Origin of the sequence: Chitinophaga sp. HK235 (assembly GCF_018255755.1) — a bacterium.
Classification (GTDB): domain Bacteria; phylum Bacteroidota; class Bacteroidia; order Chitinophagales; family Chitinophagaceae; genus Chitinophaga.
The window spans coordinates 6,654,016-6,884,701 of sequence record NZ_CP073766.1; the positions used below are offsets into that span (position 1 = coordinate 6,654,016).

At 47.0% G+C, this 230,686-nt stretch carries 191 protein-coding genes, 6 tRNA genes, 1 pseudogene and 2 riboswitches (2 of these 200 running past the window's edge); of the genes and pseudogenes, 120 read left to right on the plus strand and 78 right to left on the minus strand.

Annotation, left to right across the window (positions count from 1 at the left end; genetic code table 11):
• On the minus strand, positions 1 to 174 hold the beginning of the coding sequence (locus tag KD145_RS25360; protein WP_212002628.1) for a hypothetical protein. 738 nt of this gene lie to the left of the window's left edge; only the first 174 of its 912 coding nucleotides appear in the window; it begins with the start codon at positions 172 to 174; its stop codon lies off the left edge, out of view.
• A gap of 859 nt (positions 175 to 1,033) precedes the next feature.
• Here KD145_RS25360 and KD145_RS25365 point away from each other — a divergent pair.
• Positions 1,034 to 2,611, plus strand: coding sequence for a vitamin K epoxide reductase family protein (locus tag KD145_RS25365; RefSeq protein WP_212002629.1), 1,578 nt, complete (start codon positions 1,034 to 1,036; stop codon positions 2,609 to 2,611).
• Positions 2,612 to 2,727: 116 nt separating this feature from the next.
• Entirely contained in the window at positions 2,728 to 2,940 is a 213-nt protein-coding gene (locus KD145_RS25370) for a low-density lipoprotein receptor class A repeat-containing protein (protein WP_212002630.1), read from the plus strand.
• Positions 2,941 to 3,217: 277 nt separating this feature from the next.
• Here KD145_RS25370 and KD145_RS25375 read toward each other — a convergent pair whose 3' ends face one another.
• The 4 genes from KD145_RS25375 to nfi all read right to left on the minus strand — a co-directional run bounded on the left by KD145_RS25375 (position 3,218) and on the right by nfi (position 5,545).
• Positions 3,218 to 3,673 (minus strand): hypothetical protein, encoded by a 456-nt coding sequence (locus tag KD145_RS25375; protein ID WP_212002631.1) that lies wholly within the window; start codon positions 3,671 to 3,673, stop codon positions 3,218 to 3,220.
• A 54-nt stretch (positions 3,674 to 3,727) separates the two neighbouring features.
• Positions 3,728 to 4,279, minus strand: a complete 552-nt coding sequence (locus KD145_RS25380) for an RNA polymerase sigma factor (RefSeq protein WP_212002632.1) — start codon at positions 4,277 to 4,279, stop codon at positions 3,728 to 3,730.
• A gap of 391 nt (positions 4,280 to 4,670) precedes the next feature.
• Positions 4,671 to 4,744, minus strand: a tRNA-Asp gene (locus KD145_RS25385).
• Positions 4,745 to 4,855: 111 nt separating this feature from the next.
• On the minus strand, positions 4,856 to 5,545 hold the full coding sequence (gene nfi / locus KD145_RS25390; protein ID WP_249219557.1) for a deoxyribonuclease V: 690 nt from the start codon (positions 5,543 to 5,545) through the stop codon (positions 4,856 to 4,858).
• 194 nt (positions 5,546 to 5,739) lie between these two features.
• On the opposite strand from nfi, the gene KD145_RS25395 reads away from it, so the two are divergent.
• From KD145_RS25395 to KD145_RS25405, 3 genes are all read left to right on the plus strand, one after another.
• On the plus strand, positions 5,740 to 6,003 hold the full coding sequence (locus tag KD145_RS25395; protein ID WP_212002633.1) for a UBP-type zinc finger domain-containing protein: 264 nt from the start codon (positions 5,740 to 5,742) through the stop codon (positions 6,001 to 6,003).
• A 187-nt stretch (positions 6,004 to 6,190) separates the two neighbouring features.
• Positions 6,191 to 10,330 (plus strand): DUF6531 domain-containing protein, encoded by a 4,140-nt coding sequence (locus KD145_RS25400; protein WP_212002634.1) that lies wholly within the window; start codon positions 6,191 to 6,193, stop codon positions 10,328 to 10,330.
• Positions 10,331 to 10,332: 2 nt separating this feature from the next.
• Positions 10,333 to 10,671, plus strand: a complete 339-nt coding sequence (locus KD145_RS25405) for a hypothetical protein (protein WP_212002635.1) — start codon at positions 10,333 to 10,335, stop codon at positions 10,669 to 10,671.
• A 47-nt stretch (positions 10,672 to 10,718) separates the two neighbouring features.
• Here the strand turns inward: KD145_RS25405 and KD145_RS25410 are convergent, their stop codons facing one another.
• On the minus strand, positions 10,719 to 11,270 hold the full coding sequence (locus KD145_RS25410) for a carboxymuconolactone decarboxylase family protein (protein ID WP_212002636.1): 552 nt from the start codon (positions 11,268 to 11,270) through the stop codon (positions 10,719 to 10,721).
• A 146-nt stretch (positions 11,271 to 11,416) separates the two neighbouring features.
• On the opposite strand from KD145_RS25410, the gene KD145_RS25415 reads away from it, so the two are divergent.
• The 4 genes from KD145_RS25415 (at position 11,417) to KD145_RS25430 (ending at position 14,807) form a co-directional block, all read left to right on the plus strand.
• Positions 11,417 to 12,520: a hypothetical protein gene (locus KD145_RS25415; RefSeq protein ID WP_212002637.1), complete on the plus strand. Its 1,104-nt coding sequence runs from the start codon at positions 11,417 to 11,419 to the stop codon at positions 12,518 to 12,520.
• A 145-nt stretch (positions 12,521 to 12,665) separates the two neighbouring features.
• A complete protein-coding gene (locus tag KD145_RS25420; RefSeq protein ID WP_212002638.1) occupies positions 12,666 to 13,766 on the plus strand; it encodes a hypothetical protein in 1,101 nt (366 codons plus the stop codon).
• 5 nt (positions 13,767 to 13,771) lie between these two features.
• Entirely contained in the window at positions 13,772 to 14,224 is a 453-nt protein-coding gene (locus KD145_RS25425) for a DUF4375 domain-containing protein (RefSeq protein WP_212002639.1), read from the plus strand.
• A complete protein-coding gene (locus KD145_RS25430; protein WP_212002640.1) occupies positions 14,217 to 14,807 on the plus strand; it encodes a hypothetical protein in 591 nt (196 codons plus the stop codon). Before KD145_RS25425 ends, KD145_RS25430 begins: the two co-directional genes overlap by 8 nt.
• Positions 14,808 to 14,809: 2 nt before the next feature.
• Here KD145_RS25430 and KD145_RS25435 read toward each other — a convergent pair whose 3' ends face one another.
• Both KD145_RS25435 and KD145_RS25440 read right to left on the minus strand, forming a co-directional pair.
• A complete protein-coding gene (locus tag KD145_RS25435) occupies positions 14,810 to 15,715 on the minus strand; it encodes an archaemetzincin (protein WP_212002641.1) in 906 nt (301 codons plus the stop codon).
• A 130-nt stretch (positions 15,716 to 15,845) separates the two neighbouring features.
• Positions 15,846 to 15,919: transfer RNA gene (locus KD145_RS25440), tRNA-Asp, on the minus strand.
• A gap of 169 nt (positions 15,920 to 16,088) precedes the next feature.
• On the opposite strand from KD145_RS25440, the gene KD145_RS25445 reads away from it, so the two are divergent.
• Together KD145_RS25445 and dapA are read left to right on the plus strand one after the other, a co-directional pair.
• Positions 16,089 to 17,042 carry an acetyl-CoA carboxylase carboxyltransferase subunit alpha gene (locus tag KD145_RS25445; RefSeq protein WP_211327071.1) on the plus strand — a complete coding sequence of 318 codons (954 nt, stop codon included), beginning with the start codon at positions 16,089 to 16,091 and terminating at the stop codon, positions 17,040 to 17,042.
• An 81-nt stretch (positions 17,043 to 17,123) separates the two neighbouring features.
• Positions 17,124 to 17,999 carry a 4-hydroxy-tetrahydrodipicolinate synthase gene (gene dapA / locus KD145_RS25450; RefSeq protein WP_212002642.1) on the plus strand — a complete coding sequence of 292 codons (876 nt, stop codon included), beginning with the start codon at positions 17,124 to 17,126 and terminating at the stop codon, positions 17,997 to 17,999.
• A 73-nt stretch (positions 18,000 to 18,072) separates the two neighbouring features.
• Here dapA and KD145_RS25455 read toward each other — a convergent pair whose 3' ends face one another.
• Positions 18,073 to 18,981, minus strand: coding sequence for a ribonuclease Z (locus KD145_RS25455; RefSeq protein WP_212002643.1), 909 nt, complete (start codon positions 18,979 to 18,981; stop codon positions 18,073 to 18,075).
• Positions 18,982 to 19,059: 78 nt separating this feature from the next.
• Positions 19,060 to 19,434, minus strand: a complete 375-nt coding sequence (locus KD145_RS25460; RefSeq protein ID WP_212002644.1) for an STAS domain-containing protein — start codon at positions 19,432 to 19,434, stop codon at positions 19,060 to 19,062.
• A 307-nt stretch (positions 19,435 to 19,741) separates the two neighbouring features.
• Between KD145_RS25460 and KD145_RS25465 the strand changes: the two genes are divergently transcribed.
• From KD145_RS25465 to KD145_RS25495, 7 genes are all read left to right on the plus strand, one after another.
• On the plus strand, positions 19,742 to 22,276 hold the full coding sequence (locus KD145_RS25465) for an ATP-dependent Clp protease ATP-binding subunit (protein ID WP_212002645.1): 2,535 nt from the start codon (positions 19,742 to 19,744) through the stop codon (positions 22,274 to 22,276).
• 533 nt (positions 22,277 to 22,809) lie between these two features.
• Positions 22,810 to 24,522, plus strand: coding sequence for a hypothetical protein (locus KD145_RS25470; RefSeq protein WP_212002646.1), 1,713 nt, complete (start codon positions 22,810 to 22,812; stop codon positions 24,520 to 24,522).
• 102 nt (positions 24,523 to 24,624) lie between these two features.
• Positions 24,625 to 26,859, plus strand: coding sequence for a hypothetical protein (locus KD145_RS25475; protein ID WP_212002647.1), 2,235 nt, complete (start codon positions 24,625 to 24,627; stop codon positions 26,857 to 26,859).
• A gap of 46 nt (positions 26,860 to 26,905) precedes the next feature.
• On the plus strand, positions 26,906 to 28,456 hold the full coding sequence (locus tag KD145_RS25480; protein WP_212002648.1) for a T9SS type A sorting domain-containing protein: 1,551 nt from the start codon (positions 26,906 to 26,908) through the stop codon (positions 28,454 to 28,456).
• A gap of 75 nt (positions 28,457 to 28,531) precedes the next feature.
• Positions 28,532 to 29,221: a (d)CMP kinase gene (cmk, locus tag KD145_RS25485; RefSeq protein ID WP_212002649.1), complete on the plus strand. Its 690-nt coding sequence runs from the start codon at positions 28,532 to 28,534 to the stop codon at positions 29,219 to 29,221.
• Positions 29,222 to 29,812: 591 nt separating this feature from the next.
• A complete protein-coding gene (locus KD145_RS25490) occupies positions 29,813 to 31,762 on the plus strand; it encodes a tetratricopeptide repeat protein (RefSeq protein WP_212002650.1) in 1,950 nt (649 codons plus the stop codon).
• Positions 31,763 to 31,812: 50 nt separating this feature from the next.
• Positions 31,813 to 32,577 (plus strand): LytTR family DNA-binding domain-containing protein, encoded by a 765-nt coding sequence (locus tag KD145_RS25495; RefSeq protein WP_212002651.1) that lies wholly within the window; start codon positions 31,813 to 31,815, stop codon positions 32,575 to 32,577.
• Between the two features lie 278 nt (positions 32,578 to 32,855).
• On the opposite strand, the gene KD145_RS25500 is transcribed toward KD145_RS25495, so the two are convergent.
• Both KD145_RS25500 and KD145_RS25505 read right to left on the minus strand, forming a co-directional pair.
• Complete coding sequence (locus KD145_RS25500; RefSeq protein ID WP_308219050.1) at positions 32,856 to 34,118, minus strand: 4-hydroxy-3-methylbut-2-enyl diphosphate reductase; 1,263 nt, start codon at positions 34,116 to 34,118, stop codon at positions 32,856 to 32,858.
• A complete protein-coding gene (locus tag KD145_RS25505) occupies positions 34,115 to 34,993 on the minus strand; it encodes a rhomboid family intramembrane serine protease (RefSeq protein ID WP_212002653.1) in 879 nt (292 codons plus the stop codon). The genes KD145_RS25500 and KD145_RS25505 overlap by 4 nt, the downstream gene beginning before the upstream one ends.
• A 371-nt stretch (positions 34,994 to 35,364) precedes the next feature.
• Between KD145_RS25505 and rpsA the strand changes: the two genes are divergently transcribed.
• The gene (gene rpsA / locus KD145_RS25510) at positions 35,365 to 37,260 is read left to right on the plus strand and encodes a 30S ribosomal protein S1 (RefSeq protein ID WP_113614958.1); all 1,896 of its coding nucleotides are present in this window, start codon (positions 35,365 to 35,367) and stop codon (positions 37,258 to 37,260) included.
• A gap of 81 nt (positions 37,261 to 37,341) precedes the next feature.
• Here the strand turns inward: rpsA and KD145_RS25515 are convergent, their stop codons facing one another.
• Both KD145_RS25515 and hxpB read right to left on the minus strand, forming a co-directional pair.
• Positions 37,342 to 38,106 (minus strand): cyclase family protein, encoded by a 765-nt coding sequence (locus KD145_RS25515; RefSeq protein ID WP_212002654.1) that lies wholly within the window; start codon positions 38,104 to 38,106, stop codon positions 37,342 to 37,344.
• Positions 38,107 to 38,139: 33 nt separating this feature from the next.
• On the minus strand, positions 38,140 to 38,802 hold the full coding sequence (gene hxpB / locus KD145_RS25520) for a hexitol phosphatase HxpB (RefSeq protein ID WP_212002655.1): 663 nt from the start codon (positions 38,800 to 38,802) through the stop codon (positions 38,140 to 38,142).
• Positions 38,803 to 39,023: 221 nt separating this feature from the next.
• Here hxpB and KD145_RS25525 point away from each other — a divergent pair, with 221 nt between their 5' ends.
• From KD145_RS25525 to KD145_RS25540, 4 genes are all read left to right on the plus strand, one after another.
• Entirely contained in the window at positions 39,024 to 39,236 is a 213-nt protein-coding gene (locus KD145_RS25525; protein ID WP_212002656.1) for a hypothetical protein, read from the plus strand.
• Positions 39,237 to 39,930: 694 nt separating this feature from the next.
• Entirely contained in the window at positions 39,931 to 42,045 is a 2,115-nt protein-coding gene (locus tag KD145_RS25530; protein WP_212002657.1) for a nitrite/sulfite reductase, read from the plus strand.
• A 26-nt stretch (positions 42,046 to 42,071) separates the two neighbouring features.
• Positions 42,072 to 42,848 carry a uroporphyrinogen-III C-methyltransferase gene (gene cobA / locus KD145_RS25535; RefSeq protein WP_212002658.1) on the plus strand — a complete coding sequence of 259 codons (777 nt, stop codon included), beginning with the start codon at positions 42,072 to 42,074 and terminating at the stop codon, positions 42,846 to 42,848.
• Positions 42,848 to 43,429, plus strand: coding sequence for a bifunctional precorrin-2 dehydrogenase/sirohydrochlorin ferrochelatase (locus KD145_RS25540; RefSeq protein ID WP_249219558.1), 582 nt, complete (start codon positions 42,848 to 42,850; stop codon positions 43,427 to 43,429). Before cobA ends, KD145_RS25540 begins: the two co-directional genes overlap by 1 nt.
• Positions 43,430 to 43,473: 44 nt before the next feature.
• Here KD145_RS25540 and KD145_RS25545 read toward each other — a convergent pair whose 3' ends face one another.
• Positions 43,474 to 43,821: a DUF488 domain-containing protein gene (locus KD145_RS25545; RefSeq protein ID WP_212002659.1), complete on the minus strand. Its 348-nt coding sequence runs from the start codon at positions 43,819 to 43,821 to the stop codon at positions 43,474 to 43,476.
• Positions 43,822 to 43,875: 54 nt separating this feature from the next.
• Between KD145_RS25545 and KD145_RS25550 the strand changes: the two genes are divergently transcribed.
• Positions 43,876 to 44,562 carry an HD domain-containing protein gene (locus tag KD145_RS25550; RefSeq protein ID WP_212002660.1) on the plus strand — a complete coding sequence of 229 codons (687 nt, stop codon included), beginning with the start codon at positions 43,876 to 43,878 and terminating at the stop codon, positions 44,560 to 44,562.
• A 144-nt stretch (positions 44,563 to 44,706) separates the two neighbouring features.
• Here the strand turns inward: KD145_RS25550 and KD145_RS25555 are convergent, their stop codons facing one another.
• Together KD145_RS25555 and KD145_RS25560 are read right to left on the minus strand one after the other, a co-directional pair.
• The gene (locus KD145_RS25555; protein WP_212002661.1) at positions 44,707 to 46,254 is read right to left on the minus strand and encodes an IS1182 family transposase; all 1,548 of its coding nucleotides are present in this window, start codon (positions 46,252 to 46,254) and stop codon (positions 44,707 to 44,709) included.
• Positions 46,255 to 46,421: 167 nt separating this feature from the next.
• Positions 46,422 to 46,946: an acyl-CoA thioesterase gene (locus tag KD145_RS25560; RefSeq protein ID WP_212002662.1), complete on the minus strand. Its 525-nt coding sequence runs from the start codon at positions 46,944 to 46,946 to the stop codon at positions 46,422 to 46,424.
• 355 nt (positions 46,947 to 47,301) lie between these two features.
• On the opposite strand from KD145_RS25560, the gene KD145_RS25565 reads away from it, so the two are divergent.
• The 3 genes from KD145_RS25565 (at position 47,302) to KD145_RS25575 (ending at position 52,029) form a co-directional block, all read left to right on the plus strand.
• On the plus strand, positions 47,302 to 48,954 hold the full coding sequence (locus KD145_RS25565; RefSeq protein WP_212002663.1) for a CTP synthase: 1,653 nt from the start codon (positions 47,302 to 47,304) through the stop codon (positions 48,952 to 48,954).
• Positions 48,955 to 49,170: 216 nt separating this feature from the next.
• A complete protein-coding gene (gene yidC / locus KD145_RS25570; protein ID WP_212002664.1) occupies positions 49,171 to 51,021 on the plus strand; it encodes a membrane protein insertase YidC in 1,851 nt (616 codons plus the stop codon).
• Between the two features lie 81 nt (positions 51,022 to 51,102).
• Entirely contained in the window at positions 51,103 to 52,029 is a 927-nt protein-coding gene (locus KD145_RS25575) for a M20/M25/M40 family metallo-hydrolase (RefSeq protein WP_212002665.1), read from the plus strand.
• Here KD145_RS25575 and KD145_RS25580 read toward each other — a convergent pair whose 3' ends face one another.
• The 5 genes from KD145_RS25580 to KD145_RS25600 all read right to left on the minus strand — a co-directional run bounded on the left by KD145_RS25580 (position 52,030) and on the right by KD145_RS25600 (position 54,198).
• Entirely contained in the window at positions 52,030 to 52,650 is a 621-nt protein-coding gene (locus KD145_RS25580) for a SprT-like domain-containing protein (protein ID WP_212002666.1), read from the minus strand. It abuts the gene before it with no gap.
• Positions 52,651 to 52,655: 5 nt separating this feature from the next.
• Positions 52,656 to 53,042, minus strand: a complete 387-nt coding sequence (locus KD145_RS25585) for a hypothetical protein (RefSeq protein WP_212002667.1) — start codon at positions 53,040 to 53,042, stop codon at positions 52,656 to 52,658.
• Positions 53,042 to 53,260: an AtpZ/AtpI family protein gene (locus KD145_RS25590; protein ID WP_212002668.1), complete on the minus strand. Its 219-nt coding sequence runs from the start codon at positions 53,258 to 53,260 to the stop codon at positions 53,042 to 53,044. Before KD145_RS25590 ends, KD145_RS25585 begins: the two co-directional genes overlap by 1 nt.
• Positions 53,229 to 53,648 (minus strand): polymer-forming cytoskeletal protein, encoded by a 420-nt coding sequence (locus KD145_RS25595; protein ID WP_212002669.1) that lies wholly within the window; start codon positions 53,646 to 53,648, stop codon positions 53,229 to 53,231. The genes KD145_RS25590 and KD145_RS25595 overlap by 32 nt, the downstream gene beginning before the upstream one ends.
• Positions 53,649 to 53,793: 145 nt before the next feature.
• Positions 53,794 to 54,198 (minus strand): hypothetical protein, encoded by a 405-nt coding sequence (locus KD145_RS25600; RefSeq protein ID WP_212002670.1) that lies wholly within the window; start codon positions 54,196 to 54,198, stop codon positions 53,794 to 53,796.
• Positions 54,199 to 54,418: 220 nt separating this feature from the next.
• Here KD145_RS25600 and KD145_RS25605 point away from each other — a divergent pair, with 220 nt between their 5' ends.
• The 3 genes from KD145_RS25605 to KD145_RS25615 all read left to right on the plus strand — a co-directional run bounded on the left by KD145_RS25605 (position 54,419) and on the right by KD145_RS25615 (position 61,392).
• A complete protein-coding gene (locus KD145_RS25605; protein ID WP_212002671.1) occupies positions 54,419 to 57,451 on the plus strand; it encodes a tetratricopeptide repeat protein in 3,033 nt (1,010 codons plus the stop codon).
• Between the two features lie 244 nt (positions 57,452 to 57,695).
• Complete coding sequence (locus KD145_RS25610) at positions 57,696 to 60,104, plus strand: transglycosylase domain-containing protein (protein WP_212002672.1); 2,409 nt, start codon at positions 57,696 to 57,698, stop codon at positions 60,102 to 60,104.
• Between the two features lie 127 nt (positions 60,105 to 60,231).
• Entirely contained in the window at positions 60,232 to 61,392 is a 1,161-nt protein-coding gene (locus tag KD145_RS25615; protein WP_212002673.1) for a thioredoxin family protein, read from the plus strand.
• 95 nt (positions 61,393 to 61,487) lie between these two features.
• Here KD145_RS25615 and sucC read toward each other — a convergent pair whose 3' ends face one another.
• Positions 61,488 to 62,699: an ADP-forming succinate--CoA ligase subunit beta gene (gene sucC, locus KD145_RS25620; RefSeq protein WP_113614939.1), complete on the minus strand. Its 1,212-nt coding sequence runs from the start codon at positions 62,697 to 62,699 to the stop codon at positions 61,488 to 61,490.
• Between the two features lie 130 nt (positions 62,700 to 62,829).
• On the opposite strand from sucC, the gene KD145_RS25625 reads away from it, so the two are divergent.
• The 10 genes from KD145_RS25625 (at position 62,830) to ltrA (ending at position 75,008) form a co-directional block, all read left to right on the plus strand.
• Positions 62,830 to 63,651, plus strand: coding sequence for a purine-nucleoside phosphorylase (locus tag KD145_RS25625; RefSeq protein WP_212002674.1), 822 nt, complete (start codon positions 62,830 to 62,832; stop codon positions 63,649 to 63,651).
• An 18-nt stretch (positions 63,652 to 63,669) separates the two neighbouring features.
• Positions 63,670 to 65,649: a putative porin gene (locus KD145_RS25630; RefSeq protein WP_212002675.1), complete on the plus strand. Its 1,980-nt coding sequence runs from the start codon at positions 63,670 to 63,672 to the stop codon at positions 65,647 to 65,649.
• Between the two features lie 89 nt (positions 65,650 to 65,738).
• Complete coding sequence (locus KD145_RS25635) at positions 65,739 to 66,755, plus strand: hypothetical protein (protein ID WP_212002676.1); 1,017 nt, start codon at positions 65,739 to 65,741, stop codon at positions 66,753 to 66,755.
• An 85-nt stretch (positions 66,756 to 66,840) separates the two neighbouring features.
• Positions 66,841 to 67,236: a hypothetical protein gene (locus KD145_RS25640; RefSeq protein ID WP_212002677.1), complete on the plus strand. Its 396-nt coding sequence runs from the start codon at positions 66,841 to 66,843 to the stop codon at positions 67,234 to 67,236.
• Positions 67,237 to 67,317: 81 nt separating this feature from the next.
• Positions 67,318 to 67,863, plus strand: a complete 546-nt coding sequence (locus KD145_RS25645) for a heavy-metal-associated domain-containing protein (protein WP_212002678.1) — start codon at positions 67,318 to 67,320, stop codon at positions 67,861 to 67,863.
• An 18-nt stretch (positions 67,864 to 67,881) separates the two neighbouring features.
• Positions 67,882 to 68,736 (plus strand): hypothetical protein, encoded by an 855-nt coding sequence (locus KD145_RS25650; protein ID WP_212002679.1) that lies wholly within the window; start codon positions 67,882 to 67,884, stop codon positions 68,734 to 68,736.
• A 5-nt stretch (positions 68,737 to 68,741) separates the two neighbouring features.
• The gene (locus tag KD145_RS25655; RefSeq protein WP_249219560.1) at positions 68,742 to 69,311 is read left to right on the plus strand and encodes an AraC family transcriptional regulator; all 570 of its coding nucleotides are present in this window, start codon (positions 68,742 to 68,744) and stop codon (positions 69,309 to 69,311) included.
• Between the two features lie 412 nt (positions 69,312 to 69,723).
• The gene (locus tag KD145_RS25660; RefSeq protein ID WP_212002680.1) at positions 69,724 to 71,391 is read left to right on the plus strand and encodes a murein L,D-transpeptidase; all 1,668 of its coding nucleotides are present in this window, start codon (positions 69,724 to 69,726) and stop codon (positions 71,389 to 71,391) included.
• A gap of 100 nt (positions 71,392 to 71,491) precedes the next feature.
• The gene (locus tag KD145_RS25665) at positions 71,492 to 73,039 is read left to right on the plus strand and encodes an IS1182 family transposase (RefSeq protein ID WP_212000741.1); all 1,548 of its coding nucleotides are present in this window, start codon (positions 71,492 to 71,494) and stop codon (positions 73,037 to 73,039) included.
• Positions 73,040 to 73,739: 700 nt separating this feature from the next.
• The gene (gene ltrA, locus KD145_RS25670; protein WP_212001735.1) at positions 73,740 to 75,008 is read left to right on the plus strand and encodes a group II intron reverse transcriptase/maturase; all 1,269 of its coding nucleotides are present in this window, start codon (positions 73,740 to 73,742) and stop codon (positions 75,006 to 75,008) included.
• A gap of 92 nt (positions 75,009 to 75,100) precedes the next feature.
• Here the strand turns inward: ltrA and KD145_RS25675 are convergent, their stop codons facing one another.
• Complete coding sequence (locus tag KD145_RS25675) at positions 75,101 to 76,330, minus strand: NADP-dependent isocitrate dehydrogenase (protein WP_212002681.1); 1,230 nt, start codon at positions 76,328 to 76,330, stop codon at positions 75,101 to 75,103.
• Positions 76,331 to 76,614: 284 nt separating this feature from the next.
• Positions 76,615 to 77,886 (minus strand): NADP-dependent isocitrate dehydrogenase, encoded by a 1,272-nt coding sequence (gene icd, locus KD145_RS25680; protein ID WP_212002682.1) that lies wholly within the window; start codon positions 77,884 to 77,886, stop codon positions 76,615 to 76,617.
• A 127-nt stretch (positions 77,887 to 78,013) separates the two neighbouring features.
• Here icd and KD145_RS25685 point away from each other — a divergent pair, with 127 nt between their 5' ends.
• The 6 genes from KD145_RS25685 to KD145_RS25710 all read left to right on the plus strand — a co-directional run bounded on the left by KD145_RS25685 (position 78,014) and on the right by KD145_RS25710 (position 82,514).
• Positions 78,014 to 78,682, plus strand: coding sequence for an SGNH/GDSL hydrolase family protein (locus KD145_RS25685; protein WP_249219562.1), 669 nt, complete (start codon positions 78,014 to 78,016; stop codon positions 78,680 to 78,682).
• Positions 78,683 to 78,729: 47 nt separating this feature from the next.
• Complete coding sequence (locus tag KD145_RS25690) at positions 78,730 to 79,398, plus strand: FAD-binding oxidoreductase (protein ID WP_212002683.1); 669 nt, start codon at positions 78,730 to 78,732, stop codon at positions 79,396 to 79,398.
• 163 nt (positions 79,399 to 79,561) lie between these two features.
• Entirely contained in the window at positions 79,562 to 80,302 is a 741-nt protein-coding gene (locus tag KD145_RS25695; RefSeq protein ID WP_212002684.1) for a LiaF domain-containing protein, read from the plus strand.
• A gap of 54 nt (positions 80,303 to 80,356) precedes the next feature.
• The gene (locus KD145_RS25700; protein ID WP_113614926.1) at positions 80,357 to 80,710 is read left to right on the plus strand and encodes a DUF4288 domain-containing protein; all 354 of its coding nucleotides are present in this window, start codon (positions 80,357 to 80,359) and stop codon (positions 80,708 to 80,710) included.
• Between the two features lie 24 nt (positions 80,711 to 80,734).
• The gene (locus tag KD145_RS25705) at positions 80,735 to 81,799 is read left to right on the plus strand and encodes a sensor histidine kinase (RefSeq protein ID WP_212002685.1); all 1,065 of its coding nucleotides are present in this window, start codon (positions 80,735 to 80,737) and stop codon (positions 81,797 to 81,799) included.
• On the plus strand, positions 81,777 to 82,514 hold the full coding sequence (locus KD145_RS25710; RefSeq protein WP_212002686.1) for a LytTR family DNA-binding domain-containing protein: 738 nt from the start codon (positions 81,777 to 81,779) through the stop codon (positions 82,512 to 82,514). Before KD145_RS25705 ends, KD145_RS25710 begins: the two co-directional genes overlap by 23 nt.
• Here KD145_RS25710 and KD145_RS25715 read toward each other — a convergent pair.
• Complete coding sequence (locus KD145_RS25715; RefSeq protein WP_113614923.1) at positions 82,509 to 82,898, minus strand: thioesterase family protein; 390 nt, start codon at positions 82,896 to 82,898, stop codon at positions 82,509 to 82,511. The genes KD145_RS25710 and KD145_RS25715 overlap by 6 nt on opposite strands.
• Before the next feature lie 38 nt (positions 82,899 to 82,936).
• Positions 82,937 to 85,045, minus strand: a complete 2,109-nt coding sequence (locus KD145_RS25720; RefSeq protein ID WP_212002687.1) for a M48 family metallopeptidase — start codon at positions 85,043 to 85,045, stop codon at positions 82,937 to 82,939.
• 241 nt (positions 85,046 to 85,286) lie between these two features.
• On the opposite strand from KD145_RS25720, the gene KD145_RS25725 reads away from it, so the two are divergent.
• Positions 85,287 to 85,712, plus strand: coding sequence for a MarR family winged helix-turn-helix transcriptional regulator (locus KD145_RS25725; RefSeq protein WP_212002688.1), 426 nt, complete (start codon positions 85,287 to 85,289; stop codon positions 85,710 to 85,712).
• A 47-nt stretch (positions 85,713 to 85,759) separates the two neighbouring features.
• Positions 85,760 to 87,352, plus strand: a complete 1,593-nt coding sequence (locus KD145_RS25730; RefSeq protein WP_212002689.1) for an MFS transporter — start codon at positions 85,760 to 85,762, stop codon at positions 87,350 to 87,352.
• Between the two features lie 9 nt (positions 87,353 to 87,361).
• Here the strand turns inward: KD145_RS25730 and KD145_RS25735 are convergent, their stop codons facing one another.
• Positions 87,362 to 89,233 carry an Nramp family divalent metal transporter gene (locus KD145_RS25735; RefSeq protein WP_212002690.1) on the minus strand — a complete coding sequence of 624 codons (1,872 nt, stop codon included), beginning with the start codon at positions 89,231 to 89,233 and terminating at the stop codon, positions 87,362 to 87,364.
• Between the two features lie 42 nt (positions 89,234 to 89,275).
• Positions 89,276 to 89,935, minus strand: a complete 660-nt coding sequence (locus KD145_RS25740; RefSeq protein ID WP_212002691.1) for a metal-dependent transcriptional regulator — start codon at positions 89,933 to 89,935, stop codon at positions 89,276 to 89,278.
• Between the two features lie 132 nt (positions 89,936 to 90,067).
• Between KD145_RS25740 and KD145_RS25745 the strand changes: the two genes are divergently transcribed.
• Positions 90,068 to 91,012 carry a hypothetical protein gene (locus tag KD145_RS25745; RefSeq protein WP_212002692.1) on the plus strand — a complete coding sequence of 315 codons (945 nt, stop codon included), beginning with the start codon at positions 90,068 to 90,070 and terminating at the stop codon, positions 91,010 to 91,012.
• 307 nt (positions 91,013 to 91,319) lie between these two features.
• Here the strand turns inward: KD145_RS25745 and KD145_RS25750 are convergent.
• The 4 genes from KD145_RS25750 to KD145_RS25765 form a co-directional block, all read right to left on the minus strand.
• A tRNA-Val gene (locus tag KD145_RS25750) sits at positions 91,320 to 91,394 on the minus strand.
• Between the two features lie 35 nt (positions 91,395 to 91,429).
• Positions 91,430 to 91,504 (minus strand) — tRNA-Val (locus KD145_RS25755).
• Between the two features lie 39 nt (positions 91,505 to 91,543).
• Positions 91,544 to 91,618, minus strand: a tRNA-Val gene (locus tag KD145_RS25760).
• A 195-nt stretch (positions 91,619 to 91,813) separates the two neighbouring features.
• On the minus strand, positions 91,814 to 93,973 hold the full coding sequence (locus KD145_RS25765) for a cation:proton antiporter (RefSeq protein ID WP_212002693.1): 2,160 nt from the start codon (positions 93,971 to 93,973) through the stop codon (positions 91,814 to 91,816).
• Between the two features lie 169 nt (positions 93,974 to 94,142).
• On the opposite strand from KD145_RS25765, the gene KD145_RS25770 reads away from it, so the two are divergent.
• The 3 genes from KD145_RS25770 to KD145_RS25780 are packed head-to-tail and all read left to right on the plus strand — an operon-like array spanning position 94,143 to position 95,810.
• Positions 94,143 to 94,451 carry an ATP-dependent Clp protease adaptor ClpS gene (locus KD145_RS25770; protein ID WP_212002694.1) on the plus strand — a complete coding sequence of 103 codons (309 nt, stop codon included), beginning with the start codon at positions 94,143 to 94,145 and terminating at the stop codon, positions 94,449 to 94,451.
• Positions 94,452 to 94,477: 26 nt separating this feature from the next.
• The gene (gene aat, locus KD145_RS25775; protein ID WP_212002695.1) at positions 94,478 to 95,116 is read left to right on the plus strand and encodes a leucyl/phenylalanyl-tRNA--protein transferase; all 639 of its coding nucleotides are present in this window, start codon (positions 94,478 to 94,480) and stop codon (positions 95,114 to 95,116) included.
• 55 nt (positions 95,117 to 95,171) lie between these two features.
• On the plus strand, positions 95,172 to 95,810 hold the full coding sequence (locus KD145_RS25780; protein WP_212002696.1) for a DinB family protein: 639 nt from the start codon (positions 95,172 to 95,174) through the stop codon (positions 95,808 to 95,810).
• An 82-nt stretch (positions 95,811 to 95,892) separates the two neighbouring features.
• Here the strand turns inward: KD145_RS25780 and mtaB are convergent, their stop codons facing one another.
• Positions 95,893 to 97,170 (minus strand): tRNA (N(6)-L-threonylcarbamoyladenosine(37)-C(2))-methylthiotransferase MtaB, encoded by a 1,278-nt coding sequence (gene mtaB / locus KD145_RS25785; protein WP_212002697.1) that lies wholly within the window; start codon positions 97,168 to 97,170, stop codon positions 95,893 to 95,895.
• 100 nt (positions 97,171 to 97,270) lie between these two features.
• On the opposite strand from mtaB, the gene KD145_RS25790 reads away from it, so the two are divergent.
• The 3 genes from KD145_RS25790 (at position 97,271) to priA (ending at position 101,025) form a co-directional block, all read left to right on the plus strand.
• Positions 97,271 to 97,717, plus strand: a complete 447-nt coding sequence (locus KD145_RS25790) for a DUF4258 domain-containing protein (RefSeq protein WP_212002698.1) — start codon at positions 97,271 to 97,273, stop codon at positions 97,715 to 97,717.
• Positions 97,718 to 97,819: 102 nt separating this feature from the next.
• Positions 97,820 to 98,587, plus strand: a complete 768-nt coding sequence (locus tag KD145_RS25795; protein ID WP_212002700.1) for a 1-acyl-sn-glycerol-3-phosphate acyltransferase — start codon at positions 97,820 to 97,822, stop codon at positions 98,585 to 98,587.
• Positions 98,584 to 101,025 (plus strand): primosomal protein N', encoded by a 2,442-nt coding sequence (gene priA, locus KD145_RS25800; protein ID WP_212002701.1) that lies wholly within the window; start codon positions 98,584 to 98,586, stop codon positions 101,023 to 101,025. The genes KD145_RS25795 and priA overlap by 4 nt, the downstream gene beginning before the upstream one ends.
• A 6-nt stretch (positions 101,026 to 101,031) precedes the next feature.
• Here the strand turns inward: priA and KD145_RS25805 are convergent, their stop codons facing one another.
• Positions 101,032 to 102,999, minus strand: a complete 1,968-nt coding sequence (locus KD145_RS25805; protein WP_212002702.1) for a hypothetical protein — start codon at positions 102,997 to 102,999, stop codon at positions 101,032 to 101,034.
• A gap of 14 nt (positions 103,000 to 103,013) precedes the next feature.
• Positions 103,014 to 103,673 carry an NAD(P)H-binding protein gene (locus KD145_RS25810; protein ID WP_212002703.1) on the minus strand — a complete coding sequence of 220 codons (660 nt, stop codon included), beginning with the start codon at positions 103,671 to 103,673 and terminating at the stop codon, positions 103,014 to 103,016.
• Between the two features lie 107 nt (positions 103,674 to 103,780).
• Between KD145_RS25810 and murB the strand changes: the two genes are divergently transcribed.
• Complete coding sequence (gene murB / locus KD145_RS25815) at positions 103,781 to 104,794, plus strand: UDP-N-acetylmuramate dehydrogenase (RefSeq protein WP_249219564.1); 1,014 nt, start codon at positions 103,781 to 103,783, stop codon at positions 104,792 to 104,794.
• 60 nt (positions 104,795 to 104,854) lie between these two features.
• On the opposite strand, the gene KD145_RS25820 is transcribed toward murB, so the two are convergent.
• The 16 genes and pseudogenes from KD145_RS25820 to KD145_RS25895 all read right to left on the minus strand — a co-directional run bounded on the left by KD145_RS25820 (position 104,855) and on the right by KD145_RS25895 (position 122,646).
• On the minus strand, positions 104,855 to 105,817 hold the full coding sequence (locus KD145_RS25820; RefSeq protein WP_212002704.1) for a YpdA family putative bacillithiol disulfide reductase: 963 nt from the start codon (positions 105,815 to 105,817) through the stop codon (positions 104,855 to 104,857).
• Positions 105,818 to 105,832: 15 nt separating this feature from the next.
• Positions 105,833 to 106,531: a type 1 glutamine amidotransferase gene (locus KD145_RS25825; protein ID WP_212002705.1), complete on the minus strand. Its 699-nt coding sequence runs from the start codon at positions 106,529 to 106,531 to the stop codon at positions 105,833 to 105,835.
• Positions 106,532 to 106,609: 78 nt separating this feature from the next.
• On the minus strand, positions 106,610 to 107,497 hold the full coding sequence (locus KD145_RS25830) for an SAM-dependent methyltransferase (RefSeq protein ID WP_212002706.1): 888 nt from the start codon (positions 107,495 to 107,497) through the stop codon (positions 106,610 to 106,612).
• Positions 107,498 to 107,642: 145 nt separating this feature from the next.
• A complete protein-coding gene (locus tag KD145_RS25835) occupies positions 107,643 to 108,599 on the minus strand; it encodes a YeiH family protein (protein WP_212002707.1) in 957 nt (318 codons plus the stop codon).
• A gap of 93 nt (positions 108,600 to 108,692) precedes the next feature.
• Entirely contained in the window at positions 108,693 to 109,523 is an 831-nt protein-coding gene (locus KD145_RS25840) for a hypothetical protein (protein ID WP_212002708.1), read from the minus strand.
• Positions 109,524 to 109,648: 125 nt separating this feature from the next.
• A complete protein-coding gene (locus tag KD145_RS25845; RefSeq protein ID WP_212002709.1) occupies positions 109,649 to 110,026 on the minus strand; it encodes a hypothetical protein in 378 nt (125 codons plus the stop codon).
• A gap of 313 nt (positions 110,027 to 110,339) precedes the next feature.
• Positions 110,340 to 110,909, minus strand: coding sequence for a hypothetical protein (locus KD145_RS25850; RefSeq protein WP_212002710.1), 570 nt, complete (start codon positions 110,907 to 110,909; stop codon positions 110,340 to 110,342).
• Positions 110,910 to 110,963: 54 nt separating this feature from the next.
• Entirely contained in the window at positions 110,964 to 111,401 is a 438-nt protein-coding gene (locus KD145_RS25855; RefSeq protein ID WP_212002711.1) for a phosphohydrolase, read from the minus strand.
• Positions 111,402 to 111,542: 141 nt separating this feature from the next.
• Positions 111,543 to 113,474 (minus strand): annotated as a pseudogene (gene nagB, locus KD145_RS25860) (glucosamine-6-phosphate deaminase); the annotation flags it as partial.
• A gap of 223 nt (positions 113,475 to 113,697) precedes the next feature.
• Positions 113,698 to 115,986, minus strand: coding sequence for a family 20 glycosylhydrolase (locus tag KD145_RS25865; RefSeq protein ID WP_212002713.1), 2,289 nt, complete (start codon positions 115,984 to 115,986; stop codon positions 113,698 to 113,700).
• 29 nt (positions 115,987 to 116,015) lie between these two features.
• A complete protein-coding gene (locus KD145_RS25870) occupies positions 116,016 to 116,783 on the minus strand; it encodes an endonuclease/exonuclease/phosphatase family protein (RefSeq protein WP_212002714.1) in 768 nt (255 codons plus the stop codon).
• A 98-nt stretch (positions 116,784 to 116,881) separates the two neighbouring features.
• Positions 116,882 to 117,766 (minus strand): alkaline phosphatase, encoded by an 885-nt coding sequence (locus tag KD145_RS25875; protein ID WP_212002715.1) that lies wholly within the window; start codon positions 117,764 to 117,766, stop codon positions 116,882 to 116,884.
• Between the two features lie 78 nt (positions 117,767 to 117,844).
• The gene (locus KD145_RS25880; protein ID WP_249219566.1) at positions 117,845 to 118,609 is read right to left on the minus strand and encodes a copper homeostasis protein CutC; all 765 of its coding nucleotides are present in this window, start codon (positions 118,607 to 118,609) and stop codon (positions 117,845 to 117,847) included.
• 97 nt (positions 118,610 to 118,706) lie between these two features.
• The gene (locus KD145_RS25885) at positions 118,707 to 119,759 is read right to left on the minus strand and encodes a N(4)-(beta-N-acetylglucosaminyl)-L-asparaginase (protein ID WP_212002717.1); all 1,053 of its coding nucleotides are present in this window, start codon (positions 119,757 to 119,759) and stop codon (positions 118,707 to 118,709) included.
• A 33-nt stretch (positions 119,760 to 119,792) separates the two neighbouring features.
• On the minus strand, positions 119,793 to 120,758 hold the full coding sequence (locus KD145_RS25890; protein WP_212002718.1) for an ROK family protein: 966 nt from the start codon (positions 120,756 to 120,758) through the stop codon (positions 119,793 to 119,795).
• Positions 120,730 to 122,646 (minus strand): MFS transporter, encoded by a 1,917-nt coding sequence (locus tag KD145_RS25895; RefSeq protein WP_212002719.1) that lies wholly within the window; start codon positions 122,644 to 122,646, stop codon positions 120,730 to 120,732. The genes KD145_RS25890 and KD145_RS25895 overlap by 29 nt, the downstream gene beginning before the upstream one ends.
• Before the next feature lie 193 nt (positions 122,647 to 122,839).
• On the opposite strand from KD145_RS25895, the gene KD145_RS25900 reads away from it, so the two are divergent.
• Complete coding sequence (locus tag KD145_RS25900) at positions 122,840 to 124,165, plus strand: sugar MFS transporter (RefSeq protein ID WP_212002720.1); 1,326 nt, start codon at positions 122,840 to 122,842, stop codon at positions 124,163 to 124,165.
• A 167-nt stretch (positions 124,166 to 124,332) separates the two neighbouring features.
• Positions 124,333 to 125,484 carry a galactokinase gene (galK, locus tag KD145_RS25905; protein WP_212002721.1) on the plus strand — a complete coding sequence of 384 codons (1,152 nt, stop codon included), beginning with the start codon at positions 124,333 to 124,335 and terminating at the stop codon, positions 125,482 to 125,484.
• Between the two features lie 136 nt (positions 125,485 to 125,620).
• Here galK and KD145_RS25910 read toward each other — a convergent pair whose 3' ends face one another.
• Positions 125,621 to 127,015, minus strand: coding sequence for a Gfo/Idh/MocA family protein (locus KD145_RS25910; protein WP_212002722.1), 1,395 nt, complete (start codon positions 127,013 to 127,015; stop codon positions 125,621 to 125,623).
• 260 nt (positions 127,016 to 127,275) lie between these two features.
• Between KD145_RS25910 and KD145_RS25915 the strand changes: the two genes are divergently transcribed.
• From KD145_RS25915 to KD145_RS26005, 19 genes are all read left to right on the plus strand, one after another.
• The gene (locus KD145_RS25915) at positions 127,276 to 129,333 is read left to right on the plus strand and encodes an alpha-L-fucosidase (RefSeq protein WP_212002723.1); all 2,058 of its coding nucleotides are present in this window, start codon (positions 127,276 to 127,278) and stop codon (positions 129,331 to 129,333) included.
• Positions 129,334 to 129,750: 417 nt separating this feature from the next.
• Complete coding sequence (locus KD145_RS25920; RefSeq protein ID WP_249219568.1) at positions 129,751 to 130,527, plus strand: GNAT family N-acetyltransferase; 777 nt, start codon at positions 129,751 to 129,753, stop codon at positions 130,525 to 130,527.
• A gap of 55 nt (positions 130,528 to 130,582) precedes the next feature.
• On the plus strand, positions 130,583 to 131,773 hold the full coding sequence (gene argG, locus KD145_RS25925; protein WP_212002724.1) for an argininosuccinate synthase: 1,191 nt from the start codon (positions 130,583 to 130,585) through the stop codon (positions 131,771 to 131,773).
• 15 nt (positions 131,774 to 131,788) lie between these two features.
• A complete protein-coding gene (gene argC, locus KD145_RS25930; protein ID WP_212002725.1) occupies positions 131,789 to 132,772 on the plus strand; it encodes an N-acetyl-gamma-glutamyl-phosphate reductase in 984 nt (327 codons plus the stop codon).
• Between the two features lie 33 nt (positions 132,773 to 132,805).
• Positions 132,806 to 133,930 carry an aspartate aminotransferase family protein gene (locus KD145_RS25935; RefSeq protein ID WP_212002726.1) on the plus strand — a complete coding sequence of 375 codons (1,125 nt, stop codon included), beginning with the start codon at positions 132,806 to 132,808 and terminating at the stop codon, positions 133,928 to 133,930.
• 5 nt (positions 133,931 to 133,935) lie between these two features.
• Complete coding sequence (locus tag KD145_RS25940; protein ID WP_212002727.1) at positions 133,936 to 134,886, plus strand: N-acetylornithine carbamoyltransferase; 951 nt, start codon at positions 133,936 to 133,938, stop codon at positions 134,884 to 134,886.
• Position 134,887: 1 nt separating this feature from the next.
• On the plus strand, positions 134,888 to 135,676 hold the full coding sequence (gene argB / locus KD145_RS25945) for an acetylglutamate kinase (protein ID WP_212002728.1): 789 nt from the start codon (positions 134,888 to 134,890) through the stop codon (positions 135,674 to 135,676).
• A 3-nt stretch (positions 135,677 to 135,679) separates the two neighbouring features.
• The gene (locus KD145_RS25950) at positions 135,680 to 136,744 is read left to right on the plus strand and encodes a M20 family metallo-hydrolase (RefSeq protein WP_212002729.1); all 1,065 of its coding nucleotides are present in this window, start codon (positions 135,680 to 135,682) and stop codon (positions 136,742 to 136,744) included.
• A gap of 45 nt (positions 136,745 to 136,789) precedes the next feature.
• Entirely contained in the window at positions 136,790 to 138,124 is a 1,335-nt protein-coding gene (argH, locus tag KD145_RS25955; RefSeq protein ID WP_212002730.1) for an argininosuccinate lyase, read from the plus strand.
• Between the two features lie 82 nt (positions 138,125 to 138,206).
• Entirely contained in the window at positions 138,207 to 138,680 is a 474-nt protein-coding gene (locus KD145_RS25960) for a hypothetical protein (protein WP_212002731.1), read from the plus strand.
• A gap of 11 nt (positions 138,681 to 138,691) precedes the next feature.
• A complete protein-coding gene (locus KD145_RS25965; RefSeq protein ID WP_212002732.1) occupies positions 138,692 to 138,925 on the plus strand; it encodes a hypothetical protein in 234 nt (77 codons plus the stop codon).
• The gene (locus tag KD145_RS25970) at positions 138,897 to 139,115 is read left to right on the plus strand and encodes a hypothetical protein (RefSeq protein WP_212002733.1); all 219 of its coding nucleotides are present in this window, start codon (positions 138,897 to 138,899) and stop codon (positions 139,113 to 139,115) included. The genes KD145_RS25965 and KD145_RS25970 overlap by 29 nt, the downstream gene beginning before the upstream one ends.
• A 7-nt stretch (positions 139,116 to 139,122) precedes the next feature.
• Complete coding sequence (locus KD145_RS25975; protein ID WP_212002734.1) at positions 139,123 to 139,620, plus strand: hypothetical protein; 498 nt, start codon at positions 139,123 to 139,125, stop codon at positions 139,618 to 139,620.
• A 528-nt stretch (positions 139,621 to 140,148) separates the two neighbouring features.
• The gene (locus tag KD145_RS25980; RefSeq protein WP_212002735.1) at positions 140,149 to 140,778 is read left to right on the plus strand and encodes a hypothetical protein; all 630 of its coding nucleotides are present in this window, start codon (positions 140,149 to 140,151) and stop codon (positions 140,776 to 140,778) included.
• Positions 140,779 to 140,934: 156 nt separating this feature from the next.
• Positions 140,935 to 141,456, plus strand: a complete 522-nt coding sequence (locus KD145_RS25985; protein WP_212002736.1) for a hypothetical protein — start codon at positions 140,935 to 140,937, stop codon at positions 141,454 to 141,456.
• Between the two features lie 519 nt (positions 141,457 to 141,975).
• Positions 141,976 to 145,863, plus strand: coding sequence for a DUF5977 domain-containing protein (locus KD145_RS25990; RefSeq protein ID WP_212002737.1), 3,888 nt, complete (start codon positions 141,976 to 141,978; stop codon positions 145,861 to 145,863).
• Positions 145,864 to 145,879: 16 nt separating this feature from the next.
• Positions 145,880 to 150,130, plus strand: a complete 4,251-nt coding sequence (locus tag KD145_RS25995) for a DUF6443 domain-containing protein (protein ID WP_212002738.1) — start codon at positions 145,880 to 145,882, stop codon at positions 150,128 to 150,130.
• Complete coding sequence (locus KD145_RS26000) at positions 150,105 to 150,560, plus strand: hypothetical protein (RefSeq protein WP_212002739.1); 456 nt, start codon at positions 150,105 to 150,107, stop codon at positions 150,558 to 150,560. Before KD145_RS25995 ends, KD145_RS26000 begins: the two co-directional genes overlap by 26 nt.
• Before the next feature lie 165 nt (positions 150,561 to 150,725).
• Positions 150,726 to 151,163, plus strand: coding sequence for a hypothetical protein (locus tag KD145_RS26005; protein ID WP_212002740.1), 438 nt, complete (start codon positions 150,726 to 150,728; stop codon positions 151,161 to 151,163).
• Between the two features lie 52 nt (positions 151,164 to 151,215).
• On the opposite strand, the gene KD145_RS26010 is transcribed toward KD145_RS26005, so the two are convergent.
• On the minus strand, positions 151,216 to 153,591 hold the full coding sequence (locus tag KD145_RS26010) for a TonB-dependent receptor (RefSeq protein ID WP_212002741.1): 2,376 nt from the start codon (positions 153,589 to 153,591) through the stop codon (positions 151,216 to 151,218).
• 12 nt (positions 153,592 to 153,603) lie between these two features.
• Positions 153,604 to 153,699, minus strand: a riboswitch (TPP riboswitch).
• 174 nt (positions 153,700 to 153,873) lie between these two features.
• Between KD145_RS26010 and KD145_RS26015 the strand changes: the two genes are divergently transcribed.
• The 5 genes from KD145_RS26015 (at position 153,874) to KD145_RS26035 (ending at position 157,298) form a co-directional block, all read left to right on the plus strand.
• Complete coding sequence (locus tag KD145_RS26015) at positions 153,874 to 154,281, plus strand: single-stranded DNA-binding protein (protein ID WP_113614877.1); 408 nt, start codon at positions 153,874 to 153,876, stop codon at positions 154,279 to 154,281.
• A 283-nt stretch (positions 154,282 to 154,564) separates the two neighbouring features.
• A tRNA-Met gene (locus KD145_RS26020) sits at positions 154,565 to 154,636 on the plus strand.
• A gap of 112 nt (positions 154,637 to 154,748) precedes the next feature.
• Positions 154,749 to 155,618, plus strand: a complete 870-nt coding sequence (gene era, locus KD145_RS26025; protein ID WP_212002742.1) for a GTPase Era — start codon at positions 154,749 to 154,751, stop codon at positions 155,616 to 155,618.
• A 43-nt stretch (positions 155,619 to 155,661) separates the two neighbouring features.
• Positions 155,662 to 156,975 (plus strand): ribosome biogenesis GTPase Der, encoded by a 1,314-nt coding sequence (der, locus tag KD145_RS26030; RefSeq protein WP_212002743.1) that lies wholly within the window; start codon positions 155,662 to 155,664, stop codon positions 156,973 to 156,975.
• 86 nt (positions 156,976 to 157,061) lie between these two features.
• On the plus strand, positions 157,062 to 157,298 hold the full coding sequence (locus KD145_RS26035; RefSeq protein ID WP_212002744.1) for a hypothetical protein: 237 nt from the start codon (positions 157,062 to 157,064) through the stop codon (positions 157,296 to 157,298).
• A gap of 92 nt (positions 157,299 to 157,390) precedes the next feature.
• On the opposite strand, the gene KD145_RS26040 is transcribed toward KD145_RS26035, so the two are convergent.
• Positions 157,391 to 158,263 (minus strand): transglutaminase-like domain-containing protein, encoded by an 873-nt coding sequence (locus KD145_RS26040; protein ID WP_212002745.1) that lies wholly within the window; start codon positions 158,261 to 158,263, stop codon positions 157,391 to 157,393.
• Between the two features lie 23 nt (positions 158,264 to 158,286).
• Positions 158,287 to 160,641 carry a type I DNA topoisomerase gene (topA, locus tag KD145_RS26045; protein ID WP_212002746.1) on the minus strand — a complete coding sequence of 785 codons (2,355 nt, stop codon included), beginning with the start codon at positions 160,639 to 160,641 and terminating at the stop codon, positions 158,287 to 158,289.
• Positions 160,642 to 160,885: 244 nt separating this feature from the next.
• On the opposite strand from topA, the gene KD145_RS26050 reads away from it, so the two are divergent.
• The 4 genes from KD145_RS26050 to KD145_RS26065 all read left to right on the plus strand — a co-directional run bounded on the left by KD145_RS26050 (position 160,886) and on the right by KD145_RS26065 (position 163,774).
• Complete coding sequence (locus KD145_RS26050; protein WP_212002747.1) at positions 160,886 to 161,647, plus strand: Rossmann-like and DUF2520 domain-containing protein; 762 nt, start codon at positions 160,886 to 160,888, stop codon at positions 161,645 to 161,647.
• An 82-nt stretch (positions 161,648 to 161,729) separates the two neighbouring features.
• Complete coding sequence (locus KD145_RS26055; RefSeq protein WP_212002748.1) at positions 161,730 to 162,251, plus strand: HAD family hydrolase; 522 nt, start codon at positions 161,730 to 161,732, stop codon at positions 162,249 to 162,251.
• An 11-nt stretch (positions 162,252 to 162,262) separates the two neighbouring features.
• On the plus strand, positions 162,263 to 163,204 hold the full coding sequence (locus KD145_RS26060) for a geranylgeranylglycerol-phosphate geranylgeranyltransferase (protein ID WP_212002749.1): 942 nt from the start codon (positions 162,263 to 162,265) through the stop codon (positions 163,202 to 163,204).
• Positions 163,205 to 163,774, plus strand: a complete 570-nt coding sequence (locus tag KD145_RS26065) for a nucleoside triphosphate pyrophosphatase (RefSeq protein ID WP_212002750.1) — start codon at positions 163,205 to 163,207, stop codon at positions 163,772 to 163,774.
• An 81-nt stretch (positions 163,775 to 163,855) separates the two neighbouring features.
• On the opposite strand, the gene KD145_RS26070 is transcribed toward KD145_RS26065, so the two are convergent.
• Together KD145_RS26070 and KD145_RS26075 are read right to left on the minus strand one after the other, a co-directional pair.
• Positions 163,856 to 165,037: a homoserine dehydrogenase gene (locus KD145_RS26070; protein WP_212002751.1), complete on the minus strand. Its 1,182-nt coding sequence runs from the start codon at positions 165,035 to 165,037 to the stop codon at positions 163,856 to 163,858.
• 80 nt (positions 165,038 to 165,117) lie between these two features.
• Positions 165,118 to 166,296, minus strand: a complete 1,179-nt coding sequence (locus KD145_RS26075; protein WP_212002752.1) for a PLP-dependent aspartate aminotransferase family protein — start codon at positions 166,294 to 166,296, stop codon at positions 165,118 to 165,120.
• Between the two features lie 180 nt (positions 166,297 to 166,476).
• Positions 166,477 to 166,595, minus strand: a riboswitch (SAM riboswitch).
• 131 nt (positions 166,596 to 166,726) lie between these two features.
• On the opposite strand from KD145_RS26075, the gene KD145_RS26080 reads away from it, so the two are divergent.
• Positions 166,727 to 168,007, plus strand: coding sequence for a DUF2851 family protein (locus KD145_RS26080; protein WP_212002753.1), 1,281 nt, complete (start codon positions 166,727 to 166,729; stop codon positions 168,005 to 168,007).
• A 74-nt stretch (positions 168,008 to 168,081) separates the two neighbouring features.
• Here KD145_RS26080 and KD145_RS26085 read toward each other — a convergent pair whose 3' ends face one another.
• The gene (locus KD145_RS26085; protein ID WP_113614867.1) at positions 168,082 to 168,489 is read right to left on the minus strand and encodes an OsmC family protein; all 408 of its coding nucleotides are present in this window, start codon (positions 168,487 to 168,489) and stop codon (positions 168,082 to 168,084) included.
• Between the two features lie 183 nt (positions 168,490 to 168,672).
• On the opposite strand from KD145_RS26085, the gene KD145_RS26090 reads away from it, so the two are divergent.
• The 5 genes from KD145_RS26090 to KD145_RS26110 all read left to right on the plus strand — a co-directional run bounded on the left by KD145_RS26090 (position 168,673) and on the right by KD145_RS26110 (position 176,521).
• Complete coding sequence (locus tag KD145_RS26090; RefSeq protein WP_212002754.1) at positions 168,673 to 169,506, plus strand: hypothetical protein; 834 nt, start codon at positions 168,673 to 168,675, stop codon at positions 169,504 to 169,506.
• Positions 169,507 to 169,542: 36 nt separating this feature from the next.
• Positions 169,543 to 170,442 (plus strand): lipoyl synthase, encoded by a 900-nt coding sequence (gene lipA, locus KD145_RS26095; RefSeq protein ID WP_212002755.1) that lies wholly within the window; start codon positions 169,543 to 169,545, stop codon positions 170,440 to 170,442.
• Between the two features lie 383 nt (positions 170,443 to 170,825).
• A complete protein-coding gene (locus KD145_RS26100) occupies positions 170,826 to 172,160 on the plus strand; it encodes a TolC family protein (protein WP_212002756.1) in 1,335 nt (444 codons plus the stop codon).
• An 18-nt stretch (positions 172,161 to 172,178) separates the two neighbouring features.
• Positions 172,179 to 173,318 (plus strand): efflux RND transporter periplasmic adaptor subunit, encoded by a 1,140-nt coding sequence (locus KD145_RS26105; RefSeq protein WP_212002757.1) that lies wholly within the window; start codon positions 172,179 to 172,181, stop codon positions 173,316 to 173,318.
• 29 nt (positions 173,319 to 173,347) lie between these two features.
• Positions 173,348 to 176,521 carry an efflux RND transporter permease subunit gene (locus tag KD145_RS26110; protein WP_212002758.1) on the plus strand — a complete coding sequence of 1,058 codons (3,174 nt, stop codon included), beginning with the start codon at positions 173,348 to 173,350 and terminating at the stop codon, positions 176,519 to 176,521.
• Positions 176,522 to 176,654: 133 nt separating this feature from the next.
• On the opposite strand, the gene KD145_RS26115 is transcribed toward KD145_RS26110, so the two are convergent.
• The 3 genes from KD145_RS26115 to KD145_RS26125 form a co-directional block, all read right to left on the minus strand.
• Complete coding sequence (locus KD145_RS26115; RefSeq protein WP_212002759.1) at positions 176,655 to 177,053, minus strand: SdpI family protein; 399 nt, start codon at positions 177,051 to 177,053, stop codon at positions 176,655 to 176,657.
• A gap of 153 nt (positions 177,054 to 177,206) precedes the next feature.
• Positions 177,207 to 178,136 (minus strand): hypothetical protein, encoded by a 930-nt coding sequence (locus KD145_RS26120; RefSeq protein ID WP_212002760.1) that lies wholly within the window; start codon positions 178,134 to 178,136, stop codon positions 177,207 to 177,209.
• Positions 178,137 to 178,144: 8 nt separating this feature from the next.
• The gene (locus KD145_RS26125; RefSeq protein WP_212002761.1) at positions 178,145 to 180,853 is read right to left on the minus strand and encodes an AsmA-like C-terminal region-containing protein; all 2,709 of its coding nucleotides are present in this window, start codon (positions 180,851 to 180,853) and stop codon (positions 178,145 to 178,147) included.
• Between the two features lie 211 nt (positions 180,854 to 181,064).
• On the opposite strand from KD145_RS26125, the gene KD145_RS26130 reads away from it, so the two are divergent.
• Complete coding sequence (locus KD145_RS26130) at positions 181,065 to 181,667, plus strand: RNA methyltransferase (RefSeq protein WP_212002762.1); 603 nt, start codon at positions 181,065 to 181,067, stop codon at positions 181,665 to 181,667.
• 64 nt (positions 181,668 to 181,731) lie between these two features.
• Here the strand turns inward: KD145_RS26130 and KD145_RS26135 are convergent, their stop codons facing one another.
• From KD145_RS26135 to KD145_RS26155, 6 genes are all read right to left on the minus strand, one after another.
• Entirely contained in the window at positions 181,732 to 184,620 is a 2,889-nt protein-coding gene (locus KD145_RS26135; RefSeq protein ID WP_212002763.1) for an SGNH/GDSL hydrolase family protein, read from the minus strand.
• Positions 184,621 to 184,657: 37 nt separating this feature from the next.
• Positions 184,658 to 185,092: a hypothetical protein gene (locus KD145_RS26140; protein ID WP_212002764.1), complete on the minus strand. Its 435-nt coding sequence runs from the start codon at positions 185,090 to 185,092 to the stop codon at positions 184,658 to 184,660.
• Positions 185,093 to 186,236: 1,144 nt separating this feature from the next.
• Positions 186,237 to 186,371: a hypothetical protein gene (locus tag KD145_RS32520; protein WP_256441232.1), complete on the minus strand. Its 135-nt coding sequence runs from the start codon at positions 186,369 to 186,371 to the stop codon at positions 186,237 to 186,239.
• Positions 186,372 to 186,405: 34 nt separating this feature from the next.
• The gene (locus tag KD145_RS26145; RefSeq protein ID WP_249219570.1) at positions 186,406 to 187,845 is read right to left on the minus strand and encodes a hypothetical protein; all 1,440 of its coding nucleotides are present in this window, start codon (positions 187,843 to 187,845) and stop codon (positions 186,406 to 186,408) included.
• Positions 187,846 to 188,032: 187 nt separating this feature from the next.
• Positions 188,033 to 190,408: a ribonucleoside-diphosphate reductase subunit alpha gene (locus tag KD145_RS26150; RefSeq protein ID WP_212002765.1), complete on the minus strand. Its 2,376-nt coding sequence runs from the start codon at positions 190,406 to 190,408 to the stop codon at positions 188,033 to 188,035.
• 94 nt (positions 190,409 to 190,502) lie between these two features.
• A complete protein-coding gene (locus tag KD145_RS26155) occupies positions 190,503 to 191,477 on the minus strand; it encodes a ribonucleoside-diphosphate reductase small subunit (protein WP_212002766.1) in 975 nt (324 codons plus the stop codon).
• Between the two features lie 451 nt (positions 191,478 to 191,928).
• On the opposite strand from KD145_RS26155, the gene KD145_RS26160 reads away from it, so the two are divergent.
• Complete coding sequence (locus KD145_RS26160; RefSeq protein ID WP_212002767.1) at positions 191,929 to 192,570, plus strand: ATP-binding cassette domain-containing protein; 642 nt, start codon at positions 191,929 to 191,931, stop codon at positions 192,568 to 192,570.
• A gap of 1 nt (position 192,571) precedes the next feature.
• Positions 192,572 to 193,699: a hypothetical protein gene (locus tag KD145_RS26165; protein WP_212002768.1), complete on the plus strand. Its 1,128-nt coding sequence runs from the start codon at positions 192,572 to 192,574 to the stop codon at positions 193,697 to 193,699.
• A gap of 247 nt (positions 193,700 to 193,946) precedes the next feature.
• On the opposite strand, the gene KD145_RS26170 is transcribed toward KD145_RS26165, so the two are convergent.
• Entirely contained in the window at positions 193,947 to 195,356 is a 1,410-nt protein-coding gene (locus KD145_RS26170; RefSeq protein WP_249219571.1) for a hypothetical protein, read from the minus strand.
• Between the two features lie 301 nt (positions 195,357 to 195,657).
• Here KD145_RS26170 and leuC point away from each other — a divergent pair, with 301 nt between their 5' ends.
• The 6 genes from leuC (at position 195,658) to KD145_RS26195 (ending at position 201,154) form a co-directional block, all read left to right on the plus strand.
• Positions 195,658 to 197,061 carry a 3-isopropylmalate dehydratase large subunit gene (leuC, locus tag KD145_RS26175; RefSeq protein ID WP_212002770.1) on the plus strand — a complete coding sequence of 468 codons (1,404 nt, stop codon included), beginning with the start codon at positions 195,658 to 195,660 and terminating at the stop codon, positions 197,059 to 197,061.
• Between the two features lie 70 nt (positions 197,062 to 197,131).
• Positions 197,132 to 197,626, plus strand: a complete 495-nt coding sequence (locus tag KD145_RS26180; protein WP_249219573.1) for a trans-aconitate 2-methyltransferase — start codon at positions 197,132 to 197,134, stop codon at positions 197,624 to 197,626.
• Positions 197,571 to 197,888: a hypothetical protein gene (locus KD145_RS32360; protein WP_249219575.1), complete on the plus strand. Its 318-nt coding sequence runs from the start codon at positions 197,571 to 197,573 to the stop codon at positions 197,886 to 197,888. Before KD145_RS26180 ends, KD145_RS32360 begins: the two co-directional genes overlap by 56 nt.
• Positions 197,889 to 197,903: 15 nt before the next feature.
• The gene (leuD, locus tag KD145_RS26185; RefSeq protein WP_212002771.1) at positions 197,904 to 198,503 is read left to right on the plus strand and encodes a 3-isopropylmalate dehydratase small subunit; all 600 of its coding nucleotides are present in this window, start codon (positions 197,904 to 197,906) and stop codon (positions 198,501 to 198,503) included.
• A gap of 39 nt (positions 198,504 to 198,542) precedes the next feature.
• Complete coding sequence (gene leuB, locus KD145_RS26190) at positions 198,543 to 199,622, plus strand: 3-isopropylmalate dehydrogenase (protein WP_212002772.1); 1,080 nt, start codon at positions 198,543 to 198,545, stop codon at positions 199,620 to 199,622.
• Positions 199,623 to 199,648: 26 nt separating this feature from the next.
• Positions 199,649 to 201,154, plus strand: a complete 1,506-nt coding sequence (locus tag KD145_RS26195; RefSeq protein ID WP_249219576.1) for a 2-isopropylmalate synthase — start codon at positions 199,649 to 199,651, stop codon at positions 201,152 to 201,154.
• A 73-nt stretch (positions 201,155 to 201,227) separates the two neighbouring features.
• Here KD145_RS26195 and KD145_RS26200 read toward each other — a convergent pair whose 3' ends face one another.
• The gene (locus KD145_RS26200) at positions 201,228 to 201,905 is read right to left on the minus strand and encodes a M15 family metallopeptidase (protein WP_212002773.1); all 678 of its coding nucleotides are present in this window, start codon (positions 201,903 to 201,905) and stop codon (positions 201,228 to 201,230) included.
• A gap of 145 nt (positions 201,906 to 202,050) precedes the next feature.
• Here KD145_RS26200 and KD145_RS26205 point away from each other — a divergent pair, with 145 nt between their 5' ends.
• The 9 genes from KD145_RS26205 (at position 202,051) to KD145_RS26245 (ending at position 209,871) form a co-directional block, all read left to right on the plus strand.
• A complete protein-coding gene (locus KD145_RS26205; protein WP_212002774.1) occupies positions 202,051 to 202,833 on the plus strand; it encodes an SDR family NAD(P)-dependent oxidoreductase in 783 nt (260 codons plus the stop codon).
• A gap of 75 nt (positions 202,834 to 202,908) precedes the next feature.
• Positions 202,909 to 203,667: a hypothetical protein gene (locus tag KD145_RS26210; protein ID WP_212002775.1), complete on the plus strand. Its 759-nt coding sequence runs from the start codon at positions 202,909 to 202,911 to the stop codon at positions 203,665 to 203,667.
• Positions 203,668 to 203,691: 24 nt separating this feature from the next.
• On the plus strand, positions 203,692 to 204,543 hold the full coding sequence (locus tag KD145_RS26215) for a fumarylacetoacetate hydrolase family protein (protein WP_212002776.1): 852 nt from the start codon (positions 203,692 to 203,694) through the stop codon (positions 204,541 to 204,543).
• Positions 204,544 to 204,549: 6 nt separating this feature from the next.
• The gene (locus KD145_RS26220; protein WP_212002777.1) at positions 204,550 to 204,879 is read left to right on the plus strand and encodes an L-rhamnose mutarotase; all 330 of its coding nucleotides are present in this window, start codon (positions 204,550 to 204,552) and stop codon (positions 204,877 to 204,879) included.
• A gap of 76 nt (positions 204,880 to 204,955) precedes the next feature.
• On the plus strand, positions 204,956 to 205,783 hold the full coding sequence (locus tag KD145_RS26225) for an amidohydrolase (protein ID WP_212002778.1): 828 nt from the start codon (positions 204,956 to 204,958) through the stop codon (positions 205,781 to 205,783).
• Positions 205,784 to 205,801: 18 nt separating this feature from the next.
• Positions 205,802 to 206,584, plus strand: a complete 783-nt coding sequence (locus KD145_RS26230; protein WP_113614840.1) for an SDR family oxidoreductase — start codon at positions 205,802 to 205,804, stop codon at positions 206,582 to 206,584.
• A 57-nt stretch (positions 206,585 to 206,641) separates the two neighbouring features.
• The gene (fucP, locus tag KD145_RS26235) at positions 206,642 to 207,949 is read left to right on the plus strand and encodes an L-fucose:H+ symporter permease (RefSeq protein WP_212002779.1); all 1,308 of its coding nucleotides are present in this window, start codon (positions 206,642 to 206,644) and stop codon (positions 207,947 to 207,949) included.
• A gap of 67 nt (positions 207,950 to 208,016) precedes the next feature.
• The gene (locus tag KD145_RS26240; RefSeq protein WP_212002780.1) at positions 208,017 to 208,796 is read left to right on the plus strand and encodes an MbnP family protein; all 780 of its coding nucleotides are present in this window, start codon (positions 208,017 to 208,019) and stop codon (positions 208,794 to 208,796) included.
• Positions 208,797 to 208,803: 7 nt separating this feature from the next.
• Complete coding sequence (locus KD145_RS26245; RefSeq protein ID WP_249219578.1) at positions 208,804 to 209,871, plus strand: cytochrome-c peroxidase; 1,068 nt, start codon at positions 208,804 to 208,806, stop codon at positions 209,869 to 209,871.
• Between the two features lie 113 nt (positions 209,872 to 209,984).
• On the opposite strand, the gene KD145_RS26250 is transcribed toward KD145_RS26245, so the two are convergent.
• The 4 genes from KD145_RS26250 to KD145_RS26265 form a co-directional block, all read right to left on the minus strand.
• On the minus strand, positions 209,985 to 210,560 hold the full coding sequence (locus tag KD145_RS26250) for a DNA-3-methyladenine glycosylase I (RefSeq protein ID WP_212002781.1): 576 nt from the start codon (positions 210,558 to 210,560) through the stop codon (positions 209,985 to 209,987).
• Entirely contained in the window at positions 210,548 to 212,749 is a 2,202-nt protein-coding gene (locus tag KD145_RS26255; protein ID WP_212002782.1) for a DUF4954 family protein, read from the minus strand. Before KD145_RS26255 ends, KD145_RS26250 begins: the two co-directional genes overlap by 13 nt.
• 14 nt (positions 212,750 to 212,763) lie before the next feature.
• Complete coding sequence (gene glmS / locus KD145_RS26260) at positions 212,764 to 214,599, minus strand: glutamine--fructose-6-phosphate transaminase (isomerizing) (RefSeq protein WP_212002783.1); 1,836 nt, start codon at positions 214,597 to 214,599, stop codon at positions 212,764 to 212,766.
• 269 nt (positions 214,600 to 214,868) lie between these two features.
• Positions 214,869 to 217,241, minus strand: coding sequence for a prolyl oligopeptidase family serine peptidase (locus KD145_RS26265; RefSeq protein WP_212002784.1), 2,373 nt, complete (start codon positions 217,239 to 217,241; stop codon positions 214,869 to 214,871).
• A gap of 102 nt (positions 217,242 to 217,343) precedes the next feature.
• Between KD145_RS26265 and KD145_RS26270 the strand changes: the two genes are divergently transcribed.
• Positions 217,344 to 217,880, plus strand: coding sequence for a histidine phosphatase family protein (locus KD145_RS26270; RefSeq protein ID WP_212002785.1), 537 nt, complete (start codon positions 217,344 to 217,346; stop codon positions 217,878 to 217,880).
• Positions 217,881 to 218,021: 141 nt separating this feature from the next.
• Here the strand turns inward: KD145_RS26270 and mgtE are convergent, their stop codons facing one another.
• Together mgtE and KD145_RS26280 are read right to left on the minus strand one after the other, a co-directional pair.
• Complete coding sequence (gene mgtE / locus KD145_RS26275) at positions 218,022 to 219,398, minus strand: magnesium transporter (protein ID WP_212002786.1); 1,377 nt, start codon at positions 219,396 to 219,398, stop codon at positions 218,022 to 218,024.
• A gap of 59 nt (positions 219,399 to 219,457) precedes the next feature.
• The gene (locus tag KD145_RS26280; protein ID WP_212002787.1) at positions 219,458 to 220,333 is read right to left on the minus strand and encodes a bestrophin family protein; all 876 of its coding nucleotides are present in this window, start codon (positions 220,331 to 220,333) and stop codon (positions 219,458 to 219,460) included.
• A gap of 144 nt (positions 220,334 to 220,477) precedes the next feature.
• On the opposite strand from KD145_RS26280, the gene KD145_RS26285 reads away from it, so the two are divergent.
• From KD145_RS26285 to hutG, 6 genes are all read left to right on the plus strand, one after another.
• Positions 220,478 to 220,891, plus strand: a complete 414-nt coding sequence (locus KD145_RS26285; RefSeq protein ID WP_113614830.1) for an SET domain-containing protein — start codon at positions 220,478 to 220,480, stop codon at positions 220,889 to 220,891.
• A gap of 379 nt (positions 220,892 to 221,270) precedes the next feature.
• Positions 221,271 to 221,762 (plus strand): MarR family winged helix-turn-helix transcriptional regulator, encoded by a 492-nt coding sequence (locus tag KD145_RS26290; protein ID WP_212002788.1) that lies wholly within the window; start codon positions 221,271 to 221,273, stop codon positions 221,760 to 221,762.
• 42 nt (positions 221,763 to 221,804) lie between these two features.
• A complete protein-coding gene (gene hutH / locus KD145_RS26295; RefSeq protein ID WP_212002789.1) occupies positions 221,805 to 223,373 on the plus strand; it encodes a histidine ammonia-lyase in 1,569 nt (522 codons plus the stop codon).
• Positions 223,351 to 225,021, plus strand: a complete 1,671-nt coding sequence (gene hutU, locus KD145_RS26300; protein ID WP_212002790.1) for a urocanate hydratase — start codon at positions 223,351 to 223,353, stop codon at positions 225,019 to 225,021. Before hutH ends, hutU begins: the two co-directional genes overlap by 23 nt.
• A gap of 122 nt (positions 225,022 to 225,143) precedes the next feature.
• On the plus strand, positions 225,144 to 226,373 hold the full coding sequence (gene hutI / locus KD145_RS26305) for an imidazolonepropionase (RefSeq protein ID WP_212002791.1): 1,230 nt from the start codon (positions 225,144 to 225,146) through the stop codon (positions 226,371 to 226,373).
• Positions 226,374 to 226,376: 3 nt separating this feature from the next.
• Positions 226,377 to 227,375, plus strand: coding sequence for a formimidoylglutamase (hutG, locus tag KD145_RS26310; protein WP_212002792.1), 999 nt, complete (start codon positions 226,377 to 226,379; stop codon positions 227,373 to 227,375).
• A gap of 33 nt (positions 227,376 to 227,408) precedes the next feature.
• Here the strand turns inward: hutG and KD145_RS26315 are convergent, their stop codons facing one another.
• Positions 227,409 to 228,242, minus strand: a complete 834-nt coding sequence (locus KD145_RS26315; protein ID WP_212002793.1) for a CHAD domain-containing protein — start codon at positions 228,240 to 228,242, stop codon at positions 227,409 to 227,411.
• A 94-nt stretch (positions 228,243 to 228,336) separates the two neighbouring features.
• Between KD145_RS26315 and KD145_RS26320 the strand changes: the two genes are divergently transcribed.
• Positions 228,337 to 228,927, plus strand: a complete 591-nt coding sequence (locus tag KD145_RS26320) for a hypothetical protein (RefSeq protein ID WP_212002794.1) — start codon at positions 228,337 to 228,339, stop codon at positions 228,925 to 228,927.
• A gap of 218 nt (positions 228,928 to 229,145) precedes the next feature.
• Here the strand turns inward: KD145_RS26320 and purU are convergent, their stop codons facing one another.
• Positions 229,146 to 230,012, minus strand: coding sequence for a formyltetrahydrofolate deformylase (gene purU, locus KD145_RS26325; RefSeq protein ID WP_212002795.1), 867 nt, complete (start codon positions 230,010 to 230,012; stop codon positions 229,146 to 229,148).
• A 61-nt stretch (positions 230,013 to 230,073) separates the two neighbouring features.
• Here purU and KD145_RS26330 point away from each other — a divergent pair, with 61 nt between their 5' ends.
• Positions 230,074 to 230,544, plus strand: coding sequence for a metallophosphoesterase (locus tag KD145_RS26330; RefSeq protein WP_256441233.1), 471 nt, complete (start codon positions 230,074 to 230,076; stop codon positions 230,542 to 230,544).
• 41 nt (positions 230,545 to 230,585) lie between these two features.
• Positions 230,586 to 230,686 carry the 5' end (the start) of a DUF4421 domain-containing protein gene (locus KD145_RS26335; RefSeq protein WP_212002797.1) on the plus strand. Its footprint extends 967 nt past the window's final position, so the window shows 101 of its 1,068 coding nt (coding positions 1-101); the start codon lies at positions 230,586 to 230,588; its stop codon lies off the right edge, out of view.

Below are 230,686 nucleotides of genomic sequence, written 5' to 3' on the forward strand. Positions count from 1 at the left end.
AAATTTGACACTATACTTCTTTATTTCTTCTGGTTGCCAGGAATCTTCTTCATGAAATGATATGATTTCCTGAATTAATATGCTGATAAAATCATCATAGAAAGCATCCGGTATATTATTTTCTTTCGCAATCTCACTTAATTGTGTCGGGGTATAATATTGATCCGTGATCATAACTGTTGTGTTTATAATAATAGAGAGTTAAGGCACGTTACTCCTCATTAAAGGATCATCATTCCTCATTATTCCAATAAGAAATAGCAATTTTATCATTTTTTCGTTAATCTAAAAAAAGATGCAGGCGCATTCGTTTATACAGCAAAATCAACATTTTTTATTCAAATCCCCCAAGTTTTCAACTTGATCCAAGGAAATTGTAAAAGGAATTCCAGCAAACCCATGCCAGCATTAGAAGCACTATAAACTTGCGATTTGCTTTTGTACTAAGCACACCAAAAGATAACGTGGCAGCATGGCATTTCTGGCATCCTTCACACCAATCTTCGCTATCAGTACATTGATACTGGCCTGACGCATATCTTCATTCTGAGATTGCAGCAAGATAAACGATTGATCCAGACTTAATCTGGTTTGAGACATAACGAGCTTGGCAGCCGTACAAAAAACAAGGTTAAAAAAATACAGATCCGCATCTCTTCTCACTATTTACTTTGATTCATTTTCTCAAGGAATTACAGGAGTTTATTTTTCATTTTTCTCATTGTTAAAATTATTCAATCATTCTTTTTTCACATCATGAAAAGATGATTTCATTGAACACCATAAACAGAATAATCACACATACTTTTTCATTAATATTCATGAATACCATCCCGTTAAACACAGTACAGCAGTAAGTCACAAGACAAAATAACGAAACAATTTTTTCATGTTATTAATTTATTAAGTAAAATAGAACTAAAAGTTAGAAAGTTTTCTATCTTACAAAAAGATATTTCGCACCTATAATATGTCCCTGTTTAAGATGTTTGCCCATAGGAAAGTGAACAATATTTTTAGTACCTGTTATTCTTTGCTCAAAAGTCTACATGTCAACTTTACAGACAACGGATTGTCGGAAGCTTTAGAGAACCACGTAGATTATCCTTCACTGCTTTCCCTGAAGGACACGATTTTCGGATACGGCATTGAATCTGCTGCCATAGAAAAAGGACAGCATAGTTATGAGGAATTTGAAACGCCTTTTATCTGCTCGGTACAGCAGGAAGGTTGGCCTGTTGCGCATTTCATCATAGTAACGGATGCTGCAGACGGCCATATAACATACCTCGATCCGGTTACAGACAAACCGCAGCAAATAACTGTCGGAGAGTTTGAAAAAATAGATAAGCATATTATCCTGTTGCTCGATACATCCGCTGCCAGACATGAAGCAGGATTTGCGGAGAACAGAAAAAGACAACAGCGCGATTATCTGGTGAAAAGAATTCCTGTATGGCTGGCATTGGCCGCTATACTTTTTTCTGCCGGCTATATGCTGACACATCCCGCCGGAACACCCACCTGGTGCGGAATCGGATTCCTGTTAACTTCCTTCTTCGGACTGGCAGTTTCTTCGCTGCTGATCTGGAATGAGATAGATGCACATAATCCTTTTATTAAAGAAGTATGTGGTGGCAACAGTAAAAAAGTAAGCTGCAATGCAGTGTTATCATCTTCAGGCGCATCTTTTATGGGTGTTAACTGGTCTGTATGGGGCTTTGCTTTCTTCGCGGCTTTCTTCACGGCACAGGTGCTCTTTCCCGGTAATACCAGCCTGATGCTGATATGGTCAGCGCTTTCGCTAGTGGCGGCTCCTTACATTCTTTTCTCTGTTTACTATCAGTGGAGAGTGATAAAGCAATGGTGCCCGCTTTGTCTGGCAGTACAGGTGGTGCTGGGTCTCAATGCACTGATTGCAGGTACTTATCTGTCTGACAGTCCCGTATTCCTTGACGGTATTGAGTGGTATCATATAGTTATTACGTTGTTGACAGGAATTATCTTCCTTTTCCTGACCAGCTTCATTATACCGGAACTCCGGAATGCCCGCGACAGTAGGAGCTATGAAAAGAAATGGAAAAACCTCAGATATAACCCTGAGATATTTCAGGCATTGCTGGACAAAAGCGATAAGATTACTATTCCACCGGACGATCTGGGTATCCTGGTAGGTAATCCGGATGCTTCCACCGAAATCATCAAAGTCTGCAACCCTTACTGCGGGCCTTGTTCCCGGGCACATCCTGAGCTGGAACAGATCATCAATAACAATCCGGATATAAAACTGCGCATCATATTTACAGCATCGGGAGAAGACAGCGATGAAAAAAGTGCGCCGGTGGCTCATCTGCTGGCTATTCAGCAAAAGTTTGGCAGGGAAAAAGTACATCATGCGCTTGATGACTGGTATCTGGCTTCCAAAAAGGATTACACGGCATTCGCCGGCAAATATCCAATGAACGGGGAGCTGAAGGAACAAAAAGAAAAAATGGCAGCGATGCGCAACTGGTGCAATGTGATGAAGATCCGCGCAACGCCGACAATATTTATCAATGGCAGTGAGCTGCCAGATGGTTATCGTGTCAATGAACTAAAGAACTTTTTCTAGAAAATAGTCTGAGACGGTTGCAAACGATCTCAGGCAACAGAAGGTTCCCTGTAAAAGGCCCTCTGACGATGCCCCGGAGCAGGTGGGTATCAGGTAATAAACTCAATTTCGCCATTATGAAAAAAATAACGCTGAAAAAATTAGATGCTTTAGGCATTCAACAACTGTCTGCAGAAAATCTGAGAACCATCACAGGCGGAGCCAGCGGAGCCAAAGGCCCTTGTCCTATCTATTTATTCGAATGTAATGATGGCACCTGCATTGAGCCGTCGAAGATAAACGACGGCCACAATGATTGTAAGGACGGTGAAGATGAGTTCCCGCTATAAAAAACCGATGACTCACCTGTAGAGTCACTCAGTTAAAATTTTCCGGCATACGTCATAAAGTAAGGCGTATGCCGGTTTTATCTGAAAACATTATGAGCAGTATGGCTAGCTAAAACTAAATTGGTTATTTATAATCTGGTTATGGAGCCGAATAAGACTGCTGCAATACCTCGAAAATAAAAAGTCTCCGGAATATACCCGAAGGTTGGTTGCCTCAGGCGTCGATCACTGGATTGTCCATAGTTTAATTAGTTGTCAGTCGCGGATTAATTGCCTCCTAAACAGTGTCTGCTAAAAGATGAAGGGTATAAAATGAGGCAACCGCAGCCCCAATAAATATTATAATTATATTCCACCACCGTATTCTGACAATGATGTTGAATTCTCTCCTGGCTTTGTCGTATTGAAAATAGGTGATCGACAACATATTGAGAATAATACCGAGAAAAGGAAAGCCGGTGAGAAATATAAAAAAAAGCAAAGCTTTCCAGTGGAGCGGAAGCGATGAGGTCCCTGTGGCTATCCAGCCGGTCAGCCGTGGGCTTAAATTAAACAGGTGTTGAACAAAAAAAAGCGAGACAAGTAAAAATGGAAACACGATCAATAGGGCCCCTACCCAGGAAGAACGCCTGGAATTCAGGAGGGCAAATTTGAGTGTGTCTTTTTGGGCCGGTAGAGGGGGAGTCGGCTTTTCCATGTTGTGCAGATATTTTTCGAATTGTTGTTCGTCCATAATTATTCCAATTATTGGTGTTTATAATGCAAAAAATAAAATAGGGTTGCAAGTTTAAAGGGATTTCCTAATTCGGTCTATTCCTCGTGAAATCAGTGATTTTATTGTGCCTTCCTTTTTCCCCATTATCTCACTGATCTCCTTAATGCTCATCTCTTCAAAATATTTTAGTGCAATTGCCTTCTGATAATCAGGCGGTAGACACTGCAGCAGCTGTTGTATCCTTTTAAAATCTTCGGTCATATAGATCCTGGAAATTGTATCATTCATCTCGTCACTAAAATGTTTATACCCGACCGTATTTTCAACTGCTCCTAATTCTGTAAGTGAGGTGGAAATATATTTTTTACTTCTGAAATACTGATTCAATTCGTTGGTGGCAATTTTAAAAAACCAGGAAGATACAGAAATGCCCCTCCATTGGAAGGAGTTGATTTTTGTGAATGCTTTCATAAAAGTTTCAGCAGCAATATCACACGCGATTGCATAATCACCTGTAATTCGAAACGCATAGCTGAAAATTTTTGAATAATACCGGTCATATAATTCACCGAAAGCATTTGGGTCGGATTTTGCCTGTTCAACGAGTTGCTGTTCCGTTTTCAAACATTAGAATTTATATTATAATGAGTGCACCTAAAAAAGGTTGCACTGTTATTAAAACAAATTTGAAATCGAGGTACTAAAGATATTCAAGGAAGATTGTATCATATGATAATTTGGATTAGCTATTGTAATTAGGTTGAGCTGCCCTAATACATAATGATCTACAGTCATTTGTCAGCAAATTCAATGTAGTTTGGAGTTTCAGCGATATTAGGGGAAGGAAGAGTGCCCAAAGGTTTTTTTCTGGCCGGAATTGTATATGATCGGGAAAACGAGGCACTTCGAACCGAAAAAGTAAATGAAATCTTCGCGTTAATCGCAGGCTTGTCGGGCAATACCGCCTCAAACGAAAAAGGGACAAATCATACTGATGATGATTTGTCCCTTTTTGCGGACTGGACGGGACTCGAACCCGCGACCTCCGCCGTGACAGGGCGGCATTCTAACCAACTGAACTACCAATCCTCAATATGGGTGGGCCTTTGAGCCGTTCCATTGTTCCCGTTTGGGGTTGCAAATATAGAAATAATTATTTCAATTTGCCAAATTATTATAGAAGTTTTTTTGAATAAATGTCTATTCGCTTGCTGGTGGCGGATTTAAGCCTTCTTTGTATTCCAGCAATGCCAGTCGTGCATAGTGGTCTGCCAGCCGGGTGGTTTCCGGAAGACGGTATTGGGTAGCCATTTTCAGCACTATATCGGTGGCGGTGACCAGCGATACCTTATGACCGCAGGAAACAAATACCGGATTGATGCCGGGTTGCGTGCGCAGGGCATTACCTATCAATGCCTGGTCTTCTTCGGCAATCAGTGGTGCAATGCTGCCCCTGGCTGCTGCGAGCTGTTCATAATGCCCGCACAAACGGGTCTTTCCACAGCCAATAACAGGTTTATCCAGTGTCACCCCAAAATGACAGGCCAGCCCGAAACGGCGCTGGTGGGCCAGTCCCTGTCCGTCACAGATGATCAGGTCGGGCTGGATCTTTAGTTTATGATAGGCTTCTAACAGGGGAGGCATCTCCCGGAAGGAAAAAAGCCCCGGTATATAGGGAAAGCTAACTTCCATACAATGAGAGGCTACATCCAGCACCTCCAGGGTGTTGTAGTCCATTACCACCACGCTGCCGGCGATCAGGTTGCTGGATTTATCATATTCCACATCGGTCCCCGCGATCGTACGGATAGGGGATGGGAGCTCATCGGTGGTGATAACCCGGGCCCGGAGTGTTTCCTGCAGAGCAATGGCGGCTGCTTCTGTGATCATGTAGCGGATAGTTTTGGGGAACAATATTAATGATTATAATCGGGTGGGTAAACAGGCTATGTTTCCTTATATTTGATAGGAAGATGATTGCTTTACCATATCTTACCTGCATCTTCCCCCCAGCAGAAAGGTTAAACAGAAATTTTCGTATAACCGCTGCCGTAAAAAAACTGAACTTCAAAAAAAACATCCTTATGGCACTTTGTTCTCATCTGCAAGCTATCACCAGCATCAAAACTCCCAAAGCATATGTTTGTGAAGAATGCGTCAAACACGACGGCACCTGGGTACACCTGCGCACCTGCCAGACCTGCGGCGCTACCCTTTGTTGTGATGACTCTCCCGCCAGACACATGACACAACATTACCATCTGACAGACCACCCTGTCATCGCTTCAGCAGAACCAGGTGAACAATGGCTCTGGTGTTATAAAGATGGTGTCTTCGCGGAATACTAGATATATAACCCGATCCGGGAGTGGCCTGCCATCCTCACGCTAACGGATATACTGCGATCTGTTTGCATCGGTGATAATTTTTGCTGTTTCGGAAAGCATTTAAACGAACAATTAAATACTTATATTAGCTGATTCATTATTTGTTTTTTGTTTAACCTGCCTGAGGGCACCCAAAAACCATGTCTTTATGCTTGTTTCCAATAAGCATTTTGTTCCGGTCATCGGACTGGATATTCATATTGTTATTTTGTTCGGATTTCCTGTGCCGTTGCCGCATCCTTACATTGGTCTGGTGATAGATCCGATGGACTACGTACCGTTTATCGGTGCTACTACCAAAATCAACCATGTACCGCGTGGCAAAAGCGATACCAGTGGCAAGCTGATATTCCTGTTCCATATTCCTATGGGAGGCCCTTTCCTGCTGGCTCCCATGATAGGACACGACTCGGTCAACTTCTTCGGTAGTAAAAAAGTAAAAGTGGAAGGTAACCTTATGAGCCCCTCAGGGCACATGCTGATGACCTGTAACGATATTGGCATGCCACTGTCTCTCACCCCGGGGAAGAAATTCATTCCTATTCCCAGCCTCTATCTTCCTACATCTTACTCTATACCGCTTTCGTTTGGGAAACCGGTCATGGTTGGCGGGCCTTTTGTGCCCGACTGGGCCGGGGTAGTGTTGAACCTGCTCATGTCTTATGGCTTTGGCGCTGCCATGAAGGGACTGGGAAAACTGGGGAAAAAAGGACTCACTAAATTTAACCATGCCCTGAAGAAGAAATTAGGCAGCAACAAACTAAGTAAAACCCTCTGTAAAAAAGGTTTTGAACCGGTCGACCTGGTCCAGGGCATTGTGATCTATGATGGTACGGATTTCGAACTGCCCGGCCCTGTTCCGTTAAAATGGCATCGGTCCTGGAACAGTGACAGTCCCTTTGATGGACTGCTGGGCCACGGCCACCACTGTTGTTATGATATGCGCCTTCAGGAATTCCCCGCAGAAAAGGCCACTGTCGTATTGCTGGAAGATGGGCGCAGTGCTGTTTTCGATGCATTGCCTTATCCGTCCGATTGTGAGTACAACCGCCATGAAAAGCTCTTGCTGACACGTACCAACGTAGAAGAATACACGCTGTTCGATTATGAAAGCAGACTTACCTGTACATTCAGGAAACAACATCCCCAACAGACCCAATACCGGCTGGTCAGTATTCAGGATACAGCCGGATTCCGTATCAGTTTCCACTACAACGGAAGCGGGCATCTGCAGTGTGTCATCGATAGTGTGGGAAGAAACCTGCTCATTCATAACGATGAAGCCGGCAGAATTACACAGATTACTGTTGAGCACCGAGAGGAAGTACGCCTGCTGGTACAGTACAGATACAATGATGCCGGCGATCTGGTGGCCATTACCGATGCGCTGAACCAGACCATCCACATGCAATACAGCGATCACCTGATGGTCAGGAAGACCGATCGCAACGGTCAGACTTTTTATTGGGAATACGACAGCAAAAGACGTTGTGTTCACACCTATGGCGATGGTGGTCTCCTGGAAGGAAGGATTGAATATCATCCCCGTGAAGGATTCAACTATATCACCAATTCACAGGGACATACGACTACCTTTCACTATACACCGGATTTTGTGGTCAATAGGATGGTAGCGCCTATGGGAAACACTACCTTCTTCGAATATACCCCGAACATGGAATTATACCGCGTAATAGATAGCGAAGGTAACGTTACCGGTTATACGTACGATGACCTGGGCAACAGGATCAGCGTGGAATTGCCAGATGGATCGGCGATCACTGCACTGTATGACAGCGATGGGAAATTATTGCAGACCACTAATCCCGGAGGTGATAGCCGCACCCTTATCTATTACAAAAAAACAGGCCTGCTGCATACAGCAACGGAAGCCAACGGCACTATACGCATCTTCCGTTATAATGAGCATCACCTCCTCAGTAAAATAGAAGATGAAACAGGTGGACAAACCATTTTATCTTATGATGAAGATTATAACCTCGTACGGATGGCCTTTCCGGACGGAGGTGTCTCCACCTGGCAATACGATACCTGGGGCCAGTGTCTCCGGAAATCCAATGCCATGGGAGAAGAACAGCTGCGCAGCTACGATGCGTTGGGACGAGTGACAACCATCCGGTTACCCGACAACCTGATCAGGCTGGAATACAATGCCTATAAGGATATCGTAGCGGCAGAAGACAGGCAGCATCAGGTACGTTATGCCTATACGCCTATGGGTAATGTAAAACTGAGGGAAGAAAAGGATAAAAAAATACATTTCCTCTATAACAACGACCAGGAGCTGACCGGCATTGTTAATGAACAAGGAGATATGCTGCGGATCAGGCGTAATGCCAATGGAGAGGCTATCAGTGAAACAGGCTTCGATGGTATTACCCGGTATTATGAACGCGATTCGACCGGCAAGGTGATCAAAGTGCTGCGCCCCGGTAATAAATGGACAAAACATGAATACAACAGCAACGGTATGTTGTCCCGCACGGAATACAGCGACGGAACCTGGGAAGATTTCAGCTACGACCGCAATGGCAGATTATTGGAAGTAACCACACCTCACAACACCGTCCGGTTTGTACGCAATGCCTCCGGCAGCATCCTCAGCGAAACACAGCAGGAACATACCGTGAGCAGCAGTTACAATAAGACAGGTAAACGTACTGGCATACAAAGCAGTCTGGGCGCAGATATCAGGTTACAGTGGGATATGATGGAAGACCTGGCCGGCATCAGCGCTGCTATTGACGGAGAGCTGCACTGGACAACTGAAATTCACCGGAACCTCCTCGGTGTGGAAGCTGAACGTATATTGCCCGGTCATGTGAGAAGCTGCTGGAACTATCTCCCCGGCGCAGCCGACAGTCGCACGCCCGACACCCATACTGTTACCAGCGGACCAGCTGTGATGCGCAGCCGCCACTACCACTGGGAAGCCAACACCCGCCTCAAACAGATACACAAAGGTCCCGGAGAAGGTACTGTGAAATTCGGTCACGACGATACCGGCAGCCTGGCCTGGGCACAATATGAAGACGGAAAGTTCGATTACCGCTCGCCCGACAAGGCCGGAAATATCTATAAAACCCCCATCCGCAAAGACCGCCGTTATGAAACCGGTGGTCGGTTGCTGGAAACTGACCAGGCACGTTTTATCTATGACGAGGAAGGAAATCTGATCAAAAAAATCACCACCCGCAACGGTTCACCGGAAACCTGGGAATATGGATGGTATGGCAACGGACTGTTGAAGAATGTAGTCCGCCCGGATGGCAAAACGGTCACCTTTCAGTACGATGGCCTGGGAAGAAGAACGAAGAAGATTTTTAATGGACTGGTCACGCGTTTTGTGTGGGATGGTCATAAACTGCTGCACGAATGGACCTATCCGGAAAAAGAACAGCCACAGACTGTCATCAATGAATACGGTGAAATAAGCCAAAGCCATCCGGAACCTATACCGCTGGAAACCTTGACCACCTGGGTGTTTGAAGAAGGAACTTTTAAGGTCGCGGCGAAGATCATCAACAGGCAGGCTTATTCATTGGTCTCCGACTATATGGGCACACCTTGTGAAGCCTATGATAACGCCGGACAAAAAGTCTGGAGCGCCGAACTGGACATCGATGGAAACATACGTAAACTGCAAGGAGACCGTAATTTTGTGCCATTCCGCTACCAGGGCCAGTATGAAGATATAGAAACCGGGCTTTATTACAACCGTTTCCGTTATTATGCACCGCAGGAAGGTGTTTACATCAGCCAGGACCCTATCGGTTTTGCCGGCGGCTGGAATACTTACGCCTATGTAAAGGACACCAATTGTTACATCGACATCTGGGGCTGGGAAGATATCTGGTTCCGCGCACTGCACCCAAATGATATGGTTACCCTCGATGAGGGAAATGGTATCATCCCTAAAGATCCCAACGCTAATGAAACGCCGTTTAGCCACGTAAAGAACGGTTCTGATAAGGGATATGCCGATCAGTACGTTTCCTATACAAAAGAAAGAGGCTTCGCGGAAAGATGGGCACGGAAATCAGGCACTCAGGTAGTGGAAGTGGATATGGATAAGGTAAATAATACTAAATTGGACCTGACTACAGCGGAAGGCCGTGTGGAGCACCTCGGAGATGCATCCAAAGCACCAAAGGGATCAGATCTGCATAATGTCAATAAATGGGCAAAAGGTGCGAAAGAGTTGCTGGTAGAAGGTACCACGCCACAGGAAGCTGTTGTTCACCGTTATGATCCACCATGTTTATAAATATGAAAGAATCACTGAAAAATTACCTGGAATACCTCGACTCCGATGAGGAATTTATCTTTAAGGTCAGGATGGAGAGAGAATGGGACGATAACGCTTATCAGGAGTTAATAAGCCTGATCATGACCGTTATCAATGATTATAAAGATGACGACGTAGTGCCGATACCGGTAGTGCTGTTTTTTACTTCCGGCCTGAACCAGTTGGTAGGCATGGTTTCCAACCCTGATTTCTTTACCAATACTTCCAAAACTTACGAAGACCTCGTGCGCTCGCGGGTGAAGGAAATGGAGGCGCTGCAGCAACAATTCTTTTCCGGAGAAATGTTTATGAAGGCATGATAGAATTGCCTCCGGGCCGCTTTTCAGACAGACCGGAGGCGCAACTTTTATTTTTTCTGCGGGATTTTGCAAAGCATGTCTGAATGGATGCCTAACCCGATATTGGTGATGTTGTACAGGTGCTCACTGGCCACCAGCCATACGATCTCACAGATCTCCTTTTCAGAGTAGTATAATGCCAGCCTGGAAAAGGTGCCCGGGTCCACTTTTTTGTCTGCTGTTAGTTCGGTTACATAGTCCAGTAATGCTTTTTCACCCTGAGTGAAAAGCGGACTGGTACTGTATTCAGGCAATGCATCCAGTTTTGCGTCGTTCATGGAAGACTGCATCGCCACATAGCGGGCAATATCTATACAGAAAAGGCAGATGTTCACCCTGGCTACCTGTTGGCGTACCAGCAGGATGGTTTCCTCCGGTAAAGTCAGCTTTTTATCCAGTTGGTTCACTTTATTGTAAAACATGCCAAATGCCAGGGGAAGCCGTGCGGCATGGACTTTCAGCGGAGTCAGCACTTTACCGAATTGTTTACGGGTAAAGAAATAAACCAGTTTCATTATCAGTCCTTTAGGTTGCTCAATAGGTGCGAGAAAAGTATCCATGTTAGTATGTTTTATTGGTGAATGTTATACCCATATATCAACTGAATTATTTCAAATAGGACAGGAATGGGGAAAAATTTTTTTAGAATGTAGGAAAGCGGCTACCATCTTTGTTTTAGGAAATTGTATATAGGTAAAAAGGAGAGATGTTAAACGTTGAATTTTTAGGGAAAGAGGAGAAGGAGGAGGGAAAGGGGATCAGGGTGAATGGGGTATTGGATAAAAAGGCAGAGTATTCATTAGGCTGGGATCCTTCTTCCACATTTTACTCCCGGCAGGTCATCACGTTGTTATTGGAATATTCTTTCGAAGAGCTTGGTCGCTTTTTTGAGTATTTGCATTTTGAATTAGATTTGTCGGATGGTGTGTTTAATAGCCCTCGTTCTGCAATAATTACGAGAGGTGGGGAAGAGGGCAATGACAATAGGGAAGACGAGTATGCTATCACGTTCCCTATAGTTTTTGAGGCAGACCACTGGGCAAAACCCTGGAGCATTTTTGAATTTTCACAGGTTTTTGAGGCAGAGGTTGAAAAGTTAGTTCTCAATAGTCATTATTATCAATATGATGAGGATAATATTAAAGATGGTATCGAGATTCAGTTTACATTCTGTAAAAATGAAGTTACGGGTAAATGTGTGGATAGTGTAATTGGAAACCTCCTATCTGCATGGAATACAACAGAAGAAATTCTCCAAAGCAAACTGGACAAAGACAAACTCATCACCTACTTCCACTTCCCATCCTCCGTTAAAACCGCCTGCAAACAATATCTCATTTATTTCACGCAATTCCTCTCTGATCTGGGTATCGAAGCAGAAACAGAAATTGAAGAGAAGGAAGGCACTACGATGTTAAAAGTAATCCCGGAAAACAAGGAAGAAGCATTGTCGCACATCCGCGAAGCCCTGGCGGTGTACCTCGCCATTCCCGGTTCACAGGAATTCGGCGAATTGTCTAAAAATATGCATGATATCGCCCTGGCACAGTTACGCGCCAATGTGCTGCATTTACAATCGCAATGGGAGATGGCTAAGGCGCTGCTGCAAATGAAAGATGCTACCATTGGGCAACTGCAACTCTGCAATTATCAGTACAAACAACTCCTGGATGGCCATGCTGTAACCCCAAAAGATGCAGAGGAAGAAGACCTGATCGAAGGCGTTTTAACCGTTACCAAATACAAAGGCGATGCCTTTACCATCAATCTCCCCGAAATACTGAGGAAAATAAAAAGGAAACTCAAATAACCAGGTCCGGTTTAAATTTTTGTATCTTGCTCTTCAATGTAGTTTTTTTGATTGTCAAATGAATAAATTTGCTAGCCCCCATTAGGTACCGGTCTTTAACTAGCCAACTGAATAGCCTGATGGAAAATTTTAATCATGCCCTGAAATGAAAAATATCGAAACCGTTAGTCCTTTCGACATTGAAACCAGTAAAACCGCATCGGGAACAATTACTGTGTTAACAGCCGCAATTGGGTTATCCCATCACGGCAATCTCTCCCTTGATGGGCAATCCCTCATCGGTACTTATGTTGATAACAACCGTTCTTATGATCTGGTCTACACCCTCATCGATGCAGATGGACAGGTGATAAACAGCTATAAGGAAGATGATGGCATCTTGCCTCAGTTTTTTACAAGTCCGGCAGGTAAAGGTTATGTCTCTGTGATACCCTACGATCCGGACAAGGAACTGGAGATCAGTATACCGCTCTTTGACCGGGAACACCTGGAAAAACCCAAAGGAAACAAACCCTTTATGGGCGATCTTAAAGGAGTAGTGAATAATGCCGTCGTGTTTTTTGATATGGACAGTTTATCCGATAAAAAGCCGGACAAAATGCTGGTGTTGGAGTTTAAAGAGGAGGTGCTGAAGAAAAAGAACAACGTCAAAATCCCGCTTCCTGCTAAAAATAAAATGCATATCATCAACCATGGAATACATCTGTTGGCCAGAGATAATGGTCAGTGGGTGCATAGACAGGTAGATGAAAAAGGCAATGAAATAAAAACACGTACTATCTCCACCAGCCAGGCCTGGTTCCGGGAAATATTACAATTGTCGTTTAGTGGTTCCAGTTATCTCCTGACCAATACCGGCAGCCAATTGGAAATATTAACCCTGGATACGGATGGTAACGTGACGAAAGAGCTGCTGTATGATCTGGGAGATGAACTGTACAACACCTGGAGGCCGGCCCAGGTCGGAGACAACACCTGTGTTGTCAGGTTTAATACAGGAGAGGGCAACGGATGGTTGGTACTCCGGAATGGTCAGCTGCTGGAATTATTCTACAGCAAAGGACAACAAGGGTATAAAAACCTCCTCACTGGTGAAATCATAGAAATGCCCGTTGATAACCTGATTCTTTCAGGTTTGAATAAAACCCGGGAAAATGCCTATGCAGTGATGTTTTACCCCAGAACCGATAAATCAGAAAAGAATAAGCGGTTAATTATATTAAACCGTGAATTGTCTCTTAAGTAGTGTATATGCAGCAGGAAGAACAAAGAAAGGCATTTGATGATTATTCCTATGAGATGGTGGAAAAACTGTTCTCTCAGCATGAAGGAAAGATGGACAAGCTCTCTGAGAAAGAGCAGGAAGTAGTCCGGATCTGGCGACTGGAAGCGGATATGTACAACGGCGGTTTTTTACAGTATTTCTGCAACTGGGGTTATGATAACTTCCTTGAAACACAGAAGATATTACAACAATTGGGTGCCGTTAAATGTCTTCAGATTATTACCGAGTATGAATCCACTATCGCCGTAGTACAGGATGATGAACGGCTGACGGCATTATGGGATATCCCCAAATACCTGGGGGACTACCTGACTGAAGAACAAGAGCAAAGGCTGGAAGAACTGGATAATCTATATTGGGATAATCCGGATGATCTGCAGTTATTATGTTACAATTATTATCTGAAATCACATGAATAACAAAACAAAAGTATTAAGCATATTCCTGGGGCTGTGGGCTTCCTGGGCAGGAGCACAGTCTAAAACAAACGACTATCTGAATATTCCGGGGCCTCTTCATTTGAATAATGCGAGTTATAACCTGGTATGGTCTTCTCATCCCAACAACAACTACTACAAGCAGGAATACCTGACTGCAGGGGATAATCTGGAAAAATTCAAATCACTGGTAACAGTGGATTATCTCAAAGGCGATTTTCAACCGCTTGACCTGGTCAACCAGAAAGTGGAGGAATTGAAAAAGCTGAAAGCCGTTAATCCAGTGGTGAATTACAACGTTTATGAAAAAGATAATCAGTACATACTCGATTTCCTGATCAGCCAGAATGCTGCTGATGGAAATAGTATCCTGATTGTGGAGCGTAATGTGTATCGTTATCAGTCCATCAGTACTGGCAATGCAAAAGGGGTGTTACTGTTGGCTGCCAGCCAGCGGGCTTATGGAAAGGATGTGGAAGCCTTTCTGAAAAAACTAAAGACGGATAAGCAGAAGCTGGTGGAGGCTGTAGCGGCATATAAGCTGCCGGAACTGAGTGTGAAATAAAGTTATTCAATGGCATCAAGGTCCGTTTTAAAAACCGCGGCATCACTTTCCAGTCCATTGTTCTGACAGAAGTGGATCAGCTGTTTTAACCGCTGGACGTTATCGTAGCCAATGTTATAGAACAATTTTCTCTGACATTCGGAGCAAAGGCGGGCGGGAGTTTGGTCGGTTTCATCCAGACTGTTGGTGCCATTCATTCTGCACTTTGCGTATATGCAATGGCGTAGTGATAGTATATGCCCGATTTCATGCGATGTAACTTTCATTAATCTTCTCAGGCATAGTTTGAAATTAGCAGTATCCAGCTGTTGGTTTTGTAATCGGTATATAGAAGTGATTCCCACGCTGTCGACATAGGATGCTAGTCCGAATACATAATTCCAGTCATTTTTAGGATACAGGTCTTTGGCGCTGATGGCGTGCAGGGCAATGCCATCTTGGGGTATTTTGCCTTTGAGAAGGCTGTCCAGTAAATAAGGGGCCAGTAACTGCATATGACCGTCTTCTTCCTGGCGCATGGCAAACGATGGAACGGTTTTGTCTGAGATGGGTGGCAGTAGTACTGTTTTTAATTGAAAGAAAATGGCGGTGTATTGCCGGGTGGCCTGTAATGCTTTTTGTTGAAGTTCGGTGAAATCGCCCACTGGCAGCAGGTAAATCACCGACTTGTGCTGTGTTGGCTTTACCAGACGGCATTTTTTATAGGCTTCAAAAGTTTGTCCTTTCTCTTTATGTCTAAAAAGCCATTCGCCTTCTTGTGGTTTGCCCATTTTGATATCATTGGCTGCAATGGCGTCAAAGTAATGCATCGGATCTTTTTCTTTCCTGTTGTGGCAGGATAAAAGAGAAGATAACAGCAGGAGCAGGATGGTTTTTATGCAGATGGTGCTGAGCCGGGAGATGTGCATAGTGGTATAGGTGGTCCGTAAAATGGCTTTAAAATAAGGATCTGCCGGGAATTTTTTAAAAAGATATTAAATCATCAGGGGGGGATAAAAGCAGAAAACCCGCTCAGTGAGCGGGTTTTGATTAACTCTGCGGACTGGACGGGACTCGAACCCGCGACCTCCGCCGTGACAGGGCGGCATTCTAACCAACTGAACTACCAATCCTTCTTCAAAAAATCGCTATTGCCTAGCTATCTTTCTGTCTCCCAATCTGTTGTATTCCTCCGTTTTGGGATTGCAAAGATAGCAACAAAGTTCCCAATTAAGCAAATCTTTTTTAAAAAAAATTTTCAGCACTATCTTTACACCCGATCTTTAACCAATTAAACAAATTATGCAATTCCTGGATTTCGAAAAACCTATCGCGGATTTATATGACCAGCTGGCTAAGCTGAAGGAGAATGGTGAAAAATCCGGGGTGGATGTTTCTGCCACTGTGAAAGAATATGAGCAGAAAATTGAGGACACCCGTCTCAACATCTACACCCATCTCACTGCCTTTCAGCGTGTACAGCTCAGCCGTCATCCGGATAGGCCCTATACTTTGGCGTATATCGAAAAAATGTGCACCAACTTCGTGGAACTGCACGGCGACCGGAATGTGAAAGACGACAAAGCCATGGTAGGTGGCTTCGCTGACCTGGATGGAGAAACCGTGATGTTTATCGGTCAGCAGAAAGGCGTGAACACTAAAATGCGCCAGCTCAGGAACTTTGGTATGGCCAACCCTGAAGGTTACCGTAAAGCGCTTCGCCTCATGAAACTGGCGGAAAGATTCAACAAGCCTATTGTTACCCTCATCGATACTCCCGGTGCTTATCCGGGCCTGGAAGCTGAAGAAAGAGGACAGGCAGAAGCCATTGCCCGCAATATCTTCGAAATGGTGAAACTCCGTGTACCAGTGATCTGCGTCATCATCGGTGAAGGTGCTTCCGGTGGCGCTTTAGGCATCGGTATCGGCGACAAGGTGGTAATGCTCGAAAACAGCTGGTATACCGTTATCTCTCCGGAAAACTGCTCCACCATCCTCTGGCGTAGCTGGAACTTCAAAGAGAAAGCCGCCGAAGAGCTGAAACTCACGCCTGATTACATGAAAAAATTCGGTCTGGTAGATGGCGTTGTCCGTGAACCGCTCGGTGGTGCCCATGTAAACCCCGATGAAATGGCCAGTATCCTCAAAACTTATATCAAGGAAACACTGGCAGAACTGAAGAAAATTGATCCCGATGTACGCATCGAACAAAGGATCGATAAGTTCTCTGGTATGGGTTTTTACGAAGAACACTAAAAAAAATTTAGAGATCACGATAAAAAATTCGAATTTCGGCCTTCGGAATTCGAATTTTTATTTTTTTCCCGTAAACACAATATGGAACAGTTAAAAGGCACCGGGGTGGCATTGGTTACACCCTTTAAAGCAGATGAAAGCATAGACTGGAATGCTTTGGAAAAGCTGATCAATTATGTGATTGATGGCGGCGTTGACTACGTTGTGTCTTTAGGCACTACCGGCGAAACGCCCACTCTTTCTGCAGATGAAAAGCTGGATTTGATAAAATTCACTTTCGAAAAGGTGTCGAAGCGGGTGCCAGTAGTTGTTGGCATCGGCGATTATAATACCCGGGATGTGGTAAAAAGACTGGAAAAATGCCCACTGGATGAAGCGGCCGCTATCCTCAGCGTATCCCCTTACTACAGCAAACCTACCCAGGAAGGTATCATCCAGCACTATAAAACTATTGCAGCGGCTTCTCCCAAGCCGATCATCCTCTACAACGTGCCCGGTCGTACAGGCCGCAATATGACCGCAGAAACCACGCTGCGTCTGGCACACGAAGTAGAAAATATCATCGCTATGAAAGAAGCTTCCGGTGATATGGCACAGTGCATGCAGATCATTCGCGACAAACCGGAAGGTTTCCTCGTAGTCAGCGGTGATGATGCCCTCGCCCTCGCCCAGCTTGCCTGCGGTATGGACGGCGTAATCTCTGTGGCAGCCAACTTCTTCGCAAAGGATTTCTCTGCTATGGTAAACGCTGCACTGGGGAATAATTTCCCTGCTGCCCGTGCACTGCACTACAAAATGCTGAAAGGTTTTGACCTGATGTTCTGTGAAAACAACCCTACTGGCATCAAAGCATTTCTGAGCCATGCCGGCATCATCGAAAATAATTTCCGCCTGCCGGTTTTACCTGCGGCAGATGCAGTATATCAGCAGATAGGAGCGTATCTCAAACAATACTAAACAGATTATACAGACATAAAAAAGAGCGAAGAAACTTTCTTCGCTCTTTTTTTATGTGGTTAATAATGCTGTGTTATACGTAATAAGTAACGCCCTCTTCCGCGATATCTGTTGATGCGAATACAGGACGTGTTTCTTCCAGGAAAGGCTGAAGATCAGTGTATTTGGAAGAGAAATGACCTATCAGTAGTTTTTTGGCACCGGCTGCTGCGGCCAGGGAAGCGGCCTGCACGGTGGTGCTGTGATAACGCTCTGCTGCCCGCGTTTCCAGGTCATGCAGATAGGTAGTCTCATGATAAACCAGATCGGCATCTTTCAGCCAGGGCAGCAGGCCGGTATCATACTGTGTGTCTGCACAATACACATACCGCTTGCCTTTCGCCGGAGGCAGGGTCACCCAGTCGTTTTTAACGATGCTGCCGTCTTTACGGATATAATCCGCTCCTTCCTGCAGTTTACCGTAGTAGGCCGCCGGAATCTCGTAGGCTTTGGCCTGCTCTGGTATCAGTTTCCGCTTTTTTTTCTGCATGCTGATGGAGAAGCCAAAGCAGGAAATCCGGTGCTGGGTGGGAAAACAGCTGACGGTAAGCTCCTTGTCTTCCAGGATGACGCCGCTGTAGCCCGCCTGCAGCGGAACAAATGACAGTTCATACTGAAGCAGCGTGCCGGAGCAGTCCAGCTGCAGCTGGATAATAGCCTCCAGTTCCGGTGGGGCATAGATACTGAGCGGTTCGGTTCGCCCCATCAGGCTCAGCGTGTTGAGCAGGCCTATCAGTCCGAAATAGTGATCACCATGCAAATGGCTGATAAAAATGTACCGTAGTTTATTGCGTTTAATCCGGTATTTAGCGATCTGTAGCTGTGTACCTTCCCCGCAATCAACTAATAACAATTGGTCGTCACATGTGATGATCTGTGCGGTGGGGTGTCTGTCCAACGTGGGTATGGCAGAGTTGTTGCCTAATATTGTAACTGCAAACATAAAAGTAAAACGTTTGGCAGCCTGCTTCTGGCATTAACCGGCTTTTCCCGGCTAAAAGCTGAAACAGGCAGCGCTTTATTAATCCATTCCGTCCAGAAGCTCTCTTTCCAGCTCTTCCATCATAATCAGGTCTATGGCTTCGGCCATGGTAGGTGCGATGTTGAGCATATCACCACCTGCTTCCTTCAGTTCCTTTGTTAAAGCACTGTTAAGGCCCGTAATGGCGCAGGAACGGCTATTGTCATAGATATGCTGGTATACTGTTAAAATGGCTTGAATGCCGGAATCGTCCATTTTTTCCACCAATTTCAAGTCCAGTATGAGATTGCGGGTGCTTAGCTCTGGCAGTGTGCTCAGCGTAGTAACAAACTGATCTGACAAATTAGCATCCAAAGCAACTTCTTCAGGACAAAAAACAACAATTTTTTCTTTGGTATCAATTTTGAATTTCATGCGTTGGACGTTGTTTTATACATTTAGTAAAAAAATCAATTTAAAAGAGGGAAACCCAGCCTATTAAAAAACTAAATAAAAAGGAGCTCAATAACAAAAGCCGCTTTTTCCTCGTAAGTAATTTTGAATGCTTATACCCGCTTCACCACAAAAATAATTCTTATACTATTAAAGTGTAAGTTGTTTGAGTGTAAAAAAGGAATAACTTCAACTAAAGAAAATAGCTGATAATTTAAGTTCATAATTATTCGTTATTATTGTATAAGCAAGCCCCCGTAAGGGTTTTTGATAATTTAATATTCTCACAATGGACCAGAATTTTTCACCGCAAGTTAAGGAGATCATTTCGTTCAGCAGAGAGGAAGCTTTACGCCTGGGAAATGATTTCATCGGTACTGAACACCTGCTGTTAGGTATTATTCGCGAAGGCGAAGGCACGGCCGTAAAGATTCTGCAGGCTTTAAACGTAGACCTATACGAATTACGTAAAGAAGTAGAATTAGCTGTAAAAGATAAGACTGGAAAAAATATCGCCAATATTAACAGTCTCCCCCTAACCAGACAGGCTGAGAAAGTCATCAGGGTTACGGTCCTCGAAGCTAAAGCACTTAAAAGTGCTACCGTGGAAACCGAACACCTCATGCTTTCCATACTGAAGAACAAGGAAAACGTTTGTACACAAATCTTACAACAATTTGACGTGGACTACGATACTTTTAAAAACGAACTGGGCTTTGTAAAGTCTGCTGACCCTAAATCAGAATTCGACGATCCGGGCGAAGAAGAGTTTGAAGACGAAAGAAAGAGTTACGCTTCCAAAGCCAAACAGACCAATACCAAATCCAAAACGCCCGTACTGGATAACTTTGGTAGGGATATCACCAAGCTGGCCGAAAGTGGCAGCCTGGACCCCATAGTCGGCCGCGAACAGGAAATTGAGCGCGTTTCCCAGATCCTGTCCCGCCGTAAAAAGAACAACCCCATCCTTATTGGCGAACCCGGTGTGGGTAAAACAGCCATCGTGGAAGGTCTCGCGCTGCGCATCGTTCAGCGTAAAGTATCCCGCGTACTGTTCGACAAACGGGTGGTAAGCCTCGACCTCGCTGCACTGGTAGCCGGTACCAAATACCGCGGCCAGTTTGAAGAAAGGATGAAGGCCATCATGAACGAACTCGAAAAGAACCGTGATGTCATCCTGTTCATCGACGAAATTCATACAATCGTAGGTGCCGGCGGTGCCTCCGGTTCCCTCGATGCCTCCAACATCTTCAAACCAGCCCTCGCCAGAGGTGAACTCCAATGCATCGGTGCCTCCACACTGGACGAATACCGCATGTATATCGAGAAAGACGGCGCCCTGGACCGTCGTTTCCAGAAAGTAATGGTAGAACCACCCAGCGTGGAAGAAACCATACAGATCCTCAATAATATCAAGCCCCGTTATGAAGAATACCATAACGTAAGCTATACCGATGCAGCCATCGATGCGTGCGTGAAACTCAGCGACCGCTACATGACCGACCGCCTGTTGCCCGACAAGGCCATAGACGTACTCGATGAAGTAGGCGCCAGAGTACACCTCAAAAACATCAACGTGCCGCAGAATATCCTCGACCTGGAAAAACAGATCGAAGACATCAAACAGGAGAAAAATAAAGTCGTTAAAAGTCAACGCTTCGAAGAAGCCGCTGCGCTGCGCGATACTGAAAAGAAACTGGGTGAAGACCTGGAACGCGCTAAAGCCATGTGGGAAGAAGAAGTGAAACATAAACGCTACCCGATCGACGAAGAAGCAATCGCGGAAGTTGTCAGCATGATGACTGGTATCCCTGTAAAAAGGATGGTACAGGCCGAAACAGAGAAACTCCGCCGCATGGGCGAAGACCTCAAAGGCGCCGTGGTAGGTCAGGACGATGCTATCAGCAAAGTCACCAAAGCTATCCAGCGTAACCGCGTAGGCTTGAAAGATCCGAAAAAACCAATCGGTACCTTCATCTTCCTCGGTCCTACCGGTGTAGGTAAAACAGAGCTGGCCAAATCCCTGGCCCGCTACATGTTCGACTCCGATGAAGCACTCATCCGTATAGACATGAGTGAATACATGGAGAAATTCTCCGTAAGCCGCCTCATTGGTGCGCCTCCGGGATATGTAGGATACGAAGAAGGTGGTCAGCTGACCGAAAAAGTTCGGCGCAAACCATACTCCGTAATCCTGCTCGACGAAATCGAAAAAGCACATCCGGATATCTATAACCTCCTCCTGCAGGTGCTCGATGATGGTATTCTCACCGATGGTCTCGGCCGTAAGGTGGATTTCAAAAATACCCTCATCATCATGACCTCCAACATCGGTGCCCGCCAGTTGAAAGACTTCGGTGCCGGCGTAGGGTTCACCACCTCCGCTAAAGCAATGAGCGAAGAGGAAAATACCAAATCAGTGATCGAAAAAGCACTGAAAAGGACCTTCTCTCCGGAATTCCTTAACAGGATCGATGATGTGATCATCTTTAACTCTCTGGGCAAAGAACACATCTATACCATCATCGATATCACCATGAAGAGCGTGCTCAAACGCCTCAACAACCTGGGCTTCAGCCTCGAACTGACAGACGAAGCAAAAGGCTTCCTGGCAGACAAAGGCTACGACCACCAGTTCGGCGCCAGACCACTCCACAGGGCCATCCAGAAATACCTGGAAGACCCGCTGGCAGAAGAAATTCTGAATATGAACATCCATGATGGGGATGTCCTGGTAGCTGACCTCGACAAAGAAAACCAGAAACTGGTGTTCACCTTACAGAACAACTCTTCCAAAAGCAAATCAGAGAAATCTGAAGTATAAATAATCAACGTAATTACCATATTATCTGAGAGGCTGTCTTATTATTAAGACAGCCTCTTTTTTTATACAGCTTTAGCACTTACTTCATCATTCCGGTATTTTGGCCAAAAATGGCCTTAAATGCCCATATCAAACCCCTCTTATCAGGGTTGTTCTAACATGTTCATGTTAACTTTCACTTTTTCAAGATAAGTTTGGTGCCTGCACTGTGTTTGCAGTACGCACCCTCCTCATTGAATCGATCTTCAAGCCCCAAAACCATCAAATAACAGGTTTCTTATGATATTATGAAAATATAAAATATAGCATAATGGTGTCATTTTTAAAAAATTACTTATGCGTACTTTTGTTGTATCAATAAATATTAACCTCTATTATTTATTGTCTAGGAATTTTGTATGCATTTATTCCTATATATATTATAAAATTATCTATATCTTTATTCTACTTCCTTTAACTGAATACACAACGATATAAAACAAGCCGGTTCATGCCTGGTTTGGAAGATCATTTAAACTATTTATCCTTATACCATGACTAAACCTTTACACGTCGCACTTCGCGGTATGTTACTGGGAAGCCTTGCACTTCTCGCTACCGACACTTACGCGCAGCTTAAAGTGGGTGATCACCCAACCAAAATAAACAAAGCCTCCGTATTGGAACTGGAATCAGACAGACAGGGTCTCTTACTGCCCCGCCTGAAACAGTTCACTGATATCGACGCACTCACACCACCAGATGGTATGATCGTTTATTATGATCCGGCTCCTCCCGCACCCGCCACTGATAAAGGTCTCTACATCAGAAGAAACGGTGCCTGGGAAAAAATGGCCAACAATGCCGATGCTAACAGCAACTGGAAACTCACCGGCAACGACGCTGTAGCAGGTAACTTCATCGGTACCAACGCAGGCAGCGTTCCGCTCGTATTAAAAGGCCAGGGCGTAGACGGTATGATCATCGACAATGGTTATGCCTTCTTCAAAAAACTGGACCTCGTAACAACTGGTGTAGATGTATTACTGGTAGATCCTACAACTGGTAAGGTATCCAGACGGACAATCAGCGAATCTGCCTTCAGTACCGCTATCAATTCACTGAATGGTGATAAAACTGCAGCCCAGACACTGTCTACAGATGCAGCCGACTATAGCTTCGCTCATGATGGCGCCGGCGACCATAAACTGACTATCTCTACTCAGGATGGTACCAAAACAGTAGGTCTCCTCACCAAAGCGGATTACGTACGCTTTGATAATGCTACCAAAGCACTGGTGATCACCGGCTTCAATACTACCCCCAATGCCAACGGTCTGAGTATTACCACAATTGCTGGTAACCCGTCCCTGGCCCTCCACGCTGCTGACGCTACCAACCCGGGTGCATTAACAGCTACCGACCAGAACATCGGCGGTAACAAAACATTTAAAAACAACCTCATCGTAGATGGTTCCGGTACTATCAGCTCCGGCCTCACCGTTACCGGTGCTACCCTCCTCAAAGATGATGCGGTTATCAATAAATCATTACAGGTAGGAACTACCTCCGAACTGAAAGGTAAAGTGACCCTGGGCAGCGTTGCCGCAGGTACCGCCACCGACCTCGACGTGCTCTTGCTCGGTACAGCTGGTGAAGTAGTAAAGAAAACTTTGCCTTCTTCTGCCTTTAATCCGGTGATCAATAGCATCAATGGCCTTACAGGACCAGCTGTGACCATCAACAATGGTATCCAGGGACCGGATGTACACTTTACGCAGGATGCTGCTACCCAAACAGTGACACTCCATATCCCAACAGCTACCCCGCTTACAGACAGAGGCCTGATGTCCAATGGCGACCAGACTTTCAAAGGCAACAAGAAACTGAGCGATGACCTGGCTGTACGCACCAAAGTAATCGTTGGTGATACTACTGCACTTGCCAACTCTACCCTGCAGGTGACTGGTTCTGTGTCCATGAACATCGTGAACGTTTCTGCAGACCACCCTATGACCGATGCTGATAACACCATCCTCGTAGACTGCTCCGGCGGCGACCGTAAAGTAACCCTGCTCACTGCCGTTGGCAGAAAGGGAAGGGTGATCACCGTTAAAAAAATCGGCGGTACCCTGGCCAGATCCTTACAGATCCTTCCTAGCGGTGCCGAACGTATTGAAGATGGAACCGACTACTTCATTTATAACGACTGGACTTTCGTAACACTGCAGTCCGATGGTGCCAACTGGTTTATCATCAGAAAATAATTCTGTAACAGTAAGGTATAAACGCTTTTTATAAAAAGCGTTTATACCTTACTGTTATCAGCTGTTTTGTCTGTTTTACCGATTTTCCCGCAACCGTAATTTATGAAGATGACTGCTTTAAGATATTTACCCATACTGGGAATGGGCATCCTGTTTTCTGTCAGCTCCGCTGCCCAGCAGCTGAAACTGGGCCTGCAACCTACACAAATCCGTAAAGATGCTTTGCTGGAACTGAACAGCGACAGCCAGGGGCTGTTGCTCAACAGGGTTCCTAAAAGTGCCATTACTGCCGGAGGCGCATTATACAATGCTGCCGATGGTATGTTTGTGTATGTAACAGATGCCGGAGAAAAATGCCTTTATATCAAAGCTGCCGGTGCGTGGAAAAAAGTAGCCGATTTCTCCGGAATCACTACAGACAATATCCCTGAAGGAACCACCAATCTGTACTTTACCAACGCAAGGGCCAGGGCCGCCTTCTCTGCAGGCACTGGTATCAATATCAATGCGGCAGGGGCTATCAGCAACACTGGCGTGCTTACCTTTGCCAGCCGCACTCCGGATGCCACTGGTAACATTGCTCCACTGGCAGCTGACTACGCGTCTTTTTACCTGCCATGGGCCTGTACAATCTCCTTACAGGCGGGTACCGGTATGAAAAGTACTACTACCGCTACCAAAAATCTGAACACCAACCCAACATTCACCATTGATGCAGATAAAGATGCCGCCATCTGGAATGCCAATAAACTGGCTTCTGTAGCGATATCTGCTACAGCACCTACGGCCAACCAGGTACTCACTTTTAATGGTACACAGTGGGAACCCAAAGCTCCAGCATCAGGAGGAACCGGATTTATTATCAATGGAACTACTCCACAAACCGCGGATTTTAACATCACCGGTTACGCAGATGTTGGCACTGCCGTAAGAGTAGGAGGTAATATAACTGCCGGAGGTGGTGTAACCGCAGCAACGGGTACTTTTTCTTCTACAGTATCTGTTGCCAATGGTCTCTCTTTAACAAACCTTACCACCGGCTCTGTGCCTTTCATCGGCGCCTCCGGCCTGGTAACGCAATTCAACGGGCAGTTCTTCTGGGATAATACCAAAACAGCCCTGGGCCTGGGTACCAACGTCCCTAAAAATAAACTGGAAATTACTGGTCAGGCTGCAGGCCTCGGTGAAACAGTTTTCACCTCCGGTCTCCGCCTCAGCAACCTGGCTGCTGTCGCACCCGGCGCCGCCAATACAAAAATGCTCTCCATCAATACCAATGGTGATGTAATTGTTACCGTAAACCCGCTCTCCACCCGGAAAATAAAGCTGGTGGCCGGTAGCGGCGTCATCGATTTCGGTGCCACAGGAGAACAGGACCTGTCTGCCGACAGAACCTGGACCATCAAAGTGGACAGCAGCAAAAACATCTGGAATGCCAATAAGATCCAGAATAACGCAGTGGCCACCACTGCCCCCAATGATGGCGATGTATTAAAATGGAATACAGCCACACAATTGTATACCCCCGCTCCGGATATTACCGGTGGCGCTTCCTATGGAACATTGACATCAACAGACATCCGCAATGCCGATGCACCGGATGCCCGTTACCGCATGAAAATATGGCAAGGCCTTGATCCTTCAGCAGCCGGTGCCGGAACGGTAACGAATGGACCTTTAGGTACCTCAGCATGGGCCTGGAGCGTACTGGCATTTAAATCCGGTAACTATACCACACAACTTTACTTCGATAAAAATACACTGGCGCTCAGAGAATGGCAGGGCGGACAGGCTCCCCTGGCAGCAAACGCTGGTAATCCCTGGTATAAAGTAGTGACTACGCATGGAGATAATACTATTCCTGTCGGTGCCATCCCTTTTGGTTACCGTACCAGCGATGCTTCTACTGAAATTAGCCAGGATGCCAATAACCTCTTCTGGGATAATACCAATAAGGAATTGGGGATTGGAACCAATAGCCCTGCTGCAAACCTGGATGTAAATGGCACTTTTAAAATGGGCCAAAGCGGCACACCGCTGAATGGGATGTATAAATTCCAGGGCACCTATACGGGAGGAAATACCACCATCAATAAACAGCAACAATTGATCTTCACCATCAATGTCACAGCAGGAATACCTGCATTGAATGCTGATGCAAGTGTGATTGTTACTCCTGCCAGTGATATAAGCACAGGTACTACTGCGTTGGTATCTATTGGATGGGCCAGAGTAAATAATTCAACTTCAATCAAGGTGTGCCTTATTAATGCCAATACCGGCACCAACTACACATTTAACAACAATACCAAATTCAATATCACCATTATTCAATAATTGAGTTTTGAAGAGACATCTACTTGCGATATTGATAATATGTTTGATGGGCAGCGCATTTCCAGTGGCTGCACAGCAGGGTGTCTTCATCCCCGCCGGTGGCTCCGTATGGCTGTCCGGCAACTCCGGTGTATTCTCCGATCTCATCAATAACGGTATACTCGGGTCTAATCCTACCGCTACTTTATATTTCCTCAGTAAAAAATGGACTAACGGCAACGGTGCTACGTTGCCCGATGAAAGTGCTGACGGCCGTTCCGGTATAGGTGGTAAATTCCTCTTCTCTGCGCTGAATCCGCTGTATGGCAATACCGGTCAGCAGACCGTCTTCGGCAGTTATAGCCTCGCCTCCAGGCAGGGCACCAGTTTCCCCAACATCGAACTAGACAATACTGCAGGGCTGCTGCTCGACGATCTCAGCGATCTTAAAATCAGAAACAACCTGCATTTCACCAACGGTTATATTTTCCTCAACGGCTGGAACCTCCAAGTAGGTGAAAACAATCCCGGTACCATTACCGGATACAACGATAGAAAGTTTGTGGTGAACGGCCCCGGTTTTGCCGGTGGCGCACTCTACCGGGCAGGCATAAACGATGCTGCCGCCAAAGTAGTATTCCCTGTGGGCACCTCCACCGATAATTATTCCCCGGCAGCTATTCTGCTGTCAGGTGCTACCGATATGTTCAGCGTGCGTGCCTACGACAGCGTGTACACCGTTGCTGCAGGCGGACGTGCCTACCGCGACAGCTTCGTCAACAGAACCTGGAACATCACCCGCACTGACAATACCGGTGGCGAAGCGACTGTGATACTCCAGCACATGGATAAAGACGAGCTGCCCGCTTATGCTGCTGCCCGCGATAGTAGCTACATCACCCGCTTTACCGGCGGAGTATGGGACCAGGTGCCTTATATTGCGGCCCTGCCCAAACCCGGCACCCTTACTACCAACGGCCTGACAGACCCGGCCACCATGCATATGCGCACTTTCACCGGCCTCGGTGCCAGTGAATATTTCTCCAAAACAGTATTGGCCAGCAAAGCCAAACCCGCTGTATTCCTGCTCTTCGAAGCCTATCGTATAGCGCCGCTCATGGTGCAGCTCGACTGGACCACCAGCAAGGAAGTCAACAATTTGCTGTTTGAAGTGGAACGCAGATACGAAAGGGAAGAAGTGTTCACGAAGATTGCCACTGTGCCTACCAAAGCGCTCAACGGCAACAGCAATGTGCCGCTCAGCTACACCCTCCAGGACCTCAACGATTACGATGGCTGGACTTACTACCGCATCAAGGCTGTGTCCAGAAGCGGCAAGGAAGTATACTCCGAAATCAGGGCTGTACCACCGTTTGTACAGATCGATGTATTCCCGAATCCGAGCAACGGCAAGTTCAGGGTGCGTATCCGTGGCATAAGAGGCCCGCTGTTTATGCAGCTCCGCGATACCTGGAGCCAGGTGATGCGCCAGTACGATATACAGCAGGATAATGACCTCAACGTGAGCGATATGCCAGCTGGTACTTACTTTATGATCATCTATCATAAAGAGACCATGAAGGTGGCTTACACCTGCAAGGTAGTAGTGGTGGAATAAGGATCGTTTGCTTTTTTCGCATAATTCCCTCAATTTTGTAGGGTTATTTCTGTAGGCGATCCAAAAAGAGCAAGTTTGAAAAGAATAATTATCACGATAGATGGCTACTCCTCTTGTGGCAAAAGTACATTGGCAAAACAAATGGCCAGGAAACTGGACTATGTGTATATAGATAGCGGTGCCATGTATCGTGCTATTACGCTCTATTTCATGCAGAACCGCGTAGACTGGGCATCCCAGCCTGCTGTAGTAGCTGCACTGGCAGATATTCACCTCGAATTCCTGTACAACATCCTCACCGGTGCCAGCGAAATGCACCTCAATGGTGAAAATGTGGAGCACCTGATACGCGAAATGCTCGTTGCAGAAAAAGTAAGTGAAGTGGCTGCCGTAAAAGAAGTACGGGAGTTTGCCGTAGCACAGCAGAAAAAAATGGGTACCCGCAAAGGTATCGTGATGGATGGCCGCGATATCGGTACTGTTGTATTCCCGCATGCCGAGCTCAAGATATTTATGACGGCAGATATTGCAATCCGGGTAGAACGCCGCTTTAAAGAGCTGTATGAAAAGAATAAGAACATCTCCATCGAGGAAGTAAAGGAAAATCTGGAACTGAGGGATTATATTGATGCCAATCGCGAAATCAGCCCGCTCCGCAAAGCCGATGATGCTATCATACTGGATAACAGCCAGTTAAGCCGCGAAGACCAGATGGACCTGGTAATGCAATGGGTGGAAGATGCCATAATGGCCCATACTTCATGAAATAATATTTTCTTTTATTAAAAGTCTTTTATACATTTGCCTTGTCCCTGCCTAACCACCAGCGGACCATCCCAATAATTTTCCACATCCTGAAGAATTTCCTGCTATTTTTTTGTATGTAAAACTATGTCAGCATCTGACCCTGTTTTTCATGCCTTATCGGACCTAAAAAGATTGCCTGGGTATTTATGTTGCATAATGTGATGCGCCCGGCACCTGTGCCTGAACGTATAACATTGAATAAGACACAACCATTGAATTTGTGAACGCTGGACGCGTATAATATATATGTCGCTGTCCTATGAAAGTCTTATCCTGACTATATCCACAAGGACCTTTTGCTATTAACCGATTATTGAACTTATCTATATATAAAACTCGCCCTGCGCAGTATAATCACTGTTGTAAGGCATAAAGAGAAATGTGGGATGGCATGGCTTGCCATGACCGTTCCATGTTTTCAGTAGGTGTATTCGGTTAATAGGAAGAAGGGGCGAATTCTTTCGCCCTTTCGCTTTTTTGGAAAGAAATCACTAAATCATCCGTAATTCGTAATTCTTCTTTAAATTGTGTGGTCACACTGTTCTGCTAATGTCTGTAAAAGGTCTATGGATTTTAGGCTTGCTCGTTATCGGCGCTTGTTGGGCCGCATCTGCACAGGATTCCCTGCGGATCTACCACACCCTCGACTCTATCCGAATGCTGCCCAATGATACCGGCAAAGTATCCTTGCTGATCAGGAAGGGTAAACAGCATGCCCGCTATTTCGACAGCCATAAAACGGAAAACCTTTTCTGGCAGGACGCTTTGCCGCTGGCCCAGAAACTACGCGCCGCCAGAAGCCTGGCCCTCGTTTTCAACGAACTGGGCACCGTCAAAAGAAACAAATCCCAGTACCTCCTCGCCGAAGATTACCACGAAAAAGCCATCAAATTTGCGGAAGAAGCCAATGATACCCTGCTGATGTGCCTTTCCTTTAATAACGCCGGGGTAGACAGCCGGCGCCAGGACAAACTGCAGCAAGCCTTCGATTACCACCTCCACGCACTCCAGCTGGCCGAAAAAATCAACGATGTCCGTAATATCTGCGTGGCCACCAATAGTATCGGTAATATCCAGCTGACAGCCGAAAACTATGAAGATGCCATCCGCCACTTCAACCGCGCCCTTAAACTGGAAGAACAAAGCCGTAACGACCTGGGTGTGGCCATCAACCTGGGTAACCTCGGATATGCCTACCAGGGCCAGAACAAACTGGACCTGGCTATTATGTATTACCGCCGCTCTCTGGTCGTCAACCAGAAAATTGACAACCCTACGGGAATGGCTATATGTTATAACGCCCTAGGCGCTACCTACAAGGAGAAAAAAGACTACAGCGCCGCCATGGACTACCTCCAGAAAGCCCTGACAGTTAATGATAAGGTAGCCGATAAAATACATGTGGCCGAAAGTTATCTCAACATCGGCAAACTGCTCAGCGCCCAGAACAAACACGAAGAAGCCCGGAAGTATATGCAGCAGTCCATCGATCTCAGCATATTCTGGAATTTCAAGTCCATGCTCATGGACGCTTATAAGGCCCTGTCCGCGGACTATAAGGCCAGCGGCGATTTCAAAAGGTCTATGGATGCCGCCGATAAATCACTACTCTATAAAGACAGTATCCTCAACGAAAAATCGACCATGGCCCTCAAACAGATGCAGGCCATCTATGAGGTAGATCGAAAAGATAACCAGATCAAAACACTGGAACATGATAAAATGGTGAATGGACTAAGGACCAAACGTAACGTGATGTTCATCTTCACCCTCGCAGGTTTCCTGTTGATGTCCATTGTAGGTGGCTTCTTTTATATCCGCCACCGCAACCTGGAAGCCAACAAACAAACCCTGCAACTGGAACTGAAATCCCTTCGTTCCCAGATGAATCCGCATTTTATCTTTAATTGCCTCAGCTCTATCCACCGGTATATCTGGAGTAATAATCAGGAGGAAGCATCAGATTATCTCACCAAATTCTCCCGCCTGATGCGCCTCATCCTGGACAATACCCAGCATACTTTTGTAACGCTTAATAAAGAACTGGAATCTCTCCGCCTGTACCTCGATCTGGAATCTTTACGCTGTAATGGTATATTTGAGTACAGTATCCGGATAGATCCTGAAATCAATGACGAAGAAGTCCTCATCCCGCCTATGATCCTGCAACCTTATGTGGAAAACGCGATCTGGCACGGCCTGGTACATAAAAATGCCGATATGGGATTACTGGATGTGGAAATAATGCTGAAAGGCAGAAGTCTGGTTTGTACTATCACCGACAATGGCATCGGCCGGCGTAAAGCCATGGAAATAAAGGAAAAAAAGGATAAAATGCATAATTCCGTCGGCATGAAAGTGACGGAAGGCCGGATTGATCTGATCCGGAAGATCAATAACAAGGAAGCAAAAGTAACCGTAACAGACCTGGAAGATCCGGCTGGTCAACCTGCCGGTACCATGGTAACGATTGTTTTACCAGCCGAATTTATATTTTAGCAAAAAAATTGCGGATGGCCTGATGCCTGCCCGCGCTAAACCTACACAGCATGAGCGATATAAAAGCTATCATCGTAGATGATGAGCAACATTGTATTGATGCCTTGCAGACTATGTTATTAAAGAAGTGCCCCGGAGTAGAGGTCGTTGGATCAGCCAAAGGAGTGAAAGAAGCAAAAGAACTGGTGGATGAGCTCCATCCCGACCTGGTATTCCTCGACGTGGAAATGCCTCACCAGAACGGATTTGAACTGTTGAAACAGTATGAAAAGGTTGCCTTCGATGTTATCTTTACCACTGCATATGAACAATACGCCCTCAAAGCGATTAAGTTCAATGCGTTGGACTATCTCCTCAAACCCTTCAGTGTAAAGGAACTGCAAGATGCCCTCGACAAATGCCGGGAGAAAAAACAACACCGGCAGAAAGAGAATGGAACATCTCCGATGGATGTGTTCCTGCAAAACATGAAAACACTCCAGCAATCACATAAAAAGATTGCCCTGCCCACTATCAACGGGCTCGTGTTTATGCCGGTACAGAATATTGTACGTTGTGAATCTACCGGCAACTATACCCGCATTTTTTTTACAGACAAGAAAAACCTGATGGTGTCCCGTCCGCTGAAGGAGTTTGAAGAGCTCCTGGCAGATGTCGATTTTTTCAGGGTACATAATTCCCATCTTATCAACCTGCAGCAGATGCAGTCTTATATCCAGGGAGAAGGAGGGTTTGCACTGATGAGTGACGGGGCACAGGTAGAAGTTTCCAGAAGGCGTAAGGCCGATTTTCTGAAGAGGGCTATGCAGTTCTGACCGGTGGAAACGGCTATGTCCCTTATATTCAGCGAAAAAGTGGTTTCCGATTTTGTGCTTATTCATACCACTTATGGTCAATATACTACCGGATAATAAATGGCTGTTGCGTCCCTTTTCGGGATGGTTTACATTTGAGTTAAGATTTCATTTTAACGCTATATAAAAATTTAATTCTCTGCATTACTAGCGTGATTAGCCCCAAAGAAAAAAGACACCTTCTGGTGTCTTTTTTGTTATAGTGATATTGTTGTTAATCCTGTTACAGATAGCATTTATTAGTCAATGATGGCGAGTTCGTCGGCTTTATGTTCCAGTCCGTAAAACGACAACAGCCGGCGGATGACACCTTCCACCAGTGCATCGGGGCAGGAGGCGCCGCTGGTCAGGAGTATGGTCACCTGTTCTTTTTCTGGTAAAAAAGTATCACTGTGGATTTCTGTTTTGTGATGGAAATCCCAGTGGTTGATTTTGTCTGTCGCTGCCATTTGTTCCGGAGCGTTGATAAAATAGGTTGGCAGTTTCTCTTCGCAGAGTTCTACCAGGTGGGAGGTATTGGAGCTGTTATAGCCGCCTACTACGATCGCCAGGTCAGCAGGTGCTTCCAGCATACCGATAACGGCACTCTGGTTGTCGTTGGTGGCATAACAGAGCGTGTCGCGGGTATCGGCAAAACGTTCGCCTGCGGTAGCCTCTGTGAGGGCATAACGGTCCATCATTACCTGACGGATATAGTCGGCGATGGCCTGTGTTTCGGTGGCTAGCATGGTGGTTTGGTTTACCACGCCTACACGCTGCAGGTCTTTGGTGACGTCGAAACCGGGAGAATACTGGCCTTTGAACTGTTCATAAAAGGCTTCGGCCGGTGTTTCGCCGGTGATGAAGCGAGCCAGTTTTTCTGTTTCGGCCATATCTTTTACCACTATGGTAGGGGTGTTGGACTGGCTGTGAGAGAAGGTGGCCCTGGTTTCTTCGTGTTTGGGTTTGCCATGCACGATGACGGTATATTGTTTTTTACCGATTTGTTCCGCCTTGTTCCATACTCTTTCCACAAAGGGGCAGGTAGTATTGTATTTCAGCGGTTCTATGCCGAGGGAGGCCAGTTTGTTTTCTGTTTCGAGGGTTGTGCCGAAGGCGGGAATGATCACGATATCATCGGGCTGGAGTGTTTCCCAGGGTACCAGCTGATTGCCGGCGGTGTCCATGATAAACTGCACGCCGCGGTCCAGCAGGTCGTTATTGACATGCGGGTTGTGGATCATTTCGCTGAGCAGGAAAATACGTTTATCCGGGTTTTCGTCCACTGTTTTAAACGCTATTTCGATGGCGTTTTCCACACCATAGCAGAAGCCGAAGTGGCGGGCAAGCAGTATTTTAAGCGGACCAAAGTCAAGCGTGGTAGGCGTAAAGTCCTTCTTCATGCGGTCCTGCTGTTTGCGTTGGTTTTTGATGGCGCTGATCAGCGGACTGCGATATATAACCGGAACATTGAATGTTTTCATGCGTAAATGGGCAAAAAGTTGAAAGGCAAAGTTAATCAGTTTTCCTTGCTGACTTTATCCAACCAGGCTTTTTCTTCAGCGCTGAGGCTTTGGTAACCTTTTTCGTTGATTTTGTCGAGCAGTTGGTCCAGGCGCAGCTGGTTGTTGTCTTCCGGTTTTTTTACCACTTTAAGCGGGGATTTTTTAGGTTTGGACCGGGCCTGTTGCTGCTGGCCTTCTTTTCTGGTTTCAGGATCAAAAAGCCAGATAAGGGGTTTGCAGAGGTCGGTACCGTTTTGCAGTATTCTGACGTAGAAGAAACCGAACAGGGCGCCGCCCATATGGGAGATGATACCGCCCAGGTTGCCTCTGGGGATGGAGATGATACCGAGGGCGATGAGGCCGAGGGCCAGCCATTTCAGCTTGATATTACCCAGGAAGAGCAGGCCAATTTCGTAGTTGGGCATCAGGGTGGCACAGGCTACCAGGATGCACATAACGGAGGCAGAAGCGCCGATCATGCCGGACGGGAAGCCGGGCAGGAAGAGGTTGTAGCAGAGCATGTACAGGAGGCCACCGGAGATGCCGCCCATCAGATAGAGGGGAAGCACACGTTTGTTGCCCAGGAAGCCCCGGAAGAGGTTACCAAACCAGTAAAGGTTCAGCATATTGAAAAAAATGTGGAAGATCTCTACATGGGTAAACATGTAGGTGATCACCCCCCATGGTTTTCTGATGAAGGTGTTCAGCTGCGAGTGAAGGGCAAGCTGGTCATATGTCCAGGAAAATAAAGTGTTGGTGGGGTAGAACGTATTAATGATATATAATATATTGATCCCGAGAAAAACGACAATATTCCAGAGGAGCAAATGATTGACCGTGTTGCCTTGCCTTAGCCAATAACGAATATCCGATTGAAATGAGGTCCCGTTCATATACACAAATTAAGATAAAAAATCCGGGATTTTACATCCATTCATAGAGATTTTCAGTTGATGAAATTTATAGTTTTTTACTGCAGACAAATATTCATTGGACACTGAATAGATAACAAATTTTCACTATTCTGGTTGTAAAAAAGGGGGCAAAAATTATTCCTTTTTCTGATGTCGGGAAAAAGTAAAAAATCTCTTCAAAAGAGAAATTTTATGCATGTGTTTAAATAAAATCTGAAAAGAACGTTAAATACGTCAGTGAATTGGGGTTTTCTTCGGGAAAAATAGGGTAAACCGGCTAATATTTCGTATTTTTGCCCTCCCATAAAACAGGGAGTCCGGGTATTCCGGATTTAAAATTTCATTTTTTTATGAGCGAAAACAACATTATTAACGAACAAAACGCTGAACAACAGGCTCCGCAGGCAGCTGCGGCTGAAACAGCGACACCAAAGGCTCCTGTAGTAGCTACTGCCCATGACGATTTCGATTGGAGCGTGGACAAGCGTAACGTTTCTTCTTACAGCAAAGAAGAAAAAGAAAAGTATGACGCAACTTACGACAGCACCTTCAAAGTGTTTGAAGAAAACACACTGCTGGGTGGTACTGTAGTAGGTATTACCAACACAGACGTAGTGATCAACATCGGTTTCAAATCTGACGGTCTGATCTCTCTGAACGAATTCCGTGACTTACCAGGCCTGAAAATCGGTGACGAAGTGGAAGTGCTGGTAGTAGAAAAAGAAGACCGCGATGGTAACCTGCACCTGAGCCGTAAACAGGCTCGCCAGAAACGTGCATGGGAAAAAATCGTGGAAGTTTACAAAACAGGCGAAGTGGTTACTGGTACTGTTACCAGCAAAACCAAAGGCGGCTTGATCGTGGACGTTTACGGTATGGAAACATTCCTGCCAGGTTCTCAGATCGACGTGAAACCGGTTACCGACTACGACCAGTTTGTAGGCAAAACCATGGAGTTCAAGGTGGTGAAAGTAAACGAAACCATCCGCAACGCCGTAGTTTCCCACAAAGCACTGATCGAAAGCGATATCGAACAACAAAGAGTGGATATCATCTCCAAACTGGAAAAAGGCCAGGTATTGGAAGGTACCATCAAGAATATCACCGATTTTGGTGCGTTCATCGACCTGGGCGGTCTGGACGGTCTGCTGTATATCACCGATATCAGCTGGGGCCGTATCTCCCACCCAAGCGAGGTACTCCAGATGGATCAGAAAATCAACGTGGTTGTACTGGACTTCGACGACGAAAAACGTCGCATAAGCCTGGGTTACAAACAACTCACTCCTCATCCGTGGGATACTTTACCAGCTACTATCACCGAAGGTGCTAAAGTTAAAGGTAAAGTGGTTAACATCGAAGATTACGGTGCATTCCTGGAAATCATGCCGGGCGTAGAAGGTCTGGTACACGTTTCTGAAATCTCCTGGGCTTCTACTCCTATCAACGCTAAAGAATTCTTCAAATTAGGAGAAGAATACGAAGCAGTGGTAGTTACCCTGAGCAAAGAAGAGCGTAAAATGTCTCTGTCTATCAAACAACTGACAGAAGATCCATGGTCTACTATCGAAACTAAATTCCCTGTAGACAGCCGTCACAAAGGTATCGTGAAAAACATCACTCCTTATGGCGTGTTCGTTGAACTGGAAACAGGTATCGGTGGTATGATCCACATCTCCGACCTGAGCTGGATCAAACGTTTCAACCACCCATCTGAATACACTAAAGTTGGTAACGAAATCGACGTAGTGATCCTGGGTATTGATAAAGAAAACCGCAAGCTCAGCCTCGGTCACAAACAGATCGAAGAAGATCCTTGGAACACTTTCGAAACTATCTTCCCGATCAACTCCGTACACGAAGGTACAGTTGTGAAGAAAGATGAGAAAGGTGCTACTGTTCAACTGCAATACGGCCTGGAAGCTTACGCTCCTGCCCGTCACCTGAGAACAGAAGACGAAAAACCAATCAACGTTGAAGATGTGAAAGAATTCATGATCATCGAATTCGATCGCAGCGAAAAACGTATCCTGGTTTCTCACACCAGAGTATGGGAAAAAGCACAGGCTGAAGAAAAAGAAGCAGTACAGAAAGAAAGAAAAGCTGAAGCTGACAAAACCCGTAAAGCAGTGAAAAACATTCAGGGTAAAGTAGAAAAAGCTACTTTAGGTGACCTGGGTGCTTTAGCTGAACTGAGAGAAAAACTGAAACAATCTGAAGGTGGCGAAGAAAAAAGCGCACAGTAAGATCCGGTTTCATTAAATAATAAATCCCGTTCTGAGTAAAATCAGAACGGGATTTTTTTATGTGTTGATTGTATCATACAATTAATCCAGCATCGCCACCACCCGGGCCGGCGCAGCACTGGCCCCCTTTATTTTCAGCGGAAACACAGCCACTTTAAAACCAAAAGGAGGTAACGCACCCAGGTTGACCAGCTGCTCCATATGACAATACTCCTTCTGTTGCCCCACCAGATGGGCCTGCCAGAAATAATCATCTTTACCTTCTTTTTTTGCTTTAGCGGCCATGTACTTCAGCGGAAGATCAAATCCCCACTGATCTATGCCCATCACTTTCACACCCTGGTCGATCAGCCAGTGCGTGGCTTCTGCGCTCATACCAGTACCTCGCATCGGGTATTCCCGGGTGCCGATATACTTGTCACGGCCGGTATGTATCAGCACAATTGTGCCCGGCCTGATCACCGCACCGGTCTGTTGCAGATTTTCCCGTATATCCGACAACGTTATCTCTTCTAAATCCGCCTTATGGGTCATATTGATCACCACTCCATCGCCATAACACCATTCCAGTGGTACCTGGTCGATGGTTTTGGCCGGCTGACCATTTACTTCCGGCGCATAATGCCAGGGAGCATCTATGTGGGTGGCGGCGTGTACGCCCATGCCCAGGATCTTGTCATCAGCCCATCCCTGGAAACCTTTGGGAAACAATTTCGCCGGCAGGCCCAGAAAAAAACGGATCAGCGGCCGGCTTTGCCGGTGCGGCTTGTGTTTGATCCGGATACGCATAAACCAGGGGTCCTGTTTGTTGTACTCGATGGTTTTCGAGAGATCAATGATTTTCATAAGTTGATATAAAGGGGGTGTTGGTTGACGGATTTAGTGTTGTGTCAGCAAGGCCAGCTGCTGGTCGTCGAATTGCAACAACGAATCCAGTTTCATGTTGGCCAGCGCATAACGGGGATCCTGGCGGTTGTGCGGCTCCGGCACCACTACGGTGGTCATACGGGCAGCCTTGGCGGCCGTCATACCGGTCACGGAATCCTCAAAAGCGATGCATTCCAGCGGATCGCTGTTGAGTGCCTTCGCACAGGCCAGGTATACCGCCGGATGCGGTTTACCATAATCTTCAAACTCAGCAGAATACACCGCCTGGAAAGATTCCTTTATCTGCAAATGATCCAGCACCGCCTCTATCAGCCGCAGGGGAGAAGAAGAGGCCAGCCCCATCTTGAAATTACGCTCCCGGAAAAAATCCAGGATATAAGTCAGTCCCTCCATAGCACGGCCTTCTGCCATAATCTTCCGTGTTACGCTCTCAATGATTTCGTTGGTCACCTGTTCGGCACTCTTGCCCTCCCATTTAAAGTAGTTGTGCCAGTAACTTACCACCTCACGGGTACGAAGCCCTGTGGTACGATGTGTCAGTTCAGGTGTCAGTGTTACTCCTACCGTTGCAAATACTTCCCGCATCGCAATGCCCCACAGCGGCTCTGAGTCCACCAGCAGGCCGTCCATATCAAATATTACCGTGTTGATCATATGTATTTTTTCCGTCGCAAAGATAATAAGGGGATAAGGACCTGTGATAAATTCTAAGAAAAACAGCCAACTTTTCTCCGGATGCCATTTACAGCCTGTTAACATTTGCAATTTGTAATAATTCTAGTTTTGTACATATCGTAAGCGATGATGTTGAAAGCTCTTGATATAGACAAGGTATATTTAATTTTATCGATTAAAACTTTAGAACCATAGGAATTATGACTAATAATATAATTACAGTAATAATTGCGCTGGTATTTATTTCAACAGTATTAGTTCCTCTTTTCAAAATTCTGAAAAGCAGCTTATCGCATTTTAAAAAAATGAAAATTAAAAGCAAAAGTGGTGAAATTGTAGAGCTGGATTTAGAAAGAAAGAATGATGTAAATACCGTAATTAATTTTACAGATATATTTCTTGGTCTTAAATAGTTTGTTTTTGGCAAAAGCAAAACCCCAATTATCGTCTACCAGGACATTTAAAAATAATAAGAACAAGTCCAACTATCAACAGTCGGAGAACTTTTAAAACATTTTGAAGCCATTACAGCTTCATAATAAATACTGTAGAGTCATTTCAATTTTTTATAGAAGAAGAAATGGCTAGTCGATGAGGCCGATAATTAGTTATGTCATAATGATGATTGGTATAGCAGAGTAGGTTCCCCCATCCCTTTAAATCTCTGGGGATATTTATGTGTTGCCTTAATTAACCCATAATAAAATGTTATACCGGATAAGCGGAAGTTATGGACGAATAGATTTTTGTATCATATACTATATTTATAATCAGCTATTTATGTCTCTCCGCCCGTTGTCCTGATTTTTCTCATTTTTCTGTCCTGCTTCAGCTCCCTGGAAATTTTTTTTGGAAAGATGACCCGCATTTCTATCTTTGTATTACTCTACTAAAACTATAGGAAATATGGGTAATGAAGTGACGTTGATGGGCCATCCCGGTAATTGTTGTTGCATTGCAACGGCAGCGGAACGCGTGTAGTATGCAACAGAGATAAGTTTACACTAATCTTAGTTATACGAAAGCCTCCGCACACAGCGGAGGCTTTTTAGTAGACTCCCGACCAAAATTGATCAAAGATTTTACCACCACCTGAAAATACTTTTTATGCAAAGCTTCAGAACAGAACTCGAAAATCCCATTGTAGAACAGGATATTATCGACCTGGAGAAAAAGATCCGCCTGTTCCGTGAAGGAGCGATTACGGATGAAAAATTCCGTAGCCTCCGCCTGGCGAGAGGGGTGTATGGTCAGCGTCAGCCTGGTGTGCAAATGGTGCGCATCAAATTACCCTATGGTAAAATGACCCTGCAACAGTGGAAAAAAATTACAGAAGTATCTGATGAATATGCTACCAGCAACCTGCACCTGACTACCCGTCAGGATGTGCAGATCCACTATGTGAGCCTCGAAAGAACACCGGAACTGTGGCATAAACTGGAGGAGGATGAGATCACCATCCGTGAAGCCTGCGGCAACACCGTCCGCAACATAACAGCCTCCGACCGCGCCGGCATAGACCCTGAGGAACCATTTGATATTACACCTTACGCCGACGCTACTTTCCGCTATTTCCTGCGCAACCCTGTCAGCCAGGAAATGGGACGTAAAATAAAAATCGCCTTCTCTTCTTCTGAAAAAGACACTGCCTGGGCCTTTATGCATGATTTCGGCATGATACCCAAGGTAAAAATCATTGACGGAAAAGAAGTGCGTGGTTTCAAAGTGCTGGTAGGTGGCGGTTTGGGTGCACAACCCTTCCTGGCCAAAACGGTATATGAATTCCTGGAAACAGATCTGCTGATTCCTTATATCGAAAACGTGCTGCGGGTGTTTGACCGCCATGGTGAAAGAACCAGCAGAAACAAAGCCCGTATGAAATTCCTCATCCAGAAAATAGGCATGGAGGAATTTGAACGCCTGGTAAAAGAAGAGTACAAAGCGGTTAAAGTCAAAAGTGTACCGGTAGATGCCGATGCATGGGTACAAACAACACCACCGCCGGTGCCCGCTTCATTGCCGGCTTACAACATCAAAAATCCTCAGAAATACGAGGCCTGGAAAAAGACCAACGTCTTCGAACAGAAACAGAAAGGATATTACGGCGCTTATGTCAAAATCACACTGGGCAACATCGGCTCTGCCGTTAGCCGCCAGCTGATTGAAGCCCTGCGGCCTGTAATAGCTGACGATGTAAGGGTGACTGCCAACCAGGGCCTGCTCCTGAAATATATTTTGCCTGAACATCTGCCTTATGTGTACAGCGCACTGGAAGATGCAGGCTTTGCTGAACCTGGATTTGACAGCATCGCCGATATCACGGCCTGCCCCGGCACGGATACCTGCAACCTGGGCATCTCCAGCAGCACTGGTATCGCTAAAGTGCTGGAATCCGTGATCACAGACGAATTCCCGGACCTGATTTACAATAAGGACATCAAAATAAAGATCAGTGGTTGTATGAATTCCTGCGGCCAGCATGGTATTGCCAGCATTGGCTTCCATGGTTCTTCCCTCAAAAGCGGAGGGAAGGTGCTGCCGGCCCTGCAGGTGCTCCTTGGAGGAGGTATCGTAGGTGATGGTGTTGGACGGGTGGCCGACAAGGTGATCAAAGTGCCTAGCCGCCGCGGTCCCGACGTATTACGCAGCCTGTTGCATGACTACGAAATCAACAGCCGGGAACATGAGCTGTTTAACCAATACTACGACCGTCAGGGTGAAAAATATTTCTATGAACTGCTGAAACCACTGGCAGACGTCAGCAGCCTCACTCCGGGCGACTTCATCGACTGGGGACAGGCAGAAGACTATGCTACCGCTATCGGAGTAGGAGAGTGCGCCGGTGTGATCATCGATCTGGTAGCTACCCTGCTGCTGGAAGCAGAAGAGAAACTGGAACTGTCTGCTGCAGCTCTCGCCAATGGCGCCTTTGCAGACGGTATCTACCACGCCTACTCTTCTTTTGTACAGGGCGCCAAAGCACTGCTGCTCGGTGAAGCAGTCAGCGGTAATACGCAGATCGGCATTATCAACGACTTCGAAAAACATTTCGTTGCTACCGGCAAGTTCAGCTTTGAAACAGACTTCAAAACACTGGTACTGCAGATTAACGCCAACGAGCCTACGGAAAGTTTTGCTAAAACCTATTTCCAGCAGGCACAATCTTTCTACAATGCAGCACAGGTTTACCGCCGGAAAAGCAGTGAACCGGTACAGGCATAATTGTTCATCATTTAATACAACATCTCATGCAGCACATACAACCTAAACTTACATTGGTAGGCGCCGGCCCCGGAGACCCGGAACTGATAACCGTGAAAGGCCTGAAAGCCATACAGGAAGCCAGGGTGATCCTCTATGATGCCCTGTCCAGCAACGAACTGCTGGAATATGCTCCGGCTAACTGCCTCCGTCGTTTTGTAGGTAAACGTGCTGGCATGCATGTATATTCCCAGGATGAAATTAACCGCATGATTGTAAAATATGCGCTCAGCTACGGAAGCGTGGTAAGGCTTAAAGGCGGCGATTCTTTCGTGTTTGGCCGCGGTCAGGAGGAAATAGCTTTTGCCCAGCAGTTTGGCATCACGGCAGAAGTAGTACCGGGTATTTCCAGTGCTATTTCTGTCCCTGGTGTCAACAAAATCCCCGTCACCGCCCGCAACGTCAGTGAGGGCTTCTGGGTTATCACCGGTAACACCCGGCATGGCAACCTGTCCCGCGATCTGGACTACGCCATTCAGGCCAATACTACCGTGATCATTCTGATGGGAATGAGCAAACTGGCTGAAATAGCCGGTATCTTCAACGCCCGTGGTAAAGGAGATACACCAGCTGCCATCATTCAAAACGGTACCTTGCCTAATCAGCAGCTGGGAATGGGTAAAGTGTCTGACCTCGTGGAAATAGCCGCCGCCCAACAGCTGTGCAATCCCGCCATCATCGTGGTAGGAGAGGTAGTACGTTTCCATGAAAACTTCGCTGCCCTGCAAACCAGGATCGTCGATGAACTTAAAATTGCTGTATAATGGAAAATCAGTTATTCCCGGTATTTTTTAAGCTGAACCGCCTGCATGTACTGGTAGTGGGCGGTGGCAACATCGGACTGGAAAAAGCGCAGGCCATGCTGCAGAATTGCCCTGAAAGCAATATCACCATCGTGGCCCTCGATTTCCTTCCCGAACTGGAAGAAGTAGCGCATCATTATCCCAATGTGGAACTCATCCGCAAACCCTTTTCCTGCGGAGATCTGCTGGGTAAGGACCTGGTGGTCGCTGCCACCAACGACCATGCGCTCAATTATGCTATCTGGGAAAAAGCCAAAGGCAGTAAGGTACTGATCAATGTAGCAGATACACCGGAGCTCTGCGATTTTTACCTGGGCTCTATCGTACAAAAAGGCAACCTGAAAATAGCCATCTCCACCAATGGTAAATCACCCACTGTGGCCAAACGCCTCAAACAGGTGCTCCAGGAGGCCCTCCCTGATACCCTCGATGATGTGCTCAATAAACTCTATATTATCCGGAATAAACTGAAAGGTGATTTCACTGCCAAGGTGAAACAATTGAATAATATTACAGATGTATTAGTAAAACCGAACCACTGATGCATATGCAGAATAACCTATGCCAACTATACAATATTCTTTTGTTAACCCTTTAATACTTCCATTAATACCCTTGCCTGATTGTGATGGTCATCTTTGGCCCCGTAAAGTAGTGTTACCCGATGGTGCAGGGCTTTTTTCCTGATCGCTTCCAGCATTGTTTGTTTCTCCTCGTCGGCCAGTTCATCCATATATTTTGTCCGAAACGCGGGATATTTTTCAGGTTCATGATTAAACCATTTCCGCAGTGTTTCGCTGGGAGCGATCTCTTTCAGCCATTCGTCTACATGTGCATGTTCTTTGGTAAGGCCACGCGGCCATAGCCGGTCTACCAGGATGCGGTAGCCATCATTTTCTGAAAAATCGTCATATACACGTTTGATCTGTATCATATCCCCATTAACCATTCCGTGTTGGAAAAAGTTTTACGTATTATCTTTACCGTTATGCAAAATAATCAGGAAATCATCAACGCTACAGTAGCGTATGTTAAGGCTACGCTGGAAGGAGCAGAGGGCGGTCACGACTGGTGGCATATTCACCGGGTATGGCGACAGTCACGGCATATCGCTGCACAGGAATCAGTGGACATGCTGATCGTGGAGCTGGGTGCATTATTACATGATATTGCCGACTCCAAATTTCACAATGGAGATGAAAACATCGGTCCGGCAAAGGCTACTGCCTTTATGGAATCGCAGGGCCTTTCTCCGGAAGTGATAGATCATGTGGTGAATATCATCCGGTATATTTCCTTCAAGGGAGGATTTACTGACAAAACATTTTATTCTCCGGAACTGGGCGTAGTACAGGATGCCGACCGTCTCGATGCTATCGGCGCCATCGGTATCGCCAGAGCTTTCAGCTATGGCGGATTTAAGAACCGGGCTATCTATGATCCCACCATTACCCCTAAACCGTCTGCGTCCAAAGAAGAATATAAAAACAATACAGCCCCCACCATTAACCATTTCTACGAAAAACTGCTGTTGCTGAAAGATCGTATGAATACGAACACCGGCAAACAACTCGCAGAAGAAAGGCACCGGTTTATGGAGATTTTTCTGGAACAGTTTTACCGGGAGAACAGTGATTTATATGACACTGCTGATGTTCCTGATGGGCGGAGATAATTGTAGCGCGTGAAGAAATACCACTGAGTATTTTAAATAAAAACGGGGCCGTCTCAAAACAAGAGGCGGCTTCTTTTTTATAAATTCCAGTTGTTATAATGATTCTCCAGTTTCCATTTTTAGAAGTGAAGGGTTAACCTGATTTTATGCTGTTTTCTTTCTAAGATTGTGTGCCATAGCCATTAATCCCATTTCGATTGACACTTTATCCATCCCTTTTAGCATAAATCTTTTAAAGCCATGATTATGCTTAATATTTGCGAAGACAGATTCCACGTCATGGCAACGTTGTTTACGCTTCTGTATTCCTTTTCTTCCTTTTAATCGTTTGTCAGCCAGCGCCTTAAGACGATTTAGATTATGATTTACTTCTATGATGCGATTTGTTTGTTGATCATGACACATCTGCCGTAATGTACATCCTTCGCATGTTCTGGCTTGATAAGTAGTTATTGTTTGCCCGTAACCGTTTTTAGTTGTTTTTGGGAACGTACTTTTTCTACGCATTCGCTGGCCGGCAGGGCAGATATAGTGGTCCTTTTCAGCATTGTAGGGTAGGTTTTGGGCCTTGAACATTTCCCTGGTTTTAGTTGACCGGTGCTGGTTGCGATCGAAGGAAGCATGCTTAACATAAGCCGTAATTCTCCTGTTTTCCAGCCATTGATAGTTCTGTTCGCTGCCATACCCTGCATCCGCTGTAATATTGGCGGGCACTCGTTTATATAACCGTATATACTGCAGGAGATGACTGATTAAAGTTGATGTATCCGTGGACTGCTGATGAAGGCTGTAATTGACGATGTATTGATTATTAGTACTTATCTGGAGATTATAAGCTGGTTTAAGCTGACCATTCTTCATATGATCTTCCTTCATACGCATAAAGGTAGCGGCGGGATCTGTTTTGCTATAGCTATTGCGGTTAGAGCCTATTATTTGTTCCTGTTGCTCATACTTATCCAACGCTGAAGGCCAGTTACGGTGAGCATATCCCAGCTTTTGTCTGATCCGCTTGTCTATGGGTTTTTCTTTGAGGGCGTCATTGATGGCCGCTATTGTTTTACTGACTTTTTCACTGTCGATTTTGTCATATCCGGATGGGTCCGTATCATCACCCAATTCTGAAGCTGCCACTGATTGTGCATATTTCCACAAGTCATTAAGCTGCTGTTTTATTTTTTCTTTACTGTACTTAATGCCATTGCTCCATACAAAACTGTAGCGATTTGCCTGCGATTCTATCTTTGTCCCGTCAGTGTACAGTTCTTTTATGTTCAGTAAGCCTTCTTCGCATAACAACAATACCACCTGGGTGAATATAGGTTGTAATACCTTTTGCAAGCGTTCACCACGGAACCTGTTGATCGTATTATGATCGGGTTTACTCATACCACTAAGCCACATAAAGTGGATGTTCTGGCCTAGTGCCTCCTCTATTTTACGGCTACTGTAAATGTTATTTATATAAGCGTAAATAAGGACTTTCAATAACATCCTGGGATGGTAACTGCTGGTTCCTCCTGCTTTATAACGCTTCAGCAATAAAGTTATATCGATCTTTTCTATTACGTCATCCACCACACGAACTGGGTGATTCTCGGCTATCAGATCCCCAATCTCGGGAGGGAAAAGCATAGCCTGGTGCTGCTGATTGGCTTTAAAGACTACTGATAGTGTTTTTCCTTTGGGCATACTATAAAAACGGAAAAAGCTACCCCGCAGATTTCCCCCCCCAAAAAAAACAGAAGGGAGTGTCTTTTGAGACACCCCCGTTTTACTTATTTCTTATCTATTTCCTGCTGAATCTTGGCTTCAATCTTCGCTTATCAGGAACATCAGCAGTATCCTATAAATCACAGTTACGGTTTATCAAAAAACAGTGCTTTCAGCTCATCTGCATCTTCCGGTTTCATTTTTCCACCGAGGATCAGGCGGAGCTGGCGGCGGCGGAGTGCGCCTTCATATAATCTTTTTTCCTCTTCTGTGTCAGTAATGATGCTGGGAACGGGTCTGGAATTGCCATTGGGGTCCAGCGCCACAAATGTCATAAAAGCTTCATTTGATTTGTAGCGGTATTGTTGCACCGGATCTTCTCCCCAAACACGCATATGTACTTCCATGGAAGTGTTAAAGGCACGGCTTACTTTTGCTTCGATATGTACTACGTTGCCCAGTTTAATGGGATTTTCGAATGAGATGTTGTCCACTGAAGCAGTAACCACGGGGGCGCTGCAATGTTTCATACAGGCCAGTGCAGCGGCGATGTCCATCCAGTACATCAGGCGGCCTCCCATGAGGTTGCCGAATGTATTGGTATCATTGGGTAAAACCAGTTCCGTCATCTGTATGAGCGAGTCCTGCGCTCTCTTAGGCGTTAAAGTCATCTTTTATTTATGTATTTCGGATATTTATGTATTTCGGACGCAAATTTACAGTTTATATTACTAAGGAACGAAAAGCTTATCCAGGTTATGGTGTGCGGATGCAGGTTTTTAACAAATAATTTCCATCACTTGAAAATTCTTTAAAACCCACTGTGGTTCAATGATAAGAGCTAAAGAGAAACCCTCAAAAATTAACAAACAAATAAAGCCACTGCGTAAAAAACTTGGGAGCGAAGCAAATTTGTGTAACTTTGCATGACCTCCGGAAGTAGTTTACTTGACAGGTATAACACCAAATGCAATCTGGCACTTCCTCCTTAATAGGTCAAGTATCTTTAGCTGAATTTTAGTTTTTATGGCAAAATATATCTTCGTTACGGGAGGTGTTACTTCCTCTTTGGGTAAAGGAATTATAGCTGCTTCGCTGGCAAAACTGTTGCAGGCACGCGGCTTTAGAGTGACTATTCAGAAGTTCGATCCATATATCAACGTGGATCCGGGAACGTTAAACCCTTATGAGCACGGGGAATGTTACGTAACAGAAGATGGTGCCGAAACCGATCTGGACCTGGGGCACTACGAGCGCTTTCTGAACACGCCTACTTCTCAGGCTAACAACGTTACTACTGGTCGTATTTACCAGACTGTTATCAACAAGGAAAGAGAAGGTGCCTACCTGGGCAAAACCGTACAGGTAATCCCGCACATCACCGACGAAATCAAACGTCGTATCCTCCTGCTGGGTAAAGATGGTAAATATGATATCGTGATCACTGAGCTGGGTGGTACTGTGGGTGATATCGAATCACTCCCTTACATCGAGGCAGTTCGTCAGTTGCAATGGGAACTGGGTGAAGAAGACTGTCTGGTAGTACACCTGACACTGATTCCTTACCTGCGTGCGGCTAAGGAACTGAAAACCAAGCCTACACAGCACTCTGTACGTTTGCTGAGCGAATATGGTGTTCATCCTGATATCATTGTATGCCGTACGGAAGAACCGATGTACCGCGATCTGAAGAAAAAAATCGCCCTGTTCTGTAATGTGCAGGTAGATGCGGTAATCGAGGCTAACGACGTGCCTACCATTTATGAAGTGCCATTGGAAATGATGCGCGAGAAACTGGATGTTTCCGTTCTGAAAAGACTGAACCTGCCAGTGGAAAAAGAGCCTGAACTGGCTAAATGGCGCGAATTCCTGGACAAACTCAAATATCCCAAATCCAAAGTGACCATCGGTCTGATTGGTAAATATGTAGAGTTACAGGATGCTTACAAGTCTATTCTGGAATCATTTATACATGCCGGTTCTCTCAATGAGTGCAAGGTGATTGTACAGAATATCCATTCTGAGCACCTTACACCGGAAAACGTATGTGAGAAACTGAAAAACCTGGATGGTTTGCTGGTTGCACCAGGCTTTGGCCACCGTGGTATTGAAGGTAAAATCACAGCTATTCAGTATGCCCGCGAAAACAGCCTGCCTTTCTTCGGTATCTGTCTGGGTATGCAGATGAGCGTGGTAGAATTTGCCCGCAACGTACTGGGTTGGAAAGATGCGCACTCCGTGGAAATGAACCCCGACACTGCACATCCGGTGATCAACCTCATGGAAGAACAGAAAAAAATCACCGCTAAAGGCGGTACCATGCGTTTGGGGGCTTATGCATGTGAACTCAAACCAGGTTCCAAAGCTGCAGAAATCTATGGCGGCGCAGCGGTGATCAGCGAAAGACACCGTCACCGTTACGAGTTCAACAACGAATATCTCGAACAGATCGAAAAGGCGGGTATGATGCCTTCTGGTAAAAACCCGGAAAGCGGCCTCGTAGAGATGATCGAAATACCGGGACATCCGTTCTTCGTAGGTTCCCAGTTCCACCCTGAACTGAAAAGTACAGTGGAAAGTCCGGCACCGCTCTTTGTTTCCTTTATTAAGGCTGCCAAACAATACGCGGAAAACAAAAACGGTAAGACTAAACTGGCCGAGGAAAAAATCGCCCAGTAATATTTACATATTTAATTATTTTTCAATTTATTGTTTAAAATGCAGCGGATTTATTCGCTGCATTTTAAATATATAATCATCACATAACCAATGGTAGCGGTCATTTTCACCTGCATTAAAGTGGGTTTTACCTACTTAACAGTGGTTTCACCTAAAAAGGGGTGTTCAAATGATAAATCATGCTTACCTTTGCTGCCTAAATTTTAATTGCATTTCATGGATAGAAATTCGGTTATTGGGTTTTTACTGTTAGGTGTTTTACTGGTTGGATATATTTTCTTTAACCAGAAACAGCAGGTAAATATCGCCAAGGAGAAAGCCCGGCAAGATTCCATCGCTAATCTTAACAAGCCTAAAGCACCAGTTGCTGACTCTCTGACACTTGCGGGTAACGGCGGAACGCTGGACTCGGCACACCAGGCCCAGCTGGCCGGAGAATTCGGCCTTTTTGCCGCTGCTGCGGTAGCACCGGTGCAAACTACCGTTATGGAAAATGATGATGTAAAAGTCACTTTCTCCAATAAAGGTGGTCAGCCTGTTAGTGTTCAATTAAAAAAATTCAAGACTTCTGAAGGAGGTCCTTTAATGCTGGCACAAGGTTCTTTTAACCGCCTTTCCGTGGAAGTGCCTGCCAGCGCCAATAAAGTGCTGAGCAGCTCCGACCTGTTTTTTACCGCTGGTCAGGTACAGAAACTGGCTGACGGCGCACAATCTATCAGCTATCGCCTGAATACCACCAACCCGGCTGTCTACCTCGAGTTTGTATATTCCATCAAACCAGGCAGCTATATCGTGGATTATAATGTTCATGCAGTTGGTTTCCAGAACATCCTGCCAGGTAATCAGCATTACCTGACCCTGCAGTGGAACAGCCAGAATGACAAACAGGAGCATGACATGGAGAACGAGCGCCTCAACAACCAGGTGCACTACATGTTCAGCAACGATAAACACGACTACTTCACCTTACAGCGTACCAGCCATGAAAAACTGGACAACAAGCTGAAATGGATCAGTGTTAAACAACAGTTCTTCAACACCACGCTGATCGCTAAAAACGGCAGTTTCGACGCGGCAGACGTGAACACCAAAGTACCGCAGAGCGGCAACATCGTAGGACAGGCGTTTACTTCCCTGCAAATACCTTACAACCGCGCCAATGATTTCTCTTTCCCAATTGAAATCTACTACGGTCCTAACCACTACAAAACCCTGAAGTCTTTTGACCTGGGCCTCGAAAAGATCATCCCACTGGGCTCCGGTATCTTCGCTTTTGTAAAATATGTGAACAAATGGATCATCATTCCGGTGTTTAACTTCCTGAGCGGATTTATCGGCAACTACGGTCTGATCATTATCCTGCTCACCATCTTCATCCGTCTGCTCATCGCTCCTTTCACCTACCAGAGCTATGTGTCTCAGGCCAAAATGAAAGTGCTGAAGCCGGAAATCGATGAGCTGCGCGCCAAATACGGCGACGACCAGCAGGGATTTGGTGTGGAACAGATGAAACTGTTCAAAAGCGCCGGTGTAAACCCACTGGGTGGCTGTTTACCAGCCCTGTTACAGTTACCGATCCTGGTAGCGATGTACAGCTTCTTCCCGTCTTCCATCGAGCTGCGTCAGGAAAGTTTCCTGTGGGCCAAGGATCTGTCTACTTACGACTCTATCCTGAACCTGCCGTTCAACATACCTTTCTATGGTAACCACATAAGCCTGTTCACCATTCTGATGACCATCACCAGCTTGATCCTGGCCTTCTACAACCGTGGTATGACCGATCAGAGCAATCCGGTGATGAAATATATGCCTTACGTCATGCCTATCATGCTGTTGGGTATCTTCAACAGACTGGCTGCCGCACTGACCTTCTACTATTTCCTGTCCAACGTGATCAGTATCCTGCTGCAATGGGTGCTGCAGACATTTGTCATCAACCACGACAAAATCCACGCACAGATCCAGGAAAACAAAAAGAAACCGGTCAGCAAATCCAAATGGCAGGAGAAGCTGGAAGAGGTACAACGCCGCCAGCAGTCAATGCAACAGCAACAGAAGAAGAAATAGTTTTCTGTCTGATATAGTAATTAATTAGTGAGAGCCCTCAGCAATTATGCTGGGGGCTTTTGCATCAACCCGATAGTGAATATGAAGAAAAGCTTGTTATTGATGTTGCTGGCAGGTGGAATGTCAGAGGCCTATGCCCAGGACACCATTCCCAATGCAGTCAGCATTCAGCAGACCGTTAATTATCTCGCCTCCGACAAACTGAAAGGAAGAGGTACCGCCGAAAAAGGTGGAAGAACAGCCAGCCGTTATGTGGCCCGGCAGTTTAAAAAACTGGGCCTGAAGCCGGTGAATGGCAACAGTTATTTCCAGGATTTTACTTTCGACCGGAATGCCCATAAAAATATTCCCAGCCGAAATGTACTGGCATGGCTGGATAACGGTGCCGCCCGTACGATCATCATTGGAGCGCACTACGATCACTTGGGTACTGCTGGCCTGTTCGATGGTAAATATCCCATTGGGCAGATCCACAACGGTGCTGATGACAATGCTTCCGGAGTAGCAGGCCTGCTCGAACTGGCACGCCATTATGTGAAAAATGCCGGAAAAGAGCCTTTTAACTTCCTGTTTATTGCTTTTGGCGGGGAAGAGCTGGGCCTGCAGGGTTCTAAATATTATACTGCTCATCCGTTGATGCCGTTGGATAAAGTACATTTTATGCTGAACATGGACATGATTGGCCGGTATAATCCCGAAAGAGGTATCGGTATTGGTGGTTTCGGCAGCGCGCAGGAGTGGCCGGAAGTGTTTAAGGAGATACAGCAACCAGGCATTAAATATTTCACAGATGCGGCCGGCAAAGGGGCTTCCGACCATCACAACTTTTATATGAGCAAGGTGCCGGTCCTGTTTTTCCATACCGGCGGGCACGATGATTACCACAAGCCGACGGATGATGCCAATAAGTTACAGGCTGCTGCAGAAGCGGGGATCCTGCAACTGGGCATACAGCTGATCAACAGGGCTATGACATTTGGTGAATTACACTATGTAGGCGAAAAGTAATCAGTCAACCGGTTCTACCTCATACAAGGGGCTGAACAGATAAATACGTTTAGACGCTACCTCTTCACAGCGGTAGCGTTTTCTTATTCTTTCCCCTTTGCGGAAGATGCGGCCGTCTTTGGTTTTAAAGAGCTGGTTCTGCGGAAGTTGTTCTACGAGGAAATGAGTTTCTTTTTTTGCATCATAGTTCCGGAGCACCCGCATCAGGTTTTCATCGGAACAGGAACTGGCAGCAGGATTCATCATGCTTTTCCGGACAGCCTGCTCTACATCATGCGGGAGGTAGTTTTTTCCCACAAAATCACGCAGGATAACGGAATATTCGTGTTTCCATTCTTTTCCATGTGCCAGTACCCGGTTGGCGTATTTGTTGAAAGTGGTGAGGTGGGCAATTTCGTGGAGTAGGGTAAGGAGAAAAGAATATTTGTTCAGCGATCCGTTGATGCTGATACGGTGTCCTTTTCCATTTCCGTCCGGATGACGGTAGTCACCCAGTATGCTTTGCCTTTCGCGGGTGATGGTAAGGTGTACTTTGTACATGTGCAGAAATTCCATCACCTGCTCGAAGGTGCCATCGGGCAAATAGGACGCTAATGCATGCAGAGGCGCCTCTTTTTTCACTACAACTACTTTTTAAGCCTGGTAAGCCGGAAGAGGCTCCATGTTTCAAATACAGTATACACCAGGTACAGCGACAGCAGCATAAAGATTGTCGGCTTGCTGACATTGGGCCGGTAGCTCAGCACGTATATGGCGATGCCGATTACGCATAACATCAGTTTGCTGAGGGTGGAGCCGTATACGGCCCGGATAAATGCGTTGTGGTTGGCAGAAGCGAGCCCTTTGCGGCCCATAAGGTAGGAGGCCAGGGTGATCAGGGCCATAGCCAGGTTGCCGGCCATCAGCACATACACATGTGAGCCAATGTCCAGCAACCGGGGCTTGAAAAGTATGATCAGGCCGTTTAAAACTCCAAAAACGGAAAATAATCTGATTAAAAATCTATCGCTCATTACCGACGGGTGTCTTTTATAATTTGCCACAAAAGTATGGCTAAAGCCAATAAAGAAAAAATGATCAGGAATACAGGGAACCGCCAGCCAATTTTCTGGTCCAGTTTGTACCCAGCAAATACGCCTAACCCTAATGTGGTCATCATCTGAAAAGCCAGCCCGGCATAGCGTAGTACCGGATTACGCTTATTCGGCTTCCTGGAGGACGGATTTTCCATGTTTATTGTTTTCAGGCATCTCATCGCCCATGTAGCAACGGCCGTTGAACTTGGCGCTCGGCTCCATTTCAAAATGAGCTGTGTATACGTCGCCTTTTACAAGTGCATTCCCTTTCAGGAACAGCAGTTCTTCCACTCTGATAATACCGGTCACCTTACCCAGGATGTCTGCACTCTGACATACCAGGTCACCGATAATATCACCTTCCGGACCTACTACGATCTTGGCTTTGGTTGATACCAGTCCGTTTACTTGTCCATCTATGCGGATATCACCCTCGCATACGATATCTCCCTGGATAGTAGTGCCACTGCCGATAATGTTCACAGTGGAAGTTGGTAACATGGTCTTACTGTCACCCTTAGAGTTTGATTTGTTATTAAACATAGGTTTTCAGGTTTTTCAGCTTTAATGATGTAAGATAATTAAAATATGTAATTATTTAGTTATTTGACTAATGGTTACTAGTGGATATGGAATACCCCGAACTATCAAAAAACAATTCCAATGACTATAATTCTCCGATAAAGACTTAATACGTGCTGTTATCTACTTTGGGCACTTTTAGTATAGTAGTGTCCAATTGACCCGTGAAATCCCCGTTGATTACCTGTTTCATGTTTTTCAGGTAAAGGTCTCTTTGATTAATGGCTGTTTCCAGGGAGTCGGCCCTCATTTTCAGATGGATAAACTCCTTGCGCTGTTTCAGGTCTCCATAGCCTGGGATATAGTATCGTAATGGTGTAAATACAATGGTTGCCACTGTAATGGCTACCAGCAACACAAACAGGGTGCTCAAAGCGATATAAACACTCATTCTGGATAGTTTAAAGGACGTAACTTCTTCGTAGGTATCGTCATTCATAATTACCAAACGGTACTTATGACTCAGTTTTTCCAGGTTTCTTCTGTTGTTTTTTTTCCCCTTCTTCGCCATGTTTAGGTAGTACTTGTAGAGATTTATTCGTTTTCAGGCGGCTAAAGTTAATCAATCCCACCAATTGATCCACTATTTTATCATATCTTTAAAATATTTTTTCAAACAAACAGTTATATAATAGAGCCTATACACCCTGGCATACATGAATTGCTATAAATCGCTACGTCGTTATCCGGTTTTATTTTTTTTATCGTTGTGCATAGGATCTCCGGCGGTTATGGCACAAATCAAGCCCCGTAATCCGGCACAACAGCAGCCATCGCAGCAGCAACCGCAGCCCCAGAGCAACCAGGCCAACAGGCCGGTTGTTAAACCCCTCTTTAAACCTAAAGAGCGTGTGGTACAGGACCGTCGTCCCCCGTCTGAAGTGATGCTGGAAAAAAAGCCCTGGAATTTTAAGCGCAAGTTCTTCCAGAACCTGGCGACCCGTTATAACTATTATTTCCACGCCCGGGTAAAACTGGATAAAGTAGTGAAAACCGTCAACCGCGACGGTCAGGACAACTATAATGTATTACTACCGTTTTATCCTACCACCCTGCAAAGCAAGGGGTATAGCAAAACGGAACTCGACTCTGTCATCGAAAAAACCAATATGGCCATCCAGCTCCACGACCCCAGAGGGAAGTGGATAGATGACTGTTTCCTGCTGATGGGCCGCGCCTATTTCTATGAAGGAGACCTGGAAAATGCCAATAAAACCTTCCAGTATATCAACCTCACCTTCGCTCCCCGGAAAAAATCGGAATATAAAACCGTGGTAGGCGCCAGTGAAAATGATCATATCTCCATCGCTAGCAGAGAAAAAAGAAAAGGTTTCTTCGGCCGCTTCAAACATATATCCGCCCGTAACGATGCCTTTCTCTGGAGAGCCAAGACCCTCCTCGAACAGAAAGAATATGACGAGGTACAGGCCCTGCTGAATATCCTCAGTACAGACCCCAATTTCCCGCACCGTCTGGACGGCGGCCTCGCGGAAGTGCGGGCCTATAGCAACTATATTCAAGGCAGATACCCTGAAACGATAGAACCGCTGAAAATGGCGATCGATAAAAGCCGCGACCGGGTAGCCAAAGCCAGGATGTCTTTTATCCTCGGTCAGCTCTACCTGCAGCAGCATCATCCCGATTCCGCCATGGACCAGTTCAGGGATGTGATCAGCCGTAAACCGGACCCCATGATGGACTTCCAGTCCCGCATCCAGATTGCCAAAATCAATGCGAAAAAAGAAGGAGGCCTGGCCCAAAGCCAGGAAGGGCTGCGGCACATGCTGAGAAAAGAACGCTTTACCCATTTCCGCGATGCGATCTACTATACCATGGGCACCCTCGCTTATCCCGCTGATGCAGAAGCAGCGCTGGGATATCTCCAGAAGTCCCTCAAGGCAGGTGGTGATAATATGGTGCAGCGTACCCTCACCTATAAAGGCATCGCAGATATCTACTACGATCAGCGCCAGTACCTGGACGCTAAAAAATATTATGACAGTACGGCCGGCACCATGACACCCGACTTTGCGGATGCAGCCAATGTCAACATCCGCAAGGCAGTGCTCACAGATGTTGCAGCCAAACTGGCCATTATCCGCCGGGAGGACAGTCTGCAGCGCATCGCCGCCATGCCCGAATCCGACCGGAACATCTTCCTCGCCAAAATGGCCGCTACCCTGAAAACAGCTGCCGCTGAGAAGAAAAAAAATGATGCCATGCAGGCCGCCAATCCGTACGATAATCCCACCTTCGGGATGAACAGCAATGGCGCCTACACCCCTAAAGAAGAAAAGGGTGACTGGTACTTCTATAATCAGGGCAGCAAATCGGCCGGATACTCCGAATTTAAACGCCGCTGGGGCAACAGGGCTGTAGGGGATAACTGGCGCCGCAGCCAGACCGGCACCATCAATCTGGCCAATAACAATAACAACAACGCTCCCACGGAAACTACCGACCCCACCGCCAAAACACCGGAAAATCTGCCTCCGGACAGTATTACCGGTGAACGGCTGGCACAAGGCCTCCCACTGACACCCGAGAAACTGAACGCTTCCCGCAAACTGGACCAGGATGCCCGTTTTGACCTGGGCAAGTTGTATTACGATAAACTCGAAAATTATCCGCTGGCCATAGAAACATATGATTCCCTGCTGCTCAAATACCCCGACCATCCGCGTAAACCGGAGATTTTATACTCCCTCTACGTATGGCACGGAAAACTGAACCACGCAGCAGAAGTAGCTCACTACAAAGACCTGATACTGAAGCAGTACGCCAATACCAACTATGCGGACATCATCCGCTCCGGTGGTAACAGGGATGTGGACCTGGCCAGGAAAAAAGTCATCAGCGCCACCTACGATTCGGCCTATACGGCTTTCCGCGATGGCGACAACGTTACCGCGATGGCTATTAAACGCCGTGCTGATTCTACCTATGGTGTTAATTTCATGCAGAGTAAATTCGACCTGCTGGAAGCCATGATCTTGGTGAAATCAGACACGTTGATCGGTATAGACTCTACCCAGGCTTCCCGTAAGGCGATCCTGGCGGTGATGAACAAATATCCAGGTGATGAGGGTGTCCGCCGCCAAACCCAGGCCCTCCTGGACGCACTGGACCATCGTAATGAGTTGGTTAACTACCTCGCCAAACTGGAAATCAAAAAAGATGTGGATGGTGCCCCGATGGTAGATGAAAATATCTCCATGCGCTATCCCTGGCAAAACCCGCAGCCGGTACTGGTAGATAAACTCAATGGTGCCAAAGCTGCTGCAAAAATCGATTCCGCCCGCATCTCTGATAAAATAGCCGGCGTGGTGCCCAATGCCCCGATCGCGACCGTGGCGCCTGCACCTCCACCCAAGCCATTAACGCCGTATAAACTGGCTGCCGACAACCCTCACTTTGTGGTGCTGTCTTTCCAGCGCGTTTCCAAAGAACTGATGGATGAAGGCCTGAACCAGTTTACCCGCTACAATGCCTCCAAACATGCTACTGATAAAATAGAAGTGGGCAGTTTTGTATTGTCACCTTCCGAAACAATGCTTATTTTCCGCTTATTCCCGAACGAAGACAAGGCACTGAACTATTTCGATGAAATCCGCGAAGAGGCTTCCTCGAGTATTATTCCGCGGATCAGGCCGTCTGAGTACTCCATATTTGTGATCTCCCGGGATAATTTCATTCTGCTCAACAGTACTAAAGACCTTATCGGTTACCGGAAGTTTTTTGCAGATAATTATGTAACACAATAATATATAGCGATTTATACCAGTACAGCGGGCTTTGCCGGAATAATGGAATGTTAAATCCGAAAGCCTGCTGTACCGAAATCAGTAAATCTCTAAATATTTAATAGATTTGTGGGTCAAACTGTTAGTAAACAGGCCTGTTTATTGCTGTTAGAGGCCTTTTATTAAAAACTAATTTTAACAGCCAACGATAGGTCACTGTCCAATTTAAAGCGGCGGTAGCCCGCAAAACAAATTTATATAGCGCATGAAAAAATCGGTGAAAATATTATGGCGTGTAGCGTTTGGTATTTTAACACTGTTCGTTCTTTTAATTTTATTGGTCAATTTCCGGGTCATTGGCAATATGCCTTCGATGGAGGAGTTGGAGAACCCGCGCGCAGCGCTGGCTTCAGAAGTGATCGCTGATGACGGAACCATCCTGGGTAAATACTATCAGGTAGACCGCTCCAGCAGCGATTATAATGAGATCTCCAAAAATGTGATCAATGCATTGATTGCAACAGAAGAAACCCGTTTTTACCAAAACTCTGGTATTGACGCCAAAGGCACCATGGCCATTCCCTTCTATCTGCTGATCGGGAAAAAAAGAGGTTCCAGTACTATCACTCAACAGCTGGCCCTCAACCTGCAGGCAGACAACCTGGGTAAACAACGTGCCACCAATCCTTTAAGCAGGGCTTTTCAGAAACTGCAGGAATGGATCATCGCCGTTAAACTGGAAAGAAACTTCACCAAACAGGAGATTCTGACTCTGTACCTCAATACCGTAGCTTTCGGTGACAACGTATATGGTATCGAAAACGGAGCCCGTACTTTCTTCAGTAAAGATGCCGGCCACCTGTCTATCGAAGAGGCTGCCATTCTGGTAGGGATGCTGAAGGGTAACACCTTGTACAACCCGCGTCGTAACCCGCAGATGGCCCTGGCCCGTCGTAATACCGTTATCGACAACATGGTGGATGCCAACTTTATCACATCAGCCGAAGCGGCTGCCGCCAAAAGCAAACCCATTGTATTACACTATAACAAAATAGACCATAACAAAGGACTCGCTCCTTACTTCCGGGAAGTACTGCGTGATGAGGTGAAAGCCTGGTGTAAAAATCATAACAAAGCCGATGGTACACCGTATAACCTTTACCGTGATGGTCTGAAAATTTATACTACCATCAACCCGCGTATGCAGTTATATGCAGAAGAAGCAGTGGCCCGCCACCTGCAGACGCTGCAGAAATACCTGTCCAGCCAGCATGATGTGAAATCCGGTAGTGTGTGGAAAAAATGGCCGCAGTACCTCGACAAATACACCAAAGAGTCTGATCGTTATAAGGCCATGAAAGAAGAGGATGCTTCTGATGAAGAAATCACCAAAGCATTCAACACTCCTACCAAAATGAAGGTGTTTGCCTGGAAAAGTTTCTCAGAACCTGATCTGAATGAAATGGACACTGTCATGACGCCGCTGGACTCCATTAAATATATGCGTGCCGTATTACAGGCAGGCTTTATGGCCATGGACCCGGAAAGCGGAGAGGTGAAAGCCTGGGTAGGCGGACCGGATTTCCGTTACTTTAAAAATGACCACGTAGCGAAAACCCGCCGTCAGGTTGGTTCTACCTTTAAACCATTCCTGTATTGCTTTGCTATCATGAATGGCATGTCGCCTAATACCATGTTGCCCAATGAACCTATCACCATTGGCAACTGGACATTGACCCGCAACTCTGAAGGAAGCGTAGGTGGCAGTATTTCCATGGCGGGTGCACTAGCCAGGTCGCTGAACCTGGTATCGGCTTACCTGATCAAACAGATCGGCGCCAAAGCGTTTGCCGACTTTGCGCAGAACAAGATAGGCTTCACCAGCAAAATTGAACCGTATCCTTCCATTGCACTCGGGGTTTCCGAAATATCCCTGTATGAAATGCTGCAGGCCTATACCATGTTCCCTGCCAGAGGTATCAATACCAAACCGATTTATATCACCCGCATAGAAGACCGCTATGGTAATATCCTGGAAACATTTGCTCCGGTAAAACGGGAAGTGATCAGCGAGAAGGAATCCTATACCATGGTGAAAATGATGGAAGGCGTATTGCAGCCCGGCGGTACCGGTGCCCGTATGCGTGGTACCTACAAAATGCAGGGCGAAATGGCCGGTAAAACCGGTACCACCAACGATAACACCGATGGCTGGTTTATCGGTTATACCCCTAAACTGCTGGCAGGTGCCTGGGTAGGTTGCGAAAACAACTTTATCCACTTTGCCACCACCGGCATCGGACAGGGTGCCAATACCGGTTTGCCGATCTGGGCCTATTTCATGCAAAAGGTATATGCAGATAATACCCTCAAAGTCAGCGCTGCCGATAAATTCCCGATCCCAGCCAACATGACCGATGAGACTTATTCCAACTTCGATACTAACGTGAAGCCGGGTGCCGAATCAGAAGACATCGGTAATGGTTCCGAATCGGACTATAATACCGGCGCTGGTGCAGAAGATATGTATGCTCCGGCAGACACCAAGCCTGCTCCTCCGGAGACGACGAAACCGAAAGATGAAAAGCCGGTAGCGCCGAAACCTAAAGATGATAATAAAGGAACACCTGCTGCCCCTCCCAAAGCAGTATATCCTCCAAAAAGAGATAGTTAAAAAAAAAGCGGATTACAACTGGTAATCCGCTTTTTTTGTGCCGTTTATCCAATATCCCGATAGGATTACCCTGATATTTTATAGTTTACACGCCAGAACCAACCAAACCAAACCATTAAAAAGTAGTATGCAAAAGCTAACCAAAGCGTTGCTGATAGCAGCGTTGTTGCCCGTTGTGGCCTATGCCCAGGACAGTACCCAATTTATCAAAGGCTCATGGAAGGAGCTGACCGCCAGGGCCCAGAAAGAGCATAAGCCCATTTTTATTGACACGTATTTTGAAGGCTGCCATGCCTGTAAAGACATGGAGGTGAAGGTATTTCCCAGACCGGAAGTAAAGCGGTATATGGAGGAAAACTTCATCTGTACCGGTTACGACGTGTTTAAAGAAGAGTTCGGGATGGAGCTGTGCCGCAAATATTTTATGCGTGGATTTCCTACCTACCTGGTTATCAGTGGAGAAGGCAAGCTGTTGAACCGAGGTGCGGGATATCAGGAGCCGGACAGGTTTATGGCTTTCCTGAAGGAGAATGTTGCGCGTTATAAGGAGGGCCGGTACCTGGCGGGTTTTGGAACCAGCCTGTCTTCTAAGGACCCTGACTTTTACCGGGCTATGTGGAACAAGGATTACAAAGGAGGTAACAAGGAAGAGATAGCTGCTTATCTGGCCAAACAGAAGGATAAGCTGGCAGAATCCTCTTTCAAGGTGATGCAGATGAGCCGGGAGCTGCCTGCCGGTTACCGGGAGTTTTACCTGAAAAACAGAGAGGCTTACCTGGCCCGTTTCGGGGAAGAGCTGAACAATAACATTCTGGACGGCCTGTTAAAGCAGGATATCGCCACGTTGCCGGCTATACTGGATATGACCGTCTTTACTGCTTTCCTGCAAAAACAGCAACAGGTATACGGAGCCGGTGACTGGTCTTATGTGCAGATGTTTTATGCAGAGAACTATCTCTTCAAAAAATGTAAGGATGCAAAGGCGTTTCTGGAGTTTGCGGCCGCCCATCCTGATAAAAATGAGAACAGGGTACGATATATGAATTTTTACATGGGTGCTGATATGGCCAAAGACCCTGCGCTCAAAGCGCTGTATCTGAAATGGGCAGAACCGGTAGTGACAGCTGATGCTAGTCTGGAGACCCTGCAGATGCTGGCTTATATGAGCAAAGGGCTGGATGAGAAGGCACAGGCTAAAAAATATTTTGGCTGGTTAGTAGCGAAGAAGAAGGCCTGGGGCGATGATGCAGTGAGGGAGGAAAAAGAGCTTAGGGATTTAGATATTTAGGGATTTTTTTATTTAGTTATTTAAAATGCAGCGAAGAGCATATTATCTCGCTGCATTTTAAATAACTAAATAAAAAAATCCCTAAATAAAAAAATCTAGTTCAGTGCTTTGTTTACCAGGTCAGCAGCTTCGCTGAGGAGGGTAGCAGACTGTACTTTCAGGCCGCTGGCTTCGATCAGATCTTTTGCTTCTTTGGCATTGGTACCTTGTAAACGTACGATGATCGGAACGTTGATGTTACCGATGGATTTGTAGGCGTCGATAACACCCTGGGCAACCCTGTCGCAACGAACGATACCACCGAAGATATTGATGAGGATCGCTTTTACTTTAGGATCTTTCAGGATGATGCGGAAGCCGGCTTCCACAGTTTGTGCGTTGGCAGTACCGCCTACGTCCAGGAAGTTGGCAGGATCACCACCGCTCAGTTTGATCATGTCCATAGTGGCCATGGCCAGACCGGCACCGTTCACCATGCAACCTACGTTACCGTCGAGTTTTACGAAGTTCAGGTTGTATTTACCTGCTTCTACTTCGGTAGGATCTTCTTCGGTGATGTCGCGGAGTGCTTCCAGGTCAGGATGACGCATCAGTGCGTTGTCGTCGAGGTTTACCTTAGCGTCAACGGCAATGATTTTTTCATCGCTGGTTTTGAATAAAGGGTTGATTTCCAGCATGCTGCAATCCAGTCCTACGTAAGCGTTGTACAGGTTGGTTACAAATTTAACCATGTTTTTGAACGCTTCGCCGCTTAAACCGAGGTTAAAAGCGATGTTACGGGCCTGGAATGGCTGCAGGGCCATGTTGGGTTTTACCCACTCTTTGAATATTTTTTCCGGTGTGTTGTGTGCTACTTCTTCAATGTCCATACCGCCTTCGGTAGAGTACATGATCACGTTCTGACCTTTAGCGCGGTCGAGCAGGATAGACAGGTAAAATTCTTTTACCGGGTTAGGGCCGGGATAATAAACGTCCTGTGCTACCAGTACTTTGTTAACCAGTTTACCAGCTTCGCCGGTCTGGATAGTTACCAGCGTACCACCGAGAATATTGCCTGCAATGGTTTTAACGTCTTCTGCATTTTTTCCTACAGCTACTCCTCTCTGCTCTGTTCCACGGACTTTACCTTTACCGCGTCCACCAGCGTGAATTTGCGCTTTAACCACTGCAAACTCGTTACCGTATTGCACCTTCAGTTGTTTGTACGCCTCGGCCGCCGCTTCTGGCGTATCTACGGGAATGCCTTCCTGTACCGGTACATTATATTTTTTCAACAGTTCTTTAGCCTGGTACTCGTGTAAGTTCATCGCAATAAAATTTGGCGCTAAAATAGGTCATTATGATTTAAATATAAAACTGCAGTCATTTGTGAATTAAAAAATAACTTTGCGCGGGTTTGATTTTTAAACCCGACTTTTAATTAATCGTATTAATCAGATGAGTGAATTAAAGGATCAGATCAAAGAAGCCGGTGACTTTATCAGGAAATTCTGGCAGGAACGCCCTGTAGCAGGCGTTATTTTGGGCAGTGGGCTGGGTAACCTGACCAAGGAAATAGAACGTAGCATAGAAATTTCTTATCGTGATATCCCACATTTTCCTGTGTCAACTGTAGAAGGGCATTCCGGCAAACTGATACTGGGATATATGCAGGGCAAGCCTATTGTAGCCATGGCAGGACGTTTCCACTATTATGAAGGGTTTTCCATGCAACAGGTAACTTTCCCGGTGCGGGTGATGAAGGAGCTGGGTATTCATACCTTATTCATTTCCAATGCTGCCGGCGGCATGAACCCTGGTTTTGAAGTGGGAGATCTTATGATAATCAGAGATCATATCAACCTGCAGCCGGAGCATCCTTTACGCGGACGTAATGATGAAACTCTGGGGCCCCGTTTCCCGGATATGAGCGAACCTTATTCCAAAGACCTGATTTTTGCAGCTTTTCAGATAGCTGCTGCCAACAATATACATTTACATTCCGGTGTATACGTAGGTGTACAGGGCCCTACCTTCGAAACCAGGGCTGAATACAAATACATGCATATCATCGGTGGTGACGCTGTAGGTATGAGTACTGTGCCCGAAGTGATTGTGGCCATACATTCCGGTCTGAAAGTGTTTGCCATGAGTGTGATCACCGATATCGGCATCCGGGAAGAAGAAAATGTGATTACCCATGAGGAAGTGCTGGAGGCAGCACATGCGGCAGAACCCAAGCTAACGCTTATCTTTAGTGAATTAATCCGGCAACTATAAACGTTTTGTCATTTTCGGATGAGGCATCTTCTTATTATCATAGCCCTGCTATTGGCAGGAGGGCATTCTTTAATGGCCCAGTTCAATACCGGGCGTTTCGGCAATATGGGCGGCGGTGGTGGCGGCACCAGCAAAATGCAGCGTGATACCAGCAAACATGATCACGAACCAGACACGCTGACACTGACCTACCGCTATCTCGGTGAACCTACCGATTTCGGCATAGACTCTTCTGTGGCAGACTTTAACACAGACTTCCTGAAAGTGCCGGCCAACTACATGACATTGGGCAACAGCGGTGCTGCTGCCCGTAACCTTATTTTTACGCCTCTTCTGAAACCCGGATTTGATGCCGGTTTTCATTCCTACGATGTGTATGGCTTCACACACGCCAATGCGCGGTTTTATAATACCAACCGCCCATATTCCGAACTGAACTACCTCGTAGGCAGTAAACAGGAACAGGTGATCGGTGTAACCCATACCCAGAACCGTACGGACCGGTTCAACTTTGCGTTTGACTACCGCAAAATAAACTCACCAGGCTATTTCCGGACACAAAACACCAATCACGATACCTACCGGCTCACTGCCCGTTATCAAAGCAAAAACAAAAGGGCCAACACCTACTTCAGCTTCTACTTCAATAAGCTTAATGGTGGAGAAAACGGTGGTATCAAAAATGATTCATTCCTGACCAGTAATCTGTACAAGAACCGTCAGAGTATCGATGTGAACCTGGGCAACCAGGAAGTGACCCAGTATGCCTTTTTCGGTTCCAAAATACCTGTAAAATCGCAGTATAAGGAAACAGGGATCCTGATCCAGCAACAGTACGACTGGGGCCGCGGTGATTCCCTTCATATCAACGACACTACGGACTATTATCGTTATACGCCGATATTCAGGGTGCAATACACCTTCAACTATCAGAACAACGATTACCAGTTCATTGATAACAATCAGGACGCTACTTTTTACACACAGCATTACGGTTTTGATTTTATCCAGGGGGATACCATCACGGCCAGACATCAATGGAAAACGATCTCCAATGACTTGTCGCTGGTGCAGTTTCCTGTATTTGGCAACCTCGGACACTTTATCAACGTGGGAGCCCGCTTCGAAACGATTGCCGGTGTGTTTCTGGATGCCAATATCAATTTTACCAACCTGGCACTGCATGGTGAATACCGGAACAAAACACGTAATAAACTGTGGGACTTCTCTGCCCGCGGAGAATTTTACGTAGCAGGGCAGAATCTCGGTGACTACAGTGTTTCCGGTATGTTGCGCCGTCATATCAACGACCTGCTGGGAGATGTAAAGCTGTCGGTGACCAATGTCAACCGGGAGCCGTCTTATGTGTACAAGTTCTTCAATAGCAGCCGTAATACCTGGTACAACAACACGCTGGCCAAGGAAAATACCACTCAGGTGCAGTTTGCAGCCGAAAACAAAAAGCTGAAATACAACCTGGCGGTCAACTATTTCCTGTTTACCAACTACACTTATTTCAGCGACTATTTCCACAGCGCGCAGTCACCTTCCCTGTTTAACCTCCTGCAGGTAGTGTTCAGTAAGAAGTTCACCATTTCACCGTTCGCCTGGTACATGGATGTTGCTTTCCAGCAGCGTCATGGGGAAGGACCACTGAATGTACCCGCATTCTGGACCCGCAACCGCTTTGCCTTCGAGAAGGTACTGTATAAGAACCTCAACCTGATGACCGGTCTGGAGTTCCGTTATAATACAGACTACTACGCCGACGACTACTCGCCGTTGCTGGGACAGTTTGTTTTACAGAATAATACCAAGGTGAAATATTTTTCTCCGGACATTTCCGCCTTTGCCCATTTCCGTATCAAATCCTTTTCAGCTTTCGTAAGAGCTGAAAACCTGAATACTTTCTTTGCTGAAAATAACCACAGCGCGCCGTTATACCCATATAACAACTTCGCTTTCCGCCTTGGGCTCCGCTGGTGGTTTATCAACTGATTTTCTGCACCTTGTATCCTCAGCGCGTACAAGGTGCAGAAAAATCTCTATTTTGTAGTTTGTTGAACCCGTAATCTATATCTATACTTATGAAACGTATCCTTTCTGTACTGCTGTTGCAGTGTTCTCTTGTATTTATAGCCCATGCCCAGAATGATCCTGTTGATCAGGGTATGGTACAGATTTATGGTAATGAAGAAGGCGCTGCCTGGCTGAATGGCGGTGAACCCTGGCAGACCATTACCAAAGGAAATTATATGGCCATAGAGCACCTGTTCGGAACGCCACTTAAAACAGGTTATGTACGACAGTACTATATACTGATCAGGAGATCAGATAATATGACCTGTGGAGATATTCAGTTCCGTTTCTGGTTTTCCTGGGCCAATAAACCCGGTCATGAGTTTCAAATAAGTAAATGGTGGGGTCAACTTTGGGAAGGAGGTTATACCCTGGTTCAGATTCCTCCTACAATGGCTCAGGCGGTAAAGGCGGGCCTTAATCCCGGCAACCCACCGGATTGGTTCTGGAGAATTGATGGCCGCATCATCGGATGTGGTTCAGACAAATTTACTTCTGCCAAGATCTCTGCCATGTATTTGAGGGCAATAGATTATTATCAGGGGAACACACCGGATGTAAAACTCAATGAAGATGGAAATGTGACGGTGGGTACCCGGTATGTACTGGGAGGTACTTATGGAGATATTGCTGTGAGAAATGGTAATGTCGGCATTGGCTCCTATAATCCGCAGGCCAAGCTGGCAGTAGATGGCACTATCATGGCCAAAAGAGTAAAGGTGACCCAGAATGCAGCTGAGTGGCCTGATTTTGTTTTCCATCCGGATTATGCGCTGCCTTCTTTAGATAGCACTGCTGCTTTCATTACGGAAAACCGTCACCTGCCGGGAATTCCGTCTGCACAGCAGATCGCACAAAACGGGCTCGACCTCGGAGAGATGAACAAATTGTTGCTGCAGAAAGTGGAAGAACTCACCCTACACCTGATTCAGCAGAAAGGAGAAAATGAGGCATTAAAGGCAAGAGTAGAGCAATTGGAGCAAGGGCAGGCATCTCCCCGTAAAAAGAAAAAAACAAAACGCTAACCGAATGTTAAAATAACCGGCGCATCCGGAATTTCATCCTCGTGATGATGAAAGACAATTTATTGTAGTATTTTTGTAATTCATCATGAAACGTTTTCTCGCCATATTTTTTGCTGTCCTGTACACGCTGCTTACCAGCGGGTTTACGGTCAACGTGCATTACTGCATGGGCAAACTGGCGTCTGTAAAGCTGCAGAGCGATTCCGATAAGGATCAGTGCAAGCGTTGCGGAAGGCCGGTAAAAAGTATGGACTGCTGTAAAAACGAGGTGAAATTCTGCAAGGTAACGACCTCCCATCAGGCGGCCAAAGCCCTGCAGCAGGATGCACCGGTTACCATGGATCTGCAGCTGCCCGTAAGAATTCTGCAGACTCCGGCCCTGTCTGTAACAGACATCCGTCTCACAGGTTATCCCCACGATCCACCCGGGCCCAACCTTCACACGCCCGTTTTCCTCCGGAACTGCTCATTTCTGATCTGATACAGCCTGTTTCTGTTGTTTCCCACATCGTGGAAACACACAAGCATTGCTGTAATTTTTTAATTTATAAATATTCAGATCATGAAAGCATTATCCATTCTCTTAGTTGCATTGGGTTTAACTTTTGGCGCTCAGGCGCAATATAAAAAAGCCAGCTTACAGGCTTCCGGCCTTACCTGCGCCATGTGTTCACGCGCTACCCTGGAATCTCTTCAGACATTACCCTTTGTTGATAAAATTGATACCGATTTAGATAATACTACCTTTATCTTACACTTTAAACCGGGCGCTGCAGTGAACATCGATGCCATCAAACAGAAAGTGGAAGATGCCGGTTTTTCTGTAGGTAAACTGGTGGTGACCGCTAATTTCGACGAGGTAAAAGTTCAGAACGACACCCACGTGCCTTTTGCCGGCAGTACCCTGCATTTTATGCATATCAAAGACCAGGTGCTGAATGGTGATAAAGACATTACTGTCATCGATAAGGACTTCGTTTCTTCCAAACAGTTCAAAAAATATTCAACTGAAACAAGTATGCCCTGTTATAAAACAGGAATAATGGCAGATTGCTGCAAGCCCCACGAAGCAAACGCTTCCAAAAGGGTTTATCATGTAACCATTTAACACTATCTTGTTTTCGGTATGCGCAAACTTTTAATCGTGGTCATTGCCCTGTGTGGCATCGGCCAGGTAACAACAGCACAGGAATTATACGTCAATACAGAACCGGCCAGCAATATGCCGGCCAACTCAATGGGTATCCGGCTTAGCAATAAGTTTTTTAAAATGGAGCACGACGGTACCACCGGGATGCGGTTTGAACCGGAAGTCATGTGGGGCGTCAGTAAAAAGCTGATGGTACATGCTATTGGTTATGCCTCCAACATGATGCAGTCTTCCATCAGGATGGAAGGGGGCAGTGTTTATGCCAAATACCGGTTCCTCTCACTGGACCAGCAGCACGCCCATTTCAGGATGGCTGCCTATGTGAAAGGTTCTGTTATAGACAACCCGTATTTCCCGACCACGGAGGCAACGAAAAAGCCGTATCACAATACAGACCTGGATCTGGAAGGTGCTACTTCCGGTGTGGCTGGCGGGATCATAGCCACACAACTGTTACACAAACTGGCATTGTCTACTACGTTGGGGTATTCCCGTTATATGAACAATGTGAAGGATAATATCCCCGAAGGGTTCCCGAAAAACTCGGTCAATTATAGTTTGTCTGCAGGATACCTGGTGCTGCCGGTAAGATATAAGAATTTTAACCAGACCAATCTGAACCTGTATGTGGAATTGTTGGGTAAAACCAATACAGACGCAGCAGGACGTGGTTCTTACCTGGACATAGCGCCGGCAGTACAGTTCATTTTCAACAGTACTACCCGGCTTGATCTGTCTTACCGTACTCAGTTGGCCGGTGATATGCCGCGTAACTCATTTAACTCAATGCTGGTGCGAATAGAGCACAACATTTTTAATATTAAAAAATAATCCGCTTGAAAACAGATCTGTTCATAAAAAATATGGTTTGTCCGCGCTGTCTCAAAGTGGTTAGATCGGTGCTGGAAGGGGCTGGACTTACTGTTGCAGATATACAATTAGGTAAAGCTACGGTGGAAGAAAAGCTTACTGAGCAACAGTTGCAGGGAATTTCATCAGCTTTGCAGGCGGAAGGCTTTCTGTTGATTGACGATAAAAAACAACAGCTGGTAGCCGCCATCAAAAATATTGTTGTAGAAACCGTGCATTATTCTGAGCTGGATGAAATGAGAGAAAATTTCTCCACACTGTTGGCAGGCAAATTGCAAAAGGATTACCATTATCTCAGCAGCCTCTTCTCTGAAATGGAAGGAGTAACCATCGAGCAGTATATCATCCAGCAGAAAATTGAACGGGTGAAAGAACTCCTGGAATACAATGAACTGAGTTTGAGTGAAATCAGCTACAAGATGGGCTACAGCAGTGTAGCACATCTGTCGGCACAATTCAAAAAAGTGACCGGCCTCACTCCAAGCCAGTACAAGCAGTTGAAAACGCCCAATCGTATTCCACTGGACAAATTATAATGTTGGAAGTTAGTTGTTTTAGTTTTAGTTGAAAGAGAGGCTACCGAACACCGTAGCCTCTTCTTTAAAAATCAGCAGAGATGAAAAAGACATTATTAGTCATTTGGAAATTCATCCAATCATTATTTACTAAAAAAGAATGCTGCCGCTAAGGTGTCCCAGGGCTGAAGCCCTGGGCTATATTGGTTTAGCTTAAAGACGGTGGTTTAAAATAATTTAGCCTGGGGCCTTAGTCCCGGGTTATTTTTTTTATATATAAATAACCATTTGTGTTTTTATAATTTAGCCCTGAGTTTTAGTATTTCCAATTGTAAATACCCCCGTATATTATCTAGTTTAGCCCAGGACTTTAGTCCTGGGAATTTTATTTTTGGCATAGAAATTATATATCTTTAGCCATTGATTTATTCAAATGAAGTACAAGATTATTTTAAGTTTGTTATGCGGCTCTGGAGTGTTATTGTTAGCCTGTGGACACCAAAAGAAACGCGTAGTTCCCCAAAAGAAACAGATTGTCGCCAACATCAGGCAGCTCGATGAAGTGATCAGGGAAAGTATCACCGAGCGATTGAATGCTATTCAGGACAATGATGGTTTGATGGAAGACAGTCTTCCTGCATTTCGCACTGCTGCCATCCAGGATTTTTACAAGGAAAAAGACAATGCCGGCCGCTGGTCGCATGATGGGGTGGCTAATCCGATTGCAGCCACTATGCTGGCCGCTATCCGTCAGGCTGATGAGGTGGGGTTGTTACCTGCCCATTATCATGAACCGGCATTGAATGCTGCCTTTGAGCAGTTCTCTAAAGATCCTGCCGCCAAAAAAGATGCAGCCTTATGGGCCAAGGTAGACGTGATGCTCTCAGATGCTTTTATGAGAATGGCTTCTGACCTGCGTTTTGGAGCGGCTCCCCGTGACAGTGTTACGTTGAAAGCGGACTCACTTTTTACGGATGCGGAGCTGACGGCCAAATTAAAGCAGGCACTTGAGCAAAATGATGTTGCTGAGCTGCTGCATGGCCTGGAGCCTACCCATGCCGGCTATCTGGCGCTGAAAGAAGGTATCCATACCTTCAAGGAAAAGTATGCGTCTTATCACTGGGATACGCTGCCGCTCAATTACACGGATACTGCGGCATTCCGGTTACAGGTCATCAACCGGCTGGTTCAAAGCGGCCATCTGGACACTGCGGGCAAGGTGTTGGACAGTACTTTGCTGAAGACAGGTGTAAAAGCTTTTCAGAAAGAATTTAACATCTATCCTGATGGAGTAGCCGGCAAACGCACGGTGATGGCCATGAACAAGTCTGTGCACGACTGGGTGATGCAGGCCGGGGTAAACCTGGACCGCTGGCGCAAATTGCCGGACACGATGCCCAACCAGTATATCATGGTTAACCTGCCCGGCTATACGCTTCGGGTGGTAGACAGCGGAGAGGTGAGGCTGGAGTCGAGGGTGATCGTAGGTACACCACGTACCCGCACGCCTATCCTCAATTCCTACATGACCAATTTTATGCTGTATCCATACTGGCGCGTGCCTTACAGTATTGTATTTAAAGAGATGTTGCCCGCGATTAAAAAAAATGTGGGTTATCTGGCATCTAAAAACCTGGAAGTGATAGATGCTGCCGGTAATGCCGTAGATCCGTCTACGATAGACTGGAGTAAGCTGTCCAAGGGGCATTTCCCTTATGTCTTGCGGCAGATGGACGGTTTGGACAACTCGCTGGGCATCATGAAATTTAATTTCCGTAATAAATACAGTGTATACCTGCATGATACCAATAACAGGGGGCTGTTTAAAAACGCCATGCGTGCCATGAGTCATGGTTGCGTGCGTGTGCAGCAGTGGGACAGCCTGGCGGAGTATCTGATATCTTCGCCGGATACGGCTAATCACCGGATAGACAGTGTACGCGCCTGGATAGCCCGGGAAGAAAAAAGACAGGTGGACCTTAGCAGACGTGTACCGATTTACTTCCGGTATTTTACAGCAGAAGGTAAAGAAGGGACCCTGGTGTTTTATGATGATATTTATGGAGAAGACAAGGTGGTACGCCGCCAGATGGGATTATAACCGATCAGTAGTAATGAACATAAAGAAGAGGGTGTATCAAAAGGCACCCTCTTTTTTTATGTAAGGTCAAACCAAATGAGGTGTTTTTGGTTTTTATAGCATGCCCAAAGGAAAAACACTTTCAGTAGTCTTTAAAGCAAACCTACAACACCAGGCGATGCTTTTTCCACCCGAAATTGGAGATCTGATAGCAGAGAATCACCCAGTCCGTGTTGTGGATAATGTGATCGAAAAGATCGACATCACTTTATTATTAAAGCGGTATAAAGCAGGAGGAACGAGCAGTTATCATCCCCGAATGCTATTGAAAGTTCTTATTTACGCCTATATAAATAACATTTACAGCAGTCGTAAAATAGAAGAAGCACTAGGACAGAACATCCACTTTATGTGGGTAAGCGGAATGAGTAAACCTGATCATAATACTATCAATAGGTTCCGCGGCGAACGCCTACAAAAAGTATTACAGCCTATATTTACCCAAGTGGTCCTGCTGTTATGTGAAGAAGGCTTATTAAACATAAAAGAGTTATACACTGACGGGACAAAGATAGAAGCCCAGGCCAATCGCTATAGTTTTGTATGGGGCAATGGTATTAAGAATAGCAAAGAAAAAATAAAACAGCAGCTAAATGACTTGTGGAAATATGCCCAATCAGTGGCAGCTTCAGAGTTAGATGATGATACAGACCCATCTGGCTATGACAAAATAGACAGCGAAAAAGTCAGTAAAACAATAGCCGCTATCAATGAAGCCATCAAAGACAAACCAGTAGATAAGCAGATCAGACAAAAGCTGGGATATGCTCGCCGTAACTGGCCTACAGCCTTGGAGAAGTATGAAAAGCAAGAAGAAATCTTAGGTACAGACCGCAATAGTTATAGCAAAACCGATCCCTCTGCCACCTTTATGCGAATGAAAGAAGACCATATGGGGAATGGTCAGCTCAAACCAGCATATAATCTTCAAATAAGTACTAATAATCAATATATCGTCAATTACAGCCTCCATCAGCAGACTACAGACACTTCCACTTTAATTAATCACCTCCAACAGTATATAAATCAATATAAGCGTGTACCCAGCAATATTACAGCAGATGCAGGGTATGGTAGTGAACAGAACTATCAGTGGCTGGAAAACAAGCGGATCACAGCTTATGTAAAGCATACTTCCTTCGACCGAAATCAGCGCCAGTCAACTAAAGCAGCGGAAAAGTTCAAGGTTGAAAACTTACCCTACAATGCTGAAAAAGATTATTACATCTGCCCTGCTGGCCAGCGAATGCGCAGAAAAAGCATATTCCCCAAAACAAACAAAAACGGTTATGAACAAACGATAACTACGTATCAGGCTAGAACATGCGAGGGGTGTACATTACGGACGCAATGCCATAAACAACCAACAAATCGTGTCATAGAAGTAAATCATAATCTAAATCGCCTTAAATCTCTGGCTGACAAGCGATTAAAAACGAAAAAAGGTATACAGAAGCGCAAACAACGATGCTACGATGTGGAGCCTGTCTTCGCTAATATCAAGCATAACCATGGCTTTAAAAGATTTATGCTGAAAGGGTTGGATAAAATAACCACCGAAATAGGATTACTGGCCATGGCTCACAATCTTAGAAAGAAAACAGCATAAAATCGGACTAACCCTTCACTCCTAAAAATGAAAATCACAAAATCATTATAAAAATCTGGATATCAAACAAAGAAGCCGTCTCTTGTTTTGAGACGGCTTCTTCTTTTGTAGTGCGCCCGGCACGGGCGCAAACTCTAGGGTGGAAGTCCCGAACGCGCCTTGATAGTAGGAAGCGTTAACTGATGGCAAGGGTGTCCTTCGTGAGAAGGAATCTGAAGGAAGCCTAAGGTAAATCTCCGGCCTGACGAACAGGAAGCAGATGAGAGGCAGTTAAATGTTGGGCGAGTTTGCTACACAAAACAAAGCCCTATACTATCGGAGACATTTAGCTGTAAATCTGACAGGCATATGGAGAGAAAGTTTGCGTTCTTACCCGGGGAGATCTGTGCAACTGCTGCCTTAAGGAGACGCGTATCCACTAAGGGGCAATGGATGGCAGAGATGCCATTGCAGGTTTTACAGAAGTCAGCTCTGGTCGTAGTACCTGTCGCCTAAACAGGAAAGGGCCAGACATCAGGAGCTTTGGAGTAAATCTGGAACTGGGAGTGTTGCCATGAAAGCAGAAAACTTACTCATTAGGTAAGGCTATATTAAGAGTATAGGGCTGGAAGCCTGAAGGTATTAATAAGCGCTGAGTTACACTTTGACGGAAAGAAAGAAACAAGGCGGACAGGACAGGAAAAAAAAATGCAGATGTTAAATGGAGTTACTGGAACGCATACTTGATAACCGTAATGTCCGCCGTGCCTATGAACGGGTAATGGCGAATAAGGGCAGTGGCGGAGTAGACGGGATCGGGATCGAAGGATTTAAATCCCATTTACAAAAGGTCTGGCCTTCGGTGAAAGCAAGGATAGAGGAAGGAAACTATCAACCATCTGCAGTAAGGAGAGTTGATATACCTAAGCCATCAGGTGGAACAAGGACATTGGGCATCCCCACCTTACTGGACAGGTTAATACAACAGGCTATAGCACAGCAACTGACAATTATCTATGATGAAACGTTCAGCGAAAACAGCTATGGGTTCAGGGCAAAACGAAACGCGCATCAGGCATTATTAAAAGCGCGGGACTACGTAAATGCAGGCTACAGTCATGTAGTAGACATTGACATGGCAAAGTTCTTTGACCGTGTGAACCACAGCTATCTGATGAATCTGCTGGGTCAGCGAATAAAGGACAGGCGTGTGTTACGTCTGATCCATAGTTACCTGAAAGCAGGAGTTATGATGGATGGGATAGCAACGGTAAACAGAGAAGGAACTCCGCAGGGAGGCCCTCTAAGCCCGATACTGTCCAACGTACTGTTGGACAAACTGGATAAAGAGCTGGAAATGCGAGGTCACCGTTTTGTAAGATACGCCGATGATGTGTGCGTGTTCCTGCGGAGCAAACGGAGCGCTGCGCGGGTTCTGGATAGCGTAAGTATGTACATTGAGAAGGAGCTGAAACTGGAAGTGAACCGGAGTAAGAGCACAGTAACACGGCCCTGGAAGGGAAAGACACTAGGCTATAGCTTCTACCACAAGAAGGGAGAAAAGGGACTGACGATTGCCCGGAGTAGCATAGCAAGGTACAAGTCCAAAGTCCGTGAAATTACCTCTCGAAGCAAGCCATACGCCATGTACAAGCGTTATGAGCTGTTGAGGCAATTAAACCGGGGTTGGTCAAACTACTTTAAACTGAACGAAGCAAAGAGCCTGTTCAAAGAACTAGATCAATGGGTTCAGCGGCGGATCAGGCAATGTCACTGGAAGCAATGGAGGTTACCGAGGACGAAAGTGGCAATGCTTATAAAGTTGGGGACGCCCAACTGGCAGGCATATCAATGGGGTAACACAAGAAAAGGGTCGTGGCGAATAAGCGGAAGTCCCATATTACAACGCGCTCTGAACAAATCCTTACTAAAACGGGAAGGGTACTTACCCCTTGCTGAGTTAAGTACCCTTCCAACTGTATTATTCTGATGGGCCGCCGTATACGGGACCGTACGTACGGTGGCTGGAGGGGACGGTGTAGGAATTAATCCTACACCTCCTACTCAATTTTGACAGAAAAATTATTTGGCAAGTTTCGCTTTCAGTGCTTTGTCCAGCTCTTCAAGGAACTCTTCGGTATACAGATAATCTTTACCATGCGCTACTTTGTTGCCGTGGATACAAACAGCGAGGTCTTTGGTCATTTTACCGCTTTCCACTGTTTCGATACAAACCTGTTCGAGGGCGTGGCAGAAGTTGATCAGTTCCTGGTTGTTGTCCAGTTTACCACGGAATTCCAGGCCGCGGGTCCATGCGAAGATGGAAGCGATCGGGTTGGTGGAAGTAGGTTTGCCGGCCTGGTGGTCGCGGTAGTGGCGGGTTACAGTACCGTGGGCAGCTTCTGCTTCCATGGTTTTACCGTCCGGAGTAACGAGGGTGGAGGTCATGAGACCGAGGGATCCGAAGCCTTGAGCTACGGTGTCGGACTGTACGTCGCCATCGTAGTTTTTGCAGGCCCATACGAAGTTACCGTTCCATTTCAGGGCGCTGGCTACCATGTCATCGATGAGGCGGTGCTCATAAGTGAGGCCGGCAGCATCGAAAGCAGCTTTAAATTCCTGCTGGTAGATTTCTTCGAAAATATCTTTGAAGCGACCATCGTATTTTTTCAGGATGGTGTTTTTGGTGCTCAGGTACAGCGGCCAGTTTTTCATCAGGGCCTGGTTGAAACATGCACGGGCGAAGCCTTTGATAGACTCGTCGGTGTTGTACATGGCCAGGGCTACGCCGTCGCCTTTGAAGTTGTATACTTCGTGTTCGATCACTTCACCGTTTTCACCTTCAAATTTGATGGTGAGTTTGCCTTTACCTTTGGTAACGAAGTCGGTAGCGCGGTATTGGTCGCCGAAAGCGTGACGGCCGATGCAGATAGGTGCAGTCCAGTTAGGTACCAGGCGAGGTACGTTTGTCATTACGATAGGCTCACGGAATACAGTACCATCCAGGATGTTACGGATAGTGCCGTTCGGTGATTTCCACATTTGTTTCAGGTTGAATTCCTTTACGCGGGCTTCATCCGGAGTGATAGTAGCGCATTTGATACCCACACCTACTTCACGGATGGCGTTGGCTGCGTCGATAGTCACCTGGTCGTTGGTGGCATCACGATGTTCCATGCCCAGGTCAAAGTATTTGATTTCTACGTCCAGATATGGAAGTATCAGTTTGTCCTTAATGAATTTCCAGATGATCCGTGTCATCTCGTCTCCATCCAGTTCTACCACCGGATTAGCAACTTTAATTTTTGACATTACGGTTTTTTTTAAAAAATTAGATTAAAAGCAACATAAAAGAACAACTATTCAAGCAAGTCCCTTTTCAGGGATAATCACGAAAAATACGAATAGCTGCGAAAATTACAAAACATTTTCGCCGGCAGTGGCGGTGCAGTACCTGCAAACCTTTGCTGGTACTGCAATTGTGCGATAAATAAGCGCACAAAGGAGCGAAGATTACGTATACTGGTTACCGGGAGATAATCAGTAGCGGTAGATCTTCGCTCCTTTTATTATTGGTTTGTCCTAAACTTTGTGGATTAGTGCTGCATTTGTTTGATCACTTCATCTGCAAATTCGCTGGTTTTCACCAGGGTGGCGTCGTCCATCAAATTGTAGAAGTCGACGGTAACACGTTTGCGGGCGATAGCAGTGCTCAGGCCGTGAACGATGATCTGTGCAGCTTCTTTCCAGCCCATGTATTCCAGCATCATTACACCACTAAGGATAACGGAAGATGGGTTCATGGTATTGGTGTTGGCGAAGCGCGGAGCTGTACCGTGGGTAGCTTCAAACACAGCATGACCGGTAACATAGTTGATATTGGCACCAGGAGCGATACCGATACCACCAACAGCGGCGGCCAGTGCGTCGGAGATATAGTCACCGTTCAGGTTGAGGGTGGCTACTACGGAGTAGTCCTGCGGAGCCAGCAGTATCTGTTGGAGGAAGTTGTCCGCGATCACATCTTTGATCAGCAGTTTACCTTCCGCCAGCGCAACTTTCAGCTCTCTATTGGCAGCTTCTTCGTTTTGTTCTTTTTTGGTTTTTTCCCAGCGTTCCCAGGTATATACTTTATCACCGAATTCTCTTTCAGCGAGTGCGTAGCCCCAGTTTTTGAAGCCACCTTCGGTGAATTTCATGATATTACCTTTGTGTACGAGGGATACGGAAGGACGTTTGTGCTCGAGTGCATAGAGGATAGCAGCGCGAACCAGTCTTTCAGTACCTTCGATAGATACGGGTTTGATACCCAGGGAAGAAGTTTGCGGGAAACGGATTTTCTTAACGCCCATTTCATTTTGCAGGAAATTGAGCAGTTTTTCCGCTTCAGGCGTACCTGTCATATATTCGATGCCGGCATAGATATCTTCTGTGTTTTCACGGAAGATGACCATGTCTACCTTTTCAGGATGTTTTACAGGGGAAGGTACTTTGTTGAACCAACGTACGGGCCTAACACAGGCGTAGAGGTCCAGTTCCTGGCGCATGGCCACATTGAGGGAACGGATACCACCACCTACAGGTGTAGACAGCGGACCTTTGATAGACACCAGATATTCTTTCAACGCGTCCAGAGTCGCTTTAGGCAACCATTCTCCGGTTTGCTGGAAGGCTTTTTCACCTGCCAATACTTCTTTCCATTCAATTTTCCTTTCGCTACCATAGGCTTTTTCAACAGCTGCGTCGAATACACGGACGCTGGCTCTCCAGATATCCGGACCAATTCCGTCGCCTTCTATAAATGGTATGATTGGGTGGGTAGGGACCTGTAACAGGCCATTGTTCATCGATATTTTTTCTGCCGGCATAAAACGGTTTCTTTATGCGTTACGTAATTGTTGTAATCGGGTGCAAAGGTACAGCATTCCGATGTAAGGCCGGTCAACTTTCTTGCTTTATTCTGGTGAAAATAAGTCAGTATATAACTTTTTGCTTATGTCAGTATTAATGCTATTTTGCTGTACTTTTTTCAATCTACCTAAAACAGCAGATATCCTCATGGTCCCTTATTCCTTTCTGGCGCTGGGCGACAGTTATACGATCGGTGAATGTGTGGCGGAAACAGAACGTTTCCCGGAACAGACAGTTGAGCTGCTCCGCAGCAAAGGCATAGCTGTGCAAACGCCCCGTATAGTAGCTACTACCGGCTGGACAACAGACGAACTGGAGCAGGGTATCAGAGACGCTCGTATTACCGGCACTTATGATATAGTGACGCTGCTGATCGGAGTTAATAACCAATACAGAGGCCGGGACCTGGCCGAATACCGGGATCAGTTTACCTCCTTATTGCAACAGGCCGTTGGCTTTGCAGGCAACCGGCCTTCTCATGTGGTCGTGCTTTCTATCCCCGACTGGGGCGTGACTCCTTTTGCCGCTGACCGCGAGCGTGCTGCTATTGCTGCACAGATAGATGCCTACAATGTGGCCAATAAAGACATTGCAGCATCTATGGGTGTTCACTGGATCAATATTACCCCCTATACCCGTGAGGCTGCACACGATATTACGCTGGTAGCATCCGACGGCCTGCACCCTTCCGGGAAGGATTACGCCCGCTGGGCCGCAGATCTGGCCGCATGGTTACCGCAGGCATTGCACTAAGGCAAAAAATATCCTACATTCATATATTTAAGGAAAACCTACACACTATGGAAAGCCATATCGTAAAAGTATTGTCGGTAACCCCGGTAACACACAATGTCAGATGTTTTAAATTGGAGAAGCCCGAAGGCTACACTTTTGTCCCCGGACAAGCCACTGAAGTGGCTGTTAATAAGCCCGGATGGGAAGAAGAACGTCGCCCCTTTACTTTTACCAGTCTGAATGAGTGGGACCACCTGGAGTTTACCATCAAGATTTATGAAGATCACCATAGCGTGACCGACCAGCTGGGCCATGTGCAAGCCGGCGACAGTTTTATCATCCATGATGTATGGGGAGCCATTCATTACAAAGGTGAAGGCGTTTTTATTGCCGGCGGTGCCGGTGTTACCCCTTTTATCGCCATCTTCCGCGATCTGCAGCGGAAAGGCCAGTTAGGCAATAACAAGCTGTTTTTCTCCAACCGGACTTTTGATGATATTATTCTTAAAGAAGAATTTGAACAAATGCTGGGCGATAACTTCATTAACACCATTACAAGAGAAGAAGTGCCCGGTTATGAGCATCATATTATAGATGAAGCTTATTTGAAAAGAAAGCTTCCCAATTTCGACCAGCAATTTTACATCTGTGGCCCTGATATAATGGTTCAGGACCTCCGTGCAGTACTGGAAAGACTATCCGGTAGTGCCGATCTTGTGACCGTAGAAGTCTGACCTGACAACGGTGGAAATGGAGGGTATCATTTTCACCGGTATTTTCCTGCATTTTACCGGCAAAAGCACATTTTTAGCCTAAAGAGGCTTTCGCGGCAGCTCCTGCCGTCCTACTTTTGTATTGTTAAAAATTTCCAACAATGAAAATGAAAAAAGCAGTCAAATGATCAAAGATGATATTATCGCTAAAAGGAGAAAGGGGCGCAACATCGGAGGAATAATCCTTATTATCGTAGGAACCGGCCTGTTGCTGAAAAGACTGGATCTCGACATACCTGACTGGGTTTTTTCCTGGCAGATGATTTTGATAACGGTAGGCCTTGTACTGGGCTTTAAGCATAACTTCAGAGGAGGTCATTGGCTTGCGATGATAGCAGTAGGCGGCATCTTTCTGGCTGGTGAGATCATGAACTGGCCTTATAATACAGCCCGCTTTATCTGGCCGGTAGTATTGATTGCAATTGGTATCACCGCATTGTTCAAACGGCAGAACGAGCATGCATATATCACAGATACACGGTATTTCGCCAAAGACATCACGGACAGCGATGCTTCTACTGAAGACAAAATCAATACTTCTTCCTGTTTCAGTTCAGTGGAAAGGGTCGTTACCTCCAAAAATTTCCAGGGAGGTTATGTGTCCAACGTGTTTGGTGGTACAAACCTGAATCTGTTGCAGGCGGATATCAACGGTACTGTGACGCTGGAAGTGGAGGCTATCTTCGGGGGATGTGAAATCGTGGTGCCTGCCAACTGGACCGTCAGAGTAGATATTTCCACCGTTATGGGTGGTGTGGAGGAAAAACGGCCGGCTGCGCTCCTGGGTAATATTGATAAAGACAAGGTGTTGCTGCTGAAAGGCAACTGTATCTTCGGCGGCGTGGAAATCAAAAGCTATGCATGACCTTCATAAACGGAAACCATTTTAACTATCTCATCCAACTTAAAATATTATTGTATGTATTGGTTTGTTGCTAAAGTAGTTTACCAGATTATCTGCGGAAATGGCACTCACACGCCACAATTCGATGAACAGTTAAGACTGATCAGCGCCATCTCCAAAAAAGAGGCCTATCAGAAAGCGAGGGAAATCGGAATGCAGGAACAATACGCATTCAAAAATCAACAACAGGAATTGGTACAATGGAAATTTATCAATGTACCGGAAGTATATACCCTTGATCATCTTACTGACGGCATGGAATTGTATTCCCGCATAGAAGAACCGGGAGATCCCAATTCGTATCTGGCCTGGCTGCAAATGAAATCTGCCCAGCTTCAGGGGCAACAATATATTGAAGTCAACGTTTAAAACGATTTAAAACAAGGCGAACCTTTGGCAAAACAATTATACAAAGGAAGCTCCTCATGGAGTTTCCTTACTTCTTTTCTGATCTGGCTGGTATTGTATGCCGCCTTGTTGTATTACTGGTTTGATTTAACATTATGGCAGGCAATCACAGACAGTTCTGTACACGTTATCCTGCTGGGTACTGCCGGTTTGCTGATCAGCCGCAACCTGTCGTATTACAGGCCCGGAGCCGGCATCAACAAATTTTTATATGTAACGGTGGTCAGTACAGTGATGTGTGCCCTTTGGGTATTCTTTAGCCACTGGCTGCTGGTCACCACCTTCAATGCTGATCCTGCTTACATACATTGGTTAAACAGTGCCATCCCTATTCATTTTATTGTTGGAGATATGATCATAGCCGGCATTGGATACAGAAGCCAGGTATGGTATGATGAAGAAGAAGTACAGGAAGAGCGCGAAAGGAGAGAGGCCAATGAGGCAATTGTCCGGGAAGCGGAGTTGTATAAGTTGCGGCAGCAACTGCAGCCGCACTTCCTGTTTAACAGCCTCAATTCCATCAATGCGCTGATTATGATACGTCCGGAGCAGGCCCGGGAGATGGTGCTCAAGTTGTCTGATTTCCTGCGCGGATCGCTGAAGCGGGAGGATGATCACTGGATCTCCCTGAAAGAAGAGCTGCAGTATCTTCAATTGTATCTGGATATCGAAAAGGTACGTTTTGGTCATCGTTTATCCACCAACGTTACCTACGATGAGACCGCAGAAAAAATGTATATGCCGCCGATGTTGTTGCAACCCGTTGTGGAAAACGCGATTAAGTTCGGCCTGTACGATACTATCGGAGACATAACCATCACTATAAGGGCTTACGTGGAAGACGGCATGCTGTTGCTCGAGGTGAAAAATCCATTCGACAACGAACTGCAGCAGCCTCATAAAGGCACCGGTTTCGGGCTTACTTCCATCAGGCGCCGCCTGTACCTGCTCTTTGCCCGGCAGGATCTTATGGAAACAGGTGCACATGAAAATATTTATACTACCTTGATTAAAGTACCACAAACACATGATAAAAGCAGTAATAATTGATGATGAACCTCTGGCTCGTGAAGTGGTAAAAGAGTTCCTGGCACACTATCCACAGGTACAGCTGCTGCAGGAATGCAATGATGGTTTTGAAGGATTGAAGGCAATACAACAACATCAGCCGGACATTATTTTCCTGGATATACAGATGCCTAAGATCACAGGCTTTGAGATGCTGGAGCTGATAGAAAATATGCCTGCTGTGATTTTTACCACTGCCTTCGAAGAACATGCGCTGCGCGCCTTTGAAGTACATGCTGTGGACTATCTGTTGAAACCCTTTTCCCGCGAGCGTTTCGACAAAGCCTTCCAGAAATGGCTGGAGCAGCATAATAACAATACTACCGCTACGGCCGCACTACTGGAAACAGCTGCTTCCACGCCCACACAGAGTAATCGGGTGGTCATCAAAATCAATGGTAAAATCAAAATCATTCCGGTCCAGGATATTCACTATCTGGAAGCGGCAGATGATTATGTGAAAATTATTACCCAGGAAGGTAGTTTCCTGAAGAACAAGACCATGTCGTTTTTTGAGCAAATGCTGGACCCGCAACAGTTTACACGGGTGCACCGTTCTTATATCCTCAATGTAAACCAGGTGACTCGTATTGATCCGTATGAGAAGGAAAACCACCTGGCCATTCTGCGTAGCGGGGCTAAAGTACTGGTGAGCAAAACCGGTTATCCCCGGCTGAAATCGGCCCTGGGCTTATAATGAAGCAAACCGGCGTTCCAGTTTGGCTTTGGGAAGGATCTTCTGTACCTGGACGCCTCTGGCCACCAGCCGGTTATCACAATGGGCTTCGTAACTGCAGGTAATTTCATTTCCCTGTAAGGCAGTGATGGTAGCGGTAAACAATACCACGCTGCCTTGCAGGGCTGGCGACAGGTGCTCTACCGTGAGTTTGGTACCGATGCCTTCTTCTTCTTCCGTTTTCATCTCCAGCACAAACAGGCGGCAGCACCATTCTGCATCACGGCCCAGCGCAAAGGTGGCATATACAGGATGTACCTGTCCGCTATCGAAGGCAGCACAGTCCTCTGCCCGCACATGACGGGTAAATTGTTTGACATCCCCTGGCTGGAAGATCGCTCGCATAAGCAGTTATTTATCTCCCAAATTACACTTTTAATTGTTTATACCCTTACGCCTGTACGCTGCTGTTCATAGATATGCAGCTGTGTTTCCAGCATGTTTTTGTAGGCCGCAAACTGCTGACCTGCCCAGGCATCCCTCAGCAGGTTCATCAGCCTGACCAGAGTGTTTAGCTCTTCCCGATTGAAGCCACTGTATTCGTCGAAGTAGGTATATTGACTGGCTATGAATTCCTGAGAGAGCCGGGTGAGCCTTTCATCCATGCTACTGCCCTGTTGTGTCAACAGCTTCTCCAGTAATGTTTTGAGTTTTACCTGTTCTTCTTTTTCCAGCTGGTCTTTGATTTGCACGCGCTGTGCCATGGATATTTCATCTTCAATCAGGGAGCGCAGTACTTTGTTTAGATTTTCCAGTACCTGCAGCCGGTTTTCCTGCTCAATGTATTGTTCTTTGTACTGGTTGAAAGTGGCCTGTAGCTCTTCTTTCCGGGTGCCTGCATGGTTAAGGAAGAAGTGAAAGGACTGTTGGTCAAGCTGGTGCTGGCGGGCCAGCTGTGTGTTGATTTCCACTTCGAGTTGTGCGATGATGGTATAGCAGTCATCAATGTTATATTTGGAGCCGTCGAAATCGAAGCTCTTGATGCCGGTGTCCTGTGCCTGGAAGGCTTTTAATAAGGCCATGTCTTTCTGGTTGCTGGTGATGGAAGTCCAGAGCTGACGGTTGTTTTCGTTGAACAGTTCATCGAAGTTATTCACGGGTGGAGCATCCGAAGGGGCGGCCAGGTCCGTTTCCCGGGGATCGATGATGCGTTTGTCGTAGTATCCTTTGTAGGCAGCCGGCAGCTGTCTGTCTTCAATTTTTTTACTGACCCATTGGTCAAATTCCTGTGTGGAATATGTTGTATGTTCGGAGGTAATGCCGTGGTAAATGCCCTGGGTGAATTGTTCCTGAAGCAATGCAGCATTACAGAATAGTTGCCAGGCGCTGGTTTCGTCGGGAGCCACGTTCATATCGGCATCGTCCATATTGGCCTTGCGTTGGGCAAGGGTGGGATGGCTGGCCCATTGTTCGCTATAGTTGATGCGGGAGGAGCCAAAGGAAGATACGAACTCATAGGTGATATCGGGGAGTTCGTTTTTCACCGGCAGGTCGTATTCCAGGGCCATGCCTTTAAAATAGCTCAACTGATTACTGAAGATATTGGTGGATACCTGTTTTTTATCGGTGAGCCATTCGCTGGCGGCGTCGAGGGCTGCTTCATAGCAGCTGGCGGCCATTTCTATGCGGCTGAGGGCAGTAACGAGGTTGTTACCTCCTGCAACACTGGCGGCAACAGTATCGGCATGATATTCCATCTGGCGGCTGAGGGCCATATAACTTTTATTGATCACCCCATACACGGCTTTTAAAACCGACTGGATACCGGTGGCAATACCAACGGCAATGTTTGCGAACAGCGCCAGAAATGCATGGGCACTGCCTACGGAGCTGAGGAAATTGTTGTAGCCGGTGTTGTCGTACAGCATATTGTAGATAATACGGTTAGCATTATACGTAAAGCTTCCCAATTTCATGCTGCGCTGGCTGAAGTGGCCGAACTCATGGGCCATCACAGCTTTAAACTCGCTCAGGTTAACACTGTTGACCAGCCCCAGGCCTATCTCCAGGTTTTTGCGAACGGGCAGAAACATGCTCCAGAAGCTGGAATGATAGAATACACAGGCGTTAACGTCGGGAGATAAAAATATTTTTTTCGGGAAAGGGGTATTCGTGTCCTTCGTCAGTTGACGGATGAAGGCAAACAACTCCGGCTGCTCTTTCTCCGTAATCTCTTTCCTGCTGGGCTTTTCATCTTTTGATCTCGCAAATATGAACTTGATGAGAAAGTAAAGTACAGCCAGCCCCAGAAATATCAGGGCAGCACCTAACAACAATGTCAGCTTGTTGGGCCATGCTATGATCATCCATACACCGGCATAACCATAACCAATGGCCAGTAATATGGCGCCTGCCAGCAAGGTAATGTAGGTAAAGAGAAACAGCAGGATGGCAGCCACTACTTTAGTCGCCTGTTTACGGAAGGCGGGTGAGGGCTGCAGTTTTTCCTCAAAAACCCTTTCAGGTGCGGCAGGGTATAACAGGTTACTCATGGTAGTTTGTTGGATAAATAGATAGGTTACTGTTTAAGATATTAAGATAAATAATAAAATAAGAAAGTCAAAAGTGCATTCAATTATATTGATCAGATGAATATGTGGTGCTATAACCAGAAAGCCTGCACGAAAAGTGGGGCGTGGAAGTCAACTTGCCTTGTCAGCGATCATAAAATATTAATAGTTGAATATTCAACCATTGTATCGTACCTTTGTGGAGATCAAAACTTGTAAATATATGAATCCCGCACCAAGGATCAGCCTGTTGATTTCGCAGGCACTGGGGCTTTACCGTTTGCGCATCAATGGTTTGCTGGCACAGCATAATATTGATCTCACGGCGGAAATGGTGATGGTACTGCGGATCATATGGCACAGGGAAGGCCGTAAACAACAGGAGCTGGCGGACCTGCTATACAAAGACAAGGCAAGTATTACCAAGGTTATCCATAACCTGGAGAGCAGGAAACTGGTGGCCCGGGTGAATGATGAAGAAGATGCCCGTAATAAAAAGATTGTACTGACACCAAAAGGGCTGGCTCTGAAGAAGCAGGTGCTGCCGCTGCTGGATCCTTTCCTCGACAGTATTACAGCTGATTTCTCTGAAAAAGAATTGCAAACAACCTGTTTAGTACTGGAATCAATTATCCAAAAATTGAAATAAAAATTTTTACTTATATAGTTGAATATTCAACTATTAATCTGCTTTTCATGGCTTATGCATTATCACCTTACCGATCTTATATTCCCGGGCTGATAAAAGGGCCGGCGATCATATTGCTGATCCTGCTGCAGTCGTTTGTGCTGGGGATCACGAGTACAACGGCTTCGCGGCTGTCGGCTTTTTACGGCATTGAACCGGAGACTGTCGTATGGTTTTCGCAGATCGGCGCGGTGGGGATGGTGGTGATTGTACCGGTGTATTATCGTTTACGGATGTATTTTAAAAAGGCAGACCTGCTGCAGCTGGCGTTGTGTTTACAGGTATTGCTGGCCCTGTTGTGTTTTACGGTAGACTATGCGCCGTTGTTGCTGGTCACCAACTTTTTTATGGGAATGCTGAAACTGATATGTTTGCTGGATTTTATTTCGCTACTGACGGCCAATTATCCGGTGATGCGCCACAGGGCTTTATTTTACGGCATCTACTATACTATTGCCAGGATAGGGGGAGAGCTGGCAGATATCTTTGTCAACCCGGTGCTGGAAGATTATGACTGGCGTGATATTTACCTGATCTCTGCTGTATCCGCCAGTATTTGTATTATTATTTGTACGGTATTGTTTCATCGTCAGCGCATGCATCGGAAAGTGCCGTTGTATCAGGTAGACTGGCTGAGTATGTTCCTGTTTGCAGGGGCAGCCCTGCTATTCTGTTATATGCTTACTTACGGTAAAACACTGGACTGGTTTGAGGATGATACGATACTGTATGCGCTGTTGGGCTGTGGTATCAGCACGTTGTTGTTTGTATACCGGCAATATCATGTGAAGCGTCCGTTCTGGAACCTCCGTGTCTTCAGCCTGTATCAACAGGTGCCGCTGGGGATTGCGTTTATGCTGGTGTTGTATGTTTTTTTCAGTACCAATTTTTTGTTTAACTATTATGCCGGTTATAATTTCAGGGAAGAAGAAAATTATCTTTCTCAGGTTGCTTTCATCACATTGTGTGCTTATCTGGTGAGCTTTCCGTTAACGGGGCTGCTGCTGTATAAGGGTGTACAACGCCGGGTGATGCTGTGTATAGGCTTTTTGTCGTATGCCGGGTCTTTATATCTTTTCTGTAACCGCATTCAAACGTCTGCTTCTTTTGAGGGGCTGGTGCTGCCTTACCTGATGCAGGGCATGGCTTACGGGATAGTGTTAACTACGTTATCCACTTTTGCAGCTACCAATATTCCCCGGGAGATGAATGCGGACAGGGTGATGGGCAGTTTATCGTTTCGTTATATTATAGGTTCATTTGCGGGATATTCGTTGTACAGCAACTGGTTGTTCAGAAGTACGGTGGTTCATGCCACGCGGCTGTCGGAAGGGCTTACCTATGAGAATCCGTTATATAATACAGAATTAAACTCTTTCAGGGCTTTATACCTTTCTCATGGGATGGACGTGCAAGATGCCACTGCAGCGGCATTGGCCACGATCCAGAAAAAACTGCAGCTACAGGCAATGCTGGTATCTATGCGGGATATTTCCATGCAGGCCGCTATCGCCGCCGCGATAGCGGCCTGCATGGTATTACTGGTGCGTAAATTTGAGATGCATGAAATAGCGGCACGGAATACTTATAAAATCGTATAGCCGATATCGTTATTGCACCACTAGTACGGGTATTTTCACGAAGTGTCTTACCTGGTCGGCTGTTTCTCCATAAATCCAGTCTTTGATGCCTTTATGGCCGTGGCCACCGAGTATGAGGAAATCGGCTTTTTCGTTGTTGGCGATACGGGCGATTTCCTTGGCACGATGCCGGAAGCCCAGTTGTCCGCGGGCTTTGATGCCACGGCTTTGCAGCAGGGCGAGATAAGTATCGAGCTGTTCCTGGTCTTTGCGGGTTTCGAAGTCATCAGACTCTTTGCCGAAGTATTTGGCCGAGGCGCTTTCCACAATATGAATCAGGATATATTCCGTTTGTTCGTTACCGTGAGCAATGGCGTAGGAGATGATCTGTTCATCTTTTTTACTGAATTCGAGTGCCATGGCAATCCGTTTGTATTCGGGCTTTTCCAGTTCACCGAGTGATACCTGCGGGGTATGGATACCACCGGTAGCTTCCTGGCGGTAGCGGCTGAGGAGTGGATATATGATGGTGATGACGAGCAGTACCACAAAGCCCAGCATGGCCAGGATGATGATACCGTCTACATATATATTTCCGGTGCCGGAGATATAGTTAATGGCTTCTGTATACACCATACGCATATTCAAATATACCAACAATGCCGTGATGGCCCAGCTGATCACCTTGACAGCGGGTTTGATAGCGTATTTGCCCATGGTATGTTTATCGCTGACGAAGTGGATCAGTGGGATGATGGCAAATCCCAGCTGCATGCTCAGCAGTACCTGACTGAATACCAGCAGGGGGCCTACCTGGTTTTCGCCGGCAATCAGAATGGTGAAGAACGCAGGGACGATGGCCAGAAGACGGGTCAGCAGTCTGCGCAGCCAGGGGTTGATACGCAGGTGAAGGTATCCTTCCATAATGATTTGTCCGGCCAGCGTACCGGTTACGGTGCTGCTCTGTCCGGCAGCTATCAGCGCCACCGCAAAGAGGATAGGGGCCAGTTTGCTGCTCAGCAACTGTTCCAGCAGTTGATAAGCGTCCTGTATTTCAGCTACATCCGTGCGGCCGGTTTTAAAGAATACGGCAGCTGCCAGTATCAGGATGGCTGCATTCACGAGGAAGGCAAGGTTGAGTGCGATGGTGCTGTCGATGAAATTGAGTTTCAGCGCCTGTTTGATGCCGGCGTCATCGCGTTTTATTTTGCGGGTCTGTACAAGAGCGGAGTGAAGGTACAGGTTATGCGGCATTACGGTGGCACCAATGATGCCGATAGCGATGTAGAGGGCGGTGTTATCAGGAAGGGTGGGGATGAAGCCGTGTACTACTTCACCCATATTGGGTTTGGCCATTACCAGCTGTATCAGGAAAGAGATACCTACAATGGCTACCAGCGCCACGATGAAAGCTTCCATTTTACGGATGCCGTAGCGTTGCAGCACCAGCAGCAGGAAAGTGTCGAATACGGTGAGGCTCACACCCCATATCAGCGGGAGGCCGGTGAGGAGTTGGATACCAATGGCCATGCCCAGCACTTCAGCGAGGTCGGTGGCTGCGATAGCCACTTCTGCCAACAGATAGAGTACGAAATTAACACCTTTGGGATAGGTTTCCCGGTTGGCCTGAGCGAGGTCACGCCCGCGGACAATTCCCAGTCGGGCACTGAGGCTTTGCAGCAGCAGTGCCATCATATTACTCATCAGCAGCACCCATAGTAATTTATAGCCGTATTGGCTACCACCGGCCAGGTCCGTGGCCCAGTTGCCCGGGTCCATATATCCTACACTGACCAGGTAGGCCGGTCCGAAGAATGCAAAAAGTTTTTTCCATTTCGATTTACTATTTGTGTCGATGCTCTGATGTACCTCACTCAGGGACGTAGCGTGATTATAATTCATAATACTTCAATTACGCATAATGGCTGCATATCGCAGCCATTATTAAACGGGTCTTACCATAATATTTTTAGCCACCTGTTCACTGATAGTGAGTGCTGGCTGGTGTTTTAATTTAATTTCGATGGAGTTGTCATACTCGTAGTGAGCAACAATTTCCAGTTGAGTACCCAGCCGGATGCCTTTGGCATTGAGGAAGGCGAGGAGGGCAACAGACTGGTCGGTGACGGCGGTGACCACCAGGCGTTTGGCGTTGGCCTGGTCCAGCGGCGTTTGTGGTCTGGGTTTGATCATTTTGCCGTTGGCATCAGGGATAGGGTCGCCATGCGGATCGATAATGGGATTACCCAGAAATTCGCTCAGGCGGGAGGTGAGTTTTTCGCTGCGCACATGTTCCAGCTCTTCCGCGATTTCATGTACCTCTTCCCAGCTGAAGCCCAGCTTATCTACCAGAAAACATTCCCATAAGCGGTGACGTCGTACGATCTGCAGGGCATAGCGGCGGCCTTCTGCCGTCAGGGTGATGCCTTTATATTTTTCATAGTCTATCAACTGCTTCTCTTTTAGCTTTTTTGCCATATCTGTTACGGAGGCAGGTTTGGTGTCCAGCTCATACGCCAGGGCATTGGTGGTAACGGCTGTATCTCCTTCCTGGAGCTTGTAAATAGCTTTCACGTAATTCTCTTCCGCAATAGATAAGTTCATATCGTCTAAAATATTATTTAGGCAAATCTAAATAATTTTTGTTTAAACTTTTACCTTCCGGTATGTTTTTTGAAATTACCTGTGCACATATAAAAATTATATCTAACTTTTCGCCCAGAATTAACTTTTTCAATGAAGCGTTACCTGTTATTATTACTGATGATTGGTGCATTAGCCGCCTGTAAGAACAATAAAAAGGCTGGCAACAACACCAACGAGCCGATGACATTTGAGGACTTCCAGGCACTTTTTAAGGCTGGAACATTACCCTACAAACTGAATGCAGACACGCTGCAGTTGAAAATGGCCGATTCACTGGCCGTAGCAGCCACCGATGTGAACCGTTTTCTGACAGACACCCTCACCAAAGGAGATTATAGCAAAACAGAAAAAGTGAAACTGTTTCCGCTGACCCGCATGCCGGGCAATGTGGCGGACTATATGATCATCAAAGCGGTGGGAAAATCACAGACTACCGGCTATCTCTGTATCCTGGATAAAAAGGGTAAATATCTCAACCGGCTGCGTATAGCCAACACCGGTGGCAGCGATGGTTCCATCATCTCCACTTCCATCGACAACAAAAACGTAGTTAAAATCAGTGCTGAGAAAAAACTGAGCGGAGCCAACACCTCCCTGAAAGAAGAGTTTTATGCGGTGAACAAAGATGGTTCCGTGCAGCTGATCATGACTAACACCAACGGCCCTACGACAGCAGGACAGATATTCAACCCCATTGATACATTGCCTCGTAAACACAAGTTTTCCGGTGACTATACCTCCGGCGATATGAGCATTGTATCTATCCGCGACGGAGAAGATGGTAAAACCTTCCAGTTCTTCATCTCTTTCTCCAAAGACAATGGCAACTGCAAAGGTGAATTGAGTGGTAGGGGACATTACCTCGCAGGCAACAGAGGAGAATATAAAGACAAAGAATCCTCCTGCGGGATCTCTTTCCAGTTCTCCGCTGGCCGGGTAAATATCCGTGAAATTGGCGGCTGCGGTGCTTACCGCGGTATCAAATGCTTCTTTGAAGGCGGGTTCGCGAAGAAAAAACACAAATCCCAGGGCTAAAGCCCTGGGCTATGATTGATTTAAACAGCTGTTTTTAAATAAAGATTTAATTCGTCTGTTTAAGGGAGTTTTAGTATTAACCAGGCTGATTGTAATTTTCCGGTATATCTTAGCCCAAGGTCTAGCCTTGGGCTATTTTATTTTTATAGGGCTGTGTTTAAATAAAGGTTTAATTATTCTGTTTGAGGAAGTTGTAGTATTACCAGGTGGATTTGTAATTCCTCGGAAAAATCTAAAATCAATAATAGCCCAGGGCTTCAGCCCTGGGAAATAAAAAAGCCACTCAGTATTACTGAGTGGCTTCTAGTGGGAGCTACTGGATTCGAACCAGTGACCCTCTGCTTGTAAGGCAGATGCTCTGAACCAGCTGAGCTAAGCTCCCTGAAAAAGATCTTTTTAAATGACGATGAAGTGATGTGGGAGCTACTGGATTCGAACCAGTGACCCTCTGCTTGTAAGGCAGATGCTCTGAACCAGCTGAGCTAAGCTCCCGAAAAAAGATCTTTTCAATAAATTAAAAACTTGGAAGTGTGGGAGCTACTGGATTCGAACCAGTGACCCTCTGCTTGTAAGGCAGATGCTCTGAACCAGCTGAGCTAAGCTCCCTTTTCTTTGTTTTCCTTCGAGCCTTTCGTTCGATGGGATTGCAAAGGTATAAACTATTTTTATTCTACCAAATAATTTTTTGAAGTTTGTTGAAATGTTTGTCTGAAATCCTTTCCAGAAAAGGATTTCAGACAAACGAAAAATATTTTATTCTCCTGATATTCCTTGTCATTGTGTATACAAAATGCAGCTTTATCAGTTTTTATTTTTGGGTCCTTTGAAGATTCTTCTGAAGGCTTTGCCCAATTTATTCAGGTTGGCCAGTTGCTCCTGAATAGGTGCCAGTGTTAAGTCTTCCGGTTGTAACCCTGCTTCCAGGTAATCAATTTCTGTTTGTTCCGGATAAAGCAGGATCACGTTGTTGTCTTTAAAATGGCGGCTTACTTTGGCGGGTATCCCTTCCATGTAAGCATGATAGGACAAGGTGCCCTTACGCGCGGTAACCACTACCACCAGGTCGTCGCGGGTCACTTCACGGGAGAGGATGAGGAAATCTTCTATCGTATCAAATTGTTTGTAGGCAATTTCCACACTCATTTTTGACTGCACTTTAAATTCTTCGGTGAGTGATTGGGTGCGTGCGTTGCAGAATACCAGCAGCTTGGCTCCGGCCTGTTTGGCCAGCATGAACATTTTCTGCAGGTAGTGGAGGAAGCCCAGTTCATACTCTGTATTGGGGGGCAGTACCAGCACCATTTTTTTGGTGGTACTGAGTGGATGGAGGAAGTTGCAGACATATACGGTCTCCCATACACTTTGTAAAACGTTGTCCATGGTGGTGCCGAAGATGGTGCCAAACCAGCGGTCGGTGGTGCTGGTTTTGTCGGTCCATCCCAGTACAACATCGCTGATCATGAGTTCTTTTGCTGCGCGGGCGATACCATCAGACACGTTGAGGTCTATCCTTGTCACCACCTGTACATTGCTTTCAGTGGCGGCGGCGTGTATGATGGCTTTTTCCATCATTTTGTTGGTGAGATGGATTTTCTCGCGGGCTTCTTCATTATCCTGTACTACGGCCAGCGGGTAGATGGGCGTAGTGGTGTGGGTGTCCTTGATCATAACGGCGAAGTCGAGCAGGGCTTCGATACGTTCGGGGTTGGCTACGGGCACCAATATACGTTCGGGCTGGTCGGGCAGTTCAGGTTGTTGTTCAGCTTCCTGCAGTGCCAATTTACGGCCGGCACTTTCTGTTACGAAAGAGCCTACGAGGCAGGTGATGAGGATGAGCACCACGGTGCCGTTGAGCACATTTTCATCCACGATGCCCATGTTAAAACCAATCAGGATAACAGCGATAGTGGCTGCCGCATGGGCGCTGCTGAGGCCGAAGATAACGTTCCGTTGGGTAGGACTGTATTTAAAAATGAGCTGTGTAAAAAATGCAGCGAACCATTTACTGCAGAGTGCCATAACGGTGAGTACGCCGGCGATCATCAGGGCAGTAGGGCCTTTGAGCAGTACACGGAGGTCTACCAGCATACCTACGCTGATCAGGAAGAAGGGGATGAACAGGGCGTTGCCCACAAATTCAATCCGGTTCATTAAAGGCGAGGTATGCGGTATCAGCTGGTTGAGTGCCAGGCCGGCCAGAAACGCGCCGATAATGCCTTCTACGCCGGCCAGTTCGGCCAGAAATGCAGCGGCAAACACGAGCGCCAGCACAAAGATGAAGTGAGAGGTTTTATCGTCCTTTATTTTCTTGAAAAACCATCTCCCGAGCATAGGCATCAGCCAGAGTATAATAACGGCAAAAATGGCCAGGGAAATGCTTAATCTCATCCAAAACTGGGTATTGAGGTTGCCTGCCTGTGCGCCGGTAATGATAGCCAGTATCAGCAGCACTGCAGTATCGGTGATGATGGTACCGCCTACTGCTACGGTGACGGCCTCATTTTTAGTAATGCCCAGCCTGCTGGCCAGCGGATAGGCTACCAGCGTATGTGTGGCAAACATGCTGGATACCAGCAGTGTTGCCTTGAAGTTGAAATGCAGTACATAGGTGCATACCACAAACCCCAGCAACAGCGGGATAAAAAAGGTAAGCGCTCCGAAAACCATACTACGGTAGCGGTTTTTCCTGAACTCCGTCATATCCAGCTCCAGCCCCGCCAGAAACATGATATACAGTAAGCCTGCTTTGCCAAACAAATCGATACTGCCTTTTTCTATGATCCCGAATCCATGGTCCCCGATCAGCATACCGGCCAGTATCAACCCAATGATACTCGGTATCCTGAATTTCCGCAGGATAATAGGTGCCAGCAGAATGATAAACAGTACCAGCGAAAAAATAGGTACCGGATCTTTCAGCGGCAGGTGAGTGTCCATTAATAATACCAAGCTATTAACCATATAACATTTTGTTATTTTGTTATTGTCAGATTCCCTTTCCAGATCCTTTATAGCGGCCTGAAAAACCGAATATGAAAATAAACAAATCTTAAATAATCAATTTCTCCAGGTCAAATATGAATAAATTAACGAATAATCCATGTAATTTTGCGTAAAGCTTTGTTTAAAAATGAGCGAAAGAACTAATACAGAGGTATTTACGGAAGAGCTGGAGGATATCCTGGTAGCAGAAGATGAACAGTTTCCGTTCAGTCTGGTGGTATGGAATGACGATGTAAATACATTCGACTGGGTGATCGCTTCCCTGATAGAGGTATGTGGTCATACACATCAGCAGGCAGAACAATGCGCCCTCATTATCCATCACAATGGTAAATACGCTGTAAAGGAAGGAGAATACCACAAACTGCGCCCTATGTGGGAAGCGCTGGTAGAAAGAGGTATCACTGCCACCATCGAAGAGATGGCGGATAAATAACGTTAGCCTTCACCCCGCTTGTTTCCATGCCCGTTTTCCGTCTTACCAAACAACTGATTTTTCCACCGGTATCCCTTGCGGAGCCTGACGGTCTGCTGGCCGTAGGCGGAGATCTCTCTGTAGACAGGCTGCTGCTGGCCTACCGTTCGGGTATATTTCCCTGGTTCGACGAACGCCCTATTCTCTGGTGGAGCCCGGATCCCCGTTTTGTATTGTTTCCGGCTGACCTCAAAGTGTCTGCCAGCATGAAGCAGGTGCTGCGACGCAATAAATTCCGTATCACCTATAATGCCGATTTTCCGGCTGTAATAGCCCGTTGCAGCCGTATTCCGCGTGCAGGACAAAACAGCACCTGGATCACTAAGGAGATGCAGGAGGCGTATATCCGCCTGCATAAAGCAGGGTATGCCATGTCGGTAGAGTGCTGGGAAGATGACCGGCTGGTGGGCGGACTGTACGGCGTAAAAATCGGTTCCTGCTTCTTTGGCGAGTCAATGTTTGCCGATGTCAGCAATGCATCCAAGGCTGCCTTTATTACTTTCGTACAGGCTTATGCGGATGAACTCACTTTGATCGACTGTCAGGTGGAAACGGAGCACCTTGCCTCACTGGGAGCCGGTTTCATCAGTCGGGATGTTTTTCTTGAACTACTGCAAGTTTCGTGATTTTTGTAGCTTTGTAGTTGCTTACCAACCCCATTGTCCACCAAAATTTACTGCTATGAAAAAAGTACTCTTATTGATGGCAGTGGTACTGTTTTCGGGCTTTATCGCTCCTCCGCACCGCCATACACGGCATCATCACAGTATGCGGCGTGAGTTCCGGGCTGAAGACAAAATGCTGCTGATCTCACAGCTGAAGGATTCAAAGGAAAATCTGCTGAAATCTATAGCTGGCCTAACAGATGCGCAGCTGCAATATAAGCCGGCACCCGACCGCTGGTCTATCATAGAAAATGTGGAACATATCAGTATCATCGAAAAAATGCTGATGGACACAGAGAAGAATCTGATGAGCCAGCCTGCCAATCCGGCAAAAAAGAAAGACCTGAAGTATACAGATGCAAACCTGCTCACAATGGTGGAAGACCGCAGTAAAAAACAGAAAACACCTGATTTTGGTATGCCTAAACATAATTATGCTTCTCCTGCAGATGCGGTGGATGCCTTTGTCAGACAAAGAGATGGGCTGATTGATTATGTAGCCACTACCAAAGACAAATTACGTGATCACATTACAGATAACCCGAACATCGGCACCGTAGATGCGTACCAGTTATTACTGTTTGACGCAGGCCATACGGCACGCCATATCAAACAAATCGAGGAAGTAAAGGCTGATCCGGGTTTCCCGAAATAATAGCCCCAACGGGCCGGAGTGATGAATAGTGTGATGGATAAAAGGCCCTCTCTGTATCGCTGATACAGAGAGGGTAAAAAGATTAGCGCAGTTCCCAGTCTACCAGCTGATTTACCCATTCCTGGCGGAACGGCGTGGTTACGCGGATATAGTTATCGGTATAACCTTCCATCATACCGTCTTTGTTATGTCCTTCAAACAATACTTTGCGGGTTTGCTGGAGATGCTGTTCGTTGAAGTATTGTTGTTTTTTATGACTGAGATTACGGAGCTGTTTGTTGCGTTCATGGCGCACGTTAACCGGCACTACGGGCTTGATCTCGAGTGCAGGGGTGTTGGCTCTTTCTGAGTAGGTGAACACGTGCAGGTACGATACATCCAGCGAATGCAGGAAGTCGTAGGTGTCCTGGAAGTGGGCATCACTTTCGGAAGGAAAGCCAACGATCACGTCTACACCGATAGCACAGTGAGGCATGAACTGTTTGATGAGCGCTACTTTTTCCGCATAAAGTTCGCGGCGGTAGCGGCGGCGCATCAGGCCCAGGATCTCATTGTTGCCGCTCTGCAGCGGAATATGGAAGTGAGGCATGAACCTGCGGCTGTTGGCCACAAATTCGATGATCTCGTTGGTGAGCAGGTTCGGCTCGATAGAAGAGATACGGTAACGTTCTATGCCTTCTACCTTGTCCAGTTCCTGTATCAGCTCATAAAAACTTTCTTCTCTTTTTTTGCCACCGGTAAGGCCTTTACCGAAATCGCCCAGGTTAACACCGGTAAGCACTATTTCCTTTACACCGTCGCTGGCCAGTTTAACGGCATTTTCCACTACGCTGGTAACACTGTCGCTGCGGCTTTTACCTCTGGCCATGGGGATGGTACAGAAGGTACAGCTGTAGTCGCAACCATCCTGTACTTTCAGGAAGGTACGGGTACGGTCGTTAACAGAGTAAGAGGCATGGAAGGTATTGACATCTTCAATATCACAGGAACAGATTTTGGCACTGTCGCCTTTGGTGAGCGTTTTCAGATGTTCAGTGATATTGAATTTTTCCGCCGCGCCCAGTACCAGGTCCACCCCTTCAATAGAAGCGATTTCCTGAGGTTTGAGCTGTGCATAACAGCCGGTGATGACGATCATGCTTTCTGGCGCACGACGCTGAATACGGCGTACCAGCTGCCGGCATTCCTTGTCGGCATTATCGGTCACAGAGCAGGTGTTGATCACGTACACATCTGCTGTGCTTTCAAAATCTGTTTTCATAAACCCATCCTGTTCCAGCAACCTGCTCAAAGTGGAGGTCTCTGAAAAATTCAGCTTGCAGCCGAGTGTATGAAATGCTACTGTTTTTACCTGTTCCATAAAGGAGGGCAAAGGTAGGAACTTTTTATGTCATAGTTAGGTAAGTAATTTTAAGTACTTTAGTGCCGCTTTTCTAAAAGGCTCGTCCTGTTTATTAAATATGAGATCACTGCAAAAGTACCTGCCCGTTATTTTACTGGCCTTATTGCTGCTTGCCGGATGGCATCAGGAATGGTGGAAAGGAAACGATAAGTCTTCCGCCCCTATCACGGAAAAACCGATTGTTACCCGCTCCGGCAAAGCCACCGCCGCTGTTTCAGATGCCCTGCTCAACCGGCAGGCCCACCTGGAATATACCAGACACGCCATGTGTCGGATGGATTGCCGTCATGTGACAAAAGAGGAAGTGGAAGAAATTCTCTCCAAAGGAAAAATAAATCCTGATAAGTCTAACCTGCAGGACAAACCCTGCCCTACCTATGCACTGGAAGGATATTCCCATGAAGGCCAGCATCTCCGTATTGTATTTGCTCCCTGTGATCAGCAACATGCCAAAGTGATCACCTGTATCGACCTGGACAAGGATTGGAGCTGCAGTTGTGAATAGGTAAAAAAACTGTCGCTTCTCTGTTGCTTCGCGTCTTTACATGTACTCTTCGGGAAAAAAGTCGTAGTTTGCCGCCATCATTAATCATTCTACAAGGCGTTTATGAATTTTCTACTGAAACCGTTGCGTGTAATCTATGTTGTGTACGCCGCTATCGTTTTCCTGGGTATTATGTTTCTGATCCTGCCGCCAATTTTTCTGGCATCCTTGCTGGGCAAGGAGAAAGGTGGAAACATTATCTTCTATTTCCTGCGCTTCTGGGCGCATGTCTGGTTTCCGATGGTAGGTATGCGGGTTACCCGCGAATACAAATGTGAACGCGATAAAGAGCCTTGTATCTATGTGGTAAACCACCGTTCCTATCTTGATGCAGCCGTGGCCGTTAAAGTGATGCGGCTCCCGTTCCGTCCGCTGGGGAAAGTGGAAATGTCTAAAATCCCTTTCTTCGGATTTATATATAAAAACTCTGTCGTAGCAGTAGACCGCTCCAATGCGCCTGCCCGCGCCAGAAGTGTGAGAGAGATGATGACCGCCCTCAAAGCCGGTATTTCCATTCTCGTATTTCCGGAAGGGACCACCAACGAAACCAAACAACCGCTGCGCCCGTTTCATAACGGCGCTTTCCGCATGGCCATTGAAATGCAGATACCGATCAAACCCGTTCTGTATGTTGATTCAGGTGACCGTTTCCCACATACCGGACTTATGCATCTCAACCCCGGCCGCTGCCGCGTAGTATTCCTGCCCACTATCCCTGTTGCAGGGCTTACCCTGGATGATATCAATACGCTGAAGCAACAGACTTATGATATCATGGAAAAAGAACTCAGACAATACCGCGATTATCCAACATTGCAGCCCGTAGGATGAAGTACGCAGATGTAATATTGCCGCTGGCCTTACCCAAAAATTATACTTATGCTGTCCCTGAAAGCATGGAGCATGCTTTACAGCCGGGAAGCCGTGTGGCAGTACAACTGGGGAAACAGAAAAAATATGCCGGCATTGTAAAAGCAGTACACGAACAGGCCCCACCCTATAAAACCAAGCCACTGCTGGATATGCTGGACAAGGATCCGGTCGTATATCCCACACAGTTAGCCTTCTGGTCATGGATAGGCAGCTATTATATGTGCAGTGAAGGTGAAGTACTGAACGCCGCCCTTCCCGCACACCTGAAGCTTTCCAGTGAAACGCTGTTACTGTTTAACGATGCCTACGGTGATGACTTTACTAGTCTCGATGATGATGAATACCTGATTGCGGAAGCCCTGCATATCCGCAAGGAATTGCGTATAGAGGAAGTACAGCTGATTCTCGATAAGTCAGAAGTTTATTCCATCATCAAAAAACTGATAGAAAAAAAGGTATGTCTCATCTATGAAGAATTGAAAGAGGTATACCGGGAGAAACAGGAGAACTTCGTACAGCTGCATGCTGAATACCAGGATGAAGAGCAGCTGGCTGCTCTTTTCAACGATATGGGCCGCGCTCCCAAACAAATGGAGCTGCTGCTGGCCTACCTGCACCTGTTGAAAACAGAAGGCAACGTACGGCAGAATGAGCTGCTGAAAAAATCCGGTGCCACCACCGCCCAGCTAAAAGGACTGGTGGATAAAAATATTCTCTGGATAGAAAAAAGAACAGTAGACAGAATCCGTACCAGCAAAGTGGACACACAGATCAACTTTGATCTGAGCCCTGCGCAGGAAGCGGCATTACAAGCTGTCCGCCGTCATTTTGAAGATAAACAGGTGACCCTCCTCCATGGGGTGACCTCCAGCGGTAAAACGCAGATATATGTGAAGATGATGGAAGAATGCCTGGCCTCAGGCCGGCAGGTCCTTTACCTGCTGCCGGAGATCGCACTCACCGCACAGATCATCACCCGCCTGCAGAAACACTTTGGCAGCAGCATAGCCATCTATCACTCCCGCTTCAGTAACAACGAACGGGTGGAGATATGGAACAAAGTGAAAAACGGAACCGTACAAATCGTACTGGGCGCCCGTTCCAGCCTGCTGTTGCCTTTCCGTGATCTGGGACTTATCATCCTGGATGAAGAACACGACCCTTCCTACAAACAGCAGGACCCTGCACCCCGCTACCATGCGAGAGATGCAGCCATCTATTATGCAGGGCTGTTTAAAGCCAAAGTACTGCTGGGCTCCGCCACACCGGCACTGGAATCGTATTATAATGCCCGTCAGGGTAAATACGGACTGGTAGAACTGACCGAACGTTTTGGTGGTATACAGATGCCTGCCATCGATGTAGTGGACATTAAACAGGAAATGGCCGAAAAAACCATGGACGGCCATTTTACACAGGCCCTGAAAACCGCTATCGGCCAGAGCCTGGATGAAAAGAAACAGGTTATTCTTTTTCAGAACAGGCGTGGGTATGCGCCCTTTCTGTTATGTACTACCTGCGGCTGGATACCACATTGCAAACAATGTGATGTATCGCTTACCTATCACCGTAACCAGGATAAACTACATTGCCACTACTGTGGTACCCGTTATCCATACGTATTTACCTGTGAAGCCTGTGGCTCGCAGTCGCTGATTCCGAAAAGCTTTGGCACGGAAAAAATCGAAGACGACCTGCAGCAGATCTTCCCGGAGGCGCGTATCGCACGTATGGACGTGGATTCCATCCGGAACAAAGACAGCCACAATAAAATGATTCGCCTGCTCGAAGAGCAGGAAATAGATATTCTGGTAGGCACCCAGATGGTAGTGAAGGGACTCGACTTCGATAATGTAAACCTGGTAGGCATCCTCAGCGCGGATAGTTTGCTGAGTTATCCCGATTTCAGGGTGAATGAAAGAGCTTTCCAGCTGATGGAGCAGGTGAGCGGCCGTGCAGGCCGTAAACACGGTATGGGCAAAGTGCTGATACAGGCCAGTAATACCCGTCATCCGATATTACACTACGTAAAGGAACACGATTATAAAAGCATGTATGAGGCGGAGATCGCCGAACGGCAACAGTTTGGTTATCCTCCGTTTTACCGGGTGCTTAAACTAACACTACGGCATAAGAACCAGCAGGTAGTGGAACAGGCTGCACAGATACTGGCTTCCTGGCTGCATCCGCATATCGGTGGACAACTGGTGGGCCCTGCCGCACCGCTGGTGGCAAGGGTCAGGAATAACTATTTGCAGGAGATGCTGATAAAACTTCCCCGCGAAGCACGTGTGATAGCGCATATCAAACAGGTGCTCCGCGAGTATTTTATTCAGCTGTTGGCGGAGAAACGTTTCCGTTCTGTGGTGATCGTACCGGATGTAGACCACGTATAATAACTTCTATTTCTTTTTCAGTATCAGCGGCTGTTGCTGCAATTGTTTGAGCCGGTGCATCACGGCTTCAAATGTTTTTTTGCTGTCTCCGTTAAATTCGTTCTGGCTGTACCACTCGATGGTAAAGATGTTGAGCCGGCCGTTTTCTTCTTCACATCTCATTTTAAAGCCCATCAGGTTTTTGTTGGTGATATCGGCCGTGAAGGCGGCTTTATCTGCCAGTGTATAACCATCAGGCAGTTCAATGTGTACTCTTTTTTCCTGGTAATAAGGGAAGGCCAGCTGTATAGGTCTGTTGCCTTCGGGGATGCTGTAATTGTAGCTTTGGTTGCCGGTCAGAATCTGGCCTATGCCGATGATATAGTTGCCGCCGTCCTGTACTACCAGTCCAGGTGTTTCCAATGTGCTGGTGATCACTACGGGTTTGTCGAGTGGCAGCGGTGTGAACTTCTCATTCTGCGCTTCTACGGCCAGCGGTTTGCGGTTGCCGGGCATAAAAGGCAGGATGGCGTTGAAGATGGTGTTGCGCAGTTCAGTGGTATTGGCCTGAGAGAAAGCATTTTTAACATTGCTGCCGGCATAGCCGCCGAAAGACTGTGTTATTTTCCAGGAAGGCAGGGCGCTGAGATTGCTTACGCTGGCTTCGAGTGTGCTGCTGCTCAGGGTATAGAGCGGTTGCGGAGTGGTGATGAAATCGGTGAGCACGCGGCTTTGCGTACCAACCAGTGTGTCGCGGCAGCGTAAAGCGAGGGTATTGCTCCAGAGTGGTGGATAACATGGATAGCGTGTATCCATCTCCGTTGGTGCCAGTGCCTGCTGTTCTGTTGGGAAGTACAACAGGATATTATTGGCGGCAGCGCGGTTGACGAGGTCCTGCTGCAGGGGAATGGTGTCCCGCGAAGCGGTGAATAACAGTTGTACGGGCACATTCAGTGTGTAAAAGGTAGCCATCATCAGCTTTACCATACCTACCTTATCCGTTTGTTTGTTGCGGATGATGCTGCCCAGATCCGGGGCTTCAAAGAAATCACTGGCGGGGCGCAGGCTGTAGTTGCTTTTGATATATTGTTCCACCAGATAAATCAGCTGTGATGTCGGGCGGCGCTGGCGCAGGAAAGGCCATCGGTCCAGTTCTTTCTCCAGTTGTTTCTGTTCGGTTTTGTTGACTGAAACATAGGGGATATAAGCATCTTCACCAAACTGCTGCCAGGTGATGCGGGTAGTATCTTTGCCTTCTATGGCGTTGTTCAGCGCAAAATCGATCCGTTGCAGCTGTGGCAGATAATAATACAACTCGTTGCTTTTCAGGGGAGCTATGTGTTGAAGGGCTACCTGGTGAAAATGGCTGTTGCCGGAAGTACTGTCTTTAACAGCGGGTACGCCATTGGCGCTATGGAAGCGGAACTGCAGGTTACGAGGTGCTGCCAGTATAAAGTGGGTCTGGCCGGTGGCGATACCGGACTGCAGGTAATCAGCGCCGGCGTAGTCGAACTGTATTTTAAGGCTCATCTCATATTCCAGCTCACAGCCAGCCTGTACCTGGATATTGTTGACTACCACGGCCACGCGGTTATCGTTGAGTTTAAGAGATCTTGTCTGATCGGTGAGATTCGCTGCTTTTCCATCAGGGAAGATGGCTCTGATACGGAATCCCCGCAGCATTTCGCCGTTCTCCAATGTCAGTGCCAGCTGGGTGAGACTATCAGCAGCGGCAGCGGTATTGATATGTATTTTTTTATAGATTGTTTTATAGTGGGTAAAAGCTTCTGCTTTATCACGATTGGTGATGTTGAAATCACGGGCTATTTTGTAGCTGGTGATATAATAAGGTTGCTGTGCTATAGGGCCGGTAAGGGTTTCGGTGTGGGCATTGTCCTGCCAGGTACCGGGATAATAGTTGTTGATCTGGGCAGAGGATTGCAGTGGGAGGGAAGCAATGAATGTGGCTATGACGAAGAATATAAGTTGTTTCATGATGGCGAAGGTATCTAAATTCCTAAATTTTGTATGGCATCGGATTCAAAGATATGTATTCCGGGGTCAGCTTGTTTGGCTACTCTTACCATAGCGCTGGCAACGGTAGCTGCTTTGATGCCACGGTATTTTTTCCAGCGGCCCTGCAGCAGGAAATAGAACAGTTGAATGAGGTACTTACCAAGCCATTCCCCGAAGCGGAATTCACTTCGCTGGCCTATCAGGAAGGAGGGCCGGAAGATGTAGGTGCCATAGAAACCCATACCCAGCACAGCTTCTTCCGTTTGGCCTTTGGTACGGAGGTAGAAGTTGGCTGACCGCGGATTGGCGCCGATGGAGGAGATCATCAAAAACTCGGGAACACCCTTGCTTTGGGCTATGCGGGCGCATCTGACGGTGATGCCGAAGTCTACAGCGCGGAAGTTCTCCTGAGTGCCTGCTTTTCTGATAGTGGTACCGATGCAGGAAAAAAACATATCACCACCCTGCATGGCTTCTGCCAGGCTGTCTTCATCTTCAAAATCCACAATAACACTTTCCAGTCCGGGCCGCTGATGTACCCATGGTTTGCGCACAAGCACTTTTACCTTGCTGAAAGAATTGTCCTGTAATAATGCAGAGACGAGATGAGTGCCGGTAAGCCCTGTAGCTCCAATAACGATAGCCGTTTTCATACATTGACGAATTGTGTATGATGAATTACATGCTTACGAAAGATAAATGTGCACCTTCGTAATTCGTAATTTCTGATATATTTGCTTCACTATAAAGTTACACTATTATGATATCCGAAAATGAGCAGCTTCAGTCGTATAATACATTTGGTATTCCGGTCATAAGCCGCTACTTCGCTTCCTTTGCCAATCAGAATGACCTGGCATCGGTGCTGGAGGATGCACGGGCTAAAGGTTTGCCACGTATGATACTTGGAGGGGGCAGTAATATCCTCTTTACAAAAAATTATGATGGGCTGATGCTCAAAAATGATATCAAGGGCATTCAGGTGGTGGATGAGGATAACGACCACGTATATGTGAAAGCTGGCGCAGGTGAGAACTGGCACGGCTTTGTACAGTACTGCCTGTCAGCTGATCTGGCAGGACTGGAAAACCTTTCACTGATCCCCGGTAATGTAGGTGCCAGCCCCATGCAGAATATCGGCGCCTATGGTGTGGAAATCAAGGATACTTTCCATTCACTGGAAGCTTTTCATCTGAAGGACAAAAAAGTGGTGACTTTCACCAACAATGATTGTGCGTTCGGTTACCGCGAGAGCGTATTCAAAAAACAGTACCGCGACCAGTTTGCCATACTCAGCGTTATTTACCGGCTGAATAGAAAACCACGTTTCAACACCAGCTATGGTGCTATCAATGAAGAGCTGGAACGTATGGGAGTAAAAGATTTGTCTATACAGGCTATCAGCCAGGCAGTGATTAATATCCGTACGTCGAAACTGCCGGATCCGGCAAAGATCGGCAATGCAGGCAGCTTCTTTAAAAACCCTTCTGTAGATGCCGCCGCATATGAGAGGCTGAAAGCAGCACATCCGCAGATCGTGGCCTATCCGCTGGCTGACGGGCACTACAAGCTGGCAGCAGGCTGGCTGATAGAACAATGTGGCTGGAAAGGCTATCGTGAAGGGGATGCCGGCGTACATGCCAAACAGGCACTGGTGCTGGTTAACTATGGCCATGCCAAAGGCAGTGATATCTATGCATTGTCGCAGCAGGTGCTGGACAGCGTGGAAGCCCGATTTGGCGTACAGCTGGAGCGGGAAGTGAATATTGTATAAGTAATCACAAAAATATAAAAGCGAAGACCAGCCCGTATGGTGCTGGTCTTCGCTTTTATTTTATCGTTTGATGGATTGTATGATTTTGTCTGCGTGGTCGCGGGAGTTTTCTATGAACCATATGTGGGTGTCCATACCACCGCATACCACACCAGCCAGATAGATATGTGGCATATTGGTTTCCATGGTCAGCGGATTATAGGCCGGCATTTTCTTTTCATCGTCTGACAGCTTTATGCCTGCTTTTTCCAGGAACCTGAAGTTGGGCTGGTAGCCAGTCATCGCGATCACAAAATCGTTGGGGATGGTGACTTCTCCCTCTGGTGTGTCGATGATCACTGCCTGCTCCTCAATTGTTTTGATGGTAGAGTGGAAATAGGCTTTGATAGACCCTTCCTTGATTCTGTTTTCGATATCCGGTTTTACCCAGTATTTCACCCGTTTACCTATTTCATCTTCCCGGATGACCATGGTCACCTGTGCACCTTTGCGGTAAGTTTCCAGTGCGGCATCTACGCCAGAGTTGTGGGCGCCTACCACTACTACTTTACGGGTAGCGTAATAGTGCGGGTCTTTGTAGTAGTGCGTGACTTTAGGCAGGTCTTCACCAGGAACATCGAGCATATTGGGTATATCGTAGAAGCCGGTGGCGATGATCACATGACGGGCATGGTAGGTCGTTTTGGTGGTGGTAATAAAATATTCCCCTGCATTGGGTTGTACCTCCCTTACTTCTTCAAAAAGATTGATGTTGAGTGCTTCTGAAGTGACCACCCTGCGGTAGTATTCAAGCGCTTCGGGCCGGGAAGGTTTGGGATTGATGGAAACGAAGGGAATACCACCTATTTCCAGCCTTTCTGAGGTGGAAAAGAAGGTCATGTACAGCGGGTAGTTATAGAGGGAGTTGACAACGCAACCTTTTTCTATAATGACATAGCTCAGTCCTGCTTTTTTTGCAGCCAGTCCGCAGGCTATTCCAATGGGTCCTCCTCCTATTATCAGTACGTCGTAAGCAGCGATCATAATGTCAGTATTTTTTTAGCGTCCGGCGAAATAGTCGAGTAGCCGGAACATGGTTTGATTGTTTTCGTTGGCCAGGTGCAGGTATTGTTCTATTTTCTCCGGGCTTTGTACGAAGTGGCCGCCATCGGGGAAGGCTGCGGGATTGCAGCGCAGTATTTCCAGTATGGCAGGGCTGTTCATCTCCATATGAAACTGGAGTCCGATGATGCGGTCGCCGTAGATGAAAGCCTGGTTGCTGCAGGCAGCAGAAGCGGCGAAGCGGGTAGCGCCGGAGGGTACGTCGAAGGTGTCGCCATGGAAATGGAAGGTGTTGAGCCGGTGTGGCAGCACGTTTTCCAGTACTGCGGCCTGTGCCTGGAAGGTAATATCGATGGGGTACCATCCTATTTCCCTTTGTGTATGCGGATATACGTTGGCACCCAGGGAATGGGCCAGCAGCTGTGAACCGAAGCAGATGCCGAGTATTTTTTTCTGTTGCCTGACCGCTTCCTGTATCAGCGCAATTTCTGTCTGTATCCAGGGATAGCTGTCCTGCTCATATACACCCATGGTACCACCCACGATGATGAGCAAGTCGGCATCGGTCAGTCCGGAAGTGTCAGGGGTGTCATCGTACCAGCGGGTATGGCTGGTGGTATGTCCTTTTTCTGCTATCCAGTCGGCGATGCAGGCGAGGCCTTCAAAAGGCACATGTTGAAAATAGTGGATATGCATGGTCTATCCTGGTAAATGGTTATCCGAAGATACGTTGCAATCCTGAAGTATGATAACCCAAAATTACCGGAAGGGATGTTATCGCAGCTCGCTTCGCACTACGCGGAAGTATTCATAGCCTTTCATATCTTGACTTTTCTCTCCGAAATATTCAGCGCGGTATCTGTCTGCTCCGCCATCATAAAGCACTTTCATATTACGTTCATGCATAAACGCAGTGATGTTCTGAGGATCGAGGCCATAGTCCCATCCTTCACCGGCACGGTGCAGGGTTTTGTTGATACGCGAAAATCCTTTGTATTGATGCGGGTTTTCGAGGACGGCCCTGTCAGGGTAGGTAACGATCACCTGCGTACCGGAAGGAAAGCTGCGGATAAACCGGAACATGGCTTCTGCATGTTGTGCTTCGAGGCAGGTGCTGAGATTTTCCCAGAGGAAGAGTGTTTTATAATGATCACGTTGTTTGAGGAGAACGGGAGAGATGACGTCGGCGAGGTGTTCTTTGTTCATATCCAGTTTTACATAATCCAGGTGAACGGCAGGGGACTGGATGAGTTCCCATAGTTTTGATTGTTTGAAATACTGGGTTTCGGGATGATCTACCTCTACAAAACTGACCGGTCTGCCGATGTTGAGGCGATGGGCCCGGGTATCGAAGGTGGCGCTGAGGATGATGATCTGGTTGATATCCTGTTCACAGACGGCCTGAACGATCATATCATCTATCAGCTTTGTGCGGGCGATGGCAGCAGTATGTGTTCCGGGCCATCGGAGCTGGATGTAGGCTGCCAGCAGTTTTCGGACAAATGGTATATTGCAGCCGGCAATCAGCGTTTGATGATAGCCTGCTAAAAAGGCTGCGGCATACGGATCATAAAATAACCGCTCTTCAGCTGGTTTGGTGCTTTCCATGGCACGGAACAAAGCCATGTAAGTACCGGATTTGGTGGATGGTGCCCTGTTCATAGGACTTTATGTTATGGTTGTGGTATTAATAATCTTATCCGGGGAGATCTCGGTCTTTCAATTGGTTATTTCACGTGACCAGGATATCAAATATATCATAAAATAATCATTTTGACTCCGGGAAAATCCCCTCCCTTTCAAAATTCTATACCAGATAAAAAACAGCGAGCAGCGCACCGGTGCTGATCAGCACCCAGAGGAGGATACCCTGCAGCAAAGGTTGCCATCCTATACCGCTGAAAGCCTGCCGGGTGAGGCCTGTGCCTATCAGGAAAAGGGTGAGGGAAAGAGCTGTTTTGGCGCTGTGTACGAGGTAAGGGGCCACCGTGCTGACAGCCGGCACCCAGGTGTTGAGCAACATCGCCAGCAGAAAAAGACCGATGAACCAGGGGATCTTTATTTTACCATTACCATTTCTGAAAAGCAGCATGGTGATAAAAGCTACCGGCATAATCCAGAGGGCGCGGGAGAGTTTGACTGTAGTGGCCACCTGCAGTGCCAGGTCGCCGTATTTGTTGGCTGCACCTACTACAGAGCTGGTGTCGTGGATAGCGACTGCACTCCATAACCCGAACTGTTGCTGCGTGAGATGCAACCAGTGACCTACAGCCGGAAATACAAAGAGGGCGAGGGAGTTGAGCAGAAACACAATGCCCAGTGCCACAGATATCTGTTTCTCACCGGCTTTGATCACAGGAGAGATGGCAGCTATGGCGCTGCCACCGCAGATAGCGGTGCCACAGGAGATGAGGTGGGAGGTTTTGGGTTCTATTTTCAACAATTTACCTAACAAAGCGCCAAACAGCAGGGTACCTGCGATAGAAGCGATCGTAAAAAGAAACCCTTCTTTACCGGCTTTCAGCGCCATATGAGCGTTCATGCCAAAGCCGAGGCCTATCACTGACAGCTGCAGCAGCCAGTGGGTTATTTTAGGGGTGATGCCTGCAAATGGATTACCGATAGTTTGTGCGATGGCCAGTCCCAGGAGCAGGGCTACCGGTGGTTCTACTGCGGGTAGCAGTGTTGCCACGGCGGCAGTAAGGAATATCACTTTGGGAAGATGATGCTGAATCCGGGCCTGTTCTGTTTTTGGTAGTTGCATGGCAGCGTTTTTTGAGACACAAAGGTCTGTTCATTTGCTGCCGGAGTCAAATGTTGAAAAGTGATGGTCCATAACCTCAGGTTATGACCTTCATTAATCCACAGAAACGATAAACTTGTTGAATTTGGTACAGAAGTCTTCCTGGAGGCTTTTGTCGATGCCATTGAGAAAATGAATGGTGAAGCCGCGCTGTAGCCTGCGGGAGCTGCTGCCGGGCAGTTCCAGTGGTCTGGAATGGACTACACCGATCAGCTGTTTGCCCTGGCAAACGAGCGCAATACGGTACATCGGACTGGGATCATCGATGCCGCTTTCATAGTTAAAATACAGTGTATACGGTTTGATGGCCGATTTGTCTTCCTCCAGTTGAAAATTGTGGATAAATGGGGTGAGATCTTCTTCGCTATGGCCTTTATGCTGGTGGAGGAAGTTGACCACTGCTGTTTCTACGATAGTGCCACTACGGATATTTTTCTTTTCCGTATAGCCGTTGAGGGTAGCCCACATTTTTTCACCGTTGGTGGCTACCGGGAGGCGGATATCTTTTTCGAGCACGCCGGCGCTGACGCCATTGACTTTTATCTTATGGCCTTTTCGGAAGAGCGGTTTGGTATATTCAGCTGCAGTGATGTCGATGTTGACCAGCACCGGAAACCAGCCGTTTTTCAGGGGGGCGCAGTACACGGGTATATAATCCGTGAGGGTGGCGATCACGTCTCCATTGGGACCGGAGCGGATCACGGTACCGGCGGCCACTCTTTCACTGATGATCGGTGCGGTGGAAGCTGTTTTTGCGTTGGCAGTTTTTTTATTGGCAGCGGTTTTTTTATCGCCTGTTTCATCTTCATTACCAAATCTGCTGTGTTTGTCCGGGTTACAGGCAAACAATACCACGGCCATTACCAAATAACAAATTTTCTTCATAATTGATTGGAACACAAAGTGTAAGATAGGTAAAAATATCAATTAAGGCAGAAAATTCCGGTATAGGGGTAACCGTTAACCATACACTGAAAAATGGTTGCAGTCAAAAGAAAGCGATTGCTGAATCAGTATTCTGAGAAGATAATGTGGCTGCCTATTTCGAGGCGGCGTATTTCCTTCATGCTGGAGAAGGGATCGAGAGGAGACCAGGCCGATGCAGTAAACAGTTGTACCGATTGACCCTGCAGCTGCTGTCCGAGGCTTGTCAGGGAGGCCGTAGGTAGGGAAGCAGGTTTGATATAATAAATCCTGGGATCATCTTTCAGGTGAATAACAAATCCCGGAGCACTCTGGGAAACATCCAACACCTGTCCTGATATCGGTTTGCAGCTGTTTTTATTGACACGGCGGACGGAAGGGATACCCGAAATAAGCAGCACCAGGATAAAACAGGCTACCAGCAATAGTGTGGCAGGACCTTTGTTGTTTTTTTTGTTATTCATCAGTTAGCATTTGTTCCCAGGGCTGAAGCCCTGGGCTAAGATTGTTGGAATTGTTTTAACGCAGCGTTTTAGTTTAATTTTAGTCCGGGCTTCAGCCCAATTTAGCACAGAATTTCAGCCTGATTTATTCCAAGGCTTCAGTTCAATTAAATCTAACTTAGCCCAGGGCTTCAGCCTAATTTATCCCAAGGCTTTAGTTTAATCTAATTTAGCCCAGGGCTTCAGCCCTGGGAGCCCTGGAAGCAAAATACGAAAATATATGAATAAAAAAAGCAGGCTATAAGCCTGCTCTGTATCAATCTATTAATTTCTATTATTTTTTCTTCGGGTCAGTATCTTCTTCCCATTCTTCACTTTCATCCCAGTCTTCATCTTCATCCCAATCGTCTTCATCCTCTTCGATAAGCAGACTTTGTTCAGAACCTGGTTCTACGTTGTTGGCGCGCCAGTGGGCTACGATTTCGTCATTACGTTTTTGTACGGCGTCGAAGCTGTTGATTTTGCCTTCTTCAAACATCACTTCCACTTCGGGGAGTGCCTTGATGGCGTCAAAACATGCTTGCAGCAGGCTGATTCTGGAGGGAGCATTACGTAAAGCGCTATACGAAAGACGGATGGCGTCGAACGGGCCGCTGTTATGAAATACTTCTTCTCCGTTGAGCATGGGGAAAAGCCAGATGAGCACATCATCTCCTTCTTCCTCGTCATTCAGGATGCCAAAAAAATCGTCCAGTTGCTCAAATCCCAGTGGTGCAAGGTCTTTGAAGGTCTGGCTTCGTGCCGGAAATTTCGGATGTTCTTCCCCGGTGATCAGAAACAGTTCGCCGAAGCGGGGTTTGTCTTTGGCTTTAAACCTGAAGTCGATAAGGATATCGTTTTCCATTGATGGCTAAGCTTTATACTGTAATTTAATTGTTTAATCGGAAAGGTATTAAAATTATTTATCCTGAATAAGTGCTGCCGCGATTTTGCGATAGGCGTTCAGGTATTTATTCAAACGGGGGATATCATTTTCTCCGAGAGTCGGGATACGTCTGATATCCATGTTGTCTGACAGATCATAGAGTTTAACAGTAGAAGCCAATCTGTTTTCTAAAGTACGATTTACAAAATGTTCGTAGTTCTCGTCTTCAGATAGTTTGGTTACACAGCGCAGTGCTTCGAGCAGCTGGGGGCACAGTCCTTCTTTTTCCAGTGCTTCGAAGGTCCAGGAGCTGTCTTCCACGACGTCATGCAGTACGCCCAGTATTTTTTCTTCAGTTGTCCGTCCCATCTGCATTACGCGGAGCACATGGGTAATGTAGGGCTGACCGTATTTGTCGACCTGGCCCTGATGTGCTTCTATGGCGATGGCAATAGCGCGGGTTAAATCCATGGGATAAATGTAGGATTTTTTTACACAAAGGCACAAAGCTGCCGGGTATGATAGAAAAAGAGCGAAGCCCAAACAGTGTTCCCGATGGGGTACTGTTTGGGCTTTTGCTGTTGATTATTTTTTGCGCTTTCGCGCGAAGTATTACATAAAGTGATGACGCACGAATGCTTCCATGGCGGCGTATTTCTGCAGACCTAACTGGTCGTACAGGTTGGCCGTGTTGGCATTGCGGTCTTCTGCACGCTGCCAGAACTCGCGGAGGTCTGTACCCTGGAAAGGAACAACGTCTTTCTGGCTCTGGTGGATGAAGATACCGAGGCGTTTCTGCAGTACCTGGTCAGGGCTCATGGGAACAGCCATTTCAATTTCGTGGATATCCCATTCCTGCCATGCACCTTTATACAGCCATACCCAGCAGTCTTTCATCCATTCTTCGTGTTTCAGCCTGTCGAGGGCAGCGAAGATGGTGTCGAGACATACCTTGTGGGTACCATGCGGGTCGGCGAGGTCGCCGGCGCAATAGATCTGGTGTGGTTTTAATTTGCGGATCAGGTCAACGGTCAGCTGGATATCCTCTTCACCCATTGGTTTCTTTTCCACCAGGCCTGTTTCATAGAACGGCAGGTTCATGAAGTGGGCGTTTTCTTCAGCGATACCTACATAGCGGCAGGTAGCTTTAGCTTCGCAGCGACGGATCAGGCCTTTAATGGCGCGGTTTTCCGGGGTATCTTTCTGACTTGGTTTTTTGGTGCGGATAAATGCTTTGGCTTCATCCAGGATCTGGGAGCTTTTGCTTTTATCGATGTCGAACATACCTTCAAAGCCTACGGCGAAGTCGATGAAACGCAGCAGGAACTCGTCGGTAACAGCGATGTTGCCGGAAGTCTGGTAAGCTACGTGTACTTCATGACCTTGTTCGTGGAGGCGGATGAAGGTGCCACCCATAGAGATGATATCATCATCGGGGTGCGGAGAGAAGATCAGCACGCGTTTTTTAGCGGGTTCGGAACGCTCCGGATGCTTAGGCAGCTGGGGGCCGGGTTTACCGCCGGGCCAGCCGGTGATGGTGTCGCGGAGGGCGTTAAATTCCTTGATGTTCAGTTCGTAGGCAGAACCATATTGTACGATCAGGTCGTTGAGGCCATTTTCGTTATAGTCCTTGTCGGTGAGCATCAGGATGGGTTTGTTGAGCTTCATCGCGAGGCTAGTTACCGCTTTGCGGGTCAGGCTGGGTGTCCATTCGCAGTCGCCAGTGAGCCATGGCTCCTTGAAGCGGGTGAGCTCAGCGGAAGCCTGTTCGTCGATCACGAATTTACAGTTAGAATGCTGCTGCAGCAGGGAAGCAGGCACCTGGTCTGTGCTGTGGCCTTCTACAGAACGGCAAACGATTTTCGCTTTGTGGGAGCCCCATGCCATCAGTATTACACGTTTGGCTTTGAAGATGGAGCTGAGACCCATGGTGATAGCCAGACGAGGCACCTGGCTCATATTCGGGAACTCGTAAGCATTGGCCAGGCGGGTGCTGTTGTCCAGTGTTACAAGACGGGTATGTGAGTTGATGTTGGAACCGGGCTCGTTGAATCCGATATGGCCGTTGTTACCGATGCCCAGGATCTGGATATCAATACCACCGGCTTCTTCGATACGTCTTTCGTAGTCTGCGCAGTATTGTTTGATCTGATCTTTAGGGATAGTGCCATCAGGAATATTATAGTGTCCTTCCGGAATATCGATATGATTAAAGAGGTGTTCCTTCATAAAGCGGTTATAGCTCTGCAGGGCATCCGGCTCTATGGGGTAGTATTCGTCGAGGTTAAAGGTGATTACATTTTTGAAGCTCAGTCCTTCCTCTTTGTGCAGGCGAACTAATTCGGCGTAGAGATATTTAGGGGTAGAGCCGGTGGCCATTCCCAAAACACATTTTTGATTAGCAGCCTGCCTTTCGCGTATCAGCGCAGCAATTTCCTGTGCAACTGCTTTGGAACCCTCTTTGGCAGAAGGGTGTATATCCACAGCAATTTGCTCAAAGCTGTCAATCAATTCGATTTCCTGATGATTAATCGTCATTTGTAAACGTTTTTGATTAGATGCGGTTTAAAAACGAGCCGGAAAATTAAATAAAATACTGCTAAAATCTGCTAAAATTTAGCTCTTATTTAATTTAAAATTATTTTAACTTAAAAAGAACGTTTTTTATATTGTATAAGATTAATATCCGACATATACTCAAACAGCTTTTTGGTGTAGGAGTCATATAAAAAACCGCCCGGGCCAAAAGGGCGGGCGGTTTTGCTTTTTACTGGATAATCATTTCATCTATGAAGAGCCAGGCCGGATTGCCAGCACCTTCAGCGCCGGCAGGGATTTTCCCGAAATTAACGGCATTCAGTTTCACATAACGTCCTCTTACTGCTACCTTACCTCGTACCTGATTAATGCCGGTTTGTGTAAAGTCCGTCTGTTTATATACCTCCTTATAGGTTTTACCATCTTCTGAAACGGCAAATGTTACCTGTTTAGGCGGATATATCCAGTTGGGCCGCAGATTCAGTGTGTTCATGCCTACCAGGTTGATGTCCTGTACACTGTCCAGGTCGATCACTGCCTCGAAATTATTGCCGTTATAACCAAACCACTGATTGTCGTTATAGGAGGCGATACCTTCAATACCGTTTACCAGGGCGAAGCTGCTGCCGGGATTATAATCCTTGGACGGAGGCGCAGCCAGGCTCACTTTTTTACCAAGACCTTTATGGAACACAAAGTGCTGGCTGTATTCGTTGCCAAAAGGTTTATCGTTCTGAAATACCTGCGCGCGGATGGTGCCGGTTTGTTTGATCTGCACCGGTCCGTTGTAGGCAGTGGATTGCAGGGTAGGGGCGGTGCTATCGAGGGTATATACGATTTTGCCGCCATCGAGCTTGCTGCTGAGCGTTACTTCCACGCCACCCTTTTTATTATCTGTTACGGTGCCGGCCACTTCAAATACATGTTTGGCGTAGTTGACTTTTTTCTGGTCCAGGCGTTTCACATGTACTTTCAGTCTTTCGAGGAAGTTGTCGTAGTTGCGTTTGTCAGCGGGCGACCACAGTACTTCTGCGAGGGCGGAGGCACGTGGATAAACCATGTATTCGAGATAGTCGGTGTTGCCGATGTATTCTGTCCATAAGTTGGCCTGTGCGCCTTTGATGTAGCGGGCTTCGTCTTTGTTCAGTTCTGTGGGTACTGGTTCGAAAGCATACACTTTGCTTACAGGTGTAAATCCGCCGATGGCCAGTGGTTCGTTGTGGCCTTGTGACTGATAATGGTCGAAGTAGCAGAAGTTGCCTGGTGTCATGATCACATCATGTTTCTGTTTGGCAGCGGCGATGCCGCCTTCAATGCCTCTCCAGCTCATAACGGTGGCGTTGGGAGCCAGTCCTCCTTCGAGGATCTCATCCCAGCCGATGATCTGGCGACCTTTGCTGTTCAGGTATTTTTCCATGCGCTGGATAAAATAGCTCTGCAGGGCATGTGCATCCTTCAGGCCTTCCTGTTTCATGCGGGCCTGGCATTTGGGACATTTTTCCCAGCGTACCTTAGGGCATTCGTCGCCGCCGATGTGTACATATTTGCTGGGAAACAGCGGCAGCACTTCATCGAGGACATCCTGCAGGAAGGTGAATACGCTGTCGTTGCCGGCGCAGAACACATCATCGTATACCCCCCAGCGTGTACCTACTTCATAGGGGCCGCCGGTGCATCCCAGGTTGGGGTAGGCAGCGAGGGCTGCCAGCGCGTGACCTGGCATTTCTATTTCTGGGATAACGGTCACAAAGTGATCAGTAGCATATTGTACCACTTCTTTCACTTGTTCCTGTGTATAGAAGCCACCATAGGGCTTTCCATCGTATTTATTGTCAGCATAACGGCCGGCCATGGTCTCCTTGCGTTTGGAGGCCACTTCCTGCAGGCGCGGATATTTTTTGATTTCGATGCGCCAGCCCTGGTCTTCTGTGAGATGCCAGTGGAAAGTATTGAACTTATGCATGGCCAGCAGGTCGATATATTTTTTGATGAACTCCACCGGGAAGAAGTGACGGCCCACGTCGAGGTGGAGGCCGCGGTAGGCGAAGCGGGGAGCATCTGTAATGCTTACGCCGGGGATGAACATGGCCTCAGCTTTCTGTACAGGGAGCAGCTGAATAAGCGACTGTACGCCGTAGAAGGTGCCGCGGCCGCTGTTGCCATTGATGGCAACGCCTTTGCTGTCGACATTCAGCGTATACCCTTCTGCGTTAGTGGAGTCACTGCCGGTATGCAGTACGATGCTGTTTCTGTCGCCCTGGTCTTTGATGGCCAGTTCGTAGCCGGTCAGCTCTTTCAGCCAGGCATTGAAGAGGGCGGCTGTTTTACGGTCAGCATCGCCGGAGGCGACGATAACAGTGTGTTTATCCAGAAGGAAGGAGTCCTGTTTTTCTGTCACGCTCGCGGGCATGGGAATGATGCTCACTTTGCCTTTGGGCGCGTCTGTATGCCGGGAGCCGGAGCAGCTGTATAAAGCGGTTGCCCCACCCAACAGGCATAGGTAGAAAAGTTTTTTCATTGACACATTACATATTTAGATGATGAGAATTATTTCAGTTCCAGATCGCTGAGCAGTGGCCGGTGATCGGAGGCTACAGCTTCTTCGATGACCCTGGCGCCGGTAACATTCCAGTGATGTTTGGGATGGTACATGATGTAGTCCAGTTTCACCCGGGGAGAGTCTGCCGGGAAGGTAGGGCCCATCTGCGCGGTGGCGTCTGTGAATATTTTTTTTAAGATCTGTATTTCTTTGGCGTTAGGTGTAGCGTTAAAATCGCCGGCGAGTATCACCGGGGTTTGTGTTTCCCTGAAATACTCTGCCAGTGTGATGGCTTGTGCGATGCGGTCGCCGGCATGTTTTTCGGAATCAAGGTGAGTGCTTGCAAAACGAAGGAGGCTGTCGCCGGGTAGTTTTACCGTGATGACGCCGGCTACTCTTGGCTCTGCACCTGGTTTCGCGGAAGGCAGCGGTACGGTGACAGCTTCCGCAATAGGGAAGCGTGAAAGGATACCGGTGCCATAGCCACCGCCATCAAAGTCCATCGCTTTGGCAAAATAGGTATACATGCCTGTGATAGATGCGAGTTCTTTCAGCTGGTCTGTGTGTTTGGTACGCTGGGTAACACTGTCTACTTCCTGCAGTGCCACAAGGTCGGGATTGGTGGCAAGGATCACGTTGGCAATACCCTGGAGGTCCAGCTCTCCTTTTATGTTTTCACCGTGGTGGATGTTATAGGTCAGTACTTTTACCTTTTGTTGGGCAGTCAGTGAAAACCCTGTCAGCCATATGACAGTGACAAGCAGCAATTTTTTCATAGCATGTATATTTATTTATTCATTTAGTTATTTTTTTATTTTGAGATTAGGAATTCTTTATCCCCAATAAAAAAATAATAAAATAACTAAATAAGAAATTACTTAAACGCTTCTTTCACGGGTTTTCCGGTCCACACCTGCGGTGTTTGGAGACCGAAGATCCAGGCGATAGTGGCGGCAGTATCGTAGGTTACAACACTGGTGCTAAGTTCTTTGTTTGCCTTTACGCCCGGGCCGCGCATGATCCATGGAATCTGCATCTCTTCCATGGTTTTGCCGCCATGACCTTTTTTAATACCGCCATGATCTGCTGTGAGCAGGATGATGGTATTGTCCCACATACCGGCATCTTTAACGGCCTGTAATATTTTGCCCAGCAGCTCGTCATTTTTTTTCACCTGATCGAAGTAGGGTTGAATATTATGACCGATATTATGTCCTACACCATCAGGCTGATCAAAATGTATGAAGAGGAAGTCTGGTTTTTTTTCTTTGATATAAGCAACTGATGCTTCAGTGGCAAGGCTGTCATTGTCTTTGGTTCCGAGGTCCTTGTTGACTGCGGCTTTGGGGAAGAGGTAACCGATCCCTTCCCAGCTGTAGATGACGCCTATTTCGGCTTTTGGTTTTTGTTCACGCAACAGGGTGTAGATGGAGGGGAACATGCCGTACTGGTCGAGGGTTCGGGAAGGCAGCTCCGGTTTGCGGCTGTCCCATTCGGTATAACCGTGGACTTCCGGGCCTGCGCCCATCACCATCGATGCCCAGTTGACCGCACTGGAAGAAGGCAGCACACTGCGGGCCTGAAGCGTCCAGGCGCCATCCTTCATCAGCTGTTTCATATTTGGATTGTCGACCTTGGGAAAACAATAGGCACCAAAGCCGTCCATGCCGATCAGGATGACATGTTTCACACCTTTGACCTGTGCATGCGCGAAAAGTCCGCCCAGCAATAGTCCGGTTGCAATGATCAGTTTTTTCATTTCGTTGTTCACTTTTAAAAGGCATGCACGGCCATGATGAGACCGTGCAGCGAATATTTGTACAGGTGCTAATATAGCCTACTGTTTCATCTCATGCAAGGCTTTTTCCGCGAGTTCACGAATTTGTAATACTTCTTTGCGTTGGGTGAGAGAGATACCATATTCCGGTACGCCGGGAATACCGCCCATACTTACGTTAGGGTTGCGGTACACCATTTTGCTGTCCTCATAGGCTTTGGCAGAGGTATGGTATTCCATTACGCCGGTAGTTTTGATCAGTTGAGCGATATTGTTGGCTCTGACGCCGGAACCGGCCATGATGATGATACGGTCGTTAGCCCTTTCCACGAGGTCTTTCAGGAGGGACGCTCCTTCTACGGCGGTGTTGCGTGCGCCGGAGGTGAGGATACGCTCGCAGCCGATTTCGATAATGTCTTCGAGTGCTTCAAATGGGTTGTCAGTCATATCGAAGGCACGATGGAAAGTCACGCCCATGGGCCAGGCCAGGTCTACCAGCTCTTTGCAGCGGCGTTTGTCTATGCGGCCGTCGGGTGTGAGAATACCGATTACTACACCGTTGCAGCCCAGCTGTTTGCACAGTTCGATATCTTTTTTCATGACTTCAAATTCCAGGTCGGAATAGAGGAAGTCGCCGCCTCTGGGGCGTATGATAGGGTAGAGGTCTATTTTTACTTTTTCCCTGGCTATGGCAATGGTGGCATAGCTGGGGGTGGTACCACCTTCCAGCAGGTTATCACACAGTTCGATACGATTGGCGCCACCTTCTTCGGCAGCTATGCAGGAGGCTACTGAACCAGCGCATATTTCGAGGACAAAAGACATAAGCATTTGGTTATTTGGGCTATTGGGTTATTTGATTATTTAAAAGAGTTCATGTGTTCTTCAAATATCAAAATAACCAAATAACCCAATGACAAAATTAAAAATAGTGTTTACCGTCTATCAGTGTGTTATTCACATCGTTATTGAGTACGGCATAGCTAAATCCTTTCTGCAGGCAGTATGCGCCGTATTGTCCTTTTTTGTTGAGGGCGAGGAAGCCCACCTGTATTTCCTTTGCTTTGGAGGGGCTTCTTTTCACGATACGTTCTACTGCTTCTTTGCAGGCTTTTTCCGGTGGATAGCCCTGACGCATCAGTTCCACTACCAGGTGGCTGCCTACAATTTTGATCACTTCTTCGCCTACACCGGTGCTGGTGGCGGCGCCTACTTCGTTGTCCACATAAAGGCCTGCGCCGATGATGGGGGAGTCGCCTACCCGGCCATGGAGTTTGAAGGCCATGCCGCTGGTGGTGCAGGCGCCGGAGAGGTTACCTTCTGCGTCCATAGCCACCATGCCGATTGTATCGTGGTTATATACGTTGCCCGGCAGCATGAGCGGATTAAACGCTGTGGCGCCGTTGGCGGGTGTATATGATTTGTTTTCTATGTTGATAACAGGTTTGTATTCGGAAGTTTTGAGCCATTCTTTCCAGGCTTTTTCTGATTCCGGTGTCAGCAGGTTTTCTTTTTTGAAACCATTGGCCAGTGCGAACTGCAGGGCACCGTCACCTACCAGCATGACATGTGGTGTTTTTTCCATGACCAGTCTGGCAACGGAGATGGCATGTGTAACATGTTCGAGGGCTGCTACGGAGCCGCAGTTGCCGTGTTCGTCCATGATACAGGCGTCGAGGGTAACGCGGCCGTCGCGGTCGGGATAGCCGGAATAACCTACGGTGTGGTTATTGGGGTCGGCTTCGGGCACGCGTACGCCGGCTTCTACGGCATCGAGGGCGCGGCCTCCTTTTTTCAGTATCTCCCAGGCGGCTTCATTGGCAGCACGGCCAAAGTCCCAGGTGGAGATTACGATAGGCTTACCTTTCACGGTGCCTTTGGCTTGTGAGCGTGCAGCCGTAGCTGTTACACTGTCTAAAGAGAAAACAGCGGCACTGAGGGCCGCTGTTTTCAGGAAATTTCTTCTATTTTTCATATTACTTTGATTAGCTGTCAGGTAGCCGGCAGGCTAGTCTTTCATTTCCCAGGCCAGTGCACTGGCTCCCAGAATAGCGGCATCGCTTTCCTTGAGTTCTGAGAACACCAATTTAACTTTATTCTGGAAGATAGGGAGCAGATTTTTTTCCATATGTTCTCTTACCGGTTTCATGATCAGGTCTCCTGCTTTGGTGAGGCCACCGAAGAGGATGATGGCTTCCGGGCTGGAGAACATAACGAAATTGGCCAGGGCAGCGCCCAGTATTTCGCCGGTGAACTCGTACACTTCCATGGCCAGTGGATCGCCTTTCATGGCAGCTTCGTAGATCAGTTTGGAATTGATTTCTTCTTTGGTATGTTCCCGCATCATGCTGGGCACATCCGGACGGGTAGCCAGGAATTCCAGGGCGGTGTTGGTAACGCCGGTGGCGGAAGCATAGGCTTCGAGGGAGCCATGTGCGCCGGTTCCGGGATGGAAACGGCCGCCGGGGATCACAATGATGTGTCCCAGTTCGCCGGCAAAACCATCATGACCGTATATCAGCTGTCCGTTGGCTACGATACCGCTGCCTACGCCGGTGCCCAGGGTGATCACGATAAAATCTTTCATGCCTCTGGCCGCGCCGTAGATCAGTTCCCCGAGAGCGGCCGCGTTGGCGTCGTTGGTGAGAACAGCCGGCAGTCCGAATTTTTTCTCCAGCAGGTTAGCCAGGGGCACTACCCCTTTCCAACGCAGATTGGGCGCATATTCGATATTACCGTTGTAATAATTGCCGTTGGGAGCACCAACGCCAATGCCTTTAATATTTTCGATGCCGCCAACCTCTGTTATCAATACAGACAGTTGCTGGTGCAGTTCTTCGAGGAAACAGTTTACATCTTCATGCTTATTCGTTAACATACGACCATCACACAAAATATTTCCTCTGCGATCTACAATGCCGAATTTGGTATTAGTCCCTCCGATATCAATGCCCACCACTAGTTGCTGACTCATAATCGATTCCTTGAGATTTTAATATGTTTTTAACTCTAAATGCAAAAAATGCGAGATAAGCAAAGCACAGCGCCGGGATGATATAAGAGGCGTGGATACCTATGCTCGGAATGTCGGCGAGGCCGCCCTGTACAGGAGGTACGAGGGAACCGCCGAGGATCATCATGATCAGGAAGGCAGAACCCTGGCCGGTGTATTTACCCAGGCCACCGATGGATAATGCGAAGATGCTGGGCCACATTACAGAGCAGAACAGGCCACCGCTGATGAAGGCGAAAGTGGCGAGTGCGCCGCTGGTGAAGAGGCCAACCAGCACTGTGCCTACGCCCAGCAGACCAAATATCATGAGGGTTTTGGCAGGTTTGTCCTGTCCGGCGAAGAAGCCGATGATTTGAATAGCGATGCAGATAGTGTATGGGTACAGAGGAGTTACGTCGTTGCCTTTGATAACGTTGGCGCCGAGAATGACACCATAGGCGATGAAAGGAACGATCACGCACAGAATCTTACGGGTGGTTTTAGAGACGTTGAATACGCTGATGGCACCAGTCCAGCGGCCGATCATCATACTGCCCCAGAACAGCGACACATAAGGGTCCAGTTCAGATTCCGCCAGCCCTTTGGGGGTGAGGAAACCGGGATGTTTCAGTAATGCGCCGAGGTTGCTGGCGATGGTCACTTCCACACCTACATAAATAAAGATAGCGAGCATGCCCAGGGTGAGCTGGGGATATTTCATGGCGCCCCATCCTTCACCGTTGCCGGCAGAAGCGGTTTTAGCAAAGAAGAGAATACCGATGATACCTACGATACCAGCGATGAAGAAAGGCAGTTCATATTTCAACACCAGTCCGAGCAGGATCATGATAAACATGACGGTGATACCCAGGATGGATTTGGTGGCTTTCGGTGATGTTTCAAATACTTCGTTGTCCTGGCTTTCCGGCATCTTCACAAAAGCGAAGATAGCGGCAGCGATGAGGAACAGTATGATCAGCAGTATATATAAGGTGTTGATTTTGCTGATGTCGGTGCTAATATCGCCACCCTTCATATTACCGAAGAGCAGCATACTTACGATGACAGGGCCGATGGTAGTACCGAAGGAGTTGATACCGCCGGCGAGGTTGAGACGGTGTGAACCTTTGGCAGGATCACCGAGGAGGATGGCAAACGGATTGGCCGCTGTTTGTTGCAGGGAGAAACCGAGTGATACGATGAAGAGCGCCATCAGGATGAGTGCGAAGTAACCGAAGGTAACGGTTTGCTGATGGTCTGTTTCCAGCGCGGTGACGATTTTTTCGATGCTGGATTTGTTGAAGGTACCCGCGTACTGATAATGTTCTTCATCTTTGGTGAAGCCTTGTGGAATCTCTGCCAGCAGGTGCGGGTTGTTGATGTACTTGTCTGCGGCTTCATTACCGGAGATCAGGAGGGAGTAAGTGTCTTTTTCTTTTTCACGGCGGATTTTCACCTGCCGGTCAGAAGTCTGTAATTGTTGTTCTACCTGGAAACTGCTGATGTCTTTGATGGTTTCCTTGATGGGAACAATTTTTTCTTTGTTGACACAGGGGATCATGATAGCAGATCCAAGTACGGAAATTAATAAACCGTAAATAATACCCTTCTTATATCCTATTTTATTAAGGATATCTACTTTTCTTGCCGCAGATGCCAGATACAGGATGAGTGAGCCGATGAAATAGGCGCTGTAAAAGGAGAAGTCAACCAGTTGAGACTCAAGTTGGGTAAGGTTAAAGTGAGATTTACAGAAAGGGATAAATATACTGTTGGATGCAGCCAGGAAACCCCAGAAAAAGAACACCAGTATAAGCACAAAGAACGACGGATGTGTACTTTGTGCGCCTTGCTTTGTTTGCTGAGCCATAAACGCGTTAAGTTACAGTGAAATTTTGCCGGATAAATGTATAATATTTTTTTAAGGAATTTCTAAAAAACCAAATAAACCATTGCATTTTTTTTCGATGATAAAACGTTTTAGCTAATATATTTATGAATTGTAGCATAAAATATAACCGAAGTTCATTATGTTCGCGTTTATCTAAAATCAACTGACAGCTATGTCCAACCAAACAGCAACAATGAATATGCCTTCCAAAAAGGCAGGTTACGCCCAGGCGATGGCCATTATTGGCATTTTGTTTTTCGTGTTCGGGTTTGTTACCTGGCTCAATGGAACGTTGATCCAGTTTTTCCAGATAGTGTGTGAGTTGAACGTGTCGCAGGCGCTGCTGGTAACCATGGCCTTTTTTATGGCTTATTTCTTTTTATCGATTCCATCTTCAATGATCCTCAACAAAACGGGGTTCAAAAATGGGATGGTCCTGGGGCTTGTGATTATCGCAGTAGGCTCCCTGGTATTTATTCCGGCTGCTAACGCACGCAGTTTTGGTATGTTCCTGACAGGCCTGTTTATTCAGGGTGCCGGATTAGCCTTGCTGCAAACGGCTTCCAACCCGTATGCCAGCATCATCGGACCTAAGGAAAGCGCTGCCAAACGTATCAGTATTCTGGGTATCTGTAACAAAACAGCCGGTGCATTGGCTCCGCTGGTTCTCGGTTCTATCGTACTGAAAGGTGCAGAAAAACTGGAAGCAGACATCGCTGCTGCTGTGGACACAGCACAGAAAAATGCACTGCTCGACAGCCTGGCTTCCCGCGTAATCGGGCCTTATGTAGCGATGGCTATCGTGCTCGTTATCCTGGCATTCCTGCTGAAACGCTCTGCCCTGCCGGAAATAGACACCAATTCAGAAGATGAAACAACCGCTGCTGCTACCAACGGAAAAACCAGCGTGTTCCAGTTCCCGCAACTGGTACTGGGTGTAATCTGCATTTTCGTATACGTAGGAGTAGAAGTAATGGCCGGCGACGTGATCGGTCAGTATGGTAAAGCACTGGGTATGAGTTTAAAGGACACCAGATATTTCACCACCTTCACCCTGATAGCTATGCTGGCAGGTTATGTAATCGGTATCGCTACTATTCCTAAATATATCACCGGTAAAAAAGGCCTGCAGATCTCTGCTGTACTGGGCGTGCTGTTCACCATCGCTGCTTACTTCAACACCGGTTATTCTGCGGTGACTTTCATCGCGCTGCTCGGACTGGCTAACGCCCTGATGTGGCCTGCCATCTTCCCAATGGCTATCGACGGCCTGGGCCGTTTCACTAAAATCGGCTCCGCCCTGCTCGTAATGGGAATCGCCGGTGGTGGCGTTATTCCACAGATATACAGTGGTATGTTCGACCAGCACAGCATATTCAATTTCCTCTACAGCAGCAGCATCGACTTCAAACATGCTTTCCTGTACTGTATGGTGCCCTGCTATCTCTACATCCTGTTTTATTCACTGGCAGGAGATAAGATCGGCAAAAAAGCATAAAGATTTTCTGATATAAGGATTTACGATTTAGATATTTAAAAATGCAGCGATGATGACCGTTAAGGTCTTCGCTGCATTTTTTTTTAAATACCTGAATCAAAAAATCCCTGAATCCTAAATGTTTTTATATTATTTTAGGCGTAAAATTTACGTTTAATATCTTTTGAATGATACAGCAAACAAGGGAGAAATTCATCACGTTATTTGGAAAAGAGCCACTGATAGTAGTATCCCCCGGAAGAATTAATCTCATTGGTGAACATACTGACTACAACGACGGTTTTGTACTGCCCGCCGCTATCGATAAAAAAATCGTTTATGCCGTGGCGTTAAACAATACCAGAAAATGTAATGTACATGCGGTTTTTACCAATGAAACCGTTTCCTTTGACCTGGAGCATGTAGTACCTACTCCCGGATGGATCAACTATCTGATGGGCGTGGTATATCAGCTGCAGCAGGGCAACTACCCCGTTGAAGGCTTCGACTGTGTGATCGCCGGTGATATCCCGGTAGGTGCGGGCATGTCTTCTTCCGCAGCGGTGGAAGGCGGGCTGGTAGCGGCACTGGACCATATCTTCCGATACGGCATGAGCCGCATGGAAATGGCGCTGCTGGGTCAGCGTGCTGAACATTCTTTCCCCGGCGTGAAATGTGGTATCATGGATCAGTTTGCCAATCTGCACGGTAAAAAAGATCAGGTGGTACGCCTGGACTGCCGCAGTCTGGAGTATGAGTATTTCCCATTCGATTTCCCCGATTATCGTATTGTGCTGTGCAACTCTATGGTGCACCATTCCTTGGCTACCTCAGAATATAATGTGCGCCGCCATCAATGTGAAGAAGGTGTGAAAGCCATACAGGTCCTGCATCCGGAGGTAAAATCCCTGCGTGATGCCACCCTTCCCATGCTGGAAGCGGTACACGCGCAGCTGCCTGCCAAAGTATATGATCGCTGTAAATATGTGATAGAAGAGATCCAGCGCGTACAGGATGCTACCACACTGCTGAAAGCAGGAGATCTGAAAACCTTCGGACAACTGATGTATGCCACCCATGAAGGACTTAGCAGCCTCTATGAAGTAAGCTGTCCTGAACTGGATTTCCTGGTATCGCTGGCTAAAGAGCGGGAAGAAGTGACCGGTGCCCGCGTAATGGGAGGCGGTTTCGGCGGCTGTACCATCAACCTGGTAAGGCAGGACAAAGTGGAAGAGTTCCGCTCTTTTGTGATAGACCGCTATCAGCAGCAATATGGTAAGGCACCCGAGATATATGTGACGACCATCCAGAATGGAACAGTTGTTTGCAGTGAGAATTGATTGAATTTTTGCTGATCAGTATTGATGAAGATAAAAGAGAAGCCCCCATTGATTTTATGTCAATGGGGGCTTCTCTTTTATCTTCGCTATGATCTCCGTTTATCAGGAGCATCAGTAACATCAGTATTAATCATCGTTAGTACTGGTCGTCCAGGCCGAAGATCGGTTTTCTGTTCATCCAGCGACCGCGGGTGAAGTCGGGGATGTACTGAACGCCGCCGCCTTCGAGGATAGACTGCTCACTCAGCGGAGTGATAGCATACCAGGTAGCCATATCGTAAACGTCGAGTTGATAAGGAGCGCCGCGTTTGATACTTTCAACGAAGGAGTTGAGTACGTACCAGTCCATACCGCCGTGGCCTGCGCCTTTGGCGTCGTTGGCATAACGTTTCCACAGCGGGTGGTCGTATTTACCGAAGTAGCTGTTGGCATCTTCCGGTTTGCCGGTGTTTTCCCACTGATCGTGCTGGCTTTTCTTTTCAACATATACGGAGTCCTGATCATCCATCCACAGGCCGTTGGTACCTTGAACGCGGAAGTTCAGGGAGTAGGGGCGTGGGGAGTTGGTGTCGTGGGACAGCATGATGGTTTCGCCGTTGTTGGTGGTGATCAGGGAAGAAACGATATCGCCCAGTTTGAATTTTACTTTGGCGTTTGGATGATCTTCGCTGCTGTTGTCAACGATATATTTATGCAGACCGCGTGATTTGGTGGCCACAGAAGAGATGGTCAGGAGGCGGTTGCCGCGGTTCATGTTGATCACGTTGCCGATAGGGCCGAGGCCGTGGGAAGGGTAGAGGTCAGCGTTGCGGTAAAGGGAGTGGTTGGTTCTCCATTTAGCTTCAGAGAGTGCGTTATCACCGAACTCCACGCCACCGCCGTAATATTGTTTGCCGTTGTTGAATTTAACCGGACGCAGGTCATGCTGGTATCCGCCCTGCAGGTGGGTGATTTCACCGAAGAGGCCCTGGCGTACCATGTTGAGTACTGCCATCACATCTCTGCGGTAACATACGTTTTCCATACCAAATACGGGTATGCCGGTAGCTTCGCTGGTGTTTACCAGTTCCCAGCATTCCTGGATATCGGAGGCGCCGCATACTTCTACTGCAGGGGTTTTGCCGGCTTTCATGGCAGCAACGGCCATAATGGTATGCCATTCCCAGGGAGTAGCGATGATCACCGCGTCGATGTCATCTCTTTTCAGCATGTTACGGAAATCATCCGGACCGTTGGTGTATTCAGCCACTTTCTTTTTGCCGCCATATACTTTGGTGATCATATCCCTTGCTTTAGGCACGGTATACGCTGTATCAGGATCAGCGAAAGCTACCACCTCTACGTCTTCCCTGTGGAGGCAGAGGCTGAGGTGACTCAGCCCGCGGGCGCCTACGCCAATAAGGCCAATTCTTACTTTGGGTTTCTTTTCGTTGGCAAATAGTTTTGCAGAGGAGCCGAGCATAGAGAGTCCTATACCTGCGGCCGCCGTGTTTTTGAGAAAACTTCTGCGATGCAGTGGTTGTTTATTCATTGTTCAGTTTTTAATAGCGTATAAAAGAATACGTTGGAGGGACTAAATTTATAAATTTTGTGTCGTGTAAACCAACTGCCCATCCCTTTTTCTTACATTTTTGTGATAAACGGCAGAAAGATAAAACGATTGAAGGTTAATATTCAATTAAGAAAGGAGAATAGCGGATCAGCTCCGGGCGGGAAGGATGATTATCTTCGCTGACATTAAATCGCGTGAAGGTATTGAGACGATCAGTTATCCGTAATTTATCCAGTGAAATGAAAAAGACCAATTTAGTATTAGCCGGTTTGCTGACCTGCAGTATGGCCATGGCACAGAAAATCCAGCCCTATGGCGCGTTGCCGTCCAAAGCGCAGGTAGCCTGGAACGACATGGAATATTACATGTTCATCCACTTTGGCCCCAACACCTTTACCAACAAGGAATGGGGACATGGGGATGAAGATCCGAAGGTATTTAACCCTACCCGCCTCGATGCCCGTCAGTGGGCCCGTACCGCCAAACTGGCCGGTATGAAAGGAATTGTGATCACTGCCAAACATCACGACGGTTTTTGTCTGTGGCCCAGCAAATACAGTACCCATACCGTTAGAGAAAGTGCCTGGAAAAACGGAAAGGGCGATGTGCTGGCTGAATTGTCTGCCGCCTGTAAGGAATACGGGCTGAAGTTCGGCGTATATCTCTCTCCGTGGGACCGTAACCACCCGGAATACGGCACCGCCAATTACAACCAGGTATTTGCCAACACCTTAAATGAGGTACTCTCCAGCTACGGCCCCGTTTTCGAACAGTGGTTCGACGGCGCCAACGGCGGCAATATCAAACAACCCTATGACTGGGACTTGTTCCACAAAGTGGTATATAAAAACCAGCCCAATGCCGTGATCTTCAGTGATGTGGGCCCTGGCTGCCGCTGGGTAGGCAATGAAAACGGCATCGCCGGCACTACCAACTGGAGCACCCTCAACGTAAAAGGTTTTTCACCAGGCCTTGGTGGCCCTCCCACCCAATCCCTCAACGAAGGCAATGAAGAAGGCGAAAAATGGGTGCCCGCAGAATGTGATGTGTCTATCCGCCCGGGATGGTTCTACAGCCCTGAAACAGATGATAAGGTGAAATCTGTGAACACACTACTGGACATCTACTACGGTTCCGTAGGCCGCAACGGCAACCTGATCCTCAACGTGCCCATCGACCGTGAAGGGGTGATCCATCCCAACGATTCCACCCGTCTGATGGAATTGCGCAAGGTGCTGGACGCTTCCTTTAAAACCAACCTGGCTAAAAAAGCGGTAGTAACGGCAACGGATACACGTAAAAATAGTGCGGAGGTCAAAGTGGCTCATCTGACAGATGGTAACAACAGCACTTATTGGGCTACCGCTGATAACGTCACCAAAACCACTATCAAACTGTCTTTCCCGAAACCTGTCACCTTTAACCGCCTGGTGCTGCAGGAATACATCGCCCTTGGGCAGCGTGTCAAAAGTTTCAGCGTAGATATCCTGGAGAACGGTAAGCGAAAAGAGATCGCGCGTGAAACCACTATCGGACACAAACGTATCCTGCGCCTGCCGGACTATACCACTACGGAGGTATATATTAATATAACAGATGCCAAAGCTTGTCCGGTGATCAGCGAAGTGCAGTTGTACGAAGCGCCCGGTATGCTGGCCACGCCGGAGATCCATCGGAACAAGGAAGGGCAGGTAGCCATCACCGCCGCCTCTGCTGATCCGGAAATACATTATACTACAGATGGTACCACACCAACATTGAATGCACCGTTGTATGTTCCGAAAGCACTGATCAGCCTGCCCGCTGGCGGCATGGTGAAAGCCAGAGCATTCCTGAGAAAAACGAACGCAGCCAGTCCGGAAGTGACAGCTGACTTTGACGTGGCTCCGGCCAAATGGCAAGTGATTTCAGCGGCCGGTAGTGCGGATGCAGGCAAAGCCATTGACGGCAATACAGCTACTGCATGGGTGTCTGACAAGGCTGCCCAATATCCGCATCAGCTGGAAGTAGACCTTGGTGAAACGCTGACCCTGAAAGGGTTTACCTACACACCCACTACCAACGATCACATCGGTGGAGTAATATATGGTTATGCTTTTTATACCAGCACAGATGGCAAAACCTGGGGACAGCCTGCAGCCACGGGCAGTTTCGCCAATATCAAAAACAACCCGGTACCACAGAAGGTGAGCTTTGCACCGGTAGCAGCCAGGTTTATCCGCCTGGTAGCACTTACTCCGGCCACGGAAAAAGAGAGCCGGGCAAGTATTGCAGAGCTGAGTGTGCTCACCAGATAATAGATAATTCTTTAAAGTGTAAGGCGGCTGGCCCCTGACGAGTTGGGCACAGCCGCCTTTTTGTTAACGGTTTGAAAAAAAACTATAACTCCCAAAAAAAATTCGATTGATTAAAAAGATATTGTTATAACTTTGCGGATAATCTAAACTAAAGACAATATTTATAACAATTTAACGCTGAACTGAAGTTGGAAAAAATCGCAACTCATACCAACATAGCCGCATATCATCCCGCCTTACATAAAGGGGTATATTCTGTTGGGTTCAATGTCTTTAGATTCCTTTCCCGACGACCCAGGATTTGATAGCGCTTGTCATATAACAACCGCTATCGCGCCAGGACTCCCATTCCTGGTGATGTTCCAGTAATGGAAGTCTTCAATGTAGTTTATTGATTCACGATTTCAATTTTAAAAGTTGGAAAATCAGCATATCATCGTTAGGGTAGCTACACCTGACGATATACACTATTCAAAAACCATCACTGATGAGATGGAAGCGTCTGCAAAAGCGCGTGGAACTGGTATTGCCAAACGTTCTCCGTCGTATGTAGAGCTTAAAATGCAGGAGGGCAAAGCTGTAATTGCAGTGACCGACAACGGTGACTGGGTGGGCTTTTGTTATATAGAAGCCTGGGGACATGGAAAATTTGTAGCCAATTCCGGGTTGATCGTGAATCCTGCTTTCCGTGGGCATGGCGTAGCCAAAGCCATCAAAAAGAAAATTTTTGAACTGTCACGCGAAAAGTACCCCGAGTCTAAAATCTTCGGTCTTACTACAGGACTGGCCGTTATGAAAATCAACTCCGAACTGGGATATGAACCTGTTACTTATTCTGAGCTGACAGATGATGAAGAGTTCTGGAAAGGCTGCCGTAGCTGTATCAATTTTGATATCCTCACCAGCAAACAACGGAAGAACTGTCTCTGTACTGCCATGCTCTACGATCCCGCTGAAAAACTGAAAGAAGCGGAAGAGCGTGCCATGGCTGATGCCAAAGCGAAAATGGAAGCACCTGTTAACCAACTCTCCGTGACGCCTGAAGGTCAGATCCATCAGGAAAAAAAACGTCGTGGATTTAAAGGAAACATAAAGCTCTACGATCGCTGGTTAAGATTTAAAAGATTTGTTTTGCTGAACAGCAAAAAAGAAGGTGGTGCTACCGGAACAAGAAAAAAATTCTTCCTGTTCTAACCACTATATAATTGTCTGAAATATTTGTTCTGGAAATAAAAAATGATGTCGTAAAATGAAAAAAGTAGTACTGGGATTCAGCGGAGGACTTGATACTTCCTATTGCGTTAAATATCTGACCAACGAAAAAGGATATGAGGTGCATTCGGTGATTGTAAACACAGGTGGTTTTTCGGATGAAGAACTGCAGGAAATTGAGAAACGCGCTTATAACCTGGGCGTTAAGAGTCACAAGACTGTTAATGCGGTCCGATCCTACTACGATGGCGTTATTAAATACCTGATCTTCGGTAACGTACTGAAAAATAATACCTATCCGTTGAGTGTAAGTGCTGAGCGTATGAGCCAGGCACTTGCCATCGCGGAATATGTAAAGGAAGTGGGTGCAGATGCTGTAGCACACGGCAGCACTGGTGCCGGTAATGACCAGGTTCGTTTTGACATGGTGTTCCATATTATGATCCCGAATGTGGAGATCATCACGCCTATCCGTGATATGAAACTGAGCCGTGAAGAAGAGATTACTTACCTGCGTTCCAAAGGTGTAGAAGTGAACTTCGAAAAGGCCATGTACTCTATCAACAAAGGCCTGTGGGGCACTTCCGTAGGTGGTAAGGAAACACTGACCTCCAACGGTATGCTGCCGGAAGAAGCCTGGCCTACACAGTTGACCAAACAAGGAGAAGAACAGGTAAAACTGACTTTTGAAAAAGGTGAACTGATTGGTATCAATGACCAAAAATTCTCACATCCTACAGAAGCGATTCAATATTTACAAACGATTGCCGGTCCGTTTGCCATCGGCCGTGATATTCACGTTGGCGATACCATCATCGGTATCAAAGGCCGTGTAGGCTTTGAAGCCGCTGCTCCGATGGTGATCATCAAAGCACACCACGCCCTCGAAAAACATGTGCTCACCAAATGGCAGCTGACCTGGAAAGACCAGCTGGCACAGTTTTACGGTAACTGGATGCACGAAGGTCAGATTATGGACCCTGTAATGCGTGACATCGAAGCTTTCCTGCAACATACTCAGGAAAACGTTTCCGGTGAAGTATTTGTAACCCTGATGCCTTACCGCTTCCAGGTTACCGGTATCCAATCTCCATACGATCTGATGAGCAGCAAGTTTGGTAAATACGGTGAGATGAACAGCGGCTGGAGCGGTGATGATGTAAGAGGCTTCAGCAAAATCTTCGGTAACCAGACTATGATCTGGCATCAGGTTAAACAATCTATCTAAACAAGTATTCACGACATGGCAAATGATAAAAAGATAAGGGCAGGAATCGTTGGAGGGGCTGGCTATACGGGCGGTGAGATGATCCGGCTTTTATTAAACCATCCGGATGTGTCTATTTCGTTTGTGCACAGCCGTAGTAACGCAGGCAATCCTTTGTATGCAGTACATGCCGACCTATTGGGTGAAACTGAGCGGTCTTTCACCGCTGAACTGAGCAATGATATTGATGTGATGTTCCTGTGTCTGGGGCATGGTGAATCCAGGAAATTCCTGGAAGCAACGCCAGTGGCTCCGCATGTGAAAATAATTGATCTGAGCCAGGATTTTCGTTTAGGCGAAAGCGTTGGAGAAAGGGAGTTCGTATACGGACTGCCGGAGCTGCAGCGGGAGAAAATCAAAACGGCCAGCAATATCGCCAATCCAGGTTGTTTTGCTACTGCTATCCAGTTGGGCATTCTGCCGCTGGCCAAAGCAGGTCTGCTGAAAGAAGTACATACCACCGGCATCACCGGTTCCACCGGCGCCGGCCAGAGTCTGCAGGCTACTTCCCATTTTACCTGGAGAGCCAACAACATGTCTACCTATAAAGTACTCAACCACCAGCACCTGAAGGAAATCCGACGAAGCCTGCAGCAGCTGCAGCCTGGCTTCGCAGAGGAAGTGAACTTTGTTCCGGTACGCGGCGATTTCCCCAGAGGTATCTGGGTAACGTCTTACCTGCAAAGCGACCTGACGCTGGAAGCAGCAGTACAGCTGTATAAAGACTTCTACGCCGGTCATCCTTTTACGCATGTCAGCGAAAAACAGATAGACCTGAAGCAGGTAGTCAATACCAACAAGGTGTTGATACAACTGGAGAAAGTGGGCAACAAACTGGTGATCCACTCTATCGAGGACAATCTGCTGAAAGGCGCTTCCGGTCAGGCTGTGCAGAATATGAACATCATGTGCGGACTGGATGAAACGGCCGGACTTAAACTGAAGTCCATCGTGTTTTAACCGTTTTGATCATTTTCAATTTTACATCACATCATGAAACTTTTCGACGTTTATCCCGTAAACGACATCATCATAGATAAAGCTGCCGGTTCCAATGTATGGGACGATAAAGGCAATGAATACCTGGATCTGTACGGCGGCCATGCCGTGATCTCTATTGGTCATACCCATCCGCATTATGTAAAACGTTTGACCGACCAGCTGCATAAAGTAGGCTTCTATTCCAACTCCGTGAAGATGCCTTTGCAGGAAGAGCTGGCAGCTCTCCTGGGCAAGGTTTCCGGTAAAACAGACTATCAGCTGTTTTTGTGCAACTCCGGTGCGGAAGCCAATGAAAACGCACTGAAGCTGGCTTCTTTCTATAATGGTAAAAAGAAAGTAATCGCTTTCCGCAAATCCTTCCACGGCAGAACTTCCCTGGCGGTAGCAGCTACCGACAATCCGAAGATCGTAGCGCCGGTGAATGAAACCGAAAACATAGTGTTTCTGCCATGGGCCGACGAAGCCGCGCTGGAAGAAGCTTTCAAACAACATGAGGTATCTTCTGTTATTATAGAGGGTATACAGGGAGTAGGTGGCATCAATGTGGCCAGCGAATCCTTCCTCCGTAAGATCCGGACTTTGTGCGATGCACATAACGCTGTGTTTATCGCGGATTCCGTGCAATGCGGTTATGGCAGGAGCGGTAAATTTTTCTCCCATGATTTTGCGGGTGTAGATGCTGACATCTATTCTATGGCAAAAGGTATGGGCAATGGTTTCCCGATAGGTGGCATTATCATCTCCCCTAAATTCAAACCGGTATACGGCATGCTGGGCACCACCTTTGGCGGTAACCACCTGGCTTGTGCAGCAGCACTGGCGGTGCTGGAAGTGATCGAAAGCGAAAAGCTGATCGACAACGCTGCTGCCGTAGGCAACTACCTGATGACAGAACTGAAAAAATTCTCTCAGGTAAAAGAAGTGAGAGGTCGTGGGCTCATGATCGGCATTGAGATGCCGGAAGAGCTGGCTCATGTAAGGAAAAACCTGCTGGGCGTACACAAAATCTTCACCGGTGAGGCGAAACCCAACGTAATCAGGTTGCTGCCATCTCTGGCACTGACCCAGGCACATGCAGATCAGTTTTTGGAAGCGTTTAGAAAAGAAGTCAAATAGCAATAATGAAGCAATTTATTTCAACAGCAGATGTTCCCAGTGTCCCGCGTTTGGTGGACATTGCCATGAACTACAAGAAAGATCCTTTCAGGGATAAGGAATTAGGAAAGAACAAAACGTTAGGAATGATTTTCCTGAATCCCAGTTTGCGAACACGATTAAGTACACAGGTAGCTGCTAAAAACCTGGGTATGGATGCTGTAGTGTTTAACATCGACAAGGAAGGATGGGCGCTGGAAATGAATGATGGCGTAGTGATGAATGGCAATACCACCGAGCACGTTAAAGAAGCTGCGGCTGTTATGGGACAGTATTTTGACATTCTGGCCATCCGTACTTTCCCTGGGTTGAAAAATAAAGAAGAAGATTATACCGAGAAATATATCAATCAGTTCATTAAATATGCCGGCGTACCGGTAGTGAGCCTGGAAAGTGCCACCCTGCATCCTTTGCAGAGCCTTACCGATGTGATCACCATCCGCGAAAACTGGCAGCAGGCCCGCAAACCTAAAGTGGTGATGACCTGGGCTCCGCATGTGAAAGCATTGCCACAGGCGGTTCCCAACTCTTTCGCCCAGTGGATGAATGCCTGGGGTGAAACAGATTTTGTGATCACTCATCCGGAAGGATATGAGCTGGATGAAAAATTCTCCGGTAACGCCCGTATCGAATACAACCAGGATAAAGCACTGGAAGATGCTGACTTCGTATATGTGAAGAACTGGTCTTCGTATAGTGATTACGGTAAGATCACCTGCACAGACAGCAATTGGATGGTGACCAACGATAAACTTAAAAATACCAATGCTGCCAAGGTAATGCACTGCCTGCCTGTAAGAAGGAATGTGGTGATTGCAGACGAAGTACTGGACGGACCTAACTCCATCGTGATACAGGAAGCCGGCAACCGCGTATGGGCTGCCCAGGCAGTATTGAGTGAAATATTGAAAGGATAATATGATTGATCTGTTTATTATAAAAGTAGGCGGAAACGTTATCGACAATCCGGTATTGTTGCAGGCTTTCCTGGAAAAGTTTGCAGCAATACCCGGTAAAAAGATACTGATACATGGTGGCGGTAAAATCGCCACCCGTATCGGCGATCAGCTGGGTATACAGTCTAATTATGTAGATGGCAGACGTATCACAGATGCGGCCACTATCGATGTAGTAACGATGGTATACGGAGGTCTGGTAAACAAGCAGCTGGTAGCCAAACTGCAGGCCTCCCACTGTAATGCCATCGGCCTCACCGGCGCTGATGCCAATATCATCCCTGCCACCAAAAGGCCTGTAAAGGAAATCGACTATGGTTTTGTAGGTGATGTAAAACCGGAAATGCTGCAGGTCGCTCCGCTGAAAGCGTTGCTGGAAGCAGGCGTTACGCCGGTGTTTGCACCACTCACCCATGATGGCAAAGGGCAGATACTCAACACTAATGCAGATACTATTGCCGCCTCTCTGGCTATTGCATTGTCTGCCAGCTATCAGGTAAGACTGATCTACTGCTTCGAAAAGAAAGGTGTATTACGCGATCCTTCTGATGATAATGCAGTGATCCATCTCATCAACAAAGAAATTTATCAGCAACTGCTGGAAGAAAAAATACTCACAGACGGCATACTGCCCAAGTTGCAAAACGCCTTCTCCGCCATCGAAAATGGTGTGAAAGAAGTGCTGATAGGACACGCAGACGACGTGCTGAGCAACACAACCGATACGGTGGCAGGCACCTTAATATGCTAATCTATGTGGAACGAAAAACTATACGACGTGGCAGTGGCGCTGTTGAAACAGCTCATCGCCACGCCTTCCATCAGCCGGGAGGAAGACGGCACCGCACAAATGATCAGTGACTTCCTGACCGCCATGGAGATACCGCATGAACGGCATCTCAACAATATATGGGCCTACAACAAACACTTCGATCCGGCCAAACGCAACATACTCCTCAACTCCCATCACGATACTGTAAAGCCCAATCCACAATATACCCGCGACCCTTTCAGTCCGGATGTGGAAGACGGCAAACTCTTTGGCCTCGGCAGCAATGATGCCGGCGGTTGCCTCGTCAGCCTCATTGCCTCTTTCCTACATTTTTATCATCGTACTGACCTGACATACAACATCATCCTCTCGGCCACTGCTGAAGAGGAAATCAGCGGCGCCAACGGTGTTGAGAGCATCCTCTCCCAACTACCGGCCATTGATTTTGCGATCGTAGGTGAGCCAACCCAGACTCAACTGGCCATCGCAGAAAAAGGGCTGATGGTGCTGGACTGCACCAGCTATGGTAAAGCAGGCCACGCTGCCAGAGAAGAAGGTGAGAACGCACTGTACAAGGCATTGCCTGATCTCAACTGGTTCCGCGATTACCGTTACCCTAAAGTGTCTGACACCCTGGGTCCGGTAAAGATGAGCGTTACCGTGATACAGACATCCAATAAAGCACACAACGTAGTACCGGCAGACTGCAGCTTTGTAGTAGACGTGCGCGCTACCGACCAGTACACACTGGAAGAACTGCTGGAGATCATCCAGGCTAACGTGAGCTGCGAAGTAAAACCACGTTCCATGCGTATGCGTCCTTCCTTCATTCCGATGGACCATCCGTTTGTTCAGGCAGGCATCTCCGTAGGAAAAACCTGCTATGGTTCTCCTACCACTTCAGACCAGGCGCTGATACCCGCCACCTCCGTGAAAATGGGCCCTGGCGATTCTGCCCGTTCACACACGGCAAATGAATATATCTACCTGGAAGAGATCCGTGAGGGTATCGGTAGTTATATACAGTTGCTTGAAATGATACAGTAGTTAATCACGCAAAGACATAAAACCTTTGCGAGTAAAAATAATTTTATGAAACTGTGGCAAAAAGATAAAGCATCCCTGGATGCTGTTGAGAAATTCACGGTAGGAAAAGATCGTGAAATGGATGCTTTCCTGGCACCGTTTGACGTGCTGGGCTCTATGGCCCACATCACCATGCTGCAAAGCATCGGCCTGCTGGAAGCAGAAGAGCTGACTGTATTAAAGCAGGAACTGAAAAACATATACAAAGATATACAGGACGGTAACTTCGTGCTGGAAGACGGCGTAGAAGATATTCACTCTCAGGTGGAACTGCTGCTCACCCGTCGTTTGGGCGAAGTAGGCAAGAAAATTCATAGTGGCCGCTCCCGCAATGATCAGGTTTTAGTGGACCTGAAACTCTTCCTGCGTCACGAACTGGAGGTAATGGTCAGCTCCGTGAAAGCGTTGTTTGATCTGTTGCAACAGAAAAGCGAACAATATAAAAAACACCTGATCCCTGGTTATACTCATCTGCAGATCGCTATGCCTTCCTCTTTCGGGCTGTGGTTTGGCGCTTATGCAGAAAGCCTGGTAGACGACCTCACCATGTTGCAGGGCGCTTACCGGGTGGTGAATAAAAACCCGCTGGGCTCTGCTGCCGGTTATGGTTCTTCGTTCCCCCTTGACCGTGAGATGACCACCCGTCTGCTCGGTTTCGAGTCACTCAACTACAACGTTGTATACGCTCAGATGGGCCGCGGTAAAACGGAAAAGATCGTTGCCTTTGCACTGGCCGGTATCGCTGCCACCATCGCCAAAATGGCCATGGACGCCTGCTTGTTCATGAACCAGAACTTCGGCTTCATCAGTTTCCCGGATGAACTGACTACCGGCTCCAGCATCATGCCGCATAAAAAGAACCCGGACGTATGGGAACTGATCCGCTCTCATGGCAATAAAATACAGGCACTGCCCAATGAAATCGCCATGATGATCACCAACCTGCCTTCCGGCTACCACCGCGACCTGCAGCTGTTGAAAGAGAACCTGTTCCCCGCCTTCCATACACTGCGCGACTGCATAGACATGAGCCGCCTCATGCTGGAAAACATCCGCATCAAAGAGAATATCCTCGATGATGAAAAATACCAATACCTGTTCAGCGTAGAAGTGGTGAACAACCTGGTTCTCCAGGGTACTCCTTTCCGAGAAGCATACAAACAGGTAGGCATGGATATCGAACACGGTACCTTTGCACCATCAAAAGAAGTGAACCATACCCATGCCGGTAGTATCGGCAACCTCTGCACCGCGCAGATCGCTGCCCAGATGGACCAGGTGATTAAAGGGTTTCCTTTTGAAGCTGTAGATAAGGCGATTCAGCAGCTGTTGAATAGTTAATTACTTTATCAAGATCGGTATAATAGAGCCCTTCGCATACAGCGAAGGGCTTTTTGTTTATATTGAGGTCAATAAATTTCAAATGGCGATTGTATTTCAGGGCTTAAGTACCTGCCCGTTATGTGAGGAAATACTGGATAAACGTAACGCATATACGATGTTCCCTCCATTGAGCGGTAACGCAAAAGAAGCCCTTTATATATTCAGCGATGCCGCCGTGCATGTTGATTGTTTGCAGAAACATCCGCTATGCGGAATGGCTTTATCTGTCAGGAATCAGGTGGATGAACATCGTCCTTCTCCTGCATCTGTATGTCTGGTGGATGGTAAAATAATTACTGATCCCCGTAATATTCTCGTTATTGGCCTGCTGACATCTGATCCTCTTGAAGACCTGCATCGGTTTAACTTCTTAACATTGAACAAAAACAATATTTCCCGTTGGGCATACAGAGATGAATTTCTCACAGCTACAAAAAAGTTTATCAGTGACGGAAAATGGGAGCAGGAAGGGCCGTTTAATTATTTAGCACATATCATAAATGAACTTACATAATCTCAGTACTTATGCCTCACAATATTCAAGCCGCTTCGGAGAAGTACCAAAAATACCTGCTACAGATAATATTAAAGGGCCGTATTTATTATACTGTTTCGGGTGCTGACTTAACAGATCATGATAAGGATAAACTGCTGGTGAACAATCAGCGACAGCTTGTGCTGGCATTAACAATCAGCGATCTGAGTACTACCATTGAATACGAAGAATATTTTGATAGATTACGCTTTGCAGGCAGATGATGAATACCTGATACAACTGCTGGACAATCCTGCTATCATAGACCTGCTGGATGAGTTGGCGGATTATTTCTTGTGGAAAGTGCAGTGTAGTTTGCAGATAAAGGGAGATAAGGAATTGATTGGTGGTTTGATTAATCAGATGTACACCAGAATAAATGATAAAATCACTATCTTATCTGTATCAACTTAAAAAAATAATGTTCAGACTATTATTCATCATTGCATTACTAATCATCAGTTGTGGTCCTCCGTCTGTCAGTGATTATCATCACATTTCCAGTTATAAGGATAGTATTGATCGCAACCTCTCATCTTTAAAGCGAATAAGCAAAGATGTTGAAGGTTCTACGGAGGGAGGAGAAGTTGCGTTGTATTTATCAGGGAAGGATACTCTGAAAATTGAAGCTACATTTTATGGCGAAACAGGTAAAAGCAATCATGTTTTTTATCTGAAGAATAGGTTGCCGGTTTTTTATACTGATACCACATATTTATATGCAGCGCCTATTTACATATCTTCGGATGCAAAGATCGATAGCATGCTTGTTGATCAAATAACCTTGCAGGGCGATAGTATTGTGCAATGGTTTCGGCATGAGCAGCCGGCGAAGGATGCTGATCAAAAAAAGGGCAAAGAGATAATAGCGTTATATAAAAGAATTCAGACCCTTGTAAAGGAAGAGGTTGAGATATGAAGCCAATAAATCCAGTTCGTTATTTCCCTGTAGATTACAATATTATTGCTATAACTATGAAATTAAAACTACTCAGATTCGTTCCGCTGGCCGTACTATGTATTATTCTTGCTTTTACATGGATAAACATCTTAACAGCAGCATATTTTGCAACGATAAAACATCAGCTAGCTTTAGTGCTGGTTGGTATTAACCTTATTTTATTCCTGTTTAGTTACAGGTACACAATTTTGTTTACAGGTTTGATTTTGTTCCTGGCCACATTTAATATGCTGGCGTTTTTCCCGGAGATAGTGTCGTATGACTTTTTTGTAAAGTTTGGAACGAAGCAGATAAATGCCCCTACTGTTCAGCCTATGTCACTTTTATTTTTGATAGGTTATCTGGTGTTGAATTATAAGTATCTCCGTGTTGCATTTCCTTCAGATTAGATAGTTTGAAAATTTCTATCTATGATGAAAGTATCTTTTGGATAATAGTCCGCGCCGTATTTATTACAGGGCAATTACTTAATAATAAATGAGTTATATGAGAGCGTTTTGGGTAGCTACAATTATTATTTTGTTGTCAATACAAGGAGATTGTCAAATACTGAATAAGGAGATACTTACTAAAAATGAAACGCAGAATGGTGTGTTTCTAAAATTTAGCTACTCCGCTAAAAATAGTTATGGTGTTGTTAGATTAATACTAAAAAAGAACAATACTTATTATTATAGTGTGAATACTTGTGCTACTCATGGAGTAAGTGAAGGTAAATGGAGAATGTTCAAAGATGTGTTAATATTGGAAAGTGCACTTCAAATGGATAATATCGCTGCCAAAATAAGTTATGACGAGAGTGGAAGGTTCATTGATAGTTTTGATATTGCTGTTGTGAAAAATGTTAAGAATGAACTTCTAACCGAGGCATTTGTGTTGATTAATAATGACTCAATAAAATGCCTTCCAATGATAGGAAGATACAATGGCTCGTTTGACAGAATAAATAGAGTGAAAATTGTTTTTGAAAATGGTATGTCATCAAAATGGATTGTAGTTAAAAAGGGTACAAAAAAAGTACTACTTACAATATTAACTGATGCCATCATTGACAATTATATTGTCTTGAACAAGCTGAAATTCAAGTTAAGAGGCGATTTTTTAATTCAGCAATAAATAACCTCCTTTCGGAAAATCGGGGCCGTCTGCTGTATGGCACAGGTCCGTAGTATTTCGGATACAAAATTCAGTACGGATTTAGATGCTAACGAAAAAATAATTGGCTAATAAAAACTATGTACAACATTAGATATATTATAAAAGAAGATTAAAATGAAAATCGAACAAGTTATATATCTGTTTTGCTGTTTTCAGCTTTTATTTTTTCCTTTGAAAGCTCAAAAACGCGATAGTTGTGATTGCTATGTTCTTATGAATCCGGATTTTAAAGGAAAAGTCGGTTTATATGATAAGAAAGGTAATCTTACAAAGTATCTCAAACAAAATTTCAAGGATGAAGATTTTATAGTTTTTCAAGTGCTGGAGGATAGTGATAGTCTGTTCAATGTTTTAGCAATGTATTCCATTGCTGGTAATATAGCAAAAGGATGGGTGAAAAAATCTGATGTAATAGGCACTTACCTGGCATCTTATGGTGGGAATATTGCTATTTATGATGAACCAGATAAGAAATCAAAGAAAAAAATAATTCCGGATTGGACTAATCGATTAGTAGCAGTATCTGCATGTAAGTCTAAATGGGTAAAGATTTCGCTTTTACAGAAAGGTAAGAAATATATTGGTTGGTTACCCCCTGAATCACAGTGTGCTGATGCATATTCCACCTGTAACTAGATCGTTACCTATATCATTAGGATGGTAAATTGCCGGCTGATTTCGAAATACCTTACAAACTAATTCAGATAGAACTAAGTAATCCCGAAGCGATGGATTTAATTGCAAATGATAATTATAAACAAAAGGGGCTTACTAAAATGGACCCAGTTAAATATGAAGAAGCCGTCTCAAAACAAGAGATGGCTTCTTCTATTTAGATATTCTGGATGAAATATTAGTTGATAGATTATCTACCTGAAAAATAAAAAACCATATCATCAAGATAAGTATATAAGTTTTTTTAACGCCTTTTATATTCCTGTAACCAGAACGCCTGTACGGTGTTTGAGCATAAGATAATTTTATCATGTACATCTTATTTTGAAATCCGGAAAAGTAGTTTTAAGTTTAAATATTGGATTAACCCGGTTTTGTTATTCTGTACCTGTGAGTGTTATTGAAAAAATTGTTTGTTAGACTACTTAATATCCTGACCTGTGTGATCTTCAACCTGTTTTTAGTACAATAGATTATACCATGAAGTATTTTTTGACACTATCCCTTGTCATGTCCTGTGTCTTTTGGAGCAACCTATATGGACAATATGGTGTGGATTTTCAGAAAGCGATGACGTTTAGCCTTACCCAATCGGAGTATAAATCGAAGCAGATTATATCGCCGGCACCGGAAGCTGCCGAACTCGGAAAGTACGGAAATACACCTGTCAGCCTTTTTACAGGTACCCCTAAAATCAGTATACCCTTATATGAATTAAAGGGTAATAGTCTTTCGCTACCCATTTCCCTGAGTTTTAATGCCAGCGGATTTAAGCCACAGGAGGCGCCTACCTGGGTGGGGCAGAACTGGTCGTTGAATGCAGGCGGGGTAATTACCCGTTCTGTGCGTGGCAACCCGGATGATCAGGAACATTATTCAGTGGATGATCTGTCTACAGATGATTTTGTTGAAAAGCAGGATATACTGCAAAAGATCAGAAAGGGGGAAATAGAAATGGACCCCGACCTATATTTTTATAATTTCGGAAACTATGCAGGTAAGTTTCTGGTAACACCTTTCATGTCTGTGTTTAAAAAAGAAGAAGACATGCTGGTGATATCACCTACCTGTATTTTCTGTAAGAGTGCGTTGGATAGAAGTTATGTTACCATCGTAGATGATAAGGGAAATATTTACACCTTCGGGGATGTAGAGGTAAGTTCAATGAGCAGACAACCGGAAGAAGGGCCAGACCCCGTTACTGTTCGTAGTTACAAATACGCTTCCAGCTGGTACCTAACCAGCATTGTTTCTGCAGATGGGCATGAGAAGATCTTGTTTGAATATTACACAACTGCTGAAGGACGGATTGATTTACCAAATAACAATAATACTTCAGTTACCCGTACCTATTCAAGTTACAAACCGGTTTCATCAAATAATCCTCCTACTGAGGACGGTTTTATCAATGGCTCATATCCTCCTGATGTGAAAGGAACCAGAAAGTATCTGAAGAAAGCTACGCTGTCAAGAGATGGTCAAACGATCGCTTATATAGATTTTATATCCGCTATGGACAGGGAGGACGGGTATTTGCCGGAGAGCCGGCGGCTCCAGCGACTGGATATTTATGATGCCAGTGATGCATCACCCAAACTGGTGAAACAATTTGAACTGACGCATGGGTATTACACAAATGTGAATAATACTTATATGCAAAAACGGTTAAGATTGGATAAAGTGCAGGAAAAATCCGTGAAACCAGGAGTTACATCACCGCCGCCTTACCAGTTTGAATATTATTATAATGATTATGACAGAATGCCGGATCAGTATAATAAAGCACTGGATCACTGGGGTTTTTACAATTACCAAACAGGAAATATTTCACTGGTTCCTTCAGTAGAAATAAGTATTCAGAAGCCTCCCTATAAGACTACCATCGGACAGGATGCAAACAGAAACCCCGATTTAAGTGGATCTGTGCTTGGAATGATCAGTAAGATGACTTATCCAACCGGAGGGTATACAACTTATCTATATGAGTTGCATAATGCTATGAAGTCAAATGGCAGTATCAGGGAACTGGGAGGGGTAAGAATCAAAACCCTGACAGATTATGCTGCAAACGGACAGCAAGCTACTGTTAAAAACTATCTGTATCAGCTAGAGAACGGAAAGACCAGTGGTAAGTCAGATGACTACTACCCAAAGTATCTGACTAAGGGATATTATTATTACAATGGCGGAGGAAACATATCCGGACCATATGTGTCGGAGTCTACCAGCTATACTGTTGCAGCTAATGCTATTTATGGGCTGGGCACTTTTCAGGGTGGACATATTGGTTATAGCCGTGTGACAGAGTCACTGACGAATCTGTATGGAGGTCAGCCATTAGGGAAAACTGTTTACAAGTACCATATGGGGGTGGCCAATGAGTTCGATGAAGATATCGCCAATGGAGATCTGGATACAATGCAGCTATATGATGCGATGGGGAAATTACAATTTGAACAGGCCAATACCTATAAAACTACCACTATATATAGTTTCCCGTCTGTACAAGCGAAACCATTGGAAACACAGACAAGCCGGGTACTGTTTTGCAGAAAAACTCAACCGGATGGAAGTGTACTCGAAGACTGGTTTGATGCACTGGATGGCCCGCAAGCGGGGTGGACTACAGTAAGAAGATATGAAACGCGGATGTATGTAAGTAGTTATGACTTCAAAGTTCAGAAAAAGGCACTTGAAAAACAGGTAACAAAAACATATGACCAGCTTTCTGGAAACTATATCGTGAATACTACGCTCAATAGTTTCGAGAATAATGCGCATATCTACCCTACCAAAATAGAGCAGTTTACGGCCGGTGGTGAAGAAGTGGTGACAAAGAAAAAATATGTTGCTGACTATAACAGCAATAATCCTAATGACGGAGGAATCTCCTGGATGAAAACTAAAAATGTAATGGGGGCTGAGATTGAGAGCTATCAGTACCGCCAGCTGCCCGATGGACAGCAAAAAAGAATCGTTGGTGGTATCATTACACAATATGATACTAACCTGCAGCCAGAAAAAATTTTCAGGCTGGAAACCGGCAGTCCGTTGACTAGTTATCAGGAGTCTGCCGTTACGGCAAATGGTTTTGTAATGGACCCGGCTTATAAACCTTTAGCGAAATACAGTTATGCAAATGGGGTGATCACCAGCCAGGAGAAAGTAAACGATATTACCACTTCCTACATCTGGAACAGCAATAATAGTTACCCTATAGCTGAAATTACCAATAGCGGTAGTTCATCGGTAGCATACAGCAGTTTTGAACAATCCGGAGATGCTAATTCGGGCTGGAGGTTTACCAATGTGCCTTTTGATAATACCAATGCATATACCGGCAAACGTAGTGCGATATTGGCTACTGGAGGAAGTATTGATAGAGTACTGTCTGCTCCTGCTGCTAAACCGTTGATCGTTTCTTTCTGGCTGCAACAGGGAAATATTACCTTGCTGAAAGACAATCAGTCACTAAGTCCTGTGATCTCCGGTCCGTTAAGGAAAGGTTGGACTTATTATGAATACAATCTGCCAGCTGGTACACAAAATATAAATATCAGAAGCACTAATGCCGTGCTGGACGAACTGCGTTGTTATCCGGCTGATGCACAGATGACTACCTATACTTATGAACCGTTGGTAGGTATGACCAGTCAGACATCCGCCAATAACCTCACCACTACTTATGAGTATGACGGCTTGAACAGGCTCGCCATTGTGAAGGATGAACAAGGAAATATCCGGCAGCAGGTAGCCTATAACTATGGCCCTGGGTCACCTATAACGGTACCGGCTACCCTGTTTTATAATGCTGAAAAAAGTCAGTCATTTACCAAAAACGATTGTACAAGGGGGGAACCTACTACTCACCGGTATGTTGTTTCCTATGGAAAGTATGCTTCAGGTATCAGTCAGCAGGATGCTGATAATAAAGCATTGGAAGACATTGCAAGAGAAGGGCAGAACTATGCTAACCGTATCGGTGAGTGTCTTTTTTATAATGCCCCGGTGTCAAGAATATTAAGAAAAAATGATTGTCCTCCTGAACTAGGTTTTGGTAGTCTGGTGAATTACCTGGTTGAAGCCAGAAAATGGAGCAGTCCTATAGATAAGGCTGCCGCCGATGCACTGGCTCAGAAGGACTTAAATGATAATGCGCAGGCTTATGCGAATGCGCGAGGAACCTGTACTTGTGAAGGAGAGGATAAAAGAATGGTGAATGGTGTTTGCGAGAGGGGTGTAAAGACTTACCTCACCAGTTTGATGGAGGCCAACGGTAAATATAAGTGTACTTACGTGTATGTTTTCAGCAACGGTAACGGCCCTGTGTATACGGAGTATTCCAGTACTCCATGTCCTGTTTTATAACCCAATAACTATCACAATGAACTGCTTCAATAAACCAATATATATTCTCACATTAGGTACTGTTTTGCCGGCTATTTCATTTGCCCAGCTGAGTGCAAGCAGGAATTATGTCAGTAAAACAATCGTAAACAAACCGGGTGTCAGCACCGCAGCACAGGTAGATGCGTTGCCACCGGAGCATCGTCAGCAGTCAGTTTCATACATTGATGGACTTGGGCGTCCGGTACAAACAGTGGTTGTGCAGGGCAGTGGCGATAAGCGGGACCTGGTAACACCTGTGGCCTATGATATCTATGGGCGTGTAGTGACTAAATACCTGCCTTATGTGGATGCCGGTAGTACTGCTTATGGCAGTTTCCGGGAAAACGCCTATACAGACCAATCCGGTTTTTACAGTCCTGCTAATACTACGGTAAAGGATGTGGCCAGAGATCCTTATCCTTACGAGCAGAGATTCCTGGAGTTCTCTCCCATGAACAGGCCGCTGGAAATGGGTGCAGCCGGACAAAGCTGGCAACCAGCCAGTGGACATGCTGTTCGTACTATCCAGAGCCAGAACACACCAGAGGAAAGTGTAATGCATTGGACAATTACCGGGAATGCTTTGCCGGTAGCGGCAGACTACCAGGCCGGAGATCTGTACAAAACCATTACTATAGATGGACAGGGGAGGAAAAAGGTTGAGTACAGAGACCGCGAGAATAAAGTCGTTTTAAGGAAAGTGCAATTGCAGGATAACCCTGAAGCGGGCCACAATGGCTGGTTGTGCACTTATTATGTGTTTGATGATTTTAACAGACTGCGTTATGTAATTCCGCCCAAAGCAGTGACCGCCATCAGTTCCAGTTGGTCACTATCATTAAATGGTGTGTTGGAAGAGTTATGTTTCGTATATACTTATGATGCCAAAGGTCGGATGATCACCAAAAAAGTACCCGGAGCTGCAGTGGTAGAAATGGTGTATGATAGCCGCGACAGGCTGGTCTTCAGTAATGATGGTAACCTGAGAGATAAACATCAATGGATGACCACCTTTTACGATGCCCGTAATCGCCCTGTCATGACCGCGTTGTATACCGACGCCAGTGCCACACGTACTTCCTTACAGGCACAGATGGACAATGCGGTGAATACAAACATTGATCTTACTTACACCTTTCCGGGAACAGAGGAGCTGGAACTGGCGTCTTTTGATGGGAAGCCATTGTATCAGGCAAGAAAAAGTATCACGCTGATGAATGGCTTTGATACCCAGGTGAGCGGACAAACAGATCTTCGTATTGACTCTTTGCTGAATGGAGGTACACAAGTGACCACTGTCGCCAACCCACTCCCTGGTATTGCGGAGAGTGCATTGACCAGGTTGACCTATACTTTTTATGATGATTACACATACGCAGGTGTTCTACCGGCGATGCCCCAGGATTTCAGTGTTCCTCAGGCAGGTAGCAGTACCACTGCTGTTCCGGTGACAGCCGTTAGTAAAATGACAAGAGGGCTAGTTACAGGTACCCGTGTGCGGGTGCTGGGAACCGATCAGTGGCTTACCACTACCCCTTATTATACAGACAAAGGGCAGCCATTGCAGATCATTTCAGAAAATAACAGAGGAGGAAAGGATGTTGCTACCAACCTGTATGATTTCGAAGGGAAAATACTGAGCAGTTATGTACGAAACAGTAATCCCGCCAGTGCCGCCACTCCGGAGACACGTATCCTGACTGTCATGAACTATGATCATTCCGGTCGTCTGTTGGATATCAGTAAACAGCTGAATAATACCGGTCCGTTGAAAAAGATCGTACAAAATCAATATAATACGCTGGGGCAGCTAACCACCAAAACCCTTGGTGATAATCTGGACAATCTCGTGTATGACTATAATATCCGTGGCTGGTTACTGGGAGCCAACCGCTCTTATGTAAAATCAGTGTCTGGTGGTAACTACTTCGGGTTTGAACTGGCTTATGACCAGCCAGCCTCTGTTATTGATGGCTCTAACTATATAAAGCCACAGTACAATGGCAATATTGCAGGTACCAGCTGGCGTAGTAAAGGAGACCAGATCCGCCGTAAGTACGATTACAGCTATGATAATACCAACCGGTTGACTGGTGCCGACTTCAATCAGCAGAATACCGAAGGTGCTCCCTGGACTCAGGATAAAGCCAATTTTACGGTCAACAATCTGACCTATGATGAGAATGGGAATATCCTGACGATGAAACAAAAGGGGGTAAGTGCCGGAGAAGTGATTGATCTGGATGACCTGAAATACGGCTACAATGGGCTTACTAACAAGTTGCATTACGTTACAGACAAGAGCAACAATCCACAAAGTACGCTGGGTGATTTTAAGGAAATCACCAAAGACGAAAGTCAGGATTACTGGTATGATCTCAACGGAAACATGACCAGAGATAATAATAAGAACATCGCATCTATCAGTTATAACCATCTCAATTTACCGGAGCGTATCAGCATTCCCAATAAGGGAACTATTCGTTACAGTTATAATGCTGCTGGCATAAAGTTGCGTAAAACAGTAAATGACAGTACAGTTACACCTGCCTTGGTGACAACCACAGATTATCTGTCAGGTTTTGAATATAAGAATGATACGCTGCAACATATAGCCCATGAAGAAGGCCGTATCCGGGCTGTTGTACAGCCTAATACTCCTGTTGCTTTTGTATACGATTATTTTGAAAAAGACCATCTGGGTAATATAAGGGTTGTACTTACAGAACAAACCAGTGCTGCCACCTATGTGGCTACCATGGAGAGCGGAAGTGCTGCCAAAGAATCAGCACTGTTCAGTAACCTGGAAGATACCCGGTCACCTAAGCCTGTTGGTTATCCCTCCGGTGAAGCCAACAACAAGGCCGTTGCCAAACTGAATGCACAAGGTGGTGGTAAAAAGATAGGGCCTTCTATTGTGTTGCGTGTAATGGCCGGAGATACCATCCAGTTAGGTGCTAAGGCATTTTATAAATCAGGAGCTCCCGCTAATAAAAGCAACAATACTGCAGCCCCTGAAACAATGCTGGCCGATCTGATTGCAGCCTTCGGTGGAAATGCGACAGGGGAGGCTAGTCACGGTGGCCCTGCGCCAATAGCGCAGACACCTTTTAATGCCAATTTTTATAATCATGATTATCAGCGTTTAAAAGATAAAAATCCTGATGAGCAGAAACCTAATAAGCCCAAAGCCTATCTTAATTTTGTATTGTTTGATGAGCAGTTTAAATTAGTAGAACAGAACAGCGGTGTTAAGCAGCTGAAAGAAGAGCCGGACCAGTTGCAGACGCTCACGCAGGATAAAATGCCTATCAGTAAAAGTGGCTTTCTGTATGTGTACACCAGTAATGAAAGTGCGCAGGATGTATACTTCGATGATGTCGTAGTGACGCATGCTACCGGTCCTGTATTGGAGGAGACACATTATTATCCTTTTGGGTTGACGATGGCGGGGATTAGCTCAAATGCGCTGATGGGAATAAATTCTTCCGAGAATCAGAAGAAATACAATGGAAATGAGCTACAGAGCAAAGAGTTCAGTGATGATAGTGGATTAGAATGGTTTGACTTCAATGCAAGGACTTATGATCAGCAGCTTGGCCGATTTATGCAAATAGACCCTTGGATAGAGGTCGGTAGTCAGGAGATGTTGACTCCTTACCAATTTTCGTACAATAATCCTGTAAGATATAATGATCCTGATGGCAGATGTCCGATTTGTCCAGTTGCAGTTCCAATAGCTGTTGAAGCTTTTGAGGCTTTTGAGGCTATTTGGATTGGTTATCGTTCCTATGCAACCATAACCCATACTGTTATTCTATTGTCGGAAGGGGTAGGGAAAGATGGTGCACGTCCTCATGGGAAGGAGGTTGCTCCGGCGGCTAAAGATGAAACAGCTATTCCGTTACCAGCTCCAGGTAAGGCAATTGATGAAAAATCTAAACCCAAGGTTGCGCCAGAGGCATTGGATAAGTTGGAGCGAATGGGGACCATTACACCAGATGATAAAACAGCACCAGATGATAAAAGAGAAACCAAGCCTAAGCCTAAACCTACAGAAGATCTTAATCGGACAGCTCAGGATGTTATATCTAAGGAGCGACAGGGAGGTATAAATAGAGAATTTCCGGAACAGTATCGTGATAAGACACTAAGAGAAATACAAAAAGATGCTAATGCTGGAAATAAAGCAGCTCAAAAGGCACAAAAACTATTAAGAGATGGCCGATTTAAAAAAACAAAATAAGGAAATATTTAAAATAGTGTGGCTCCCGGGAGAGCATGAAATAATTTTCAACGCAAAGACAGAGAGTCCATTGTCTCTGAAATCTCCTTTGTATGAACTGCTTAACCAATATTTAGATATTGATAAGTGGAAGATTCAATATAATCAGTTATACCTGGATTGGTTAGATGGTAATAGTGAGTCTATATATAATATTAACGATCAAATTAATTTATCAATAATCGATGCACTAATTAAGTTGAATAAGATTTTAGATCAGCAAGCCATCTATTATTGGTTTGATATTGATAGAACCTTTACAGAAGGTTTTACCTGGAAATATTGCCCAATTTCAGGAGAGGAATTGATATGCTTGGGGAGTGGATATCCTGAGAAAAACGCTTTTATTTCTCCTAGGTATCCATTAATATTCCCGGATTATGAAGAGTAGAAACGGGAATTGGTGGGGTTGGACGGTTGTCTGCTAACAAACTGTCAAAGAAAATAAACTTATGTATTACCTGAAGCTTCTGATTATTATGATGTAATAATAAAATGCCTTTTGAGCTTAAGGGTGATAGTTTGTATTGTTGTTCAATTATTTAAATAGACCTATGTGGAAAACAAAAAGTGGTTATGCCTGGTTACTGTTTGCATGATTATAACAGTAGTCTGTTTTAGCTGTGATTATGAAAACGTTCAGACTACAATAACAAAGCTACCTTCAAAACCAGGATACCCACCAATTTTCATAAAGCAAATGACGTGGGGATTAACAGGGGACCAACAGGTAAATGTAATTTCAAATATTGATAGTACGGATTTCACGCCTCAAAGCTCACGTGAATATGTTTATAGAGGACTGTCTGCTATATATTACAAACTACAGGATGATACATTGTTCATTTACACGCCAACAATCGCTCCTGTGCCACAAGATTTCAAAATACCTTATAAAGTAATTCAGATAGAGCTAAGCAATCCCGAAGCAATGGATTTAATTGTAAATGATAATTATAAACAAAAGGGGCTGACTCAAATTGGACCCGGTTAAAATATCGACGGCCGCCTTTGTACAAGGCGGCCGTTAATATTTACAGTTTATCCTAAAACCCTACACTCACTCCCACAAAACAATTAAACCCTGCCATGGGGTAGTAGTAAGTATCATACACTACCTTGTTCTGCTTCAGATCATAAGCACTGTAGGTGCTTCCGTTAGGCTCATATTTTTTATTGAAGATATTGTTGAGCATAAGTTGCAGTCCCAGTTCGCGGAATAACGGTTGCGGTACTACGTAGTTGAAACGAAGGTTGCTTACGTAATAAGGATCGAGACTGGCATCGTTGCTGGAAGTATTAGCCAGATACTGACGGCTGACGTATTTGCCGATCAGGTCTATGGTGAGACCTTTCAGCGGACGGGCAGTCAGTGTGTATCCACCTACGAAGGAAGGGGAGAAGGAGATGTTTGTTTTCTTATATGTCTCAGTGTGGGCTACAGCATTGCTGTCGTAGGAGATAGCATTGTAGTCCAGTACTTTATTCTGGCTGAAAGCTGCGTTGGCAGCGATGGAGAAGATATTGCTCAGTTTAACGTTACCACTCACTTCCACGCCTGCACGATAACTCTTAGGTATGTTGGTACGAACATAAGCACCTACATCGGTGAGCATACCGGTTTGTACGAGCTGGTTTTTATAGTTCATGTAGTATACGTTGGCCTGGAGGGAGGCGATGCTGTTGCTCCAGGAGTAACCGGCTTCGAGGTCGCGGAGTACTTCGGGTTTAGGCTGTGTTACGCCGTAGTTGGATTCGAAGTCAACACGATTAGGTTCTTTATGCGCCACGGCGATGGAGGCAAACACCCGGCTGGCGGGACTGAGCAGATAAGAGATGCCAGCCTTAGGATTAAAGAAGTTATAGTAGACATGCGCCATATATTCCGGTGCGGCTTCAAAGCCGTTCATGTTGTAGGCGATGTTGCGGTACTGCAGATCGGCGAAGAGACGCAGTGCTTCAGTGATTTTGTATTCTCCTTTCCAGTAGATGTTGAAATCGTTTTTGTCGGCGGGGTAGCGGTAGTATTCATGGTCTTTGTCTATGCCGACTTTAGCCCAGATGACTTTACCGTAGTGATCACCGGTATAGCGGTTCCAGCCGCCGCCGAGGCTCCAGTTGAATTTGTTGCCGGTACGGTTCACAGAGAAGACGCTGCCGTAGAAGTAGTTGTCGAGCCAGAGCTGACGTACCAGGTCGGTGCTGGTAACTGGGGTGCCGTTGATTTCGAAGGGAGGCAGACCGTAATCAGAGAGTGCACTGTTGGCTCTATATTGTTCGTAGTAGCCGCGGCCACGGGTGAGGTGCAGGGCTACGTTGAAGTTGAGACCGGAATTTATTTCCTGATTGAGGAACAGCTGATAGTGGTCCTGTTGGTAGTTGTCAGTTTCGTTGTTGTAGGGAGTACCGGGTTTTGCGGTGCCGGCAGAGTTATATGTCCTGGCGGAGTCCAGGAATGCCTTTGGTACGCCGTTCCAGGCCTGGTATGTTTTTTCTTTGCCGGAGAAGATGTTGAGGCGCAGCGCTGTCTTTTTGGAGATGTACGCGGCGGAAGTATAGAAGGAGCGCAGGTCAGAGGTGGCGCGGTCTATATATCCGTCGGAGGTGATTTTAGACAGGCGTGCGTCGATGGTGAAGTGGTCGTTGATAAGGCCGGAACCTACTTTGACAGTATTTTTCCAGCTGTTGAAGGAGCCGAAGCTGCTATTGATTTCACCATATGCTTTTTCACGGAATTCGTTGGTGCTGAGGTTGAGCGTGGCCCCGAAGGCGGCGGCTCCGTTGGTGGAGGTACCTACACCGCGTTGCAATTCTATGCTGCTCACGGAGGAGGCAAAATCAGGCATGTTCACGAAGAAAGTACCTTGTGATTCCGCATCGTTGACAGGTATACCGTTAACGGTAACGTTGATGCGGGTGATGTCGGAGCCACGTACGCGCATGCCCGTATAGCCGATACCGGTACCGGCGTCGGAGCTGGTGACTACGCCGGGTTGTTGGTCCAGCAGTATGGGCAGGTCTTGTCCGAGGTTGGCCTTTTTGATATCGGCAGCAGATAAAGTGCTGTTCACAAACGGAGCGTTTTTACCGGCGCGGAGACTGCTGATCTCTACCGGTTTCACAAGAAGGCCGGTTTCTTCCAGTGCGATATCTGCCACCTGTGTGCTGTTGGAAGCCTGCAGGGTGGTGTTGTAGGATTTGTAACCGATATAACTTACCTGAAGCGTATAATTTCCTTTTTTAGGGAGATGAATGCTGTAACGGCCTTTTTGATCTGTTAAGGTGCCTGTTTGGTTGATAGAGATGGTAACACCTTCCAGCGGTTTACCATTGGTTTTACTGGTAACGGTACCCGTCAGCAGGGATTGTGCCTGTAAAGTGCCTGCTATAGACAGCAGCACCAGCAACATAAGCTGTTTCATTTTTAAATATGTCTGTTTTCTGTTTTCAATTTCCTAACCAGCATTACCTGGTCCAGGTTCTGTGGGTGTGATCTCAGCCTGAAAAGTAAGGCACCCCATAAATGGCGAAGGAGTTGTTGATTCCTTGCTAAGCTGCAAAGATAGGTTAATAAAAACATAAAATTGTTTTTTGTTGACAGGTGTGTGTAGCCGCTGGCGTGAAAACGGAAAAAATGATGTATTTTCCTGCTGCACTTCTCTCAATCATCTTGTATAAATTTTTAACCATTAAATCTTTATCAGATGATCAAACTTCAGTTAATCGGCCATTTGGGCCGGGATGTAGTCAGGAAGGAAGTGAACGGCAATGTGGTGCTTAATTTTCCGGTGGCGGTGAATGAGCGTTTCAGAAACCACGCCGGCGTGCTGGAAGAACGGACCACCTGGGTGGACTGCTCTTTGTGGAACAGGGAAGGACTGGCACCTTATCTGAACCAGGGTGTGCTGGTATTTGTGGAAGGAGCGCCCAAATCGGAAGGTTACATCACTAAAAACAACAATCCTGCGGGAGCACTCCGGCTCCGGGTTTTCCAGCTGCAGCTGCTTAGCCGTAAGGATGATGAAAAACGCCGCACGATCATGCCTGAAGTTCCGGCTGTTCCCGAGCAGGAGCTTGTGGAAGAACAACCCGCCGACGATCTGCCCTTCTAAATAAAACATGCATTCCAACAGGAAGGGCTGTCTCTGGTAATGGAGACAGCTTCTTTTCCGATAAGGTTATTGCTCCCATTCACCATATCATATCTTTTAGTATGTATGTGTTGTTAGTTGTATATAATAATTTTTAGTAGAATCTATTGGCCACAGGATATAGTGCCCTGGCGGATTGCTTTCATTTTTACCCCTCAGAAATATTACCCCAACACCCCCTTTTTTAATTTTTTTTTAAAAAGATTTGGTGTGAATGAAAATAATTCTATCTTTGCACCCTCATTGCGAGGTAGAGCAGAGGTAGCTCGTCGGGCTCATAACCCGAAGGTCAGTGGTTCGAATCCGCTCCTCGCTACAAAGAGCGCATCAGCGCTGGTAAAGAGACCAGAAAGAGCCGAAGAAATTCGGCTTTTTTTATTTCCGTAAGTTTGAGCTGTGGAATGCATCACAGCCTTCATAAGATCATCATGCACAAAGCAGGTTTTGTAAACATATTCGGTAAGCCCAATGCGGGAAAAAGTACCTTGCTCAACGCCATCATCGGTGAAAAGCTGGCTATCATATCCCCCAAGGTGCAAACCACCAGACATCGTATCACAGGCGTATTGACAGAGCCGGGCTACCAGATCGTATTCTCCGATACCCCTGGTATCATCGACCCGAAATATAAACTGCACGAAAAAATGATGAGTGCGGTGAAATCAGCCCTGGAAGATGCTGACGTGGCTTTACTGATCATGGACGCAAAAGACTCGCTGGAAGAAAACCTCGAACTGTTCGAATCCTTACGGCTCAAAGTACCGGCTATCCTCATCATCAACAAAATGGATAACCTCGTTAAAGCAGACATGGACGCACTGCTCGAACGGGTTAAAGCATGGGGAAAAGCCAAAGCGGTAGTAGCTATCTCTGCCAGACAGAAAAAAGGACTCCCCGAACTGATGAAGGAAATCGTTGCCATGCTCCCGGAAGGGAACCCTTTTTACCCGGACGATACCCTCACGGACAAGTCTACACGTTTTCTGGTGGCAGAAATGATACGGGAAAAAATCTTCCAGTTGTTTGAAGAAGAAATCCCTTACCATACTACCGTAATCGTCACTCAGTTCCAGGAAAAGGAAACACTGACTAAAATAACGGCAGAGATCATCGTTACCCGTGATACGCAGAAAGGCATCATTCTTGGAGAAGGAGGTAAATCGATCCGTGAGCTGGGAACACAGGCCAGAAAAGAAATCGAGCAATTCATCGAACGTAAGGTGTTCCTCGAACTGTTCGTTAAGGTACGTGGTAAATGGAGAGACAACGATCTCTTCCTGAAAGAATACGGATATTAATTCCGTTGTGCACAATTTTTAAAAATAGTAATAGTAATATACAATGGCTGGATTTACAGTAGCTATAGTGGGCCGCCCGAACGTGGGCAAATCAACGTTGTTCAACCGTTTACTGGAACAGCGCAGAGCTATCGTAGACGATCAGAGCGGTGTAACGCGTGATCGTCAATATGGTATTGCGGACTGGAACGGCAAATCTTTCAACGTGATCGATACCGGCGGGTTTGTATCCAACAGTGATGATGTATTTGAACGGGAAATCCGTAAACAGGCCAAAGTGGCCATGGATGAAGCAAACGTGCTGATATTCATGACCGATGTATCAACCGGCATCACCGATCTCGATTCCGATGTGGCCAATCTCCTGCGCCGTACTTCCAAACCGGTATACCTGGTTGTCAATAAAGTGGATAACGGCCAGCGTCAGCTGGAAGCCACTGAGTTCTACAGCCTTGGCTTCGATAAAACCTTCTTCCTCTCTTCTATGAGTGGAAGCGGTACCGGTGAACTGCTCGATGATATCGTAACCAATATCACCGATGATATGGAAGACCCCAACCTGGAATCCAATATCCCTAAAATTGCGATCATTGGCCAGCCTAATGTGGGTAAATCTTCCCTGCTCAACGCCCTCGTGGGTGCAGACCGTAACATCGTATCCGATATCGCCGGTACTACCCGCGATACCATCCATACCCGGTACAACATGTACCAAAAGGATTTTATCCTCATCGATACCGCCGGTATCAGACGTAAACAAAAGGTAAATGAAGACCTGGAGTTTTACTCCGTTATCCGCGCTATCAAAGCTGTAGATGAATCCGATGTGGTGATGCTCCTGCTGGATGCTGAAAAAGGCATCACGGCCCAGGACCTCAGCATCTTTAGCCTCGCTGCCCGTAAAGGTAAAGGCGTGGTGGTGCTGGTCAACAAATGGGACCTGATGGAAAAAAGCACCAACACTGCCCGCGACTACGAAAAAGACCTGAAAAAACGCCTGGCTCCTTTCTCCGATGTACCGGTGATCTTCACCTCCGTCGTCGAAAAGCAACGTATCTTCAAAGCGATAGAAACCGCACTGGAAGTATACGACAACCGCCAGCGCAGAGTACAGACCTCCCGCCTCAACGAGGTGATGCTCAAAGCTATCGAAGCTTTTCACCCGCCGGTAGTAAGAGGTATTCCTATCCGTATCAAGTATGTAACGCAACTGCCTACGCATACACCGGCCTTTGCTTTCTTCTGTAACCTGCCGGATGATGTGAAGACGCCTTACAGAAATTATCTTGAAAATCAGCTTCGGACAAACTTTGATTTCAGAGGGGTGCCGATCAAAATTTTCTTCCGTAAAAAATAGTCGAAAAAAAACGGGGTGAATTGATTTTGCATTCTGAAAATATTCTATACCTTTGCGGCGGTTTTAAAAAAATAAAACAAACTAAAATGAAAAAAGTATTTGTATTTGCAATCGCAGCTGGTATGTTCTTCGTAGCTTGTAACGGTGGTAGCACTCCTGCTGCTGATTCTACTGCTACAACTGTAGACACTATGAACGCTGCTCCTGCTGCAACTCCAGCTGTTGATTCTGCTGCTGCTGCTGTAGCTCCTGCTGCTGACTCTGCTGCTGCTGTTGCTGCTCCTGCTGCTGACTCAGCTGCTGCTGCTCACCCTGCTAAGTAATTTCGATTTATTTTCGATAAATTCTTGCAAGAACAAAAAGGCCGATTGCTTAGCAATCGGCTTTTTTGTTTGAATATCATTCAGGAAAATCCCTATTCTTCCAGTATGGATGCCAGGTTATTCAGCTCATCCTGGCGGTAAGCATCTTTATCATCCCGGAAACACTTGGCCAGCTCCTCCAGCAGGTACTGGATGATCCGCTTGTTGGACTGTGGCTTGAAATAGGAGGGTACAGAAGGAACGGAAACCCTTTTCAGGTAAGTGTCCACGTCTTGCTGGGTATAGATCTGCCCTTGTATGGGATCTATGAAAAACAGGATGCGCTGGTCTTCAGGCTCTACCGGCTCATCAAAATCCACAAAAGTATCAAAGTAGGCCAGAATAAACTGCCGGGGAATATTAACGGCATATACCGGCAAGTCCAGCATGGAACAGAGACTTTGATAGATGATCCCATTGGTGAGGGGATTACCTTTCTTAGACTCTATTACCTGGTTGATGAAAAACTGATTTTTCCGCTGGTACGACATCTCTTCTCCCTTTAGCCCGAAATAATTGTAAATCATGCTGTTGAGTACATTGATTTTTTCGAGTGGAGTGAGATAGTTGTTAAGCTCCAGCCAGATATTACGTTTGATACGTTCAATTTCGTTGAGCACCTGGGAAGGCATCAGATCAGGAAACTGGTATTTGGCAGCCAGTATGGCGCCCTGCAGCAGATCCTGCATATCCGATAAGCCCCATACACGCAAGGCTGCCTGGAGATCCTGGTAATGGACCCGGTGAATCAGCAGTTCTATCCGTTCCTGTATGGCTTCGTCAATAGTATTCTCCCACAAATTCTCCAGATTGGGAATAATATCCTTACCGTACAATAATATTTTATTGGCGACAGTATCGAATACTTCCTGATCGGGGTCATCCAACAGGTGGAACAAAGCATTTATTTCCTTGTTTTCATGCATAGTGATATACGGGTCCGTCCGGGTTATTCCGCTTTTTTCTTCCTGGGCGGAGCCTTTTTCTTGGGAGGATTGGCCTTAGCTTCTTCAATGATGGCTTTGGCTTCTTCCACAGTCAGGTCAGCGGCATTATCAATTTTTTCCTTCGGAATCTTATAGTTTTTAAGTCCCTGTTTGATGTAGGGGCCATAAGGTCCTTTCAGTATCTGAATCTTCTCTTTCTCAAATATCTTGATGGTACGTTCGTCTTTGGCTGTCCTTTTCTCAACGATCAGCGGCGCGATTTCGTCCAGCTCCACCGTGTAGGGGTCCATTTCCTTTTTCAGGGAATAGAACTTTTTATCGTGCTGGGCGTAAGGACCAAAGCGGCCGATATTGATCACTACATCCGAATCTTCAAACTGTCCGAGGGTACGGGGCAGTCTGAACAGCTCCATGGCCTCTTCCAGGGAGATGGTTTCAATGCTCTGGGTAGCTTTCAGTTTGGCGAAGCGGGGTTTTTCCTCATCTTCTACCTTGCCGATCTGAATCATGGGGCCGTAGCGTCCCATACGGGCCACAATCGGTTTGCCGGTAGACTCTTCTACACCCAGCTGACGTTCCCCTTTTACGCGTTCTGCGTGCTCCAGGGTGTTTTCTACATCCTTATGGAAAGGCGTATAGAACTCTCCCAGCATTTTGTTCCACACCTTCTTGCCGTTGGCGATTTCATCGAACTCCTCTTCAATTTTGGCGGTAAAACCGTAGTCCATCACGGAATTGAAGTATTGGTTGAGGAAATCGGTTACGATCATGCCCAGATCAGTGGGGAAAAGTTTGGATTTTTCCGCACCGGTATTTTCGGCATCGGTCTGGTGAGTGATTTTATCTTCTTTCAGAATGAGGATACGGAATTCCCTTTTTACGCCTTCTTTGTCCCTTTTTTCCACATAACCACGTTTCTGGATGGTGGTGATGGTAGGGGCGTAGGTAGAAGGACGGCCGATACCCAGTTCTTCCAGCTTTTTAACGAGGCTGGCTTCTGTATAGCGGGGGGCAGGACGGGAGAATCTTTCGGTGGCTTTCATCTCCCTGAGGTCCAGGGCCTGTTTCACGGCCAGCGGCGGCAGTGATCCTTCCTGAGCATCTTCTTCGTTGATATCTTCATCATCGTGGCTTTCCATGTATACTTTCAGGAAGCCGTCAAATTTCAATACTTCACCGCTGGCAGTCAGCTCTTCGTTGTTGGTGGAGATACTGATTTTAGCGATGGTTTTTTCCAGTTCAGCGTCTGCCATCTGGCTGGCGATGGTACGTTTCCAGATCAGTTCATACAGTTTGCGGGTATCGCTGTCATCTACAGTGGTGTTTTCCATGTAGGTAGGGCGGATCGCTTCGTGCGCTTCCTGGGCAGACTCGTTTTTATTTTTGAATTTGCGATACTGATGGTAGCGGTCGCCAAAGCTGGTTTTGATAGCTTTTTCTATTTCCGCCACAGCTGTGTCCGACAGGTTGACGGAGTCAGTACGCATGTAGGTGATAAAACCGCTTTCATACAGTTTCTGGGCCAGCAGCATGGTTTTAGATACGCTATATCCCAGTTTGCGGCTGGCTTCCTGTTGCAGGGTAGAAGTGGTAAAAGGGGCGGCAGGTGATTTTTTGCCGGGTTTTACCTGTATGTCTTTAACGGTATAGGCTGCTTTTACACATTCCTGGAGGAATTTGTTGGCATCTTCCGCCGTTTTGAACTTATTAGGTCCTTCTGCTTTGAAGGATATGTTCTTGCCATTGATATCTTTTCCGGTGAACCAGGCTTCTACCTTAAAGGTGCTGACAGCGGTAAAGCCGTTGATTTCCCTTTCCCTTTCAACGATCAGTCGTACGGCTACAGATTGTACGCGGCCGGCAGAGAGCGAGTTACGCATGCTCATTTTCCGCCATAACACCGGGGATAATTCAAAACCCACAATCCTGTCTAGTATACGGCGTGCCTGTTGGGCGTTTACGCGGTCCATATCCACCCGGCGCGGATGCTGTACCGCATTTTCGATGGCCGGTTTGGTAATTTCATGGAATACAATACGTTTGGTTTCACCCGGATCGAGCCCCAGCACCTCGCACAAATGCCATGAAATGGCTTCCCCTTCACGGTCCTCATCCGTTGCCAGCCAAACCTCATCGGTTTCCTTAGCCAGCTTCTTCAGGTCTTTTACGACCTTTTCTTTATCTTCCGGTATTACATATTTAGGCTTGAAGTTATTTTCAATGTCTATCCCCATGTCGTCCTTCTCCAGGTCACGGATGTGGCCGAAGCAGGATTTGACTTCAAAGTCCTTGCCCAGAATTTTTTCAATGGTCTTGGCCTTTGCCGGGGACTCAACTATAACTAAATTTTTTGCCATGTAAGCTTCTTTAATGTGCTGCTAAATACGTAAAAAAACGTAAAATAAATACTAATAGGATTTTGCAATTATATAAAAGTACCTTCAAAATAAAAAATAAGGCCCCTTTAAACCATAAAGTTACGAATAATGAATGTTGAAATAAGCATGCTGAATGCAAGCGCAGGCAAATGATCATCCATTATTAATTATTCATTATTTACAAATTGTAATTTGTAATCCGCAATTAATCATAAATTTACTTATGGACATTGTAATAATTGGAACCGGGAATGTGGCCCATTGTTTTGGCCAGCTGCTGAAACTGAATGGGCACCAGGTGATACAGGTGCTGAGCCGCCATATAGACCATGCCCGGGACCTGGGGGAAATGCTCAATGCCCCCTACACCGATGATTTAACGGATATAAATATGAATGCGGATGTTTATCTCCTGGCCGTCAGCGATGCCGCCATCCCGGAACTGAATGATCAGCTCCGCCTGGGCAAACGGATCGTAGCCCATACGGCAGGGGCCGTACCACTCAGCGCCATCTCCCGCATATCTGTCAATACCGGCGTATTATACCCTTTACAATCCATCCGTAAGGAACTCAAAACCTACCCGCCTATCCCGGTTATGCTGGAAGCAGGCAATGATGACGTACTCAGGCGTTTGCAGGCGCTGGCTGGCAGTATTGCCTCCCGTATTGCCATAGCAGACTCAACCCAGCGACTGAAATACCATCTCACCGCAGTGTTGTGCAACAACTTCACCAACCATCTTTTTGCCGAAGCCAAAGCTTATTGTGAGAAGGAGCAGCTGGACTTCACCCTGTTGCAACCTATTATTAAGGAGACTTTCGACCGGCTGGAGAAGTATGCTCCGGAAACGGTACAGACCGGTCCGGCCCTCCGTAAGGACAACGCTACCATGGACTTGCACCGTTCCCTCCTGGCTGATAATGAACATCTCTTACGGGTATACGAAGTGCTGAGTGAAGCCATCTACCGGCTGCATCATTAATCATAAGTAGTGTAACATCCCCGCACAATTCAATTTGTTATCTGTAATTGCTATTTTTGGGGCCGTTACAGAAAAATTCTACATGAATATATTAGCTTTATTTAAACCTATTACCACTTTTGTCCTGGATGTGGATGGTGTTTTGACGGATGGAACGTTGCAGCTGCTGCCCGGCGGGGAAATGTCGCGCAAAATGAATATCAAAGACGGCTATGCCTTACAGCTGGCGGTCAAAAAGGGTTACCGTGTGGTGATCATCTCCGGTGGAAAATCGGAGAGCGTGGTAAGTCGCCTGCAGGGACTGGGCATCAAAGATATCTATACCGGTATTCACGATAAAAAGGAAAAACTGCAGGATTATGTATTTGAGCATGATCTTGCCTGGAACGAGATCCTGTATATGGGAGATGATATACCGGATTACCAGGTGATGCAGCTGGTGGCGCTGCCGGTTTGTCCGGCAGATGCGGTACCGGAAATAAAAAGCATCTCCAGATATGTATCACCGGTACCGGGTGGCCATGGCTGCGTACGGGAAGTGATCGAAAAAGTACTGAAGCTGAATAACCACTGGCTGATGGACGAAGGCATAGCATCGAAATAAAACACTACACTATGAAACTCTGGGCTGCATTTTTTAAACTGGTGAGATATCCCAATCTCATATATATTGCCCTAACCCAGTTTTTGCTGCAATATTGCGTGGTAGCACCTGTATTGCACAGCACCGGTGAAGAACCGTCACTTTCTGTGCCGCAGTTCATTCTGTTGAGCCTTTCTACCGTGCTGATTGCTGCCGCGGGCTATATTATCAATGATTATTTTGATATCAACATTGATATTGTCAACAAGCCCGATAAAATGGTGCTGGATAAAATCATCAGCCGCCGCTGGGCAATGGCCTGGCATACCATATTTAATATGGCCGGTGTGTCACTGGGTTTTATCGTAGCCTGGAAAACAGGCCAGATCTATCTGGGCTTTACCCAGGTGATCTGCTCCCTGCTGTTGTGGTTTTACTCCACTTCCTTTAAAAGGCAGGTACTGATCGGCAACGTGGTGATCTCCCTGCTGACCGCCTTATCGGTGGTAGTAGTGGGCTTTTACGAGAAACAGATCTACGAAAGCTTTGAGGCCATCATGTCTCCTTCCGGAAGGAAACTGATACAGATCATTGGTGTGTATGCGTTGTTTGCCTTTATCATTTCCATGATAAGGGAAATTGTGAAAGACCTGGAAGATATGATCGGTGACAGTAAAGACGGTTGCCGTACAATCCCCATCATCTGGGGCGTGCTGCCGGCCAAACGCCTGTGCAACATCCTGCTGTTGCTGCTGCAGATAACCATTGTCGCGGTGGAAGTAAGGGTATGGATATTGGGTTGGTATGGTGCCATTATTTACCTGTTGCTGTTTGTGCAGTTGCCCTGCATTTACGTTTACTGGCTGTTGAAGAAGGCACACCTGGCGGCACATTACCACAAGGTGAGTTCCATTGTAAAGCTGGTGATGCTGACGGGTATTTTATCCATGATATTTTTTAAACTTTTGTTATAGATGTATAAAGGCGCACCTGTTGTGCTGGCTTCCCAGTCGCCCCGCAGAAAACAGCTGCTGGAGCAGGCTGGCATCCCTTTCGAAGTGAAGGTGGTGGAAACAGCAGAAACTTATCCTCCCGGGCTGGCTATAGAGCAGATTCCCATTCATATTGCAGAGCAGAAGGCGGAAGCCGTGATGGCGCTATGTACGCCGCAGGACATTGTGATTGCGGCTGATACGGTGGTGGTGCTGGATGATACCATCATCGGCAAACCCAAAGACCGGGAAGACGCTATCCGTATCCTGACTGCGCTGAGCGGCCGGGAACATCGGGTGATCACCGGAGTGGTGATCCGCCGCAATGGAGTGGAGACAGCTTTCTCCCAAACAACTACCGTACATTTTAAGCCTCTCACCCCTGATCAGGTGAGTTATTATGTAGATAATTTCAAACCCTACGATAAGGCCGGTGCTTATGCGATCCAGGAATGGATCGGCGCGGTGGGCATCGACAGCATCCATGGCTGTTTTTACAATGTAATGGGACTGCCGGTGAGCAGGGTCGTGGAAGAACTCAGCAAGTATTAAAAATCAGAGAGGCTGTCCCGTAATGGAGACAGCCTCATATATAATTATAATGGTTGGTTCGTGCCGGTAGGCACCAATATCTTACTCGAGAACTAACAGGTTTACATCTTTCTTTTTCAGCCATCCGCCTTCTTTCAGTTTTTGCAGGTTGATGGTTCCCACCACATATCTCCATTCAGGCGATTCATACTTTTCAGAGATATTGAAAAATTCTGTCAGGTCTACCTGGTCAGGTGTTTTATAGCGCAGGTATACTTTCAGCTTCACGTCGTTGGAGAAGTTGGGCTGGTTGTTTTGTTTGATTTTTTTGTATTCGTAGCGGTAGTTGTACAGCAGGGCAGAGATGTCGGAGAGAACGGCGCTGCCGGTGGCGGTACCGCCGGCACCTTTACCTACGAAGAACTGTTTGTCGGTGAAGGCACTTTCCAGGAGGATGCCGTTGTATTCGTTGTACACGTCGAAGAGCAGGTTGTGTTCCTTTACCAGGTGTGGTAATACATAGGAGTACACGCTTCCGTTCTGGCGGCGGCATTGTGCGATCAGTTTGATGGTACAGTTACGTTGTTTGGCGAACTGTATATCGAAGTCATTGAGATGATGGATACCGAAGTTGAACACTTCTTCGGGTTTTACGAAAGTACCGAAGGCGTGGAGGAGGAGGATAACGATTTTAAATTTGGGATCGTATCCTTCGATATCGAGGCTGGGGTCTGTTTCGGCGAAGCCCAGATCCTGCGCCTGTTTGAGGGCGGTATCAAAGCTGAGGTTTTCTTCGAATATTTTGGTGAGGATATAATTCGTAGAGCCGTTACAGATACCTTCCACCGCGTTGAGGAGGTCGTTATCGTAATATTCTTCCAGGTTGCGGATGATGGGAATACTGGCGCAGCTGGACGCTTCATACAGGAAAGGCACTCTATGAGCTGACTGGAGTTCGTACAGGGCAGGCAGGTTTTCAGCGATCATACGTTTGCTGGCGCTTACTACGGCTTTACCGTTGCGGAGCGCGGTGCTTACGATGTCGAAGGCCGCTTCTGTGTCGTTGATCAGCTCTACCACTACGTCAATAGTAGGATCTTCGAGGATTTCATTTTTATCGGTCGTAAAATAGCTGTTGTCGATAGGTCTTGATTTGTTAGGGTCTTTAATGCAGATCTTTTTGATGCGTGCATTAATACCTTTGGTCCTGTTCAAAACCTCGTACAGACCTTGTCCTACGACGCCGAAGCCGAAAATACCCAGATTGATGATCTTGTTTTCCATACTTTAGTACATAATTGGTTGGTGCTGTCAGCGTTCAGTGTTGAAGCGGCCTGTGGCGGCCTATAGCTGTGAGCTGACAGCTATTGTAAAACAGTGATTTGTTTGCCGGCTGGATGGTTTAGTTTATCCAGTGCCTGTTTGAGGTCGTTGATGAGGTCTTCCGCATCTTCGATCCCTACTGATAACCGGATGCAGGAGTCCTGCAGTCCTGTTTTTTTCCGGAATTCTTCCGGTATGTTGCGATGTGTCATAGTGGCCGGGTGGGCCAGCATACTTTTCACGCCGCCGAAGCTTTCCGCGAGTTTAAACAGCTTGGTAGCGTTGACGATGCGGATCGCGTTTTTGATATTGTCGCTTTTGAGCGAGAAACTGACGAGTGCACCGTAGTTTTTCTGCTGTTTGCGGGCGATATGATGGTTTTTATGGGAGGCGAGTCCCGGATAATATACTTTGTCTACTGCCGGATGCGCGGCCAGCCAGTTAGCGATGGTGCTGGCATTGCTGCATTGTTTTTCGAACCGGAGGTAGAGTGTTTCTATCCCGCGGATGGTCAGCCAGGCTTCAAACGGACTCAGGATACTGCCGGAGATGTTCTGATTGTACCGGATCTGGTCTGCCAGGGCTTTGGAATTGACCACCACTAGTCCGGCGATCACATCACAGTGGCCGGCCAGGTATTTGGAGGCGCTGTGGATCACGATATCGGCGCCCAGTGTGAGCGGTTGCTGCAGCAGCGGGGTGCTGAAGGTATTGTCTACCGCCAGCAGTATATTATGTTGTTTGGCAATTTTGCTGATAGATTTGATATCAGAGACGCGCAAAGTAGGATTGGTAGGAGATTCCAGCCAGATGATGCGGGTATTGGGTGTGATGGCGGCCAATACTTTGTCGAGGTTGCTGGTGTCTACAAAATTTACTTTGATGCCAAAACGTTCGAACATGTGGTTGAAGATCTGGAAGATGCCACCATAGGTATCTTCCACGGCCATGATTTCGTCGCCGGATTTCAGCAGTTTGAGTACCGCGTCGATGGCAGACATGCCGCTGGCAAAGGCGAAGCCGGCATAACCTTCTTCCAGGCTACAGATGAGCTCTTCCAGTACTTTACGCGTGGGATTGTTGGCCCGCGAAAATTCAAAACCTTTATTGATGCCCGGTGATTCCTGCACAAAGGTGGATGTCTGATAGATAGGTACGGAAATCGCACCTGTCAGTTCATCTACCGGAATGCTATGAATCAGTTGTGTAGCTGTTTTCATGTTAATAAAATTTTAATGAAGTCACAAATAGTCATGCTATTACGTGCAACTTTATCATTAAAAATCTACTTAAACAACCTTATTTCCAGGAAGTGACGGGAGAGGGCAAAAAAATAGCTCTTCCGGGTGTTGGAAGAGCTATTAATCAAATAATATATCTGGTGAAGAATTATCTCTGCCAACTTATCTTTCCCCGGTATTACCGGGGCAGGAATTAGCACCTTTTTCCTGATCTGTTGAATCAGGAAAGGTTGCTAAGGCATCGCAGGGCCAAGTCCCTCCGCCTTTCTGGATAAGTGATGTATAAGAACTGGGTGCAAAGGTAATGGCAGTTTTATCAATTTTCCAAATTTGGGAGCAGAATTTATTTTCCGGCAGCGGGTGAATTGTTATCTTTAGGAACATTGTTTTATTGACCAACCATATCTTTATGAGTGTTAACCCCCCGCTCTCAGAGGCGCTGTTCCAGCATATCTGGAAGTGCCGTCTGTTCAGGCAGGACAGCCTGGTGGCCATCACCGGAGAAGCTGTCCAGATCATCAGCCCTGGTATACAAAATCATCATAGCGGTCCTGATTTTACGGCGGCCCGTATCCGGATTGACGGCATTTTATGGGCCGGCCCGGTAGAGCTGCATCTGCGCTCGTCTGACTGGTACCGGCATGGGCATGCCGGCAATGAGCAGTACCGGCATATCATCCTGCATGTGGTGTATGTACACGATCTGCCGGAAGGTATTGGCGGACACATTCGTTGTCTGGAACTACAGCCGTATATCTCCAATCTGTTGCTGGAGCGGTATGAGGAGCTGAGGCGTACAGCAGCCTTTGTGCCCTGTAGTGCGCATGCCGGCAGGGTTTCCCGGTTGATCTGGACTGGCTGGCAGGAGCGCCTGCTGGCCGGACGCTGGGAACGGCGCTGGCAAGAGCTGCTGCACTGGCTGGGTATCAATGGCTTCAACTGGGAAGAGACCTGTTACTGGTCACTGGCCCGCAGTTACGGAGCCCCGGTGAATGCCCGGCCTTTTCTGCAACTGGCGCAGTCGTTGCCCTATACCGTGCTGCAATGGCATTACGATCGGCCGCTGGCGGCGGAAGCTCTGCTGTTTGGCCAGGCTGGCATGCTGGAAGGACCCTTTGCCGACGTATATCCTTTACAGTTACAACAGGAATACGGACAGCTCCGTCAGCGCCACCAGCTGGAACCTATGATGGCCCATCAGTGGAACTGGCTCAGGATGCGGCCTTCAGCCTTCCCTGCCATGCGTATCGCCAGCTTCGCGGCGCTGATACAACAACGACGGCAGCTTTTTAGCCGTATCCTGGAAGTGCGTAATATCCGGGAACTGGAACAGCTTTTTTTCGTTCCCCCTTCCCCGTATTGGCGCACGCATTATCGCTTCGGACGCAGTGTACGCCACACCCGCCAGCCCGGGCGGCAGGCACTGCATACGGTATTGATCAACAGCGTATTGCCGCTGCTCCACCTGTATGGTCAGCAGCGTCAATCGGCTTATTTCCAGGAGCTGGCACTATCGCTGCTGCAGCAGCTGCCGGCAGAAAATAACCATATTACGCGGGCCTGGAAAAAGCTGGGTGTCGTACAGGAAAATGCATTGGCATCACAAGGGCTCCTGGAGTTGAAGCAGTATTATTGCGAACAGAAGAGATGTCTGGAATGTGCAGTAGGGACGCGGATTCTGGGCGGGTAGGTAAAAACAAAGGCGCAGAGGAAGACGGTTGTCAAACTCCTTTGCGCCTTTGTAGCTTTGCGTTTCCGCGAAAATTACCAGTTGAAGGTAATATCCTGTTTAATGTCAGGATGGATGCTTTGTGCTACGGGGCAGGTATGGGCGGCTCTTTCGAGGATGGTCTTTTCCTTGTCACCGAGGCCATGACCAGCCGGCATATCGAATATTACGTTGATACCGGTGATACGACGGGGTTCTGTGCCCATGATCTTGGTCACACTGATTTTTGTGCCATCGATAGGCCAGTTGTTGTCTCTGGCTTTGATGCCCATGATGGTGAGCATACAGGAACCGAGTGCTGCTGCTACCAGATCAGTGGGAGAGAAACGTTCGCCTTTACCATTATTATCTACCGGGGCGTCTGTTTCGATAACAGTGCCTGACTTCAGGTGTGTGGCTGTTGTTCTGAGCTCGCCGGTATAGATTATTTCAGCTGTTGCCATATTTTTGTTTTATAAAGACAGTTAAAATCTGTTTGATATCAACTGTAAAATAAATGTATTTTTAGTAGATGAGAAAGCCGGAAAGATGCACTGGCAAACTCGGAAAAAATTAGGTACGTTTGTAATATTAATATAACAATACCTTTGTTCAAGCGTTTATTTATTACATAATAGCCCATCACTGTGAAAAAATTATACATCATCCTATTTTTAGCAACGATCTCCGGAGGTTTGTATGCACAGACAACAAACCGGCCTTCTACATCTTCCAAAAGAACTGAGAAAGAAGAACGCAAACTGAAGAAGATTGCCATATTCCGGGAGCAGGAGGAAGGAGAGAACGTGTTTCAGCGTGATTTTTCCGTGGGCGCCCGTTTGAATACGGATGGCTGGTCAGGCTTTGTGGAGATGGGCTATCGTAAGAGCCGCAAAGTGGTGAATTATTTTCAGTTTGAATTTGCAGAGAAGAAAAATCCCAAGGAAACCAAACGCCAGGGCTCCGGTGGCAGTGGCTTCTCCTTTACGGAAAGGCCGTTTATCTATGGAAAGGTCAACAACTTCTACCAGGCTAAGCTGGGCATCGGACAACGATATCTGATCGGCGGCAAAGCCAATAAAAACGGAGTGGAGGTAGATGCCATCTACTATGGAGGCCTGTCTGTAGGGCTCCTGAAACCTTACTATCTGAATGTTAAGAGCCAGGACGGCCCTGAACAGGAAGTGAAATACGATCCCAGCAATCCAAACAATAACTTCCTCAACGATGGTAAAATCATCGGTGCTGCCGGCTTTGGAAAGGGCTGGAGCGACCTGAGCGTAGTGCCCGGATTACATGCCCGCGCAGGCCTCCGCTTCGACTGGGCCCACTTTAATGAAGTCGTAAGCGCCCTGGAGATCGGTGTAAATGCCGAGATGTATACTAAAAAGATACAGATCATGGCAAATCAGGATGATAAACAGTTTTTTTTTAATGCATATGTAAGCTTGCAGTTTGGTAAGCGCTGGAATAGGAGATAAGTATTAACTTTGTTTTTTTAAAGAAAGGAATCAGCGATGCAAGAACTACCCGTTATAGCTGCCGAACCGGCCACCACAAGAGTGAAAAAGCCCGACTGGCTGCGCGTTAAGTTACCTATAGGCGAGAACTACAAGCAGGTAAGAAACCTGGTAGATACCCATAAATTACATACGATCTGCGAAAGCGGCAACTGCCCGAACATGGGCGAGTGCTGGGGAGCCGGCACGGCCACTTTCATGATCCTGGGCAATATCTGTACCCGCAGCTGCGGCTTCTGTGCCGTAGCCACCGGCCGTCCGGAAGCGGTGGACTTCGACGAGCCACAACGTGTGGCAGAAGCCATCTACCTCATGAAAGTAAAACATGCGGTGATCACCTCTGTAGACAGAGATGAGCTGAAAGATGGCGGTTCCATCATCTGGGCCAATACTATCAATGCCGTAAGAGCCCTGAACCCGGATACCACCATGGAAACACTCATTCCCGACTTCCGTGGCCAGTGGGAAAACCTCCAGCGCATCATAGATGTAGCACCCGAGATTGTTTCCCATAACCTCGAAACAGTGGAAAGACTGACCAAACAGGTTAGAATACAAGCTAAATACCATCGCAGTCTGGAAGTGATCCGTCGGCTGAAAGAAGGCGGCATGCGTACCAAAAGCGGTATCATGCTCGGACTGGGTGAAACCAAGGAAGAGGTGGTACAGGCTATGCAGGACCTCTATGACAACGGCTGCGATGTGGTAACACTGGGCCAGTACCTGCAGCCTACTCCCAAACATCTGCCGGTAGTACGCTTCGTACATCCCGACGAATTTGCGGAATTACGTGAGATCGGTTACAACATGGGACTCGACTACGTAGAGGCAGGTCCGTTAGTAAGATCTTCCTATCATGCAGAGAAACATATTGTCAGCGGTCGTAATAAAGGATGATCGGAGAAGAATTTTCAAGTAATTGTTAAAATCCACCCTATGGGTGGATTTTTGTTTGGAGAAGGTTATCTTAGCGCCTCAATTTAATTTTACCTAAGCAACAGCATATCTGTTGCTCCTACCTACTCGCTGTTATTGGTTGTTGTTCAATCGCTGTAACCCACCGGACTATGCCACGGTTATCGCCCAGATTGAATAAGCAGCTTTCAGTCGACTCACCTGTTTACTGCCATTGCAGCATACCATGGTTATACTTTAACGGTTTGACTATGCGCAGAGGAAATCTCTAGAAATAATGGAGCATGAAGGCCTTAACAGGTCTGCCTGTTAACGCGTTGTGCTTTCGATTGGTACAATGAAGAACTGAATGTCAAAAGCCTTTTATGAAAAGAGCATTTTACTTTTTGGCTGTTGCCTGCGGGATGTTATTATCCCCGCAACTTTATGCGCAACAACCTGCTGATTCTGTTTTAACCAGCGCCACGCTGCAGGATTGCATCCGGTATGCGCTGTCGCATCAGCCGGTGTTAAGACAGTCCAGGATAGATGAAGCCATCACCGACAGGACTGTCAAAAGCAAGCTGGCAGACTGGTATCCGCAGGTGAACCTGGACTACAATATCCAGCATTATCTGGAACTGCCAACTTCCATTTTTGGTGGCAACCCTACCAAAGTAGGTGTGGCCAACACTTCTACCGCACAGTTCGGGCTTAATCAAAACATCTTTACCCGCGATCTGCTGCTGGCATCCAATACGGCAAAGGATGTACGAAAACAGAGCCAGCAAAACACCGTCCGCAATCAGATTGATGTGGTGGCCAGTGTGAGCAAAGCCTATTATGACATCCTGCTGACCAATCAGCAGATCCGTGTACTGGACGAAGATATCCTGCGTCTGGAGCGCAGCCTGAAAGATGCCCGCAATCAGTATGAAAGCGGTACCGTTGATAAGATCGACTTCAAGCGTGCTACTATCTCACTCAACAATGCCCGTGCACAGCAGAAATCCGCCCGTGAACTGCTTACAGCCAAACAGGTATACCTGAAACAGTTGATGGGTTATCCTGACAATGCCGGCGCTGTGCCACTGGTATATGATACTGCACAAATGGTACAGCAGGTGGCAGGTGAAGATACTACGCTTACTGCCAACTATCAGAACAGGATAGAATACCAACAGCTGCAAACACAACAAAGCCTGCAGAAAGCCAATCTGCAATATAACAAATGGAGCTTCCTGCCTTCATTGTCTGCCTTTGTCAACTACAGCTTTGCCTGGCAAAACCAGAGCTTCAGCAAGTTGTACAGCACCGACTATCCCAACTCTTTGCTGGGGCTTAAACTATCATTGCCCATCTTCCAGGGAGGCAAACGCATACACAATATAAAAATGGCCGAACTGCAACTGCAACGCACAGACTGGGATTTTACCACACTGAAAAACCAGATCAATACACAGTATGCGCAGGCGCTGGCTATCTATAAAAGTAACCTGAACGATTTCATGACCCTGAAAGAAAACATGGCCATGGCACAGGATGTCTACAATATGCTGCAACTGCAATATAAAGAAGGCATCAAAACCTACCTGGACGTGCTGATTTCAGAAACAGACCTGCGCACCGCGCAGCTGAGTTATTACAACGCTATGTACCAGGTGCTGTCGAGCAAGATAGACCTGCAAAAAGCATTAGGAACCTTAACAGCTAATTATTAAATGGTAACCGGATCGGATATGAAAAAAATGAACCACTTTGTCTTAATCAGCGCTGCCGGCCTGCTGGGTTTTACTGCCTGCAAGGGGCCTGCCCAGAAAGGAGCGCCAGCTATGCCCCCTACGCCCGTGAACATTACGGAGGTATCTGTGGCACCGGCCGTTTATTACGACAAATTTCCCGCTACTGTAACAGCACTGAACAATGTGGAGCTGCGCTCCCAGGTGGCTGGTTTTATCACCGGTATCTTCTTTAAGGAAGGGGAAATAGTGCAGCAGGGAAAAACCCTGTATGAAATAGACCGTCGTAAATACCAGGCTGCCTATCTCCAGGCGGAGGCCAATGTTGCCAGCGCCAAAGCTAATTATAACAGGGCCAGAAAAGATGATGAACGCTACAAACGCCTGGCAGAACAGGATGCAGTAGCCCGTCAGATACTGGACAACGCAGAAGCTGCACTGGAAACTACCCGCAGCGCACTCGCAGCAGCAGAAGCCAACCTGGCCGCTGTACGTACAGACCTGGATTACTCCCTGATCAAAGCGCCGTTTACCGGCCGTATCGGTATCTCACAGGTAAGGCTCGGCGCACAGGTAAGCCCCGGCACTACACTGCTGAACACCATCTCCAGTGAGAATCCTATCGCGGTAGACTTTGTGATCAATGAAACAGATCTCTCCCGTTTTGCTGCGATGCAGGGCAAAAGTATCAACGCCGGCGATTCCACTTTCCGCCTGCAGCTGTCTGATGGTACCATGTACAATCATGGCGGCCGCATACTGGCTGTTGATCGTGGGGTAGATAATCAGACTGCTACTGTGAAGGTGAGGATAGAATTCAATAACCCTGACAGCCGGCTGAAAGATGGTATGAGCAGCGTATTGCAGGTGCTCAACGAACAATCCGGTGATCGGCTGATTCTGCCTTATAAAGCTGTAACAGAACAGATGGGCGAGTACTTCGTATTTGTAGCGAAAGACTCTGTAGCGGCTCAGCAGAAAGTACACCTGGGACCAAAGATCGGCGACAAAATCGTGATCATGGATGGTATCCAGGCAGGTGATAAAGTGATTGTGGAAGGCTTCCAGCGTTTACGTGATGGCGGCAAGATACAGATAGGAATACCGGCAGCACCACAGGGCGCTCCGGCGAAGAAATAGTTAATTAGCAGAATCAACAGCAGAAACTCATGATTGCAGATACTTTTATTAAAAGGCCCGTTACCGCAATAGTCATTTCTATTGTACTGGTGCTGGTGGGGATACTGGCGATGATGAACCTGCCCATTGGGCAGTACCCCGAAATATCGCCCCCCACGGTACAGGTAACCGGCAACTACACCGGTGCGGATGCACAAACGGTGGAGCAAACCGTGGCCACGCCCGTGGAAGTACAGGTAAACGGTACGCCCGGTATGACCTACATCTCCACCAATAATACAAGTAGCGGGCAAATGAGTATGACGGTCAACTTTGAAGTGGGTACCGATATCAATATTGCCGCACTGGACGTGCAGAACCGCGTAGGTATCGCACAACCAACGTTGCCTCAGGAAGTGCAGCGTTTGGGCTTGACCGTTAGAAAGCGTAACCCCAGCATCCTGATGCTGGTAGCGCTGTACTCACCCAAAGGCACACACGATATTACCTTCCTCGACAACTATACTAACGTATATGTAAAGGATGCATTGCTCCGTGCTAAAGGAGTAGGTGATATCTTCACACGCGCAGATGATTTCAGTATGCGTATCTGGCTGAAGCCCGATAAGCTGGCGCAGATGGGCGTTACCGCTGAAGATATCCGTGCAGCCCTGGCCGAACAGAACGCACAGATCACCGCCGGGTCCGTAGGTGCACCACCGCAGCAAACCGGTCAGACCTTCGAATACAACATCTTCACCAAAGGTCGTCTGAGTACGCCGGAAGAGTTTGGCAACATCATCATTAAAACACGTCCCAACGACGGTTCACTGGTATATCTCAAAGATGTAGCCCGTATTCAGCTGGGTAAGTTCAACTATGCCGGTAACAACTTCGTAGACGGCAAACGTGCTGCCTACCTGCTTGTATACCAGGCTCCCGGCAGTAACGCGCTGGAAACAGCTGCCAATGTTACTGAAGCAATGGAGCGGCTGAAGAAGCAGTTCCCCAACGATGTGGACTATGTAGTGCCTTTCGAATCTGTGTCTGTAGTAAAAGTGTCTATCGAAGAAGTGTTGCACACACTGGTGGAAGCGCTTATACTGGTGGTAATTGTGGTGTTCCTCTTCCTGCAGAGCTGGAGGGCTACCATCATCCCCATCCTTGCTATTCCGGTGTCTATCATCGCTACCTTTATCTTCTTCATACCATTAGGTTTTACCATCAATACCCTTACACTGTTTGGTTTCGTACTGGCGATCGGTATTGTGGTGGACGATGCCATTGTGGTGGTGGAAGCGGTACAACATAACATCGACCATGAGAAGATGTCTCCCAAAGAAGCTACCATACAGGCGATGAAAGAAATCTCCGGCCCGGTAATAGCCATTGCGCTTATCCTCGCCGCCGTGTTTGTGCCGGTAGGATTTATCCCCGGTATCGTAGGCCGCCTGTATCAGCAGTTTGCCATCACTATCGCCATCTCTGTACTGATATCCGCCTTTGTGGCGCTGTCACTCACGCCGGCCCTGTGTATGCTGCTGCTGAAACCCATGCATCTCGATAAGGACTCCAAAGGACTTAACAAGTTCTTCTATAAGTTTAACCGTTGGTTTGGTCATACCACTTCCCGTTATTCCATGGGTGTGAAGAAAAGCATCCGCTGGTCACGTTATGCCGTTGTCCTGCTGCTGTGTATTTTCGTAGGTACGGTCATGTTATTCAAATCCAAACCTTCCGGCTTTATTCCTACAGAGGATGAAGGCCGTCTGATCATCACTTTCGACCTGCCGGAATCTTCTTCCACAGAGCGTACGGTGAGTGTGATGAGCCAGATGATGAAAGATCTTGACAGCCTGCCGGGCATCAACCACTATGCTGCACTCGGTGGTCTGAATGCGGTGAACTTCTCTACTAAATCCAACAGTGGTACCATCTTTTGTTCACTGAAACCATGGAGTGAACGTAAAGCAGAATCTCTTCAGATATTTGGTATGGTGGCTGCCGTACAGAAAAAACTCAGCAAATACAAGGAAGCCAATGTGGTGGTGATTCCGCCACCGGCTATCCCTGGTCTGGGCCAGACTGCCGGTTTCTCATTTGTATTGCAGCAGAAAGCAAGTGGTGATATCAAGGCATTTGAGGGTGTATTGCGGAACTTCCTTGATACCGTCAACAAACGGCCGGAGATCGCCAGGGCCTTCTCCTTCTTTACCGCCCGTACGCCAGGCTATCAGCTGGACATCGATCGCGAGAAAGCCAAAAAAATGGGCGTGAAGATTTCAGATATCGCCACCGCTCTGCAAACCTATATGGGTAGTGCCTATATCAACGACTTCACAGTGTATGGACGTAACTTCCGTGTAGTAACACAGGCCGATTCCACCTATCGTGGAGATATCAAAAACCTGAGCCAGTTTTTTGTACGAAACAGCGCCGGAAGCATGGTACCGCTGAGTGCACTCACATCCTATAAGGTGATTGAAAATGCACCGGTGATATCCCACTACAACCTGTTCCGTTCTGCAGAAATCAATGGTAACCCGGCGCCAGGCTACAGTAGCGGCGATGCGATCAAAGCACTGAAGGAAGTAGCAGAGATATTGCCGGATGGCTATGGGTATGAGTTCTCCGGCCTTAGCCGTGAGGAGATATTATCCGGTTCCAAAACCGTATATATCTTTGCGTTATCCATCATCTTCGTATTTCTGTTCCTGGCAGCACTGTATGAAAGCTGGTCAGTGCCGTTCTCCGTACTGCTGGCTGTGCCTATCGGTGCTTTTGGTGCGATTACCGTACTAACGTTCCTGCCTAAACTGAGTAACAACGTATATGCGCAGATCGGTTTGATCACCCTCATCGGTCTGTCAGCCAAAAACGCCATCCTGATCGTAGAGTTTGCCAAAGAGCGTGTAGACAGAGGCATGGACCTGGTAACCGCCGCCGTAGAGGCAGCCAAACTGCGTCTGCGCCCGATCGTGATGACCTCTCTGGCTTTCCTCCTCGGTATCATGCCGCTGGTATTATCCTCCGGAGCCGGCGCTGAAGCCCGTAAAACCATGGGCTGGACCGTACTCGGTGGTATGTTTACCGCTACCTTCCTGGCCATCTTTATTGTGCCGGTACTGTATGTGGTGATCACCCGACTGGCTTATGGTAAAGAGAAACTGAGGAAGATGAAAGAGAATTATCAGTCAGTGCCAGAACATGACATACAACTGTGATGAGTATGATGCCGCTGATGTTCCTGATGAGCGGAGATCAGTGCAGAGATGGAATAAGATTGAGTTGTTTTTTTGAATAAATGAAGAGCCCGTTGATCGTTTGATCAACGGGCTCTTCATTTATTATTCGCTTTTATCTTCGTTTATCAGGAACATCAGCGGCATCATACTCATCGCGGTTTATTTTTTGCTGCAACCTCCACTCTGTGTAACCTACCATATACATCACCGCGATGATGACAGATCCTACGGTAATGTACCAGAACCAGTCTGTCTGGCCTTCGAAGAACAGGGCGCAGGCAAAACCGGTAGGTATGAGGATTGTGCCGATACGCCTGGAAATATAAGCTGCATCCTGGTTGGCCTCATGCCACATCTCCGGACTTTGGGTAGAGAGGACGCTTCGGTAGCCATACCATGTTTTGGTGCTTTTAGGAGGATAACGCCGGATAAAATACCCCATAAAGAAGAATAGTATCCCAGCGAAAATAGCCGCATTACAGTAAGTGGAATGCAAGAAATTCATGAACATGGGAGAGGGGTTTGGTTACTTATAAGGTACGAAAAAAATATGGGTTATGTATATCACCAGCAGCCTGTTCCATCCACTGGGGTGGTAGTGGCTTTAAAACAAAAAAGCTCCTGGTTTTTCCAGGAGCTTTTTATATGCTAAAAGTGATGACAGTTAATGCTTCAACTGTTGTTTCATGGATTGTACGTCCTTATTGAGTTGAGTGATGGCTGTTTGCTGGGATTGAATCACCTTCTGCTGTTCAATCAGATGAAGGGTGAGTTCTTCCACTTTTTGCAGAAGTTTTTTATTCATCTCACCTACATCAAGTCCGGATTCTTCAACTTCCGCGGCAGCGGGAATATCAGGCAGGTGTTTATGTTCGGTGATGTAGCGGGCCGTTTCCTGCAGGGAAGGGAGTGTATAGTCGGGATTAAAGACGTAGTCTGGCCAATCCTTTATGGTTACTTTTATCTTCTCTGCTTTTATGGTGCCTTTCACGGAGAGTTTTTCTTTAGGATCAACATCGATGCCTACATTACCGCCATTGGTGGCCAGTATGATATTGCCACCGGGAAGTTCATTGGCGACTGAAATATTGGAACCACCGCCGCTGCCAAATCCGAACCAGCCGCTGCGTTGATCAGGAGCGTTTGTCCGGGCATAAAATGACATATAGGAGTGGTCAAGTGTACCTGCAGTCAGAATAAGATTATTCCCACCTTTGTTCAGGTGCAGCTCTTTGTCGGTGCGAACACGTCCATCAGGGCCTTCCATGATCATTGCCCTCCACATGCCCCAGTTGCTGCCAGCCAGTCCCTGACGATAATAAATTCCACCATTGTTAAAGTTGAGCTGGTGGTACATGTCTCCGGTAGCGTCGCCCCAGGGGGCGAATGTCATCATGCCGGAGAAAGTGCCTGAGCCAGGGACATTGACGGTACTCCGGGCTTTAAAATCAAAGTGTACAATCTTATCGAACTGGATGGGTACTTCGTCGCTGTTTCTGGTGTCGTAGACGAAGACACCGGAGGCCGTGTTATATTGAGCACGCGCCCCCAGTGTCAGTAACAGCATAGGGTAAAACAGGATGAATTTTTTCATGTATGTTTTTATTGTTTGGTAGAATCTGCTGGTTGTTTCTTTTTACCGAACAGGCCGTTGAGTGTGTTTTTTACAGATTCACCGGCTTGTTTGCCTACATTTTCCAGCGGTTTGCCACCGGAAGGCTGTGTAGAATCTTTTTTGCCGCTCAATTGGTTTTTAAGCTCGTTTTTAAGGGCGTTCACCGCATTGTTCTTAATCTGGTTCACAGAGTCGCGTACAACGTTTTTAACGGTATCTATTTTGTTTTTAACGAGTTCGGTAGCCTGGTTTTTCAGGTTGTTAGCACTTTCCTTCAGGTCTGTTTTAAGAGATGGTTTCAGGATATTGCCACCCATGAGCACCTGCAGGTGTACGCTGTCGCCCAGGTTTACGGGGATACCTCTGCTTTGGGCCTGAGAGGCGAGGTTATTAACCAGGGTGTTGCCGGCGGAACCCATCAGGCTGCGGGGCAGTGCCAGTTGCAGGGTGTAGTCCAGTGACTGGTCGAAGCCGTGTGAACCGGCGATGTTCATGCTGATACCATTTACAGATACTTTGAACGGATTCACTTTTACGCGGCCGTTTTCAAAGGCGAAGTAGTTTTTGATATCACGCAGGGAGACATCTTTCAGCTGGGAGATATTGAGTGTGCTGGCCAGCTGGTCTACCGGAGCAAACTGTTTGAGGAAGCCCTGGATGAGCAGGAGGTTACCATCACCGGTGAGGGTGCTGAGGTCGGGGCTCATGTCTTTACCCAGTTTACCATGCATCTTCAGCTGGGAGGTGATTTTGCCGGAGAGGAATTTACCGATAGGCATCAGTTTCTGTACGGTATTAAAAGTATTGAAGGTCTGTTGCACATCGAGGTTCTGTACATCGTAGGCGATGTTGATATCGGGATTGTTTTTGTTGTTTTTAGTGCTGTAGCTACCGTTGATTTCCATGGTACCCTGGAGGGCGTTGGCTTTCAGCTGCTGCATGGTCACTGTTTCATCTTTTACGAGCAGGGTACCGGTTACGTTGTTGAGTTCTGCTTTATCGTACAGTACTTTACCTACGGCTGTCTGCAGGCTGATGTTCAGGTTGGCTGGTACAGCAAAGGGGGCCATCGCAGCAGAATCCACTTTGGCAGGAGCGGTTTTGCCGTCGCTGGCAGCGGTGCTGGTGGTGCCCATGAATTTATTCACATTCACCTGGTCGGCTTTGAAGTTCAGTTTACCATCCAGCGGTGCATTTTTAAACATATAGGCGAGCAGGTTATTGACTTCACCATTGGCTTCGAAGTTGGAGCCGAGGTATTGCCCGCTGAGGTCTTTTACGGTAACGTTTTTAGGATTGAACTGGAGGAACAGGTTTTTTACGTTGACACCGTCGGGGTAGTCCTTGCTTTTGTACAGCATGTTGCTGAGTTGCAGGGTACCGGCGGCATAGAAGCGGTCGTATTGTTGTTTTTCGATGGCGCTCATATTGCCTTTGGCGGAGATGTCGGCATCGAGGAGGCCGCTGAGGGCGGTACCTGTTTCCAGTTTTACGAACTGGGTGATCTTGGAGAGATCTATCTTACCTTTTGCTGCGCCGTCGAGGTACATGTCGGATACCGGTGTTTTAACCAGCAGACGCAGGTCGAGGGGGGTATTATCCATTTCGAGGTGGCCGGTAGGCATGTCTACTACGGTATGGTCAGGTATGCCGTCAGGGTTGGTAACCTTCATGGCTATCTGAATATTTTTCACCGGCTTGGGGAGGTCAGGATACTGGAAGAAACCGTCCTTTATCCCCAGGTCGAGGCCGAAGGCCGGCATCTGTGAAGGGGAGTAGTTGCCTTTCACATAACCCCCGAAAGAGGCGGTACCGCTGGTTTTGATCTTATCAAAATCAGCTTTGTAGATAACCGGTATCAGTGACAGCAAGTCTTTGAATTGGGTGGAAGGTGCTTTAAAGCTGAGGTCCATGCCGTAGGTGGAGTCGTTCACCATTTTAAAGAACCCCTGCATGGCTATCTCGAGGTTGTTGAGGGCAGCCTTACCTTCTTTCAGTGTATACGTGCTGGTGGTATTGTCTATCTGGAGGTCAGCGTCCAGTTTGGTTTTTACGCTGGAGAGATAAGGTATCAGCCCATAGCGGAAGGTGATACCTTCTGCGGTGGTGCTGGTTTCCAGGGTGAATTTATCCTGGGTGAAATCGCCTTTGCCCTGGTGGGTCAGTCCATCAATGATCAGCCGCATGTTGCCCTGCTGGTCGTCATAGCTGATCCAGGCATCTTCGATTTTATATTGCTGCAGGCTGAGGGCGAAGCTGGTTTTGCCGGTATCTGCAGGAGAGGCCTGGGCAGTATCGGGTTTGGTGATGTTCCAGTTGGCCGCGCCGTTATTATGTACGATAGCGTTTATCCTTGGCTGTATAAGGGCTACATTGTAAATGTCCATTTTGTCCCCTTTGATAACGCTCATCAGGTTGAGGGCTACATCGATCTGTTTTACTTTCAACAGGGTATCACCTTCAAATTCTCCCGTGCCGGTCACCTGCAGGTCTTCGAGACCTACGGCCAGGCGTGGAAAATGCCGGAACAGACTGATGTCCACATCTTTAAAGTCTACTTTGGCAGTAAGATGTTTGTTGAGTTCTGTTTTTACTTTGGCCATGATCTTGTCCTTAAAAAAATAAGGAATGGCGATGGCTGCCAGGACCAGCACCACTATTATACCCGCTACAACTTTCAGGATTTTCTTGAGCATAGGTTGTCGTTTGATTTATGGGTGTGAAGGTAATTTTTTCCTTTAAAGGTGCAAAGAGGGCGCAGGGAGTCTTTTGTTATATAAGAATAGCCGTTGCCCCGAGATATGGGCTGTATTGGCTTGTTATTCAGTATGATGGGACCTTTTCGGGCCGGTAGGGAGCTCAATTTCATTTTTGTTATTTTTGCAGGATTCGGAAAAATATAAACGTATGACACCAGAAAGAAGAGAGCGGTTAATCTCCACCCTGAACAATCGACAGGCCAATTTAACCGTCGTATTGGAAGATGTGCAGGACCCGCATAATGTTTCGGCCGTATTACGTACCTGCGATGCGGTAGGTATCCAGGATGTTTATATCATCAATACACTGGAGCCACGGCGTAAGAAATGGGGCCACAGGAGCAGCAGCAGTGCGGCCCGTTGGCTTACCACCCATCAGTTTGACAATGCGGCGGAATGTTTTGCCGAGTTGCGCACCAGATACGACAAGATCCTGACCACTCATCTGTCCAGCGATGCGGTGAGTTTATATGATATCGACTTCTCCGGTTCGGTGGCATTGGTATTCGGTAATGAACAAATGGGCGTCAGCCAGGAGGTAAGGGCTATGGCTGATGGTAACTTTATCATCCCGCAAATGGGCATCATCAAATCACTCAATATCTCTGTAGCCTGCGCGGTCAGCATCTATGAAGCCATGCGGCAGAAAAAACTGGCAGGCCACTATGATAAGCCCGGACTGCCACCGGAACAGTATAATACCCTGTTGCACGAGTGGGGATATAAAGAAGAACTGGACGGAGAGTTATGATATAACAGCATAAAACAAGCATCCCGGTCAACTGACCGGGATGCTTTTTTTTATGCTGCAATTTTTAGTTCTCGATAACTATTAATGCATTGATATAGGAGTAGTCTCCATTGGCAGTTAGCGTCGGAGAATTTACAGAAAGTTTGATAACACCATTGGCATCAGGTGTTACGTTGTTGACAACCGTTTCCTGAGAAGTATTGTCCTTTATATCCTGTAAAATTTCATTACCGCCATTGACACGCCATGCGCCAAACCTTAAAATGGCTGGATTGCCGCCGTTGCTTCTTGCACCAACTAACCGGATGGTATAGGTTTTCGCAGGATTAAGCCCTTTGACCTGCAGGTTATCCATGCCGGTAGTGTATTTCAGGCTGTAGTTGAACCAGTAGCTTTTCAGGACGATATCAGGGACGATACCGCTGTTATTGCCGGTGGTGACACCAGCTGTGTCGGCAGCCTGGCTGCCGGCGAAAGGTGACCAGTATAATTTGCTATCTGATACGTTATCCACAATCCAGCTGGTTACAGGATCTGTCATGGTGATACGCTGATTGACAGAAGTGTTATACATGTTGAGCCATCCGGGGATAGGAGTGACCTGATTTTTACTAAAGTGTACCCGCATGGTTTTTTTACCGTTGTTGTCCGGGAATACTTTAACGGTAGCCTGTGCTGTCAGCACTTCACCGCTGGTGGTTGTTCCGGATACTTTAAATACAAAGGTTCCGTTGGTGAGGCCGGAGATGCTGGCTGTTGCCGTACTGCCATTGCCGATTACAGCGGTGTTGGGCCCGGAGAGCTGGCTCCACTGATAGGATGTTATACTGGCGCCATTAACAGGCAAGGCTGTCAGCTGCATGGTACTGAGTGTGGTGGTAGTATCGTTGAGCTTCAGTTGGGGCACCACCGGCAGGGTGCCCATTACACCGATATCCACAATGCTGACATGTGCAAAAGTGCTGGAGGGCCCTACACGCAGGGTGATGTCGACGGAATCACGTCCGGTGACATTGCTGAAGGTAATAGCCCGGTTATAGTCGGGTGTACCGTTAGTAGCATAACGACCATCCACGGATTGTGCATCTGTCCAGCTTTCCTCTCCCAGTTTGGCCTGCAATATACGCGGAGTGTTGGTATCATCCAGTCGGGCGCCCCATAGTTTGATGTAATATTTGTTGGCTTTGGCGAGCCCTTTAATGCGCAGGGTGACGCCATTGGGATTGATGGAAGTATGCAGGAACATGTTATCATAAACAGCTTCATAGGGATAGTCGCCTGCCGGTACTTTAAATCCATTGTAGTTGATAGCTTTGGTATCGGATGAACCAAAAGTACCCTGTGGGGCTCCGAGTAACTGTATGCTCATGTTAGTGGTAGCATTGGTGGTAGTTTTGAGTTGAGCGATCGCTGCTTTATCCGCAAATCCGGTCACTCCTCCGATACCAAACCAGTTGTTCCAGTATTTCCCGGAGGCATCGGGCGATGGTGTGGGTTTTCCATCGGGTAAATTGGAACCATTCAATGTGTTAATGTTGTCGCCGCCCAGGTCTACCAGGAGCCGGTAATTAAAGTCATCTACTCCGGGGTTGGTAGGTGTGGTCTTTTCTTCCAGTGTGGCAATATTGGAATAAGGTGTGACGGTGCCGTCTTTCAGTTCGGCTTTCACCCTGAAATATTGTTTGGCCTGATTGAAGCGGGAATAGTTTCGTTTTACAATGTTTTGGTCCTGCTCTACAGCAAACTGCGACCAGTTGGTTTTGTCCAGGGATGAATCGATTACATACCGTTTCACTCCCTTGATGGACTGAAAGTAATTCATCCAGGCGTCAAAGAGGTTGTTGGCAATAAACTGGTTGCCGGTACTGTTAAGATGAACACCATCGCCGTTATCGTATTGAGGCAATATGTTGCCTGTAGTCAGATCTGCCACGTCTTTGTATCCTTCTACATAACGTTTGGGCCATATCGCTCTGATACTGTCTCCCAGTTGTCTGAGCATATCTTTTTGCTGGGTAGTGTAATTGTTGCGGGGTTGTGTTGTTTCGAAGAAAACGGGAATACCTTGCTGCTGGGCCAGTGCATCTATTTTTTTCAGGTTGGCAATACTCTCATTCACGGAAATGCCGGAAGCCGGATCATTGGAGGGAAGTGATACGAAGATGAAGTCCGGGTTGAGGTTTAAGGCTGCTTCGATATTATGTCCTGATGCACCACCATTCAGAACAGGCAGTACATCTTTACTGCTATAGCCGGCAACTGCCAGGTTATCCCAGGTAGGACTATTGGTGTTGTTGGTTAACCATAATAATATTTTATCACCCAGCCGGTCCGGGTTGTTCAGCCCGTAACCCGCAAGGGTAGAGGATCCCAGACCGGTAACCTTCGGGCTTAGATACAAGGTTTTGGCATTGGTGGTCCATCTGACAGTAAACGTTTTTCCCGTATTTTCGAATGCGCCGGTTTGCAGTACCAGTGGTCCCCTTGAAGCAGGTGTACCTGGGTTGACATCAGTGCCATCCAGTGATAAATCCATCCCTCCCAGTGCTTCTATGTAAATATGATCGTTCTGTTGTAAGGCAGGATAAAAAACGATGCTGCCATTGTTATCATCTATTTTTACACCATTGGAATTACCTCTGTATTGAAGCAATCCATTTCTCAAAACTTTAATGGTGTAGCCACCCAGTGAGGGGTGCTGGAATACAGTGTCTCCGGCAGCAGGATACCCAGGTGTTCCTACCAGGAACTGTACCTGTTTTCCCATTTTTCTGAACATCGTAACTCCATCGCCACTGTTGTACAGATACCCGGTTACATCTTTGGTTTTATTTCTCAAAACCAGTTCGGCATTATGAATCTTTACGGAATCTTTTTCTATTCTCAACGGAGGTTGAGCAACAGCAGTCATTCCCAATAATAAGAGCGGGATTAGCAGAACTTGTTTAAACATACGGATGTATTAATAAGTTATCATGTGTTAAATGGAATCATAAAGTGATAGCCATTTTGTCTAGTGCTTCTATATAAATTTTTTCAGCCTGTGTCAGTGCTGGATAAAAAATGATTTTGCCGGCGATGCTGTCTATATTTACGCCACGTTGCGGATCTTTTTTCTGCAGTAATCCGCTTCGCCATACTTTAATCGATTTTTTCATCAGGGCAGGATGACTATAGGCAGTATCACCTGCTACAGGAGATCCCTGTGTACCTACAGAAAACTGTATTGCTTTTCCGGTCTGGCTGAAACCGGTGATTCCATCTCCTGTATTCAATAAATATCCTTTGATGTTTCTGGTGGTATTACGAATGACCATTGACTGGGTAATTATTTTTATCGAGTCAGGCCTCACCAGCATTTTAGACTGGGCTTTAACCTGCTGCAGGGATACCAACAGGAATAGTCCCATACTGTAACGTATCATACACAGTTACTTTAAATGAAAAAATATAGGGAGATGAAAGGGCATAGACATTCATCTTAAATTCACTTCTGCTAAAATTTATTGCTGTCCATATGTTTGGTATAGGGCAAACTGCCAGGGTTAAATTATGCTACATGGAATGAAAGTACAAAAGTTTCGTAATGTTGTTTGTGTTTTCTGTTGAAAGCGTTGCTGCTAAAGGGATGGATGGAAATAGAAAAGTTGTCTTGTAGTATCAGTTGTGTTTATATACCTTTGAAACACTATGAAATAATAAATGATCACTGCACCCATTAGTTATGAAGAAAATGAGATACTTTAAAACAATAGGTGATAAATTTAATGTGATGTATGAGCCTGGAAATCCCCCAAATGCAAGGATCTTACTTGATGAGCCCTTGTGACTCGATTCTGAGAAGTTTACTTATGAACAGCTGGAAATGAAAGAAGGCTAGTATGACTTGGATAGTTTAAATCTGGTGAGGTCGTGGAATGGGACAGCGTTAGGTATATCGTTATGGGTTTAATGGTAAGGAGAATGATAATGAGGTGAAGGGAGAGGGGAATCAGCAGGATTATGGGATGAGGGTGTATGATCCGAGGAGTGGAAAGTTTTCTGGTCGAAGGGATTGCGGAGAATAGTTGTAAGCATTGTTCCAGCGATGAAATTTATGTGCGTATTTTTATATAATTAATCGGTAGGACTTATTGTCTCTTCTAACCAGATATGCATTATCACCTTCAAAATAAAAAATGATGATCCAGGAAATCGGAAGGTTTTCAGCTAAATGGGGAAGTGTGCTAATAATAGGATTGAGTGTTCTTTTCATGATAATAACATTCATATTGCAGCTTCAGGGGGTTGAGGAATATGAATATTATGAATCCCGCTTTCATGAAGCAGTTAGTGTGCCGTTAGCGTATAATTACTGTATCAGTGTGTTTTTTATACTGTGTGCATTTAAAAAGGAATGGCTATGGCCTGTTAAGCGGAAAATTAAAAGATACTTTACCGGCCGGAAATAGAGAACCGCTGCAGGAATAAGCCGGCAGCGGTTCTTTATTTGTTTTTAATACCCGAGATTCCGTGGTGCTTTCCGGAAAGCGTTAATCGTTGTCATTGGTATTGGTAATAACATATTTTTCATGGTAAATCCAGGTAACGTGGCATATTCAGTTGTTTGATCATCTGGAAAGTGCGCGCTTCTATAGCCAGGTTTCTGGTATGCTGCTGGCTGAGCATAGTGCGCGCTTCCGCCAGTGTGGCGGGGCAGGGCATGATAAATACAGTGTTATTAAAATGTGTAGATGGTTTAGAAATTATACCCCATCCTTACCTTGATAGGATCTGTTCTCGGTACATGCTGGTTGTAGAGAAAGTCAAAAAGGACCATCATATTGCCTTTTAACTTACTGTTGATCTTATACTTTTTGCTGATGCCTATCAGGCCGCTGGGCGTCCAGGCCTGGCCCACGCCGCCTGTGGCCGCAACGCCTTCAGGCTGGTAGTTTTGTTCATAGCCACCATTGAGGAAGAAAGTGCCTTTCAGCTTCCAGTCGATGAAGGAGCGTATGCTGGCACCCTGACCGCTGAAGTGAATATCATTGAAACCGGTGCCCATACCCAGTTTATAGGAGCCGCCAATACCTACGCTACCGTTTTTATGGAATTTATAGGCTACCTGTCCGGCGAGGTCGCTGGTGGTGGGGAAGAATTTGGTACTGCGCTGAAACTGTATGTTGCTGCCGAATTCCAGCCGTTGAAGAAAACTTTTTGTTTTCATTTCGTTGGGCTTAAAATTAGGCATGTCTGCGGCGTTATCGAGGTCGGGGAATTTGCTTTTCAGCTCATTCATTTTGCTGCGAGCTTCGGCCATCTGCTGACCTACAGCGGCGCCGGCATTCGGACCGCCACCCAGTCGCTGTTGTATCAGCTGTTCTACCTGGTTGCGTGTTTGCAGGCCTTCCAGGCTTTGTGCGGAGGCGGTGCTGTTCTGCAGGTTAAACAATCCGGCCAGCTGGGAATGTTTCTGCATGAAATCATTAAAGGCAGGCACCTTTTTAATGATTTCCATGGCTTTCTGTTCTGCTTTCTTTTTGTCTTTGAAGATCTCTTTATATTCTTTCAGCTGTTGTGCATAATAGTAGGCTTCCTTGTTCATTTTCTGCAGGTCTTTGGTGAAGCCGGTGTATTGAGACAGCTGTTCTTTCAATTGTTGTTTCCTTTCGCGGATAAATGCTTTGATGGCTTCCGCCTGTTGCAGTTTATCTTTCAGGGCATCCATGGATTTGGTGGCGCCGTTGAGTTTGTCGGTAATCCCTTTGGATTGTTTGAGCAGGTCTTTGGAGTTTTTGAGGAAGGCCAGAGAGTTCTGTAAACTATCAAGATAAGGGCCTCCGGGCTGGGATAATGCGGAAGGTACTTTGCCCAGTTTGCCCTTCAATCTGGCCTGTAAATTACCCAGTGAGTCAATGCTGCGGGTAAAGATATTACGGGCGGCTACACTGTCTATTTTGGCCAGTTTTTTCTGCATGGATTGTTCTTCCTTCAGGAGCCGTTTCAGGGCTTTGTCGGTGCGTGCGGTAACCTGTTTATTCATTTTGTCGGCTTTGTTTTTAGCCGTGGAAATAAACTTTTCAGGTACCTGTTGTACTTTGGTTATTACACTGTCTTTTTGGGCAGTAAGGTTCTGCGCAGTCACATTGGAAAACGAGATACAAGACAGTAATATAAGGATATAAAAAATTTTCATATAGGTAAGGGTTACAAATTATCTGGCCACTCTGCAAAGTAACGTAAAATCCCAGGAAATCAGCTAGCATTAAAGTTATACACTCACCAGCAAATTATGCATTCTCGTCTGGAAAAACAAGCATAAAAAAATCCCCGGCCACCAGGGCCGGGGAAATACTCTATACTTATTAAACCCCTTTTCTTGATTATGCGCTGCAGGTTACACAACCTTCTTCCATGGTGCATACAGCCCCTTCAGGGATGTCTTCCAGGGAAACATCGCCGCCTTTGGCGATAATGGGTTGCATCTGCTGACCGCCCTGTTTCTCAACAGTAAACTGTACGGCTTGTGTAGCTGCCTGGGTACGCAGGTAGTACATACCGGTTTTCAGTCCTTTTTTCCAGGCGTAGAAGTGCATGGAGGTCAGTTTGGCGGCAGTAGGTGTATCCACAAACAGGTTCAGTGACTGAGACTGACAGATGAACGCACCGCGGTCAGCTGCCATGTCAATGAGGCTACGCTGTTTGATTTCCCATACTGTTTTATATAGTTCCTTGATATTGCCTGGGATCTCAGCGATGTTCTGGATAGAACCATTGGAGGCAATGATCTTGGTTTTCATGTCATTGTCCCAGAGGCCCAGTTCTACCAGGTCTTTCAACAGGTGTTTGTTTACCACCACAAACTCACCACTCAGTACACGGCGGGTGTAGATGTTGGAGGTGTAAGGCTCAAAGCACTCGTTGTTACCCAGGATCTGGGAAGTGGATGCTGTCGGCATCGGAGCCAGCAGCAGGGAGTTGCGGATACCGTTCTTAACAACAGACTTTCTCAGCGCCTCCCAGTTCCAGCGTGAAGAAGGTGTTACATCCCACATGTCAAACTGCAGGATACCTTTGGATGCCGGAGATCCGGGGAAGGTTTCGTAGTGGCCTTCTTTTTTGGAGAGGTCGTTGGAAGCGGTCAGTGCTGCGAAGTAGATGGTTTCAAATATTTCGCTGTTCAGTTTTTTCGCTTCAGCGCTCTCAAAAGGATAACGCATCAGGATAAACGCGTCGGCGAGACCCTGTACACCCAGGCCGATAGGGCGGTGGCGCAGGTTGCTGCGTTCTGCCTCTTCTACCGGGTAGTAGTTATTGTCAATGATTTTGTTCAGGTTCAGGGTAGCCTGGTAGGTTACTTCATATAACTTCTGATGGTCAAACTGTCCCTCATTGATGAAACGGGGCAGTGCCAGGGAGGCCAGGTTACATACGGCTACTTCGTTGGCATCGGTATACTCGATGATTTCGGTGCAGAGGTTGGAGCTCTTGATAGTACCGAGGTTCTGCTGGTTGGATTTGCGGTTGGCAGCATCTTTATACAACAGGTAAGGAGTACCGGTTTCTATCTGCGCGTCCAGGATGGCGAACCACAGGTCCTGTGCTTTCACGGTTTTACGGGCACGGCCTTCCTGTTCGTATTTTTCATACAGCGCTTCAAATTTTTCGCCCCAGCATTCGTGCAGTCCGGGTGCTTCGTGCGGACAGAAGAGTGACCAGGTGCCGTTGGCTTCTACGCGTTTCATGAACAGGTCGGGCATCCACAGGGCATAGAAGAGGTCGCGTGCGCGCATTTCTTCTTTACCGTGGTTTTTACGCAGGTCCAGGAATTCGAAGATATCGGCATGCCATGGTTCCAGATAGATGGCGAAAGCGCCTTTGCGTTTGCCACCACCCTGGTCTACATAACGTGCGGTGTCGTTGAATACACGCAGCATCGGAATGATACCGTTGGAAGTACCGTTGGTGCCGCTGATATAGGAACCGGTAGCCCGGATGTTGTGAATGCTCAGACCAATACCGCCGGCGCTCTGGGAGATTTTGGCGGTTTGTTTCAGCGTATCATAGATACCTTCGATACTGTCGTCCTGCATGGTAAGCAGGAAGCAGGAAGACATCTGTGGTTTCGGTGTGCCGGCATTGAAGAGGGTAGGCGTGGCATGTGTAAACCAGCGCTCACTCATCAGGTTGTATGTTTTGATGGCAGACTCGATGTCTTCTTTGTGAATGCCCACAGATACACGCATGAACATGTGCTGCGGACGTTCTACTACTTTACCGTCTGTTTTCAGCAGGTAAGAGCGCTCCAGTGTTTTGAAACCGAAGTAGTCGAATGCGAAGTCGCGGTCGTAGATGATATTGGAATCCAGGATGTCTGCATGCTGTTCAACGATCGCCCAAACCTCGTCAGACAGCAGTGCTGCGTTTTTGCCGGTTTTAGGATCGATGTAGTTGTACAGTTTGCGCATCGTTTTGGAAAACGATTTTTCTGTGTTTTTATGCAGATTGCTTACTGCTATGCGGGAAGCCAGCAGAGCATAGTCGGGATGTTTGGTCGTAAGGGAGGCTGCGGTTTCAGCAGCCAGGTTGTCCAGTTCTGAGGTGGTAACGCCATCATATAAACCCTGAATTACTTTCTTGGCTACATCGATCGCGTCTACATATTCCGTATTAAAACCATAGCACAGTTTTTCAATACGGGCGGTGATCTTGTCGAATTTCACCGCTTCTTTTCTTCCATCTCTCTTGATTACGAACATGGGTTTGTGAATTTAAGAGGTTAGATAAATAATTTGGTTATTTGATCATTTAGTCATTTCAATATTTAAATAACTAAATGATCAAATGAAATAATTAGAAGTCTTCTTCCAGGCTGAAGGTCTGAGCATCTTTGGTACCGCCCATCACACCTGACTTCTGGTAATCTCCCACACGTTTCTCAAAGAAATTGGTCTTACCCTGTAATGAAATCATTTCCATGAAATCAAAAGGATTGGCCGAGTTGTATATCTTGGTGTAACCCAGCTCAGAGAGCCATCTGTCTGCCACAAACTCGATGTATTGTGCCATCAGATCAGCATTCATACCGATCAGGTTTACTGGTAAAGCTTCAGTGATAAATTCCTTTTCATAGGATACCGCATCACGGATGATGGTATGTACCTGTTCTTCAGACAGTTTATTTTCCAGCATGCTATAGAGCAGGCAGGCAAATTCACAGTGCAGACCTTCATCACGGCTGATCAGCTCATTGGAGAAAGTCAGACCTGGCATCAATCCTCTTTTCTTCAGCCAGAAAATAGAACAGAAACTGCCGCTGAAGAAAATGCCTTCTACCGCTGCAAAGGCCACCAGGCGCTCTGCAAAGGAGCCGTTCTCAATCCAGCGCAGCGCCCACTCTGCTTTTTTCTTCACAGCAGGCACCGTGTCGATGGCATGAAATAACCGGTCTTTTTCAGCCGGATCTTTTATATAGGTATCTATCAGCAACGCGTATGTCTCAGAGTGGATATTCTCCATCATGATCTGGAAACCATAAAAGCAACGTGCTTCAGGTATCTGTACTTCGCTCATAAAGTTCACTGCCAGGTTTTCATTCACAATACCATCGCTGGCAGCAAAGAAAGCCAGTACATGGGAGATGAAGTGACGTTCCCCATCATTCATGCCTGCCCAGTCTTTCAGGTCTGCGCTCAGATCAATCTCTTCGGCCGTCCAGAAGCTCGCTTCGTGTTTTTTATAGTGCTCCCATATGGTAGGGTATTTGATTGGCAATAACACAAAACGGTCCTTGTTCTCTTTTAGAAGAATTTCATTCTCGTTACTCATAATAATATTTTTTTATTCGGGTACTGTCGCGGTTTTCGGTTTTTCCTTGTTTGGGGTTGGTATACTGAAAGATCATATACGTCACATTTACTACCTACCCGGGTCCAGCATGTATCCAAAAAAACTAACGTCCAGATTACAAATGTAAGCATCCACTTCAGCGAGGGAAGATATAGTTTTCAACAGGTGTGGAAAAAGAATGTGAACATTGTTGAAAGTTAATACCGTAGCGGGTTTGTGACTATTGTGGATAACACTGTATATAATATCTTTCCCATGTGAAAAAATCATGACATAATGGGGAGAGATATACACAAAAAAATTACACAATCAGATAAGTACATGATCATCAGTATGAAAAATGCCGCTACCAAATTTTTGTTAAATTGAACACAGGTATGTCTTATATATGAATTAATTTTTCATATTTACAGCCTATCAACTATTACGTATGTCCCAACCGGTTATTGCCCTTTATACTGTCAGAAAAAATTACCAGGACGTACCTGTACTGGATATTCCACACCTGGAACTGCCAACAGGCATCTATTGGCTCCAGGGCGAAAACGGCGCAGGCAAAACCACCTGCATGAAAGTAATGGCCGGCCTCATACCCTTCAAAGGGGAAATACGACTCCAGGAAACGGTCAGCAGCCACGAACATCCCGTACAGTTCCGCCGCCTGATCAACTACGCCGAGGCAGAACCCTTCTACCCGGCATTCCTCACCGGCCGCGATCTCCTGGAATTATATCTTAATACTAAAGGCGGCGACCGCCACCTGATCGGGGAAATAGCCGAAAGAATGGGTGTGCATATCTTTGTGAATAACCCGGTAAGCACCTATTCCAGCGGTATGCTCAAAAAACTGTCACTGCTGCTCGCCTTTACCGGCAACCCGGCCGTCATCCTCCTCGACGAACCACTGATCACCATCGATACCCGCACGCTGGCCATCCTGTACGACCTGGTACGTACCTGGCACGCTAAAGGCGTTTCTTTCCTCATCACCTCCCATCAGCCACTCGACCCGGAAGAAATTACCATCACCGGCACCCTCCGGGTAGCAGATAAAAATATTACGCTCAATTAATATGCGTTCAACCACCGCCATCTTACAAAAAATATTCACCGCCCAGTTTTATATCCAGAACACCGGTTTTTTCCTCGTGCTGTTTTATCTGATGTTCGGCGTAGTAGACAGCAGCAGCCTGCTCAGCTACCACCGCTCACTGATGATGGGCTTCCTCGAAGGCCACTCTTTCCTGCTGCTAGTGCTCTTCCTTTGGACACTCTACCTGCTCAAATGCACTGGCTTCGTCATGAAAACACTGCAAACCCGTGGTTATGAATTTCTCTACACCACAATGGGAAGTATGCACAAAAAACAACGCCTCCGCGAATGGGCCTTCATTCATACCGCTATCTACCTGCCGGTACTGATATACTCCGGAATAGCCATCGTTGTAGGTGTCAGACATCACTACTACAGCACCGCTTCCATCATACTGATTTTTAATATTGCCATGTGCTGCTGGCCACTGGCACTCTATGAAAGAAAACTACATAACCCCGATACACTCTTTTTTACCGGTCACCTGCAACGATGGATCAACCGCCATATCGTCAAACCACCGGTATTATATTTTCTGTACGAACTCTTCACACAGTTTCCACGCCGTATCCTCAGCGCCAAACTCATTTCCGCCGCCCTTGTATGGATCACTTTTTTTCTCATGCAACAAGGCGACTACTTCGATCTGCGCGGTCTGCAGCTGGGCGTGATGGTAAGTGTGCTGCTGCATCTGCAACTGCTCACTCATCATCGTGTGTTTGATGATACCTGGCTCAACTTCATGGAAAACCTGCCCATCAGCACTTTCCGGCATTACCTCCGGATGGTAGGTATATACGTGATTATTTTTTTACCGGAGATGATCATGATTATCGTCAACGCCTATACGAAAACAGACGTGTTGTCCCTGCTGATGGTTTTTTGTATGGCACTTTCTTTACTGATGTTTTTCCGCACCTTATTATATTTTCCCAAGATCAACAATGAAATACATGTGCGTTATGTATTACTCACCTGCTTTGTGGTACTATTCCTGATCCTGGGACATAGAGAATGGATCGCTATTCTGCTGCTGCTGCTGATGTCAGCGATCATCTTCTTTAAAAAATATCGAAAATACGAGCCATATATCGAGTCCCAGGGCTGAAGCCCTGGGCTATATTATTGTTTGAGAAAAATGCGGTGGTTTATTTTTTCCTGGCCTATGATTATATTGAAATAAATTCTTTTAGCCCTGGAAAAATAAACCACCGCATCTTATAATAGATTTCTTTTTTGCTCCTGATTATATTGAATTAATTTTTTTAAACTCTGGAAAAATAAACCACTGTATTTCCCTCAAACAATCATAACCCAGGGCTTCAGCCCTGGGATCCTCCGCTCCTTATCCTCAATCAAATCCTCCTCTCTTTATTAACAAACTTACGATGTATCACTTCCTGTACCGGAATATTTTCAATCTTGCTCTCCAGCCAGGAGATGATATCCAGATAAAGGAAGGACCTGCGTTCATAAGGATCTTCAGAGATCTGTTCCAGTCTGTCTTTCAGGTCTACGAAGGCGCTGCGCAGTTCTTTTGGATTAGCATAGATATAACGGCGCAGGAACTTCATGATCTCTTCCATTACCAGCCCGAGGTCTTTGTGTTTGGAGATAAAGTGATACACTGATTTGATCAGGTATTCTACCAGGCTGTAGTTTTCCAGTTCGTAATGGGCAATGAGATGCAGGATGCGTGCAAAGCACTGTATATCGGCACGCAGGTTACCGATTTTCAGGTTGATGATTTTGTTGAGATAAACGATGGCTTTACTGTTGTCGCCACTACCAAAATAGAGGCAGGCGATTTTGTAGTAAAATACGAGTACGCGGTGCTGATCTATTTTCAGGGTATGGTTGCAGATTTCTGTTTCGAGTTCCGGCACCATAGCAAGGCCCTGGCTGAAGGTACCTTCCAGGAAGTAACGGTTGATCTTGGCGGTGTACAGATGTACAAAGGCAGATGTACGCGTGTTTTCGTGGAAATGCTCTTCATTTTCCCGGATGAAATGTTCCAGATCGCAGAGTGCCGATTTGAATTTCTCGAAGTTGGACGTATAAAAATGCGCTGTCAGCAGGTTGTGTTGTGCTTTGATATAAAGGTCCATGTCTGTTTGCTGCATGGCAGGGTACTGTTTGAACAGATCTACCCATTTCTGTGTGTAGCGGTAGTACATCACAAAATCCTGCAGGATATAATAATACCAGGAAGAGGCCTGGTAGAGATATACTTTTTCGTAGAAGCTCATCAGGGAGAAGTCCCGTTGAGGCAGCTGGCTTTCAAAAAATGATTTCACCATTTCTGCGTCTCTTTCGTTGCGGGCGTGTCCCAGCTTGAGGTAGAGGCCGTACATCCTGAGGGACAGTGTGCTCAGGCGGCTGATGTTGGTCAGCTGCAGCTCTATCTGCCTGGATTCGGCGCTCAGAGCTTCGGCCCGGTTTTCCAGGCTTCGGGTGATATGGCGGGATTCTATCAGCTTTTCGAACTCCACGATTTCATAACCCAGCATTACTTCTTCCTGTTCCAGGGCCATGGTTTTGGCTTTGGCCAGAATTTTAAGGCTCTGGTTGTATAATCCTTTGTTATACAGTACCCGGGCATGGTCCAGCTGCTCCCGCAGGTCTATCAGCGGGTCTTTCTGCTTGTACAGCTGCCGGAGGCTGGACAACAGGTGTTTATAAAGATGGGCCTTTACGTTGGACAGCTGTTGCTTTTTCAGGTCTGGCACTTTCTTCAGTATCTGTTCCTCATCATAGTCTTTCATTTTGTCCAACGTATTGAAGAGCTGAATAAACAGAACGTCGTCTTTGCTGTTGTTTTTATTGAAAGCAAGCTGAAAATTTCGCTTTTCGGCTTTTGTAAGTGTTTTTATTAATATGAATAAGGCATCACTTTGACTGTTGGGCATCGTTAATAAAATCTTGTAAGTGTTTGATATACAGAAAGTTGATGTATATCAAGGTGTTTTAAAAGTTGTAATTAAAGCAAATTTAGCGATATGGCAATTAAATATTGACCATTAGATTTGAAGGTATAAAACAATTTAAAAAGGAAAGCATTTAAGGATGGGAAAAACGTTATTTGACAAGATCTGGGACAGTCACATCGTGAAAAGCCGGCCGGACCACCCGGACGCAGTGTATATCAATACACACTTTATTCATGAAGTTACCAGTCCTCAGGCGTTTGATGGACTGCGTAAGCGTAGTATCCCGGTATTTCGTCCGCAGAAAACCAGGGCTACCGCCGACCACAACGTACCGACCATGGACCAGCACCTGCCTATCAAGGAAGCGCTGAGCCGCCACCAGGTGGAAATGCTTACTAAAAATACAGCCGAATTCGGCGTAGAACTGTATGGTCTGGGACATCGCTACCAGGGTATCGTTCACGTGATAGGCCCCGAACTGGGCATTACCCTGCCAGGTATGACCATCGTTTGCGGTGACAGCCACACCAGCACCCACGGCGCCTTCGGTGCCGTAGCCTTCGGCATCGGCACCTCCGAAGTAGAACAGGTACTGGCCACCCAGTGTATCCTGCAATACAAGCCCAAACGCATGAAAATAGAGGTCAACGGTACCCTCAGAAAAGGTGTGCTGTCTAAAGATATCATCCTCTATATCATCTCTAAAATATCTGCTTCCGGCGCTACCGGCTACTTCGTGGAGTATGCCGGCGATGCTATCCGCAGCCTCAGCATGGAAGCCCGTATGACCATCTGCAACATGAGCATCGAAATGGGCGCCCGTGGTGGCCTCATCGCTCCGGATGACATCACCTTCGACTATATCAAAGGCCGCGAGTTTGCTCCACAGGGAGCCGACTGGGACAAGGCCCTGGCATACTGGAAAACACTGTATTCCGATAACGACGCGCAGTTCGATAAAGTACTCACCTTCGACGCCGCCGATATCGAACCACAGATCACCTACGGTACCAACCCCGGCATGGGCATGGGCATCACCCAACAGATCCCTTCGCTGGAACAGATAGACGAAAAAGAAAGACCTTCCTTCAAAAAGTCACTGGAGTACATGGACTTACAGCCCGGCAGCGCTCTGCTCGGCAAAAAAATCGACTATGTATTTATCGGTAGCTGTACCAACTCCCGCATCGAAGACCTCCGCCTGGTGGCCGATCTGGTGAAAGGAAAACGCAAAGCCGAAGATGTGGTGGTGTGGATAGTGCCCGGCTCTAAACAAGTAGAAGCACAGGCTAAAGAAGAAGGCATCGATAAAGTGTTTGCAGAAGCCGGTTTCCAGCTGCGTGAGCCTGGTTGTTCTGCCTGCCTGGGTATGAATGAAGACAAAGTACCTGCAGGTATGTATTGTATTTCCACTTCCAACCGCAACTTCGAAGGTCGTCAGGGCCCTAATGCCCGCACCTTCCTGGCCAGCCCGCTCACCGCTGCTGCTGCAGCCATTACCGGTAGGGTAACGGACGGAAGAGAAGTCTTTGGCTTCTAAAACTTATACCTGGAGCGGTTTGGGCCACTTCCTGTAAAACCAATTGCTGAATTATTAATATCAACCTGTCATGTCTGATACCTGGAACGCCGAATTGTATAAAACCAAACACGCTTTTGTGTTTGAATATGGCAACAGCCTGATCGGAGACTGGTTGCAACCACAGGCCGGGGAGCAGATCCTCGATCTGGGCTGCGGTACCGGAGAACTCACCGCCCAGCTGGCAGCCACCGGTGCACAGGTGACAGGCATTGATGCCTCTCCTGCCATGATCGCCACCGCCCGGCAAACTTTCCCGGAAGGGTCGTTTGATGTGGCGGATGCTACCACTTTCTCACTGCCGCAACAGTTCGATGCTATCTTCTCCAATGCTACCCTGCACTGGGTACGGGAAAAAGGAAAAAGCCATCGCCCGGATGTATGCCCAGCTGAAGAAAGGCGGCCGCCTCGTCATCGAGATGGGCGGAAAAGGCAATGTGGACAGTATCCTGCACACACTCAATATAGTGATGCAGGAAAAAGGATACCACTACGAACCTTTCTGGTATTTCCCTTCACCCGGTGAATATACCACGCTGCTGGAACAGGCAGGCTTTAAGGTGGAAAGGGTGCATTTCTTTGACCGGCCCACCCGGCTGGCAGATCCGCATACCGGCATTATCGACTGGCTGCAGATGTTCGGACAACATTTTTTCGCCGGTATACCGGAAACGGATATACGAAACATCCTGCAGCAGGTGCAGCAGGAACTGGCACCACAGATTACCCGCAACGGTGAACTGTACGCCGATTATGTCAGACTGCGGGTAGCCGCCATAAAAATCTAAACAGTAATCATCATCATGAGTAAAATATTTCAACATCTCGTTTCATCTGCGGTACCTGTACCCATTGAAAATATTGATACAGACCAGATCATCCCTGCACGCTTTCTGAAAGCAACCACCAGGGATGGTTTCGGAGAAAACCTGTTCCGTGACTGGCGCTTTGACGCCAACAATCAGCCTAAAGCTGACTTCGTGCTCAACAATCCCATTTACAGCGGTAAAATACTGGTGGCCGGCAAAAACTTCGGTTGCGGCTCCTCCCGTGAACACGCTGCCTGGGCAATTGGCGACTACGGCTTTAAAGTAGTGGTGAGCAGCTTCTTCGCAGATATCTTCAAAAACAATGCACTCAACAACTTCATCCTGCCTGTACAGGTGAGCGAAACTTTCCTGGATAATATCTTCAAAGCCATCGAAGCAGATCCCAATGCACAGATAGAAGTAGACCTGGAAAACCAGCTCATCAAAATAGTGGCTACCGGAGAAAAAGAAAATTTCGATATCAACGCATACAAAAAAACATGCCTGCTCAACGGGTATGATGATATCGATTATCTCCTGAGCCTGCGCCAGGACATCGAAAAGTACGAAACCACCCGGGAGTTCAATTTCTAACAATCACTAAAACAACATAAAAGCAAAAGCAATCCTAGTATGGGCGTAGAGAAGAAAATATTGGTAATACCCGGCGATGGCATAGGTCAGGAAGTAACCTCCTGGGGCCTGAAAGTGTTGAAGACGATAGCGGCCAACTATCACCACAGCTTCACTTTTGAAGAAGGTATCATGGGCCACGTAGCGATCGAAGCTACCGGCGACCCGCTGCCTGAAGAAACGCTGCAGAAAGCCAGAAACAGCGACGCTATCCTGTTTGGTGCTATCGGTCATGCTAAATACGATAATGATCCTACGCTGAAGGTAAGACCAGAGCAAGGTCTGCTGAAAATCCGCAAGGAGCTGGGCTTATATGCCAATCTCCGCCCTATAAAACTTTTTGATGAACTGCTGGAAGCATCCAGCATCAAGCCGGAAATCCTCCGTGGCTCGGATATCCTCTTCTTCCGTGAACTCACCGGTGATGTGTATTTCGGCGAAAAGAAAAGAACGGAAGACCGCAACACCGCTTCTGACCTGATGATCTACCACCGCTATGAGGTAGAGCGTATCGCCCGCAAAGCCTACGAAGCTGCCCGTACCCGCCGCAAAAAACTCTGCTCTGTAGATAAAGCCAATGTGCTGGAAGCCAGCCGCCTCTGGAGAGAAGTGATGCAGGAAGTGGCTAAAGAATATCCCGATGTGGAAACAGAACACATGTTCATCGACAACGCTGCGATGCAGCTGATCAAGGACCCCAAACGTTTCGACGTAGTGGTGACTGGCAACCTCTTCGGAGATATCCTCACCGATGAAGCTTCCCAGATCGCCGGTTCTATGGGCATGCTGGCCTCTGCCTCTGTTGGTGATAAAGTAGGTTTCTACGAGCCTATCCACGGTTCTGCCCACGATATCGCCGGTAAAGGTATCGCCAACCCGCTGGCGTCTATCCTGTCTGCCGCACTGATGCTGGATATCTCTTTTGGTCTGAAAACGGAGTCCCAGCGTGTGATCAAAGCTGTAGAAGCTACACTCAGACAAGGATACAGAACAATGGATATCGCTAACAAACATACGGATAACGATTTCATTATGGGTACAGACGCCATGGGCGCCAAAGTGCTTGAAAACCTGAACTAATTCTTCATTGAAAATATTTCATTATCATGGATAAAAATCGTGTATACGTCTTTGATACCACCTTGCGCGATGGCGAACAGGTCCCTGGTTGCCAGCTGACTACTGTAGAAAAAATTATTGTAGCAAAAAAACTGGAAGCGCTGGGTGTAGATATCATCGAAGCAGGTTTCCCTATTTCCAGCCCCGGCGATTTTCAAAGCGTAGTGGAGATCTCCAAAGCCGTTACAGAACCGGTGATCTGCGCACTGACCCGCGCCAACACGACAGACATCGACGCTGCCGCTGAAGCGCTCCGCTTCGCCAAACGTAAACGTATCCATACTGGTATCGGTTCGTCGGACATGCATATCAAATACAAGTTCAACAGCACCCGCGAACAGATTCTGGAACGTGCCGTAGCAGCCGTGAAATATGCCCGTAATTTTACGGACGATGTGGAATTTTTTGCAGAAGATGCCGGCCGCGCCGACAACGCCTACCTGGCCCAGATGATCGAAGCCGTGATCGCTGCAGGTGCCACCACCGTGAATATCCCCGATACCAACGGTTACTGCCTGCCCGACCAGTACGGTGCCAAAATCAAATACCTGGTTGACCACGTGTCCAATATCGATAAAGCCATCATCTCCGTTCACTGTCACAACGACCTGGGCCTGGCTACCGCCAACACCGTCGCCGGAGTGATCAACGGCGCCAGACAAGTGGAATGTACCATCAATGGTATCGGAGAACGCGCCGGTAACACTTCCCTCGAAGAAGTGGCCATGATCCTGAAAACACACCATGCACTGGGTTATCATACTAACATCAACTCCAAAGGCATCTACGAAATCAGTACGCTGGTGGAGAAAATGATGCGTATGCCGGTACAGCCCAATAAAGCCATCGTAGGCCGCAACGCTTTTGCACACAGCTCCGGTATCCACCAGGACGGCGTGCTGAAACACCGCGAAAACTACGAAATCCTGAATCCGGAAGATGTAGGTATCAACTCCAACTCCATTATCCTCACCGCCCGCAGCGGCCGTCACGCCCTGAAACACCACCTGGAAAGACTGGGCTATAAAATGGATAAAATCAACCTGGACGAAGTATACCAGCGCTTCCTGGAAATGGCCGACAACAAAAAGGAAATCAGCGATGCAGACCTGCTGCAGCTGATGGGCGACGGCGATAACAAAAACTACGACGATAGAGCGATTAAAGTAACGTTGTTACAGGTGGTATGCGGTGATCCGCTGCGCCCGATGGCTACCGTTAAACTGCGTATCAACGGGGAAGACCGTGAAGCCAGCGCTGCCGGCAACGGCCCTGTAAACGCTACCATCAACGCTATCCACGCTATCATCAAAGATGAAATCGAACTGGATGAATTCAGTATCCAGGCGATGCACGGTGGCAGTGAAGATGTCAGCAAAGTGAATATGCGGGTAAAACACAAGGGACAGGCTTTCTACGGCTTCGGCTATTCTACCGATATCGTGAATGCTTCTGTTCATGCCTATGTAGATGCTCTCAACAAGATATACTAACTATTGCCAATGAAAAGAGTAACGGAGTTGCGGCATATGCCCGGCAACTCCGTTTTCCTTTTATAGAACGTTATTAAAAGAAGATGTCCATCAGCGGATACTTCTTATAGTCCGGCAGATAATAATGCCACCATTCGGTGCTGGAACCTTTAAAACCGTGTTGTATCATCGTGTCACGCAGCAGTTTGCGGTTGGCAGCCACGATGGGATCGGCAGGCACATAGTTTTCATGCGCTTTTTTTGTAAAATCATCAAAGTCCGTAGGCATGGCCACGGGCTTTCCTGTTTTAAGGTCGGCCATCGAGAGGTCTATAGCCACACCCCGGTTATGCCCCGAACCTTTGCGTGGATCGGCCGCATACAGGTCGTTGGGCACTATTTTAAACATCTCCTCTGTAACACGGTAGGGACGGTAAGCATCATATATCAGCAGGGTATATCCTTTTTTATTCAGCGCTTCCTGTACGGCCTTCAGTTTCTCTGCTGCCGGCCGCCGCAGGTAAATTTTTGTATTCTTATATAATTGCTGATGGGTGAAGTTGTTGGTAGTGGCATATCGTACATCTTTGCGGATATGCGGAATAAAGTGCTCCAGGTCTACCAGCTCCTGGCTGCGGTCCTTTTTTATCAGTTGCTCATACTGCGCGGTGGTACCTACTACCAGCAGCCCGTACTTATTAGGTGTGATCTGCTGGGCTAAAGCCCCCTGGATCAGGGTGCCGCACAAGGCGGATAATAATAACATTCTCATGGTCCTGAATGAAAAAAATTGGTTCATTTACTCCGGAAATTATTGAATTTTGCGAAAATTAGGCAAGAAAGTATGAAATACAGTGAAAATAAGATTGTAATCCACTTTCTAAAATAGGTATTTTAGAACCCTTAAATTTTTTAATATGGAGCTGTTCAGATTAGATCACAAAGTGGCGGTTATCACCGGAGGTGGTAGCGGCATAGGACAGGCAATTGCGAAATGCTTTGGTGCACAGGGTGCACAGGTGCACATTATCGAGTTGAATGAAGAAGGAGGCAGGACCACGGCAGAAGAAATCAAGGCCGCCGGCGGACAGGCGCAGGTACATGCCTGCAATGTGGCTGATCAGGCTGCGGTGATCAATGTGATGGACAAAATAGTGCAGACAGCCGGAAAACTGGATATCCTCGTTAACTGTGCTGGCATTGCGCATGTAGGTAACCTGGAAAACACTGCTGAACAGGACTTTGATCGGGTATACCAGGTGAATGTGAAAGGCACCTATAACTGTATGTATGCTGTTATCAAACAAATGAAGGCGCAGGGCGGCGGCGTGATCCTCAATATCGCTTCCATCGCTTCCAGTGTAGGTATCCCCGACAGGCTGGCCTACTCCATGAGTAAAGGCGCGGTGCTCACCATGACCCTCTCTGTGGCAAAAGATTATCTCAACAGCAACATCCGCTGCAACTGCGTATCCCCTGCCAGGGTACATACGCCGTTTGTAGATGGTTTCATCGCTAAAAACTATCCCGGCAAAGAAGCTGAGATGTTCGATAAACTCAGTAAAACACAACCAATAGGCCGTATGGCTAAACCGGTGGAAGTAGGCCATCTGGCGCTCTATCTCTGCTCCGATGAAGCAGGTTTTATTACCGGCTGCGATTATCCGATCGATGGAGGCTTTATTCGCTTAAATAATTAATTTATTAATGTGATGAATGTATTTTTAGGGTTATTACCTAATTTTCAACAATTCATTCATCAATCATTAATCACCATGATGCAACATTTTCGTGCATGGCCGGTGCTGCTGGCAGTTGTAGCCTTCACCGCCTGTAACCAGGGAGGAGCCAAACAAGGAAAGAACAATACCGCGGATACCGCGCTGGTACCTGCCACACCGGCAGGCACTGTAGCAGTGGACATTTCCGGTAAGGACAAAGACACACAGGAGATCGCTATTAAGTTTCAGATAAAAGGTCTGACAAAGGAGAAAAAATTTGAACAGGTAGTGTTAAAGGATGCTCCCGACGCAGAAGTGTATAAAGTGTTGTGGGATGAGCCTAACAGTTGTTATATAGGCGTGCTCAAAGCCAACCACGCTGTCAGGTATTACCATGCCAGCCTCGACGATGCTGGCAATCCGAAGGTCCTGTGGGCCACCGCTCCGCCGGAACGTATCTGGAAATACATGGAAAACACCATGGGCCTGGGTAAAGTGACGGCCAGCGCTGAACAGGTGAAAAAATACAGTAAAAACCTGCAGTCTGGAAAAATCATAGCCGACTTTATCGCAGAGATCAGGCCTGATAATTCCCCCGACAGCGTAGAACTGTATGTGGAATTTGGCGGTGTCCGGAAAAGCATGTTCATCGCGGTGCCGAAGGGTTATCAGCCTACTATCCAGCAAACTTCAGAGGCAAACCATGTATACTTCTCGCTGACCAAAGATGGTAAGGCAGAACCGTTCATCGACCTGCACGTGGAAAATGGTCGCTTACAGGTGGTGACATTAAAAGAAATCAAGAAAGACTAAAGGATAACAATAAAAAATATTGCAATGAAACTGATCAGGTTTGGTTTACCGGGTGAAGAAAAACCGGGCGTTGTTACAGAAGCAGGTATGTTTGATGTAAGTGCTTTTGGAGAAGATTTTGGCGAGCAGTTCCTGGCCGCCAACGGGCTGGAACGTTTGTCTCAATGGTGGGCACAGCACGGTGCTTCCTGCCCTAAGGTGCCGGAAGGTACCCGTCTGGGTGCTCCGCTGCAACGTCCATCCAAAATCGTTTGCATCGGCCTCAACTATGCCGACCATGCCCGCGAAACAAATGCTCCGATACCTACTGAACCAATCGTGTTCTTTAAAAGCACTACCGCACTGGTAGGACCCAACGACAACCTGGTGATTCCGCGTAACAGCGAAAAAACAGACTGGGAAGTGGAACTGGCCGTTGTGATCGGTAAAAAAGCCACCTATGTGGAAGAAAAAGACGCACTGGACTATGTAGCCGGTTACTGCCTGCACAACGATTACAGTGAACGTGCCTTCCAGATTGAAAGAAACGGTCAGTGGGTAAAAGGAAAAAGCTGCGATACCTTCGCTCCTTTAGGCCCATGGCTGGCTACCAAAGATGAAATAAAAGATGTGAACAATCTGCGTTTATGGCTTACCGTTAACGGTAAAAAAATGCAGGACGGTAACACCTCCAACTTCATCTTTAACGTACCCTTCGTCGTATCCTACCTGAGCCAGTTCATGACACTGCTCCCGGGTGATATCATCTCCACCGGAACACCGGCAGGTGTAGGCCTGGGCATGAACCCACAGGTATACCTGAAACCAGGAGACGTGGTAGAACTGGGCATCGATGGCCTGGGTACTTCCAAACAAACAGCTGTAGCCTATAAATAACAGTATATGAAACGTTATTGCCTGGCACTGGATCTGGTAGACGACCCGCAGCTGATAGCCGAATATGAAAACTATCACCGCGACGTATGGCCGGAAATCAAAAAAAGTATCACCGACAGCGGTATCGAAAACATGGAAATTTACCGTGCCGGTAACCGCCTGTTCATGATCATGGAAGTAAACGATTCCTTCTCTTTTGAACGCAAAGGAGCCATGGACGCTGACAATCCTAAAGTACAGGAATGGGAACAGCTGATGTGGAAATACCAGCAGGCCCTGCCTGTAGCAAAACCAGGAGAGAAGTGGATTATCATGGATAAAATTTTTTCATTGTAAAATTTTTTCATTTGGTTATTTGACCATTGATTGAACCCAATAAAATGGTCAAATAACCAAATAGCCAAATAACCAAATGATAATCGACGCACATCAGCATTTCTGGCAGTATGATCCCGTTCGCGACGCGTGGATAGATGATTCCATGCAGGTGATCCGGGGCGATTTCTTTCCGGAACACCTGGAGCCTGTGCTGGCTGCCAATGGTGTACACGGCTGCGTGGCGGTACAGGCCGACCAGTCGGAAAATGAAACCGCTTTCCTGCTGGACCTGGCCGGTAAACATGCGTTTATCAAAGGCGTGGTAGGGTGGACCGATCTACGGGCTCCCAACATCAGGGAAAAACTGGCTGCCTATGCCGCTAATCCCAAACTGAAAGGGTTCCGGCATATTGTACAGGGAGAACCGGATGTTAATTTTCTGCTGGGAGAAGCTTTCTGCCACGGTATCACAGCACTGGCAGCGTTCGGATTTACATACGATATTCTCGTATATCCGAAACAGTTAGCTGCCACGGCTGCTTTCGTGAAGAAATTTCCGGAACACCGTCTGGTGATAGATCATGTGGCCAAACCGGACTTTAAAACCGGCGCACTGGAAGAATGGGCTTCTCATATGCGTCTTATCGCACAAGCGCCTAATGTGTACTGCAAACTCAGTGGCCTGGTAACAGAAGCCGACTGGCAACACTGGAAACCGGCTCATTTTGAGCCTTTCCTCGATGTAGTGCTGGAAAGTTTCGGGCCTGACAGGCTTATGTTTGGCTCCGACTGGCCCGTATGCCTGCTGGCAGCCGAATATAAAGAAGTGAAAGACATCATCACCCAATACATCAGCAAACTGTCTGACACAGAACAGAACAACATCATGGGAGGCAATGCCATCTCATTTTATCATCTATAAATAACAACACCTACGAATATGGATTTAGGATTACAGGGAAAAGTGATTATTGTTACCGGCGGTGCCAAAGGAATTGGAGAAGGTATTGCAAAACTGGTAGCTGCTGAAGGAGGAATTGTTGTAATTGCAGGCAGAAATGAAGCAGACAACAGCAAAACAGTCGACGCTATTATCCAGGCTGGTGGCCAGGCCTTCGGTATTCAGGCGGAGCTGTCTAAAGTGGATGACTGCCGCAAAGTGATCGCTGAAACCATTGAGAAATACGGAAAAATCGATGGCCTGGTAAACAATGCCGGCGCCAACGACGGGGTAGGCCTCGAAAGCGGAAGCCCCGAAAAATTTATGCAGTCCCTGCAAAACAACCTGTCACATTATTACAACCTGGCTCACTTTGCTTTGCCTTATCTTAAAAACACCAAAGGCAATATCGTGAACATCGGTTCCAAAGTAGCCACCACCGGCCAGGGCAACACCTCCGGTTATGCTGCCTCCAAAGGTGCCATCAACGCACTCACCCGCGAATGGGCGGTAGAACTGCTGCCATATTCCGTACGGGTAAACACCGTTATCCCGGCAGAAGTATGGACACCACTGTACGAAACCTGGATCAACTCGTTGCCCAATCCAAAAGAAAAACTGGCATCCATCACCGAAAAAATTCCTTTCGAACACCGGATGACTACTTCAGAAGAGATTGCCAATACCACCGTATTCCTGCTGTCACCACGTTCTTCTCATACAACCGGACAAATACTATTCGTTGACGGAGGTTATACACACCTCGACAGATCCATCAGCTAAGCTTTTGCCAACCAACTGATACATCATACTTTAACCTGAAACATTAAACTCTTCGTTATGGCCGGAGGCGCAGTCAGTAATTCCACCTATACCAGCAAGCCCACCAGCGGGAAACAAGCGGGCAGTTATCTCTTCCCGTTTATACTGGTTACCAGTCTATTTTTCCTGTGGGCATTAATTCACAACCTGAGTCCGGTGCTCATCCCGCACCTGAAAAAAGCCTGTCAGCTTACAGACCTGCAATCATCCTTCATCGATTCTGCAGTATTTGCGGCCTACTTCCTGATGGCATTGCCTGCAGGCGCTGTCATGCGTAAGTTCGGCTACAAGACAGGCATCATTTTCGGCTTGTGTTTATATGCGATAGGTGCCTTTCTGTTTATTCCTGCTGCCAACAGCCGTGAATACATTGCTTTCCTGGGCGCTTTATTCGTGATCGCTACCGGGCTGACTTTCCTCGAAACAGCTGCCAATCCGTACGTGACCGTATTGGGCAGCCCGGAAACAGCTACCACCCGCCTCAACCTGGCTCAGTCCTTTAACGGCGTAGGTGCTGTACTGGGGCCGGTATTAGGTGCCCGGTTTATCCTCTCCGGTACAGAACATACACAGGACCAGCTCAATGCCATGTCACCGGTTGAGCTGCAGCAATACCTCAGCACAGAGGCCGGCACTGTAAAAATCCCCTACATGATTATCGGGATGGTGGTGCTCCTCGTAGCACTGATGTTTGTAGTCACTAAAATGCCGGAAGTACAGGAAGCTAAAGACGAAACCGTAGATGCCAGCCCTTCCAAAGGCAGTATCTTCAGACATAAACACCTGGTAGCAGCCGTGATTACACAGTTCTTCTATATCGGCGCACAGATCGGCGTGAACGCCTTCTTTATCCGCTTTGCCAAATATGCTGCCGGCATACCGGAAAGAGAAGCCGCCAACCTGCTGGGATGGGTAGCCGGACTGGGCTTCATGATAGGCCGCTTCTTCGGCACCTTCCTCATGAGCAAAATAAAAGCATCTTCTCTGCTGACCGCCTATGGTGCTATTAACGTGGGCCTGATATTGCTGGCGATGACAACCAAAGGCATGGTGGCCGTAGGAGCTGTGTTGCTGGTACCTTTCTTTATGTCGATCATGTTCCCGACTATCTTCTCTCTGGGTATCAGAGGGCTGGGCGGAGATACCAAACTGGGCTCTTCCCTGCTGGTGATGTCTATTGTGGGTGGTGCGATCTGCCCGCCGCTGATGGGCCTCATCTCTGATGCATCCAATATTCAGATGGCTTATATCATACCGCTGGTATGTTTTGCTGTGGTAGTATGGTTTGGGGCCAGAGGCCACAAACTGGATGCTGCCAGAAGCTAATACATCGCTTTTTTAATCCTTTAATCCGCAAAATCATCGTACCTTCCTGATAACAAAAAGGAATACCATGGTCTTGCGGATTTTTACTTCCTTTACCTTCCGTTGTATCCTGTTATGCCTGACTATCCTATGGCTCAGCGGTTGCTCCAAAAAAGATAAATCCTCCACAGAGGATCCGCCTGTTGCTTATTCCAGGCTGACGCTGAATTTCTCTCATGTGATGAACGGCAGCCCGCTGGTGCGTAATAGCAGCACTTATATAAACCCTTCCGGCGAATCTTTTGTCATCTCCCGTTTCCGTTATTATCTCAGTAATTTTTCACTGGTGAATGATGCGGGGAAAACAATTACACTGCCGCCTGCCTATTTTCTGATAGATGATGCAACAGATTCCACCAAACGGATTTCCCTCGATAGTATCCCGCAGGGTAATTATACAGCCCTTCGTTTTATGGTAGGGGTAGACAGCGCCCGTAATAACAGCGGCGTACAATCCGGTGCCCTGGCGCCGGAAAACGGTATGTTCTGGACCTGGAACAGTGGTTATATCATGGCGCAGATGGAAGGATATGCCGATGCAGTGGGTTCTCCCACCAATCAGTTCCAGTTTCATGTAGGCGGTTTTAAAGGGCCTTATAACGTGTTAAAAACAGTCTCTCTTCCTGTGAAGCTGGGTATTAATCCTACAATGAGCGTTATCCCGCAACTGAATATTGTAGCGGATGCCGCCAAATGGTTTACACCCAATACGGTGAGTTTTAAACAGGCGGCCGTAATCATGGCGCCGGGAACGGATGCGCTGACTATCGCCAATAACTACCAGCAGATGTTTTCTATCAAAAATTAAATCACCCATGCGCCACAAAGCCCTATATATCGCCGGTACCTTTGGAATACTGCTGATGCTGGCCCATGCCTGTAAGAAGGAAAACAAGGGCGGTGGTGACGGCAGTATACGGCCTGAACCAGTAACCTTACAGCTGCCTCCAGGCTTTCCGGCGCCGGTATATAGCTTTGCCAACAATCCGCTCACCAAACAGGGGATAGCATTAGGTCGCTACATGTTCTATGACTACCGGCTCTCACGCGACAGTACTGTATCCTGTGGTTTCTGTCATCAGAAGTTCGCTGCCTTCGGACATTTCGACCATGCGCTGAGCCACGGCGTTGGCGGCCAGCAAGGCACCCGCTCCGTGCCCGTCATCTTCAATATGATATGGCAAAGGGAATTTATGTGGGACGGTGGTGTGAATAACCTGGAAATACAGCCACTGACACCACTTACAGACCACAATGAAATGGCGATGGACCTGAAGGAGCTGTTGAAAAAAATGCAGGGCGACCCGCAATACCGGCAGAAATTCAAAGATGCCTTTGGTACCGAAGAAGTAACCAGCGAACGCATGTTTAAAGCTATTACCCAGTTTGTGGCTACCATGATATCCGGTAATTCCAGGTACGACAGCATTATGCGTAAAGAGCCCGGTGCGGCCTTCAGCCTGGATGAACAGGCCGGCTACCAGATCTTTCAGCAGAAATGTGCAGCCTGTCATAAAGAGCCGTTGTTTACAGATCTTAGTTACCGCAGCAATGGCTTGCCTTACCTGCCCGCGCTCAACGATGTAGGCAGGATGAAAATCACCAACAGCACCGGCGATTATCTTAAGTTTAAAGTGCCTTCCCTGCGGAATATCCTGAAAAGCTCGCCCTATATGCACGACGGCCGCTACTTCGATATATTTCAGGTCTTCGACTTCTATGATCACGGTATCAAAGTCACCAGCACTACTGATCCGCTGGTGAGAAACGGTATCCCGCTTTCTGCCCAGGAAAAAAGACAACTATATCTCTTCCTCAATACCCTCACCGACTATACGCTGATTAATAACAATGCGCTGAGCGAAGTATTAATCACTCCATAACGCTGAATGATATACGAAAATAAAAGCGAAAGGAGCTATTGAAAATGATCAATAGCTCCTTTCGCTTTTTATCTCCGCCCATCACATCATCAGAAAAATCACATACATCACAGTTACGGTTTTCTGGTCCAGCATGTTGTCACATGATCATTCACCATCCCCGTTGCCTGCATATAGGCGTAACAGATAGTAGAGCCTACAAACTTAAATCCGCGTTTGAGCAGGTCTTTGCTCATAGCGTCGGAGATAGCTGTTTTGGCTGGCACTTCCTGCATGGTTTTGAAATTGTTGACGATAGGCTGATGTTTGACAAATGACCAGATGTAATGATCGAAGGAGCCGAATTCCTGTTGCACAGCCAGAAAGGCTTTGGCATTGGAGATGACGGAATTGATCTTTAGTTTGTTACGGATGATACCTTCATTCTCCAGCAGTTTGGCTACCTTTTTTTCGTCGTACCTGGCTACCTTTTTAGCGTCCCAGTTATCAAATGCTTTGCGGTAGTTTTCTCTTTTGACCAGTACGGTGTGCCAGCTGAGTCCGGCTTGTGCTCCTTCGAGGCACAGCAGTTCAAAAAGGTGGCGGTCATCATGACTGGGTTTTCCCCATTCGTTGTCGTGATAATCTTTGTACAATTGATCTTTAAGGCTCCAGCCGCATCGGCTTTTTTCGGTGGCTATAGTTCCCATTCATTGATGATTTTTCTCACACGGTTTTTATACTCACCCAGCTCGTTCAGTGTTTCATTGATGAAGGTGTTATGTTCCAGGCTGCCCAGTACGATATTCATTTCATCAGCATTCTCATATGCCATCTGACGGAAGGGGTTTTTATAATCTTTCTCGCGGGAATGACGGATGTTGTGCGTGATCCATTCCATGGTGCGGGTAGAGTCTTCCAGCCATTCAGCCAGTAGCGCCGGGGTAAGGTTTTTCAAAGATACCTCTTTTATTTCCAATAAACCGGCTACGGCATGTTGTAGTTTGTCTGATGAGTATTCCTTACCGATGGCAACATAAGCTTCGTGCAATTGTGGCCAGCCGGAGATCTTGTTTTTTTTGATCTTCTGTTTGAGCGTATTCACGGTTTCCTCTTTCATCAGCTGTCCGCCGATGTTGTGCCATTCGCCGCGTTTAGCTGTTTTGACGGCAGCCTGTAAAGCCAGGAAAGATGGTTTGTTGGCAGCGATGATGTTTTTGATACCGTAGAAAACGATCAGCTCGCGGAAGATAGCATAGGCTTTGTGTACTTTGAGCAGTTGCACCTCGCGGGAACTGTTTTCCATACCGGTGGCCAATATGGTCAGCTGTGCTACTACTTCCGGTTGTTGCAGTAGCAACTCTTTTCCTTTTTTACGTATATCCTTCTCCGTTAGTTCCTTTTTGGGCATGTTATCCGGAAGGGCGAACCAGGCTTTTCCTACGGCTGCCTCCATGATACCCAGTCCCTCAAACATCTCTTCTACGGAATCGGGAGCCAGAAAATCGTACTCAATGTATTGTGTTTTGTCTGTCCGTTTGTCCCGGTCTACGTATTTCCAGGAGTTGCGGGCAATCGCGTACATGTTGTACATGAACCAGTAGCCGGGCATTACTTTGAGCCGGTTGTCATGTTCATCATTGAGTATGAGGCTGAAAGGGATATTGATATGCAGTTCTGACATATAATTCCCTTTGGAGATGAGGGTAAAGGTGGCAAACTTTGAATTGTGTTTGAGGCTTACGCAGAGGCCGGGCCAGAAGCCTCTGCCGGCAATGACTTCACCATCTGCTCCGCGTGAGTTGTGGTTGGAGCCGATAGTGGCGCCGGCGGCCATATTGCTTTGCCCCATGATCAGTGCAGCGCACAGGAAAGAGTTGTTGTGGTGCTGTTCATGTGCCGGGAAAATCAGTGAATTCAACACTTCGCAGCAGGAGATGGTGGCGTTGTTACCCAGATAGGAGTTGATCAGGCGTGCACCATATTTCAGCTGTGAATGCGAAGCCATCACAAAACGCACGGCTTTCACGCCATAAAACACCCGGCATCCGTAACCGATGATACCATTCACCAGCTCGCATCCTTCCCCGATCTGGGAAGCGGCATCGCTGGTACTGTTGATGGTAAGGTTCTTCAGTTTGTTGGCGCCTTTAAGGTAAGCATCAGTGCCGATGGTGACATCTTTAATGATCTTGCAGTTTTTGATCACGGTACGATCACCTACCATACCGTAGTAGCCACGTCGTTTATCAAACTGTTTTTCAGTAAAGGCTTTGAACTGCTGCTGCAGCTGCAGATCGTCGCGGTAGCGTGTCCAGAGATAGGCATCGCCGGGAAGCATGCCGTCGAAGGGCATAACACTTCTGCCACCGTTTTCGTTGCACAGCTCCAGCTGTATGCGGCCACTTTCCTGTTCACCATCTTTTAAAATACCATTCCCGAATTTGGCATAGTCGGTGGTGGCCATTTCATTCACATTGGCTACAATCACTTCGTTGCCCAGGATATAATGAGACAGGTAGTTGACATTATGTACCACTACATTGTCTCCGAAATCGCAGGCGCAGATAGTGCTGTTGTACAGCCCTACCGGCAGGCGCAGGTTGTGAAATTCCAGATAGTACGGTTCCAGTTTGCCGATGCGAACCATGCCAAAAAAGTGGCAGTGCTGCACCAGCTGAGGATTAAATTCATTGGAAACAAAAATATTGTTCCAGTCATCAGAACTATTGTCGTTTCGTACCAGTGCTTCCACTTCATGGGCCAGCAGTCTTCTGTAATGATCCTGCCGGTTCCATTGTTCATTACGCAGGTAGTATTCGTCTTTACCTTTGGGTAACGGGGTCTCAATAAAGTTGTACCCCAGTTCGGATAGAGGCTTTTTTTTGATGTTGTTCATGGATAAGATCTTTGTTATTCAACAGTCACACTCTTGGCGAGATTCCTCGGTTTATCAACGTCAAACCCTTTTAATACGCCGATGTGGTAGGCGAGTAATTGCAGCGGTATAACGGAGATAATCGGAGCAACCAGCTCATCCGCTGAAGGTACAAAAATAACATCGTCTGCCATGGGAGGAATGGTTTGATCGCCTTCTGTTACAACGGCGATCACTTTGCCTTTGCGGGCTTTTATTTCCTGTATGTTGGAAACAATTTTTTCGTAGTAGCTGTCTTTGGTAGCCACAATCACTACGGGCAGGTTTTCATCTACCAGTGCGATAGGGCCATGTTTCATTTCTGCCGCAGGATAACCTTCGGCATGGATGTAAGAGATCTCTTTCAGTTTCAGTGCACCTTCCAGTGCTACGGGGAAGTTGTAGCCACGGCCCAGATATAGGAAGTCACGTGCATCTTTATACTTCGCAGCAATCTGTTTTACCTGGTCGTCGAGTTTAAGAGCAGTCGCTACTTTATCGGATATCTGTTCCAGCTCATCGAGCAGGTACTGGAAACGTTGTTGGGTGATGGAGCCTTTTTCTGAAGCTATCTTCAGGCCTACAAGGCAGAGTACTGCCAGCTGTGCGGTGAATGCTTTGGTGCTGGCTACGCCGATTTCCGGGCCTGCATGCGTATAGGCGCCGGCGTGAGACATGCGAGCAATGGAAGAACCTACTACGTTACAGATGCCGAGAATGATAGCGCCTTTTTCTTTGGCAGCTTCAATGGCTACCAGCGTATCAGCTGTTTCGCCAGACTGGGATACGGCTATGATCACGTCACCAGGGCCTACCACCGGATTGCGGTAGCGGAACTCAGAAGCGTACTCTACTTCCACCGGTATGCGGCATAGTTCCTCGATCATATATTCAGCGATAAGGCCGGCATGCCAGGAGGTGCCGCAGGCCACGATAATGATACGTTGGGCGTTGCTGAGGGTTTCCGCGTATTCACGGATACCACCCATAGTGAGTGTACCTTTTTTAGCATCCAGACGCCCACGCAGACTATCAAAAATTGTTTGCGGCTGCTCAAAAATCTCTTTGAGCATAAAATGGGCATAACCACCTTTTTCAATAGCAGCCAGCTCAATGTCCAGCTTTTGTATGTAAGGGGTCTGTCTTTCGTTGGAGATATTTTTCAGGATCAGCTCGTCGGCTTTGATAATAGCGATTTCGTAGTCGTTTACATACACTACTTCTTTCGTGTATTCCACGATAGGAGAGGCGTCGGAAGCGAGGAAGTGTTCTCCTTTGCCTACGCCTATTACCAGCGGGCTGCCTTTACGGGCGGCGATGAGTGTATCAGGGTTGTCTGCATCGATCAGTACAATCACATAGGCGCCCACGACTCTTTTTAAGGCAATGCGGAGGGCTTCCTCCAGCGGGCACTGGTTCTGTTGTTTGATCTCTTCGATAAAATGCAGCAACACTTCGGTGTCAGTATCACTTTGAAAAACATGTCCTTTTTTGCTCAGCTCCTGCTTCAGCTGTACATAGTTTTCGATGATGCCGTTGTGTACCATGGAAAGTTTTCCGTCACCGGAAAGGTGGGGGTGGGCATTACGGTCGCAGGGCTCTCCGTGTGTGGCCCAGCGGGTATGTCCGATGGCAATGGAGCTGCGCATATCATAGCTGGATGCGTACTCTTCCAATGCCGCTACTTTGTCTTTTTTCTTGTATACCTGAAGTCCGTCGTTGATAATGGCTACGCCTGCGCTGTCGTAACCGCGGTATTCCAGTCTTTTAAGGCCTTTCAATACTACCGGGTATGCTTCTCTGTGCCCGATGTAAGCTACAATTCCACACATGTGTTTAATCGCGTTTTTGGTGAGGGTGTTGATTGCAATATCGCATAAATTGTGAAAATAACACCAGTTGATGTTAATAAAATATAATATAAGATATGGTTCCTGTGTGTGTGCATTTCACATAACGTGCATTCTAAAATAAAATGAAAAAGGGAATATAGTGCGCGATTAACCGAATGTTAATATCCGGATCATCGTTCACTATATCCCCTTTGATGTATAACGGATTTTAATCGCTTAGATCTTCGCTTAAAATCCGGGTTTGTTAATTACTTCAATAACGTATTCTCAAACAAATGTAAGATTCTTTTGTATTCATCGGTCCAACTGCTGGGGACAGTAAATCCATGATCTTCCACAGGATAAACTGCCAGCTCCCAATTATCTTTTCCCAGTTCTATCAATCGTTGAGACAACCGCACAATATCCTGGAAGTGTACGTTGGTGTCTACCATACCGTGGCACATCAGCAGTTTCCCTTTCAGTCCATCTGCAAAATAGATGGGAGAGGAGCGGTGGTAAGCAATACTATCGGTGAATGGTTCATTCAGGATATTGCTCGTATAGCCGTGATTGTAATGTGCCCAGTCGGTAACGGAACGTAGTGCAGCACCGGAGGCAAATACACCCGGTTTGGTAAACATTGCCATCAGTGTCATAAAGCCACCATAGCTGCCGCCATAGATACCGATACGGTTCGCGTCTACCTGCAATTTCTCTGCCAGATATTTTGCTGCGTCTACTTCATCATCGAGATCTTTGCCGCCCATAAAGCGATAGATACCGGTGCGCCAGTTGCGGCCATAGCCGGCACTGCCGCGGTAGTCTACATCCAGTACGGTATAACCTTTGTCGGTAAGCAGGTTGTGGAACATGTATTCCCTGAAGTAGTTGCTCCACCATTTATGTGCATTCTGCAGATAACCGGCACCATGAACGAAGATAACGGCAGCGCCGTTTTTCTTTGCCGGGTCCGGTGTATAGAGGCGCGCATATACCGGTTGGTTGTCGCGGGCAGTAAAAGTGATCACCTGCGGATCACGCCAGGGGTAGGAACGGAATTCTTCAGATTGTGCCTGATGTGTGATCTGTACAGGTTTGGCGCCTGCGCTGTTGGGCTGCAGATACAGCTCCCAGGGTTTGTTGGAATAGGAGTAACGATAGGCGATCCATTTTTCATCCGGGGAGATGCTGACTTCATGGGCTCCCTGCAGGGAAGTCAGTCTTTCGGCTTTGCCACCGGTAACGGCTATACGATATAACTGTTTTTCACCAGGATGTATTTCATTGGTGATGATGTAAAAATATTTTTTGTCGTGGGACAGCTGCGCATCCTGGACTTCGTACGCACCACTGGTCAGTTGCTGGCTTTGACCAGTCGCTACCTGAGTGGTGTACAGATGGGAGTAGCCGCTGGCTTCCGACTGGAACCAGCAGGTGTTTTCATCTATCCAGCCCAGGTTGCTGCCACCCATGCTCCAGCCTATACCAGGACCAGCGATCCAGGCTTCATCTCTTTGACGGTTGATGGTTTTTAGTTGGCCGGTGGCGGGGTCCAGCAAAGCGATCCAGCGGTCTTTGTTGTCCTGTGACCGGATGTCAACAATGGCATGGTTACCTTGTTCAGACCAGTAGGGGCCATTTACAATTACTTCCCTGACTACGGCGCTGTCTCTGCCGGGGTAGTCTTTTGAAAAGTCGGGCAGGTCCTTAATACCGGTGATATTGGAAGTGACGATAGGCAGTACGGTGTCGCGCTGGCGGTCGTACAGGAAACTTTCGAAGCTACCCTGGGGAGCACCCACCTTATCACGGGAACGGATATCCGTAGTGAAGCCGGTGGAAGTCACAAATTCGGGCACGATGGTATTACGGGCATCAGCGACTGCCTTGTAGAGGCGGTAGGTGATATAGCGGCCATCAGGGCTTATTTGTACATTCTGCAGTTTTTTATCGTTGAGATACAGGCTGCGTAATGGTTTGGGGTCGTATTGTTTATTGAAGGCAGTGGCGGCATCCGCTTTGGTTTTTTTATCGCGGATGATGGCCATCAGCTCCAGCTGCTGTGCTTTGAGATATCTTTCTTCTGCATTGCCCTTGTCTTTATCGGCTTTTTCAGCAGGAGGTTTGCTGCCGGTTTCGAAGCTGGTCAACTGGGTAGTGGTGCCAGTGGTCCGGTCCCAGGCAAAGAGGTCGCGGTTTTGCTGATATACCACCTGCCGGCCGCCAAAGCTGAATACAGGTCTGGTTTCAGTGGCTGTGGTGCTGGTGATGCGGATGGTCTTACCGGTTTTGATATCCAGCAGGAAAATATCTCCCTGATAACTATAGACCAGCAATGACCGGTCCTGGTTGTAAGTGCCTTCAGATCTGGCTGCTATCAGAGAACGTTCGGCTGCTGCGGTTTTAACGGGCGTATTGTTTTTAATACCGGTGGCATAGAGGGAGTCGGCAAGTTGTTTGTCCGGATTCCAGTTGAAATACACTGTCTGGTTGTCGGTTCCCCAGAACACATTGTCGGGGGAGGTGCCTATCCATTTAGGATCGCGCATGATTTTTTCTACCGTAAGCGGCCCCGGTTGTTGGGCATAGAGACTGTTGGCTGATAAAAAAATGATGGCGGGCAGTACCCATTTTGTCATAGCAGTTGTTTATTTTGTTGGCTGATAAATGTAACAGTTTAATCATAAATTGCTGTAAATTTTGGATAGACGTACGGCGTTTATCTGTAATCATGCTGCCATATGCGCTTATACCCTGTTTTATGTGCCTTCGTTCTATTGGCTGCCTGCAAGCCCAAGCCGCCACAGCGCCAGCCAGTGCCGGTATCGGAAGACACCACTTTCCTCACGGGCACATTCTATGTAGTCAGGCACGCAGAACGATTTCCGGGAGCAGACACCTGCCTTACACCAGAAGGGTTTAAAAGAGCCGGTTTTTTATATGAAAGGCTGAAAAATGCCCATCTCGACAAGATCTATCTCACTCCTTACCTGCGTAGTATCCAAACTGCCGACAGTCTGCGGATCAAACTGCATCTCGATACCTGCTTCTATAAAGCAGATACTACGGGCGAATCACTGATATATGAAATCACCCGCCATGGCGACTGGGGCAAGCGTTTGCTTATCATCGGCCACAGCAATACGCTGGTACCTTTGCTGCACAGCCTCCGGGCCCGGCCTCATATGGCTACCATCGGCGAACACGAATACGATTGGCTCTTCATTGTCCGTAAAACATCGGCGGGCAGCAGCCTCACAGAAGACTGTTATCCATAATCAACATAAAAGGAAATGGCCCATTGATTGGATCAATGGGCCATTTCCTTTATAATTCGCTTTAATCTTCGCTCTATTTATCTCCGCTTTAATCTCCGCCTATCAGGAGAATCATCAACATCATAAAAATCACAGTTACAGTTATAGTAGAATTCCCTTCATCAGCGTATACGCCACGGTGAAGTAAATCAGCAGTCCCGTCACATCTACCAGTGTGGCTACAAAAGGAGCGGAAGAGGTAGCAGGGTCGGCGCCGGCTTTTTTAAGGATGATGGGTAGCATAGAACCGGAGAGGGTACCCCATAATACCACGCCTACCAGGGAGAAACCTACGGTAGTGCCTATGAGAACGGTATGTTCTCCATAGGTGTGGAAAAGGCTGTTCCAGAGCAGGATGCGGATAAAACCGATACACCCCAGTACGCTGCCCAGCATGAGGCCCGAAACGATTTCGCGTCGCATAACGCGCCACCAGTCGTTGATGGTGATTTCGCCCAGCGCCATGGCCTGGATGATAAGTGTAGAGGCTTGTGAGCCGCTATTGCCACCACTGGAGATAATCAGTGGTACAAAGAGGGCGAGCACTACGGCTTTGGCTATTTCATCTTCAAAGAATCCCATGGCGGTGGCGGTGAGCATTTCACCGATGAACAGTACCACGAGCCAGCCTACACGTTTTTTGACCAGTTTGAGTAAGGGCATATCGAGATAGGGCTCATCGAGGGCTTCGGTACCACCGATCTTCTGGATGTCTTCTGTATGTTCTTCGTTGGCAATCCACAACATATCATCGATGGTCACGATACCCAGCAGGATGCCCTGGTCGTCTACTACAGGGAGGGCTACCCGGTTCTCCATCCGGAACACCTGGATGGCTTCTTCCTGGTCATCATTAGCATGAAGCGATACAAAGCGGTCGTCCATAAGAGTATGTACCACGGTGTCGGTGGCTACCAGCAGAAATTCGCGGATACGGAAGTCATCGAGCAGATGGCCTTTTTCATCTATCACATAAATTACGTCGATGGTCTCACTGTCTTTTCCGTGTTCCCGGATATAGTCCAGCACTTCTTTGACGGTCCATTCTTCCCTGACAGCGATATAGTCGGGCGTCATGATACGTCCGACGCTGTTTTCAGGGTATCCCAGCAGGGAAAGGGTGATGCGTCGTTCTTCCGGGTCGAGTAGTTTGATCAGCTCTTTCACGGCTTCACTGGGTAGTTCTTCCAGAAAAGAGGTACGGTCATCGGCCGGCAGCTCATTCATCAGCTCGGCTATTTTGGCGGGTGCCAGTGCCCTGATCACATCTTCCTGCAGGGGAAAGTCCAGGATACGGAAAGCCGCTGCCGCTCGGGTGATCGACAGGTTGTTGATAATAGCACCGGCATTTTCCGGGTCTTCGTGAATCAACTCTGCTATGTCCGTAATTAACTGGTCGTCCAGGTACACTGAGAGCTCGCGGTAGTTTTTTTCTTTCTTCAGTGTGCTGAATTTCTCCAGTAATGCTTCATTTTCCATGTACTAATTTGACTCTATGCGCGAAAATAAGTTAAAATAAAACGCCTCCGGGGTTATTACTATAATAATTCTCCGACGTGTAACCGGATATTGTTACAGATAGTATCAGTAGGCAGGTCGTTGGCATCCAGTCCGAAAGGATCTTCAATTTCTTCGGCAATAAGTTCAAGGCTGGCCAGTACAAAGAATATAAATACTACCATGGGAATGATCAGGTAGCCCAGGCTGAACACATACCCGAAGGGCATGGTCATGATATAGAAGAAGATGAATTTTTTGATGAATACACTGTAACTGAAGGGGATAGGGGTGCTTTTGATGCGTTCGCAGGCGCCGCAAACTTCGGTCAGGGACTGCAATTCATTGTTGAGGATGATGAGCTGGTCTCCGCTGAGTTCTCCCTGGCGGTGCAGTTCCATGGTTTTGTGCTGGATCCGGGAAGCCAGCTGGTTGGGTACATGTTTGGAAAGATCTACGGGCTCATGGTCTCCGGGCAGTGCTTCCATCTCTTCTGGCTTATAGGTTTTGCGTAGATGGTTTTTGAGGCTGAAGGCATAGTTGGGGATCATGATCCGGAAAAATTCCCGGGCTTCCTTGTTGGAAGAGGGTAACATGGCCTGTATTTTAATGGCGAGGTTACGGCTGCTGTTGACCAGCGTGCCCCATTGGCGACGTCCTTCCCACCAGCGGTCATAGGCAGTATTGGTTCTGAATACCAGTAACAGGGAGATGACAAACCCCAGCAGGCCGTGCATCAGGGATATGTTCTTGATCTCACTGTTGGCAGACAGATTCCAGAAAGATAGCTCCAGCCAGGCTATTGCAGCAGAATAGATGGACAGGGCTATAAACATGGGAAAGAGCTTCCGTACCGTGTCCGCTTTGTGGATACGGAAGATAAACGTAAACCAGTCTTTCGGGTTGTAGTTGATCATAAGCTAACTGTTAACGTATAAAAGTAAATACCGATCCCTTAAAAGAAAATTAAATCGGGCCGCAAACCTAAAATTTTTAAACATGATTTTGATAACTTCCTTCTTTAACTTTACTTTACGCCTTCTTTTATTTGAATTAGCGCTATGATTAAGCCATACTTATACGTAGATAAGTCCAAGGGAAAAGGTCGGGGAGTATACACAAAGGAACGAATTCCCGCCGGAACAAGGATTGAGACATCTCCCGTACTGGTCCTCTCTTACGATGACACAGAAATTGTGGACAAAACAAAACTTCACAATTATATTTTCCTCTGGGGTGTCCGTGAAACACGCTCCTGCATTGCCCTGGGGTTCTGCTCTATCTACAACCACGACTACAATCCCAACTGTGAATACGAGATGGATTTTGATGCCGAAACTATGAGCATCATCACCCGCCGCGATATCAAAAGAGGAGAGGAATTGTTCATTAACTACAATGGTGATGTGACCGATGATTCCCCGGTTTGGTTCGATATGAAACGTACCAAAGAAAACCAGGAAAAGTCCAAGTAAGGACCTTCGGACCTTCCGGATGGGCGCCGCTGCGATGCCCGTCCGGAAATTTCCGGAAAAATCCTTGGCGCCTGGTAATTTTTTCCTAATATTGTATAAGTACTTATATAATTTTAAAAGGTACTGCCGTCAGAAGGTACCGGCATCACCAGACCCGCTGATTAAGGGTCAGCTGCTCTACCAACGTACCGTTGTCAGAAGGCACCGGCACCACAACTTAAATGGTGAAGCCCTCCCGCTGCAGACCTTACCAGTAACAGATGATAGAAGCGGATGATCGCCCGCGATCGCTTTTCCGCCCGTTTATCATCTTTTTAAAAGAAAATTATATAAGCACTTATATAATTTTTCAGGACGATCATTTGTAATCCATCATCGTATGAGTTTTTATCCATCACTGGGATATCTCGTTTTTGGCAGCCGCCTTCGGAGGCTCAGTGAATACTTCCTTATGGAAGTCAACAAGGTATATGAACAGGCAGGCATTCCCTTTGATGCCAGCTGGTTCCCTGTGTTTTATCTGCTCTCTGGCCAGCAGCCCATGCCTATCATAGACATTGCAGCTCAGCTGGAGATATCCCACTCTGCCGTTAGTCAGATGGTGACCAACCTGCGAAAAAAAGGACTGCTTAAAACCACGCCCTGCAAAGAAGACGGCCGCCGCCAGCTGGTAGCCTTCACCAAAAAGGGCACAGAAATGCTGCATCAGATACAACCCATCTGGAAAGCTATCTCCATCGCCATGGAAGATCTCGTGATGGAAAACAAACAAAGCCAGCAGCTGCTGGCCGCCATTGCACAGGTGGAACAGGCCGTGCAGCAACAGCCGCTGTCGGAAAGAGTGGTACACTCCCTGCATAAAAACAAATAATCATCATACACCAGCTCAATCTTTATCTATAAATCAATAACCATGAGTGATATTTTCAAATACGGTACTGACCAGCTGACAGTAGGCGTGGTGCTCGATATTGCCGCCGGCAAAATAAAAGGCATCCTGTCTCCGGAAGTCATCACCCGTGTCAACACCAGCCATGGATATGTGCAGAAAATCGTTGCACAACATACCACGGTATATGGTATCAACACCGGCTTCGGCCCCCTCTGCGATACCAAGATCTCAGAAGATGATACCCGCGCCCTGCAGTACAATATCCTGCAAAGCCACAGCGTAGGCGTAGGTAGCCCTATCCCCGAAGAGATCGCCCGCCTTATGCTCGTCACCAAAGTACATGCGCTGGCACAGGGATATTCAGGTGTGGCACTCTCCACACTGGAACGCATCATCTGGCATATCGAAAACAATGTCACCCCGCTGGTGCCTGAAAAAGGCTCTGTAGGCGCCTCCGGAGACCTCGCCCCGTTATCACATCTCTTCCTGCCACTCATCGGTCTCGGAAAAGTGTGGTATAAAGGTCAGCAAACCACCATGGATGCAGTGATGCAACAGGAAGGTCTGCAGCCCATCGTACTAGGCCCCAAGGAAGGTCTGGCCCTCATCAACGGTACCCAGTTCATCCTGTCTTTCGCCGTTAAAGCAGTACAACGCCTGCACAACGCGCTGGAAGCTGCTGATATCATCGGTGCCCTCTCCCTCGAAGGACTCATGGGCACCCACAAACCCTTCGACCCACGCCTGCACGCCATCCGGCCTTTCCGCGGCAACCAGCTCGTAGCACATCGTCTTAAAACCATGCTCGACAACTCCGAGATCATGGCTTCACATGTCAACTGCGACCGCGTTCAGGACCCTTACTCACTTCGCTGTATGCCGCAGGTACACGGAGCTTCCCGCACCGCATGGCTGCACCTGGCTGAACTGACCACCATCGAACTCAATGCTGTAACAGACAACCCGATCATCTTCAGTGATACCGATACCATCAGCGGAGGTAACTTCCACGGGCAGCCCATGGCATTGCCCCTCGACTACGCGACCATCGCTGCTGCTGAAGTAGGTAATATCTCCGACAGACGCAGCTACATGATGATAGAAGGCCGCTATGGTCTGCCTAAACTGCTCATCGATGATGCCGGCCTCAACTCCGGATTTATGATACCGCAGTATACTACCGCAGCACTGGTTACCGAAAACAAAACACTCTGTTTCCCTCCCAGCGCCGATAGCGTGCCTACCTCACTGGGACAGGAAGACCACGTGTCTATGGGATCTATCAGTGGCCGTAAACTCAACCAGGTAATCGGCAACCTCGAATACATCCTGGCCATAGAACTGCTGTATGCCGCACAGGCAGTAGACTTCCGCCGGCCACTCAAATCAGGCCCCATCCTGGAAGCTGTACACCGCTATGCCCGCGAAAAAGTGTCTTTCGCCAAAAAAGACCGCATCTTCGCCTACGATATCGAAGCACTGCACCAAATCGTTACCGACCAGTCTCTTGTGCGTGTAGCTAACGAAGCCGCCGCACAGCATCAATTACCTATAAATGGAATCTATCATGACCAGTTTGGACTTTATTAAACAATACGCGGCACACCCGCATTATAAGGCACCCCGCGGCACTCAGCTGCATGCTAAATCCTGGCAGACAGAAGCTCCGCTGCGTATGTTGCTCAACAACCTCGATGATGAAGTAGCTGAAAACCCCGATGAACTGGTGGTTTACGGTGGTATCGGCCAGGCTGCCCGCAATCGCGAAGCCCTGGAAAAAATCATCAAAACATTACTGGAACTCGATGAAGACCATTCCCTGCTGGTGCAGTCCGGCAAACCGGTAGGCATCGTACGCACCCATCCGCAGGCTCCCAGAGTAATGCTGGCCAACAGCAACCTCGTACCCAAATGGGCTACCTGGGAACATTTCAACGAACTGCGCGCCAAAGGCCTCATGATGTACGGCCAGATGACCGCCGGCAGCTGGATCTATATCGGTACCCAGGGCATCCTCCAGGGAACCTACGAAACCTTTATGGAATGCGGCCGTCAGCACTTCAACGGTAACCTCGCCGGTAAACTGATCGTTACCGCCGGTATCGGTGGTATGGGTGGTGCCCAGCCCCTGGCCGCTACCATGGCCGGTGGCGTGATGCTCGCTGCAGACATCGATCCTACCCGCATACAGAAACGAATAGATACCCGCTACCTCGACCGCATGACTTATTCCTATGAGGAAGCGGTAGCCTGGGTGAAAGAAGCGATGGCCAAAGGGCAGCCTCTGTCTGTAGGCCTCGTCAGCGATGCCGGAGATATGCTGGAACGTCTGCTCAAAGACAATATCATCCCCGATGTGCTCACCGACCAGACCTCCGCACATGATCCTATCAATGGTTACGTGCCCAATGATATGACCCTCCAGGCTGCGCTGGAACTGCGTAAAAACGATCCTGCCCGTTACCGCCAGCTGTCGCTCAGGAGCATGGCCCGCCACGTAGGCTTTATGCTGGAGATGCAACAAAAAGGCGCTGTGACTTTCGACTATGGCAACAACCTCCGCGAATTCGCTAAAGAAGGCGGTGAGCCCAATGCCTTTAACTTTCCTGGTTTCACACCAGCTTATATCCGTCCGCTTTTCTGCGAAGGAAAAGGACCTTTCCGCTGGGTAGCCCTCTCCGGCGACCCTGAAGATATCTATACCACAGACCGTGCGCTGATGGAAGCTTTCCCGGAAAATACCCACCTGATCAACTGGCTGAAACAGGCGCAGGAAAAAGTGGCCTTCCAGGGGCTGCCTGCCCGTATCTGCTGGCTGGGTCTGGGAGAAAGAGAAAAAGCAGGATTGATCTTTAACGAACTCGTAAGAACTGGCAAGGTAAAAGCACCGATCGTTATCGGACGTGATCACCTCGACTGTGGCTCTGTAGCTTCCCCCAACCGGGAAACAGAATCCATGAAAGACGGCTCTGATGCTGTCAGCGACTGGACACTGCTCAACCTGATGTCCAACACCGGCGGCGGTGCTACCTGGGTGTCTTTCCACCATGGTGGCGGCGTAGGTATGGGATATTCCCAGCACGCCGGCATGGTAGTACTGGCTGACGGTACAGACCGGGCTGCTGCCTGTCTTAGCCGTGTACTGTTCAACGACCCGGCTATGGGCATCTTCCGCCACGCCGACGCTGGTTACGAAAAGGCACAGCAATGGGCCGATAAATTCGGGATCAATATTTAGATGTAGCGATTTTTTGATTTATGGATTTTGGAATTTGTTAGCGAAGATTGGATGATGTTACTTGTCCTTCATTTCAAATCCCAAAATCCATAAATCCCAAAATCCCAAAATCCATAAAATCAATGAAACTATTAATAGGTCCTTTCTCGCAAATCCTTCCCCTGACAGGCCTGCCGCTGAAAGGCACGCTGCAGGACGAACAGCTCACCATCATCGAAAAAGGTGGTGTCGTGGTAAGCGATGGGAAAATCGTAGCAGTGGCACCTTACAAGGAGCTGCAGCGTGAGTATCCCGATTGTGAGCTGGCTTTTATTGACCGGCCAATGGTGTTGCTGCCAGGGTTTATTGATTGTCATACACATATTTGTTTTGACGGTACCCGCAACAGGGACTATGCCATGCGTATAGCCGGTAAAAGTTACCTCGAGATAGCCCGCGCTGGTGGCGGTATATGGGACTCCGTTACCAAAACACGTATAGCCGATGTCGTTACCCTGGTGGAAAATACGGTGGCCCGTGCCAACCGCCATCTGAAAGAAGGGGTTACAACCATAGAGGTGAAAAGTGGTTATGGGCTTAACTTTGAAAGCGAACTGAAAATGCTGCGGGCCATACAACAGGCATCGCTGTATACCGCTGCCACACTGGTACCTACTTGTCTGGCCGCACATATGAAACCAAGAGACTTCAACGGTACGGAAGAAGCCTATCTGCAATGGGCGCTCAATGAGCTGTTGCCCGTATTGAAAGAGGAATCGCTTACCAACCGGGTAGATATTTTCATTGAAGAAACAGCATTCTCTGCAGCAGCATCGCTGACATACCTGCAAAAGGCCCGTGAGCTGGGTTTTGCCGCTACCGTACACGCTGATCAGTTCAGCGCTGGTGGCGCAACAGTGGCCGTGGCAGCAGGCGCCCTGTCTGCCGACCATCTGGAAGCCAGCAGCGACAAGGAAATAGCACTGCTGGCCAAGTCTGACACAGTGGCGGTAGTATTGCCAGGTGCGTCGCTGGGCCTGGGCATGCATTATGCGCCGGCACGCAGATTGCTGAATGAAGGAGCCTGTGTAGCCATCGCAAGCGACTGGAACCCGGGATCTGCACCGATGGGCGATCTGCTGATACAGGCAGCGGTGATGAGTGCGGCAGAAAAATTGTCTACCGCCGAAGTGCTGGCCGCTTTAACGTTGAGGGCTGCACCCGCACTACAGATAAAAGATGCAGGCCAGCTGGCCGCCGGATTCGTGGCCGACCTGCAGGCTTATCCCACCGCCGATTTCAGAGACATACTCTACTACCAGGGTAAAATGAAACCGGCAATGGTTTGGAAAAAAGGAGATTTAGTCCAATAAACTATGATAACAAAGGAAAGCTACCGGCCTACGCCTGCTACTGCATGGACCGGCCGTACAGATGGTAAGGAAGCTGACCTGCTGCGCTGGCATCAGGTCATAAAGACAGTGGACCTGCTGCAACAGCCACTGCCTGCGCTGCAAAAAGGACAGAAAGGCGTTGTATTCCTGGGCTTTGCCTGCGATGAAGGTGTACGCCGCAACAAGGGCCGTACCGGCGCAGTAGAAGGTCCCGGTGTGTTGAGAAAAGTCATCGCCAATTTCCCGGCCCACTTCAGCGAACAGGCCGTACTGCTCGATGCAGGCGATATCGTTTGCGTCGGCACAGCGCTCGAAGAGGCACAGCTGGTGCTCAGCAATGCTGTACAAGCCATCCTCACAGCCGGTTATCTGCCTGTGCTGCTGGGCGGCGGACATGAAATTACGTATGGCCATGCCAGTGGTATACGTCAGTATATGCATGGAAAGGGACAGCTCGGACTGATCAATTTCGACGCCCATTTTGATATCCGCATCCCTGGCGAAGAAGGACCCAGCTCAGGCACTGGTTTCTGGCAACTGGCACAGGATTGCAAACAAAGCGGTGAGCCTTTCAACTACCTTGCCCTTGGCATCCAGAAAAACGGTAACACCCGCCAGCTCTTTAATATAGCAGGCGAAGAAGGCGCTACCTATGTAGGGGCCGATGCCTTCCATCTGGAAGATAAAGACACCATTTTTGCAGCCATACAACATTTCCTCAGCCAGGTAGACAAAGTATACCTGACCACCTGTCTGGATGTTTTTGCGGCACCTTTTGCACCAGGTGTCAGTGCTACCGCCTACAATGGCATTACCCCCGGTGGCCTGTTCCTGCAGTGTTACAGGGCCATCCTTGAAAGTGGAAAAGTATGTGGAGTGGATATTGCTGAACTAAATCCTTCACTGGACATCGACAACCGTACTGCCAAACTGGGCGCTGCTATTATCTTTGAAGTGCTTATGGCTTATTGTGGAGAATAATCTGCAGGCTGACTAAAAAGGGCCCTGCTCTTTTTAGTCAGCACTGTTGGTCAGCAGATGTACACGTTTGGCGCTATCCGCCAGTTTTTCCGTTGTTTCCCGTTGTAATTCATGAATCAGCTTTGATACATTGTCAGATAGCCCCGTTTTCTCTTTCTTCACTTTTGTGGCCGTATTTTTTACGAACAACAATAATTCACTGGCATCATGCCATTGCCCCAGCAGATCACCGGCTTTTTTGGTGTGCTGCAGCTGTTGCCGGTGTTGATGCGTATGATGTGGTAATTGTGTAATGATGCTCAGTTGATAATACAGCCTCTTCGTATTTTTTCGCAGTTCATGCCACGTTGTATCCGGGGCATTGCTGTCCGGCAGCAGAATGTGTCTGTATTGTTTCGCTACATGTTCGGTCATAACTGCGATAGCGGCTTCATCTTCAATATCAGCGATGGCAGCTTTAAAGGCTTTCGGTAAGGTAGTCAGTTTTTTGACAGATAGTTGTTGGGACAAGGATTCCAGGGTAGCATCGAGGGTGGTCAGTTTTGTTTTCAGTAACAGATGAGCAACAGAAAAGCGCCAGGAGACTGTTTTTTCATGGCGAGCCAGAGACAGTTCCTGTAGCTGGGTATCGCGTGATATACCGCCTATCTGCTGCAGTATTTTAAGCGTAGTCAGGTATTTATCTTTTTTGAGATGATAGCCGGGAATTTGTTGTGCCAATGCCAGTAGTGCACGTATTTTCTTACTGCCCACCCGGAGTTGATGGATGGCTTTTTGTCGCCGGGTGGGGTGCTGGAGCTGTTCAAATGAGGCCGCTACTGTGGAGCAGGCAGACTCCATATAATCGTACAGGAGGGTTTTGAGCATTACACTAAAGATAACGTAAAATGGGAAGAAAAATAGGTATAAATACGCAGGATTATCCGGTAGCCTTTTCATAGTTTTGGCAAAAATTATCCAAATGCAAACCATCCTCAGATTAGCAGCTGCCGCATGGCTGCTGGCCTTTAGCATCCCTGCCATGGCCCAGAAAATCAAACTCGTGGAAGGCGATTTGTCTGCGCTGAAAAATGAAAAACAACTGAATGTCGAGTACACTTACAACCAGCTGAAAGTTGGCAAGTTCGATAATGAAGACGACTACATCCGGAAAAAAACGGAAGAGTATAACCAGAAAGAAGCCGGTAAAGGTGATAACTGGGCCAAAGCCTGGAAAGACGATCGGAAAAACCGCTTCGAACCCAAGTTTGAAATGCTCTTTAATGAAAACAGTGATATCAAAGCCGGACGTTTCCCTGAAGCAAAGTATACCCTGGTTTTCCACACTACCTTTGTTGAACCGGGCTTCAATATCGGCATCATGCGCAAAAACGCTTATATAGATGCAGAGGTGCTGATCGTGGAAACAGCCAGTAAAAAACCAGTCGCTAAAATGTCCTTAGACAACGCCCCGGGCCGCATCTTCGGTGGCTTTGATTTCGATACCGGCGTACGTATTCAGGAAGCTTATGCTGTGTCAGGTAAAAAACTGGCTAAGTCACTGAACCGATAATTGTGATGTATTTGATGCCCCTGAACTGTGATGTATATGATTCCGCTGATGCTCCTGATAAGCGAAGATCAAAGTGAACATTAAAAGCAATATAAAAGCAATGTCCCGATTGACATACATCAATCGGGACATTGCTTTTATATTTTATTCAGTTCAAATCATATCTCCGCTAAAATCTCCGCCTATCAGGAGCATCAGCAGCATCAAATCCATCACAGTCAGAAGACGATGGTCTTATTCCCATGTACAATAACCCTGTTTTCGATATGGGCTTTAATAGCCCTGGAAAGTACCTGGCGTTCTATATCCCGGCCGAGCATGACGAGATCATCCACGGAATGTTTATGACTAACACGGGCCACGTCCTGTTCTATAATGGGACCTTCATCCAGCTCGTTGGTCACGTAGTGGGCGGTGGCTCCAATCAGTTTTACACCGCGCGTATAGGCGTTGAGGTAAGGCCGGGCACCGGCAAATGCCGGGAGAAAGGAGTGGTGTATGTTGATGATACGTTGCGGATATAACCCTACAAAATGGGGTGACAGGATCTGCATATAGCGGGCCAGCACGGTAAAGTCTACCTGGTGTTCCTGTAGCAGGCGGATAGTGGCCTGTTCCTGGGCTGCTTTGTTCTCAGCGTTTACAGGCAGATAATGAAATGGGATGTTGAGGGCGCTGCATTCCTTTTCCAGTACGGTATGGTTGGATATCACCAGGGGGATGTCAACGGCCAGTTCTCCGCTCCGCCAGCGCCATAACAGTTCCATCAGGCAATGATCGTAGGAGGATACCATGATAGCCATCCGTTTGCGTTGGTCACTGTAGTGGATATGCCACTCCATCGCCAGCGGGGTGGCCACCTGTTGCTGGAAAGAGCGCTCCAGCTGTACCCTGTCCGGCACTTCCAGCTGTATCTCCATCCGCATAAAAAACAATCCTTCACGTGGATCTGTGCTGTGTTGGCTTGCATCTAGTATATTTGCACCGAGTTGGAAAAAAAACATGGATACGCCGGCCACAATACCTGGTCGGTCAGGACAGCAGATTAACAGACAGGCGATAGTAGGATCAGAAGGCTTTTGCATAAGCCTAAAATAAAAAATTAATATAAAGCGATAAAGTATTTCCGTGAAAAAAATCGGGTTAATGTCGGATACGCATAGCTATCTGCATCCGCAAATATTTAAATATTTTGAAGAAGTAGATGAAATATGGCATGCCGGCGATATTGGTAATGTAGAGCTGGCAGACCAGCTGGAAGCTTTTAAACCTTTCAGGGCCGTTTATGGCAATATAGACGGGGCAGATATCCGTATCCGTTATCCTGAAACACTCCGCTTCAATCTGGAAGGAGTGGAGGTGTTAATGACCCATATCGGTGGTTATCCGGGAAAATATGCTCCGGGTATCCGGGAAGAGCTGAAAAAAAATCCGCCCAAACTCTTTATCTGCGGACATTCCCATATTCTTAAAGTAATGCCCGACCCGGCACTGCAATTGTTGCATATGAACCCGGGCGCCTGTGGACAGCAAGGCTGGCATAAAGTAAAAACATTACTCCGGTTCCGCCTCGACCAGGGACGGATAGAACAACTGGAAGTCATCGAACTTCCCTGATAAACTTCTGCAGCAGACAGCTGCAACTGCAAAGAAACACTATGACCAAACGCACTTTATTGATACTGCTGATCATATGTGGCTGCATAGCCGGAGCCAAAGCACAGGGGAAATTCCTGAAATGGTTGCATACCGATAATGA

Excerpts from the sequence above, each read along its gene's own strand:
- KD145_RS25370 (WP_212002630.1), top strand. The coding sequence starts at position 2,728 with ATGAAAAAAATAACGCTGAAAAAATTAGATGCTTTAGGCATTCAACAA.
- KD145_RS25375 (WP_212002631.1), bottom strand. The coding sequence starts at position 3,673 with ATGGACGAACAACAATTCGAAAAATATCTGCACAACATGGAAAAGCCG.
- nfi (WP_249219557.1), bottom strand. The coding sequence starts at position 5,545 with ATGATCACAGAAGCAGCCGCCATTGCTCTGCAGGAAACACTCCGGGCC.
- KD145_RS25395 (WP_212002633.1), top strand. The coding sequence starts at position 5,740 with ATGGCACTTTGTTCTCATCTGCAAGCTATCACCAGCATCAAAACTCCC.
- KD145_RS25400 (WP_212002634.1), top strand. The coding sequence starts at position 6,191 with ATGCTTGTTTCCAATAAGCATTTTGTTCCGGTCATCGGACTGGATATT.
- KD145_RS25405 (WP_212002635.1), top strand. The coding sequence starts at position 10,333 with ATGAAAGAATCACTGAAAAATTACCTGGAATACCTCGACTCCGATGAG.
- KD145_RS25410 (WP_212002636.1), bottom strand. The coding sequence starts at position 11,270 with ATGGATACTTTTCTCGCACCTATTGAGCAACCTAAAGGACTGATAATG.
- KD145_RS25415 (WP_212002637.1), top strand. The coding sequence starts at position 11,417 with ATGTTAAACGTTGAATTTTTAGGGAAAGAGGAGAAGGAGGAGGGAAAG.
- KD145_RS25420 (WP_212002638.1), top strand. The coding sequence starts at position 12,666 with ATGAAAAATATCGAAACCGTTAGTCCTTTCGACATTGAAACCAGTAAA.
- KD145_RS25425 (WP_212002639.1), top strand. The coding sequence starts at position 13,772 with ATGCAGCAGGAAGAACAAAGAAAGGCATTTGATGATTATTCCTATGAG.
- KD145_RS25430 (WP_212002640.1), top strand. The coding sequence starts at position 14,217 with ATGAATAACAAAACAAAAGTATTAAGCATATTCCTGGGGCTGTGGGCT.
- KD145_RS25435 (WP_212002641.1), bottom strand. The coding sequence starts at position 15,715 with ATGCACATCTCCCGGCTCAGCACCATCTGCATAAAAACCATCCTGCTC.
- KD145_RS25445 (WP_211327071.1), top strand. The coding sequence starts at position 16,089 with ATGCAATTCCTGGATTTCGAAAAACCTATCGCGGATTTATATGACCAG.
- dapA (WP_212002642.1), top strand. The coding sequence starts at position 17,124 with ATGGAACAGTTAAAAGGCACCGGGGTGGCATTGGTTACACCCTTTAAA.
- KD145_RS25455 (WP_212002643.1), bottom strand. The coding sequence starts at position 18,981 with ATGTTTGCAGTTACAATATTAGGCAACAACTCTGCCATACCCACGTTG.
- KD145_RS25460 (WP_212002644.1), bottom strand. The coding sequence starts at position 19,434 with ATGAAATTCAAAATTGATACCAAAGAAAAAATTGTTGTTTTTTGTCCT.
- KD145_RS25465 (WP_212002645.1), top strand. The coding sequence starts at position 19,742 with ATGGACCAGAATTTTTCACCGCAAGTTAAGGAGATCATTTCGTTCAGC.
- KD145_RS25470 (WP_212002646.1), top strand. The coding sequence starts at position 22,810 with ATGACTAAACCTTTACACGTCGCACTTCGCGGTATGTTACTGGGAAGC.
- KD145_RS25475 (WP_212002647.1), top strand. The coding sequence starts at position 24,625 with ATGAAGATGACTGCTTTAAGATATTTACCCATACTGGGAATGGGCATC.
- KD145_RS25480 (WP_212002648.1), top strand. The coding sequence starts at position 26,906 with ATGGGCAGCGCATTTCCAGTGGCTGCACAGCAGGGTGTCTTCATCCCC.
- KD145_RS25490 (WP_212002650.1), top strand. The coding sequence starts at position 29,813 with ATGTCTGTAAAAGGTCTATGGATTTTAGGCTTGCTCGTTATCGGCGCT.
- KD145_RS25495 (WP_212002651.1), top strand. The coding sequence starts at position 31,813 with ATGAGCGATATAAAAGCTATCATCGTAGATGATGAGCAACATTGTATT.
- KD145_RS25505 (WP_212002653.1), bottom strand. The coding sequence starts at position 34,993 with ATGAACGGGACCTCATTTCAATCGGATATTCGTTATTGGCTAAGGCAA.
- rpsA (WP_113614958.1), top strand. The coding sequence starts at position 35,365 with ATGAGCGAAAACAACATTATTAACGAACAAAACGCTGAACAACAGGCT.
- KD145_RS25515 (WP_212002654.1), bottom strand. The coding sequence starts at position 38,106 with ATGAAAATCATTGATCTCTCGAAAACCATCGAGTACAACAAACAGGAC.
- hxpB (WP_212002655.1), bottom strand. The coding sequence starts at position 38,802 with ATGATCAACACGGTAATATTTGATATGGACGGCCTGCTGGTGGACTCA.
- KD145_RS25525 (WP_212002656.1), top strand. The coding sequence starts at position 39,024 with ATGACTAATAATATAATTACAGTAATAATTGCGCTGGTATTTATTTCA.
- KD145_RS25530 (WP_212002657.1), top strand. The coding sequence starts at position 39,931 with ATGCAAAGCTTCAGAACAGAACTCGAAAATCCCATTGTAGAACAGGAT.
- cobA (WP_212002658.1), top strand. The coding sequence starts at position 42,072 with ATGCAGCACATACAACCTAAACTTACATTGGTAGGCGCCGGCCCCGGA.
- KD145_RS25540 (WP_249219558.1), top strand. The coding sequence starts at position 42,848 with ATGGAAAATCAGTTATTCCCGGTATTTTTTAAGCTGAACCGCCTGCAT.
- KD145_RS25545 (WP_212002659.1), bottom strand. The coding sequence starts at position 43,821 with ATGATACAGATCAAACGTGTATATGACGATTTTTCAGAAAATGATGGC.
- KD145_RS25550 (WP_212002660.1), top strand. The coding sequence starts at position 43,876 with ATGCAAAATAATCAGGAAATCATCAACGCTACAGTAGCGTATGTTAAG.
- KD145_RS25555 (WP_212002661.1), bottom strand. The coding sequence starts at position 46,254 with ATGCCCAAAGGAAAAACACTATCAGTAGTCTTTAAAGCCAATCAGCAG.
- KD145_RS25560 (WP_212002662.1), bottom strand. The coding sequence starts at position 46,946 with ATGACTTTAACGCCTAAGAGAGCGCAGGACTCGCTCATACAGATGACG.
- KD145_RS25565 (WP_212002663.1), top strand. The coding sequence starts at position 47,302 with ATGGCAAAATATATCTTCGTTACGGGAGGTGTTACTTCCTCTTTGGGT.
- yidC (WP_212002664.1), top strand. The coding sequence starts at position 49,171 with ATGGATAGAAATTCGGTTATTGGGTTTTTACTGTTAGGTGTTTTACTG.
- KD145_RS25575 (WP_212002665.1), top strand. The coding sequence starts at position 51,103 with ATGAAGAAAAGCTTGTTATTGATGTTGCTGGCAGGTGGAATGTCAGAG.
- KD145_RS25585 (WP_212002667.1), bottom strand. The coding sequence starts at position 53,042 with ATGAGCGATAGATTTTTAATCAGATTATTTTCCGTTTTTGGAGTTTTA.
- KD145_RS25590 (WP_212002668.1), bottom strand. The coding sequence starts at position 53,260 with ATGGAAAATCCGTCCTCCAGGAAGCCGAATAAGCGTAATCCGGTACTA.
- KD145_RS25595 (WP_212002669.1), bottom strand. The coding sequence starts at position 53,648 with ATGTTTAATAACAAATCAAACTCTAAGGGTGACAGTAAGACCATGTTA.
- KD145_RS25600 (WP_212002670.1), bottom strand. The coding sequence starts at position 54,198 with ATGGCGAAGAAGGGGAAAAAAAACAACAGAAGAAACCTGGAAAAACTG.
- KD145_RS25605 (WP_212002671.1), top strand. The coding sequence starts at position 54,419 with ATGGCACAAATCAAGCCCCGTAATCCGGCACAACAGCAGCCATCGCAG.
- KD145_RS25610 (WP_212002672.1), top strand. The coding sequence starts at position 57,696 with ATGAAAAAATCGGTGAAAATATTATGGCGTGTAGCGTTTGGTATTTTA.
- KD145_RS25615 (WP_212002673.1), top strand. The coding sequence starts at position 60,232 with ATGCAAAAGCTAACCAAAGCGTTGCTGATAGCAGCGTTGTTGCCCGTT.
- sucC (WP_113614939.1), bottom strand. The coding sequence starts at position 62,699 with ATGAACTTACACGAGTACCAGGCTAAAGAACTGTTGAAAAAATATAAT.
- KD145_RS25625 (WP_212002674.1), top strand. The coding sequence starts at position 62,830 with ATGAGTGAATTAAAGGATCAGATCAAAGAAGCCGGTGACTTTATCAGG.
- KD145_RS25630 (WP_212002675.1), top strand. The coding sequence starts at position 63,670 with ATGAGGCATCTTCTTATTATCATAGCCCTGCTATTGGCAGGAGGGCAT.
- KD145_RS25635 (WP_212002676.1), top strand. The coding sequence starts at position 65,739 with ATGAAACGTATCCTTTCTGTACTGCTGTTGCAGTGTTCTCTTGTATTT.
- KD145_RS25640 (WP_212002677.1), top strand. The coding sequence starts at position 66,841 with ATGAAACGTTTTCTCGCCATATTTTTTGCTGTCCTGTACACGCTGCTT.
- KD145_RS25645 (WP_212002678.1), top strand. The coding sequence starts at position 67,318 with ATGAAAGCATTATCCATTCTCTTAGTTGCATTGGGTTTAACTTTTGGC.
- KD145_RS25650 (WP_212002679.1), top strand. The coding sequence starts at position 67,882 with ATGCGCAAACTTTTAATCGTGGTCATTGCCCTGTGTGGCATCGGCCAG.
- KD145_RS25660 (WP_212002680.1), top strand. The coding sequence starts at position 69,724 with ATGAAGTACAAGATTATTTTAAGTTTGTTATGCGGCTCTGGAGTGTTA.
- KD145_RS25665 (WP_212000741.1), top strand. The coding sequence starts at position 71,492 with ATGCCCAAAGGAAAAACACTTTCAGTAGTCTTTAAAGCAAACCTACAA.
- ltrA (WP_212001735.1), top strand. The coding sequence starts at position 73,740 with ATGGAGTTACTGGAACGCATACTTGATAACCGTAATGTCCGCCGTGCC.
- KD145_RS25675 (WP_212002681.1), bottom strand. The coding sequence starts at position 76,330 with ATGTCAAAAATTAAAGTTGCTAATCCGGTGGTAGAACTGGATGGAGAC.
- icd (WP_212002682.1), bottom strand. The coding sequence starts at position 77,886 with ATGCCGGCAGAAAAAATATCGATGAACAATGGCCTGTTACAGGTCCCT.
- KD145_RS25685 (WP_249219562.1), top strand. The coding sequence starts at position 78,014 with ATGTCAGTATTAATGCTATTTTGCTGTACTTTTTTCAATCTACCTAAA.
- KD145_RS25690 (WP_212002683.1), top strand. The coding sequence starts at position 78,730 with ATGGAAAGCCATATCGTAAAAGTATTGTCGGTAACCCCGGTAACACAC.
- KD145_RS25695 (WP_212002684.1), top strand. The coding sequence starts at position 79,562 with ATGATCAAAGATGATATTATCGCTAAAAGGAGAAAGGGGCGCAACATC.
- KD145_RS25700 (WP_113614926.1), top strand. The coding sequence starts at position 80,357 with ATGTATTGGTTTGTTGCTAAAGTAGTTTACCAGATTATCTGCGGAAAT.
- KD145_RS25710 (WP_212002686.1), top strand. The coding sequence starts at position 81,777 with ATGATAAAAGCAGTAATAATTGATGATGAACCTCTGGCTCGTGAAGTG.
- KD145_RS25715 (WP_113614923.1), bottom strand. The coding sequence starts at position 82,898 with ATGCGAGCGATCTTCCAGCCAGGGGATGTCAAACAATTTACCCGTCAT.
- KD145_RS25720 (WP_212002687.1), bottom strand. The coding sequence starts at position 85,045 with ATGAGTAACCTGTTATACCCTGCCGCACCTGAAAGGGTTTTTGAGGAA.
- KD145_RS25725 (WP_212002688.1), top strand. The coding sequence starts at position 85,287 with ATGAATCCCGCACCAAGGATCAGCCTGTTGATTTCGCAGGCACTGGGG.
- KD145_RS25730 (WP_212002689.1), top strand. The coding sequence starts at position 85,760 with ATGGCTTATGCATTATCACCTTACCGATCTTATATTCCCGGGCTGATA.
- KD145_RS25735 (WP_212002690.1), bottom strand. The coding sequence starts at position 89,233 with ATGAATTATAATCACGCTACGTCCCTGAGTGAGGTACATCAGAGCATC.
- KD145_RS25740 (WP_212002691.1), bottom strand. The coding sequence starts at position 89,935 with ATGAACTTATCTATTGCGGAAGAGAATTACGTGAAAGCTATTTACAAG.
- KD145_RS25745 (WP_212002692.1), top strand. The coding sequence starts at position 90,068 with ATGAAGCGTTACCTGTTATTATTACTGATGATTGGTGCATTAGCCGCC.
- KD145_RS25765 (WP_212002693.1), bottom strand. The coding sequence starts at position 93,973 with ATGGTTAATAGCTTGGTATTATTAATGGACACTCACCTGCCGCTGAAA.
- KD145_RS25770 (WP_212002694.1), top strand. The coding sequence starts at position 94,143 with ATGAGCGAAAGAACTAATACAGAGGTATTTACGGAAGAGCTGGAGGAT.
- aat (WP_212002695.1), top strand. The coding sequence starts at position 94,478 with ATGCCCGTTTTCCGTCTTACCAAACAACTGATTTTTCCACCGGTATCC.
- KD145_RS25780 (WP_212002696.1), top strand. The coding sequence starts at position 95,172 with ATGAAAAAAGTACTCTTATTGATGGCAGTGGTACTGTTTTCGGGCTTT.
- mtaB (WP_212002697.1), bottom strand. The coding sequence starts at position 97,170 with ATGGAACAGGTAAAAACAGTAGCATTTCATACACTCGGCTGCAAGCTG.
- KD145_RS25790 (WP_212002698.1), top strand. The coding sequence starts at position 97,271 with ATGAGATCACTGCAAAAGTACCTGCCCGTTATTTTACTGGCCTTATTG.
- KD145_RS25795 (WP_212002700.1), top strand. The coding sequence starts at position 97,820 with ATGAATTTTCTACTGAAACCGTTGCGTGTAATCTATGTTGTGTACGCC.
- priA (WP_212002701.1), top strand. The coding sequence starts at position 98,584 with ATGAAGTACGCAGATGTAATATTGCCGCTGGCCTTACCCAAAAATTAT.
- KD145_RS25805 (WP_212002702.1), bottom strand. The coding sequence starts at position 102,999 with ATGAAACAACTTATATTCTTCGTCATAGCCACATTCATTGCTTCCCTC.
- KD145_RS25810 (WP_212002703.1), bottom strand. The coding sequence starts at position 103,673 with ATGAAAACGGCTATCGTTATTGGAGCTACAGGGCTTACCGGCACTCAT.
- murB (WP_249219564.1), top strand. The coding sequence starts at position 103,781 with ATGATATCCGAAAATGAGCAGCTTCAGTCGTATAATACATTTGGTATT.
- KD145_RS25820 (WP_212002704.1), bottom strand. The coding sequence starts at position 105,817 with ATGATCGCTGCTTACGACGTACTGATAATAGGAGGAGGACCCATTGGA.
- KD145_RS25825 (WP_212002705.1), bottom strand. The coding sequence starts at position 106,531 with ATGCATATCCACTATTTTCAACATGTGCCTTTTGAAGGCCTCGCCTGC.
- KD145_RS25830 (WP_212002706.1), bottom strand. The coding sequence starts at position 107,497 with ATGAACAGGGCACCATCCACCAAATCCGGTACTTACATGGCTTTGTTC.
- KD145_RS25835 (WP_212002707.1), bottom strand. The coding sequence starts at position 108,599 with ATGCAACTACCAAAAACAGAACAGGCCCGGATTCAGCATCATCTTCCC.
- KD145_RS25840 (WP_212002708.1), bottom strand. The coding sequence starts at position 109,523 with ATGAAGAAAATTTGTTATTTGGTAATGGCCGTGGTATTGTTTGCCTGT.
- KD145_RS25845 (WP_212002709.1), bottom strand. The coding sequence starts at position 110,026 with ATGAATAACAAAAAAAACAACAAAGGTCCTGCCACACTATTGCTGGTA.
- KD145_RS25850 (WP_212002710.1), bottom strand. The coding sequence starts at position 110,909 with ATGGAAAACGATATCCTTATCGACTTCAGGTTTAAAGCCAAAGACAAA.
- KD145_RS25855 (WP_212002711.1), bottom strand. The coding sequence starts at position 111,401 with ATGGATTTAACCCGCGCTATTGCCATCGCCATAGAAGCACATCAGGGC.
- KD145_RS25865 (WP_212002713.1), bottom strand. The coding sequence starts at position 115,986 with ATGAAAAAACTTTTCTACCTATGCCTGTTGGGTGGGGCAACCGCTTTA.
- KD145_RS25870 (WP_212002714.1), bottom strand. The coding sequence starts at position 116,783 with ATGAAAAAATTGCTGCTTGTCACTGTCATATGGCTGACAGGGTTTTCA.
- KD145_RS25875 (WP_212002715.1), bottom strand. The coding sequence starts at position 117,766 with ATGAAAAAACTGATCATTGCAACCGGACTATTGCTGGGCGGACTTTTC.
- KD145_RS25880 (WP_249219566.1), bottom strand. The coding sequence starts at position 118,609 with ATGTCTTTTGTCCTCGAAATATGCGCTGGTTCAGTAGCCTCCTGCATA.
- KD145_RS25885 (WP_212002717.1), bottom strand. The coding sequence starts at position 119,759 with ATGAAAAATAGAAGAAATTTCCTGAAAACAGCGGCCCTCAGTGCCGCT.
- KD145_RS25890 (WP_212002718.1), bottom strand. The coding sequence starts at position 120,758 with ATGAGTCAGCAACTAGTGGTGGGCATTGATATCGGAGGGACTAATACC.
- KD145_RS25895 (WP_212002719.1), bottom strand. The coding sequence starts at position 122,646 with ATGGCTCAGCAAACAAAGCAAGGCGCACAAAGTACACATCCGTCGTTC.
- KD145_RS25900 (WP_212002720.1), top strand. The coding sequence starts at position 122,840 with ATGTCCAACCAAACAGCAACAATGAATATGCCTTCCAAAAAGGCAGGT.
- galK (WP_212002721.1), top strand. The coding sequence starts at position 124,333 with ATGATACAGCAAACAAGGGAGAAATTCATCACGTTATTTGGAAAAGAG.
- KD145_RS25910 (WP_212002722.1), bottom strand. The coding sequence starts at position 127,015 with ATGAATAAACAACCACTGCATCGCAGAAGTTTTCTCAAAAACACGGCG.
- KD145_RS25915 (WP_212002723.1), top strand. The coding sequence starts at position 127,276 with ATGAAAAAGACCAATTTAGTATTAGCCGGTTTGCTGACCTGCAGTATG.
- argG (WP_212002724.1), top strand. The coding sequence starts at position 130,583 with ATGAAAAAAGTAGTACTGGGATTCAGCGGAGGACTTGATACTTCCTAT.
- argC (WP_212002725.1), top strand. The coding sequence starts at position 131,789 with ATGGCAAATGATAAAAAGATAAGGGCAGGAATCGTTGGAGGGGCTGGC.
- KD145_RS25935 (WP_212002726.1), top strand. The coding sequence starts at position 132,806 with ATGAAACTTTTCGACGTTTATCCCGTAAACGACATCATCATAGATAAA.
- KD145_RS25940 (WP_212002727.1), top strand. The coding sequence starts at position 133,936 with ATGAAGCAATTTATTTCAACAGCAGATGTTCCCAGTGTCCCGCGTTTG.
- argB (WP_212002728.1), top strand. The coding sequence starts at position 134,888 with ATGATTGATCTGTTTATTATAAAAGTAGGCGGAAACGTTATCGACAAT.
- KD145_RS25950 (WP_212002729.1), top strand. The coding sequence starts at position 135,680 with ATGTGGAACGAAAAACTATACGACGTGGCAGTGGCGCTGTTGAAACAG.
- argH (WP_212002730.1), top strand. The coding sequence starts at position 136,790 with ATGAAACTGTGGCAAAAAGATAAAGCATCCCTGGATGCTGTTGAGAAA.
- KD145_RS25960 (WP_212002731.1), top strand. The coding sequence starts at position 138,207 with ATGGCGATTGTATTTCAGGGCTTAAGTACCTGCCCGTTATGTGAGGAA.
- KD145_RS25965 (WP_212002732.1), top strand. The coding sequence starts at position 138,692 with ATGCCTCACAATATTCAAGCCGCTTCGGAGAAGTACCAAAAATACCTG.
- KD145_RS25975 (WP_212002734.1), top strand. The coding sequence starts at position 139,123 with ATGTTCAGACTATTATTCATCATTGCATTACTAATCATCAGTTGTGGT.
- KD145_RS25980 (WP_212002735.1), top strand. The coding sequence starts at position 140,149 with ATGAGAGCGTTTTGGGTAGCTACAATTATTATTTTGTTGTCAATACAA.
- KD145_RS25985 (WP_212002736.1), top strand. The coding sequence starts at position 140,935 with ATGAAAATCGAACAAGTTATATATCTGTTTTGCTGTTTTCAGCTTTTA.
- KD145_RS25990 (WP_212002737.1), top strand. The coding sequence starts at position 141,976 with ATGAAGTATTTTTTGACACTATCCCTTGTCATGTCCTGTGTCTTTTGG.
- KD145_RS25995 (WP_212002738.1), top strand. The coding sequence starts at position 145,880 with ATGAACTGCTTCAATAAACCAATATATATTCTCACATTAGGTACTGTT.
- KD145_RS26000 (WP_212002739.1), top strand. The coding sequence starts at position 150,105 with ATGGCCGATTTAAAAAAACAAAATAAGGAAATATTTAAAATAGTGTGG.
- KD145_RS26010 (WP_212002741.1), bottom strand. The coding sequence starts at position 153,591 with ATGAAACAGCTTATGTTGCTGGTGCTGCTGTCTATAGCAGGCACTTTA.
- KD145_RS26015 (WP_113614877.1), top strand. The coding sequence starts at position 153,874 with ATGATCAAACTTCAGTTAATCGGCCATTTGGGCCGGGATGTAGTCAGG.
- era (WP_212002742.1), top strand. The coding sequence starts at position 154,749 with ATGCACAAAGCAGGTTTTGTAAACATATTCGGTAAGCCCAATGCGGGA.
- der (WP_212002743.1), top strand. The coding sequence starts at position 155,662 with ATGGCTGGATTTACAGTAGCTATAGTGGGCCGCCCGAACGTGGGCAAA.
- KD145_RS26035 (WP_212002744.1), top strand. The coding sequence starts at position 157,062 with ATGAAAAAAGTATTTGTATTTGCAATCGCAGCTGGTATGTTCTTCGTA.
- KD145_RS26040 (WP_212002745.1), bottom strand. The coding sequence starts at position 158,263 with ATGCATGAAAACAAGGAAATAAATGCTTTGTTCCACCTGTTGGATGAC.
- topA (WP_212002746.1), bottom strand. The coding sequence starts at position 160,641 with ATGGCAAAAAATTTAGTTATAGTTGAGTCCCCGGCAAAGGCCAAGACC.
- KD145_RS26050 (WP_212002747.1), top strand. The coding sequence starts at position 160,886 with ATGGACATTGTAATAATTGGAACCGGGAATGTGGCCCATTGTTTTGGC.
- KD145_RS26055 (WP_212002748.1), top strand. The coding sequence starts at position 161,730 with ATGAATATATTAGCTTTATTTAAACCTATTACCACTTTTGTCCTGGAT.
- KD145_RS26060 (WP_212002749.1), top strand. The coding sequence starts at position 162,263 with ATGAAACTCTGGGCTGCATTTTTTAAACTGGTGAGATATCCCAATCTC.
- KD145_RS26065 (WP_212002750.1), top strand. The coding sequence starts at position 163,205 with ATGTATAAAGGCGCACCTGTTGTGCTGGCTTCCCAGTCGCCCCGCAGA.
- KD145_RS26070 (WP_212002751.1), bottom strand. The coding sequence starts at position 165,037 with ATGGAAAACAAGATCATCAATCTGGGTATTTTCGGCTTCGGCGTCGTA.
- KD145_RS26075 (WP_212002752.1), bottom strand. The coding sequence starts at position 166,296 with ATGAAAACAGCTACACAACTGATTCATAGCATTCCGGTAGATGAACTG.
- KD145_RS26080 (WP_212002753.1), top strand. The coding sequence starts at position 166,727 with ATGAGTGTTAACCCCCCGCTCTCAGAGGCGCTGTTCCAGCATATCTGG.
- KD145_RS26085 (WP_113614867.1), bottom strand. The coding sequence starts at position 168,489 with ATGGCAACAGCTGAAATAATCTATACCGGCGAGCTCAGAACAACAGCC.
- lipA (WP_212002755.1), top strand. The coding sequence starts at position 169,543 with ATGCAAGAACTACCCGTTATAGCTGCCGAACCGGCCACCACAAGAGTG.
- KD145_RS26100 (WP_212002756.1), top strand. The coding sequence starts at position 170,826 with ATGAAAAGAGCATTTTACTTTTTGGCTGTTGCCTGCGGGATGTTATTA.
- KD145_RS26105 (WP_212002757.1), top strand. The coding sequence starts at position 172,179 with ATGAAAAAAATGAACCACTTTGTCTTAATCAGCGCTGCCGGCCTGCTG.
- KD145_RS26110 (WP_212002758.1), top strand. The coding sequence starts at position 173,348 with ATGATTGCAGATACTTTTATTAAAAGGCCCGTTACCGCAATAGTCATT.
- KD145_RS26115 (WP_212002759.1), bottom strand. The coding sequence starts at position 177,053 with ATGTTCATGAATTTCTTGCATTCCACTTACTGTAATGCGGCTATTTTC.
- KD145_RS26120 (WP_212002760.1), bottom strand. The coding sequence starts at position 178,136 with ATGAAAAAATTCATCCTGTTTTACCCTATGCTGTTACTGACACTGGGG.
- KD145_RS26125 (WP_212002761.1), bottom strand. The coding sequence starts at position 180,853 with ATGCTCAAGAAAATCCTGAAAGTTGTAGCGGGTATAATAGTGGTGCTG.
- KD145_RS26130 (WP_212002762.1), top strand. The coding sequence starts at position 181,065 with ATGACACCAGAAAGAAGAGAGCGGTTAATCTCCACCCTGAACAATCGA.
- KD145_RS26135 (WP_212002763.1), bottom strand. The coding sequence starts at position 184,620 with ATGTTTAAACAAGTTCTGCTAATCCCGCTCTTATTATTGGGAATGACT.
- KD145_RS26140 (WP_212002764.1), bottom strand. The coding sequence starts at position 185,092 with ATGATACGTTACAGTATGGGACTATTCCTGTTGGTATCCCTGCAGCAG.
- KD145_RS32520 (WP_256441232.1), bottom strand. The coding sequence starts at position 186,371 with ATGCCCTGCCCCGCCACACTGGCGGAAGCGCGCACTATGCTCAGCCAG.
- KD145_RS26145 (WP_249219570.1), bottom strand. The coding sequence starts at position 187,845 with ATGAAAATTTTTTATATCCTTATATTACTGTCTTGTATCTCGTTTTCC.
- KD145_RS26150 (WP_212002765.1), bottom strand. The coding sequence starts at position 190,408 with ATGTTCGTAATCAAGAGAGATGGAAGAAAAGAAGCGGTGAAATTCGAC.
- KD145_RS26155 (WP_212002766.1), bottom strand. The coding sequence starts at position 191,477 with ATGAGTAACGAGAATGAAATTCTTCTAAAAGAGAACAAGGACCGTTTT.
- KD145_RS26160 (WP_212002767.1), top strand. The coding sequence starts at position 191,929 with ATGTCCCAACCGGTTATTGCCCTTTATACTGTCAGAAAAAATTACCAG.
- KD145_RS26165 (WP_212002768.1), top strand. The coding sequence starts at position 192,572 with ATGCGTTCAACCACCGCCATCTTACAAAAAATATTCACCGCCCAGTTT.
- KD145_RS26170 (WP_249219571.1), bottom strand. The coding sequence starts at position 195,356 with ATGAAAGACTATGATGAGGAACAGATACTGAAGAAAGTGCCAGACCTG.
- leuC (WP_212002770.1), top strand. The coding sequence starts at position 195,658 with ATGGGAAAAACGTTATTTGACAAGATCTGGGACAGTCACATCGTGAAA.
- KD145_RS26180 (WP_249219573.1), top strand. The coding sequence starts at position 197,132 with ATGTCTGATACCTGGAACGCCGAATTGTATAAAACCAAACACGCTTTT.
- KD145_RS32360 (WP_249219575.1), top strand. The coding sequence starts at position 197,571 with ATGCAGGAAAAAGGATACCACTACGAACCTTTCTGGTATTTCCCTTCA.
- leuD (WP_212002771.1), top strand. The coding sequence starts at position 197,904 with ATGAGTAAAATATTTCAACATCTCGTTTCATCTGCGGTACCTGTACCC.
- leuB (WP_212002772.1), top strand. The coding sequence starts at position 198,543 with ATGGGCGTAGAGAAGAAAATATTGGTAATACCCGGCGATGGCATAGGT.
- KD145_RS26195 (WP_249219576.1), top strand. The coding sequence starts at position 199,649 with ATGGATAAAAATCGTGTATACGTCTTTGATACCACCTTGCGCGATGGC.
- KD145_RS26200 (WP_212002773.1), bottom strand. The coding sequence starts at position 201,905 with ATGAGAATGTTATTATTATCCGCCTTGTGCGGCACCCTGATCCAGGGG.
- KD145_RS26205 (WP_212002774.1), top strand. The coding sequence starts at position 202,051 with ATGGAGCTGTTCAGATTAGATCACAAAGTGGCGGTTATCACCGGAGGT.
- KD145_RS26210 (WP_212002775.1), top strand. The coding sequence starts at position 202,909 with ATGATGCAACATTTTCGTGCATGGCCGGTGCTGCTGGCAGTTGTAGCC.
- KD145_RS26215 (WP_212002776.1), top strand. The coding sequence starts at position 203,692 with ATGAAACTGATCAGGTTTGGTTTACCGGGTGAAGAAAAACCGGGCGTT.
- KD145_RS26220 (WP_212002777.1), top strand. The coding sequence starts at position 204,550 with ATGAAACGTTATTGCCTGGCACTGGATCTGGTAGACGACCCGCAGCTG.
- KD145_RS26225 (WP_212002778.1), top strand. The coding sequence starts at position 204,956 with ATGATAATCGACGCACATCAGCATTTCTGGCAGTATGATCCCGTTCGC.
- KD145_RS26230 (WP_113614840.1), top strand. The coding sequence starts at position 205,802 with ATGGATTTAGGATTACAGGGAAAAGTGATTATTGTTACCGGCGGTGCC.
- fucP (WP_212002779.1), top strand. The coding sequence starts at position 206,642 with ATGGCCGGAGGCGCAGTCAGTAATTCCACCTATACCAGCAAGCCCACC.
- KD145_RS26240 (WP_212002780.1), top strand. The coding sequence starts at position 208,017 with ATGGTCTTGCGGATTTTTACTTCCTTTACCTTCCGTTGTATCCTGTTA.
- KD145_RS26245 (WP_249219578.1), top strand. The coding sequence starts at position 208,804 with ATGCGCCACAAAGCCCTATATATCGCCGGTACCTTTGGAATACTGCTG.
- KD145_RS26250 (WP_212002781.1), bottom strand. The coding sequence starts at position 210,560 with ATGGGAACTATAGCCACCGAAAAAAGCCGATGCGGCTGGAGCCTTAAA.
- KD145_RS26255 (WP_212002782.1), bottom strand. The coding sequence starts at position 212,749 with ATGAACAACATCAAAAAAAAGCCTCTATCCGAACTGGGGTACAACTTT.
- glmS (WP_212002783.1), bottom strand. The coding sequence starts at position 214,599 with ATGTGTGGAATTGTAGCTTACATCGGGCACAGAGAAGCATACCCGGTA.
- KD145_RS26265 (WP_212002784.1), bottom strand. The coding sequence starts at position 217,241 with ATGACAAAATGGGTACTGCCCGCCATCATTTTTTTATCAGCCAACAGT.
- KD145_RS26270 (WP_212002785.1), top strand. The coding sequence starts at position 217,344 with ATGCGCTTATACCCTGTTTTATGTGCCTTCGTTCTATTGGCTGCCTGC.
- mgtE (WP_212002786.1), bottom strand. The coding sequence starts at position 219,398 with ATGGAAAATGAAGCATTACTGGAGAAATTCAGCACACTGAAGAAAGAA.
- KD145_RS26280 (WP_212002787.1), bottom strand. The coding sequence starts at position 220,333 with ATGATCAACTACAACCCGAAAGACTGGTTTACGTTTATCTTCCGTATC.
- KD145_RS26285 (WP_113614830.1), top strand. The coding sequence starts at position 220,478 with ATGATTAAGCCATACTTATACGTAGATAAGTCCAAGGGAAAAGGTCGG.
- KD145_RS26290 (WP_212002788.1), top strand. The coding sequence starts at position 221,271 with ATGAGTTTTTATCCATCACTGGGATATCTCGTTTTTGGCAGCCGCCTT.
- hutH (WP_212002789.1), top strand. The coding sequence starts at position 221,805 with ATGAGTGATATTTTCAAATACGGTACTGACCAGCTGACAGTAGGCGTG.
- hutU (WP_212002790.1), top strand. The coding sequence starts at position 223,351 with ATGACCAGTTTGGACTTTATTAAACAATACGCGGCACACCCGCATTAT.
- hutI (WP_212002791.1), top strand. The coding sequence starts at position 225,144 with ATGAAACTATTAATAGGTCCTTTCTCGCAAATCCTTCCCCTGACAGGC.
- hutG (WP_212002792.1), top strand. The coding sequence starts at position 226,377 with ATGATAACAAAGGAAAGCTACCGGCCTACGCCTGCTACTGCATGGACC.
- KD145_RS26315 (WP_212002793.1), bottom strand. The coding sequence starts at position 228,242 with ATGCTCAAAACCCTCCTGTACGATTATATGGAGTCTGCCTGCTCCACA.
- KD145_RS26320 (WP_212002794.1), top strand. The coding sequence starts at position 228,337 with ATGCAAACCATCCTCAGATTAGCAGCTGCCGCATGGCTGCTGGCCTTT.
- purU (WP_212002795.1), bottom strand. The coding sequence starts at position 230,012 with ATGCAAAAGCCTTCTGATCCTACTATCGCCTGTCTGTTAATCTGCTGT.
- KD145_RS26330 (WP_256441233.1), top strand. The coding sequence starts at position 230,074 with ATGTCGGATACGCATAGCTATCTGCATCCGCAAATATTTAAATATTTT.